Genomic DNA, 230,686 nt, shown 5'->3' with positions numbered 1-230,686 from the left:
CTGCTGCCAAAAGCGGCTGTTGTCGTCAATTTATACGGACAAAGCGCAGACATGGAGCCCATTGTAGAAATAGCTGACCGATATGGAATTACCTTGATTGAAGATGCTGCCGAATCACTAGGTGCTTTCTATCAAGGCAAGGCCAGCGGAACCTGGGGCCGATTCGGAATCTATTCTTTCAACGGAAATAAGATTATTACGACGTCAGGTGGGGGCATGCTCGTATCCGACGATACCGAAGCCTTAGATCAAGCGCGCTTCTGGTCTACGCAAGCCCGAGACACTGCCCCTCATTATCAACATTCCGAAATGGGATACAACTATCGGTTAAGCAACCTGTTGGCAGCCATAGGACGCGGTCAATTAGAACTGCTTGAAGAGCGAGTAGAGCGTCGCAGATCTATTGGCCGGCGATATAGGGAACGGTTAGGTTCCATACCGGGTCTTCATTTTATGCCGGAAGCGCGCAATTGTCGCAGCACGCACTGGTTGAGTGCGCTGACCATCGATGAAGAAGTGGCGGGGTTCTCTTCACAACAACTCCTGTCATGTCTGGAACAGCACAATATCGAAGCTAGACCTGTATGGAAACCGCTGCATTTACAACCCTTGTTCGAGAGCAATTACTACTATCCTTACAGTGAGGAATACAGTGTATCGGATAAATTATTTTCAACAGGTGTCTGCCTGCCTTCTGGAAGCTCTTTATCAGATGAGGATTTGGAACGTGTCGTTTATGCGATAGAGACATGTAACCAATACCGTTGATTCATCTTATTTAGCCTTCCATCCGCTGGCAGCTGATCCGCTTTCCTTCACATACAAAGTGGCTTGTGCGGTGCCATCCGTTCGCATGGCCAGACTGCCAACTGGGGCGGTTACGACTCCCTCGGGCGAACCCTCTACTATGAACACCGCGGGCAACACTGTCCCCCCAGTGAGGCGAATGGCCCGTTTGAAGTTACCGTAGGTCGAGAACCATTCAAGAAGCGAATATGGATTATACAAGGTTCCTAGTGATGTGCCTTGCATGCCGATTAGTGTTTCGAATTCTAGAATTCGCTTTACCTTCACTGCTCGGGTATCGAACACCGCTACATTATTGAGGCGCAGAGACGGTTTAGCTGCACCGTAAGAAGAGACTAGCACTACCTGATTGGTTCCGCTATTGCGGACGATCATATTGTCGACAGTAGCCATCGCGTCAGACTCCGTTGTGAATAAATGCAAGGTATTGCCCGTTAAATCCTGTGCATCTATCGTCCCCACATAAAGATCTCCTCCGTCGATTCGGACACCACTTGCTAAGGTGGAACCCGAGCCGTACATTCCTAACGAACCGATATGCAATCTTGGTTTACCTCCGGCAGCATTAAACGCTGCATAGATCGCAGGGCCCCCGATGCCATCGAACTTGGCGCTAGCGATATCAATAAATTGTGAATAGATCGTCTGTAGACCGAAGCTAGCTTTATGATCGGTGGAGCGGATAGCCAAGTGATTGATTTTCAGCGTCAGTCCATAGGACAGTAAGGCTGGACTTACCGATCCGCTTACACGCATATCTAGTGAACCGATGTCGAGTGTCCAGAGTCTAGCGATAGCATCTGTAAGCCCTGCTGATAGATCGTTACCGAAACCAATGGTAGTCAAGGAGTCGAATCGCTGATAAAAGCTGCGCGTTCCTTTAAAGACGTCGGGTTCAAGATCGAGAGAGTTAGCGCCAGTAAAACCTGGTGCGCCACCGCGGCTATTATTCAGAACCGCTCTGTTGACATGAAGCTGGTCTACAAAATGGACCACAAAGTTCTTTCGTCCAGCAGTCTCACAGCGTGCATATCCGATGTGCACATTAACGGAGGGGATTTCTTCTGTCCCCCCAATGAAGATATTATCCCCATAGCAATCGTGAGAGTACACTGACTCTATCGTTATATTTTGCGAAGAAGAAATGAACAAGCCGTGAAGCTGATCGTTGACGGCTGTTTTAACAGTCGATGCACTTCCATCAATTTCAAGGGTGCCCGCGATTGTGATATTTGAGGCATTTAAGATTACTAGAACCCTAGTGTCTGAAGGTGGGTTCGGGGCAAGCACAAGTTTGGAGCCGGCTTCAAAGCTTAAATTCGTTTTGGCTGGAATTCGAAGACACCACCAGTCGAGGATGGAGGGGTTACGCATGCGTCCCGAAGATACCTTATATACACCTGGAGGAAAGATTACTACTTTGTTTTTGGCGTTTCCCGCATTGATAGCATTTTGAATCGCTACTGTATCGTCCTTGATACCGTTTCCTACAGCGCCGTACGATCGGACGTTCACATAACCGTTAGTCTCAGGGTCTATTTTAATAGATGTGACCGCACCATCAGAAAGGATGGACGTAGTCACCGAGCTGTCTGGAATAGGGGCAGTAGCCATATACTTCACTCCTTTATCCTTTGATTTTGTATTTTATGTGAATTTTTCGGGGAATGCACGGTACAAAGATCACTCTTAGCGGGCGAAAGGAGTTTTTTATTTTGAAGGTATTGGTAACTGGGGGGTTAGGTTTTATTGGATCCCATGTGGTTGATCGTCTAATAAAAAAGGGCATAGAAACTGTGATTGTAGATAATGTATCCGGAGCCTCCGGTCTGACTTATATGAATCCTGCTGCGGTTCTGTATAAGTACGATATTCGGGATGAGACTTTGCATGAGGTGTTTAACCTTGAAAAGCCAAATGCAGTCATTCATCTGGCTGCACAGATCGACGTCAGAGAATCACAGCGGAACCCGTTATTTGATGCGAATGTGAATATTGTTGGCACGCTGAATGTACTGCGCATGTGCGAGATCCATCAGGTTCAAAAGCTAGTCTATGCCTCGTCGGCAGCGGTTTATGGGAACCCGGAATATTTGAGCATTGATGAGCAGCATCCCTTAAATCCCGAGTCCTGCTATGGTGTATCCAAAAGTGTACCAGAGTCATATATTCGGATGTTTTCCAGCTTACATGGGCTAAAATATACGATACTGCGTCTCGCTAATGTATATGGGCCTAGGCAAAGTTCACATGGGGAAGCTGGCGTTGTTTCCGTTTTTCTGGATCGCATAAAGCAAGGGAAGAATCTTGTTATCTATGGGGACGGTGAGCAGACTAGAGATTTCGTCTATGTGGAGGATGTGGCGCAAGCGTTTGTTGACGCGGTTCAGACCGAAGGCAGGGTGAATAATGAGACGATGAATATTAGCTGCGGAATACCAACCTCGATAAATACGATGGTTCGGATGTTAAGCGACATCACGGGTGGTGATTTCCTGACAACCTATGCGGAGCCCCGTCCGGGGGATATTCTCCATAGCTACTTAAACAATCAAAAAGCCCAGGAATTATTATCTTGGTTCCCTAACCATAACTTTCATACCGGGCTGAAAAAAACAATTACTGACCGCTTAAGTGTAGGAAGCGCAGTAGATCATTAAAAGCACACATTGAAAGGGGCACTCCGCATGGAACGCAAAATGAACTCGGAAATGTTCGTTCTTCGTAGTGTAGCCTGCTTAAGTATAGCCCTGCTGCATGCTCTTTATCGGGTTTATGACGATGGAAATACATCTTGGGTAGAGTCGGTGGGTTTACTGCTAACGTTTGGCACACCTGTATTCGTATTTATCTCCCAATTCGTGTTGTCATTTGCCTATCCCAATGAAATTCCAGCGAGATTTTGGGAGAAAAGAATCAAGTATATTTTATTGCCTTACTTTTTTTTCGGGACCTTGTATGCAGGACTAAAAGGATTGGAGCTGTCGAGTAGTGATGGCATTCCTTTGCTGCAGGCTTTTTGGTATTACCTCTGGCGTCATTTGCTGATTGGAGATTTCCATGGTTATTTTATACTGATTATCTTTCAGTTTTATGCTTTATTCCTCTGGTTTCAGACGTATGCGAAGCGGCTTAACCCCCGCAATGTTCTAATCGTATCGTTCCTTATTAACGTTATCTATTTGGGTTTCTTCAACTTTACTACGCCCGCAGATACGGCAGCCGCCCATTATTTCTGGGATAAAATGTACTGGATTTTCGCACCTGGTTGGATTTTTTACTTTACAGTAGCCTATTACTTGGGACGAAATGAGCTGTGGTTCCGGGAAAAATTAAAAAAGTTCCGCATAGCCGTATACACGCTCCCGGTTCTGACAGGTGCGCTAGTGCTGTTCGTGAATAGTCAAGGCTGGATAACGGCGCATAGCTCCAAAAGAATTGATATGCTTCTATTCGCCTTAAGCATGATTTTGCTGCTCTTCTCCGTGGCATCGAAAATGAAGAAAGTGCCACGTGTGCTGGAATGGAGCAGCAGATATTCTTTTGGCATATACTTGCTTCATCCTTTGCTATTGGCTATATTCGTTAAGCTTCCAGCTTCATTTGGGTTGCAAAACCTTGGACTATTTAGTGTTCTGCTGCAATTTGTCGGTTGTGTGGTAGGCTCGGCACTTATAATGAATTTAGCGAATCGAATTCCTGGCGGAGCGTTTGTATTCGGTCGGATCGGCGTTGGGATAAACCCAAGCAAACCACCGAAATCGCTGGATAAGCCGATAACTCCGAATATTGGGAATGCAAACTAGCTTGGATTTGACCGACCGCTAATCGTCTGTGTTTAGGTGATTAGTGGTCTTTTTTGTTTTTGTATTAATTGAGATTCCTTCGCTAATTACATTGCTAATTACATTTGCTATTACATCGCACTAGCAGCATCCTCTCAATTCTCATTAAAAAAGCAAAATAGTTGTAAAAAGTACAATTAAGCTCTTATGCTCGCAGCTTTAGTGCAGTTTAATTGCAAATTTTACAACTATTATTCTAGAATCCCGCCATATTGAGGCAATTGCTCGTATTTAAATGTACAGAGTGCAACTAAATCCACAAAGGCTACCTTCAAAGCGTATATAGTTGCACAAAATGCAATTAAACAAACTTCGTCGTTACCACGCATTAGCTCCACTCTTGCACATTGGCGGAAAAGTCCCAGTATAATTGTTGTATTGTGGTCAGTTCACACGAGGTCTTGTTTGTTCGGACTGTATTGCAGCTATTTTCACTTTTTAGTTCATTTTGCGATAGTTTCGGACTGTATTGCGCTTATTTCCATAAAAACACACATTATGGAAGCTACTTTGCACGAATAGCTGCATCTAAGTCCGATAATTTAGCAAAATGAATGAAATTATTAAATTAACGGCTCCTCAGTCCGATCTATAGTGAGGGGGATCTAATTAGATGAACTTCGATTATAGTCGAAGGGACCTAAATTAGTTAGTCTATAATTAGGTAGTCCCTTTATGGTTTTTTACATCCAGAGAATAATGCATCGTGCAGAATATTAGGAGGAAATGAATAGTGGAACTTGGAGTAAGCACATTTGTCGAGACCACACCTGATGTCCAAACGGGTGAGACAATAAGTCATGCAGAACGACTACGTGAAGTAGTGGAGGAAATTATACTTGCCGAAGAGGTGGGATTAGATGTATACGGAGTAGGTGAGCATCATCGGCATGATTATGCGGCGTCTTCACCTGCGGTTGTACTGGCTGCGGCTGCTTCGTTGACTACTAAGATCCGGTTGAGCAGTGCTGTAATGATTCTGTCTTCAGCCGATCCGGTGCGTGTGTTTCAGGACTTTGCAACGCTGGACGGAATTTCGAACGGACGTGCGGAGATTATGATCGGCCGGGGTTCGTTTACAGAGTCTTTTCCTCTATTCGGATATGATCTGAAGGATTACGAAGAACTGTTTAATGAGAAGCTGGAATTGTTATTAGCCATCCAAAAGTCAGAAAAAGTGACCTGGAAAGGCAAACACCGAGCAGCTATAGAAAATTTGGGGATTTACCCGCGTCCGGTTCAAGATCCTTTACCGATTTGGATCGGGAGTGCAGGAAGTCCAGAGTCTGCGATCCGCACAGGATCACTAGGTTTGCCTTTTGTTTTAGCGATTATAGGGAATGTTCTACCACTGGATTATGCGTCACATGTACAGCTTTACAAAAAAGCAGCAGCTGAAGCCGGGCATGATATTTCAAAATTTCCAATCGCTTCGCATTCACACGGGTTCATAGCGGAGACTAATCAGTTAGCGCTGGAGAAATTTTTTCCTTCAACGCATGCCCGGACCAATGTGCGGGCGAAGGAAAAAGGAACACCTCCGTACCATCGTGCAGATTATGATGCAGCGTGTAGCTTAGATGGCGCCCTTTACGTAGGTGATCCAGAAACTGTCGCTAATAAAATCATTCATCTGCGCAAGCATGTGGGAATTACGCGATTCTTTTTACATGTGCCGCACGGCACGATGCCTCATGAGGATGTTATGCAGGCGATTAGACTGCTGGGCACCGAAGTGGCCCCACGTGTGCGGGAAGAAGTAGCGCGCTGGGAAGCAAGTAACCGGTAATTTAGTAAGCTGCGTCCTTAGGACGTGGCTTTTTTTGTAAGGTATACTGAAGAAATGAATAGCGTTTTATACAGGAGGGGCAATGGAAAAAAATCATTATTTATCTCAATTCAATTTGCTTCAATCGTTAGGACTGGAAGATCTAATTGAAATGGAAGAATTAACGCGAATAACAGTAGTCCCCAAAAATACATATATCCAAACACCGTCAACCTTTTCTGAAGGGCTGTTTTTTGTGAAAAAAGGGAAGGTTCGCTTATACCAATTAAACGCAAACGGTAAGCAATTTACATCGGATATCCTCAGTGAGGGTAATGTTTTTGGTGAAATGGGTATGATTTCTTTTGGAACGAAGGAACATTATATTGAAACGATAGAGGAAAGCCATATCTGTACAATTGATCCTGCAAGGTTTGAAGAATTTATCTCTCACCGGCCTAGGTTTATGATGTCATTATTGCAAGTATTGAGCGACCGCATAAAAAGTATGAGTCAGTTAACTCAGAATCTAGCCATCGGAAATCTGCATGATAAAATATTGTGCGTTCTTTTAAAGCTAGCGGATCAGCATGGGGTTGAGCATAAGGATAATTGTTACAAAATTAATGTTCCTCTATCGCATCAAGAAATCGCTAATTTAATTGGAGCCAGCAGAGAAGCTGTAACAGTGGCATTGCAAGAATTGGTGAAAGCGGAGGTTATTCAGACAGGGTTCAGAACTATCTATATCCAGCGAGACAAGATTTTGGAAAGAAATATAACATAGCTATCGAGTTGTAAACGAGATTACAGCTTCATTTTTAGAAACAACGGTATCCTAGCTATGACATGAAGGTGATTTAAGCTTTCAAATCATAGTGAAGGGACGATTTCCATGGAACACAGGAAGGGCGCTCGAAAGGTTACTGAAATTCCCGTTGAGATTGTAGAACTGCTGAATAAAGGATATTTACAGAGCGTGAATTTAACGGAATGGCTTGCTGTGGATCATCTTGTCTTGTTGGAAAATGTACTGAATGAGCTAGGTTTTGAACTGGAAGCTAAACCAATTTTACAAAGGCTGAATGCGTTATCGGAAAAGAAAATCATGAAGCTCATCCCGGTGATTTCACGTGAGTGGCAGCTTCTATTTGACTGTAAATCAGAGCTGGAACGTTCCCGATTATTTGCTGTGTTAGCTCATCATAAATCCGATAGTATTCGCTGCTGGGCTGCTTATATCGTGGGCCAGAATCATCAATGGAGTCTAGTTCAAAAACTAACAGCAATCCGTCCTTTTGCAGCGGATGGTCATTTTGGGGTGCGTGAGATTTCATGGATGGCTTTAAGGGAATCAGTCATTGCCGAGCTGGATGCTTCCATTGAATTATTAAAGGCTTGGGTTCATGATCAGGACGCAAATATTAGGAGATTTGCGATCGAATTGACGCGCCCACATGGGGTATGGGCAAAGCATATTACAGCGCTCAAAGAAAATCCAGCGATTGGCCTTCAGCTATTAGAACCGCTTAACTCTGATCCGGCAAAATACGTTCAGGATTCTGTAAGCAATTGGTTAAATGATGCTAGCAAAAGCCATCCGGCATGGGTACAGCAAATTTGTGATGAATGGTTGAACCTATCAGGTACCAAGGAAACAAAGCGGATTGTAATCCGGGCTACAAGAAGTATTACTGATCAAAAATAAAATAAGTGCATCACTTAAGACTGGATAATCAAACGTCAAACACTATGGGCTAATAAGTGTTGGCGTTTTTTTGTTGTGGAGTTAACTTGGATAATTCAAGAGAAAGACTCCTTCGTGTTTATTATTTAAACCAAAATTCATGAAAATATTTATATTGTTAATCCTCAGGTCATCTGTTATACTCAGAAACACCAAATGTTATAAAAACTAACACTAATTATAGGGATGGAGGATTTTCGTATGAAAAAACAAATAATTCGTAATGTAGGTGTCACGTTATCCCTGTTTTTAGGGGTGAACTCGTTATCGAGTGTTATGTATGCTAACACATCGAACGATGCGTATAAACCCAAAACCCATGTACTGAAGGCGAATTCGGAAACTGTTCGATGGGGGAATATAGGTAAGGGAGATCCAGCTCTAACTGTGCATTCGGGAGACATCGTAACGGTTGAGGCCATTACACATCACTCAGGGGATGATTACGAGCGGATGATTAAAGGAGATGCGGGAGTAGAGGATATTTTCCACTGGATTGAAGGGGAGAAGAACGAAGCGCTCCGCGGGCCAGGCGTACACATTATGACAGGTCCTATCGCTGTTGAAGGTGCTGAACCAGGAGATGTGCTGGAAGTTAAGATTCTGGACATGAAGCTGAGACCAAATGGGAATGACCAATACGCTGGCAAAACATATGGCGTGAATGCCGCAGCGAACTGGGGCTATCTATACGGAGATATGGTAGAGGAGCCGAAAAAGCGTGAGGTAGTAACTATCTACGAGATGGATACGGAGGGTGGAACAGATTATGCAACAGCTGTATATAACTACAAATGGTCTGTGCAAACCGATCCAGATGGTCAAGTGCACCCGACAATTGACTACCCGGGTGTTATCGTTGACCATAATACGATTGATAAGAACTTCGATGTGCTAAAAGGCGTGAAAATTCCGGTACGTCTCCACTTTGGTACAATGGGTGTGGCGCCGAAAGAAGCGGATGTTGTTGACTCCGTTCCACCTTCTTACAACGGCGGTAACGTAGATGATTGGCGGATTACCGAAGGTGCAACGATGTATTATCCAGTATCCGTAGCTGGTGCACTTCTGTCGATCGGTGACCCGCATGCCGGTCAAGGTGATTCGGAGATTAACGGAACTGCGATCGAGACATCGGTCACTGGGGATATACAAGTCATTCTTCATAAAAAAGCATCGCTTAACAACAAGCTGAAAGGTTTAAACTTCCCATTACTTGAAAATGAGAACGAGTGGGTTGTACATGGATTCAGCTACGCCAATTATTTGGAGGAGCTGGGGGCTAGTGCTCAGACGGATATCTTCAAAAACTCGTCCATCGACAAAGCGATGAAGGATGCCGCTCATAAAACAAAAGATTTTTTAATGGCTGGAATGGAATTGAGCGAAGATGAGGCGTACTCTCTGATGTCTGTGTCAGCTGATTTTGGAATTACACAAGTGGTGGATGGAAACTGGGGCGTACACGCCTTAATTGATAAAGGTCAATTCGGCGATTCCGAGCGCAAGCCCGTGGTTTTACGGAGCAGCTTTGAGAACTTTGGAGCAAAGGTTGGCTGGCAGCCAGCCACTAAGACAGTTACGCTAAGCTACAATGGCAATGTTCTGGAGATGAAGGTTGGAGCGACAACGGGGATTTACAACGGAGAGACAGTGAAGCTTGTAGCCCCAATAAGTGTTGTGAACGGGAAGATCGTGGTCAGCGAATATTTCGTGAACTTTTATAAAGCTAAGCTGGCTAAGACAGAGTAGGACGAAATAGCAATTATTCGATAATCCTAAAAAAATCCAAATGAGAAAAGAACCGTCTTTATAGGCGGTTCTTTTTCTTATATATTCAATCCGTCCTGATTTTTGTGGCGTTTTAATAAGATTTGGTTTTCTACACGTACCAGTCCATCCAGACAGTAGATTGATTCATGCATAAACCGTTCCATCTCTTCAAGATTCTCTACCAAGATGTGAATATGCAGAATACATGGTCCCGTCATTTCGTATAATACAGCTACGCGTTCGTTTTCCTTTAATACATCGACGATATGATTTAAATGAGCAGGTTCTACTTCCAGTTCCAGGTAGGCGGAGATTTTCTTTCCTAGCTTTTCAGCACTGATGACAATCGAGAACTGTTCAATAATCCCTTGATTGACTAGCCGATCAATACGATCTTTCACCGCGACACTTGATAAACTGACTTCTTTAGCTAGATCAGTATAGGAAATTCTGCTGTTTTGGGCCAGCCGCATCAAAATATGGTTATCGATAGGATCTAGCATGCGGATTCGTTCACCTCTTTTTTCGTAATTGTATCAGAAAAAAAGTGGAAATGCCTAGTAGCGCTTTACAGTAGAAGTGTGTGACGGCATTCTCTCCTGAAGATAGTTGACATAAAAGAATTATTTCACTATACTGGCTGTAATCTTATATACGATATACGTTGAAGGAGCCCAGTAGTAACTTAGTCCCTGTTTCAGAAAGCCGGGGGTTGATGAAACCCGGTACACACTAAGCTTGCGAATTACACTTTGGAGTATCTCGGGTAATACCGAGCGGAATGGCGAACGATATCTCGTCAAGAGTGGTATCAATGGTATGCTTGAGCATAAGCGTTTCATGGGTGCAATCTGGGTGGTAACACGGTTATTCAATCGTCCCTATGTCTACAATAGACAAGGGGACGATTTTTTTTGTTTTTGAATATAAGGATTTATAGGGTTCACTTCATCAATACTCCTTATATTTCTCGCTGAAACGTTCCCGTCCTAATCAGGAGGGCGAACCGTTTCCGCTTGGCGGACTGATGTTTCATTTATAGGATAACTACTAATTTTGAGGGGTGTAAGGCAATGAATATTATCGACGAACTAGAATGGCGCGATGCCATCAATCAACAAACAGATGCCGAAGGGCTAAGAGAACTGACCAATCAAAAATCGGTATCCCTGTACTGCGGTGTAGATCCAACAGGTGACAGTATGCATATTGGCCACTTGATTCCATTCATGGTGCTCAAAAGATTTCAACTGGCAGGACATCGTCCAGTGATTCTTATTGGTGGGGCTACGGGAACGATTGGTGATCCAAGTGGACGTCAATCTGAACGCTCTTTGCAAACGCTGGAGCAAATCCAAGCCAACGTTGACGCACTTACAGCACAGATGAAAAAACTGTTCGTGACTGATGGCGACAATCAAATCCGCATGGTGAACAACTACGATTGGACGCATAAAATCAATGTTATCGAATTTTTGCGTGACTATGGTAAAAACTTCAGCATCAATTCGATGCTTGCCAAGGATGTTGTAGCGAGCAGATTGGACAGCGGAATTTCCTTTACGGAATTCTCCTACCAAATCCTGCAATCCCTGGACTACCTGCACCTGTTCCAGCATGAAGATGTGCAGCTGCAAATCGGTGGTTCTGACCAATGGGGGAACATCACAAGTGGCTTAGATCTGATTCGTAAAAAAGAAGGTTCTGAGGCGGTAGCATTCGGACTTACCATCCCGCTTATGCTGAAAGCCGATGGTACAAAATTCGGTAAAACAGCTGGCGGAGCCATTTGGCTGGATCCGAACAAAACGACAGCTTTTGAATTCTACCAGTTCTGGGCGAATACAGATGACCGTGATGTTGTGAAATACCTGAAGTACTTTACATTCCTCTCTAAAGAACAAATTGATGCACTTGCAGAAAAGGTGCAGACCGAACCGCATAAACGTGAAGCGCAAATAACACTGGCTGAAGAAATGACCAGATTCGTGCATGGTGAGGAATTGCTGGAGCAGGCTAAACGTATTACTGCCGCTCTGTTCAGTGGAGATATTAAATCTCTGACCGCTGACGAGATCGAGCAAGGCTTCAAGGAAATGCCGACCTACGAAACGACATTGGAGTCCAAAAATATCGTGGAGTGGCTGGTAGATCTAGGAATTGAGCCATCCAAACGTCAAGCGCGTGAGGACATCACCAAAGGCGCAATTTCCATGAATGGCGAAAAAGTTAGCGATGTAGCATTTGAAGTTACAGCCAGCGAAGCCATCGGCGGACGTTTTATCATTATCCGTAAAGGTAAGAAAAACTACAGCCTGGTGAAATTGTCCTAATAATAAGAAGCCTTCCTTATGAATAAGGAAGGTTTTTTGTTGTATTTTAAGTATAGAGGCCGACTATTTGCATATTAAGTGAAATTTGAAAGGTGAAATCGTCAAAATTATGGTAAGCTTAGGATTCGTGTGATTTATGGATTAACATGATATTCTACAACTATAACAGAAAATTAGGAGTGGTAATTTGAGAAGACAAAAACCAATGACCATGGAAGAATTAATGAATGAGTTACAAGGACAGAAAACGTATCAAGAAGATCCCAATCACATCTCTTTCGAGAAATTGTTTAATGAAGCGTTTATGAGTAAGTATTCCAATTACAAAAGTTTCGATGAGTTTGTAACCAAAGGGAACTTTCAAGTAAAGACAGAAGAAGATGTTGCTGACATACCTGATGAACTGTTTGATCGTCATGTTGTTAGGGAGACGAAGTTTGCGGATTGGAAATCCATGTTGGAAACAGCAAATAGAGAATACGTCCGTAATTAATAAGACTAGTCTCTAACTACCGTTAGACTCATCCACAAAGAAACTGCACACCCTTATTGCTTTGTCCCAACGGACAATGGGGAGTGCAGTTTTTTTGTGCCCAGTTATTTGACCAGCTATGATGTTTTACTCATCGTTGACTCGCAGATCTATGATTTAATTGAACAAATAGGAATTAGGTTTTACAAAGATAGTATTACATAGGAGGGGCAGAATCGTATGACTGCATGTATACAAACCTCTAAGCAGGAGACCCTTCATGTCATGTGGAAAACCGTCTCAGAGGATTGTAATCTAGCCTGTGATTATTGCTATTACAGTACTGCCGGGGGACATCCTCAGCAACCGATCCGAGTGATGGATACGGAGCTTCTGGAGCGGTTTATCGCTCAGTACATGAAAAGATCATCAGGGATAGCGACTTTCTCTTGGCAGGGTGGGGAGCCATTATTGGCCGGACTTCCGTATTTTGAACAAGTGATTTCATTTCAAGCTAAGTACGCTCCGCCTCATACGATGATCAGTAATGCACTGCAGACCAATGGAACGCTTATCCATGAGAAATGGGCGAAATTTTTTAAACGGTATAACTTTTTGGTCGGGATTAGTCTGGATGGCCCAGAGCCTATTCATGATGCTCATCGTGTAACGGGTTCGGGGAAAGGCAGTTATGATCTAGTTATGCGTGGGATTCGTCATTTACAGAATGAGGGTGTGGAGTATAGTATTCTGACGGTGATTCATGAAGATAACGTGACGAAACCAGATGAGTTGATGGCATTATATCTAGAACACGAATTTCCTAATATTCAGTTTATCCCCTGCATGGATTTTGTTTCTCAGAAAAGTGAAGTAGCGGGACGTTTCCGAATTACACCTGAACAATACGGAGTCTTTTTATGCCGTACATTTGACCTTTGGTACAACGGTGGGTACCCAGAGCTTCCTATTCGTATTTTTGAGAATATGCTTCTTGTATTCATGCATCGTGAGGCAGAGTTATGCGTTCACAACTCATGTTGCCCGAAGATGATGGTGCTTGAAACGAACGGGGATGCCTACCCTTGCGATTTCTTTATTGATGAAGAGCATAGGCTAGGAAATATCGGCCAAACTGACTTGGAAGCACTGCTAAACAGCCCAGTATATGATGATTTTTTGTTAATGAAGCCCAATATGAATGAATCATGCTATAAGTGTGAGTACCTTAGCTTTTGCAATGGGGGATGTCCGCGCAACCGGAATTGGCTTGATGTTAATGATCGGACTGAGGTTGATTATTTCTGCCATAGCTATAAAATATTCTACTCATACGCCTATGAACGCATGCTATTACTGGCGAACCGACTTAGATCGGAGCGGATGCTGGAGTACAGGAAAAGTGCAAAACCACTTCCGGGTCGAAATGATCCATGTTTCTGCGGAAGCGGGAAGAAATTCAAAAATTGCTGTCAGGCATTATAGCTTTGACTAGATAAGGTTGTCCCAACAGTCATGCAAAGGATTGGGAACAACCTTTTTGTTATGTTATAGAACCATATGATTTCTCGCCATTATTGCCGCACCCGTCACCACAGCTTCTTCTTTTAATATACCTAGGGAGAAGTGAGGTTGGTATTCAGGATAACGGTAAGTGTTTCTCTGTGCCACCTCCACCGCTGTTTGGAAAAACAACTCGTGAGAGTGAATGAGTGCACCGCCTAGAATGATGGTCTCTGGATGAAACAGGTTGATAACGTTGGCGAGCCCGATCCCGAAGTGGCTGGCAGCTTGGGTAAATAATTCACGCGCGTGTGGATTACCGTCTCTAAAGGCTTGTACCAATACATCATAAGTCAGCTTCTCAGGCGCCACTTTATATCTTTGGAGGATCAGATCGTTGTCCATTTTCGCCTCTGAGCGCGCACTTTGTTCTAGTGCCTGCACAGATACGAATGCTTCCAGAGCCCCGTAGTTCCCGTCATGATTTAATCGGGGTCCATCTGTCTGGATGATCATTTGACCAATGGCATCTTCCATATCCATTGTGCCATGAACAATACTTCCATGCGACATCATCGCATAGCGGAGTCCTGCTCCAGCATGTACATAAAGCATATGCTGAATGTTTGCGTGACGGATAGACCATCGTTCCCCAAGCAGTGCAGAATTGGCACCGTTGTCCAACCATGCCTTGAACCCCGTCCGTTCCTCCACCAGTTTGCAAATCGGCAGATTGTTCCAGCCTGAAGAAGGGAAGTGCAGCGGTTTTAGGATCAAGCCATTTTCCCGATCAAGTGGCCCCACAGCCCCTATTCCTATCCCTATGATTTGACTGTCCACTAACTGATGGTCCCTAAGGAAAGCGCGTATTTGATTACTGATATGATCTATAAATCTTTCAGGTGTGAATGCGTGATCCATTCGCCAGTGAACTATTGATTTTGGGTTCATTTGCATATCAAATAAACCAAGGGAAGAATACACCCTGGAAATCTCTAAACCGATTATATAACCGTAGGAAGGATTGATCTGGTATAAAATGGGTCTTCTTCCTCCGCTAGATTCTCCAAATCCGCTTTCTATCAGCAAGCCTTCTTCCGTCATCTCATCTAATATCCGGGTCATTGTGCTTTTGGTAAGCGAAAATGTCTGTAAAAGATCCAACTTGGAAACAGTGCCTTGTTCGGCGATTCGGTCGTATAGGAGTTTTTTTGGTGACGGAATATGTGTCGAGCGCTTTTCCACGATATACCTCCAAGCTATATATAGGATGAACTTGTAAGATCGTTTTTTATATAGTTTGTATTTATTAACATGAATATAGTATAACTCATAAACCCTTGGTTGTATTTTACCGTTCAAAAAACTTAATTCCATTTTGGGAAAAAGTGATATAATGAAATTACGACAGATTATATAAGGGTGGATTCCATGAGAACAACTATGAAAACAAATATGATACCGAATACAGACCTGAGAAAAAGTCTATTGTTTCAGTTGTTTTGGGTATTTGTTCGAATTGGTCCTGTAACCTTCGGGGGAGGTTATGCGATGATCCCTATGATCGAACGGGAAATTTCCGCTAAACGAAAATGGCTGGGTGAAGAGGAGATGGATGAAATTCTATCTTTAGCTGGTGCTGCACCTGGGGGTGTAGGTGTAAATGCAGCAGCATTCATTGGTTATCGTCTTGCTGGTGTGAAGGGTGCGATTGCTGCAATCGCAGGGATAACGATTCCGACCTTTATCATTGTTTGTTTGCTTAGCGCCGTATACTCCCAACTGGCAGACCAGCCAAAAGTCATTGCCGCTATGAAAGGGATAAATGGTGCTGTTATTGCCTTGATCCTAGTAGCTGCATATCGAATGGCCAAGAACGCTATAATTGACAAGACTACCGCTGTTACGGCGTTAGTTATACCGGTTGTTTTACTGGTTTTCGGAATTAATCCCATTTACGTGATTGCAATTGGTTTATGTATTGGGTTTGTATATCTGCAAATTAAACAGCTCTTAGGGCTCCAAGTTCGAACGGAGAAGGAGTCCTTGAAAGCTTCTGATGAAGAATCGAATTATCCGGAGTATTACATCTAGGGGGAAGCGATGTGATTTGGAGTTTGTTTTTCACTTTTATAAAAATTGGCCTTCTCTCGTTTGGAGGAGGGTACGCCATCATTCCGATGATTCAGCATGAAGCCATGGCTGGGGGTTGGTTATCCGAAGGGGAATTCCAAGAGGTAGTTTCCATCGCAGGGATGTCACCCGGGCCTGTTGCAACGAACAGTGCAACCTTGATCGGATATCGTATAGCCGGAATCGAAGGAGGGATTGTGTCAACATTAGGCATGGTTCTGCCCTCATTTTTAATCATCATCGTTATTTCCGTCTTCTTTTATCGGGTGAGGGACAGTCAATGGATTAAAACGTTATTTTATGGTTTGCGGCCAGTGATTACAGGCTTGATTGCCTATGCTGCGATTCGTTTTGGCTTAAATAGCGTGCAACATGCTTTTATTACTTGGCAGACCCTTGGCATGTTGATCATTGTATTCGCTGCACTTTATGGTTTAATGAAATATAAGCTGCATCCGCTCACCATTATCGTTGCTTCTGGCATTCTTGGGGTAGCTTTTTTTTAGACAGAGCCGGGACGATCCTAGATTGGAGGTAAATCATGTCAGAGAATATACGGGCTTGTTGTTCAGCTAGTCGAAATCAAGTCGCGAAACAAGAATCTATTGATGTTTGTAAGGAGAACACAACGGTTCAAGGAGTAACAGGGGTGAAAGATTTCTCGGACATGATCCTTATCCCTGGAGGCACTTTTCTTATGGGGACGGATGATAAGGAAGGGTTCCCCGCAGATGGAGAAGGTCCGACTAGGAAGGTTACCTTATCTTCCTTTTTGATGGATGCAACGGCGGTTACGAACAAGCAGTTTGCTGCTTTTATCAAGGAAACAAACTATGTTACAGATGCGGAACGATTTGGATGGTCTTACGTGTTTCATTCTTTTGTTTCCATGGAGACTGGGAAAAAGGTGACCCAAGTAGCCACTCAAACCCCCTGGTGGTGGGTGGTGGAGGGAGCGGATTGGTGTCATCCTGAAGGTCCGGATTCCCATGTAGATGAACGACTTGATCATCCGGCTATTCACCTATCATGGCATGATGCGGATGCATATTGTCGTTGGGCTGGTAAACGTCTGCCTACGGAAGCGGAGTGGGAGTATGCCGCACGAGGAGGACTGGTTCAGAAACGGTATCCTTGGGGGGACGAATTAAAACCAGACGGAGAGCATCGCTGTAATATATGGCAGGGAAAGTTTCCCGATAAAAATCATGCCAGCGATGGTTTTGCAGGTACCGCACCTGTAAGGTCCTATCTGCCTAACGGCTATGGTCTTTATAATATGTCAGGAAACGTGTGGGAATGGTGCGCGGATTGGTTTACTAAGGATTATCATTTATTTTCCGAAGCCGTGAATCCGAAAGGTCCAGTAAGTGGTGTCGCAAGATCAATGCGCGGAGGATCGTATTTGTGCCATAAATCTTACTGCAACCGTTATCGGGTGGCGGCTAGAAGCAAAAATACTCCAGACAGCTCTGCAGGGAATATTGGCTTTCGATGTGCGGCTGATTATACAGGTTAGAGCACTTTTACGACTACTACATAAGAAGGAGGAACTTCCTTGTCCTCTATCATCCATAGTCAGTTTGACATCAGCGTGCTGGACGTCCTAAAGATTCAATATCAGAAGCGGATCCTGTTCGATTACGTCCAGTCTTGTTATACCGTCTCTTATATCCAAAAAGGTGAGGTATTGACGACATCCTCCGAAGGAGAATATGTTGCTTCTGCCGGAGACGTGATGATCCACCGTCCTAACGAGCCTTTCAATGTGATCTCCAAAACGGATGGGATACATTATCTGTTTAATATTAACGCTAAAGTTAAAGACGGAGATGACTTTTTTAAGTTATTCCCTTTAGGCAAGGTGATTCGGGTCCGGGATCGAAGCGAATATGAGCGAAGGTTTGACGAGTTGCGAAGCCTGTGGTTGCAGGAGGAAGATGATTTCAGGAATGTTCAGGTCGGTTCATTGGCATTTTTTCTTCTTTATGAAATTATGGAGAGTACCAAGCTTGGCGGGCGCCGCTCTTCACGAGATCCCTTTATCACGGACCGCTTTAACGAAGCGTTGCAATATATGGAGGAGAGGCTTGATCAGGAGATTAGTAGAGAGGAACTTTCCAAGCTCTATCATATGAATCCTGTTTATTTTAGCCGGGCATTTCAGAAAATATATAAACTGACACCCATGCAAATGCTGCGAAAATTGCGGCTGCAGCAAGCTAAACAAATGCTGGAATATACGGATTATACAATCGAGCATATCTCCCAGAGATGTGGTTATTATGATGCTTCACACTTCAGCAAGGTATTTCGTGGTGAATACGGCAAGAGGCCGGCAGAGTACCGGAAAAGTATCGAATTTACAAAAACAAACATCGCTACTCCATAGCGGAGTTTTCCATATTCATTTACTCTTATAAGCATGAGCAGATCATCTAAGCTGCCCGAATCGAGCGTAACCATTTCGATGAAAAGGAAAGGCAGGGAATAACTCATGAGAATCTTGTATTTGGATTTGGATTCGCTTCGCCCGGACCATCTGGGATGTTATGGCTATCATCGGAATACCTCCCCGAATATCGATTCAATCGCTAAAGAAGGTGTCATCTTTACCAACTACTATTGTTCAGATGCTCCTTGCCTGCCGTCTCGTTCCGCTTTAATGTCGGGGCGATTTGGCATTCATAATGGGATTGTAGGGCATGGCGGAACCGCTGCTGATATGCGTAGAGAAGGAGCCAAACGTGAATTCAATGACCGTCTGGGGATGGAGAGCCTTCCGGCTATATTAAGGCAAGCGGCGATGAAAACCGCATCGATCAGCACCTTCTCCGAACGACACTCGGCGTGGACCTTTAACGCCGGGTTCCAAGAAGTGTTTAATGTTGGTGGCAGAGGGCATGAGACGGCAGAGCAAGTGCTTCCAGTGGCACTTAAATGGCTTGAGGATAACGGGGAGTCCGAAAATTGGTTTCTGCACCTGAATTTCTGGGATCCGCATACACCTTATCGTACACCCGAGAGCTACGGTAATCCGTTCGAGAAGGAGCCTTTACCCGATTGGATCACGGAAGAAGTGTTTGAGCTTCACCGAAATAAGAAGGGGCAGCATAGTATTGAAGATATGAATGCGCTCGCGAAATCGCATTATCAGCAGCATTTCAGGCATCAGCAGGAGATAGAGAACCGTGATGACCTGCGTGTTATCTTTGACAACTATGATGCTGGAGTTAAGTATCTGGACGAGCATCTCGGGAAAGTTTTTTCTAAGCTGAGAGAACTTGGCGTGATGGAAGATACGGCTATCTTGATCTCTGCGGATCATGGAGAGAGTCTGGGTGAACTAGGAATTTACTCCGAACATGGCACAGCAGACGAGGCGACTTGCCGTATTCCGATGATTGTTCGCTGGCCAGGGGGCAAGAAGGGAATCGTGGAGGAGGGGCTACATTATCACCTTGATCTAGGACCTACATTAGCGAGCCTTTTGAATTTGAAAGCGGCTGCTTCTTGGGATGGTGAAAGTTATGCAGGTGCTATTCTGAAGGGGAATTTGGGAGGGCGTGAGTATCTCGTAATCTCACAATGCGCGCATGTGTGTCAACGCAGCGTCCGATTTGCGGATTGGTTATATATACGTACCTATCATGACGGACACCATGGATTCCCGCAAGAAATGCTGTTTGATTTGAAGCATGATCCTTATGAACAACATAATCTTGCCGAAGTACGTAAAGACGTTTGTATGGAGGCTGTCTATCTGTTGAATGAATGGCATGATCATATGATGGGCTCCATGGATTGTGATATCGATCCATTATGGACGGTACTTATGGAAGGTGGACCCTACCATGCCAAAGAGTATCTGAGCGCATCCTTATAGGATGCTTAATAATATCCTAATAAATGCGGCGAATGAAAGACATATGAAAGGGAGGTTGCCCTGAATGGGCAACCTCCCTATTTATGTTCTCGCTTTTTGTGGATCTATTAAAGATCCGGGAAGCCTCAAAACGGTCTTCGTCCCGCTACCCTCCTTACTGTACAGCAGAACGCCGCAAGGATCGCCATACTTAAGATTTAGACGATTATTGACATTTAGGAGACCGATATGATCTCCTGATTCTATATTCTTACCAGCCAGCAACTCCGTAAGTTGTTCCAGTCTTGTTGTATCGATACCTACACCATTATCTTCAACCACGATTTCAAGCAGCCCCGCTTCGTTTTTTTCTACGGAGATCAGCAAAATTCCTTGTCCTTGTGCCTCAAGCCCATGACCAAGCGCATTTTCAACAATAGGTTGAAGGATCATTTTAGGCACGGGAATGTGTAACCATTCCTGTGGACACAACAGCTTGTAAGTAAATTTGTCCGGGAAACGGCCTTGGTAAATCCTCACACAAGATTCCGCGATTTTCAGCTCTTCCCCAAGAGTTACCTCCTCTTTGCCTTTGATGCTGTACTTGAGCATTGTGCTTAAGGCGGTAGTCATCTCGAAGATATCCCGATTTCCTTTTACGATCGCAACGCCCTTGATTGTATCTAAAGTATTGCTTAAGAAATGCGGATTAATTTGACTTTGTAAATACGAATATTCCGCCCGCTGCTTTTCCAGATCGGTCAGATAAAGTTGAGTTGAAGCATCTATTAATTGGTCCGTCAAATCGTGGATCCGTGTGGTCATATCGTTGAACTGTCGAGAGATGATTTCAATCTCAGCATAGCCCTTTAAATCGACCTTGTTGTTCAATATCCCCAGACTTCCACCCTTTAATTGATTCATATAGCGCATAAGCCTAGACAACGGTCTTAAGAGATTCATCATAAGTACAGAATAGGGAATAGAGACGACCAGCAAGATTAAGGCTAGAAGAGCATAGCTGACTTTCTTCAATTTCTCCAGTTCTTTCATTAAATTATGGACAGGAACAGCAGTTATGATTTTTCCAGAGATCTCCGGTAAGCTAAAGGACTGAATTGCATATTTCTTTCCATGAACCGTCTCGACGATGGACTCTCCATCCCTTCCAGTTGCCCGAGTTTGAAACTGCTGGAGCATATCCTCCGGCTCATTGCTATTAGAGTAGATCATGCCTTTATCATCCATCATAAAAAAGCTGGTTCCGACCAATCGGGGATACTCAGAAATTTCAGTTTGAATGGCTTTCATATCTACAATAACTGCGAGATAGCCAATTTTTTCACCATATAGGGACGTGTCACCTGAAGCGAAGATGTTCATCCCGAAAAGCAGTTTTCTCTTGTCGATGACTTTGTCTGGAGGACTGTATCCGCGATAATGAACGATTCCATCCTCCTCAGCTGTTTTCATAAGATCGATAGCATATTTTGTTCTTCCTGCTAAGGAAATACGTGTGTTTGAGCTACCGATAACAATAATATCTAAGATATCCGTGTTCATATTTCGGGCGATGCTCAACAATCCTTCAACTTTTTGGGATAGATCGTAGACTCGAAGCTTATCATTCTCGACTAGGAACTTTTGGACGGTCGAATCGTAACCCACATTCATCATCATGGAAGAGACGTTGGCATAGTTGTCAGAAATCCGTTGTTTGAGGAGGGAGACCAGCTCCGTATTGTATTGCGTATTTTGATTAATGATAGTCTCGCTTGATAGTTGGTAGACTCGTGAAACGATGATTGGGATAATGGCAACAATAAATAACCCGAATAGCAAAACCTGAGTACGGATGGATAGTCTCTTAAATGTCTTCATTGTTTTGTTCCCTATATTGTGTAGGTGTCATTTTGAGATGCCGCTTAAAAATTCGTGTGAAATAGAAATAATCCTGAAAACCGCATTTCTCACCGATTTGGTAAATGGAAAGGTTGGTTTCGATCAGCGTTTTACAAGCGTATTCAATTCGTAAACGACTGATATGTTCGATGATGGTCTCGCCGACCTCTTTTTTGAATAATTGGCATAAGTAATTTGGGCTTAAAAAAAACTGATTGGCTAATTGCTGGATCGAAATTTCTTGATTGAAATGGTTGCGGATGTATAACATGATTTCTTTGACTTTGTGGTTTGAGATTCGTGAAATATCAGATTCGTTTCTGTTCATAAAAATATCAAGTGTCATAAGAATCAGATCATCGATCATAGCTTCAGCCGTGCCGTACCGATAATAGAGCTGTTCATATCCTTCAAAAAAACGGCCGCTAACCCGAGTCCCTTCCCGAGGAAATAAGTAGAGGATCGATGTATAGAGCAAATAGGCTTCTTTAATGGTGAACGTTCCCTCTTTGAATAATTTCTTTATCGATTCCATGGCTGCTATGAAACCGAGCCGGTCTTTATTATGAAGAATCCGGGAAATCTCTTTGAGCTTCTCGTCGATCGGTATTTCCTGTTGTGGATTCACCCGGTAACATCCGGGCATCCCCGTTGTGAACATACTGAAAGCAGCATGAGAGGCGGACTCTAAAGACGCATCCAATTGGTGTATATCCGAAATAGGAGGACCGATCCCGACTCCGCACTCTTGTACAACTTCTGTTTGTTTAAGACCCTGGAGGAAGACTTCGTATTGGCACTCTTCCAATAAGTAACCATACCGACGGCGGCTCATTGGGAAGACCAGGGAAGAGAACTGCCTGACATCTACAGGTGAACTTAACCCTTGGATAACAATGGGGATATGAGGGGTATCTTTCGACAAGGGTATTTTCTTCTCATCCAACCATAAGTTAATTCGTTCAAGATCTCCGGAACAAACCGCTTCATAAAGTTCGAAGTCGTGGATAGGTTGTTCTTTAACTGTCTTGGAATCGTGTTGCTGGGATATTCGGTTGAGCATTCCTTCAATTTCTTCGATTTCAAAGGGTTTGAGACAATATCCGAAAGTACCATAATTCATTGCTTTTTGTGCATAAGCGAACTCGGCATGTCCGCTGAGTACGATAAAGATCGTATCCGGCGCGATGGCCTTGCCACGTTGAATGAGCTCTAGTCCATTCATAACAGGCATCTTGATATCTGTTAGAACAAGGGTGGGGCGAAGCGATTGAATTAATTGAAGGGCTTCTTGCCCGTTTTCGGCATCGTCGATCACTTCAAAGCCGTATTTCTTCCAATTCACTCCTGCTTTAATTCCTTCTACAATCCACTTCTCATCATCTGCAATAATTACTGAACGCATAAGTGAATCCCCCTCTCTTTATAGAGCTCTTAGATTTATCCTAGCGATTGTGGACCAAGGGGGGTATGGACGATCTTACGCTCACTATGTCCGATATTACGTGCCACAGGAAGGTCTCCCGCAAAGGTGTGAAAAATCCACATAATCGGAGTTGTATTCTCTATACAAGAGAATTTACACTCCCGATATAATTTACCATATAAATCGCTTACAAGCATAACAAACTCATACAGAAAGGTGGGGAGAAGATTGGCTGATTCTGTAACCGCTCGTACGCCTAAACGAAGCTTAAAAACTCGTGCTCCAAAGCAAAGTTTAGGAAAAACGATTTTACAGTACAAGTATTTTTACCTCATGGTTCTACCGGTGTTAATCTGGTATGCCCTCTTCAGCTATGCTCCCATGTACGGTGTAACGCTAGCGTTCAAAACATTTAATTACAGTGAGGGGATTCTGGGAAGTCCTTGGGTTGGGTTGGAGAATTTTCAAACGCTGCTGACCGACCCCGATTTTCGCAAGGCGTTTTGGAATACGGTCATTATCAGCTTGATGAAGCTGGTCACTCATTTCCCGATGCCCATTATCCTGGCGATAGTTTTATATGAGTTTTCCAGGACAAAAATGAAGCGGTTTTTTCAGACGATCCTGACGTTCCCGCATTTTATATCGTGGGTTGTACTGTCGGGGATTATTATCAATATTTTAAGCAAGGACGGGATTTATAACCAGATCATCATGCTGTTTGGTGGAGATCCGAATTCTCCTCTTGTCGATGAAAGTGCATTCAGACCCGTTCTGTATATCACGCATGTGTGGCGAGAGATCGGTTGGGATTCAATCATTTACCTGGCGGCTCTGGCAGGGATCAATCCTGAGCTGTTTGAAGCGGCTGAAGTGGACGGAGCGAACCGGTTTCGCCGTTTGCTAAACATCGCATGGCCGGGTTTGAAGAGTACAGTCGCAGTTCTGTTAATCCTTCAAGTTGGACAACTACTAACCCAAGGTTCGAGCTTTGAGCAAATTTTCAACCTGTATAGTTCGCCGGTATATTCGGTTGCCGACACGATCGATACTTACATTTATCGGACTTCCTTCACGATTGGAGGAGACTTTGGATATATGACCGCCGTGGGTGTCGTCAAGTCCATTATCAGCCTAATCCTTTTATGGGCGGCCAATACGTTCGCTAAGAAGATGGGCGAGGAAGGGCTGTATTAATCTGCAGGAAAAGGGGAGAAGCAAGTGACCGACACAACGGTTAAAAAGAGAAAAAAGTGGAGTGTCTTCGATATCGTCGCATTCGTGGTTCTGGGGCTCCTAGCAATAGTAACATTTTTTCCTTTCTATAATGTTCTTATTATCTCTGTGGCAAAGTTCGAAGCGATTAGTAAAAGTGACTTTTATATTTTTCCGCTTTCGTTTGACCTGTCCGCTTACAAGCTTTTGCTTCAGGATATGAAGTTTTGGACTTCCATCTTTAATTCTGTCATCGTAACTGTGGTTGGCGTGTTGTTCAGTATGACAATCTCTGTGGCGGGAGCCTACGCATTATCCAAGCGGGGTATGCCCGGCAGAAACATAATGCTCAGCATGATCTTGTTCACTATGTTTTTCAATGGCGGTTTAATTCCTTTTTACTTAGTCGTTAAGGATCTAGGATTCGTAAACAATATACTCGTCATGATCATCCCCGCGGGTCTCAATACGTTTTATCTAATCATTATGAAAAACTATTTCAATACCATTCCAGAAAGCTTGGAAGAATCGGCTAAGCTGGACGGGGCGAATGATCTGTACATTCTTTTCAAAATCATTATTCCGATCTCTGCTCCATTCATGGCGACTTTTGCTTTGTTCTATGCTGTGGAAAGATGGAATGAATGGTGGTATGCGCTGATTTTTATCAGTGACGCTGCTAAAGCACCACTTCAGATTTATCTGCGGGAGACACTCATTACTTCGAATTCCTTGCTAAGCCAAATGGCACAAACGATGGCCGAGCAGGAGCAGACGGGGAAGGTCTACACACCTGCACTTCAAATGGCAGCGATTGTAGTTTCGAGTATTCCGATTATTGTTGTTTATCCGTTCCTGCAGAAGCATTTTAATAAAGGGATTATGGTGGGTTCAATAAAAGGATAAGAAAGATTTTAAATAGATTGATTCTATCCTAAAATAGTATAAAGGGAGGTTTCAAGCATGCATAGAAAGAAAATAATGACATTGGCATTATGTATAACTTTGTTGGCTTCAGTACTCACGGCTTGCGGTGGAGGCAATAACGGCAAAGGGCAGGCTGGTTCAAACGGTGAAACATCTCCGAATTATTCTAACTCCACGGATAATCCTTACAAGGATCCAATGACCATTTCTCTTGGGTTTTGGGATGCGGATGCCGAGATTGCTAACATCGAAAAGGACCCGATCGCTAAACAAGTATTGGAGAAATTCAACATCACACTAAAACCTGTCAATTTGTCTTGGGATGACTATACCCAGAAGATTCAAATGTGGGCCGCTTCCGGCCAATTGCCAGACATTTTCGCGATCGACGCCGTCGGCACGCAATATCAGCGCAAATGGGTGAATCAAGGCGTTGTCAAAGCGCTCCCGGATCTTTCAAAGTATCCAAACCTTGCAAAATACTTTGAATCGCCAGATATTAAAGGATTAGGAGTAGATGGAAAGTATTATACTGTGCCTCGCCGGATGTTCCCGAGTGTTGATTGGAGCGCACTGGATCGTATGGTCTTCTATCGTTGGGATCTTGCTCAAAAGGCTGGGATCACCAAAGAGCCAGAGACATGGGAAGAGTTTGAAGCCATGCTTGATGCAATCGTAAAGTCGGATCCGGAAGGCAAGCATGTTACTGGCCTTACGACGACAACTACCAAGATGCTGGGCGGATTCTTCTGGTTGTATGGCAACCCGGTTGCTACTAGTGATGGAAGCGGCAGTGATTTTAAATGGATCAAAGAGGATGGAAAGTTTATCCCTGCTGTATTCTCTAAAAATGCGCTGCCAGCGCTGCAAAACATGAAGAATATGTACGAAAAAGGATTGATCGATCCAGACATCGCGCTCGTCAAACCAGCAGAGTCCTATGACAATTTCGTAGCAGGCAAAGCAGCTGCTCTTCTAAGCGGTGGAGGTTTCATAAATTTAAATAGCGATATGTATGAAAAACGCTGGAAAACAGCTTATCCGGATAAGGATATGACGGAGAGCGTGAAGGCGCTCAAGCCGCTTATCGGTCCTGATGGTGAACGTTCACATGCCATCTTTAAAACATACTGGTCAGAAAGCTATTTCAGCAATAAGATTGACGATAAAAAGATGGATCGCATCATGGCACTCTATGATTATGTGTTGTCTCCTGAAGGCAAGGATCTGTTGACTTATGGCATCGAAGGTGTAGATTATAAGCTCGAAAATGGGCAGAAGGTTGTCATTGAAAAGGGTTCATTAAATGAGAAGTATCCAGCTAGCAGATTTCTGAAGAATTTGGTGGCTTATGAAACTTCAGATAGCTATAACATGGATAACCCGACGATTGCTAACGAAGGAATCCGCAAAGAAGCTGTCGATTACATCGACTGGATTCAGAACAATACAAAGGTGCCAGAATACGACATTCGGTTAACTTATATGTCCACCCCAACAAAGGATAAATTTACTGTGCTTGACCATGATGATTTGCTTAAGATCATGCTTTCCAAAGAACCCGTTGAGAGTTACTGGAATAGCATTGTGAACGATTATAAGGCTAAAGGTCTTGATAAAATGATAGAGGAAGTAAATGAGAAGGCCAAGGAACAAGGTATTGAATAATGGATGAATAGAGAAGATCCGGGCGCTAGTAGCCCGGATCTTCCGTTTAATTATTTGAAGTATGGCTTAGACTGTGCGGCGCTACAGACCGCATACTTATAAGATTGGGAGGGTAAAGTCTATGAACCTTAGCATTCATTTGACAGGGTTAACCGAGAAACAGTTAGCAGCTGTTTCAGAAGTAGCGGGAATATTGAGTATTCGAATGGAACGCTCAGGGATACCAGTGATTTGTAAGAAGCAAGGGAAGGGCATTCGAATATCTTACGATGAGGCTCAGGTCACCATTGCGTATGAACAGGAACATCAATTGTTCCGGGCACTCAGCCGATTTCTTGAGAACGTACGCCGTGGAGAACGAGTTGAAATTAATGAACGGCCGGTTTATGAACAGTTAGGCTTCATGGTAGACTGTTCGCGAAATGCGGTTCTTAACTATGAAGGATACAAGGAATTGATCCGGCGTTTAGCGCTTATGGGATATTCAACGGTTCAGTTGTATACGGAAGACACCTACGAACTGGAGGGATACCCTTATTTCGGCTATTTGCGAGGCCGATATACAGGAGATCAAATTCGGGAGCTGGATCAGTATGCCGCGTTATTTGGCATAGAACTGGTTCCTTGTATTCAGACCCTGGCCCATCTCGGCCAAGCGTTGAAATGGCAGGCACATGCACCGCTTGTGGATTTCGAGGATATTCTCCTTATTGATGATCCCAGAACTTATGAGTTAATTGATCGAATGTTTGCTTTTATGTCGGCTCATGTAAGCAGTCGCCGCATAAATATCGGGATGGACGAAGCTCATATGATGGGACTTGGTAAATACCTGGATAAGCATGGGTATCAGGATCGCTCCTCGTTAATGTTAAAACACTTTAGCACTGTTATGGAGATCGCCAGAAAATATGGTTTCCAGACGATGATGTGGAGCGACATGTTTTTTCGTCTGGCCAGTTCCGGAGAATATTACGATGCTGAAAGTCCAATTAGCCCTGATATTGTAAAGCTGATTCCTGAAGATGTTACCTTGATCTACTGGGATTATTATTCGGAAACGCAGGAGAAATACGACGGGATGTTAAGCAAACATAAGCAGCTGAATGATCATATTGGATTTGCAGGTGGTGCTTGGAAATGGATGGGCTTCGCTCCAAACAATGAATTCAGTCGCCATGTCAGTCTGCTGGCTCATGATAGCTGTGTTAAGTATGGAATTCAAGAAGTGTTGATTACCGCATGGGGAGATAATGGCGCTGAAGCTTCCGTTTTCTCGGTTCTTCCTACCCTTCAACTTTGGGCGGAGCTCTGCTACACGAGATGTTTCGTGGAGAACCATGTCAAAGAAAGATTCAGTAGCTGCGTGCAAGGCAATTATGATGACTTTATGGCACTCGATGCGGCCAACTTGGTTCCGGGTAATTCGGCACCGGGGGGATGTTCTATCAATCCGGCTAAATACTTGCTTTATCAAGATATTTTATGTGGTTTGTTCGATCGACATGTTATTCCTAGCGCGTATTCGAAGCATTATCAGCAAAGTGCAGAAAAGCTCGAACAGGCGATCACTCGCAATTCGCCTTGGCAATCCTTATTCTCTGTACAAGCCAGCTTGTGTCGCTTGCTCGAAATAAAGAGCGAAATCGGGATTTCTATACGCGAAGCTTATCATCGTGGAGATTTAGAGGAATTGGCTCACTTTGCCAAGGTGACTTTGCCACAATTATCTGATTTGGCCAGACAATTCATGGACGACTATCGAGTGCAATGGGAGCAGGAAAATAAGGTGTTTGGTCTTGATGTCTTTGATCTTCGTATGGGAGGATTGCTTCAGAGAATCAGAACGGCGATTCATCGAATCAATCGTTATGTCGAAGGGAACGTGGAACAGATTGCTGAATTAGAAGAGGAGCTTCTGACGTTCGACGGCCTTGTTGACGAGGGCAACCCCAGGGCGATAAGTGCGAATTTATGGCACACGATTGCAACACCGTCTGTGATCGCTGGGGTTTAAGAAGGGGGTGAGGTTATGATTGATACTAATCTGGACAATCAAAAGGACACAAAGCAGCCTAACCTTCTGCTTATCACCGTAGATCAGATGCGTTTTGATTGCCTGAGCATTATGGGACATCCCGTCGTTGAGACACCCAACCTGGACGCTCTGGCATCAAGGGGGATCTTATTTGAGCACGCGTATTCGGCTACCCCCAGTTGTATTCCCGCCAGGGCTGCTATCATGACAGGAATGGGGCAAAGATCACATGGCCGGGTTGGTTATCAGGATAAGGTTGAATGGAATTACGCCCATACGATTGCCGGAGAGCTTGCTCAAGCTGGTTATCATACGCAGTGTGTTGGCAAGATGCATGTGTATCCTGCACGTAATCTATGTGGATTCCATAATGTGGTGCTTCATGATGGATATCTTCACTACAATCGGGATAAGAACCAAACGTTCCATGATGAACACTATGATCAAGTGGACGATTATTTGCAGTGGCTGCGAAGACAAACTGATACCAATTCGGATATCACTGACTTAGGCCTCGATTGCAACGCCTCAACGGTTGCCCGCCCCTGGCACTTGCCGGAAGCGATGCATCCAACGAATTGGTGCGTAACCGAGTCGCTAGACTTTTTGCGAAGAAGAGACCCTGGGAAACCATTTTTCCTATGGTCTTCCTTCGTTCGCCCGCATTCCCCCTTGGATCCGCCACAATGTTATCTAGATATGTACAAGGACTTGGAATTTCCTGATCCTCCAATCGGAGATTGGGTGGACGAGAGTGCTGCCTTAAACGGAGCTAAGGATCCAACTTCTTCGTTCACTAATTTGCCAAAGCGCAGATTGGATCGTGCCCGTGCCGCGTATTACGCGCTAATTACGCATCTTGACGACCAAATTGGGAGGTTGATCAATGGGCTGCAGGAGTATGGAGTTTTAAATGAAACTTTGATTCTATTTACTTCTGATCATGGTGAAATGATGGGGGATCACCATTACTTCCGGAAATCTCTTCCTTATGAAGGAAGTGCTAAGATTCCTTTCATAGTGTTTGATCCGGGAGAAACGCTTGGACTTCTTGCCGGCTCCCGGCTTGATTCCATTGTAGAGCTTCGCGATATTATGCCCACATTTCTTGAAGCTGCTGGCGTTCAAATACCATTTACAGTAGAAGGGCAAAGTGTGTTGCCGCTGTGCAGGGGAGATCAGACATTGTGGCGATCTTATATTCATGGGGAACAAGCCTATGGAGAAAAGTCCCACCACTTCTTAACGGATGGAAGAGAGAAATTTATTTGGTATTCTCAGACAGGGGAAGAGCAGTATTTTGATTTAGCGGCAGACCCCTCTGAGAAGATTAATGCGATAGGCTGTATTGATAAATTCGAGCGCATAAAAGAATGGAGAGAGCGTCTTATTCACGAGCTGGAGGGACGAGAGGAAGGGTTTGTAAACAACGGCGAATGGATTGCCGGACGCCCAATTTCTCATATTCTAAAGGCATCCCAATTGGGGGAATAATCATAACTTAGGGCAACCTGAACTTTCAGGTTGCCCTAAGTCTGTTAAGGATAGAAAGAAAGGTTAGTGAATTTACCAGCTACTCCGGCGTTCAGGCAAAGGGTCCTGATCTTGAATCATTCGATGGACGAGCAATTCAATCATCGAATGGCGAATATCACTATAATCGGGATCTTCAAAACGATTGGAGTTCTCACGAGGATCCTCTTTCAAATCATACAATTCACCGTAGGTCTCACCTGCGAAGATCACCAGCTTATAGCGTGTTGTACGCAAACACTTAGCGTTAATGCCGCGATCATGAGCAATATAAGCGGTTAGGGCAGAATTGCGCACATGGGACTCTCTTCCAGCCAGCACCTCCATCTGTGACACACCTTGAATTCCGTAGGGAGTTTTGAGACCTGCGGCTGCAAGCAGTGTGGGGACAATATCAACATGTTCCATCAAAGCAGGGACCCGTTGCCCGGAAGCAATCCCAGGACCGCGTACGATCATCGGGATTCGTGTTAACCCTTCATAAAACCACGGCCCTTTGTAAATCAGCCCATGGTCACCGAGCAGTTCTCCGTGGTCGCTGGTGAAGAGGATGACTACATCATCGTACATATCTTTTTGACGCCAAGCTTTTATAATACGTCCGATCTGCTCGTCAATGAAGGTAATCATCGCATAATAATTTCGGGTGAGCCGTTTCATATGCGCTTCATCAAGAGAATGCTCCTCACCGCCACCAGGCCAATATCCTCCCTGACTCTGACGCAGCAGATGTGGAGGACGAAGATGCACGTCGTCTGCTTCGCTGGCTGGAGATGGAATGTCAGTGTCAGCGTACATATCCGCGTAAGCTTTTGGAGGGTCAAAGGGGTGATGTGGATCGACGAAACTGGTCCATAAAAATAGCGGTTGTTCGGTTTTGTGAGAGAGGATCACATCGATGCTCCGTTCAGCAATCCAGTATGACTGGTGTAGCTCTGGAGGGATTTCGCTCTCCCACACATCGTTTTGAGCATTAGAAGCTCTGTAACGGTCCTTGCTGAAACGTTCTGCCGCTTCAGGGTTGCGCACTCTAAGCCACTCCATATATTCCCCGATACAATTATCTTCCGTAATATGATGTTCATCAAATCCGTAGTACGTTCCATCGGAAGCTCTTCCGCGGTCACGATAAGCAGGCTCTTCATATTCTTGTGAAAAGTCCCCCTTCATCTGAGGGCGGAAATGCATCTTTCCTATACCGATGGTTTTATAATCCGCTTTCTTTAAATGATCGCATAAGGTAAGTTCGTCTTCTCTGAGTGTGGTACCGATGTTCCAGGCACCGTGAACATGCGGATACCTGCCTGTAAAAATGGAAGAACGTGAAGGCGTGCAAACAGGACTAGCGCAGTAAGCACCAGTGAAGAGTGTGCCTTCCGAAGCAAGCTTGTCAAGCTCAGGTGTCAGTACGGAAGCGTTTTCGATACCTAGTGCGTCCGCACGCATTTGATCTGTGGTAATTAACCAAATATGAGTTCTTTTTGACATCCGTAACAACCCCCTATGAATATAGTGTATAGCATCACAAAAGCCTCTAGCAACCAATGAATTCTCCATATATTTCATTAGAATCGTCCATATGGGTTGATATTTTTATTACCTATAATTAAATAGTCTATCTCAATGTTGGAGGAGAAATTATATGCGAAAGTTATCCATATCAGGGGATCATTTTACATTAGAGGAACAACCCATCCGGTTGCTTTCTGGTGCGCTTCATTATTTCCGGATCGTTCCGGAATATTGGCAGGATCGTTTGCTGAAGCTGAAGGCTTGTGGATTGAATACTGTTGAAACCTATATTCCTTGGAATTTACACGAACCAGAGGAGGGGAGCTTCAATTTTGCTGGATTTGCTGACATCGAGGCTTTCGTTAGACTTGCTGGAGAGCTTGGTTTGCACGTGATTTTGCGGCCAAGTCCTTATATTTGTGCGGAATGGGAATTCGGTGGATTGCCAGCTTGGTTACTTGCGGACAATAACATACAGCTGCGTTGTAATGATAACGTCTATTTATCTAAGTTGGATGCCTATTTCGATGAGTTGCTTCCACGTCTGCGGCCTTTGTTAAGCACTAACGGTGGGCCTGTGCTTGCACTTCAGGTAGAGAACGAATATGGAAGCTTTGGTAGTGATAAGACTTACCTGAATGATCTAAAAGCAGGAATGATCGCCCGCGGCATGGACGTTCTGCTGTTTACTTCAGATGGAGCTGAAGATCATATGCTCCAAGGGGGCATGATTGACGGAGTGTTCGCCACGGTGAATTTCGGTTCACGGGCAAAGGAAGCCTTTGCTAAACTACGTGAATATCAGCCTACGGGACCGTTGATGTGTATGGAATTCTGGAATGGATGGTTTGACCACTGGATGAAACCGCATAATACACGCCCCGAATCTGAAGTAGCGGAGACTTTGGATGAAATGCTGGCTTTAGGAGCCTCTGTTAACTTCTATATGTTCCATGGGGGGACGAATTTTGGATTTATGAATGGGGCAAATCTTTTTGACAAATATGAGCCCATCGTAACCAGCTACGATTATGATACGCTGCTGGACGAATCCGGTAAGCCAACTGCAAAATTCTATGCAGCTCGAACAATAATTGAGAAATACGTAACGTTGCCGCCCCTGGAATTACCGCCGTTAATAAAGTCACAAGCTTATGGTAAAGTGTTGATGACAGAAGCAGCACCACTGTTCACTCAGTTAGACGTTTTGTCTCACCCAGTACATAGAGCATGTCCCGAGCCAATGGAGAAACTGAATCAGAATTATGGGTTCATTTTGTATTCGACGAAGATCAGTGGACCCCGCAGCAGTACGGAGCTCGTCCTTCAAGAAGTACGTGATCGTGCGCTTGTATTCGCGAATGGGGCCTTTGTCGGTACAGTTGAACGCTGGGATCCGCGAGGAATTCCATTAGAGGTTCCAACGGAGGGACTGCAGATCGACATCCTTGTGGAGAATATGGGGCGTGTAAATTATGGCCCGCTGCTTCGTGATCCAAAAGGCATAACCTGTGGCGTTAGACTCGGCTATCAATTCCTGCATGATTGGACGATTCGTTCTTTGCCTTTAACCCATCTTAAGGGATTATCATTCACACCGATAGATTGCGAGCAATGTCAGCAGCCCACTTTTTACCGGGGGAGCTTTCAAGTCAGTAAGCCTGAGGATACTTTTTTGCAGCTGGATGGATGGAGTAAAGGTCAGGTTTTTATAAACGGCTTTAATTTAGGGCGCTACTGGGAGAAGGGTCCAACTAAAACACTGTACTTACCAGCGCCGCTTCTGCGTCAAGGTGATAACGAGCTAATCTTATTCGAACTACATGGCGTAATGGAGCCAGTGGTTACTTTTGTGGATACACCGGAGCTCACATGATATTTAACGGGTGAGGAAGTATCATGATTCTATAGTATGGGTCTGATGATTTTTAATATATAATCAAAACAGCCCAACAATTTATAGGAACTGAAAATGCACGATTAGGGTGGGTTAGAGGAGGATTTTAAATGAGCTATGATTTGATGGCATTCGAGACGTCTAAAGCACCGCAAGAGAGAGCAGCGTTTATGGAGTGGTATGAACAGCAAGTGCAGTGGTCGGAAGACCATGCCTATAATGATCCATCAGTTTTATCGGAGGCGTTGCAACGCTTTTATAGTGAGTTGTCTGAGCAATTTCCTAATATGAATGTAGAGGACGAGATTTTTGAAGCGATGGAGGAAGCCGGAACGGATAACCGGTTGACTGACTACTCGCTTGGCTCATCCGTCATCTATGCGGCTTTCGCTTATTCTGTAGCTGAGGAAGCTTATACGGCGATGCGGGAGTTGGCTATAAAACACAAAGTAGGATTTTTTGATGTAAGCAGCAACGAAGGCGATATTATTTTTCCTCGAAGCAAAACGATTTAGAGTGTAGACAGCTGGTTGCTCTCCTAGTTGTTAATGAAGTAGTGGCAACCAGCATGTTTTCTATCTTCTTTACTCTACAACAGACGGAATAATACAATCCTTAATCAGAGTCCACCGGTCACGAGGCTGAAGTGTGAATTCTGAGGCGATGGCTACGACAAGTTTTTTTTCTGGAATGCAGCAAATGACATTACCACCATCACCTAACGCTGAGTAGGTGTAAACCCCGTCTTCTTCGCGTAGCCACCACAAGTAACCGTAATGATTAGGGTTCATCGCTGTTGATTCCTCAATCCATGTCTCCGAAATGATCTGATTATTCTCCCATTGTCCACGGTTCAAATATAATAAACCAAAACGCGCCATATCGCGTGGAGACAACGTAAGTCCCCAACCTCCTGTGGTGATACGATTGGGGTCTTCCACCCACCCCTTCACATTAACCCCAAACAAATCATCCAACCCAAATGAGCTCATCTCATAATCCGGGATTTCATTCATTCCGATAGGTTTAAATAAACGTTCGTTGGCGAACTCACGGGCACTTTGTCCAGTGCTGCGCGTGATGATGGCAGAAAGCAGATGTGCTCCAGCGGTAGAATATTTGAAATCCCCAATTGTTCCTTGTTGGCCTAGCATATCCAGCGTATATTTTACCCAGTCAGGCTGCATACACATTTGCTCCAGCGGTTCGTGCCAATCTGCAAAAGCATAAGGTGCGGTCATCGTCAGGAGATGGCGTAAGGTGATTTCTTGTTTTTGCGGATCTTGAGCAGCGTTTGGAACATAGTCCGGGAAAAACTCCAGTACCTTTTGATCTGCATTGTTAATACAGCCAGCATCTATGGCAATGCCTATGAGCGCGGATATGATACTTTTTGTTACAGAGGCCACATGATTTGTGTCATTCAGGCCAGCGCCATTATAATATTTTTCATAAGCAATAGTTCCATTTCTTACCACAACAATCCCATTGATATTGCTATACTCGGATTTGATCCTCGATTCTAGTTCTGAAAGCATATCAGCATCCATTCCTAAGTTTGCGGGGGCTGAGATTTGCCAATCTGAAGTTGGATAATTGTTTTTGAGCATGAAAGGTACTCCTTTATGAATTTTTTTTCTTTACTGGAAAATAGACCTCGGTAACCAGATCCTCAGGCACAGCAACCTGTGTCGGGTCCGTTAAGTAGATTTCATAAGGTGAGTTCACCCATTCATAACCTTCATTTTCTATCCATTCTCTCAGCTGAGCATAGACCGAGGTCAATTCTGAATAGGCGCCTTTAAGAACAGATCTCGCACAAAGGGCATCAGGCAAATCTCTTGTACCTTTTACACCCTCTTTTATGGGGAGAGCAAACTCTGTATCATTTCCGGCTGGATTATATTCATGGCTGTGATATATCGTTATTGGCGTACCGAGCAAAGTGAGTTTTTCCGTGGCGATTTTTTCATATAGCCTGCTAAAATAATGTCCATAACCTAACGCATAGTCATCACTGCTCAACATCTGACGCATAAAAAGAATATTCATAGGCTGAGTTTCAACAAGCTCTACTTTTATCTCATTCAGGTAAGACATCATGGGAATACCTTTCTCCAAATTTAAAACATCACTATTGATTTGTTGTAAGGTGTATTCATAAGCGCTTATTTTCTCCTGTATTTCTTTTTTCTTGAGATTAAGGGCTGAGTAGAGCTTCTCTTCTGAATGATTCTGTTCCCATTGTAAAATGTCTTTGATTTCTTCCAGCGAGAAACAATAACCTTTCAGACGATTGATAAAAAGCATTTTTTTAAGTTGTTTAATGGAGTAATACCTATAACCGTTCTCAGGGTTAATCTCATCGGGATGAATTAATCCGATCTCATCATAATATCGAAGCGTCTTCGTAGAAACTTCGCATATCTTCGAAAATTCTCCAATCGACAGCAAAAAGTCATCTCCTTTTTTCGTTTTAATTAAGCTTCCAAGCCAAAACATCGATGTTTGGTTCTAGCTCTACTTAACACCTTACCCTAAGGTCAAAGTCAACAGCAAAATAGTGAACCGATTCCAAGGTTACGACAATATATAGGTGAATGGCCATTCAGAAAGGAGTAGCCTACTTGGAAATTGAAGAGTTGAGTGACCTAATAAAATTACATGGCAAAGCAATTTACGCATTTTGTTTTACGCTTGCGGGGAATAGGGTGGATACGGACGATCTCTATCAGGAGACTTTTTTAAAAGCTATGGAAATGCGGCATAAAATGGACCTGAACCAAAATCCGAAAGCGTTCCTTATCTCGATTGCTATCTCATTACGCAAAAACAAACGCAGAAAATGGGCATGGCGGCAAAGAATTGCACCTACAGCAGATTATAATGAAGCGGTCGATCTGGCGTGTACTTCCGATGGAGAGGTTATACCAGAGGATGCATTGCTGTCCCAGGAGCTTCGGCACATGATTCATGCTGCCGCAGACCGGCTGAATGAGAAACTGAAAATACCGCTCTATCTGTACTATACCGCAGAAATGACCGTTGATGAGATTGCTTCAGCGCTAAGGATTCCACCGGGCACAGTTAAAAGCAGACTATTCCAAGCCCGCAAGGCGATGAAAAAGATTTTGGAGGTTGAATCCCAATGAATGACTCCGAAAAGTTGGATCAACTGCTAAAGCAAGCGCTAGCTTCTACAGCAGAGCCGACAGAGGAATTAAACGAAAGAATCATCCAACAGTTTAAGGAGACTAAACCAATGAAACCAGCCTATAAAAAAAGAGTTTCGATTGGACTAATGGTTGCTATATTCACGCTTGTAATGTCTTTAACGGCTTATGCAGCTACACAGCTATTTAGCCCCAAGCAGGTTGCTGAGCATCTGGGCCAGCAACTGCTGGCAAAAGCATTCGAAAGCAGGGATGCTGTTGAAATCAACCAATCGGTTATATCTGGTGATTATAACGTGACGTTGAATGGAATAGTCTCGGGGGAAGGTCTTTCAGAACTGAGTAAGTCTGATCAGAATATTAACCCAAACAGATCCTATGCCGTTGTATCCATCGCCAGAATAGACGGTGGCCCCATGCCTGCTACAAGTGAACCGGAGTATGGCCAGGATCCATTCTTTGTGTCACCGCTTATAAAGGGACTAAAACCATGGCAGGTTAATATCACAACAATGAATGGTGGCTATAGCGAGGCTGTTATAGATGGAATTATGTACCGGCTGATTGAATGTGATGGAGTGGAGATGTTCGCTGACCGAGGGGTTTATCTAGCTGTCAGTAATGGTAGTTCTTTTTTCAGCAAAGATGCGTTTGCTTATAATGAAAGTACAGGGGAAATTAGCGCTAATAACGATTACAAGGGGACCGCTATTCTATTTGAACTTCCGCTGGATCCAACCAAAGCTGACCCTGTCAAAGCTGAGAGCTATTTACAGGAGCTGTTGAAAGAACCCTCTGCCGACAGCAAAGTTGATTCAGCGGTTTCAACAGATGCAGCTGCCTCTATTGATGATGATGAGAAGGAACTAATTAAAAAAATAGAGGATATGAAGAAAAAAATCTCCACCGGCACGATTATCCCTGAATCTGTAAAGGAAGTGCGTGTTGATGAACAAGGGGCTTTCAATTATGAATACGATAACTGGAGTGTTAAGCTTTTTGTCCAAAATATGTTTGAGGAAGGGCAAATCGGTTACTCGGATTCCGTAAGTTTCAGTGCGGACGATAAAGAAACTAGGGCACTTCAATTTTCCAGAGATGAAAAGGGTGTAATCACGGGCAGGATTATTATTTTGAATTAGAGTATCATTCAGATAACTTTTCACAAGACTTATCTATATTCGTTTTATTTATCGTCCATGACCTTCAGATCAATTCTTTGAACGGTCAGTAAAGAATTTAACGAAGAATTTAAAGCAGGAGAGATTGTTGAATATCAAATCATAATAGAACAAAACGAAGTATCTATTCAAAAGATTAAGGCCAATAAGTAGCAGACTCAATGATTGCAATGAAAAAAGCAGGTGGACTAGCCACCTGCTTTACCGATCACCACACTTTAATATAATTTTTGCCCTTATTCAAAAGTGTAAGAGGTCCTAAAGTGCTTTTATTCTCTTTCTTGTTATCCAGAAAATCTGTATCCAGGATTATATTGCTGCCATCCGGATTCTCAAACTCGGCATCCACGATGCGCACCCGCGGCAAAGTTTCAGTTGAATGTACTTCACCTAAGAAGTTAACGAAGCTACCAGGCAGATCAATGGAAAGGAATCCCTCATCTCCTTGATCTACAATAAAGAAGTCTGGATCAAAGCTTTCCTCAACCAGCTTTACATTCTCTTTTTCGAAAGGCTCTGCACTGTTTAAGTAAGCGTTGTTATTAATGAACATAGGCTGTTCAACGAGTTCAAACTCCTCAAGATCACCGTGTAACTTATGGACATTCTCGATATACTCCGCCAAAGAGGTGGTGTAGTGATTGAAATGTGATGTTCCCACGCCTGTCCATCCGTCTTTTCCAACAATGATATTGTTATAGAACCGATCGTCCCCACCATAAATAAGTGAGAAACCGGCAATTTTTGTACTATGCGGAAGATGATATTGCGTGGACCGGTTTAGTACCTTTCGATGAACCATCCTGCCGCCGATCAGATTGTTGATATAGGCTCCACCTTGGGCTACATTCTCTAAAGCATGTTTAGCTGTCAAGATATTATGGTCAACAATGTAAGGGCCATGGCTTACTTCTATAAACAAATCCCGATGATTTTGATAGAACAGATTTTTGCTGATTCTTGTCCCTTGGGTCTGCCAATCCAGCCATAAACCTAAAGTACAATCGTGAATCCGGTTATGGTGGATGTGAGTATCGATCGGTGCGTGAAGCTTGATCCCGGCAATTTCGTGGCCCCAGAATTCCCGTTTTGTCGCAATGTTGTAAATATGGTTATGATGAATTTCGCTGAAAATACAACCTAAGTGGCCGACGATGGCATTTTGGCCGCAATCATAAATGGTATTATGGCGGATAAGATGTGAACCGATCGATTCTTTGCTCCAGCCCTGACGCTCAGCAGTAAAGACGGATTCAAGCTGATATTGATATCCGGGTTTGTCTTTTCGAAGGGTACGGTAATTATGGCCTGTGGAAGCTTCTTTGCCGATACTGATAGCGCTGCATTTGGCATCGTGAATGATATTATTTTCAATAATCCAGCCTTTGCTCCAGTTAGTGCCCAGCAGTCCGGGCTGGTCTGCCGTTGGAGGTGCCCAAGGTGTTGCCGCATGCGCCATTTCAAAACCTTTTACAGTAATATAATCAATTCCGGTTTCTTCAGGGTAGAAACAAGATCTGCGTACATTGATTTCTACCAGTTCTTTGTTCGGGTTGGCACCTTGGAAATTAGCGTAAATCGTGGTGTGGTCAGGGCTTACTTCGGCAAACCAAACGTAGGTCGTCTGTTTTGGATTTTGGACCGGAACCATCTCTTGTGTCCAGAGATCCTTGAACTCCAGCTTTTCGACAGGAGCTGCCAGTTGATCATACTGACTGACCTCATAAAAAGACATGCCATTTAGATATACATCCCCTAAGTGTCTTTTCTCCTCTATAGTGACGAGCCAATCGCCAGACACTTCCTCAACATACGGATTAAAGATGCCAAAAAACGTGTTCGGCAAGATCACTTTCCATATTTGGTTCTCAACCTGCTGCCAATCTTGTATATGCTCAGAGCCTTTTATGACAACCTGCTCGTCTTCAGCGGCTTGATAAATAATTCTTCTTTGTTCGCTTAATCCTTTGTATCTCGGTTTTACCCACTCGCGATATATCCCTTCATGAACGATAACCTTATCCCCAGCCACAGCTACTGAAGCCGCTTTATTGATGGTTAAAAAGGGATCCACCTGAGTGCCTTGACCTTGATCTGAACCGGTTTTTGATATGTGATATTCCATTGTCCTATAACCTCCGCTTGGTTGACTTTATCCAATATTATAGGAAATAACGTTGTTAGTTCTATACTTTATATAGTACACTTTAAGACAAAATTAGTGTTTTCGTGAAGGAGAATCTACTTGTGGCCCTTTTTTGAAAAACATGGTGTCAGCGAAAAAGATTACTTTAAACTCATTTCATTGAAAAACTATCATTTTCCACTTCATTTTCATCGGGCATTTGAGATTATTTATGTCAAAGACGGGCAGTTATCTATCACCATTGATGGGAAAAGCTATCAGGTGCAGAAAAATGATCTGGTTTTTATTTTTCCTAATCAGATGCATGAATTTGAGACGATTGATTTTTCGGAGATTATGGTAATCCTTTTCTCCACAGAATTGATAGGTGATTTTCACATGAATTATAAAAGCTTTATACCAAATGATAATGTTCTCCATGCTGTGAATGAACCTGATTGTACAAAGCTGGATTCGATTTATAGCCAGAAAAGTTTCCTGTATGGTGTATGCGCGCAGTTGATCTGTCAGACATCATTTGCTCCGGTCAAACAGACCCCGCAAACAAAGGTGCTCTATAAAATCCTGCTTTTTGTAGAACAAAATTATTCTGCCGATTGCACATTAAAAGCGGTAGCAAAACATCTGCAATATGATTACCCGTATTTATCAAAGCTGTTTGTCCAGCTGATGAAAATGCCCTTCACAGATTACTTGAATCACTATCGGATCTCACAAGCATGTTATATATTAAAAAACTCGAATCTGACTATTGGTGAAGTTGCCAACCTTTGCGGCTATAGTAACTTACGGTCATTTCATCGGAATTTCCAGAAAATCACCCATCAATCGCCGAAAGGGTATCGGGTTTCCAATCCTCCTGATAAGGAAATGAACTAGAAGACTTAAAGGGGGGAGGGAAGAGGATAAAAAGAACTCCAAAACCACGAGTATAGTGGTCTTGGAGTTCTTTTTTTTATTTTTGCATCATAATTCTGTAAATCAGCATGGCGGCTTCGGCACGTGTGGAATGGGCAGTTGGTGTAAGCTGCTGCTGAGAGTCTCCTTTAATGAGACCTGCTGATACCAGCGTTGCAATATCATTTGCCGCATAATTAGAAATTTGATTATGGTCGGTGTAGCTGTCTAATGCAGAGGGGGAGGAAGAGGTCGTATTCGATTCCCATACCTCAGCAGCCTTCAATGCCCTAGCTGCCATAACAAACATTTCTTGTCTGGAGATGGAGTCATGAGGGTGGTAAAGGCCGTCGGTTTGGCCCGTAACGACCCCTAATTTCTGAGCTGTCATAAGTCCCTCATAAAAATAATCGTTAGGTGACACATCAGCAAAGCTATTTCCTTCTGCTGCGGATAGACCTAAAGCTCTAACCAATAAAAGTGCGAAATCTGCACGTGTAACAGTCTGGTCGGGCCTAAACTCTGTTTCTGTTACACCATTAATGACACCTTTTGATGTTAGTACTTCTACAATAAACTTCGCCCAATGAGAATCAGTTATGTCCCTGAACGTTTTGTGATTGTAAACGGCGGCGTATTGTCCAGATGAATTTGTTGTTGAGAAAATAGCTTGCTTCTTATCTGAATCATAATTCCCGCCTACTACCGGTTGGATGACTCCGTGCTCATTGACGTTCCACACTACAATAAAGGCGTTGTTCAATGGAGGTACAGCTGCTGGATAAGGAAGCCCAATTTGTATGGCCGAATTTAAACTCTCTAATTGAACTGTTGTACCATCCAAAAGTAACTCGTAATCAATAAGCAAACTTTCACCCAATTGCTTCTTTAAACTTCCTGTTGTATCGACAGGCTTGAGGAGCAAGGTAACCGTCTTCACATTGTCCAGTGTCTTCGCCGGGAATAGATTATCCGGAAGTACAAAGGTAGCTAGTGATGTATTGATCTCCAGCTGCAGTGTGGATGCTCCAACAAGAAATGCTGCGGCAGGGAGAGTGACTTCAAATGAGCCAACTTTTGGCGATTGTTCCTCTGCGAGCTGAATTCTTAGGATTTTGTGGCCTGCGGAATTAGGTTTGGCTAAAGCCATAATCTTTTGTAAGGAAGATTCAGTCAATATTGCGCTAGCTTTTTCTCCATTCATAGTAGTAGGTATCTCAATCCTTACGCTACCGTCCAAATGGAGTATAGTAGTGGCCGAATCTCCAACCGATGTTCCGGAACTGCCTGCACTCACGGCAGCCGTCGGACTTGGAGAAGCGGTCGGACTCGGAGAAACAGTCGGACTCGGTGAGGCCGTCGGACTTGGAGAAGCCGTTGGGCTCGGAGAAACAGTCGGACTCGGAGAAGCCGTCGGACTTGGAGAAGCCGTCGGACTCGGAGAAGCCGTCGGACTTGGAGAAGCCGTTGGACTCGGAGAAGCCGTCGGACTTGGTTCCGGCCCATCCAAAGGAATGAACTTCAAGAAATCGCCCCAGATTATATTCCCGTCAGTATCCCGAGAGTAATTGACTACAGGATTTAAGCTGACAAAGTTAGAATCACTCAGTTCTAAACCTGATTTATTCGCCGATCGCGTACCGTCAAACATGAAATTATTGTCCGCAGCTAAAGAAGCTGGATATTGGTCTTTTGCAATGTTGGCAGTTCGGTAAGATAAGAAACCGTCAATCGTAAAGTCTGCAGTAATGTGATCATAAGTGGTGAAGCTTATATTACCACGCGTATTGTTAAATCCGATGTTGTTGATGGCGATCACACCTGGATTACTATTGCTTGTAAAACCATAAGCGCCATTACCAAAGGCGATGGAATCGCGGATGGTATGTGTGACATGAATGCCTTCGCCACCAAGCTTGAAGCCATTTTTATCACCGGCACCTACGGTTCCGTCTGTTAAGAACCCATTGTTGAAGGCGGCGCTGTGCTCAATCAGCACTGAACCTATTGCACCTGAGCCTGCTTTCGTATATAAGTCCCAGCCATCGTCGATATTGTTATGCGCCAGACAACCTCTAAAAATATTACCAACACCCGCAGTCAATTTTGCCGCAAAGCCATCGGCATTATTGTCGGATGGATCACGGTTGTCGAAGGAGGTACTGTTGAGAATTAAGTTGTAGGAAGGCCATTCATTGATTTCTATCGCGGTACCATCAGTTCGGCTGATTTGTAGACCAGTGTCACCATTCGCATAGAAACGGCTATTTTCAACGATGTTATAATTGCCTCCCACTGTAAAGCCCTTGGTATTCCCAGCTGAGCGAGTGAAATCAAGTCCCTTCACATGCCAATAGTTTCCGCTCAAGAGAACACCTTCTGTTTTTTTGTCAAAATCAAAGATAGGTCTTGCTCCTGGTGCTGCTTCTATATACTTTTTGGCGGAGGCTTTGCCATCATTGTACTTTTTAATCTCAAGTGGTGATTTCCGCACATAACGACCCTCAAGCACAATAATATGCTGACCTGGTTTAACGAAATCAATCGCAGTATCGATATCAAGTGGGAGATTGATTGTTCCATCTCCGGAGCTTGATCCGGTGGGGGATACGTAGATATCATCATCTTCGTTATAACTTTTTAGGGTGACGGTAAAGTTGCTGATGATCTTCTCATAAGAGGTCAAATACTGAGTATCATCTGGTAAAAAAGTAATGCTGAAGTTCGTATCTCCTTGATCAAGAAGTCTCGTGGGAATAGAAAGACGTTTACCAGCTATTGCCTCGATATCCTGAGCGATGATCGTAGAACCTTGCTTCAACGTCACCGTTCCGTTGACATTAGAGCGCACAATCATTTGGTAAGCTGGATCTGAGGTTTTACTTAGTGAAAGTATATTTAAGCTAGGTGTGACGGGAGTCGCAGGTGGTTCTATTTTAGGAGAATCTGTAGCTGCTGAAGTGACTGTTAATTGAATATTGCTTACATTAATTGTGGCTAAACGAGCAGCATAGAATCCGACATACATTTTTGAATCCTGTACGCTTAGAATGTCTGGTGTGAAATGAATAGCTTGTTGGCCATTATTGAGCTGTCCTGTAAAACCACTATTCGTCTTTGCTAAGGTTAAATGGTAAGGTGCTGCTGGAACAGTATTGGCAGGTGCAGGACGTTCTTTTTGAAGCATGATGGTTTGAATCCCTTTACTGCCAGTCCCATCCGTTTTTTCAACTCCCGTACGGACAAAAAGCTGTGTGCCCAGATCGCTTTTCGTCCCGCCGCTATAACCACCGATGGCAGCTATATTGGATGCAAAGACGCTAGAATTTCCTTGTGTGCCGATGACGTCACGTGCCATAATGCCAAAAGATTCTTGCCCGTCATATGGATTTTTTGCAAAAGCCAACACTTGGATATCCGCAGACAGCACGAAATTATCTTCCGCAGCATCTAGCTCGGTGTAATAGAAGGTAATGCCGTCATGATCTTCGGTGACTTTACCGCCGCCTTCCAAAGCGATCAGTTGGGCGGATCCATCCTCGTTGACAATCGTCTGATTGTTAGCAGCTGAAGTGGACTGACCGAATTGAATGCTTTTCCAAACGGGATCCATCTTTTCTTTTACTGTAACGGAATACGTAATGGGCATAATAGAAGAATCGGTAGGGAGTATGCCAATTTCATACACTCCAGCTGCCTGATTGTTGAACTTGGAAGTGTCGAGCGTATAGCTGTTTAGCTTCTCTCTATCTGAATTATCATACACTTTGGATACGAAGAGATCTTTGCTGTCAAAGTTTTCGTTAATAAAAAAGGTAGTTTTAGGATAGCTGGTGACTTCGATGCCAAGTAGTTTTTTAACGTTGACCTTAACTTGAAAAGAGGTTGTTAAGCCTTTATGCGTAATTGTGATTTTTTTATCCCCAGATGTCGTGGTGTCGAGAAGAGAGACCTTGTATTCATTGTTCAACAGCCGAATCTGTGTACCATCACTGTAATGAGCATAAACCACAAGTCCTTCTAGTTTGAGGGAGTCACCGATATAGTAGAGTGTTTGTTTAGGTTCATTTCGAATTTCTAAAGCGGATAACGTCGCTGCTTTTACTTCCACGTTAAAGGTCGTTGTGATTGCCGGCGCCTCTGTTGAAGTAACGGATACCGCTGTGGAGCCTGATTGCGTAAATAGACACGGTAATAAATCGCTGATCGGTTGTCCGTTAATGGAGAGGGAATAAAGATCACTTGTCAGTTCTTTGGTCAGGAAGCCGTCGTTATAATTGGCAACAAGAACAAGACCTTCTGGATCGAAGGTATCCCCTGGGTAATATACGGTTTTAGCTGGATAATACTTCACTGATAATGAGGTCATAGATAATGGAACGATTTGCAAAGGAATGCTCACGAAAGCACCGTTGTAGTTAATGGTTATGATATTTTCTCCAACCTTGCTGCTATCAAAGCCTGTAACAATATAATCCGTAGAAGATAAAACTGCCTCGCTCTCATCAGAAAAAATAGCCTTAACGACTAATCCAGTCAAATCAAGGGGTTCACCAACCAGATAAGTGGTTTTCGTCATTGCGCTCGTATCAGCGGTTAAGCTGGTTACGATTTTGGATTCAAGCTGGATGTCTATGTCACTGAAAGTAACAGTTGCATCTCTAGCTACATAAATTCCGGCAAAAAGAGTATCTGTGAACGTATCGTCCAGTGTTATGATTTCGGTCTGATCACCCACACTTAATCGATAAGTATCTCCTGATTTTTTAATACTTAGCGAATATACAGCTCCTGCGGACGGAGCCTGGATATCGCTAAAAGGATTTAACTTCACTTGGGTGTCTTTTTTATAAAAACCTTTCATTACCTGATCCAAAGCACCCACCGCCGCATAGTTAGAAGTGGTTGTGCTTGTATCTCCGTTCGTCCCAATACTGTCGCGGAGCATAAGACCGAAGGATTTCTGGTTAGGTGTGCTGACAGTGCTATTGCTATTAAAAGCAATCACTGAAGCGGTCGCTTTCAGTTCAAAGTTCGCTTCCACAGGAATCTCTTTCGAATAAAAAGATAATCCCTCATCGCTGCTGGAGATTTTGCCGCCGTAAGTCGTCATCGTTACAGAGGTTGGACTTTCAATTATAGGTTCGGGGTTCTTTGCTGGACTAGTATTGCCTCCGAAGGCGCTGAAGCCCCAAGGTCCTAGCTCGATTTGGCCTTCTTGACTGAATTGAATGTTTCGGAACGTAACCGTAGTATTTCTAGCAGTATAAAGGCCCGCATATTGAATGGAGCCGTCAAAGCTTTCGATCGTTTTGGTTTCATTGCCGATGCGGATAATATACAGATTTCCGGTCTTTTTGATGCTTAATTCGTAATTCTCTCCTTGGGCAGGGCGATTAGCGTTATCAAACACGTACCCAAGTTTCTGTAGGCTTGTATTTTGCAATTTATGAAACGCTTTCATTTCTTGATCCAAAGCACCCACGGCGACATAATCACCAGAGTAGGCTCCGAATTGGTTATCCCACACATTGCCGCGCAGCATTATTCCGAAGGAAACTTGGTTATTGGCTGTCCAAGCATCCACGTGAGCCGTTGCCTTCAATTCAAAATTAACACTTGGATCAACTTCTTTAAAGTAATAAGCGATACCTTCCGTGCTGCCCGATACTTTACCTCTATCGTTCGAGCTTCGCAGTGTTGCTGATCCATCCGTGTTCTCCGTAATGCCAAAGTTGGCCGCAGTAATCTTGTCTTGCCCCCCAACATCACCAAATACGCTGCCTTGCCATTCACTTTGAATGTTAATCATTCCTTCATAAGGATCAGGTGCTTCCTCTGCAAACATCGATAACGGAAAAGAGGAACACAAAAGCAGGAAGGTTACGAGCATGGCTAACAAACGTTGTTGTTTTCTCAATGATTAAAACCTCTCCTTATATGATCGATTTTGACCAAAGCTAAGCTTGATCATCCGAAATTATACGTTATCACTAAAGCGTACAGCTATAATCAATACGCCATATAACGCTGTTTATGCAGTAGGAGAGGGAGAATCTGAGTTAATGACACCCGGTTTATGCCTTTGCTTCTGCTACTTACGTGGAGTTTTCGGAGTCTGTTGCTGGTGGTTAGTACGCTGGCGTGGTGGTTACGGGGGCCGAAGCTGCCGATAAGTATGCTCGCAGTAGAAGTCCGCGACCGTTTGAGCAAAAATTACGCCCGCGATTGGAGTTACGGACCGTAGTGCAGCTATTTCAGCTAATTCGCTCATTTTCCCTGAGTTTCGGACTGCATAGCTCTTAATGAGCCGAAAAAGTGGATCTGAGGAGTGTTTTTGAGTAAATAACTGCAACTGAGTCCGATAACGTGGCGAAAACGAGGGAATTCATGAAATAAGGGCTATACGGTCCGAACGTAGGGAGTGCATTGGTGATAGTCGTAGGTATTCTATAAGATACGTAGATTCTGGGGAAATCATAGCCAATACGCGGGCTTGTGCTGTTGTTAAGTACTTTCCGCGTGGTGGTTACGGACCGTAACGCAGCTATTTCAGCTAATTCGCTCATTTTCCCTGAGTTTCGGACTGCATAGCTCTTAATGAGCAGAAAAAGTGGATCAGAGCAGTGTTTTTGAGTAAATAGCTACAACTGAGTCCGATAGCGTGGCGAAAACGAAGATAATTGGAAAATAAGAGCTGTACGGTCCGAACATAGGGAGTTCAGCTGGCGAGAGTGCATAATGGATGGCAAACAGATTAAAACTGGCTTACAAAGTGAACCAAATCATCTAAATATGGCTCAACAACAATATGTCGTGGAAAAAAGACAGCGGTCAAATATGTTCTTAATGGTGATGAGGCATTCTTTTTTGAGAGCATAGAGTGATCAGCATCAGGAATATAGAAGACTGAAAGCAGATTTTCAGGAATTTTTTCACGGTAAACACGTTCGGTTTCCTCAACATCTACATTTATATCTTGCCCGCCAAGAACTAAATGGACAGGTGTAGTGAAGTTTTTTAAATCCCCGCTCGCATCTGACTGATAATTTTTAGCGAAAAAACCCCATTTTTCTTTGGAAATTAAATCGTCCGATTGTGCAATTCGCAAGTAACTTTCATACGACGCCTGTTCTTTAAGTAGCAGTAGGATTTGCGCGTTATAATCTTCTCTCCTTTTTATCTCCTGTTCTGAAAAACCTTCTAAAATCATCTCTTGTCTGGTATTGTATTGTCCTTGAGAAATCCATTGAATGGCGGGGGATACAAGAATACTGAAGGCGAGATCAGGCACTTTTTTAACAATCTTAGGAATCACCCAGCCCGCCTGACTTGCTCCCCACAAACCAATAGCTTGAGCATCAATCATAGGTAAGGCTTTAGCCCAGTTAATCGCATAAATAGTTTCTTGCGCCCTATCCTCCATGCTTTGTTCTAGCCAGTTCCCTGAGGAACCCCCAATACCCGGTTTGTTAAGAGATAAGGAAGCATATCCGGCAGAGGCGAGCTTTTCCCACAAAGGTTTATATCCATCATCGTAAGTATCATTAACTGGGCCATCCCCATGAACAAAAACTACCAGTCCGACGGTTCCAGAGTAACTTTCGGGCAGAACTAAGGTTCCTGTTAGTTGACCTTGAGGTGTATCTATTTCAATTTTTTGCTCAGTCATTGAAAAAGAATGTTGCTGTAGTACGAACAGGACCGCTGCAATCAACAACGAAATGGTAATCATCCAGACAGTTAGCTTAATTTTCTTTTTCATTCATTGATCCCCCAGATTGTAGCGATGTTTTTTTTATCATGTAATGCCAAACAGGCTCTTTAAAAAGTAAATGTCTTACCGCGCTATAGTCAGATTTATGGATCTCAAAGTTCAACTGCTGGTACATATTAATGGCACGTTTATTCTTGTTAGCAACATGTAGCGTTAATTTTTCAACCTCAGAATGACTGTTTACAAAATCCGCCGCCCAACCCAGCAACTCTTTGCCAATTCCCTTATTACGGTGACTGGACCGAACAGCCAAATGAGCCACATAACACTCTTTTGCTCTAGGTTGATAATCCAAAAAATATAACCCAAGGATTAACTTACAGACATTTAAGCATCCAAATTTCTTGAATAGCTGCAAAAAGGGAGTCGAATGCAGTGGTTTAATTGATCCTTTTTTAAAGGAGAGCGTATCCTGCCATTTTAAGTAGATAGTGCCAACCACTTCTCCGTTTTCATAAGCGATTATTTGTTTAGATGATAAGGAAGAAGAATCTTGTTCCCAAAGTCTCATAAGTAGATCAGCAATTTCATTGTCCTCGAGAGAGAGGAGAAAGTGAAATTTTCCGTGAAATGCATCTACCAAAAGCCTGCTTACAGCCTCACGATCTTGTTCCTGGTAATGGGCGATGATAACCTCGTTTGTACTCATTTAGTGGTATCATCTAAGGCATGCTCGATTTGAATTTGAAGCTCATAATGAAGCTTGTCGTTGTTAAACATGGATAGGTACGATTTCTCCAAAATGATGATTGGTCCCAATACCATGTAGTGATGCTCATTTAAAAAGTGTTCCAGCTTGGCAATCTCATGATCTACATCCTGATCGTCTGTTACAAAAAATGCTTTATAGAGATAACACCCTTTTTCTAAAACAATGTCAGGGGCGGGAGTGGTTTCAATGGTTTCAAAGCATAAGGTTACTTGTTCAGAATCGTATACATAATGCAAATCTGTTTCAAATAAATGATGGTACTGCGGTTTTTTTTCATATAAACTTCGTGCAGTTATTGTTTCGTTATCCTCTAGCACCAACCACTTTTTCAGATAACGATTGTCCACATGTTTAATTTGATACTCCCCCTCCATGTTGCCATAATCTGCATGCTCTTTTAGTACCTTTTGTATAAATTGTTGCAGCATTATTAATTGGTTTATTTCTGAGTTGATTTTGTTTAACGATTTCTCTAACAGCAGTTGGTAGTCATTCGTTGCGGATTTATTCATACTTTGGTTAATGGTGCTGACAGGGATGTTTAATTTGCGGAGCAACAGGATATGTGCCAATTGATAGATCTCATCGATGCCGTACATCCGGTACTGATTGTTGTCTATATAGGATGGAAACAGGATTTCTTTTTCTTCAAAATATCGAATCTGGTGGATAGATACATTCATAAGTTTTGATAGTTCGCCAATTGTAAGGTACGGATTCAAGGGCGGTGCTCCTAACTGTAAGTTATTTGATAAAATAACTATAAACCTTAGGTCAGACCTAAGGTCAAGCGTTGATTAAAATACGGACTAAACAGAGCACTTTTTTTCTGAATAATGATAGTAATAGTAATAGATGGTAATGAAAAAGACTTAGATTTTGGAAGGACAATGCGGGGGGGCAACGGATTAGATTCATGATCATTTTTTGTATGAGCCTTGCTGGTATGACCCTAGAGTTGCCGTTACGGACCATAATGCAGCTATTTCAGCTAATTCGCTCATTTTCCGTGAGTTTCGGACTGTATAGCTCTTATTGAGCTGAAAAATTAGGTCAGAGCAGTGTTTTTGAGTAAATAGCTGCAACTGAGTCCGTTAGTGTGGCGAAAACGAGGGGAATTGGGAAATAAGAGCTATACGGTCCGAACGTAACTTTGTTAATCAAACCATACTAATCAAACCAAACTAATCAAGTCATCACATTCTAAGCTGATAGGTTCGATTGCGTACTTTTCCACCGACGATCTCTAGTAGCTGCTGTTCAACTAACTCATGTAAAACACGTCGGGCATGGCGATTAGTGACTCTAAGATGGTGGGTAAGCTCTACAGGTGTGAACGGACGCAGAAGACGTCTTGCGAAACGAAGTGTTTCAGCTTCTAACCAAGTTAATGAAGAGGGCGCGTCTGAAGCCATGAATTTGCCGATGAATGCGAGTACTAGTTGTTGACATAGCTGAGGCTCGTCCGTGATTGAGGGATAGGCGATGGATAGGAAGGTCCAACCGTCTAGCGATAATAAGGAATGGCGTCTACATAAATCTTTGGATCGTCGTACATCAAGATCTCTAGCATGCGGACCGTAGCCTTGAATCTCAATTCCACCCTTTGCTCCACCTGGCATATAGGCCAGATCAAGATAACGATAACCATTGTTGAAATCGCGCACTTCCCATTCGTGGAACAAGTAGTTGAAGTTTCCTACAGCAGGAAACCATACCGCACGCAGAAATTCGACTGTTCCATAGCCCAACCCTTTTGCAAGAAGCTCCTGTCTGCGGGGATTGTTCTCCTTATCCAAGTTGATCTGTAACCATTCCTCTAGTTGCTGTTCGAATCTGGACATTTTGTATATCCTCCTTAAGTAATTTTTTGAAAAAAGAAAAAGCCGCTCCCATACAATTCCTCCTGAGCTTAACCCAGGATAGAGATTGTATAAAAGCGGCGTGTTCTTCACGACCTATAGTTGCTATTATAACGAGTGCTGAGGATTTCTTCAATGAGTTACTGTGTATAAAGATGACGAATTCTAATAGGTTTTAAATGAAGGTAGCTAGCAGGGTGAACGAGCTGAATTTGCTGAAGTTAATAGTTACTCTAAAAGCGGATTCTTCCCCCGCGCGGCCGCATGGCTTTTCTAGGACGATCATCATGTGCTTACTGATCCGCAAAAATGGATTACGTGCTCTGCGCAATATCATTATTCATTTTCGAACGTTGCGGACCGTATTGCAGCTATTCGTACATTTTCGCTCGTATTCCAAAAGTTACGGACTGCATAGCTCTTATTAGCTGCAAATCGACTCAAAATTGGGCAGTTATGTGCGAATAGTTGCAACTGAGTCCGATAGCGTGGCAAAACCCTCATTTTTCAGCAAATAAGGTCTCCTGAGTCCGCAAGCGTGCGGCGTAAGCATTCAGAGTTCCCAACGACGTCAGAATTGTCTATCTAGTCCAAGTCGTCAGATTATCCATGTTGTCTATGTCACCAAAGTCATGTAACTCCGGGATGAACGGACCGTATTGCAGCTATTCGTACATTTTCGCTCGTATTCCAAAAGTTACGGACTGCATAGCTCTTATTAGCTGCAAATCGACTCAAAAAAGGGTGGTTATGAGCATATAGTTGCAACTGAGTCCGATAGCGTGTCAAAACCCTCGTTTTTCAGCAAATAAGGTCTCCTGAGTCCGCATGCGTGCGGCGTAAGCATTCAGAGCCGCAAGAATTCTCAGACCCTCTTTTCATACAAGTCCCGCTTTTTCCGAAAAAAATCCTAATAAAGGCCTATTACTTTGTCGAATTGTGAAGGAAATTAGAAAATTTTATAGAATTATCTATGTTCATCTAAACTTTTTACTCTACATCACGTGTTGCAGGATGGCCCTGGTGATTGCTGCAGCTTTACTCTTCCATAAAAGGGGCCGATACGATGCTCAAAAGGACATTACTTATCTATCTGATTGGTTTAATTTTATTATCTGCGATTCCTCTATCCATTCTTATGGGTCACGATAAACAAGGAAGTCACCTGCAAGTGCAGCATGGAGTCATGGATCTCGCGGCTTGGGATTACGAACAGGATAAGATTATCAAGTTAGATGGTGAATGGGAGTTTTATTGGAACCAGCTATTAACTTCTGAGCATTTTAGGGCGGGTAGCGCAGATATACCTGATTCTACAGCTTGGATGGAGGTGCCCTCCCGGTGGAACGGCAACATCGTTAATGGAAGCCCTTTACCCGCCTTCGGTTCCGCCACCTATCGGATGGTTCTAAAAAACCTGCCTGTAAGCGGGGTATTCGCCTTGAAAAAAACAAATATCCGCTTTTCAAGCAGGATTTTTGTTAATGGACAGTCAGTTATTGAGGATGGAAATCCTGCTGCTAATGAAGCTGATTATCGGTCAGGGAATATCCCGCTGATTGGGCTTTTTTCGTCTGATAAGGGAGATGTAGAAATCATAATTCAAGTCTCCAACTTCGATTATGTAAATGGGGGCATTCCGGTTTCTTTATCCTTTGGTGAGGAAGCAGCAATGATGGAGGTTCAGCAGAAGAGTACGGCCCGTGAATTTAGCACCGTTGCTATTTTAGGCACACTTGCCCTTATCTTTTTTATCTGCTTTGGGGCGGCGTCCTTATACCGTAAGCAGGATTACTCTTTACTTGTATTTGCTACTATTTGTTTGCTGTTTGCGATATATCATGGGTTGATCGGCGAGCGTTCACTCTTACTCTTTTTCCCTAAACTTTCGTTCATAGTGCTCTACAAAGTAAAGGATATAAGCTCCATCTCCTGCTTTATTGTGCTCGCAATATTTTTTTACCAAATGCACAAAAGCATAATATCTTTAAAATTTACTCAAGCCATAACGATTGTTTTAGGCAGCTTTATAATTCTGGTCGCCATCCTGCCGATTCGTTCTTACACGGTCATTTATCCGTATGTGATTATTTTATATGAGCTGATGTTAATTTGGATGTTATGTAGAGTGGCCACCCTGTATATCAGAAGCGCAGAAGTAAATAGAATCAAATTGCTGCTGATGTTTATGGCGATTCTAGCTATTAATCTATATTCCATAGACATTATTTTGTTTGCTCTTTCTATAAAAGAGAACCTTTGGCTCGGGCAGTTTTACATTGTGGCTTTTAATATCATCATGATCGTGCTGATTGTTCTACGTTTTTTTGAAGCCTACCATACCATAGACGAGATGAAAAACCAGCTGATCGGGCTGGATAAAATTAAAGATGAATTCCTTTCCAACACCTCACATGAACTAAAAACACCTCTAAATGCCATAGTGAACATTACAGCTACGCTGCTGGATGGGGTTGAGGGTCCAGTTAATGAAAAACAAGCGCAGAATCTAGCGATCGTAATAGGGAGCGGCAGAAGATTAACACATATGGTAAATGAACTACTTGATTATTCCAAAATGAAGTATGGAGACATCACATTATACAAAAGCAACCTGGATTTGAAAGCCGTTGTTGATTCCGTCATGGGTATTCATTCTTTTTTGCTCGGAGAAAAGTCGATCCTGCTCGTTAACAGAGTCGCTTCGAATTTTCCTATGGTGAATGCAGATGGCAATCGTCTGATTCAAATTTTCCACAACTTGGTTGATAATGCGATTAAATTTACGGAACAGGGTGAAATAGAGATTAGTGCCAGAGTTATTCAGGAGTGGGTGGAAGTACGTGTGGCAGACACAGGTTTGGGTATCTCACCGGATATGCAGGAGCGTATTTTCAAAGCTTTTGAGCAGGTGGATGAGGCGGAGATTCATAGTCATGGTGGAACAGGGCTCGGATTAAGTATTACTAAGAAGCTAGTAGAACTGCATGGTGGGAACATAGCTGTGGAATCTACAGTGGAAAAAGGTTCGGTGTTTATTTTTACACTTCCACGGTGGGATAAAGCGGTTAAGCCAATCTCGAGGCCAACCCTTAAGGCGGCACATTCTTATAAAGAATTAAGTTTCTCCCATGGTAGTTATCCCCTTTATATCAAAGGCGAGATCAATGAGCCCATTTTAGTAGTGGACGATGATTTTGCCAATCTGCAATCTATGATCAATCTGTTTAAGCTAGAGAAATATTCTATTGTGGTTGTCAATCGCGGGCAGATGGCACTTGAGGAGCTAGCGAAAAACACAGACTTTTTTTTGGTGGTACTGGATATTACCATGCCGGACATTTCGGGTTACGAGGTTCTGCAAAAGATTAGAGAGAGATTTACTCCTTTTGAGCTACCTGTGTTAATGCTGACGGCCAAGAACAGGGTGAGCGATATGAAGATGTCCATGGATAACGGTGCAAATGACTATGTGGGAAAACCTTTTGAAGCTGAAGAGCTAATGGCACGTGTTAAAAGTCTGACTCGATTGAGAGCTTCCGTGAAGACTGCTAAAGACGCCGAAATTGCTTTTTTACGATCCCAGATCAAACCTCATTTCTTATACAATGCTCTGAATTCAATTGCTGAACTATGTGTGGAAGAACCTGAGAAGGCCGAAGAGTTGACACTGCAGCTGTCCCAGTATTTGCGAAGCAGCTTTGATTTCAAACAACTGGATTCACTAACGAGTCTGGAGAATGAGCTTGAGCTGGTAGAGGCTTATATCAATATTGAAAAAGCACGCTTCGGTGCCAGATTAAATGTGGAATATGATGTGAGAGTGAATAAGGATTACCGGATTCCTCCGCTGATTCTACAGCCTTTGGTCGAAAATGCAATAAGGCATGGCCTAATGTCCAATTTGCGGGGTGGCACGGTAATTATATCTGTAAAAGAATTAGAGAATTCTGTGATTAGCTTTATTGTGGAGGATGATGGATCTGGAATGAGTGAGCATAAATTGAAAGAAGTAATGCAGTCAGATGTAGATAAAAGAGGGGTGGGGCTGTGGAATATCAGTCAGCGCATCAAGCTATTATATGGAAAAAATATTCATATTCAAAGTGCTGAAGGATTAGGCACAACGGTATCTTTTGAAATTCCAATACAGCAGCTTAAGCGGATGGGAGGTTGAGGCATGCTGCGAGCGATTATTGTAGATGATGAGGAGTTATCGGTAAAACGCCTGAAGCGGATCTTATCGCAGAGCGGAGAGATTGATGTCTATGAGACGTTTTTGAATCCTGCGGAAGCTTATGCTTTTGCGAAGGCCAATCCGATAGATGTAGCTTTTTTGGATATTTCTATGCCTGAGACGAATGGGATGAAGCTTTCTAGCCTTTTGCATGAATTGGATGAATCGATAGATGTGGTTTTTGTAACCGGATTTGATGAGTATGCGCTGCAGGCTTTTGACCTAAGTGCAGTGGATTATCTTTTGAAGCCTGTAACTGCGGAGCGGTTGTCTAAGACGTTAGAGAAACTCAAAAAAATAAATCGAAATACAACGGCTGAGCCTACGTTAGAAGTTTTTTTATTTAATGGTTTAAAAGTGTACCGCAGAACGCAGAACAGAGAGCTAATCAAGCTGAGAAGTCCAAAAACAGAAGAATTATTTGCTTTTCTGGTTAGTAAAGGGACGGTTAGCCGGGAGGAAATTATCGACACGTTGTGGAGCGGATTGGAGCCTGAAAAAGCATGGAAGAATCTGAACTCGACGCTGTATTATATTCGAAAAGCAATCGGCGCCAATTATATAAAAGCTAGCAGGAATGAAATTCATGTAGTAGAAAGCAGCATTTATTGTGATCTGTATGAATTTGAGCGATTGTTAAAGCAAATCAGGCAAACCTCTGAAAGACATGTTGAATGGATGATTCAAGCAGAAGGTTTATACACAGGAGCATTACTCAAAGGAAAAGCCTATGAATGGGCCAGTAGCAGGACGCGCAGACTCGAGCATGAATATATAGGATTGGTGGAGCTGGCTGCAAGATTTCATTTGGAGCAGAATCAGCAGCAGCAAGCACTGCATTATTTTGGAGAAATAATAAAATTAGATTCCTTGCGAGAGGACATCTATCATGAAATCATCAACTTATTAATTGAATTAGGGCGAATGAATGAAGCACAGCGGAAATTTGGTCAATTGGAAGAGATGCTGCAGCAAGAGCTCGGAACAACACCCGATCCTAAACTTAAAGCGTTAATGAAACAGAAGTTATTGTAATGGAAGGAACCTTCGAAAGGATGGCTATCGAGGGTTCTTTTTTTGTTTATTTTTTGTTTATCTTAATTTTGTATAATACTCTCGATTATTGTCGAATTAAGGACATGATTTATGCTAGAGGGGGAAATAGAGATTGAAGCCATCATTTATGAAAATAGGCATTAGTATTTCGTTATGTACTGGACTTGTGGTGCAGGGAGTGGGTCCTATGCAAACTCCAATCATAAGTGCAAAAGCTAGTTTCGGTTGGATCGAGAATAGCCCAGCTATAATAACGTCGATCAATGAAGATGACTATTCCAACGCAGGAGTTGAGGTAGCCAGCTTTTTGACAGGAAAAGTATCGGATCCAGCGTCAACAGGGATTGCTGTAGTAGCTTTAGATAATACCAAAGGGGCCTGGCAGTATTACAACACGGTGGGACGAATTTGGTATAATATCGAGCCGGTGTCGAACAGTAATGCTTTTCTGCTGCTGAAATCGGAGAAAATCCGTTTTGTCCCGGCGAAAGACTGGAACGGAACGGCATCCATTAGCTTTAAGCTATGGGATACAACAGCATCCGGTTATCAAAATTATCAAAAAAATGCGAATACCACAGTATCTGCCGCGTTCAGCTCAGATCCGGGTATAGCCGTAATTACTGTAAATCCAGTGAACGATGCACCTTATCTGACAGAACTAAATGGTGGGGACTATCTTAGTTTTGACGGTAACGGGGATTATGTGACCTTCCCGGATCAACGGATTTATGGGAATTCTTTTACAGTTGAAGGATTTTTGAAAGTAGATGCTTTTCAGACATGGATGAGATTTTTTGAATCATCGATCGCAGAGCAGAACCACAATATTTTTGTAGGTTTTAACGGTAAACGGATGAATTTCACTGCCTACACTAATAAGGGAGATATTAATGTCACTGAGGATTTCCCGATTTCTAAATGGGTTCATGTCGCAATTGTTTATGATCACAGTCAGAAAAAGGGACGGATTTATTGGGATGGTGTACTTAAGGCAGAAGGGGCCATGGATTTAAGTACAGTAGGAAACGTTGCACGTCCGAATAACTGGCTTGGAAAAAGCACGTGGAGACAGGACGGAGATTATAACGGCGGAATGAGAGACGTTAGGTTCTGGAGTAAAGCCAAGACCCAAAGTGATATTGTTCGAGAAATGAATGTCGACTTGACAGGCTCGGAGCCTAATCTGGCTTTAAACTATAAATTAGCGAATAGCAATGATGGGAATGTAGCTATTAATACCTCTGGTCTTCCCCTTAAGAACGGTACAATTACTGGGGCAACCTGGAAGCAGGACACAGGTTTTATGGGGAATACTACAACCGATAAAAACAAGTCGGTCTCACGATCCTTTAAGGTCCTCGATGTGGATGGAGATGACCTACAAGTATCAGCTACTTCCTCGAATACGCTCTTAATTCCGAATAATGGACTGAAAATAAGTGGAAGTGGTGAGCAACGAACTTTAGAAATAACACCCGCAGCGAATGCTTTTGGCACCAGTGTGATTTCTGTTAAGGTAAGTGATGGAGCATTAAGCAACACCTACACTTTTAATGTGACCGTGAACAATACGGGGGATGTAATCGTAACCGGAGTGACCCTGGATAAACCAACACTCAGTTTAACGGAAGGAGAAGCAGGAGACACGCTTAGTGCCGTAATAGCACCTATTAATGCCACGAACAAAACAGTAAATTGGAGCTCGAGCGATGAGACAGTTGCGACCGTTGTGAACGGTGTGGTAACTCCGGTTGGTGAGGGGACAGCAGTTATTACGGTAACGACTACTGATGGAAGTTTTACAGCTTCGTCTGTAGTAAATGTGAGTGCTCCAATCCCGCCGGTTGTGGATGTAACTGGAGTGAAGCTAGATCAGGAGACACTGAATTTAACAGCTGGTGAAGCTGATGGACTCCTCAAAGCAACAATAGAGCCTGCCAATGCAACGGATAAAGACGTGATCTGGAGCTCGAGCGATGAAACAGTCGCGACCGTTGTGAACGGAGTAGTAACTCCGGTTGGTGAGGGGACAGCAGTTATTTCGGTAACGACCAAAGATGGAAGTTTTACAGCTACAACCACAGTTAGTGTGAGTGCTCCAATCCCGCCGGTTGTGGATGTAACTGGAGTGAAGCTAGATCAGGAGACACTGAATTTAACAGCTGGTGAAGCTGATGGACTCCTCAAAGCAACAATAGAGCCTGCCAATGCAACGGATAAAGACGTGATCTGGAGCTCGAGCGATGAAACAGTCGCGACCGTTGTGAACGGAGTAGTAACTCCGGTTGGAGAGGGGACAGCAGTTATTACGGTAACGACGAAAGATGGAAGTTTTACAGCTTCGTCTGTAGTAAATGTGAGTGCCCCAATCCCGCCCGTTGTGGACGTAACTGGAGTGAAGCTAGATCAGGAAACACTGAATTTAACAGCTGGTGAAGCTGATGGAATTCTAAAAGCAACAATAGAGCCTGCGAATGCAACAGATAAAGACGTGATCTGGAGCTCGAGCGATGAAACTGTAGCGACCGTAGTGAACGGAGTAGTAACTCCGGTTGGAGAGGGTACAGCGGTTATCAAGGTAACGACCAAAGATGGAAGTTTTACAGCTACAACCACAGTTAATGTAGCCGCTCCTAAGCCACCTGACGTTATCGTAACTGGGGTGACTTTAGACCAGCCAGAACTTAACTTAACGGTGGGTGAAGGCGAGGGAACTCTACAAGCGACAGTAGCTCCTGCTAATGCAACAAATAAAGGTGTGATCTGGAGCTCGAGCGATGAGACAGTAGCTAAGGTTGTTTATGGAGTAGTAACTCCGATTGGTGAAGGAACAGCCATCATAACGGTAACGACGAAAGATGGTAGTTATACGGCTTCTACAACCGTTACTGTGAAGGCACCTGTTAAACCAGTTACAGCACCTGGAATTCCAACATCCGTAACTGCAACTGCAGAGAATGGTCAAGCAATCATCACCTTTATCCCGCCGGTGAACGATGGAGGCAGCGAAATCACAGGATATATTGTAACTGCTAATCCGGGAGGTTTGACGGTTACAGGAACTGGAAGTCCTCTGACAATCAGTGGTTTGACGAATGGAACAAGCTATACCTTCACGGTACAGGCAATCAATAAAGCTGGCATCAGCGAATCCTCTGCTGAGTCCAATGCAGTTGTTCCTAGCACTCCATCTGGTGGTGATGTTGTTGTTCCGTCGCAACCAACCCCATCACCAACTCCGGCACCTGTGGTAAATGCTGCTTCCATTCTAATCAATGGTAAAGCTGAAACAGTGGGAACCGCAACGAATGGTAAACGGAATGAGCAAACGTTAACCACTATTGTGTTAGATCAGAAGAAGCTAGAGGACAAGCTCGCCACTGAAGGTAAAGGTACAGTAGTTTCTATCGGTGCAAATAGTAAATCTGATGTTATAGTTGGCGAATTAAATGGACAAATGGTTAAAAATATGCAGGGTAATCAAGCGATTCTTGAGATTAAAGCGGGAAATGCGACATTTACACTGCCTGCTCAACAAATTAATATTGACGCTTTGAACGAGCAAATCGGTAAGTCGGTAGCTTTGCAAGATATTAAGATACAGATTGAAATTAGTGCTCCTACAGCCGATAAAGTTAAAGCTTTAGAAGCAGCTGCGCAAAAAGGATCCTTCTCATTAGTTTCCGCGCCAGTTAATTTTACGGCTAGAGGTATCTACGGAGATAAGAGTATTGAACTTTCCCAATTCAATACGTATGTTAAACGTACCATAGCCATTCCTGAAGGGATGGACCCGAACAAGATTACAACTGGAGTGTACGTTGATTCCGAAGGTTCGGTACACCATGTTCCTACTAAAGTGGTTGTAATTGATGGCAAATATTTTGCTACTATCAACAGCCTAAGCGGAGGTACTTACTCCGTAATCTGGCATCCGCTTGAATTTAGTGATGTAGCTAATCACTGGGCAAAAGAGGCAGTGAACGATATGGGCTCCCGATTAGTCATTGAGGGAACAGGTAGTGGTCAATTTACTCCGGATCAAGCCATTACCCGTGCAGAGTTTGCGGCGATTGTTGTACGCGGTCTGGGACTTGAGATGGAACAAGCTGCAACACCATTCTCAGATGTAAAGACCACGGATTGGTATAACAGTGCGATCAACACGGCATTTACTTATCAATTAATCAATGGTTTTGAAGATGGCATGTTCCGCCCTGATGAACATATTACCCGTGAACAAGCGATGTTAATTATTGCTAAAGCGATGAAAATTACAGCGCTAAAGACTAAGCTTTCTGTTCAATCGGCTGACGTTTTGTTAGCTCCATTTACAGATAGTAGTAAGGTTTCTAACTGGGCAATCAGTGGAGTTACTGACACTTTGCAGGCAGGCATTATCATGGGAAGAAGCAGTAAAGGGCTTGCTCCGAAAGATGATATGACCAGAGCTGAGGTTGCAGAGATCGTGAAGCGGCTACTTGAAAAGTCGGATTTAATCTAATCTACTGAGCTCCAGAATTGTGATCATTAGAGGATTCGTTCAAAGAACATTGAACGAATCCTCTTTTCTTTTTATGGCTTAGCTCGTTTATACGATAATTAATCATTAATGATGTATTTCAGACAGCACAATCAGGCCAAGCAGAACGGCTGAAAGAAATCCTGAAAGCTCATCCGCACCTTGCGAATATGGAGAATAATATATTCGATAGTGATGGTTATACTTCCTTACATTCTGCTGCTTTTCATACGGATAATGTAGAACTAATAGAGTTGTAAATCGAACATGGCGCCGACATTTCTGCTAAAATAAAAAGTGGTGAATCTGCATGGTCGGTTGCGATTAAGCAGAGTAATCATAATGTTGCAGAAATTCTTCGCGGAAAAGGAGTAGTCTTGAATGAAAATCACAGTGGATGATAAGAATGATTCAACGGTAGCTATAATCTCTGGTGAGGAGATCATAATCAATAATGTAAGGGATGCCTTAGACTTAATGATGAATGTGAAATACCAAGGATGCGATAAAATGCTTCTGAGGAAGGAACAGATTACGGATGATTTTTTCGAGCTAAAGTCTGGAGTTGCTGGTGAGATTGCACAAAAATATACAAACTATCAGATGAGAGTTGCTATCGTAGGAGAATTTACAAGCTATAACAGCAAAAGTCTGAATGATTTTATTTACGAATGCAATCAAGGCGATAAAATGTTGTTCAAAAGTACTGAAGCTGAGGCTTTAGCGGCCCTACATTTATGCAAATCGTGGAGATGATCCAGAGAGGAGTTATATCATGGATGAAAGTAAAATCACATATGAATCGATCGATGCCTATATTTCCGGGTTTTCGCTTGAGGTTCAGGAAATCCTTAATACGTTAAGAAAGGTGATAAAAGAGGCGGCACCGGAAGCAGAGGAAAAAATAAGCTATCAGATGCCTACTTTTGCATTACACGGAAATTTGGTGCATTTCGCTGCTTATCCCAAGCATATTGGATTCTATCCAACTCCAAGTGGAATTAATGCTTTTAAAGATGAATTATCAGGCTATAAAGGTGCTAAAGGTTCCGTTCAATTCCCTATTGATAAGCCTATGCCTTATGAATTAATTAGCAAGATTGTAACCTTCAGAGTCGCTGAGAATCTAAAAAAAGTTGAAGCAAAATAATGTCTCTACTGGTATGAAATAGAGAGGTCCATCTGGTCAGGGCTGGAAGTGTGCATCCATTGTTGATGTTCTTCTTGATGCTGGTGAACATTGGATCCACTTCCGAGGCACTCCTGCCTCTTTTTCCTCATTTCGGACGTCGTACAAACGCCAGTATGATATCCTGGGCATAGTCCCCGAACCCACTTCCGAACAGATTTAGTCCTCGTTTATTGAGTGCATCCTCCCGAATTTCAAAACGTACACGAATAGGTTCATTAAACGCCAGCTTTAAAGAGCTGATTGTAGTGGAAGATGAGAGAGAACCATTACAGCTGCTGCCCGATTCCGAGACACTCCATGTAGTAAGAGCTCCATATTCAGTTCCACTTCTCCAACGTTCAGGGGTCAGTTTCCCTTTGCGGTTCCCGAAATCGGAGGGACAGGTCCAAGTCCCGACTAACTGGTCATTGATGGATAAGCTGATATCACTGGCCCAATCCTCTCGAAATGAAGGGGCTTCTGAGCATACTTCTGCCGAAATGCGGATTTCGTCCAACTCGACGCCTGGAGGCAGGGGGTTGGCAAAATAGTATTCGACATAACCGGCTTCTGCGAACCATAAGAGAGAGGCATCGACTCGTTCAGGCATGTAGAATGCTCTTGGATCATCTTGGGAGCCAATGACACCACCATCTTTTCCGGCCATCCCGCAGGACGGTTGTATGGAGCAGTGGGAGAACATTCCGATGGGCATATGTATTTCCTCAGTTTGATGCAGCCCATCCCCTAGCTTTGAAGGGAGATCGAGTTGAATAGAGCGACAGGTGACCGCACAGATTTTTTCGCGATTTGCTCCTTGTGTAGATGAGATAAGATTAACCTGTTCTAACGTCTGCACATTGATAGATATCGTTGGCTGAGCTACACCTAACGTCTCAGCTAATTGACTGACACTCATAGGCTTCTCTCCAAGGGCTTCAAGAATGCGGACGCGGACGTCACCAGACAGTGCTTTAGCTACATCTAAAATTCGTGACGCGGGATAACGTATCGTTTCTTGTGAAATATCATTCATCATATTTGTTCCTTTTCGTATAGGATGGGTTGAGGTTATTGTACAATGAAGAACGAGTATTGTAAAATCATAATAAACATTGCGAAAAACATATACTGGTGCTAAAATGGGCTCAACTTCTTATTTTGAAAGGCTGTGCTCGCCATATGACAACTTCTATATTAGCTTCTGAGACACTTGCGATTCCTCGTTCTGAACACCCTCATCCAAATTGGCAACGTCATGAATGGATGAATTTGAATGGGCAATGGTCATTTAAGTTTGATCCGAACAATGAAGGTATGAAGGCGTTATGGTACTCCAATCCTGAAATCGCTTACGACTCAATGATCACTGTACCTTTTTCTTGGGTAAGTCCCTTATCCGGAATTGGCTGCGATCAACAAGGAATAGGCTGGTATCGCCGCACCGTGAATGGGCAGGCTGTTGACCAACAAACACGATTGTTTTTACGTTTTGGGGCAGTAGATTATTCATGTGATGTGTGGATAAATGGAGAACATGTAGGTTCACATCAAGGTGGATATGGTTCATTTGAATTTGATATTACACCTTACTGGGCAGCTAATTGTGAGAATAATATTGTCGTAAGAGCTGAGGATTTCGATCATGCTTATCAAGCGCGGGGCAAACAAGGATATGGAGAAATCCGTGGAATTTGGCAGCCTGTATGGCTTGAAGTACGTCCCGAAACTTATATGAAAGATGCAAAGTTTGTGACCCGTATAGATGGACAGGTGAAGGTAACTACAAGAATAATTGCGCATGAAACGGGTTCGGCAGAGTTTACGCTGCAATTCGCTGATCATTCTGTTGTTCATACAGAGAAGCTGCAGCTTATAGCAGGGGTGAACGAATGTAAGCTGTCTATCGATGTTCCCAATCCGCATTTGTGGAGTCCAGAAAATCCTTATTTATATGAAGGTGAATTGCAGCTTAGTGGATCGTTTGGTACAGATACAGTCAGCACTTATTTCGGAATTCGCGAAATTCAGACTGCCCGCTTTGAAGATCGTGATTATCGGTGGATCACCTTAAATGGTAAGCCGATATATTTGAACGGTACTCTTGATCAGTCCTATCACAAGACAGGGTTTTTCACCTATCCAACGGATGAAGACATGCGGGATGAAATTTATCTAATGAAACGTTTAGGGCTAAACATGGTGCGAATTCATATTAAGCCCGAAGAACCCCGTAAGCTGTATTGGGCGGATAAGCTTGGCATTCTTGTTATGGAAGATATGCCTTGTTTCTGGGGTAATCCGGATGACAAGGCCAGAGCCTCCTATGAGAGAGAAGCCCTTGAGGTGATTGAACGAGATTATAATCATCCATCTATTTTTTCGTGGGTTATGTTCAACGAGACCTGGGGTTTGAAGACAGATGCTCAGGAGGCTAGCCTCACAAGTGATATACAGCAGCAGAGTAGTTATCTTAAAGAGACACAGGAATGGGTGCGGGAGAAATATCGCTGGGCGAAGCAGCTTGATCCGACTAGAATTGTTGAGGATAACTCGCCGTGTAATTATGATCATGTGGAATCGGATATTAATACATGGCACTTTTACATTAATGGTTACGAGCAGCTGCAAGCCCACTTAAATGAGGTTATAGATAAAACATTCCCGGGATCGGAGTTTAACTGTATTGGCGGCAACGTACAGTCTGATGCCCCTCTAATGAACAGCGAATGCGGTAACGTGTGGGGGATAGAAGGTGGTGCAGGGGACAGTGATTTGGCATGGCATTACCGCTATATGATGAATGAATTCCGGCGGCATGATAAGCTATGTGGATTCGTATTTACTGAATTCCGTGATGTTACGAATGAGTTCAATGGTTATTACCGGCTAGACGGGAGCGATAAGGATTTTGGATATGGGGATTTTGTTCCCGGGATGACGATTGCGGATCTGCATTCCCCAGATTTTATCGTGATAGATGCTCCTCCATGCCAGACAGTAGAAGCAGGGCAGAGTGTTAAAGTACCTTTGCTAGGTTCGAGCTTCGCGGACAGCTATCACGGTCATAATTTGAAGCTGAAATGGGAACTGTGGTACGACAATTTGGGGACTCGGGTCACTGCGCAAAGTGGACATATGTCTGTGAAATGGGATAACTTTGGAAACACTATACTTCCTTCTTTGAACATTACAATGCCTGGTCAGGAGGCGGCTGCAATACTTGCTGTTTCTCTGATTAATGAGAAGGGTGAAGCGATCACGCGGAATTTCATTACTTTTGATGTAAGAGGCGGTAATAACACTGTATTGTTTAAAGGTGAAGGAGAATTTATTCAAATTCCAGTGGGAGCTTATACCGATCATAACTTTAAGCATCAATGGGATGCTATCCAAGGATCTAAGATCAATGGTGCTGGGCAAGGTCAGTATGTATACGAGGTTACACTGCCAGATGCAGCAGATAAATCAATGATTGGTGAGATCGAAATCATCTTCGAAGCAAGTGCTAAACGATTGCTGGCGCGGCATGTTGAAGGTACGAAGCTTAATGATATGGGCCTTGATCTTATGCATGGGGCAGATGCGAGGGTGGAATATAATCCGAATACGTATTATATGACGGATGAAGAGCGTCATCCTTCCCGAGTGAACGTTCTGGTGGATGGGCAGCGGATTGGTTCTTTCTATTTACCGGATGATCCGGCTGATAGCAGAGGGATTTTGTCTTGGCATTATCAGCCAATAGCGAATAAGCTGGATGAGGCTGGATCTTACGGCTACCTATGCAAGGCAAGTGTACCGGGACAGTTAGCAGCGAAGCTGGATCGCAATCGTGTTTTCCGTTTGGAGCTGCAAGCAGAGGACGGCGGGTTAGCTTTGTATGGCCGTAATGCAGGTCGTTATCCACTGGACTTGTTGATTCGTTATCGCTAAATAACCTCGATGTGCAAAAAAAAGCAATCCCAGCTAAGAAGCAGGGATTGCTTTTTTATCGGTACTGCAAGGTATTATTAAAGTTCTTTATCATTAATGCTGTTTAACCAGCTTTCAATCTCCCCAATGACCGAACTAATGCAGCCATCTTCAAAAGGTGAAGTCAGGCCCGCAAGTTCAACCAGCTTGATAAAGGATTTGCTTCCTCCAGCTTGACATAACTCTAAATAATCACTCCAAGCGGATTTAAAATCTTCATTTGAACGTTTCCAGAACTGGAAGGCACATAGCTGTGCTAGTGTATAGTCAATGTAATAGAACGGGGAGGCGAAGATATGGCCTTGCTTATGCCAAAATCCACCTTGTTCCAGATAAGCATTACCTTCATAATTGCGGTGCGGCAAATATTTTTTCTCGATTTCTCGCCATGCTTGCTTACGTTCAGCAGGGGTTGCTTCAGGATTGCTGTAAACAAAATGCTGGAATTCATCTACAGTAACTCCGTAAGGAATAAACTGAAGGCTATCTGCCAAATGATTGAAACGGTATTTGTCTGCATCCTCTTCAAAGAACAATTCCATCCATGGCCAAGCAAAAAACTCCATGCTCATGGAATGGATCTCACAGGCTTCATAAGTAGGAAAAGCATATTCAGGTACATTAATATTTCGGCTTTCATACACCTGGAAGGCATGCCCCACTTCATGGGTCAAGACATCAATATCCCCTGAGGTTCCATTGAAATTTGAGAAGATAAAAGGTGCTTGGTATTGGCTGAAGTAAGTACAATAGCCACCGCCTTGCTTACCTTTTTTACTTACTAAATCCACTAGATTGTTATCCAACATAAAAGTAAAAAATTCATCAGTTTCCGGAGAGAGCTCTTTGTACATCTTGGATCCGTTAGCTACAATCCAGTCAGGATCTCCTTTAGGAGTGGCATTGCCAGTCTTGAAGCTGAAGTTCTCGTCATAAAACTTCAAGGCATCCAGACCTAGGCGTTCAGTCTGCCGTTTCTTAAGCTGTTGGGAGACGGGTACGATATGCTCCAGAACTTGTTTCCGGAAGTTGGCTACCATGTCGGCGTTATAATCGGTACGCATCATCCGGTCATAACCTAGCTCAACAAAGTTGCTGTAACCAAGCTTTTTAGCAATGCGGTCACGGACTTTAACTAGCTCGTCATAGATTCGATCAAAGTCACTCTCATGTTCAGACATAAAATCATATCTGGCTTGTGAAGCACGTTTGCGCATATCGCGGTCCGTGGACAATTCAAATGGAGTAAGCTGAGTCAGTGTCCGTTCTTCGCCTTCGAATGGAATCTTGGCGGACGCGATAAGCTGAGCGTATTCTGTAGAGAGTTTGTTCTCCAATTGTAAATCTTCGATGATTTCTGGACTAAAAGTACGCAGAGCTACTTCTGCAAGCTGAAGCAGCTGCGTGCCCCATTCTTGTTCGAATTCGGCTCTGTATTTGGAATTGACGAGTGCTTTGTAGTAGTCCGTTATGTATTCCTGAACGATAGGGCCAATCTCGTCCATGAATTCCTGTTCAGCCTTGTAGAATTCATCTGTTGTATTGATCGAATGGCGAACGCTAACCAATGTCTGCAGGGTGTCAAACTCATTGCGAAGCTTGTTAATAGCGGTAACGGAAGCCTTTTGCACTTCTAATGGCTCGGTGTCATTGAGATCTTTAAGCAGGTTGTTAAAATCCTGTTTGAACTTCTCTACATCCGGGCGCTCATAGCGATAATCATTAAATTTCATTAACTATTCAACTTCCTTTCTATACCAGATAGTCTCTATTATATATTCTGAACAGCAATTTACGATAGACCTGTGTTAGCTGTTTTTGAATAAAAAAAGAACAAATGGACAAAAGTGTAAAAACTTGTTAGATGAAATACGGTTTGATATTATCTAAGAATATAGTAGAAATGATATTTATAGCGATTACTTAGCCTTTATTTAACCAGCATTCACTGAATACGGGTTATCTCTGTTTATATACGAAGTTTTGTATTTTTCCACTTTACATCCTTCCTCCCTCTTTTTTTGCTGTAGCCGCACAACTGTCGACAAACTTAATATATCATGATATATTATTATGTATAAGATGAAAAAATTAGAGTCAGGAGATAACGAAAGTCATGAGTGAGACAACATCATCCAAACCGATGTATGAAAAAATATTTGATGAAGTGAAGCAGCTTATCGTTAATAAATCCTACGGACAAGGGGAACGGGTTCCCTCAGAGAAAGAACTGGCTGAAGCCTATAATGTTAGTCGGATTACGAGTAAAAAAGCTCTGGAAATGCTCGCCGCGGAACAATTAATTGTGAGAAAACCGGGGAGAGGTTCATTTGTGGCAGATCCAGCAGTCGATTACATGGAATCAGCGATATCTCCGGGGACGGTCTCCGACGGAACTGTTTTCAATTCCTTTAACCATGAGGAAAAGACGATCGGTCTGGTTATTACCGACTTTGGCAACAGCTATGGCACAGGCTTAATTTATGGCATGGAGCAGGCTTCACGTGACAATGATTGTTTTCTGGTTTTAAGAAGAACGTTTGGGGTGCCGGAGAACGAAGAGAAATCTATTCAGAAGTTGCTCAGCTTAGGTGTAGATGGTCTGATCATTTTTCCGGCTCAAGGCGAATTTTTTAATGCGGAGATTCTAAAATTGGTGATAGGGCGGTTCCCGCTAGTTCTGGTAGATCGCCATTTAAAAGGAGTGGCAGCAGCATCGATCAGTACTGATAATATGCAGGCTGCACTCAAAGGTACGGAGTATTTATTTGATCTCGGGCATACTCATATCTCCTTTCTCTCTCCACCTCCAGCGGATACCACAGCTCTTGAAGAGCGGGTAGAGGGATTTATTCAAGCGCATGCGGAACGGGGAATAGCTGTAGACAAGGGATTGTGGGTCAGCGATTTGACCTCAACACTACCGGATTCCTTCAACGATGAGAATATTGAACATGACATTTCGCGGCTAATTTCTCATTTGCAAAAGAATCCAACAATAACGGCGCTTTTTGCTGTGGAATATAATATTGCGCTGCTGGCTAGAACTGCGGTCCAACGACTTGGGCTACGAATTCCAGAAGATATTTCGATCATTTGCTTTGATAGTCCGCCAACTCCACTTGGTTCGGGTTATGCATTTACCCATTTACGGCAAAATGAAGAAGAGATGGGGCGGCTTGCAGTAGAAAATGTATTGCGAATTATGAACGGGCAGAGTGTGTCCAATAAGATAATGCTGGAAGCTGAGTTAATTTCTGGTGAATCCACAAGCTCCGCTAAACAATCTATCTCTAAATAGAATTTTGGCTTATTCTCCAAATTAAACATATATTAGTTGTTATAAAAACCTATCTTTTTGGATGGGTTTTTTTATTTGTTTTAGATATGTATTTATCATTATAGATGTATTGATATATCATTATAATAAAATAAACATATTGACATACTAATCACATGACAATATACTAATCAATGAAAGCGCTTCAAATTTAAAAAGAAAAAGGGGGTATTATAACTGAAAGCAACTAGAGAAATACCCGAGTCGATGCATAAACTGGCATCTAGCGTAAAAGCACAGCTGAGTGATCGCCCGAAATTAGCCGAAATGTTCGAGAAATGTATGGCCAACACCTGGAACACAACCTTAAAACGAATGCCAAACGGAAGCACTTTTGTTATTACCGGAGATATTCCAGCGATGTGGCTACGGGATTCCGCCGCACAGGTCAGACCTTTCCTAATCCTTGCCTCCGAAGATGAAGAAATTGCAGACATGATTGAGGGACTTGTACGTAGACAATTTACTTACATCCAGCTTGATCCGTATGCTAACGCATTCAATGAAGAAGAAAGTGGGCATGGCCACCAAGAGGATCTGACGGAGATGAGCCCGGGAGTCTGGGAAAGAAAATATGAAATTGATTCGTTATGTTATCCAATACAACTGAGTTATCTGCTCTGGAAGAATTCGGGCCGTACTAGTCAGTTTAATGAGTCGTTTGTAACAGGCGTAGAAAGAATCATAACATTATGGACTACCGAACAGAACCATGAGCGCGATTCAAAATATCTTTTTCAACGGATGAACTGTCCGCCCACGGATACGTTAGCTCGAGAAGGCAAAGGGACGTTGACGGCTTATACCGGAATGACTTGGTCTGGATTTCGTCCTAGTGACGATGCCTGTGAATATGGGTATTTGGTTCCGGCCAATATGTTCGCGGTGGTTGTTTTACGATATGTGTGTGAAATTGCCCGTGAGATTTTAGGTGATCAGGAGCTGGAAAAGAAAGCTAGAAAACTATCTGACCAGCTTAATAAGGGAATAAGTGAGTATGGAATTGTAGAACATCCAGAGTTTGGAGCGGTCTATGCTTATGAAGTAGATGGTCTGGGACAGGTGAATTTTATGGATGATGCAAATGTACCTAGTCTACTCTCTATCCCTTATTTGGGTTATGTGACTGCTGATGATCCTATTTATAAAAATACCCGTGAACTTATTTTAAGTAGCACTAATCCTTATTTTTTCGCAGGAAAAGCGGCTGCTGGCATTGGAAGTCCGCATACGCCAAATCGGTATATCTGGCCCATAGCTTTAGCGATGCAGGGAATGACATCTACCCGCTTTGAGGAACAGGAAGCCTTACTTCATCTGCTGGAGAAGACGGATGCAGGAACTGGATTTATGCATGAAGGGTTTCATGTGGATAATCCTGATGAATTTACACGTCCATGGTTCTCTTGGGCAAACATGATGTTCTGTGAGCTTGTACTCATGCGCTGTGGTAAGCAGATTAAGCGCGGATGAGACCAACAAGGTTTGAATAATCGACTCTAAAGGGGATAGAGAACATGAAAAAATGGCTGGTTACCTCAATTGTTTTGGTAATGACTACTGCACTTGCTGCGGGCTGCGGTGGCAATAACGGATCTGCGGACAAAGAGACCGGAAACACAAGCAAAGCTGGGAGCAGTACCGGGAAAAAGACAGAGCTTACCTTCTGGGGAGATTGGGGCGGTGAGGGGCAGAAGCAATTCGAGACCATGGTGGATGCTTTTAATAAATCGCAGGATAAAATTCACGTAAAATATGTGCTGCAACAGGATATGATCACGAAATTCCTAACTTCTGCGACCAATGGCGGCACTCCTGATGTACTGTTTTGGGACCGTTGGAGAACTTCGCTGTATGCCCCGAAAAATGTACTGCATCCGGTGGATGAATACTTAACGCGTGACGGTATTTCCGAAGATGATTTCTACAGTGAATCCCTACGGGAGCTTTCATACGATGACAAATTATATGGGCTGCCGCTTACAGTAGATGCCCGTGCTCTTTTCTATAATAAGAAGCTGCTCGCAGAGGCAGGACTTCAGCCTCCAACAACTTGGGATGAGTTAGAGGCAGCGGCTACGAAGCTAACGAAATGGAATGGCAATAAATTGGAGACCGCAGGTTTTTCTATGGGAGATTTGGGACTTTTTAATATGTATCTCCAACAGGCTGGCGGCACCATGCTTACGGAGGATGGAAAGACCAATTTTAATAATGAGCAGGGCAAGCAGGTGCTTGAGTTCTGGGATCGCCTAATGAACAAGGACAAAGTGTATAAAGTAGGGTTCGAACTTGGACTTGGTGAAGGGCAAGATGCTTTTGTCACAGGTAAAGTGGCTATGTTGTATTCCGGTCCGTGGATGCTCAGCACCTATAACAAATATGGTAAAGACCTGGATTATGGAATCGTTCCTCCTCCAGCCGGACCAAATGGTGATAAAGGTAGTGTCATGGGTGGATTTGGGCTAGTGATTCCAGAAGGCTCCAAACATAAGGAAGAAGCATGGGAGTTCATCAAATGGTGGACAGCGAACAAAGATAACGCGTTGCTCTGGGCAAAGACGAGTCTAAACCTGCCGGGTTATAAGCCATCGATGGAAGATCCATTTTTCAAGGATGATCCAAAGTGGCAGCCGTTTCTGGAAACGTTGGAGTTCGCCAAGGTTCGTCCGAACCATCCTGGATATTCCGTGATGGAGACTGATGCTTTGGCCCCTAATTTGCAGCTTAACCAGCAAAACAAGATGAGCATTGATGAGACCTTGAGGAAATCGCAAGAAGAGGGCGACAAAATGCTGAAGGATAATGAAGTAGTGAAGTAGTGAAATAATAAGTAAGACATTTGAAGTGAAGGGAGGTTTCGCCTCCCTTTTGCTTAGGAGGGGGTAGCTGAATGGCTTCCATCAGAAAGCTAGAGAAACATCAGGCGCGGACGGCTTATCTGTTTATTACACCCACGGTATTGCTGTTTACAGTATTCACAGTCATCCCTGTGGTAATGGCGCTATATTTAAGCTTTACCAACTACGATGTACTTAGTAGAAACGATTGGATCGGTTTTGATAACTATCGCCGTTTGATAGAGGACAGTTTGTTATGGAAAACATTCCGAAATGTATTTCTGTATTCCATCATTTTCGTTCCATTTAATATTCTGATTTCGCTTCTCCTCGGGATTCTGCTTAGTCGATCCTGGCGTGGGGTAAAGTTGTTCCGCACATTGAATTATCTGCCTACCCTTACATCCGCCGTTGCTGCTGCTACCGTTTGGATCTGGCTTTTGCATCCTGAATTTGGTTTGGTTAACGGATTGTTGTCTTATGTTGGGATTACGGGTCCAGCTTGGTTATCCGAGACCCGAACGGCGATGTTGTCCATTATTATGCTTACCCTCTGGCAATCGGTAGGTTCTAATATGATTATCTACTTGGCAGGTCTGCAAGGCGTGCCTGACTATTTGTATGAATCTGCACGGTTGGACGGTGCTAATAAGCTGGCTTGTTTCCGGTTTATTACTTGGCCGCAGCTGCGACCAACAACCTTTCTTGTCAGTACGATGTCAATCATTGGTGCGTTGCAGTTGTTCGACCAAGCTTTTGTGCTGACGCAGGGTGGTCCGGCGAATATGACAAAGACCCCAGTTTATCTGATCTATCAGCAGGGCTTTAATCAATTGCAAATGGGGTATGCGTCTGCACAAGCATTTGTGCTTGCTGTGGCGATTCTCATTTTCTCACTAATAAACATGCGGATCACAAAGGCGGAGGAGTCCATTGTATAAGCCGGGCTTGCCATGCAGAAGGGGGATAGAGGTATGGATACTAGCGGAAGTTCGTTATTAAAAAGAAGCTTAAGCAAATCTATCTATTATATAGTGTGCATAGTTATTGCTATCGTAATGTTTCTACCTTTTTATTGGAGTGTTCTTACATCCTTGAAGCCTGACGAAGAGATCTTCGCCATACCCATCCGGTGGTTTCCTTCACATTTGACCTTAGAACACTATCGTAAGGCATTTACTACGGTTCCGTTTGCGCTCTATTTCTGGAATTCGCTTGTACTTGCAGTAGCGGGTGTATTGGCGAATCTGTTCTTTGGTTCTATCAGTGGTTATGCGTTCGCAAAATTGAATTTTAAGCTCAATAAGCCGATATTCCGCGTGCTGCTTGCGGCGATGATGATACCAGGCATTGTGACGATGATCCCCACGGTTTATGTCATGCGCCATATTCCTCTTTTTGGAGGAAATGATATTTTTGGTAGCGGGGGTAACGGGCTGATGAACTCATTCTGGGGGATTATTCTTCCAGGCGCTTCTGGAACCTTTGCTGTGTTCTTCATGCGGCAATTCTTTCTCACCTTGCCTAGTGACATGATGGAAATGGCCCGGATCGAAGGCTGTGGAGAGTTTAAAATATTTTGGCGGATATATTTGCCGTTGACTAAACCAGCGCTGGCTACTTTAAGTATCTTTACCTTCCAAGCGGGCTGGAACAGTTTCTTATGGCCAATGATTGTGCTGAATGATCCCGACAAAGCAACGATTCAAATGGGACTTCAAGCTTTTTCCTATAATTTTCAAACAGACTACGGTCCAATGATGGCTGGAGCGCTAGTAGCAATCTTGCCGATATTGGTGTTGTTTTTAGCGCTTCAGCGTTATTTTGTACAAGGGATAGCCTTCAGTGGTATTAAGGGCTAATGCAATAAAAATCGAACCAGGGAGAGAGTCTATATGAACCAATTGGAGATAGGGATTTGGGAGGAACGGGCGAATCAAGCACAAGCTGCATTGGATTCATTCTTCTGGAATGAAGCGATCAAAATGTACAATATAGAAACACCTTGTCCAAATGGAGAATGCAACACGATTTTTCATTATTGGTGGATGGCCCATGCTGTGGATGTATTGGTAGATGGACTACAGCGGACTGGAGAGAACTGGTATGCCAAAAGGCTTTCCGCATTTCATGAAGGTCTGCTACAACGAAATGGTGGTATGTGGCCAAATGAGTTGTATGATGATATGGAATGGATGGCTCTCGCGTGGCTTCGTGCTTATCAAGCAACAGGAGTGGAAGGTTATAAAGATACAGCCCTTCTTTTATGGAACGACATTCAGACAGGTTGGAACGAGCATATGGGCGGTGGGATTGCTTGGCAGAAATCACAGTTGGATTATAAAAATACACCAGCCAACGCACCGGCAGCTATACTTGCGGCACGCTTGTATCAAGCTTTTGGTGAAGCTGGCAATCTTGAATGGGCGTTAAAAATATACAGATGGCAAAAAGAGCATCTAGTAGATCCGGCAACGGGTTTTGTATGGGATGGCATGAATCGCACTGGCGATGGAAAGATCGATAAAGATTGGAAATACTCCTACAACCAAGGTGTTTTCATTGGCGCAGCAGTTGAACTGTACCGTATCACTAAAGAGCAGGAATATTTAGAGGATGCTCGTCTAACCTTTGCTGCCGCAGCCCATGAACTTGCTGACTCTGAGGGAGGTGTGCTGCCAGATGAAGGAAATGGTGATGCGGGACTGTTTAAAGGAATCCTGATTCGCTATACAGCTGAATGGGTCAAAGCTGATTCCGCAGCAGTTAAAGCTGTAGATTTCCTGCGAGCGAATGCAGAATGTCTCTGGGAACAAGGAAAGTCAGAGGATAAAGTGTTGTTTGGCACAGATTGGACTTCGACTTCCGCTGGTGTGATTCAGCTCAGCTCCCAGCTTAGTTCGATCAAGCTGCTTGAGAAGATGGCTGAATTAACTAAAGAACAGGGTTGAGGTGAGTTCTTAATGACACAAGCAAAGGAAGCCATAGAAGCAGTCAGTTGGCAGGAAAAGTCCGAGTGGTTCCAACAATGTCTACTACGTAATTATTATAATGCTGAGACGGGGATCATGAACCAATGGTATCCCAGAGCGTACAACGTTGCGGGGGAAAACTTTTATTATTGGTGGCAGGCTCATGTCATTGATATTTTAGTAGATGGTTATGAGCGTAGTGGAGATCCTGTGTATTCCTTGAAAATTAAGGAGCTAAGTCAGAGTCTGCAAGCTTATAACGGGGGGACTTTCAGGCATAATTACTATGATGATATGGAATGGACAGCATTGGCGTTGCTGCGTGCTTATCGGGTTACAGGACATGAAGCCTATTTAAGTGCTGTGCTTGATCTATGGGAGGATATTAAGACGGCTTGGAATGAACAGTTGGGTGGAGGTATGGCGTGGAAGAAGGATCAGCTAGATTATAAAAACACACCTGCCAATGCACCTGCCGTCATCCTTGCAGCCCGGTTATATGAACTTTTTCATAAGCAAGAGGATCTGGAGTGGGCGCTCCGTATCTATGAATGGAACAAGACATATTTGATGGATTCTACGACTGGTTTTGTGTGGGATGGGATGAATAGACTTGGGGATGGCCAGATCGATTACGACTGGGAGTTTACTTACTGTCAGGGAGTGTTTCTAGGCGCTGGCTTAGAGCTTTACAAGAATACGGGTGATGTTCATTACTTAGAAGATGCGAATCGAACGGCTAATACATGTATTGATCGGTTATGCGATCCAATTAATCTGATGTTGCCTGATGAAGGCGTTGATGATACTGGATTGTTCAAGGGCATTCTGATTCGTTATTTGGTTCAGCTCTGTAAAATATCTCCTGTAAATATCCGTATTCGTGAGGTTATATTGGCCAATGCAATGCACTTGTGGGAAAAAGGTCTGGATAAACAACTGGGTCTATGCAGTTCATCGTGGGAAGTGAAACCGGAGCTTCCGGTTCAGCTGAGTATTCAGCTCAGCGGCTTGATGCTGCTGGAGGGTGCTGCGGCACTGGTGAACGAATAGCCTGAAATATATAAAGACACCTCAAGAGAGGTGTCTTTTTGTTGTTTAAATTAACTATCTGCAATTAGAAAATCCGATGTTTCCAGCCATTTAATTTAGCGATAGCTTCAATATAATAGTAGTCTCCATAGATCAGGGATACATCAATGAAGGAATTGCCACTGCCAGTTCCGTGCAATAAAATCGCTTCATGCTCTGGTTGCTCCCAGGTTGCGTAATTTTCGGTCAGTGAGCGCAGAATTCGTTCCGCTGCATTTGCATATAGACTTTTTTCGCCTAAGGGTACGATATCTGCAAGCTCTAATAATCCTGAAGCGGCTATAGAGGCTGCGGAGCTATCTCGGAACATCCGGGTATCATCCTCTAGGCGGAAATCCCAATAAGGGACTTGATCCTCAGGCAAAGCAGAGATAAAATAATGTGCGATCCGCTTAGCGGTGTTCAGGAAACGTTCATCTCCAGTGTAGCGATAAGTATTGATAAAGCCGTACAATCCCCAAGCTGTTCCTCGGCTCCAAGAGGATTCAGCCGAGTAGCCTTGACCGCCAAAATTCTCAAGATAAGCACCTGTCTCTGCGTCAAAAGAAATAATATGTTTGGTGGATCCATCCTCACGTATGCCATATTGCATTGTCGTTTCGGCGTGGCTAATTGCAATATGCTTATAGCGGGGATCACCTGTCACTTTGCTGGCCCAAAACAGCAGGGAGATATTTAACATACAGTCGATAATTACCCAGCCGTATTTATCTTCATTCCATGCGCGGATGAATTTGCCTACAGGATTATAGCGGGCAGCGAGGAAATTCGCTGCTTCAATCCCTCTGCGCAGGGCATCTTCGTCACCTGTAATTGTATGTTTGATTACAGCTGTCGGAAGGAATTGGAATCCCACATCGTGATGCATCTCAACCGTTGGTTTAACAAACCATTCCTCCAAGGTACCGTCCCAATGCCAAGCAGCCTCCTTGTAAAGATCTTTTCCGGTCATATCATGCATGATCCAGAGGAGTCCAGGCCAGAAACCTGTGGTCCACCAGTCTGAACCGATATCATCAAATTTGCCATCTTTTCCGGCGAAATGCGGGCACTTATCACCGATTTGCTCTATCATACGTTCTACTTTTGTATCGAGTCTCCCCATGATCTCCTGCCAATAAAGGTTTTTCATTATTACTGCCTCCAGTGAAATTAGGATGTTATGAGTATAGCTTTCTAAAGCTCAGGAAAGTTGTGTTTTGATATAAGGAAATGTTTGATTATTGTCATGTTGAAGTTGGCTTATAATCTAAAACTGACAAAATACAAACATTTCTGCATAACACATTAAAACTTTATCGGTGTTGGAAACGATACAATCGAAATGAACAGGAGGATGGTAAAGTGGATGATTTACAAGTATATAAAGCATCTAAAGATATCCCGGGACGTGAGGATTATAAGGTTAGAGTACGGCAGCCTGAAGGAGAATGGCATAGCTTGTTTATTTACGAGGTTAAGGTAGATATGCATGAGGTGCGTCTTGCATCCATGGCTTATTTTGATCTGGAAGGTACAGTAGAAGTTGAAGTCACCTGTCTTTATACGGAGATTGATTGTGTGAACATTGCTCCGGCTTCGCGAGGGATCTCTTACGAATATCATGGAAATACCATTTTGTTTAAGCTAACAGGTCCGCAAAAGTTATCGATTGAGATCAACGGTGATATTTTTCGAAATCTGCATTTATTTGCTAACCCTAAGGAGAAGGATGCCCCTCAACCAGAGGATGCTAATGTTCTAGTAGTCCAACCGGGTATACACCGGAAACCTGATCTTTTACGGCTGCTGGATAATGCCGCTGCTGATCCTCGTGAAAAAAGGAAGGTGCTTTATTTCGCTCCAGGCACACATTATATAGAAGAAACAGTATTGCCGGTCCCTTCGGAAACCACGGTGTATCTTGCCGGAGGTTCAGTGCTTGTAGGTTCCTTGGTATGCGAGGGAGTTCATGATGTATCCATTCGTGGTCGCGGTATAATTTATCTTGCGGATTTTCATCGATTCTCGGCCTTTCGAGGGATACGAATTATTTTTTCGCGATCCATAAATGTGGAAGGTATTACCGTGATTGATCCGCCACATTACAGCATTTTCATCGGGCAGTCTGAGCAGATTGTGATTGATAATTTCAAATCGTTTAGCACTCGGGGGTGGTCTGATGGCATTGATATTATGTCTAGTTCCGAGGTTAGAATCCGGGATGTTTTTATGCGTAATTCGGATGATTGTATTGCTATTTACGGCTCGAGATGGGATTTTTATGGAGATACCCGCAATATTAGCGTTCGTGATTCCATTTTGTGGGCAGATGTCGCTCATCCATTAATGATTGGTACACATGGGGACCATGAACGGAACGGGGACACCATTGAGTCTATTGTTTTTGCAAATATTGATATCTTGAATCATCACGAACCGCAAGAGAACTATTGGGGTGCACTGGCGATTAATGCCGGGGATCGAAATAGGGTATGTAATGTTCTATATGAAAATATACGTGTAGAGCGTATTGAGCGGGGGCAGCTAATTGATGTGCGGGTGGTCTATAACAAGGACTACAATCCAGAGCCGGGGACAAGCATCCGGAACATTACATTTCGCGACATCAGCTATAGCGGGACGGCCAACCCTTCACGAATTTATGGATATGACGAAGAGAGAGCTGTTGAAAATGTGACCTTTGTCAATTTAAGGATCAATGGTGAACTGGTGGACGCCCCCCGCCCAGAGCTGATAGATATTAATCATTTTGCTAAAAATATACTCTTCGTTACTGAAAAAAATACGGTTGTGTAGATTGGATCTAATTACTTTTTCTATATTTTAATGGCGTCGTCCCTAGGACTCTTTTGAACAGTTGATTGAAATATGAGGCATTTGGAAAACCAACAGTGATTCCGATTTGCTCCACAGGCAGGTCTGTCGTTCCTAACAAGCGGCAGGCCTGTTTGATCCGGCGGGCAGTCAGATAATCAACAAGCCTTCCTCCGGTTTCCTGATGAAAGATTCTGGAGATATAGGATTTGGACAAGTGAATCTCCTCAGCTAACTGATCCAGATTAACCTCCTCATGATAATGCTCTTCGATAAAACTCATGATTTTCTCAGAATAGCGCAAGGTTCGCCGTTCTCCTGATTGGAATACATGCTGATCTTCAGTTCCTATATTGCTCAATAATTGAAGAATTAACAGTGAAATGTCTTCGGTATCCTCAGTCAGACTGACTTTTTTATTGTGATTATATTGCTCCAGAATCCACTCCACAGACTCAACGTGAGCCTTAAGATCAAAGGCACAATGTGTATTTTTCCCTTGCCAAAGCGCTGTGAATAAAGCCTTCCTTTTCGTAAAACCCTCCAGCAGGTGTTCAGCAACATGTGGATCAATGTAGAAGATAGTTCGTTCAAAAGGACATTCGGGAGAAACCTCAGAATAGATCCGGTGCAGCTGATAGGGCTGGAAAAAGAATAACATTCCCCTGCGGATATCGTACATCTGCAGATTCACAACAACGTTTCCCTGTCCGCCATACACGAACATGACTTCACAGCATTGATGCCAGTGATAATAACCTTTGTAATAGTCGTCGGTATATATTTTATAATCCCAAATCAAGGTCTTATGTTCTTCAAAAACAACAGGTTCGAACAGCTGCTTCATAGGCCCTCCAAGATGACAAAATACAAACATTTTCTTATATCTCATTATAACTTTAATCGTTATGAAAGCGATACAATAAATACGTTAAACTATGAAAAATCCGGTAGTGGAGGGTAACATTATGACGCAAAAAATTGTTAATCCGGTGTTGGCAGGTTTTCATCCAGATCCGTCTTTTATTAGAGTAGGGGATGATTATTATATCGCAACCTCTACTTTTGAATGGTTTCCAGGTGTAGAAATTCATCATTCCAAGGATCTGGTTCATTGGCATTCCATTTCACGTGTTCTGACAGAAGCCTCACAAGTAGATCTGCGTGGTAACGTAAGCTCTGGTTCCATTTGGGCACCCGCGCTTTCTTATGACCAAGGCGTATTTTATCTGCTATTTACAGATGTGAAATCTCGCAAAAGTGTATATAAAGATCTGCATAATTATTTAATTACAGCGACGGATATCATGGGCCCGTGGAGTGAGCCGGTTAGACTTAATGGCAGCGGATTTGATCCATTTTTATTCCATGATCTGGATGGGACCAAATGGCTGCTTAATATGCGTTGGGATTTCCGTAAAAATCACAATAACTTCTCTGGCATCATTATGCAGCAATATGACCCGGAGACTGGCAAATTAACGGGACCTATCCATGAAATTTATAAAGGGACACCTATCGGAGTGACCGAAGGTCCGCAATTGTACCAGAAGGATGGGTACTATTATTTGCTGACAGCAGAAGGGGGCACCGGCATCAACCATATGGTCACCTTAGCTAGAAGCCGAAGCCTCACAGGTCCTTATGAGACTGATCCGGATTTCCCGATTATGACCACGGCACATGATCTGACCTACCCGTTTCAGCAAGCAGGGCATGGATCGCTCGTAGAGACTCAGAATGGGGACTGGTACATGGCGCATTTATGCACACGCCCGATTCCGGGAACGTCAACGATGAATCCGTTAGGCCGGGAAACTGCGATTCAACGTTGTGAATGGACAGAGGATGGCTGGTTGCGATTGGCCCACGGAGGGAAGCTGCCTGCATTGGAGACCGTGGCTCCTGAACTGCCGATATTCACTTTTGAGGAGCTGCCAAACAGAGATGAATTTGATGGAGAGGTTCTTGGATTTCCATACCAAAGCTTGCGTGTGCCTTTTGATGAATCTTGGGTTAGCTTGAAGGAACGTCCGGGTTTTCTTCGTCTGCGCGGCAGAGAGTCATTAGCTTCACTGCATGATCAGAGTTTAATTGCCCGGCCGATTCAACATTTTGAATGCTCAGCTACAACCTGTCTGGAATTCGAGCCGAATAGCTTCCTGCAAATGGCTGGGTTAGTCCTCTATTATGATGACAGTGATTACTATTATTTGCGTGTTACCGCAGATGAGATTCGTGGAACTAGTTTGGGAGTTGTGCTGTGTAGAGGTGGCAAATACGATGAGATTTCCTCTATGCAGCTATCTGTGAAAGATTGGGATCGTTATTACCTGAAGGCGGATATCCATGGACGTGATCTGTTGTTTTATGCTTCATCAGACGGGGTGAATTGGACAGCTGTCTGTACTCCCTTAGATTTTGGTACGCTTTCGGATGAATATGGCGGCAAGCTTGGCTTTACCGGTTCCTATGTCGGGGTATGTGCTCAGGATTTGGATCAGCAAGCGAAGCCGGCTTATTTTGACTATTTTGAATATAAAGCTTTATAGGTGTTCGGAAAAACCATAACATTCTTCATAGTCTATTTTAGGATAAAATGTTAATTTTTACTTATCTTACATAGAAAGGGATGTTTATGATTTTGAAAAAGACTTATAAAGTCGCAATAACCTGCACGCTCTTACTGAATCTGGCCCTGTCCTCTGCTGCAATGGCCGCACCCATCGACGTCGACGTGAGTAATTTGAAAGAAGTCCAAACTTCTGGACCGGAAAAGGTTTGGGTTGGAGAATGGAAGGGCGACGATACGATTATTGTGGACACACAAGGAAATGTTACTACAGTTGGAGAACTCAAAGAGTCATCAAGCTTTGTACCCCCGGCAGATGACAATCTTATTAATAATGAATTGTTAGCACCGGAGCTAATAACACCTACTTTTGAACCTGATGCTCCGCAAGCAACTCTAGCTTCCGCTTATGGTCATGCGTGGCCGTATACAGCCGAAAATAGTTATGGGATTAACTGTTATGGTTATGCCTTAAGATTTCCAGGGGCAATCAACCCTGGTGATGGAGACGGGGTCTCAAATGTCAGAGATCCTGCCTATTTTACTAACGTGTATTATACTGCTGGTCTTGTGGTTCAAGATGGCAATACGAATCCTTTATACTTTAAACCGGGTTGGCGGATACTTCCGGGCCGAACTGCAGCGATTAATTCCGATGAACATCGAATTGCACTAAGAGTGGGATGGATCGACTCAAATGGTAATGGTAAAGTCGATATTCCTGAGGATAACGTTGATTACCACTTCATGCTTCAAAATAGCTCAGGTCTATGGTCAGAGAAACATGGACATCAAGCGTCTCAAAATACGGGAATTTCAGATCCTAGCAATTTCGTCTGGAGCAATGGCTCTCTTTATGGTTTTTACAATAGCGTAACCGTTTATATTGCTGCAAAAGTATTTTAGAATTTCATAAAACATTACGTATGGAATAGCGGTAGTCTTTTTTTTGAAGATTATGGCTATTCTTTTTTAGCGTCGAATTGTTTATGAGATGTTGTATACACTTTTGAGTTTTAATGTGATACAATTAAATTGTACACAAATTAAAATAAGGTGGTTATTTTGATGGTATGGGTAGCTAATATTATGGTCGGTGTTGTTGCGTTAATACATATCTATATTGTTTATTTAGAAATGTTTGCTTGGTCAAAGCCAAAAGGGCTTCGAGTCTTTGGAATGACACAGGAAGTTGCGGATGCTTCTAAAACACTGGCAGCGAACCAAGGGTTATACAATGGATTCTTGGCGGCAGGTTTAATTTGGGGATTGGTTCATCCGAATGTAAATTTCGGCCATCAAATTGAAATCTTCTTCTTATCAACTGTTATAGTGGCAGCGTTATATGGAGGACTGACGGTGAAAAAGTCTATTTTATTTATGCAAGGACTGCCAGCTTTAATTGCATTAATCCTCGTGGTTTCGATTTAAGATAACATAGAAGTAATCGATTAGGTTTCTATCTCGCGTACTTGCGTGGTGGAAGCCTTTTTTGCGTAAGATCAAGAAATTATTGGGTAATGAAATGCGCTGGATTAAAAACAGGAATTATGGATGGTGTACTAAGAAACAACAGAGAAGTGGTTGATTAATGTGTTTTAGGTACAGGTGTGGTCCTTAGATAAGATGTAAGGGACTTTAACAAACCTATTGCATGCTTGTGTGGGCTGAAAGAGTAGACGAAATGGCGTTTAATCTGAAAGTTCTAGACTTTAAAAGCAAATTCTCATCATAAAAAAAGAGCTGCTACCTAGCAGGGAACACCTGTCAGGGACACAGCTCTTTTTATGTGCTGGTTTAAATGAGGATCTTATTTAATAGAGGCTGCATAAATCGCTTCTACAGATTTGGAGAGGAGCGCGTTAAACTCTTCTTCTGACTGCCCAGCGCTTAGTCCCTGTGATAACGCACGTGAGAAGCTGGCGATCAGTCCTTGATTATGGGCGAGCTTATCGTTGGCCTCCGCTTGTGTGTAACCGCCGGACAAAGCGACAATTCGCAAAACATGAGGATCATCCACTAATTCGCGGTAGAAATTATTCTCCGTTGGGATGGAGAGCTTAAGCATGACCTTCACGTCTTTGCCCAGCGCAGACAATTGGGCCGATAGTTCTTCTTTTAGCAGCTTCTCTGAAGCCGTTTTATCAGCACTGTGGATATCAACTTCCGGTTCGATAATAGGTACGAGTCCCGCTGCTAAAATCTGCTTACCGATTTCAAACTGCTGTTCAACCACCTTTTTGATACCGGAAGGATTAGCCTCTTTAATCACCGAGCGCATTTTTGTACCAAAGATGTTACGTTCGTTGGCCCGCTTCAGAAGATCACTCAAGCCGGGAATAGGCTTCATTAGTTGTACTCCGTCTTCAGGGTCGGCAAGACCTTTATCGATTTTCAGGAAAGGCACAATCCCTTTTTTCTCCCATAGAAAATCGGCAGTATATTGCCCGTCTATGGGACGATCCATTGTGTTCTCAAATAAGATTGCACCCAGTATATGCTTAGAATCAAATGCAGGGCTCTTTATAATGCGCGTTCTCATCTCGTGAACCAACCCATACATTTGATCTTCATTAGAGTAACTGTCCTCTGCAACACCATATTGCAGCAGCGCTTTTGGTGTACTGCCACCACTTTGATCCAAGGCAGCTATAAATCCCTGTCCCGTCCGAATTTGTTCCCATTGCTCCATATTCATGAAAATTCTCCTTCCTTTCGTGAACTGAATGAAAAATCTTATGTTCATTAACTATAACACTTAATGTACCGGCTCTAAACAAATGGCATTGTAACTTGGTAGGTAACTAGTCCAATGTGAGGTGGTTTGAATCTGCGATATAAGGACTTCCGGATCTGATTGATCCATGGGGATGACGAGATATCTACGTGTAGGTCTCCTGAGTCCGATCCCTAGATGGTGAAGACTTGCAATCTTAGCATACGAGAACGAATCGACGTTTGAGGTCACTTTTTGGTCGAGTAGCTGCATCTGAGTCCAATAGCATGGCGAAATGGGCTAAATCTGCGAAATAGCGTCTCCTGAGTCCGGACTATCGATGGCGAGGACTTGCAGCCTCCGTATACGAGAACGAATCGACGTATAATGTCATCTGAGTCCAAACCCATAGTTAGTGAAGACATGCAGCCTCAACTGACGAGTACGAATCGACGTTTGAGGTCACCTGAGTCCGGACTAGCCAAGATTGATGATACTACAGCATCGTTCGGACTGTATTGCAGCTATTTAGATTTTTTGGAGTATTATTCAGAAGTATCGGACTGCATAGCTCTTATTTCCAAGTATTTGCTCCAAAGAGGGGTGGATTTGGTTCAATAGCTGCATCTGGGTCCGATAGCATGGCGAAATGGGCTAAATCTGCGAAATAACGTCTCCTGAGTCCGAACCATCGATGGCAAGAACATGTAGCCTCCGCAGACGAGTAAGTATCGACGTATAATGTCACCTGAGTCCGGACTAGCCAAGATTGACGATACTACATCATCGTTCGGACTGTATTGCAGCTATTTAGAGTTTTTGGAGCATTATTCAGAAGTATCGGACCGCATAGCTCTTATTGCCAAGTTTTTGCTCCAAAGAGGAGTGAATTTGGTTTAATACCTGCATCTGAGTCCGATAGCATGGCGAAATGGGCTAAATCTGCGAAATAACGTCTCCTGAGTCCGAACCCATAGTTAGTGTGGACATCCAATCTCGTCAGACGAGTGTGAAGTTACGTGTAAGGTCTCTTCAGTCCGGACTATCGATGGCGAGGACTTGCAGCCTCCGCAGACGAGTAAGTATCGACGTATAATGTCACCTGAGTCCGGACTAGCCAAGTTTGAAGATACTACATCATCGTTCGGACTGTATTGCAGCTATTTGGTGTTTTTGGAGTATTATTCAGAAGTATCGGACCGCATAGCTCTTATAGCCAAGTTTTTGCTCCAGAAAAGAGCGAATTAGGTTTAATAGCTGCATCTGGGTCCGATAGCATGGCGAAATGGGCTAAATCTGCGAAATAGCATCTCCTGAGTCCGGACCATCGATGGCAAGAACATGTAGCCTCCGCAGACGAGTAATTATCGACGTATAATGTCACCTGAGTCTGGACTAGCCAAGATTGACGATAATACATCATCGTTCGGACTGTATTGCAGCAATTTGGTGTTTTTGGAGCATTATTCAGAAGTATCGGACCGCACAGCTCTTATTGCCAAGTTTTTGCTCCAAAGAGGAGTATATTTGGTCGAATAGTTGCATCTGAGTCCGTTAGCAGGGCGAAATGACCAAAATCTGTGAAATAGCGTCTCCTGAGTCCGGACCATACATGGTGTGGACATAAAGCCTCGGCAGACGAGTAAGTATCGAAGTAGAATGTCACCTGAGTCCGAACCCATAGTTAGTGTGGACATAAGGTCACGGCAGACGAGTACGAATCGACGTTTGAGGGCACCTGAGTCCGTTTCCTCCATGGTGTGGACATAAAACCACCGCAGATGAGTAAGAATCGACGTCTAAGGTCTCCAAGGTCTGATCTCGCCGCAGCCGGAGATGCGGGTAAACATAAATGTTACTCCAATCTGGATCTAAAGACGCTCTATGCGAACTTTTAAGTGATCCCCCAAAGCGCACACTTAGCAAACTACACTCACAGGGTACTCTTAGCAAACTTCAGGACATTCCCAATGGTACACCTAGCAAACTCAAGACATTCACAGGGTACACCTAGCAAACTTCAGGACAATCCCAATGGTTCACCTAGCAAACTCAAGACATTCACAGGGTACTCTTAGCAACCTTCAACCTATCCCCAATGGTACTCTTTGCAAACGTCATCTCATCCCCAATCGTTCTCTTCACAGACTCCAGTCACTCCAATGTGCTTAGCAAAAATTCCTTCGAAGTATTCTCAAGTAATATTCCTCGAAGCAGTCACTTTTTATGCTTAATTCCCAAACTTGGTATCAAAACGCATAGTCTTCTTCGAGGCGCGCGAGACCAAACCACTCTATTACTTAAAGTTAGTTTGAAACACAGGGGAAGGATGAGCTTATTTAAGCGACTGGGAATTTTGTTTATGTTGTAAACAGCTTTGGATCAAGAATTTTAAATCAGAGTGTGTAAATTCAGAACGCCAAAAGCCATGCTGGGAGCGGGTTGTTATCTTATTTTCGGATTATTTCCTAGTAAATTAATACGAATAATCCAATAAGATAATTGGTGTGACATTAATCATAATTACCAATTCGAAGCTTTGTGAAAATAATAACTTTTCGTAAATGTCGAAATGAGGTTGACGAATAAAAATATCAGTCGTATGATTGATTCTACTGAGTATGCTAGTAATTAAAAGTAAGTTAATAAATAATATATAATAGCGGGAGGAATGAAAGTGGAATCATCAACATTTGTGCTTTTTGGCGCTACAGGAGATTTAGCAAAACGTAAAATCTATCCTGCACTATATAACCTCTTTTTAGATGGTCAAATTTCAGGTCCTCTCTCAGTGATTGGATTAGGAAGAAGAGAAGTTTCAACTGAAGCTTTCCGTAAGCAAGTCCTGCAATCTTTGCAGACATTTTCTAGACAGCCGGCAGTTGAATCTCCACAGTTGCAGGTTTTCTTGGAAGCTTTTGAATATAGCGTTCTAGATGTAGGTAACACAGAAGATTATTTGAAGCTACTGGAGCATGTTAAACGTCGTGAGCAATTTTTTAACATTCCGGAGAATCGGATGTTCTATCTATCGGTGGGTCCTGAGTTTTTCAAGGAAATTGCCGCCAATATTCACTCCAGTGGTCTGGGATCTACGAAGGGCTGGAAGCGTCTGATTATTGAGAAGCCTTTTGGTACAGACTTGCAAACAGCAAGAGAGTTAAATGACAGCTTGAATGCCGTATTTACTGAAGAGGAGATTTTCCGAATTGACCACTTCTTGGGTAAACCGATGGTTCAGAATCTGGAAGTTCTAAAATATTCAAATCCTGTGCTTAGAGCACTGTGGAAAAATCGGTATATCGCAAATGTGCAAATTACGGCGAGTGAGATTGTTGGCGTTGAAGAACGGGCAGGCTATTATGATAAAGCTGGAGCACTTCGTGATATGTTCCAGAACCATATGCTTCAATTGCTCATGATGATGGCGATGCAGCTTCCAAAAGGCAGTACACCTGAAGAGATCCGTGGGAAGAAAAGATATGTCATGGAGCGCCTCATTCCGCTAAGTAAAGACGAAGTTAATCAATATGTTGTCCGCGGACAATATGCTGAAGGTGAAATTAAAGGTAAATCTGTTGCAGGCTACTTGGATGAACCCGGAATTAGCCAATCCTCACAAAATGAGACGTTTATTGCAGCGCGTTTGTTTATAGATGATCCATTGTGGAATGAAGTTCCGTTCTATATCCGTACCGGCAAGAGAATGAAAGAGAAATCAACAAGAATCGTTATAGAATTTAAAGAACCGTTTAATGATAACAATAACAAAAATAAAGGGAATGACGTTCCAAATCTGCTCATCATCGAGATCGGTCCAAATGAAGCCATTACGCTTCAGTTGAATACGAAGGATCAGCTGCAAAAAGGGAAACTTGAACCTGTCCTCGCTACTTATGAAGCCGGAACTTCAGACGTACCAGAAGCTTACGAAAATCTGATCTTTGATGCGCTTCGTGGTGACGCCACTTTCTTTGCTCACTGGAAAGAAGTCGAGCTGTCATGGCAATGGGTTACACCAATCCAGGAAGCTATGGAAGAGGGGCTAATGCCACTTCATACCTATGCTTCAGGTTCTTATGGTCCAGATGCGGCTATGGAGCTTTTGGGTGAAGACCGCTGGTGGTTTGATGATACAGATCAGGAGTCAGATCTTCTCGACGCTCAAGCAGAAGTTGCAGCAGCGCAGGAATCTATACGGCCAGGGGCTTAAGCCCCTGCCTGTTTTTTTTGCCAATTTAGCTAAAATACATCACAAGAATCTATAAATCGGAGGGAATTTACATGAAAGTAGGATTAGTTGGGTTAGGAAAAATGGGTTTTAATTTGGGTCAAAATTTGCTGGATCATGGACATGAGGTTGTTGCTTTTGATTTGAATGCACCTGCTGTAGAAGAAATGAAAGCTAAAGGCGCTAGTGGAGCAGTAACGCTTCCAGAATTGGTACAGCAATTGGAAACACCAAGAATCATTTGGATCATGGTTCCGCATCAGGTCGTTGATTCTGTAATCGCTGAACTTACTCCACAGTTGTCTAAAGGTGATATCGTTATTGAAGCAGGAAACTCGCATTATAAGGAATCGATTCGTCGGTATGAGGAATTGAAGGAGCACGGAATTCACTTTATGGATGCAGGTACCTCTGGCGGTATGGAAGGGGCGCGTAATGGCGCTTGTTACATGGTTGGCGGAGATCCCGAAGCTTGGGAAGTTGTGGAGCCTATTTTCCGTGATACAGCTGTAGAAAGCGGCTTTTTATATGCTGGTAAAGCAGGTAGCGGCCATTTTCTAAAAATGGTGCATAACGGTATCGAATACGGCATGATGGCTGCTATCGGTGAAGGTTTTGAGGTTCTGGAAAAGAGTGAATTTGACTACAACTTTGAGGAAGTAGCTCGGGTGTGGAATCACGGCTCTGTAATCCGTTCGTGGCTGATGGAACTTGTGGAACGCGCCTTCTCGAAGGACGCTAAACTAGATGAGATTAAGGGCATTATGCATTCGTCTGGTGAAGGCAGATGGACGCTTGAAACCGCCTTTGATTTACAAGCGGCGACTCCGGTCATCGCAATGGCGTTATTGATGCGTTACCGTTCCCTTGAGACCGACACATTCACTGGAAAAGTAGTTGCTGCACTGCGGAACGAGTTCGGCGGACACGCTGTGGAAACTAAATAAGATTGGCCGACTCTGAATTGAGTGTTTACAAGCTCGAATTTCCCGCAATTTATGTTGCGGAGAAATTTGGGCTTTTTATTTTAAGGGGAATAGATAATGGGAAGTATAGATGGAGTACGAATTTAATGCAGTTTACATATTTTAGGGGTAGAAGGGTAAGTTAGGAAGCAAGGGGGAGATTTCATGCAAAGTGGAATTCGTGAGCGACTTCATTTTCTAAATAAATTTCTGCATGCGCCCCGACAATATGGTAGTGTAACTCCCAGTTCACATTGGCTGGCCCAGACGTTGCTTGATCCAGTGCCTTGGAACCAAGTGCATTCTATGGCTGAGTTGGGTGCGGGGACTGGTGCAATCACAAGGTTTATTCCGCGTGGAGAAAAGACCGGTATGAATGTTCTTCTATTTGAAATAGATCCTGATTTTCGCAGTCAATTAAGAGAGGAATTCCCCGGATGTTTCTGCAACAACGATTGTCTCCGGCTGCGTCTTGCGCTTCATAACAGCAGTCTGGAGAAGCTGGATTGTATCGTGAGTAGTTTGTCTTTGATGAATTTCTCGAAACCAGACCGCACTAAGTTTATGGAACAGATCATTTCTTCTTTAAAAGAAGGAGGGTGGTTTATAACCTATGAATATTTTCCGCGGATGAAAACAGAGTTGAGCCAGCATTTTGAGATCCTACACACGAAGTGGGTGCTGCTGAATTTTCCACCAGCGCATGTATATATTTGCAGGAAAAAAACCACAACGCAAGTGAAACGCGAAAATTCCAAATCAACCGTCGACGTAGTCCCAATCTCTCAGGTTTATACAAAAAGATAATCATCTCCATACAACAAATGCCGTCACCCATTACTCATTGGGGAACGGCATTTTTAATTGGGCACCGAAGGCGTTTGAGTCCGATTAATAGAGAAGCTCAATATTCTCTTTGTTCAGGCGCTTCAACCAAACCTCAGAAGGCTGGCGGTCTGTGATCAAAAAGTCGATTTGGCCAAGCTCGATCAGCTTCGTAAAGGCGGTCTTATCGAATTTGGTGTGATCGGCCAGGAGTATGACCTTGTTAGCTTGACGTAGCATATATTTCTTGAGCTCACACTCCGGTTCATTAGAATCTGTGATGCCTCGCTCCATATCTATTCCTTTACAACTGATAACCGCAGTGTCCACATTGTATCTTTGAATGGTGTCATGTGCTACAGGACCCACGAGTGACATGGATCGGTAACGTAAAGAACCTCCGGTAGAGATGATATCCATCCCAGAATTCGAGAACTCATGCAAAATATTAATCGAGTTCGTGATAATGGTCAGATTGTTTTTATTGCCAAGCAGTTTTAGAAACTCAAAGGCTGTGGAGCTAGGATCCACCATTAACGTATCTCCATCATTGATTAAATCTAGCGCCTTAAGGGCGATTCCCCGTTTGATATCTGTATTCAGCGCATTGCGTGTAACAAAAGGCAAATCCTCGTTCGTGTGACGATTCAGCATGGCCCCGCCATAGGTTCGGCTTAGAATGCCATCCTTCTCCAGCTTCTCCAAGTCTCTGCGTATCGTCTCTTCTGTAACTTCAAACATCCGGCTTAGATCAGAGACTAATACTCGTTTATCCTGATGAACAAGATCTATTATTTTTTTGCGTCTTTCAGCTGCAAGCATAGGGATCACCTTTCCGAAATCTGTATATTCCTTAATCATAGCTCCAAATATCTGTGTTTTGCAATAAAATCAACGTAGAATCATGTTTGTTTTCCAATAAATATTCACAAAACGGATATAAAACAAATAAAAACAACATAAATAATATTTAAAATGTTGACAACAAAGATTTGCGGGCATACGATGAAGGAGAAAAGAAGTCCTGTAGTGGTAATTAGATTTGAAAGATACCAGAGCCGGCCCAGTTGCGATTTAGAGGCCAGCCTGAGGCGCTGCAGCCGGAATACTACGCTCTAGCTTGCAGAGTTGTGTGTAAAACTTTGGTGTTGATAAATTAACTTTAGGAGGCTGGTCAAGCATGAGCACGCATGTGTATTATGTTCCATCGATCAATATTATGGGCAAGGGATGCTTGCAGGAGATTGGTCCATACATCCAAGAGCTTAAATTAAAAAAGGCGCTTGTTGTTACGGACAAATTCCTTATGAAAAGTGGCATTGCTGGTAAATTGCTGACGGTATTGGACGAAGCGGAGATTGAATATGCCATCTATGATGAAGTGAAACCCAATCCGACCTGTAAAAATGTCCACGATGGCGTTGATTATCTCAAAGCGCAGAATTGTGATTATCTGATTTCCATTGGCGGTGGATCACCACAGGATACTGCCAAAGCCATTGGTATCATTGCCACAAATGGCGGTCATATCAAAGAATATGAAGGTGTACACAAGTCTAAGCATAAATCACTGCCGATTGTCGCCGTGAATACCACTGCTGGTACTTCGGCTGAAGTGACCATTAACTATGTAATCACAGACGAAGAACGCAAAGTGAAGATGGTTATGGTAGATAAGAACAGCCTTGCGACGATTTCAGTCAACGATCCTGAGCTTATGGTTGATAAACCCGCTGCACTTACCGCGGCCACGGGTATGGATGCATTGACTCATGCGATTGAAGCGCTGGTGACGCCGGGAGCATATCCGGTAACCGATGCTACGGCACTAGCCGCAGTGGAGCTTATTTTTGCTAATCTGGCTCGTACTGTGAAGAATGGCCATGATATCGAAGCGCGTGAACAGATGGTATACGCGATATTCCTTGGCGGATTGGCTTTCAATAATGCGGGGCTTGGTTATGTGCATGCGATGGCGCATCAGCTGGGCGGCGTATACGATCTGCCGCACGGCGTATGTAACGCGATGCTGCTGCCTTTTGTGGAAGAAGAAAATGCCAAATATGTGCCTGAGAAATTCAGATCCATTGCTAAAGCGATTGGACTTAATGTAGAGAACCAAACGGATAAACAATGCGCAGATTTCGTAATTGAGTCGATCAAGGCGTTGTCTAAAGAAGTAGGGATTCCAGCCAAATTATCCGAGCTTGGTGTAGAAGAAGTAGATCTTGATCTTTTGGCTGAAAATTCGATGAAGGATGCTTGTGCACCAGGGAACCCTTTTATTCCTACTAAAGAAGAAGTTATTACACTGTTCAAAAAAATATTATAAATCACCCCTTATCATAGGAGATTGTTTATGAATAACCACATCGCCGTTGACATCGGCGCCTCAAGTGGGCGGCTGGTGCGCGGAATATTGCAAGAAGGTATTCTTTCCTTAGAAGAGCTTCATCGCTTTAGCAATAGCTTTACGGAACAAGAGGGTTCCTGTTTCTGGGACATTGATTATTTAGTAGAGCAGATTATGATCGGGCTTCGGAAGGCTAAAACCGATGGAATTACTACCTGTACGCTCGGTATTGATACATGGGGTGTAGATTATGTGCTGGTAGATGCGGACGGGAATCGTGTTCAGGAAGTATACGCCTACCGGGACCGCAGAACGGATCTGGCTGTGGATCAGGTGGCACAGCAGCTTTCACCACAAACCGTCTATGAAAAGACAGGAATCCAGCAGTTATCCATCAATACCTTGAATCAGTTATATGTTCATAAAGAAGAAGAGCTAGCGCAAGCGGATCAGATTTTACTTGTACCAGATTATCTATATTACCGACTGACTGGCCGTAAAATCAACGAGGTTACGATTGCATCTACAACACAGCTGTTGAATCTGGAACGCCGGGATTTTGACGATGACCTATTAGAATTTTTGAATATCAGGAAAGATCAATTTGCAAAATTAACTGAGCCTGGTGTAGTGGTTGGTCCTCTTGACGAAGCTTTAATCCAACAATATGACCTGCCTGAATGCCAGCTGATCTGTGTGGCTTCCCATGATACGGCCTCAGCAGTGCTAGGTGCTCCACTTCAAGAAGGCTCAGCTTATATCAGCAGTGGAACTTGGTCTTTACTCGGTGTAGAAAGAACGGAGCCTCTAAATTCTCTAAAAGCCATGCAGGCTAACTACACCAATGAGTGGGGAGCCTACGGAACTTATAGATTCCTCAAAAATGTAATGGGCTTATGGCTTATTCAAGAGGTTCGCAGATTACTGAACAATTGTTATAGTTTTGCGGAGCTTGCAGAGCTTGCACAGGGAGAAGAGGGGTTTCGCAGCCTGATCCCTTGTAATGCACCAAGGTTTCTTAATCCATCGAACATGATAGAAGAAATCCGCAGTGCCTGTATGGAGAGTGAGCAGCCCGTTCCGGAGACACCTGGACAGTTAGCACGTTGTGTTTTTGACAGCTTGGCGTTATCCTATCTAACTTATTTGGAAGAGTTGGAGGAACTGACAGAACGTCGGATCGAGGGATTGCAAATTGTCGGCGGCGGGGCGAACAATCGGCTTTTATGCCAACTAACCGCTGACGTTATCGGCAGGGAAGTAAAGGCTGGACCAACGGAAGCGACTGCTCTAGGAAATATAGTAGTGCAGATGATTAGCACAGATTCCATTGCAGACATAACTGAGGCAAGAGCTATTATCGAACAATCTTTTGAAATAACATCATACATTCCGCAGCCGATCAAGCATTTTAATAACATTCTAAATCGCTGGAGAAGCCTTCATCTGTCCAATGTGAATGAGCTTATCTAAGCGAAACAGACTTGCACTAATTTAGGAGGATAAACAGCATGGATCAGAGCATTATCACTAGTTATAACGAAGCCAAAAAACTATACGCAGCCCACGGTATTGATGTGGATAAAGTGCTGGAGCGACTCGCGCAAATTAAAATTTCCATACATTGCTGGCAGGGTGATGATGTAAAAGGTTTTCTTTTTAAGGAAAAAGAACTAAGCGGGGGCATTGCGGTAACGGGAAGTTATCCGGGCCGGGCGGGTACACCAGATGAACTACGTCAAGATTTAGAAAAGGCGTTGTCTCTTATTCCTGGTAAACATAAGGTTAACCTGCATGCTATTTACGCAGATACAGATGAACCTGTAGATTTGGATGAACTAGAGCCACGACATTTTCAATCCTGGGTGGATTGGGCGAAGGAGCAGGGCTTAGGGCTTGATTTTAACCCTACTTGTTTCTCACATCCGAAAGCAGCCGATGGATTCACTCTCAGTCATTCGGACGCGGAGATTCGGAATTTCTGGATCAGACACTGTAAAGCTTCACGTACGATCGCTGAGCATTTTGGGCGGGAGCTGGGTCAGCCTTGTGTGACGAACTTTTGGATTCCAGACGGATATAAGGATACGCCAGTAGATCGGCTAGCTCCGAGAGTACGTTTAAAAGAGTCGCTGGATGAGATTTTTAGTCAGGAAATAGATCCGCTTTATAATATGGATGCCTTGGAAAGTAAACTGTTTGGAATTGGTTCTGAAAGTTATGTGGTTGGCTCTCATGAATTCTATATGGGTTATGGTTTAACAAATGGAAAAGCGATCTGTTTGGATGCGGGACATTTTCATCCTACAGAAGTGATTTCGAATAAATTATCTTCGATTCTGATGTTCAGTGAGCAGCTGCTGCTGCATGTCAGCAGACCTGTCCGCTGGGACAGTGACCATGTGGTAACAATGGATGATGAGCTGCTGGAAATCGCCCGTGAATTGGTTCGCGGGGATTTACTTCCTCGTACGAATATTGGATTGGATTTCTTTGATGGCAGTATCAATCATCTCGCGGCATGGGTCATTGGCACCCGCAACACTATTAAGGCGTTGCTGCGTGCGATGCTGGAACCGGTGGAAGAACTTAAGCAAATCGAGCGGTCCGGGGATTATACTTCACGTCTTGCTCTGGTAGAAGAGTTCAAATCGTATCCGTTTGGAGCGGTCTGGGATTACTACTGTGCATCACAAGGTACACCGGTGCGTGAGCAATGGCTTACTGAAGTGAAAAATTATGAACAAGACGTTTTGTCTTTAAGATAGAAGTGGATACGGAGAGCAGCAAATACAAAGGAGAGAATAGACTATGAGTACATCCTTGTTAGAATCAAAAGGTTATATTGCCAGCAGTGAAGCTCCATTTATTCAGGAAATGTCAGAGATCACCCGTCATATGTGGGAGCTTGGCTGGGATGAACTGAATGGTGGGAATGTCAGCTATTTACTGGATGAGAATGAGGTGGCTAAGTATATTAATGTACTGGAGCCGTTGCGCACGATCAAACTCACCTTTCCCGTAAAAGAATTAGCAGGCAAGTATTTTATCGTAACAGGTTCGGGCAAATATTTCAGAAATGTGATTAAAGACCCTGAAGCGAATCTGGGTGTGTTAAGGGTTAGCCGCAATGGCGAAAGTGTGGAAGTATTGTGGGGATTGCGGAATGGTGCAGTTCCTACGAGTGAGCTCGCTTCGCATTTTATGAGTCATATTGAACGTCTGAAAGTAGATCCCACACACCGTATCGTGCTGCATACACATGCTACAAATGTTATCGCGATGACCTTCACGCATGATCTGGACGAACTGAAGTTTACCAAAACGTTATGGGAAATGTGCACAGAGTGCCTTGTTGTTTTCCCAGATGGCGTCAGTGTTATTCCGTGGATTGTTCCGGGCAGCAGTGAAATCGGCCGTGAGACTGCCAAAAAAATGAAGGATCACCGTTTAGTCATCTGGCCGCAGCATGGGATTTTTGGCACTGGCTCCACCATGGATGCTACCTTTGGTCTAGTAGAAACGGTTGAAAAGGCTGCGACGATCTACAACCTGATTGGTGGTAGAGAAATCAAACAAAAGATCACAGACCAACAGCTATGGGATTTAGCTAAAGCATTTGGAGTTACACCTAAAGCGGGGATTCTTGAAGTCTAGAGAGTCATTATAATTTGGTGAAACCGGGCAATCGTAGATTCTGCGAGGTCCGGTTTTTGTTGTCTTTTTCTTAAAATTTGCATTTCCCATCTTTTGGGTAGATAATAAGCTTACTTAAAGTAATCAATTAATAAATTGGAGGTAACATATGAATACAGAGCAACTATTTTTACCTTTTCAAGTGGGGAATCTTTCGCTGTCGAACCGATTTGTAATGGCGCCGATGACACGCGCGCAGTCTCCGAAGGGTGTGCCGGGAAGCAATGTTGCCGCTTATTATCGTAGACGTGCAGAGGGTGGAGTGGGATTAATTGTTACTGAGGGTACTGCGATAAATCATCCAGCGGCTGTCAGTCACCAAGATATTCCTAATATACATGAAGATGCATCTTTAGAAGGCTGGAAGAAGGTTGTGGAAGAGGTTCACGCAGCTGGCGGCAAGATCATCCCGCAGCTTTGGCATGTGGGGATGGCGCGTACAATCGGCGAGTATCCTAACGTTGAAGCCCTTCCTGTAGGCCCTTCGGGTCTGAATTTAGCAGGTGAGCCGGTGACAGAGCCGCTGACCACAGAAGAGGTTGAAAGTTTAGTAACAGCCTTCGCTCAAGCGGCGGCAAATGCCAAAAGCGTTGGCTTTGATGGCATTGAGCTGCATGGCGCTCATGGGTATCTGATAGACCAGTTCTTCTGGGATAGAACGAATAAACGTACCGATCGTTACGGTGGTGATTTGGTAGGAAGAACAACATTCGCTGTCGAGATCATTAAAGCATGTCGTCAAGCGGTTGGACCAGACTTCCCAATCGTGCTGCGCTTTTCCCAGTGGAAGTTGGGGGCGTATGATGAGAAGCTGGCGAAGACTCCAGAAGAACTTGCGAGTTTCCTAGCACCGCTTAGCGAAGCGGGTGTAGATATCTTTCATTGCTCGACCCGACGCTTCAGTCAACCTGAATTTGCTGGCTCTGATCTTAATTTAGCTGGGTGGACTAAGAAGCTTACCGGGAAGCCGTGTATTACAGTAGGCTCTATTGGCCTGCAAAGCGATTTCTTCGAGGAAGATAAAGCTCAGAAGCCTGAGGATAATATTGATGAGTTAACTGAAAGGTTCGATCGGGAGGAGTTTGATTTGGTTGCAGTGGGCAGAGCGCTTATTAGCGATCCGGCTTGGCCTGCCAAAGTACAAAGTGGAGCGATAGACGAAATCATCCCATTTACTCCTGAAGCGACGAATACGCTTTACTAAAACTAGCAGAATATACAATGACTATTTTTTTAGGTAAGAGGTTGTGTAACTGTTTCAAGAGTAGTGTATCTGCTTATAATAGTAGCATACCCCCCTTAATATGATAGAACTTGACCCTGCCAAACGTTGGCGGGGTATTTTTTTGTCGATATGCAACGCTTCATTACATCATTAATAGACCGGGCACTTCTATGTTAGGCCAGCATTATGTTATAATTTTAAATTAGCAAAGTATAAAAATAATTGTTGAACAATAGAGGACGTGAAAACAGCATGACAAAGGGGAACCATAACTCACCGGACTTAAAATCCGGCAAGGGTTCTAAGGATTATTCGAAATATTTTGATTTTAGTGATGCAAAGGTAATTAGTGAAGAGGAAGGTAAGGTTACTTACCGGATTAAAGGAAGAAATGTGCAAATTAATAGCCAGCCTGACTATAAAGAAGGAAAACGGCGCGGCAAGGAAGAAATAGAAGTGCATTATGATTTCGAGATTCCTGAAGAGATGCAGAATTTCGGAGTGGGCAAATATTATCATATAACGACTTATGGCTGCCAAATGAATGAGCATGACACGGAAACGATGAAGGGCCTATTGGAACAGATGGGCTACCGCAGTGTCGCTGACCGGAATGACGCGGATCTCATTTTGCTGAATACTTGTGCGATTCGGGAGAACGCCGAGGATAAGGTATTTGGAGAGCTAGGACATCTTAAGAACCTGAAGATCGAGAAGCCGGGTCTGTTGTTAGGGGTATGCGGTTGCATGTCCCAAGAGGAAGGCGTAGTCAACCGGATTATGTCAAAGCATGGCTTCGTGGATATGATTTTCGGTACGCATAATATTCACAGGTTGCCACACCTCATTAAAGAAGCGGTATTTAGTAAGGAGCTTGTGGTTGAGGTATGGTCCAAAGAAGGCGACATTATTGAGAACTTGCCGAAGAAGCGGGAAGGCATGCGCGCTTGGGTGAACATTATGTATGGCTGTGATAAGTTCTGCACGTATTGCATCGTACCGTTTACACGCGGTAAAGAACGCAGTCGTCGTCCAGAGGACGTTATCGCTGAGGTGAGAGAGCTTGCGCGCCAAGGCTTCAAGGAAGTAACGCTATTGGGGCAGAACGTAAATGCTTACGGTAAAGATTTTACGGATATTGATTACACCTTCGGTAACCTGATGGATGATATGCGTCTGATTGATATTCCGCGCATTCGCTTCATGACATCGCATCCACGAGATTTTGACGATAAATTGATTGAGGTTTTAGGCAAAGGCGGCAACTTGGTGGAGCATATCCATCTGCCGGTTCAATCGGGAAGTACTGCCGTTCTTAAGAAAATGAGCCGTAAATATACCCGGGAAGCTTATCTGGAATTAGTACGCAAGATTAAGATAAGTGTGCCGAATGCTGTATTAAGTACCGATATTATCGTTGGTTTCCCTGGGGAGACTGATGAGCAATTTGAAGATACCCTATCGCTTGTGCGTGAGGTTGGGTATGATATGGCATATACGTTCATTTATTCTCCACGTGAGGGCACACCAGCAGCGGCGATGGAAGATAATGTACCGATGTCGGTGAAGAGTGAACGTCTGCAAAGATTAAATGATCTCATCAAAGAGAACAGCCGGATCATTAATGACCGGATGCTGGGTGAAGTTGTAGAGGTGCTGGTTGAAGGGGAGAGTAAGAATAACTCCGAAGTCCTTTCCGGCCGTTCCCGCGCTAACAAGCTGGTCCATTTTGAAGGTCCTAAGGAGCTTATCGGCACATTTGTAAACGTGAGAATTACAGATACCAAAACATGGTACATTAAAGGGGATATTGTGGTCGAGGCCGCAGCTGTTCATTAATCACATACGAATGGGGAGATGACTAATGAGTACAGAAGAACAACAGTTGAATAAATATGGAATGAAAACTTATAATACCCGTGATCTGATCGTTCGCGAGGATATTATGGGCAAAGCTAAAGAACTAGCATCATTAATCTCAACCAGTGAAGAGGTACGCCATTTTCAGCAGGCTGAGCAAAAAATTCTTAATCACGAGCGTGTGCAAGGACTGATTGCAACCATTAAGAAAAAACAAAAAGAAATCGTGGCCTTCGAAAGCTTCAATAATAAAGATATGGTCGCCAAAATTGAACGTGAAATTGAAGTGCTGCAAGATGAGATCGACGGTATTCCAGTCGTGAACGAATTTCAGCAAAGCCAGAGCGACATTAATTATTTGCTCCAGCTGGTAATTTCCGTGATTAGAGATACCGTTTCGGAAAAAATAAATGTGGAAGCCGGCACTGAAGCGCCTCCGACCACATGCGGATAACCCACACTCAGTTCAGGGGGCGGATGCAGATCCGTCCCTTTATTTCAATATAAGAGGTAGAAGTAAAGTACATGAAAATACATAATCCTTATAATTCAACGACAACGTCGTTTCTCATATAGTCTTTTTTGTAGGATAATGTAAAATAATGGAATTCATCTGTTGATTTATGAAGAACATGTTTGGTACATTTAAAGATACGAATAAGTAAAACTACAGCTTCGGAAAAGGATGGGGCAATTATGAGCGACAATGGGGAATTAACCTATAACGCCAAAAAATATCGTACACCGGATGGTGTTCCGGCCGACATTGTAATGTTTACACTTACCAAACGCGAGCGGAAGACGGTCACCAAGACGCTGCCTTTACGTGAGTTGAAGGTAATGTTAATTAGACGGAAAAAATGGCCATGTGCAGGCATGTGGGCTCTACCAGGCGGATTCTGTCAGGAAGATGAGTCTATATATGATGCTGCAACTCGTGAGCTGAAAGAAGAGACCGGTGTCGATGGAGGTCACTTAGAATATCTTGGGGTTTATAGTACACCTGGCCGCGACCCTCGGGGATGGATTATCAGCCATGCCTTTTTCGCTTTAGTAGAAGAGTGGATGCTGGAGCAAAGACAAGCTTCCGACGATGCGGGTGAAGTGGGTTTATTTACGTTACAGGAAGCGTTAGAAGAACTGGAGCTCGCTTTTGACCACCATGAAATCATCAAGGATGCATACGTACGTATCCAACAGCAAATGCTGCAGACAACGATAGCAAGACAGTTTTTGCCTAGACATTTTACGCTAAGTGAGCTTTATCAGGTGATTCAGACAGTAGTGCCGGAATTTAAAGAGCCAAATTTTATTCGTAAAATCACGTCAACACGCAGCCGTCAGGGTATATTAAAAGAAGTGAGAGATGAAGAGGGCAATGCACTCAGCTCCAATCAATACTCACAACGCCCGGCTCAGCTGTATATGTTTACAGATCACGAGCCATTGTTGTCCATTTATACGTAGTGTCTTAAATCAGGGGAGGGACGATTCTCATGAGAGCACTAATAGTAATTGACTTTACCAATGATTTTGTCGATGGGAATTTACCGGTTGGGCAGCCTGCAATCGATATCGAGCCAAGAATCAGCCAATTAACGTCTGAGTTTGTCCAAAATGGCGATTATGTTGTAATGGATGTGGATTTACATGAAGACAATGATCCTTATCATCCCGAGAGTAAACTGTTTCCACCTCACAATGTACGAGGGACTAGAGGGCGGGAGCTTTATGGAAGTTTGAAAACTGTTTATGAAGCTGACCAGGATTCCATCTATTGGATGGACAAAACTCGATATAGCGCTTTTAGTGGAACTGATCTGGAGCTTAAGCTGCGGGAACGTGGCATTACTGACCTTCATTTGATTGGCGTATGTACAGATATATGTGTTTTGCACACTGCGGTGGATGCATATAACAAAGGTTTTACTATTACTGTGCACGAAGATGCGGTCGCCAGCTTCAACGCGGATGGACATAAATGGGCACTAAATCATTTCCGGGGAAGTTTAGGAGCAGACGTTGTTAAGGCATAATACTATAAAAAACATACACATACAGCAACGTGGATATTAGGAGATGAGGACTTGAAGAGAGAACTTGCGCTACATACAGATAAATATCAGATCAATATGATGTATGCTCACTGGGTGAATGGAAGCCATAAGCGAAAAGCTGTATTTGAAGCTTATTTCCGCAAATTGCCTTTCGGAAACGGCTATGCCGTGTTCGCAGGATTAGAGCGTATCGTGGGGTACATCGGCGGCTTGCGTTTCACCGAAGATGATATCCGTTACTTGTCGGAGCAAGAAGAAAATTACGCTCCTGCTTTTTTGGAAGAATTGCTGCAATTTCATTTTCAGGGCAACGTTTATTCGATGAAAGAAGGGGCGTTGATTTTCCCGGATGAACCGCTAATCCGTGTGGAAGGGACGATCATGGAAGCGCAGCTGGTGGAGACCGCTATTCTGAACTTCATGAACTACCAGACGCTGATCGCTACAAAGGCTTCCCGAATCAAGCAGGTAGCTCCGAATGATATTCTGCTGGAGTTTGGTACCCGTCGGGCACAAGAAGCGGATGCGGCGGTCTGGGGCGCTAGAGCGGCCTATATCGGCGGCTTTGATGCAACCTCCAACATGCTGGCAGGTAAAATGTTTGGCATCCCTACCAAAGGTACACATGCTCATTCTTGGGTTCAGAGCTTCAGCAGTGAGCAGGAAGCTTTTGATGCTTATGCCAAGGTGATGCCGGATGAAGTTACACTATTAGTTGATACCTTCGATACGTTGCGCAGTGGTGTGCCGAATGCGATTAGAACCGCTAAAAAGCTTGAAGCTCAAGGTAAAAAGATGATCGGTATCCGCTTAGACAGCGGTGACTTGGCCTATCTATCCCGGCAGGCACGGAATATGCTGGATGAAGCGGGGCTCGATTATGTGAAGATTGTGGCGTCCAACGATCTGGATGAGAATACAATCATGGATCTGAAGCTGCAAGGTGCAGCCATCGACACATGGGGTGTAGGCACACAATTGATTACGGCTTCGGATCAACCCTCTTTGGGTGGAGTTTATAAGCTGGTAGAAATTGAGTCCGCAACTGGAGAAATGGTACCGACAATCAAGATTTCTTCTAACCCTGAAAAAGTATCCACACCAGGCAGCAAGGACGTATTCCGGATTATCGGGAAAAATGGTAAAGCGCTAGCAGATTATATCTGCTTCCCGGAAGAGGAAGCTCCACGAAACGGCGGTCGGGTGAAGCTGTTTAATCCGCTGCATCCATACATGCACAAGTATGTGGAGCGTTATGAAGCGCTGCCTATGCTTGAGCCGATTTACGTGAACGGCTTCCAGGTCTATACTTTGCCGGATCTGAATGAAGTTCGCCGTTACCATCGGGAGCAGAAGGATCTGTTCTGGCCGGAATATCTGCGTAAGCTCAATCCAGAGGTGTACCGGGTGAATCTGAGTGAGAAGGTCTGGACCAGCAAGCAACAATTGATCGCGGAGCATATTCAGCCGGAGATCGAGTAGATTTTGTAGTTTCGATGGAAAGAAGCACGGGAAGATTAGATTCCCGTGCTTTTTTGCGTTTGGGTGAAGCCGACGTTTGGGTGAAGCTGACGTTGGGTGAAGCTTTCGTTTGTTAACTTCGAACGCCGTGAGTTTATTTTCTCAAAGTATATAAGACAGCTTGTCTGCGTATATCTGTTTTGGCTTTTGTTGTATTTTTTGCAACAGAACACTACTTAGAGTACATCGAGAAATTACCATACCCCCAAAAGAATTAGTAAATCCCTTAGAATGAGGCGAATCCGGTGCGAGTGAGCAAATCAACGGTATAAATCCCGTAGAATAGGGCGAATCCGGTGTGAGTGAGCAAATCAACGGTATAAATCCCGCAGAATGAGGCGAATCCGGTGCGAGTGAGCAAATCAACGGTATAAATCCCGCAGAATGAGGCGAATCCAGTACGAGGAGGTAAATCAACGGTATATATACCGCAGAATGAGGCATATCCGGTGCGAGTAGGCAAATCAACGGTATAAATCCCGTAGAATGAGGCGAATCCGGTGTGAGTAGGTAAATCAACGGTATAAATCCCTTAGAATGAGGCGCATCCGGTGCGAGTGAGCAAATCAACGGTATAAATCCCGCAGAATGAGGCGTATCCAGTACGAGGAGGTAAATCAACGGTATAAATCCCTTAGAATGAGGCGAATCCGGTGCGAGTGAGCAAATCAACGGTATAAATCCCGTAGAATGAGGCGCATCCGATGCGAGTAGGTAAATCAACGGTATAAATCCCGCAGAATGAGGCGCATCCGGTGTGAGTGAGCAAATCAACGGTATAAATTCCGTAGAATAGGGCGAATTCGATGCGAGTAGGCAAATCAACGGTCCCATAAGAAAAGGTGTATCCCCGTTCTACGCGATCGCGAAGAATAATGGATACACCTTTTTTCATGTAAGTGCGAGATATATAGTTTAGTTCTTCTTCCGGAATTTCGCGAATGACCAGATGGTAAGCATCAGCAGGAAGCCCAGACATGTGCCTATGCTGATCCGGTTCTGAGTGTCGAAAAGGAAGGAAATCGTGATAACCGACAAACAGATAAGCGTCAAAATCGTAATATAAGGGAACCCCCACACTTTAAAGCTTGGCTCTTTAGGATAGGTTTTCCGCAGCTTCAGCTGTGATAGGCAGATGCTGATCCATACCAAGCTTACTACGAAGCCGGGAACAGCCATCAGCAGCCGGAAAAGTCCATCCTGTGCGAAGTACGCTAACATAGAACCAACAAAAAGAACTATAGCGCAAAGTTTAAGACTGTTGATCGGCACACCTTTTGCTGAGGTCTTTGCTAAGCTACGTGGAGCTTCACCCTGTGAAGCCAAAGAGTGCAACATCCGTGTGGCGCCGTAGATACCAGAGTTAGCAGCAGAGAGCACAGCCGTAATCAGTATGAAGTTCATAACATGGTCAGCACCCTTAAGTCCTGTAGCTGCTAATACCTGCACAAAGGGGCTGGTATGCTCGTTAAGCTGATTCCAAGGAATTAACCCACAGATGATCAGAATTGGAATGGTGTAGAACAAAATAACACGCAAAATGAAGCTTTTGACAACTCTAGGCAACACTTTTTCTGCATCTTGAGTTTCTGTTAAAGTTAGTCCAATCAGCTCAGATCCGCCGTAGGAGAACATGACGACCAGAAGGGCAGAGAAGATAGGTGTCCAGCCTTGTGGGAATAATCCGCCATAATCCGTAAAATTACTTAAATAGGGAGTCCCTTCAGACATAGGCAATAGCCCAAACAATAATGCAGCTCCCAGAATAATAAAGATGATAATCATAGCTATTTTGATTCCTGCTAACCAAAACTCCGTCTCTCCATAACCGCTTACACTCATCATATTGATGCCAATAATTAAAGCACCACTTGCTAGACTCAGTAGCCATAACGGAACATCCGGTAACCAGTATTGCAAGAAGCTTCCTGCCGCCAGCACTTCGATCACGCAGACAGTCAACCACATGAAGCAATATAGCCAACCCACGATAAAGGAGAGCCGTTCTCCAAAAGCCTCGCGGATGAATTCCTTCATATTTTTGTTCGGGTATACCGTGGCCATTTCGGCAATTGCACCCATAACGACTAGTAGCAGCAAGCCTGCCAATACATAGGAGAGAACAACCCCTGGTCCAGCAATGCTTATCGTCTCAGAGCTTCCTTTAAAAATCCCCGTACCGATTACGCCGCCCATCGCCATAAAGCTGATATGCCGTGGAAGCAATTTTTTCTGTAATGATGCTTCGTTTGACTTCACATTTAATGCCTCCTAAGTAGGTTCAAAAAATTACACCAAGAATCAGTTTATCCTGAAATGGACTAGTTGAAAAGTATAAATGATACACATTTGTAGAAATAGAGGTGATTTTTCATCGGTGTGTGATATTTATCATGAAGAATGTGATGAATTTAACATCTTAATTTTTAATTTTATTGCTAAATGAAAGTAGATAAATAAGCTTAGGCAACACTTGGAAAATGCAAGATTTATCACTTCGCGTCTTGCAAAATCAAGTTACAATCGTTGAAAAAGTCAAAAGGATATTATACTAGATGACATTCTGAAAGGGGCTATGTCGGTGGTACAGTTACCAAAAGTGAACGAGCTCGGATTTTTTGAGATTCGTCTGGAGTCAATTGGAGGGTTGGGTGCGAACCTGGCTGGTAAAATGCTTGCAGAAGCAGGTGTTGTCGGTGCTGGAATGAATGGGGTCAGCTTTTCGTCATATGGTTCGGAGAAGAAGGGATCAGCTGTAAAAGCGCATATCCGGTTTTGTGATTTGAATACGCCTATTCGTGACACGTCTCCGGTTGAGCGTCCGCACGTTGTTGGGGTATTTCACGAAGCATTAGCAAAGACAGTTAACGTAATTAGCGGAATTTATGAACATAGCACAGTATTGGTGAACTCAGCAAAATCGCCGGAGGAATTGAAATCCTCCCTGAATATGATGGCAGGAACTATTGCAGTCGTTGATGCTACAACGATCGCCTTAGATGAGAAAAACCGCGTTAATATGGCGATGCTAGGCGCGTTGTTCCGGATGTGTGATTTCTTGGACCCTGAAATTATGAAAGGCGTTATAGAGAAATCACTAGGCAAAAAATATCCACAGGCAGTACAGTCAGCACTGACTACTTTCGACCGTGGATTTAATGAAGTTAAGTTTATGCATTTTCCACTGCCTGCGGGCGTGACAATGCCTGAATTCGTGCGGTCTGATATTTCCGCATTGGGTTATGAAACACAGCCTATCGGCGGTACCATTACGAATCCTGGCAGCAGCTTTTTAAAGAACTTGAGCATTTCTCGCTCCGGTTTGCTGCCTCATTTTAAGCAGGAGGATTGTATTCATTGTGCGCAGTGCGATACGGTGTGTCCTGATCTGTGTTTTGTTTGGGATGAGCAGCCCGATAAGAAGGGGCGTCCACAAATGTTCCTGCAAGGTATTGATTATCAATACTGCAAAGGCTGTTTAAAATGTGTAGAAGCTTGTCCTACAACTGCCTTGTCTGGCGAACGTGAGGAAGAAGGCTACGCAGAGAGTCATACGGTCCGGCATATTTTTGATCTCGTTACTGAGGCCTAATTAACGGAGGAAAGGTGGAATACACGTGGCTATAGATTATGAAAAAGAAGTAGGCTCTGCTAAAGTAGAGCAGAAATTCCTATATGAATCCGGCAATGAAATGGCAGCTTATGCTGCTCATCAGATTAATTATCATGTAATGGGGTATTTTCCGATTTCTCCATCGACAGAAGTAGCACAATTTCTTGATACGATGAAAGCGAATGGCCAGCATGATATTATGCTGATTCCGTCAGATGGCGAGCATAGCTCTGCTGGAATCTGTTATGGCGCTTCAACGGCTGGCGGACGTGTATTTAATGCTACCAGTGCCCAAGGTTATATGTTCATGCTTGAGCAATTGCCTGTACAAGCTGGTACGCGTATGCCTATGGTTATGAATCTAATCTGCCGTTCGATCTCTGGACCGCTGAATATTCACGGGGACCATTCAGATTTGTATTTTGCTTTGAATACAGGTTGGCCTATTTTAATGTGCCGGGATCCACAATCTGTTTATGATATGAACCTAATGGCATTGAAGCTTGCGGAACATGCTAAAGTTCGTCTTCCGGTAATGGTGGCTTCAGATGGATATTTCACCTCCCACCAGAAACGCCGCGTTCAAGCTTTTACTCATCGGGAGGATGTTCATAAATTTGTTGGACCGCAGCCTCCAACAGGCTTTACCGATACTTTAGACCGCAATAATCCGGTAACGGTTGGCCCTTATATGAACGAACCTGACTATATTAACAACCGCTATCAGCAGTCCGTAGCTATGTACAATGCGGGTGAAGTTTTTGAAGAAATTGCGAAGGAATTTGCTGAGTTAACCGGACGTCATTATCCAATGATCGAGGAATATCGGATGGAAGATGCTGAAGTAGCCGTATTCTTGATGAATTCTGCCTCTGAGATTATTAAGGATGTTGTGGATCAGCTTCGTTTGCAAGGGATCAAAGCCGGTGCAATCTCGCCGAATATGATCCGTCCTTTCCCGCAGAAGCAAATTGCTGAAGCGCTGAAAAATGTTAAAGCAATCACCGTTGGTGACCGTGCAGATTCTGTTGGCGGACATGGTGGTAACATGGTCAATGAAATCAAGGCAGCCCTGTTCACATATGGCAACACTACGACTAAAGTAATTAGCCGTATCTACGGTTTGGGTGGTAAGGACTTCTACGCAGAAGACGGTCATGCCTTTTTCCAATTAGCAATAGATGCTGTTGCTGCAGATCGAGTAGACATACCATTTGATTATTATGGCCACAATCCGGGTACACCAGATAAAGCTCCGCAACGTCTTCTGAAGCCAATGGACTTTGACTCACTGAAGACAGGCTTAATCACTGTGAAACAGGATGAAGCAACAGGCAAATTAAGCGTACGGATTCCGCCACTGCGCAGCTTGACGAAGAAACCTAAACGGCTCTCCCCAGGGCATGGTGCGTGTCCAGGTTGTGGGATTTTCTCAGGACTGGAGACTTTCTTCAAAGGAATTGAAGGGGATATCGTCGCACTTTATCATACAGGCTGTGCCATGGTAACGACAACGGGGTATCCGTATTCCTCCCATAAATCAACGTTTATCCATAATCTTTTCCAAAATGGAGCGGCTACCTTGTCCGGTGTCGTAGAGATGTTCTGGGAACGCAAACGTCGCGGTGAGCTGGATGGACTAGGGCTTAAAGAGGACTTTACGTTTGTTATGGTAACCGGAGATGGCGGTATGGACATCGGGATGGGACCGGCAATTGGAGCTGCACTGCGTGGTCACAAAATGATTATTGTAGAGTACGATAACGAGGGTTACATGAATACTGGAGCACAGCAGTCCTATTCGACACCACTGGGTCACCGTACTTCAACCTCCAGTATCGGCAAGCAGCAGCAAGGTAAAGTTACTCAGCATAAAGATACAGCACAAATTATGGCGGCTACTAACATTCCTTATGTCTTCACGGGTTCGGAGGCTTATCCGCAGGATCTGGTGAAAAAAGCGGCAAAAGCACAGTGGTACGCACAAAACGAAGGTTTGGTGTATGGTAAAATCCTGATCGCATGTCCGCTAAACTGGATGTCTGATGATAAGGAAGGCACGAACATCGTATCATTAGCTGTTGAGTCTTGCTTTTTCCCGTTATATGAAGTAGAGCATGGTTCTACGAATATCACATATAATCCTGAAGATAAGGGCAAACGTGTTGAGCTCTCAGCATGGCTGAAGACAATGGGTAAAACTCGTCATTTGTTGAAACCTGAGAATGAGCCAGCTTTACACAGCTTCGAAGAAGAAGTTGAGCGCCGTTGGAATCGTCTCAAGGCAAAACACGAACATCCTGACTTATAAGCTGTGTCTATCTCCAGTATATAAAATATGAAAAAACCCGGCAGATTTGTCTGCCGGGTTTTTTTGTGATTAGGGAGCATTTGCGCGTAAGAAGCAGTTTTCGGACACCACTGACCTTAAACACAGCTTTCTTTCCCATTTGGAATTCTAACGGACTCCATAGCAGTTATCGGCCCTAAAACTCCCAAAATGAACCCTTTTTGAAGGAATAGTGTCACTGGAGTCCGCGAAACTTCTGAAAAAGCTAAAAACCAGCAAATAACGTCTCTTAGGTCCTATGTGTTAAAGACTTGGTCATTTACAGTTAGAATAAAGTCCAGTTTCCTTTTACTCTTGCATGTTGTTCTGCTCTAACCAGAAGATAGCGGGTACAAATGACAAGACAAGCACTACCTACGATTAAAGCGCCGAGAGCCCACCACCAGCTAATACCGATATTATCGTATAACGCCCCGCGCACAAGAACCAGACTATATGTGAGTGGAAACAGAAGGGATAAACCCGTTGCCCATGCTGGGAATACTGCTGGTGGAATACGAACCCCGCCAAACAGCTCCATTGGTGCTTGAAAGATGTAATAAAGTAGCCCTGAATCCCTTGAGAAGAGAGATATCGCACACAGCAAAGCTCCCCATATAACCGCTGATATCATGATAAGTATTAATACAGGTAATAAGGCGCCCCAGTTAACAGTCGTTACATCCGCAAGAAAAATGAAAGTCAGGATGGAGAAGCAAGCGAACATCCATATTCCGTGAAAAAGTGAATATATGGAACGTCCATACAGGAAGGCCATTTTTGACGCTGGTGTTAGGAACACTACCTCAAGTGTGCCCCCTTTGCGTTCTTGTTCGAATAACCATGCGGCTTGCACAACCGTCCAGTATAACTGAAAGACGAGATATCCACTCAGCAAAAATAGGGGAATCCGTCCATCTGGTATTACTTTTGAGAGTGCTGATCCTGCTCCGGTTCTAAAGGGCTGCATGGTAAAGTAGGTGGTTAAAAAGGTGAGCGCCGGCCAGAGTAGAAGTGAAAAAAACACTGCGCGTCCCTTAACTCTATTTCGATGCTGCTTAGTGATCTCCGCGCTAAGGGTAAACCATAAGCTATGTAAGTTCATGATACCCTTCCTTCCGAAAGGAGGATAATCGCATCCTCCAAAGTAGGTTTTTCGGATGCGAAGCTTTTAATGCTAAGCCCCTGCTCCGTAGTCCATGGCAGCAGCTCTGTAATGATTCTATCAGCCGAAGGTGTCTTTACAGAAATGCGCTGCAGTCCATCATTTTGAAGTTCTAGTTTTTCTGTTGCGCAGACACCCATTAATTCCGCAGGCTGAGTAAATGTTCGTAGATGCTCTAGTAGCTTGGGACGAAGTGATTCATGCCAGCCTGTAACCTCTAAATGAGCAGTTTGCGAGCCTGCAACCTGATGGACAATCCGCTCAGGTTTGTCACAGAGCAGAAGCTCGCCTCGATTCAGTACATAAACTCGGTCACAAAGTTCTTCGACCTCCTGTAAATAATGGCTGGTCAGAAGGATACCCTTTCCACTGTCCAGTGCAAGCTTTCTTATCGTACTGCGAAGCTGTCTCGCAATGGGGGCATCTAGGCCAAGTGTGGGCTCATCTAGAAATAAGTATTGTGGATCGTTGATAAGTCCGCGGGCGATTTGCAGCCGTTGCTTCATCCCTTTAGAATATTGCTCAACGGGTTGGTCAGCAGCTTGAGTCAAACCTACTTCTTCCAGAAGACGTCCTGCTTCTCTAGCGATGTGAGGGCTGTTCATTCCATAGAGTTTACCGAAGTATTGAAGATTCTCTCTACCAGTGAGCCGCCAATACAACATTCGTTCTCCTCCGGCGATCATATTTACTTTTTGCTGAATGGCCTGTCGATTTTTGTGTAGTGACATTCCATCGACTTCAATACTGCCGGAGGTTGGCTCTAGGAGAGTAGAAAGCATACGTATTGTAGTGGTTTTTCCAGCGCCATTTAGACCGAGAAGACCTACGATTTCCCCCGCAGCGATATCTAATGATAGTGATTTGACTGCTGTCACTGATTTTTTTTCCGAACGAAACCAGCCCAATTTATGTTTGCTCTCGTAAATTTTAGTAACTTCATGCATGTTAATCAATGGTTTTCACCCCTCCAAGGTTTTAGAATCGTTCGAACAACCCGCGCTCTATGCGCCGGTTTGTCCATTGACCAACCGTTATGTATACAACACTAAGCAGTATGATTGGCCATATATCAGGTAATCGTATTGCTTCTCCAGTTAGCAGCGAGCCTCGAAGGAGTTGTAGCGCATAGGTCAATGGAAAGATCTCACCTATAGCCTGCAAATAGTCAGGCAAGTATTGCCTTGGAAACTGAAATCCACACAGTAGAGCAGTTAGTGTAAATAGAGTATTTTGCACAATGAAGGTGTCCCTTGTATAAAGCATAATGCTTCCTAGCACCAGCGCCATCGCATAACACGATAGTAAAAACAGCAAAATTCCCACGAGGACAGATATGAAGTGAACAGAGGGGAGTCGAAGTCCTGCCAAAAGGCCAAAGAAGAGAACCACCAGCAATTCCGCCCCACTTCGATACAACTGCTGGACTGCGTTACCTAGAAAATAACCGCTCCGGCTTGAAGGGGAGAGCAACAGTGCCTCAAGTGTACCTTCCCTCCATTCGGTAATAAGTGCCCTGGATACATTCATCATCATACTGACGGAAAATATACTGAGCATACCTCCAATAATTACATAGGTCAGATAGTCATCACTGCCACTATAGATAGCAAATTTTGAATCTATATCCCCTTTGATTAGATACACATAAGAAAAATAAGAGATGATGACTAGATAAACTCCATCAATAATGTGCCCGAATGTAAAGGTCCAGGGAAAGGCTCTAAGATTAGATTTTTGGTTTCTTTTTAGGGTTGCGATAGCGATATGCCACATATGTACTCACACCTTTCGTTAACCTCATTGTTCAAGGTACTGCCTTTGCAGGATGAGCAGATTATCAAAGACTTCTTTGTTCACTGAATAAAATAAATAGTTCCCTTTTCGCTGTGATTGGGTAAATCCTGCTTCACTTAGTTGTTTTAGCTGTTTAGAGACCGCAGCTTCAGAAATACCCAATATTGGCGCAAGCTGCTTGGTACAATGCGGCCCTTTCCACAGCAGTTTCAGAATTCGCATCCGCGTATCATCACTTAAAGCTTTGAGTTGGCGCAACAGGTCACTCGGCGGTCCCTCACTAAAGGCAAGACCGGGAACATCCACCGTGAGAGGCAAAAATAAAGTGTCTTCGAACCAGCCAACAAGCAGATGCGGAAATATGAATGTAGAAGGAAAAACGTACACTTGTCCAAGCTGGTCATAAGGAAAGTAATACGTTACAGCCTTTTGTACTGTCAGAGTCCCGTTCTCTGAGAGGAGGCGTGGGTGGAGCGTATTTAATGCCTTTTCCGGGGAACGACTGGCTAAGTCTTGAAACTGAGCGGCTGAGATGTTCATAAATGGTTCGATATAGTCCCATTCCTGCCCGAAATAATCATGTTCGTATGTAATTAATGTTGAGATTAACAGCTTGCGAACACTAGCCAGATTGTTTATCAGGTACTTCACGTTTCCACTCAACTTCATCAGCGAACGTTTGCTTTCAGATTCATTCAGCCATTCGACTATGGTACTTAGTGCAATTTCTTGATTCATAAATAGATACACTAGCTCTGCATCCGGAAGTTTTTTGAGTAGGGTGATTCCTTGATTGCAAGAAATAGGGACACCCATACGGTCCGGTAAATCTAGCAGAGCGATCCAACGTTCTGACAACTGCCCAAGTGTGTGGATGTTCTCCTGTAGAGCAAGAGGCATTCTTTTCTTGAGCTCCAGAGCCCATTGTAATCTTGTTGGATGGTGTTCTGGTTGATGGAAGACATGCAGACTGCATAATAACTCATGAAAAGGACTGACGACCGTTTTGATCTTTCGATTTAAAGTTTGGAGTGAGCTCATCTCTTTCCTTTCCGATTAACTGTTTGGTTAATCAAAAACCACTTTCGCGTAAAGTGTTCAAAATTATAGGGGGAATGATCAGGATTGTCAAATCTTTTATGCAGAAAAAAGCGAGAGCACATCCCCATGCGTTGGACAAGGATGTTTCTCTCACTTATAGGATTCTTTTAATAGAGTTATGAAGTAGAGTTTTATCTTCTGCCTCTAGGCATCATGGAGTTATCGCACATGATATCTTTAACAGAATAGGTGTAGCAATGGCGAGGAACTGGGACACAGTGATGGCGTCTAACGATTTCTACCGGGTGAATAACATTCACAACTTGAGGGTGGTAATAATCTTGATAAACCACCTTAGGTGGGTCAGTGACAGTTTGGGCCGGACATTTTGGACATTCTTCTGACATTTCCTTCAGCTCCTTTGTGTGTGAACTTACCGTATTATACGCACAGAACAAAGGTATGCTTGGTTATTTGTCTAGTTTATAAAAAAATGGGTGGGATTATTGTTTGTATATCTCTCGCATTACATGACGAAGCTCCGGGATAATTAGCCGTTCCATAGCCAATTTAACGGCTCCAGTGGAGCCGGGCATAGAAAAAATAGCTGTGTTGCCAATCGTACCTGCAATTGCTCGACTAAGGATTGCCGCCGAACCTATATCCTCTGTGTAGCTTAACATTCGAAAAATCTCACCGAAGCCCGGCAGCGTTTTATCCAGCAAGGATGAAACAGCTTCGTAGGTGGTATCACGGGGAGAAATTCCTGTTCCACCCGTGAGCAGTACGGCTTCAACTCCAGTGTGATCAGCGTTTTTATAGAGTAGTTCACGAATGTCTTGATAGTTGTCTTTGATAATGGTACGGCCTATAACTTCATATCCGGCAGCCTCAAGCATGGATTGGATTAAAGCTCCACCGGTATCGGTTTCGGTAGTTCTGGTGTCGGAGACGGTAATGATATAGCAGGATACGGATTGTGGTGCTTCCTTCCGATGTTCTTCAACGGATGACAATGAGATCAGCTCCTAAATTAGAGATGTTCTCATGATAGGGTATGGAGGAAGCAAAGACAAGTTTCGTTATCCAGCGCTAATCTTTTGAGGTTATAGGGATGCCGCTTGCGTGCTTTGGCATCATGTAGTAAACTCGCTACCATACCCGTAATTTGCAAGGAGCGATGAATCATGGAACAGGTTGTACCTGTGTATATATTGTCAGGATTTCTGGGAAGCGGCAAAACTACCCTGCTGCAGCGCCTGCTGGAACATTGGAAAGATCAGGGCTTACGCCCGGCAGTAGTGATGAATGAGCTGGGTGAAGTGAATCTGGATGGGCTGCTGGTTGAGCAAACCGTTCCTATGGCAGAGCTGCTCGGCGGCTGTATCTGCTGTTCTATCCGAGGAGATCTCAGTACAGAGCTAACTACTCTTATCAAGAAGGAATCACCGGATGTTGTTGTTATTGAGGCCACAGGTGCGGCGAACCCGCTGGAAATTGTAGATGGCGTAACCGAAACTTCACTGTATCAAAAAGTAGAGCTGAAAAGCTTGATCACTGTCGTTGACGCCGCGCATTTGCTCGAATTGTACCGTGCGCAGCAAGGCGCAACCTATCGACTGATGCAGGAGCAAATTCGCTGCGCCTCTGTTTTGATTCTGAATAAAACTGACCGTGTCTCAGCAGATGAAGCAGAAGAGATCATAACCGTTCTGCGAAAATGGAATTCTTATGCACCGATTATGCCAGCGGAGCGTTGTGAGATCGACACAGAGGAGCTCCTGCGTAGCGCAGGTGGAGTTCTTACGGATTCACAGCTTGAAGAGGGCGACAGTGAAAGCCATGTGCATGAGGAAGCTCTGCAACCTTCAGGAGGCACCCATGCTTCCCACGATCACGTGATGGCATACACACATTACTTCAAACGACCTGTCAACAGCGAGACCTTTGAACAGTTCGTCAAGGAGCTTCCGCGGGATGTTTATAGGGCTAAAGGCATTGTGACCTTTAATGACACCTCCAGTCGTTTTCTTTTTCAATATGCTTACCGTGAAGCTGATTTTATGAAAATCACACCTCAAGGCGAAGTGCCAGACGTAGCTGTATTTATCGGGGAACATTTCTCATCCAGTGAGTTACGCACGAAGCTGCTGGAGATGGAAGGACGTATTTTAGTTCGGCCTGGAACGATCAAAAGAAGCCTGTAATCCGTTCTGCTTCAGAAGAAGCTGTGGTTCATTCCTAATCTTGTAGGTTAATAGTAAGGCATACCATTAAAAATGCAGGAGGTTGAAGGCTATGACCCGAATTCAATATCAGGAGTGCATTGACGCTTGTCTCGAAAGTATGAATGCCTGTAACTACAGCTATGTCTCAAGCCTAAAAGAATATGATCTTGCATCTCTTCGTGAGAGCATGCGACTCGATCGTGAATGTGCGGATATTTGTTCTTATGCCATTCAAGCAATGACCCGTCAAAGTCCGTTTGTATCTGGAATTCTAAAACTATGTGCAGAAATATGTGAAGCATGCGCGGATGAGAGCAGCAAGCATATACATAATCACTGCCAAGAATGTATTAATGCCTGCCGTAAAGCTGCAGAGGCATGCCGTTTGATTAGCGATGCTGTTGAGGTATATGCGTAAATCGTATAACTTAACTCTCATATATGAACTAATAGCCAGACTGTTGCTGTAGAGATATAGCAATAGTCTGGTTTTTTATATCCAGGTCTGTTTGATTCATGCTATTGGTAGAAAAAAAGGAAACAAGCATGTAGAATGCTAAATACATACAGATTTAACCTTTTACATATTATTGATAGCGCTTACAAAAAAGATTGGAGGAGCAGTATCATGCAAAAGGTCCTTTTAGTTGATGATGAATTTATTATCCTGGATGGCATCTCATCGGTAATGAACTGGGAAGCATTGGGCACAGAACTTATTGGAACCGCGCAAAATGGCTTGGAGGCATTAGAATTAATCAAGCAAGCTATACCTGATATTATTATTACCGATATTCGTATGCCGGGAATGGACGGGCTGGAGCTGGTGGCGACGGTTACAGCGCTTCATCCTGAGACCTCTTTTATTATGCTGACAGGCTTCTCAGAATTCGATTATGCTAAGATGGCGATGCAGTATGGGGTTAAACATTATTTACTGAAGCCGTGCAGCGAAGAGAGCCTGAATGAAGCGCTAAGCGAGGTAGTTCAGAAGCGAGAGGAACGGCAGTACGAGGAGAACTTTATCCTATCGATAAAATATGGACTGGAACGTGTACTTCCACATGCCAAAGAACAATTCCTGAAGGAGCTTGTGACGAACAAGACCTATGGTGTGGAGGAATGGAAATATTTTGGTGAGCTGTTTGGACTGAATTTTCAGAGTCAACGTGTTAGGCTACTGCTGGTAGAGATTGAAGGAGAACATGAATATGAGCATTTGTTCGCGGTCAGTAATATTGCGGGAGATATTTTTCAACATCATATTTTAAGCTCCACCGTAGGGCGGCGTGTTCTGTTATTAATGGAAGATGACCTGTCTGAAGCTGCTTTATTTGAGAAAATAGACAGCATCCGCGCTACCTTTATGAAATATTATCATATTGATCTGACGGCCGCATTAAGTGAACCTGGAGAGCTGACGCAAGTAAGGCGTTTATTCACGCAGACGATTGAATGTCTTAGCCATAGATTTTATCTGGGGGAAGGGAGCTTAATTACAGAAAAAGATATCAGCATTCCAGAGGATGAGGAAGGTCTAGAGCTGCAACTGGATCTCGAACACCTCGTTATGCTCATTAAAGCGGGGCACTGGGCAGATGCTGAATGCGAGCTGCTGTCACTTTTGCATCAACTTCTGAATTTTAGATATGACATTGCCAAGACCAAATCCTATCTGATCCAGATCTTCATGGAGATTATACGTTTGAGTGATCAAAACAAGATGCAAACATATATTGATAAGCTGCCTCGAATGATGGAGACTAGCACGCTCCAGTCTTTTCAGCAGTTTGTAATGAGTATTGCAGAAGAGATTACCCTTGATCGTTATAGCCGCAATCGCAGTAAGCAATCGCAAATGGTGGCAGAGGTAAAGCGTATCGTGGATAGGCGTTATTGTGAAGAGACATTAACTTTGCAGACTGTTGCACAGGAGATTTATATGAATCCTGATTATGTTAGTAAGATGTTCAAGAAAGAAACGGGGGAAAAGTTTACGAATTATGTTATGAAATACCGGATGCAAAAAGCGCTCGAAATCATCGAAGGATGTGCACATTTTACGATTGGACCTCTAGCTGAAGAAGTCGGTTTTGGAGATAATGTATCCTACTTTAGCAAAGCCTTCAAGAAATTCACGGGTTTTTCTCCTTCCGAATATAAAAAAACGGCTCCATAATTGTTTCATTTAAAGATAGCCCATATACCCTACGTACTTGATCGATAAGTACTGTGGGGTATTTTTGTGTGCGAGGACAAAGAGGGTTCCACGGTTTTGAACAAATAATTACCGGATATGAACATGGGGAAAGGACAGCTTTACCTGTAAAGTTATGTGCATAAGGAAGCTAGTCATATTAGATACGGGGAGGCCAACCAATGGAGCTTAAGCATCAGCTGCTGATCAAGAAGTCCGGTATGAAACCCGGCAAATGGTCTTATGTGAAAAAAGAACTGCAGCGGAATAAATATGTGTATATCATGTTAATTCCCGTGGTGCTCTTTTATCTGATTTTCAGCTATGGGCCGATGTACGGTCTGCTAATGGCTTTTCAGAAATCCTATAGTCCTATAAAAGGGATTATGGCGGGGCAGTGGATCGGGTTTGATAATTTTAAAATGTTTTTTGAAAGCTACTACTTTTGGCGGATTATTAAGAACACACTGATTCTTAGCTTTTACAGTATTATTTTCGGATTTCCGGCACCCATTATATTGGCTTTACTGTTAAATGAGGTTCGGAATAAGTGGTTCAAAAGCACGATTCAAACCGTTAGCTATATGCCGCATTTCATTTCAGTCGTGGTTGTTGTCGGCATGTTAAAAACATTCTCAGCACTTGATGGCGGGTTGTTTAACGTAGTTCGTAGCTTTTTTGATCTACAGCCTGTGATGTTTCTGGCAGAGAAGGATATGTTCCGGCCACTTTATATTCTCTCCAACATCTGGCAAGGTGCGGGCTGGGCTTCCATCATCTTTTTGGCGGCGCTTAGCGGAATTGATCCCCAATTATATGAGGCTGCCAAAATAGATGGCGCAGGTCGCTGGAAACAGCTTCTGAACATTACCCTGCCGGGAATTATGCCTACTGTCGTCGTTATGCTGATTCTGCGTCTGGGCGCGGTTATGAATTCCGATTTTCAAAAAATATTACTGATGCAGACCGCTCCAACCTATGAAACCTCGGATGTTATCTCAACCTTTGTATACCGTTCTGGGGTGCTGGAAGGCAATTATACGTATTCCACAGCCATTGGATTAATTAACGGGGTTATAAATTTCTCACTGCTTTTGCTTGCCAACTCTATTAGTAAAAAAGTGAACTCCACCAGTCTTTGGTGAGGAACAGGAGGTGAACCTATGCGACGTTCGGCAGGTGAACGTATCTTTGACTGTATTAATGTGTTGCTGTTGTTAGGCATCATGGCTGTATCGATTTATCCGCTCCTGTATGTGCTGAATTCCTCTGTGAGTGATCCGAACGAACTGCTGCGTTCCAGGTCATTAATGCTGCTGCCTGAAGGCTTTCAGCTCGAAGCTTACAAAGCGGTATTTCATAATTCGAAAATCTATAGTGGATATTTAAATACACTTTTTTATGTAACTGTTGGGACAATCGTTAATTTATTGATGACATCAATCGCAGCGTATTCCTTGTCCAGATCAGATCTTTTCGGTAGAAAAACACTGATGAAGTTAATCACCTTCACGATGTTTTTTGGCGGAGGGATGATCCCGACTTTTCTGCTCATTCAGAACCTCGGGATGGTCGATACCCGCTGGGCGATGATTATACCTGGAGCGATTAGTACTTTTTATTTTTTGATAATGAAAACTAGCTTTGAGGGAATACCGATCAGTTTGATCGAGTCGGCGAAGCTTGACGGAGCTAATGATATCTTGATTTTATTCCGAATTGTACTGCCACTGTCCAAATCTATTCTCGCGGTTATGACTCTTTATTATGCGGTTGACCATTGGAATGATTATGTAGCCCCGATGCTGTATTTGCGCAGTCAGGATCTCTATCCGATTCAAATTGTAATGCGGGATATTCTGATTAGCAGCAGTACAGAGTCAATGGGAGCTGGGGTAGATACAGGCTTCGCTATCGGTGAGAACATCAAATACGCCACTATCATAATCTCAACGTTACCAATCATGCTGGTGTATCCGTTTATCCAGAAATATTTTGTTCAAGGCGCTTTAATCGGTGCCGTGAAACAATAAATAACATTTATTTATGGAGGCGATTTTGGGTGAAAAGAAAAATAGGGGCCATGATGTTAAGTTCCGTCCTTCTTTCTACAATGCTGGCTGGCTGTTCAGGCAATAATGATGGAACTAGTGCGGGTAATAAGGCGGGAGATCATAAGGGAAATACTACCGCAACTAATACGCCGGTGGAGAAGCTGACAGAAATTCCACTGCCAATTACAAAAGACGGAATGACGATTAATTACTGGCGTGCCAATGACGGTAAGCTTACCGCTTCTTTGGAGAGTTTTGGTGATATGGCCAGCTATAAAAAGAAAGAAGAGTTGACTGGCATCAAAGTGAAGTTTACGCACCCACCACTTGGACAGCAGAAGGATCAGTTCAACCTGTTGATTTCTACGAAAGAGCTTCCAGATATCATTTATTATAATTGGGCGGATGCGGTTGGTGGGCCGGAGAAATTAATTGAGGATGGCCGAATTATCCGTTTAAATGAGCTGATAGAACAATATGCACCGAATCTTCGCAAAATCATTGAATCCGACCCGGATGTAAAAAAACAAATCACACTGGATGATGGAACGATCTATATGTTCCCTCTTTTGAAGCTGGATGCGCTGAAGCTGAATGCCACTTCAGGGTTGATAATGCGCAAGGATTGGCTCGATAAGCTGGGACTGAAGCCGCCGACGACCATTGAGGAATGGCATACTGTGTTGAAAGCGTTTAAAGAAAAAGATCCTAATGGCAACGGGAAGGCCGATGAGCTGGCGTTCACTGGAAACTGGGGTCCTGGTGACCTGACGAAGCTGCACGATTTCTCACCAGGGTTTGGGGTAATCGGCGGTTTTCAGATGAATGGGGATAAGGTCGAATACGGGCCGATTCAGCCAGGTTATTCAAGCTTCTTGGAAACGATGGCCACATGGTATAAGGAAGGGCTTATTGATCCGGAAATTATGACCAACGATGGCAAAGCCTTTGATTATAAAGTGACGAATAATTTAGCCGGTTCTTATGGCGGTGGTGTCTTTAGCGGTATGGGCAAATTCTTCAACCTGATGCGCGATACCGATCCGAACTTTAATCTTACAGGTGTACCTTGGCCGGTTTCTCCTAACGGAACAGCTTATGCTACTTTTAATATGAACAATAAAGTATTGACGTATGGTGAAGCAATCACTACCGGAGCGGATAAGGATAAACTGAAGGATATTGTCCAATGGATGGATTTCAATTACAGCCCACAAGGACATGAATTGTTCAACTTCGGAATTGAAGGTGAGAGCTATGTGAAGGAAGGAGAAGGAATAAAATTCACAGATGTCATTACCAACAATCCTAAAGGTTTGACTTACGATCAGGCGTTAGCCTCATATGCGCTTTCGATTATGGATGGACCCATCAATCAGGATAGCCGTTATTTGGATGCTTTATTGTTCGATGAGGGGCAACGAGAGGCTAATGCTTCTTGGATGAAGGCTAGCTCTGATTTGACGCTTCCTCCGTTTCGTTTGAGCGTTGACGAAGCCAGCAAAAGCACTTCCATTATGAGTCAGGTCAACACGTATCTGAATGAAACGATGACAGCAATCATTAATGGCCAGAAACCAATCTCAGAATTTGAAAAAATGGTGGATACGATCAAAGGAATGGGCATTGAAGAAGCTATAAAAATCCATCAGGCTGCGTATGACCGTTACATGGCTAAATAAGCGGATTAAGAAGACTATCCGGGTTATCCATAATGTGGTATACAAGTTATATTACAGTGACAAAGGAGAGCCCGGATGAAAGTTTATCGGAATTTGAGTATTAAAATGAAGGTGTTCCTGATGATTGTTCTGATACTGATTCTGATTATATCCATGGCGTTCGGTTCTTTATATTATGCCTACTCTATTTATGACAAGCAGCTTTATGACAAGTCGTATCGGCTGCTTAATTTGTCTTCGACTACGATTGATATGGAGCTTAAAAAGCTGGAATCCATGACTTTGACGATGATTGCTGATCGGCAAATTCAAGAAGGCCTTAAGGAATTGCGCAAAGATGATTCCGATTTTACTGGATATGTTACACGGCAGATGATTGCTGATCGGTTATGGACGCATATCAGTATGGACGAACGTTACATTCAGTCTGTACATTTGATCGATTCCCAAGGGAAGGTCAGCAGATACGGAGAGACGATTCTGTTCACAGAGGAGAAATCGGCACGAATGACCCGAGAGGCAGAAGCGGGGAATGGTGCTGTACGTTGGTTGTATCCTGACGATTCAGATCCGATGCTGGTCATGGTCCGAGAAGTGAGAGCTTATGATCCAATGACGCTAGATAAGCTGGGCACGCTCTATTTACGCATTAATATAGGGAGGTTAGCCCAAGATTACGCTGGTGTGGCCGCAGAAGACAGCGATATTATTTTGAAAGCAGGTCAGGAACTGGTTTATCCTTATCGGAAAGTGGCGGACGGTGTAACAGCGGTTTTACAGCCTTTAAAATCAGGGGCTGGATACGAAATCAAAGAGATGAATGGAGAAGTTGCCTTTGTATCACAGAAGCAATCTTCCTACTCTGGATGGACTTACTACAACTATGTTTCTTATAATGATATTTTTGAAAAAACCATTTGGCTGAAGAATACAATGATCATTGTATTTGGAATTGCGATTGTGATTATAATTGCGCTAGGGATGAGCTTTGCCCGTAATCTGACACAACCGATTCGCTCGCTGATCAGTCAAATGAAAGAGGTTCAATATGGAGATCTGGACAGTATGGATACTAAGCTGATGGCTCCTCCACTTCAGCAAATGGATGAGGTGGGGTTATTACAACGGACATTTCGTCAGATGATAACACAGATTAACACATTGATCAAAGAGAACTATGCCAACCAGCTGATTATAAAAGAGACAGAATTTAAGGCTTTGCAAGCGCAGATTAATCCTCATTTCCTCTATAACTCACTGGATTCGATCCACTGGTTAGCTAAAAAAAGTGAACATGCACAGATTTCGAGCATGGTTGTCTCGCTTGCTTTTCTTCTTCGGTCATCGATCAGCTTGAAACAAAATGTAATCACAGTCGCGCAAGAGCTAGAAATTGTGAAGCATTATATCACTATTCAGAATTATCGGTTTCAGAAACGTTTGGATTTTCATATGGAGATTCCAGAGGTCTTTAATACTGTCTCTATTCCAAAGCTAACCCTGCAACCGCTGTTGGAGAATGCTATTCAATATGGTGTTGAGACGATGATTGAACCTTGTCAAATTCTATTATATGCTGAACCATTTGATGGCAAGCTAGCGATTGTAGTTGAGGATCGTGGCCCCGGAATGGAAGCAGATTTCCTCAAACGATTACTAAATGGGGAAGTAGAGACTAGAGGCACAGGTATTGGCTTGCTTAACATCCGTGACCGGGTCAGACTTGCCTTCGGTGAGGAATATGGCATTTATGTTGAGAGTACGGTTGGGTTTGGAACAAAAGTCAGTGTTCTTTTGCCGTTCCCGCAGGAGGTGTAGGTGATGCGCAGATTCATACTTAGCTTGGCACTGCTATGCATGATTACAACTCTCGGAAGCTGCGGGCAACAAACGGACCTTCCACCAGAGAATGTAGTAGAAAAAATTAACCTCCGGATTGCCTGGTGGGGAAGTGACTTCCGGAATAACGCTACAATTCAGGTTATCCAAATGTATGAACAACAGAATCCTCTGGTGAAAATTGAATATGATTACAGCGCCTTTAATGAGTATTGGAAAAAGCTTGCACCTAGTGCAGCAGGCAATGTTCTTCCAGACATTATCCAAATGGATATCTCTTACCTTTCGCAATATGGAACTTTGAATTTATTGCAAGACTTGTCACCTTATATTAAGAGCGGACTTATAGATACGAGCAGCATCAGCGACAACAATCTTGCCGGAGGTAAACTAGGCGAGCAGCTATATGGTTTTAATCTAGGGATTAATGCTTTGTACAGTGTGTATGATCCAGAAGTTTTTAAGGAGCAGGGAATTGAGCCTCCAGGGACGGATTGGAGCTGGGAGGATTTTGAGCAGATCGGCGTTACTTTAAAGGAACAGGGGAAAGGAATTTATCTGGGAACTTATCTGACGCCAGAACAGTTTTTTGCTTATTATTTACGGCAGAATGGAGCGTCATTGTTCTCGGAAGATGGAATAACCCTTGGCTATAGCGATGATCGCTTGTTTGTAGAGTATTTCGGACGTATGCAGCGTCTGATGCAGGAAAAACTGATTTTCGAACCTGATATCTGGACGTTAGATGTTAACAAACCGGATCAAGACCCTTTTTACAAAGGGGAAGCATTGCTGGGTTGGGGATATTCTAATCAGTTTATTAGCACTGTTCAGCGTTACGGAAAACCGCTGGCTTTAGCCACCATGCCAGGCCCGCACAATGATCGCGGCTTATTCTTGAAACCAGGGATGTTTTTTTCGATTTCAAAAAGCTCTAAGCAAAAGGAGGAAGCAGCAAAATTCATTAATTTCTTTGTCAATAATCTGGAAGCTAATAAAGTGCTTAAGGGAGAACGTGGCGTCCCGGTGTCCTCAGCTATTAAAGAGCAGATGAAGCCATTTCTAGAGCCAGAGCTTGCACAGGTTTTTGAATATATTGACTGGGTGGAGCAGAATAGCAGTCCGATGGATCCACCGGATCCGGTGGGTGCTTCAGAAGTAACTAGCGTATTACGTCAATTATATGATCTGCTTATGTTCAGCAAAATCACTCCTGAAAAAGCTGCCGAACAGTTCCGCCTTCAAGCCGATGAGATTTTATCTCAGAATATAAAATAAACAAAAAAAGGGGAGAAATACTGGATTGAAAGTAAATTTTAGAAAGGGCTGCTATGGCAGTTCTTTCTTTTTTTTGATTCCTAGAAGAGGAAATTCGTAGGGAACCGGAGAATTAACAGTAGATATGAAGGGAGAATGTTAAGTGGCGAACTTAGTAGATCGTAACTTTGCCGGCGGTAGTATAGGTGTTGCTACTTCCCTAATTGAATTAGAGCAGATCAGTAAACAGTATGGACGCCGACCCGTATTGGAGGATGTATCGTTCACTATTGAAAAGGGAACTGTAACTGCTCTGATCGGACGAAACGGATCCGGCAAAAGTACCCTGTTGTCAATCTTAGCTGGACTTGTCCACATTTCCTCAGGAAAGCTGAGTTGTAAGGATCCAAATCTGAGAATTGGTTATGCACCTGAGATGTTTCCAGGGTTGAAGCTGACCCCAGAACAGTACTTACGAAGTATGGGTCAGATTAGCGGCCTTGCGCCAGTCCTGATCGAACAGGAGCTAACAACGTTATTTCAACTTTTTAAACTGGAGCACTTTCGCAAGCAGTCGATGCTAAATTTCTCCAAAGGAATGCTGCAAAAAATTAATTTGATTCAAAGCTTGTTGGGAAGTCCCTCGTTGCTGCTTCTTGATGAACCTATGTCGGGCCTTGATCTCCCCTCAATGAATAAGTTAGCTGATCTTCTCATCGTTTTGAGAAATAAGGGGACTGCTATAGTCTTCTCTGTACATGAACCCCAATGGATTGAATTGCTTGCGGATCAGGTTCATGTGATACATGAAGGGAAAATTGTAAAGTCAATTCAGGGGTCAGAGAAGCTAAACATAAAACCCTCTACATACATACTATTGTCTAATCTGTCGATTCAGAAACTGCAGCAATTGAAGGAAATGGCAGGTTTCATTTCAATAAATACGTTTAAGGATAGTTGTAACATAGAACGTACGGCGTTGACAGTAACAAGTTCAGAATCAGATACTTTTTTGCGGGTTATCTTGGAGTCGGGTGGTTCAATACAATCGGTAGAACCTCGCGGAGGATCGCATGACTTAGAAAAATGGATGAATCCTAGGAGTTGAACAGGGGGTCTTACGTGTATCCGTTTATCGTTTACATGCTGCGAAGTTATACTCGATCTCAGCGTTATTTCGGCCCGTTAGCAGGGATTGTGATTGCAGTCTTGATATTGTATTCTTATAAGCCCAATCCAGTTATGAATAGCTATGCCGCTACAGCAGTAATGCTCTTTATAAGCTGCGCTTGGATGAGTCTTAGTTTTTTGAATCATGAGCACGCTGTTCATCGGCAGATTGCAGTTGTTCACATGCGAAGTGCGGCTAAACATAGTGCAGGTGGTATCTTAACGCTTGCATTTCTAACGCTGCTGCTAGATCTATTGATTGTCCTTTATCCTTGGGTAACGGGTCATTTTGCAGAATCACCCGGGGGATATCGGTTAATTCTCGCGCTCATAGGACATGGATTATTGGGTATGCTTGGTGTGGCTATTGCCCTATTCTTTCAATCTTCTTGGGTTCAAAAAGGCAGTCATGCGACAGGTATGTTGTTAGCTATCGTTATACTATCACTGGGCGGAGCACAAATCAGCGAAAGTTTGCCTGGTATATTTCATTTTTTGATCTGGTTGTTGCCGCCAGTAACTCCTGTAATGGAGGCCATGATGAAAGCTGATACTTTGTCATTAGCGGAGTTGTTAGGTTCCTTTGCACAAGCATTAGTATATATAACACTGCTTATCGGTTTTTATTTGTACAGATCAAGACAGAGGGATTACAACAAAACATAACTTGTATAGATAAAAGGAACAAGGATACAGAAGTGGGGGAAAAGATGAAGGATACATATGTACCTGAGAGTGAACAATCAAAAGAGTTATTCGCCTATTTTGGACTGGCAGTTTATTATGGACAGGCCCTCGAGCAGCAGCTTACCAACTTGCTATTGCTTACTAAGCTATCACAAGGAAAAACGCCAACAGAAGCAGATCTGACAGACCTTTATCAGCGAAAACTCAGCAATTCACTCGGCCAACTCATCAAAGAAATCCAACATCATTTTCCTTTCTCGGAGCAAGAAACCGCTCAGTTGGAGGAAGTATGGAAACAACGTAATTACATCGTTCATGATTACTTTAAAGAGCGTATACAGGAAACCTTTACGCCTGCCGGAAGGGCTAAAATGATTCGGGAGCTGAAACGTTTTAAAAATAAAGCAAGTAGACTTGAAGTTAAACTGCAAGGCTACTGCACAGAAATGTTCACGAAACTTGGATTAGAGGAGGAAAACTTATTGTAATAATCCTTCTAATCCGCAAGCTGTTACAACCTCTGGTCTAAAATGAACCGAAGAAGCTCTAACACAGCGAGAGAGTGCAGTTAAAGCTTCGCCTAATGCCGGAATCATCTCCGGTGTTAGGCTTTCTCCAGGTTCCCACCACCAATTGTTAATATTCAATGTTTGGCTCTTCTTATCCATCACCGGTTCAAATCTGCCAACAAAACGATCATTATATAATATAGGCAGTACATAGTAACCATATTCTCGTTCTATTGCCGGCTTATAGACCTCCCAGCGGTAATGAAATCCGAATAATTGCCGAACCAGCTCACGTTCCCACAACAAATTATCCAGCGGAGCCAAAACGGCCGCAAATGAATCACGTGGTTGAAGCCCAATCTCTTCAGATTCTTGCAGTATCACAGACTCCAAGGTTGGAGCATCTATACTGCGGATATAAAGCGGAACCTTAATCCCCTCGACCCAAACTTTTCTGAGACTATCCTTCTCCAGCAATCTCTGAATCGCCGCCGCACGCTCTTTGCTCTTCAGTCCGGATATGCCCAGCCATCCGTCTCCAGATTTATTCCATAACAAGCCGATACTTCCTATTCTACGTAACACATACCAATCATGAAATTGTTCTTCCGTGACATTTGGATCGGCTGAACTCAGCAGCTCTGAGGGTAACAAACGTTCAGCGAAATCATAATATCGCCGGGTATGTACACGATGGTGGACAACAATCTCTCCCCAAAAGTACATGCTTTCCATTGCAGCTCGTGATAATCTTGTCGGAGCCCAAGCCCAATCTACTTTTTCCTTTCCGTCTAAATCCAGAGAGGAGAGGGGGCCACGCTTCTGAAGCTCTTCACGAACCTGTGCTACAGCGACCATTACAGGCTCATTAGCCTGATGGTGGGAGGCAGCAGCTGTTCTTCTCCGCTTAAAATAAGGCCAATCCTCTGTACAATAAATTGACATGTTCTTGTCCCAGCCATCAACGAGCAGTCTGTCTTCATACAGAAGCTCTTGGACCAGTTCTGGCGTAAATCCCGGAATCCGTGCCTGGAGGACCAGCTCATGATTATGGCCAGCGATATTAAGGGGGTCATATTGGATGCAGCCTACGTGACGAACATAGTCATAAATACTAAGTTTTCCAGAAGGGATAGCTCCAGCAGTTAACTTTTGATGAGATAGCAGAAAAAGCCTGGCTTGTTTCTTAGTCAAATTATAAGTAAGCATCGTTTGCTCCTCCAAGGTTATGTATTAATTTCCATAATACAGAACATCTGTTCTAAGATCAAGCAGGAAAAAACCCTGAATCACAATGAAGTGACTCAGGGTTGTAAATTACATTTTCTCAAGAGAGGGTTGCAAGTTTCCGAGTGCTGGACGGTTGCTTGCGCCAGCGTTATCGTCAGAGCTGTTAGCAGCAGCACCTACTTGCAGCTGGTACATACGGAAGTATCTTCCGCCAAGCGCCATCAGTTCATCATGGCTGCCGCGTTCTACGATCTCTCCGTGATGCAGGACTAGAATCTGATCTGCACTGCGAATCGTGGATAAGCGGTGAGCGATGATGAAAGTGGTGCGTCCTTTTTTGAGAACTTCCAGAGCATCCTGAATGACGCTTTCCGTTTCTGTATCGATGTTGGAGGTAGCTTCATCTAGAATGAGAATAGCTGGGTCAAAGGAGAGAGCTCTCGCAAAAGAAATCAATTGCCGCTGACCCGCAGATAAAGTACTTCCTTTTTCGATGACAGGTTCATCAAATCCTTGTGGAAGATGAGCGAGTAACTTATCCGCACCAACCTCACGCAAAGCACGTTCTACCCGTTCACGGGAAATTCGTTCATCCCCTAGGCTGACGTTCGAAGCAATGGTGCCCGTGAAGAGGTACGGATCCTGCAGCACGATGCCCATGTGATTCCGCAGCCACTGCTTCGGAATATCCGTAACCTTTTGACCGTCAATCGTAATATCGCCTTTTTGTGGATCATAGAACCGGAACAGCAGATTGATGATTGAGCTTTTGCCGGAACCTGTATGACCTACAAGAGCGACAGTTTCACCCGGGCGTGCTTCAAAGGAGATATCGCGCAGGACGTAGTCTTTTTTATAAGCAAAAGATACATTCTTAAATTCCACTTTCCCTTTGTAGCGTGGCATGGAGCCGTCCGTAACATTCTCTCCAGGTTCATCCATAAGCGTAAACACACGTCCCGCAGATACCATAGAAGTATCCAGGTTCGCCAACTGGTTCACCATACCTGTGATAGGCTGGAACAAACGTCCGAGCACATCGACAAAGGCATACAGAACGCCTAAGGATACAAAGGTTGAACCAGTAATACTGCCATGTCCGAAATACCAAAGCACCATCACAAAAGAGAGACTGCGAAGTGAGTTCACCAGATTGTGGGACGTGAAAGCATTCAGATTTAACATTTTATTCTGATATTTCAAGTAATCATCGTTCAGGTTCTCAAATTCTGCACTAAGCTGCTTCTGACGGCGGAATATCCGGACGATTGACATCCCCTGAATCGATTCATTAATAATGGCGTTAATTTCACTTAGACGTGAGCGAATGATCGTATTGTATTTGGTCGCAATTTTGCGATAGAGCACGATCCACAGCACAAGAATAGGTACAATGAACAAGCTGATCAGACCCAGACGGACATCAAGTAAGAACAGAGCGATATACACGCCAGTTATATTGATAATACCGGTGCTGAAATTGGAGAGGACCGCAATGAATAGATCCTTAATCGCCTCGGTATCATTTGTAACCCGCGACACTACCTTACCAGCAGGCAAATTGTCAAAAAAATGAACGGGTAGTCGCTGGATATGCGCGTATACATCTGTCCGCAGCTTCCGGATTACCTGATTCGCCGAAGATTGCAGCCAGTAGGTTTTTCCGAATTCAGCAAAGATGGAGATTACAAGAAAAATAGCATACATTCCGACCAACTGATAGATCCCAGGAAGCTCGGGTTTGTAAAAGCCGAACAGCTCATCGGCCGACAACTTAACCGCCGGATAGATAACTTCGTTATCACCACGGGTGATATGCATCTCTCCATCGATGAACTTTCGTTCACCGTCAGGCTGTGTTACAGCTTCGTTAATAAAATAGAAACTTCTCCCTGCTTGAAGAACACGAATTTCTTGGCCTTTAGTTTCACCGGGCTCAAAGCGATCGCCGCGTTTGTATAAACTATTGTTATATTCAGCCGCCTTATCGGGAGACGTGGTGCTGAAATAGGGCTTCTCGATGGCCAGCATGTGATTGTCGATCATGCTTTTGGCTATAAATGGACCTGCCAGCTCTGCCGCTACCCCGATTGAAAGCAGCAGAAGGGCTGCGATAAAGGTTTTCTTTGCGGTCAATGCATATTCCAGCAGGCGTTTGCCTGTACTTTGTGTCAACCGTGACACCTCCTAAAATGTTTTGCGTAGTCGTAGCTCGTTTATTTATGGTTGTAGTTTAATCATTTGACAAGTTATTTTCGACTTGCTGCCGATCATATTGCTCACGGTACCAGCCATTCAAATCCAATAGTTCCTGATGTGTACCTCGCTCAACAATTTGTCCGTTATCCAGTACAACAATCATGTCGGCATGTTGGACGGCAGAGAGACGGTGAGTAGAGATTAATGTGGTTTTTCCGGCACGTTCATTCCGGATGTTGTCGATAATCTGAGCTTCCGTACGAGCGTCAACGGCTGATAAGGCATCGTCCAGAATAAGAATATCAGGATTAGCGATAAAAGCTCTGGACAGAGAGACACGTTGCTTTTGTCCACCGGAGAGAGATATACCACGTTCACCCACTAGAGTATCCAGACCATCGGACAATGTGCCCAGGTCGTTCTGGAAGGCGGCAGCTGTAATGGCTTGCATAATCTTATCATCATCGGCGTTGTCTAAACCAAACTGAATGTTTTGCCGAACGGATTTGGAGAAAAGGATTTGCTCTTGTGGAACATAACCCATCCAGCTATGCAGCTGATCCAGGGAAATCTGTTGAATAGGCACGCCAGAGATAAGGATTTCTCCATTACCTGTCGGATATTCGCGGAGCAATTGTTTGAGCAGTGTAGATTTCCCGCTTCCTGTACGCCCGACTACACCTAATGTCTGCCCTTGGTTCAGGGTTAGGTTGACATGGGTTAGATTGTCTATCGTCGAAGAAGGATAACGGAAAGTCACATCGTTAAGCTCGATTCGAGTAGGGTGGGGAACTTGTACGGGATGGGCAGCATTTTGAACATCGGGTTTGGAGTTTAACGTCTCGTCGATACGTTCGAGGGAAGCTCCACCACGCTGCATAATGTTGATCAATTCTCCAATAGCGAACATCGGCCATACAATCATACCGAGGTACATATTAAAGGAGACTAGATCACCCAGTGTGATCTGATTGCGGAATACAAGGTAAATCCCATAAGTAAGACCAATAATGTAGCTGAGTCCGACGCAGAAGCGGATGGTTGGTTCGAAGAAAGCATCGACACGAGCTACGGCCATATTTTTGTTGTAAACATCTTCAGTAATATCCGAGAAACGTTTTTCATCAAGACGCTCTTGGACATAAGCACGGATTACGCGCACACCAGAGACAGATTCGAGCACTTGGTCATTCATATCTCCGAACGCATCCTGCGCTAAGCTGTACCGATCATGAATAGCTTTACCATAAAAAATCATAGCTATTGCAATTAGGGGTAATGGTAATACTGCTGCAAGGGTCAATTTCCAACTCACGAGAAAGCCCATCGCAAACAGCACAACCGTGAGGTAGATTGTAGAATCCACCAGTGTAAGCATCCCGAATCCTACGGTAGCTGAGACGGCTCTGATATCATTGGTTGCCCGGGCCATGAGGTCACCAGTTCTATTTTTTTCGAAGAACGAAGGTGTCATAGTCATAAGATGATTCATAAATCGGGAGCGCAGCAGGCGCTCAACAAGGTTGGAACCTCCGAAAAGTTTGTGCATCCATATGTAGGTAATCCAATAAATAACTAGCAGCAAAATGAATATCATGCCGATATATTTGGCAAGCGAAGCTGTAGTAATCGAACCGCGTACTATGTCGTCAATGGCATTGCCTAGCAGACGTGGAGGGAGTAATTCAAGAACGCCCACACCTATGAGTAATATGAGTCCAATCAGGTAACGCCTTTTTTCTCGGCGAAAAAACCAGCCGAGATCGCGAAGAACAGAGAACAAGTAAATCCCTTCCTTTCAGGTTGTAATGATTGCTTGTGATGCTGATAAAAGCGCAAGTGATTATCTCTTCAGCAAACAAAAAAGGCATATCATCCGAAAACGGACGATATGCCTGTAATTTACAGCTATCATGCGCACGGTGCGTTACAGCACCAAGCATGTGAGAGACCTTCAAGAACTAAAGTTATACGGTCCATAAGACTCGCAAAAACTTCAGGATGGCTTAATCACTTGGGCTGCTTCGGTATTCGGTTGAGTAAAAATTCCAACAATAGTAAAATAATATGGCTGTAACTTCGTAAACACCGCGCTCACCCCTTTCATTAATTTGGTAATAACTAGAAGACGTTTAGTTATGTTCAGAGTTTATCATCCGGTTCGCGAATTTGTCAAACTTAATTTTAAATGGAATGGGAAATCATTAATTGCATAAAGTTGTTTGAATATCGACTTATTTTCGTTATGATTAGAATATACAAAGGAGCTGAGAGAAATGAACATGGAAATTAGTCAAGCAGCGGCAGCTTGGTTTAAGAGAGAATTGGACCTTAAGAATGGAGACTATATTCGTTTATTTCCCCGTTATAGCTCGGGAGGTGGACTTCACCCCGGTTTTTCGCTGGGCATTGCTACAGAAGCACCTGGGCGTCCAGCTATTCAGGTCAAACAGGATGATATTGTGTTCTACATGGAGGAGCAGGACTTGTGGTATATGGAAGGTTATGACCTATCTATCGTATACTCTGAGTCAGAGGATGACATTGAATATAAGTACGAACCAAAGCCGGTATCCGGCGAAGTGCAGGTATAGTTGTCTTAATGATTGTTTATTTTAATCAGGAAAAGCCCTTGCCAAAAGGCAGGGGCTTTTCAAATGCTGTCTTTAAAATGAGGGTATTCCAGTTGGAGATACATAGGTGTTATCAGTGCAAATTGCGAGAGGTTTCTTCCTCCAGAGCGAAGTCGAAGTCGTCAATATCGTACACCTGAACTGGAACTCCACCCTCGATGATCCGTTGAATCAATTCAAATTGATCCGTTAGGATAGGTACTTTCTCACGTTGTGAGGACAGCAGAAGCTCTGTTTCGATGGGATCGAAGATCTCACCGTAGGCAGCGGTATCCATACTGTTAATGATGGTGATTTTGGATTGCCCGCCAAGGAGAATACCTGAGCTTTTCGCCCAAGGCACAGCTAAACAGCGGTTGATCTTCTTCGCGTTGAGCGGTTCTTCAAAATAAGCAATGAGCTCACTTATCTTCAACTTAACATGCTTGTCGTCGTCCGGACGGTTCATCAACGGATCATCGCTGTCTCGCAGTTCGTATAGTTCCATCACGGTAGTATAAGGCACTATATATTCTACAGGGCTGCTCGATACGAGAAGCTGGCCGTAAATCGCCATCATGACGGCTTCCGTCACAAATTGTCTAGACATCGTTATCCTCCTGAAGTTCGGTACTGCAATTGTACTTATGATCTAAAATTATAAAAACACTGTAGAGAGCAAAAGTCAACTGTACTTAGCAACTCACTAAAGAGAAGGGACAGAATATTCCTGTGAAGCAATGGAAATCATATTTTACTTTTGTACGACCTTATATGAAATTGATTGTGTTTACGCTGTTTATCGGCATGATCAAATTCAGTATTCCGCTAACACTGCCAATGATTCTGAAATACGTGGTCGATGACCTCCTAATGAACCCGAGCATGGGGATTGAGGAACGGGTATCACATTTGATGCTTATTTTGGGTGGTGCCTTAATTTTATTTGTTATCGTAAGAGGGCCCGTAGAGTATTATCGCCAATACTTTGCTCAGCTTATCACAAGTAAAGTGTTGTTCGATATGCGAAATAAGCTTTACAGTCATTTACAGCGGCTGTCACTGCGGTATTATCAGAATACCAAGGTGGGAGAAGCCATCTCCAGATTTATTAACGATGTTGAGCAGACCAAAAATTTGGTCGAAGTCGGCATGATGAATGTATGGCTCGACACGTTTACACTAGTTTTTGCTTTGGGATTTATGTTTTATTTAAATCCGGTGCTGGCGCTCGTGTCTATCTCGGTATTACCTTTTTACGCAATTGCAGTTAACAAATTGTATAAGCGGCTTAAGCTGTTAACGAAAGATCGTTCCCAAGCTCTGGCTGGCATTCAAGGTTATCTCCATGAACGGATTCAAGGGATATCAATCATCCGCAGCTTTACGATGGAAAAAGTGGATCAGAAGCAGTTTGAGGACATCAACGGTAACTTTCTTAAAAAAGCGATGGCGCAAACCCGCTGGAATGCTATGACCTTCGCAATTATTAATACATTAACGGATATAGCACCTCTTTTGGTCATCGGATATGGTGGTTATCAGGTCATTCATGGCAATTTGACAGTAGGTACCTTTGTAGCTTTCTTTGGCTATCTGGACCGGATGTATTCTCCGCTGCGGAGATTGATTAATTCCTCGACGGTGCTTACGCAAGCCTCTGCTTCTCTTGAACGGGTGCTTGAGCTGCTGAATGAGCCTTATGATATTGTAGACAAGCCGGGAGCAAAAGTGCTAAAGGATTCACGTGGTGAGATTGCTTTTGAGAATGTATGGTTTAAATATAACGAAGAGAATGATTGGGTCTTAAAAGATATTAATCTGAGTATTCAGCCCGGACAGACCATTGCGTTCGTCGGAATGAGCGGTGGAGGAAAGTCCTCCCTTATAAGCTTGATCCCGAGATTCTATGACATCAGTAAAGGCAGCCTCCAAATGGATGGTTATGATATACAGGAATTAACACAGGAAAGCTTGCGTAGGTCTGTCGGCATGGTCCTGCAAGATAATTTCTTATTCAGCGGATCTGTGCGTGAGAATATTTTGTTCGGTAATCCTAATGCCACGGAAGAAGAAGTCATTTCAGCAGCAAAAGCTGCCAATGCGCATGATTTTATTGAGCAGCTGCCACTGGGTTATGAGACAGAAGTGGGAGAACGTGGTGTTAAGCTATCCGGAGGACAGAAGCAGCGGGTTGCTATCGCAAGGGTATTTCTCAAGGATCCGAAGGTTCTTATATTAGACGAAGCTACTTCGGCGCTGGATCTGGAATCGGAGCATTTAATTCAACAAGCGCTGCAGTCTCTTTCTTCGGAACGTACTACACTAATTGTAGCGCATAGACTGTCAACGATTACACATGCGGATCAGATTGTCGTACTTGAGAATGGTGAAATTACTGAACGGGGTACGCATGAACAGCTGATGGCGATAGAGGGTAGTTATGCGCGATTATTTAACGTACAGCATTTAGACGCTTAATATTTTTTTGGAAAAATACTTGAACATCTTAGTGGTCCTCTCGAAAGAGAAGGCCACTTTTTTTGAATTCCAATCAGGGTGGCGGCACACAGTAACTTATACTATGGCAAAAATTCTAAACGGAATCTGAGTCTTTTCGGAGATCATGTGCGTCTAAAGCTTATAAACATCATGAAAGGAAGTGAGGAACGTGAATAAAACCACGCTTGAGGAAAAGGCGATAGCAGGTGATGAAGACAGCTTTACTGCGCTTATTGACGGCATGCAGGAGCGTTTATACCGAATGGCCTACTCCTATGTGCGGAATCAAGAGGATGCACTGGAGATTGTGCAGGAGACCGTCTTCAAAGCCTATATCTCCATTCATAAATTGAAGCAACCGCAATATTTTAAAACTTGGCTCACCAAGATCGCTGTCAACTGTGCGCTGGACTTTATCCGTAAATCTAAAAAAATCGTGTATATAGATCAAGAGCTGGGAGGCAGCTATGCTCCGAAATCTAGGGAAGAAGTTATGGACTTGCATGAAGCGCTCAGCGGCCTTGATGAAAAATCAAGAATGGTGATTGTGATGAGATATTTGGAGGACTTGCCCATAAAGGAAATTGCAGAGGTTCTCGATATGCCCCTGAGCAGTGTCAAAACCGTTATTTATAGAGGTTTGGAAAAATTAAAAATAAGTATGGAGGAGAGTGAGTACTTTGGATAAGCAACTAGAACGTCTACAGCAAGCCTATAATGAGATTGAAATTCCTAAAGAACTATCATTCGCTTCTCGTAAAGGAATTGAAAGAGGGAAAATCTATAAACAAAAAAATAGTTCTTCAAAACGTGCCTTGAAATGGACAGGATCAGTAGCTGCGGCTGTATTGATTTCTTTTACGGTGGGTGTAAATACGGTTCCTGCTTTTGCGAGTAGTATGGATCAAATACCGGTTCTAGGTAAGCTGGTCAGTGTTCTGCAATTTACGGAAGGAAGTGCAGGCGGTGGAACCATTCAGGATGGAGTAGATGTGAACTTTATATCGGTGAAACAATTGAAGAATAGCGATCAATTGATTTTGAATTTTGCAAATCCAGATGAAACACAACAGTTAGCAAGCTCATATAACGTAAAGTTTACGGAAAATCCGGCAACAATGACGATTACAGTAAGTGGGGCCAGAAAATTCTCAGCAGTCAAAGATCTGGAGACATTAAAACAAAGCCGATATGTTCAGGATGCTTATCCACTAATTACGCTAGATGATTCGGCTATTCGGTTCAATGTCACGCTTACGGACTCGGTTGCTTATGAGGTAAAGGAATATAAAGAGCCAGCACAGGTAGTGATTACGTTAAAAGAGAAAGGAGACGAAGTAAAAGGGGGCTCTGTATATTCGTTAAGAACGGTCTCACAGCCTTCTGGTGAGGCGCTGGGTATGGCTGAAGAGATGTTATATGGGTTAGAGGATGTGCGGATGTTAAAGGATGAGAAAGGCTTATATCTCGTGGAAGCAGGATATTTTAATACAGAAGAAGAGGCTTTGAAGCAGTTGCAGAAAATTAAGACAGAGTATGGCGTTGAAGATTTATTAGTCGTTGAAAAAAGAGCGGTGCAGCAAATTCCGCAGTCCATTTCTCAGGTGGAGGAATAGAGAGAAAGATGGTTGTATAAAAGGCACAATAAAAAAGACCGCCAAAAGCGGTCTTTTTTATGTGCTGTTCTATTACATTTTGCCGATCATAAGTGATAAAATGCCGGCTGCGATCAGCGGACCGACCGGAACGCCTTTAAATAACGCAACCCCGATCACCGTGCCAATCAGTAGACCTGCAACAACTGTGGGTTGGTTGGTCATGAGCGTAGCACCGCGGCCTCCAAGAAAAGCGACAAGAATGCCGATAGCGATAGCAAGCAAGGACTTCCAGTGCAAGAAGGATTGACCGACTGTCTGCAGTGATATTTTGCCGCTGGCTAATGGGGTCATGACCCCGATGGTCAGGATGATAATCCCGATGGTTAAGCCGTATTTTTCTAGCCAAGGAAAAGTTTGCTGTAAGCCAAGTACTCTTAGCAGTAATAGGACGACCATTGCTATTGTTACAGGGGAATTGCTGCTGATAATTCCGAGCGCTGCAAGTCCAAGCAAAAGCAAAGAGGTCATGTCCATCTTAATGTTTCAACTCCTTAGGATTAGAACTTTCTTTTGACACAATGTGATCTGCAATAAGCTTACCATGCCCTCTTCCGGTCTCAATAAACACTTCGTTAGCATTGCGGCCGGAGGCGATTACTCCAGCAACATACAACCCTGGAACATTACTTTCCATGGTAGAGGTGTTAAAAGCAGGCTTATCCATGTCGTCATCCATGATCACACCCGCTGAAGTGAGGAGGGTACGGCTCGGACGGAAGCCAGTCAAGGCAAGAACGAAATCATTATCCAATGCTTTCTTGTCCCCCTTATGATCCGTAACAATTACTGAGCTTGCAGTAATTTCAGTGACACGCGAGCCTAAGTGCAGAGTGATTTTCCCTTTTTGCACCATGCCTTCAAAGATTGGCCGAACCCAAGGTTTAATATTCTCTGAGATGCTTTCACCACGATATACCATATCTACCGTAGCTCCTACACGCATAAGCTCCAGTGCTGCATCTACTGCGGAATTACTGCCGCCAATTACAGTTACCTTCATTCCCGTGTAAGGATGGGCTTCACCGAAATAATGAGTAACTTTAGGTAGTTCTTCACCTGGAATGCCAATCATATTCGGCTGATCAAAATAACCTGTTGCTATAACTACATTTGCAGTGATACGTTTCTGATGCTCACCACGCATATTTGACGTATGTACGGCAAAGGTTCCATCTTCAAGCGGTTCAATGGATAATGCTTCTTCATAAGCGGCGATCTCTAGACCATATTGCTCGGCGGCTCGGCGATAATAGACAAGCGCTTCATGACGGTAAGGCTTGTCGTTGGTCGAAGTGAAAGGAACATCCCCGATTTCTAATAACTGAGCCGTACTGAAAAATTGCATATTTGTTGGATACAAATAAATGGAGTGCACAATAAAGCTTTTTTCAATAATAAGGCTGGACAGGCCTTGGCGTTGGCATTCGATAGCTGCCGAGAGGCCGCAAGGACCTGCACCGATAATAATGACATCTTTCATAAAGCGGGTTACCTCCTGATTGTTACTATCTTTTCTTTAAATCCTACCCTAAATTCATGAATTTTTCCATAAGAGCAGATTGAGTATAATAACCATTGCAAGAACAACGTTGATTATTATATAATTAGATATATATCTAATGTATCAATGTATTGTGAAATTCTAGGAGCGTGAACCCAGTGCAGTTGGAGAAAATCGTGAGTTATCATAAAGCTTTAGCTGATCCAACGCGTCTTCGCTTATTGTTGCTTTTGTCCCAAGGAGAAATGCACGGGCAAGCGCTGGCTGAGAAGTTGAATTTATCGCAGCCTACAGTCACTCATCATGCGGCTAAATTACGTGAAGCGGCTCTAATAAAGGAAAGACGCGACAAAAATACAGTTTACTTTAAGTTGAATCCGGAGTTTATCAATAATGGGGCTGAAGCTTCACTGCAATTTATTTTTTCGAAAGGAGCTGAGAATATGGAAGAGCAATTGCCTGAGAATAGTCTCCAGGATACTGTAATTCGTAATTTTTTCTCTAAAGATGGCCGGCTGCGGCTAATTCCCGCACAATACAAGAAGAAATTGATAGCGCTTCAATACATGGTTGAGAAGCTAGAGCCAGGTGTTGTTTATACGGAAAAGGAAATCAATGAGTTTATTAAGCAGTTTCATGAAGATTTTGCCACTATTCGTCGTGAATTCATCATGCATCAGTTTATGTATCGTGAGAAGGACAAGTATGAACTAAATCCTCGAGAAGTATGGACTCGGTGGGAATATGTCAAATAATGATCTTTTAAATATTAACATTCTGTGTCGATTTGAAATGTACTGATTAATTATTCGAATTTCGAATAAAATGGAATTGTAAGCGTTATCTGAGACATATTTAGAAAGGAGACTTTCGTTATGTTATTTAAACGCACAAAAAAGCAACCCAAATCAGATCATGTAACCGTCACATTACCTCAAGTGAAACAGGCGATTCGAAAGTTCGAAGAAGATATGCCTGGACCTATTAATAGAACAGCATTAATCTTAGAGGACAAAAGAATCGATATGAGTCGTCTGAAACGTTATTTAGGTGGAATACCCGAACGGAATTTCTATATGTCTCGAGAGACCTATGAAATTTTCGAGGAAGAAGACAAGTTAGTGCCGTATTATCTGGATTTAGTTCAGGCTGCTGTAGACAGTTATATTAGTGATACAGGCAAGCTACCGCTGCTTGAAGACACCTGGTTGCCAGAGGTTCATTATCGGTTGTTATCTACAGAAAGTTATCTGAAAGAAACACCTCCTTTTCCGCTGTATATTACGGATGAAGAAATGATGCTGACCCATCGGGCAGAGCATTTCGAGTAAAGGAATGACGCAGATATGAATCTTCACAAAGACTGTTCAGTAAAAGGGAAGCCACAAATCCTTTTTGTTGAATAGTCTTTTCTTTGTCTCTAAAGGCATAGTACAATTACATTCTGTAGGTTAGGTTTGAAAATTAACAGCATGTAAGGGGAATTGCTTGATGAAGGAAGTACAGGCTATTTTATTTGATCTGGACAATACTTTAATGGATCGCGACTATACATTTCGCAGCTTTAGCACTCAGTTCGTGCAGGATTTTCTTGGGCATCTTGAACCTGCGGAAGCGCAGGCCGTGATCGAGGATATGATCCACAGAGACGCTGATGGCTACCGTGATAAAGACGGATTTTTTTTAGAACTTAGTGAGATCCTGCCTTGGGAAAAGCCTGTGACGGCTGAACATATCCGAGCGTATTATGATGCGAGCTACATCAATCATGGTGCAGCCATGGAGCATGCTTTGGAGGTTCTGGAGTATTGCGTGGAGCGTGGATATACTTTGGGGCTGGTCACCAACGGTAAAAAAGAAATCCAGAACACCAAAATTGATATTCTCGGCCTGCGAGAGTACTTCAAGGCTATAGTTATATCTGGAGAAGTTGGCATTGCGAAGCCTGATCCTGCGATTTATCAATTAGCTTTAGACAGGCTGGGTGCCTCTGCGGATCAAACCTTGTTTATAGGGGATCATCCGGTAAATGATATCTGGGGGGCAGGTAAGGCTGGCCTTGAAGGGATATGGCTGCAAAGGAAACATCCTTGGGATGATCAGCTGGACATCCAACCTTGGAAAATGATCCGTGAGCTGAAAGAATTAAAGGCTATTTTGTAATCTGGAAAATTTGGGGTTGACATTTTACTGCTGCACCAATTATGATAACAGCATCTTAAATTTCGGAAGGAGACGATGTTTTATGACAGTTTTAAATGTAATGAACTCAACTGTTGTGGATACGTGTCTTCCGGGAACAGCTGCTGCCGAATAATTGATTCGGGCAGTTTAGCAGGTAAGCTCAATTACGCTTATTAGAGCCACCGGGAACCGTATAGGGTCCGGTGGCTTTTTTGCGTGTGTAGAAAGATTGGATTTGGTGTAATAAATCCACATGTCTATATACCGCCGCCGGAGTCTTTATTTCCGGCGGCTTTTTGTGTTCTCGGAAAACGCCAAGGGGCAAGAAAAAACATAAACATATCTTTTAGGAGGAAATGAATGAATAGCATAAAGCAATATGGTTGGAATGAAAACTGGAGTACAAAATGGAATGAAAAGTGGAGTCATGCAGAGGATAAACAATTTATTCCCGGGAGAATCGTTGGTGACTTTGGCAGTAAGTACAAGGTGTTAACTGATGTAGGAGAGACGTGGGGAGAGCTTGCCGGGAAGCTGAGACACACATTTGTAGCCTCGGGTGATTTTCCTGCCATTGGAGACTGGGTAGCATTGGCGATGCAAGATGGCGGCGAGCATGGAATCATACATGGCGTATTGCCTCGGCAGAGTGTGATCTCACGCAAGGTCGCAGGAAATACACAAGATGAGCAAATTGTTGCTTCCAATGTAGACACGTTATTTCTGGTTAGCGCGTTGAATGATGACTTTAATGTTCGCCGGATGGAGAGATATCTGATCATGGCTTGGAATAGTGGGGCAAATCCAGTTATTCTACTCACTAAAGCGGATCTTTGTCCGGATGCAGACAGTAAAATCGCTGAAATGGAGAGCGCGGCTCCCGGAGTATCAGTACATGCTGTTAGTGCAATACAAGATGAAGGACGCGAGAAGCTGCTGCCTTATATTGGTGAGGGTCAAACAGTAGCTCTTACGGGCTCTTCCGGTTGTGGGAAGTCGACAATGGTCAACTGGCTATGCGGGAAGAACCTTCAGATTACGCAGGATGTTAGAGAAGGGGATAGCCGCGGACGTCATACTACTACCCACCGTGAACTGTTTGTTTTGCCGGATGGGGGGATTATCGTAGATACACCGGGGATGCGGGAGCTGCAGCTCTGGGAAGATGAAGGTGGTCTTGATCTAGCGTTTAGTGATATCAGCGGTCTAGCTTCTAAGTGCCGGTTTAGCAACTGTAGACATGAACGCGAAGAGGGCTGTGCTGTACTGGAAGCAGTCCAAACAGGTGAACTGGAAGAGAAGAGACTATTCAACTACCGAAAAACACAACGAGAAGTATTGTACCAAAATAATAAAGAAGCCAAGCTTAAGAGAAAAAGCGCGGCTTCCACTAAAGTGAGTTCATCCAGAACCAGAGGATACGGATGGCGTAAAGAGCTGGATGAATATTAAAAAGAATTGATATAACGGCATAGACATTGAAAAAGGGCGCCCCTTAGCTTTTGACAGCTAAGGGGCGCCCTTCATTATTGAATTGAATCTAAACGGTTATGGTTTAGAAGGATGCAGCAGTTTCCTTAGCCAGTTGCAATCCGTTTTCAATGATTTCAGCGGATTGTGCTGGAAGTTGGTTGTGGCCTTCGATGATTACTTGTGTAATATCTTTAATTCCCCACAGGTTAAGGTTACCAACGATGAAGTTTACTGCCATTTCAGCACTTGCTGCAGGACCTTCAGAGTAGATACCGCCTCTTGCATTCAGAACGATTGCTTTTTTACCTGTCAAAAGACCAACTGGACCTTCAGCAGTGTAAGAGAATGTTTTACCAGCTTGGCAAAGGTAATCTACATAAGTGTGCAATACAGCAGGTACAGTCATGTTCCACAGTGGGAAACCGAATACTACCTTATCTGCAGCGATGAACTGATTAAGATATTTATTAACGATAGCGGCACCAGCTGCTTCCTCAGGTGTTGCTTCGTATCCTTGAGCGGCTTTATACATACCAGTGATCAGGGTATTGTCGTAGTATGGAAGTTGCTCTGCGAACAGATCAAGCTCAGTGATTTCATCTTCTGGGTGGTTGAGTTTGTAGCTCTCCAAGAATTCATTGTACAGCTTAACACTTACGGATTGTTCTGCTGGACGGTTGTTTGCTTTAATAAATAGAACTTTAGACATTATGATTTCTCCCTTGCATGTGTGTATTTAATATTAACTATATTTAATATAGCATGTAATCTTTTGTTTGTAAATTATTTTTTTGTTCTTGAAATTTGTTTGCGCTTAAGGAGTTTGAAAAAATGAAAACAAGGTTAATAGGTGATACAAGAGAACAGGAAATAATTTCCTGTCTCTATAAGTTCCAGAATGATCTAAAAGGAGCGATTGACATGTCCATCGATCGGTTTATCATTAAAAAATTGGACAGCTGTCACGAAGAGCATACGCGTCAGAATTTAGTGAAGCTATTTAGACTTCGAATCCAGAAAGCTGAAAAAGCAGAGCAGAAGAATTACAAGATCAGCTGATAATTGCTGAGCTCTTCTTAATAGTAGATTTTTCGCTGAACGAGACAGAGTCCTTGGGTTAAAAAAGTCCGTAAATATAGCAGAGCAGTGATCCTCCCGTTAAGGGGGGATCACTGCTCTGCGTTTTTTAGTCCTGGCAGATTGCTTCAGCATAAAGGGTCAGCAAATGAAAGCCAACCTACGACAAACGTCACTTTTGGCAGGTGATATAGTAGGGTCAGGCCACCCGCTACATCTAATCTGCTAACCAATGCAAAGTCATTTGTTGAGTAACATACCAAGTCAACTGCTAAGTTACACACTGAGTCAGTTACACGCCAAGTTAACGGCTAAGTTACTAACTGAGTCACATAACTAGTAACGTGTAGGTTACTAACTGAGTCACACATTAAGTCAACCGCTAAACGACTTACTAAGTCACACAACAAATCTCCCGCTGAGTTACCCACTGAGTCACACACCAAGTTAACGGCTAAGTCACCTCACTGACTAACACAACTAATCACCCGCCGAGTAACTCACTGAGCTACACACCAAGTAACACCAAGTCACCCGCCGAGTAACCCACTGAGCTACACACCAAGTTAACGGCTAAGTCAGACAACAAATCACTCGCTAAGTGACCTTCCAAGTATCCTCAGCGGCCAACGGACTCAGATGACGCTATATACGAATTTTTAGTCATTAGAGCAAAGTTTCGGACTCCAGCGCAGCTATTCAGCTTTTTGAGGTCGATAATTAGTGTTTTTCGCGCCAATAGTGACTCTGGGGTCCGATAGGATTCCAAATGAGCCCAAAATTTATGTTTAAGGTCAGCTGAGTCCGATAGAATCGTACTATGAGTTCGAAAGTAGTGGCTATGAGTTCAAAAGCAGCGACTAAAGCTCCGACAGTAGCAACTATGTACACGATAATAGCAACTAAAGCAAACTGAGTTTCGAATTTAGATTACTGCGGACTCAGATGACGCTATATGCGAATTTATGAGCATTAGAGCAGAGTTTCGGACTCCAGTGCAGCTATTTAGCTTTTTGAGGTCGATAATTAGTGCTTTTTCGCGCCAATAGTGACTCTGGGGTCCGATAGGATTCCAAATGAGCCCAAAAGTTACGATTAAGGTCAACTGAGTCCGAAAGCATCCATCTATGAGTGAGAAAGCAGTGGCTATGAGTTCAAAAGCAGCGACTAAAGCTACAACAGTAGCAACTATGTACACGATAATAGCAACTATGTACACGACAATAGCAACTAAAGCAAACTGAGTTTCGAATTTAGATTACCGCGGACTCAGATGACGCTATGTGCGAATTTATGAGCATTAGAGCAGAGTTTCGGACTCCAGCGCAGCTATTCAGCTTTTTGAGGTAGATAATTAGTGTTTTTCGAGCCAATAGTGACCCTGGGGTCCGTTAGAATTCCAAATGAGCCCAAAAGTTACGATTAAGGTCATCTGAGTCCGATAGCAGCCGGCTATGGGGATGGCCGGCAAGCAGAAATCCAAACGTGCCATGAAATAGCACAAATCAGTACAAAGTGGCATCAAGCAGAACCAAGTAGAACCAAGCAGAACCAAGCAGAACCAAGCAGAACCAAGCAGAACCAAGCAGAACCAAGCAGAACCAGCGAACCAAGGTCCCTGACTTTGAGAGTTGAAGCTATGTTTGCGCAAATAGTATCTAAATCAAACGGAGTGTCATTTTGGATCAAGTTTAGCTTCAAAAAGACAACGGGTCCAAGCTGCACCACTTGGATACTTAGGACGTTCCTTATTAGAAAGCTGAGGACAGCAATGTTGTGACAAAAAAACTACCCCTCCATTAATAGAGGGATAGCGCCAATGAATCATTTTCACTGTAACTGTGCAATATAGCTTCAGAGCCTTTAATTTCGATACTAATCAGAGAATTGAGGCATTTCTGGAGGGCACTTTTGCCCTTTTGAATTTTGAGCTCCAGCGTACTGTTAAGTAATCTAAGTACTTTTTGAGTGGGCTGTTTATTTTCTGTTGTGAAATACACAGGTACAAGTTTGTTCTGAAATGTGATGAGCATTCTCATTTTGAAATCACCTCGCTACAAGTATTTCATGTTAATGATCATACCCCTTGTTTCTTAATTTTACCTTAAAATTAGCTTATGATAACATAAAGATTGCTAGTTTAATATACATTTATATGTAATACAGGAAGGATACAATAATGTGAATGAGAAAGAACGAACGGATTTAACGGATTTAACGGAATTTTTATTTCCAGATCGGGTAACCGACCAAGTAGTTTTAAATGAATTGTTACATACTGCGTCTACAGCAGAAAGGATAGGTAGATTCAAATATAGAGAGAAGGAGAAAACTAAAGATCTGTGTTTACAAATACATAAGGATAAAATACTAGCCTACTGCAATAATACACCGGACTCTCCCCCGTGTGTGCTGAAGAACAGAGATGAAACAGAGAGCTTTTGTCTCGAGTTGTTCGAATGTGAGAGAGCGATGGAGCCCTTTGCTCACGGGATTCCGGCGTTACTAATGTCAAAAAAAAGGTTCGAGGAGCTGAAAAAAGGCTCTGATTCCTCTACGGTTCACAGACTCTCAGAGTGTTTAGCTGCAGAGACAGGAGATGATGTCCATTCCAACCATCTTGCACAAGTGATGAAATGCTTCGACGCAGAGGGAGAATTGCGACTCTGTATTTCTAGTGAAAATGGCTGGAAGTTTCAGTATGCTAGCTTCATAAGCGATCATTCAAGTGGCTGGTTGCTGCGAATGAGCAGCGATCCTTCCCAAGACTGGATTGTAGCTCTTCCTATATCGAAAGCACAATTATGTGGTTCTGTTGCAGAGTGGGTGTTTCATTCCTCTTCTTTTCCTAGTCCACAATAACCGTTGAATAGGGAGGAAGAGTAAGCTGATCTGAATTTAAGGTCACTTTGTCAGCAGTTGTCTTTTGGATCTTGGTGTAAGAGATACCCTCGGCATTTGGATGAAGCGTAATGATTTGTTCATCTCCAGTTAGGTTATGAACAACGAGGACTTGATCCTCTGTTGTTATACGTTCGTAGGCCATTACCCCTGCATTGCCAGAAGTGTAGTCTCGAATTCCGCCATCACGGAGCGCAGAGACTTCGTTTCTTAACGCAATGAGTTCGCGGTATCTTTTAAGCAGTGAGCTGCTGTCGTTAGTCTGGCTTTCGACATTAATGCTAACATCATCAGCGTTATTGCTGCCGACCTCCCAAGTAGTCTGCCCCTCACCCTGATCCGCTGTCATCCATCTCATGGGCTCACGAATTCCTTCATCTGGTTTTACACCAAGCATTCCTATTTCTTCACCATAATAAATAAAAGGATTTCCAGGCAAGGTTAACAGCAGGGCTGCTGCCATTTTTGCATGATCCAGATTGCTGTCTAATTGACTCATGACTCTGTTTTGATCATGGTTTGTCAAAAAAATTGCATCGGTAAAATGGCTATCAGATATTTTGGAGTACAAATTATACGTACGTTCCAGCGTAAAGGCAGTCCCGCTGTCTTTTTCAGTTTTCACGGAATTAATAAGGGTCTCAGCTAACCCGAAGTTAAAACTAGAGTCGAAGGCTTGATCCAAATAAGCCCCTACGGTGACTGCAGAATTCTCCCATACTTCGCCGACAATATAAGCTTGAGGATTCACTTCATTCATCGCTTTGCGGAAATCCTGCCACCAAGATACATTTTTATTGGTTGTGGCTTGGCTTTTGTCGCTTAGAAGGTCTTCGTAAATATGTTTAGCAGCGTCTAAACGGAATCCATCAACCCCTTGTTCCAGCCAAAACTTGCCGATATCTTTCATTTCATTACGAACTTCCGTATGATCAAAATTTAGATCAGGCATGCCTTCCCAAAAGCCACCTAGATAATGACTACCCAGTAAAGAGTGCCATGCACTGCCACTACCAGCGGCACTAGCTCCATTGGCAGGGCGTCCTTGATCTTCGGCCCATATGTACCAGTCGCGATATTTGCTGTCTTTATTTTTAGCGGAATCTACGAACCAAGGATGTTCTTTAGAGGTATGATTCACGACCAAATCCATAATTACTTTAATCCCACGTTTATGCGCCTCCGTAACGAGCTCTTGTAAATCCTCAATCGTCCCATAATCTGGATTGATTGCACGATAATCTGTCACATCGTAACCATGATAGCTTGGTGAAGGGTTAATAGGCATAAGCCAAATCCCACCGATCCCCAGATCGTCTGTGGTGTCAGGATTTCCGTCATTTAAGTAATCTAATTTCTTGGTAATCCCTTTGAGGTCACCGATGCCATCCCCGTCAGAGTCATAGAATGAACGAACAAAAATCTCATAATAAACCGTTGAGGGCTGTTCGTCAGTGGTAATGGTTTTTGCAGCGGGAGGTGTTGTAGTATTCTGAGCTGTATTTGCTTTTGGTGATGGAGAAGGGGAGGCAGAGGAAGGAATATTGTTATTATTTCCTGAACAACCGGATAGCAGAACGGCAGTTAAGCTAAGAGTCAAAAGTCCGTTTATTGTGTGTTTTTTGGCGATAGATGTTGCTCGTTTATCCATATAAAATAACCCCTTCTGCTGCAATTTTCCTATAAAGGAAATGGTAAGCGCTTTAATTCTTATAGTACTGTAATCAAATCCTCAGGTAAAACGTTTGCACAGATATAAAAACAGCAAATCCAGTGATATTTATCCATAAAATCAATAAAAACCGCTGATATCATGGATATTCTTTTAATTCCCCACGATATTCGGGATTTTAACCTTTCAGTAGGCATGTGCATATGCTTTAAGCAAGGGCGAAGGACCCGGTAAGAAAGGAGAATGAAGAATGAAGATTCGGAAAAAGCTGTCATTGTCGCTCATGATCATTACTTTATGCTTTTCAGTACTTGCCGGTTGCGGCGGAAAGTCAGAGACGGTAAAGGTGAAGATTGGGGAGGTTACCCGCTCTGTCTTTTATGCACCCGAGTATGTTGCCTTGACTCAAGGTTTCTTCAAAGATGAAGGGCTGGATGTAGAACTGCAGACGATTCCCGGTGGAGATAAAACCATGACTGCATTGCTCTCAGGAGCTATTGATGTGGCGTTGGTTGGTTCAGAAACCTCCATTTACGTGTATCAGCAGGGCTCGGATGATCCGGTCATTAATTTTGCACAGCTGACTCAAAGGGATGGAACATTCCTGTTCGCCCGTAAGGCTGATGGAGATTTTAATTGGGATAAAGTGAAGGGCTCTACCTTCCTTGGTCAAAGAAAAGGCGGAATGCCACAAATGGCAGGCGCGTTTACTTTATCTAAAAAGGGAATTGATCCTGCGAAGGATATTACCTTGATCCAAAATATCGATTTTGCTAATATTGCCGGTGCATTTGCTTCAGGTACTGGGGATTATGTGCAGCTGTTTGAGCCGCAGGCCTCTATCTTCGAACGAGAAGACAGGGGAGCTGTAGTGGCATCGTTTGGGGTGGAGAGCGGTTATTTACCTTATACGGTATTCATGTCAAAAAACAGCTACATTAGCAAAAATGGAGACACCGTGCAAAAGTTCACTAATGCCATCCAGCGTGCTCAGCTTTGGGTGAAGGAACATAGTCCTGAAGAAATTACGGATGCCATAATAACTTATTTTGATAAAACGGATCGTGACATTGTGATTTCTGCTGTAAAACGCTACAAGGAACAGGACACCTACGCCATTAATCCGGTTGTTGATAATGAAGAATGGAATAATCTGCTAGATGTTATGGACAACGCAGGTGAACTTAAAGAACGTGTTCCAGCAGAAAAGATCGTGAATAATACTTTTGCTGAAAAAGCTGAAAAGACCATAAAGAGCAGTAGCTCTAAATAAGAGAGATAAGATCCTAAATGGATTTTGTTAACTATAAGGAGGGGATGACCTTGCTTCCAGTAGTGCAATTAAAGGGAGTAACGCATGCCTATCTCGGCGATCGGGAAGCTTCACTGGCCGTTGAGGATCTAAATCTTAATGTCGAGCAAGGAGAATTCGTCAGCTTAGTAGGCCCAAGTGGCTGTGGTAAGACGACTCTCCTATCGATTATTGCCGGACTGCTGCAGCCCTCTGAGGGAGAAGTATTCGTAAATGGCCAACCCATTCTAGGCCCTTCACCTGAGGTTGGATATATGCTGCAGCAGGATTATCTTTTTCCTTGGCGGAGTATTCTTGACAATGCCGTGCTTGGACTGGAGCTGACCGGAAGCTTAAACGAGGAGAGCCATAACCGGACTTTGGAGCTGCTGCGCGAGATGGGATTAGAAGGGAAAGAACAGGCCTATCCTTCTCAGTTATCCGGAGGGATGCGGCAACGGGTGGCTCTTGTACGAACATTAGCTACCAATCCAGGACTGCTGCTGTTAGACGAGCCGTTCTCGGCACTTGATTATCAGATCAAACTTCAGCTGGAAGATTTAGTCTCAGAGACCTTACGCAGCCGGGGAACCACGGCTATTTTGGTCACGCATGATCTGTCAGAAGCGATTGCGGTCAGCAGTAGGGTTATTTTATTGCAGCGAAATCCAGGGAAGATTCGTAAAGTTTTTCCTGTTCCGGAGCTAATCCGCTCAGCCCCACCGCTGTATGCGCGTGATCAGCCAGGGTTTGCGGAGCTTTTTCATGAAGTATGGACAGAGATGGAGATCGCAGGGAGGGAAAGCTAATGAAACGAACAGAGCAAGCGGGAGTCTTAGCTTCCCGTGAACTGTGGCTGCAGCAAATGCATGTAGATTTCAAAAAAACTAAACAGCGCCGGCGTAATCAGGTTATTGCTGTAAGAAGCAGTCTGTTGCTGCTGTTCTTTGTGTTGTGGGAAGCGGGAGCAAGAATGGGCTGGATTGATGAGTTATTGTTCAGCTACCCGACAAAAATCTTCAAGCAGATTTGGCAGGATATGATCAGTGGAAGCTTGTGGCCTCATTTGGGGATGACGGTAGGAGAGACTGCAGTAGGCTTTGTTCTGGGAACCTTGTTAGGAACGCTGCTGGCAGTGATTATTTGGTGGTCTCCGTTTTTATCAGCGGTGCTTGATCCGTTTATGGTTGTCTTTAACAGTATGCCGAAGGTGGCCTTGGGGCCGATTTTTATCGTAATGTTCGGGGCGGGTTTCACCGCTATCGTTGTGACAACCTTATCGATTACGGTGATTATTACTACACTTGTTGTTTACAATAGCTTTTGCAGTGTGGATCCTAATCTGGTGAAGGTGGTCCGCTCTTTTGGAGCTTCTAAAGTTCAGGTGTTTTTTAAAGTGATTCTTCCGGCATCTTTTCCAACGGTGGTCTCTACCCTAAAGGTGAATGTGGGAATGTCATGGGTCGGGGTTATCGTAGGAGAGTTTCTAGTAGCAAAATCCGGTCTTGGGTACCTGATCATATATGGATTCCAGGTGTTTAATTTCACGCTTGTAATGTCCAGTCTGCTGATTATTGCAGCCGTAGCAACGGCAATGTATCAACTGGTAGTGTATCTGGAGAAGCGCTTGTTATACCGTCGGTAAGTCTAATGTAACGTTGTGTCCATTCACAAAATCTTGTAACATGTCTATATCTTTACCTATTAACGGTTAGTGCTTTTAAGGAGAGATAGGGTTATGGGATTTCGTGTGATTAAAACAGCTGCTGCGACGTTAATGTCCGTTCTTCTCGCGTCTGCAGTAGGCATACCCAATGCACAAAGTGCAGGGCTTTTAGCCATTCTGGGTGTGGAGGTTACCTTGAAAAGGAGTTTCCGGACGATAACGGCGCGTTTTTTGGCCTCGCTCGTGGGACTCTTTTTTGGGTGTATTTTATTTTGGATATTAGGGTTTCATTACTGGGTACTTGGACTGTACGTTCTTGTTGGCTTTCCGATGATTGTGAAGTCTGGCTACAAGGAAGGGATTGTCACTAGCTCTGTTATTGTGTTTCGTGTGTTTGGACAAGCTGAGTTATCGCTACATGTGTTGTTGCAGCAAGTAGAGCTACTGGCCATAGGTCTCGGTTCAGCGGGGGTGGTCAACTTAATTTACATGCCACAGACTGGGGGAGTTATTTATGGAATCCGCAAGGAAGTGGATCGATACTTTTCAGTTATTTTTACTCAAATGGCCCGTACTTTGCGTGAGCCTGCGTATATGTGGGATGGCAAAGAATTAATTGATGCGGATAATGCAGTGCAGCGGGGACTGACAGCAGCTACTCGCGAGATGGAGAATCATGTAATTCATCCTGATGAAGCTTGGAATGTCTATTTCTATATGCGTAAGGAGCAGCTGGAATCGATACAAAGCATGATGCAGCTGATTTCTCAAGTATATCGCCATTTACCGCATGGAGAGATGGTAGCTGAATTGTTCGACCAGCTTAGCGGAGATGTTTTGGCTGAAGAATATACAGGCCGCACGGAACATTTGCTGGAAGAGCTTGAACATGAGTTTGAAAGCATGGATTTGCCAGAGACACGTGAGGAATTTGAAGTGCGATCAGCGATTCTGCAGCTTTGCAGAGAATTGGCACTTTATTTGAAAATTGCGAAACGCCATAAAATACCGGTCAGTTATAAGCCTGAGAAACGTTTACTCACCCGGAAAAAAGCTTAAAATTAGGCTTTAATAAAGTGAAGTATTAACATTCGCCCCTGAAATCACGATAAAATATGTATGAACTAAAAGTTGATCTTCGAAAGAGATTAACAATTATAGGGTGAGTTCAAATTCAAGCAGGGAATTCATATACGAATTTTCCGCATTGGCAGGTGAGGCGTATGGACAAAGATATGGAATCATTTATCGGAAAACAACTTGTAGCTAACCTCTTTAATGACAAAGGAGTATTTGTTTTACCCGCATTGACTTTATTGAGTGCTGAACATATTAGATTAATTCGTCAACATAAGATCACTCTGGAATCTCATGACGTCGTCCAGCTGGATAGCGCGGAATTTTTCCAGCTTGCAATTGATGATTGTACAGCTGCGATTGAGAATATTTTTGAACAGATTCGTCATAACAAAAATAAAAGAATTCCTATGCTGGAAGTTAGAAATGAAGTGATTCCGTTTATCCAGCAGGTAAGCGAAAAGAATGACTTCTACGGAGTATTGGCTGCTTTGCAGACCAAAGATGATTATACATACAGACATAATGTAGCTGTGGGCATAATATCTACCTTGCTAGGCAAATGGCTGAAGCTAAAGTCTGAGGATTTGAGCATGTTGACCATTGCAGCGACTCTTCACGATATCGGCAAAATGAGAATCCCGGATGACATATTAACCAAGCCCGGTCCATTATCCGACGAAGAGTTTCAGCTGATGAAAAAGCATACGACCTTTGGGTATGAGATGATCAGGGATACGGTAGGCACAAACCATACCCAAGCGCTAGTAGCCTTACAGCATCATGAAAGAATGGACGGCAGTGGTTATCCATTTGGTGTGCTTGGGAACCGGATTACTGATTTCAGTAAAATCGTTGCTGTGGCTGATGTGTTTCACGCGATGACCTCCGACCGATTTTATCGTAAAGCGGCTCCTTTATACGAAGTATTACTGCAAATGGAGGAGAGCGTGTTCGGTAAGCTCGACCCTTATATTTGCAGAGTATTTATTAATAAGTTAATGCAGTCAATGCTAGGGAACGAAGTGGAATTGACAGATGGGCGAAAAGGAAAAATTGTTATGATTCTTGCTACAGACCCTTTGCGGCCACTGGTGAATATTGATGAGGATTTTATTGACTTAAGCAAACATAGATCACTTGGAATTGTGCGGGTAATCCCGCAATAGCTGGTGTTTTAAGGTTTTATGAGGGGGTAGGAATGGCTCCGGAACAGGTTGGACCATTTTTGGAATCTACTCATATATGTACAAAATTTGAAATAAAATGAACTATGAGTCTCCTGAAAAAGCCTTCTTGAGGGCTTACTCAAATTTATTTATAGTCTAACAATCAACAAATGCCTAGAACCTGCATACACTTGATAGTGAATGATTGTATGGAGGAGGTTCAAAGATGTCATTAAGCCATAAACGTCAAACAAGGGAGATCATTACGAAGGCAATTTGCGGCAAAGGTCGTAAGTTCTCTACAGCAACCCATACCGTGACTCCGCCACATCATCCGACTAGTATTTTGGGGGCTTGGATTATCAACCACCAATACGAAGCGGTTGCCGCCGGGAACGGAATCGAAGTAATTGGTACTTATGATGTAAACATCTGGTACTCGTACGACAAGAACAAGCAGACCGAGGTAGCAAAGGAAACAGTCTCTTATGTGGAGCTCATTCCGCTTTCCTACCTGGACACGAGACACCGCACTTCAACAGTTGAGGTCTCTGCGGAGGCAACGCAGGAACCCAACTGTGTAGAGGCGGGCGTATCGCCAGGCGGAGGCAGTGTGACACTTCGCGTAGAGCGCGAATTCGAAGTGGAGTTGGTGGCTGAGACCAAAGTCCGTGTGTATGTCACTGAGCAAAGTGATGATCCAGAAGACAAGGATTATGATTTTGAAGGTGATAGCTTCGATTACGATGATCTGGACCCTGACAATCTGGATGATGAGCTGTAAGGAAGGATACGCCGCCGTTAACTGAGTATCAATGGGTTATGGTCCATTATATGTAGGGAGTGCGGCGGCGTAGAGGGCGAATGCCCTCCTTTTTTTTATTTATTTTTAGGATGAAAAAAGGTTCACGCTCGGATGGAGGCGCTAAAGAGTATGAATGAAGGTCTTAAGGTGTATTCAGAATTGTCTGTGGCAGAGAGAGAGTCTAGATTGCTTAGAAGCGGGGTTGAAGCAACGCTGACGCCCTCTGGAAAACGGTTTGTCGATACATATGCTTCACATGCTACTGAGAAGGGCCACAGGCAGTGTTATAAGATATTGGTTTATCATTTGACTGTCCTCCACATCTCTTTGCTTGGAGCAGGTCTTGGAATGCGTGCGGCCGCCGATAATTACAGCGAAGCTGTGAGGATTGCTAATGCCGAGAGCAATACCACGGGAGGCCGAGTGCGGGGAGAGCTTCGCGGGGTGATGAAATTGCTCCAGCGGATTGCTGTCCGCACGCTGTACAGCTTGGGGCTGGATAGCGGTGAGGTCTTGCTGAGGGCAATGGGGAACCGGAGGTATGTGGTGGAGGGAGTCACTCCACTAGTAAAGACCTCCGGGCAACGATTGCCCGAGCCTTATCGTTCCGCAGCGTTAGCGCTGGAACGAAAGCTGGCTCTGGAGCAGCCGGGCCGCAGCGGCCTGCTGATGGGAATGGACCCGGAGTTTATCATCCTCCGGGAATCCACCGGCCGCGTCGTGCCTGCGTCGCGGTACCTGCCCACGGACGGCGTCGCTGGCTGCGACGCCGGACCTCCGGGAACGCGCGGCGCGTTCCCGGTCGCCGAGCTGCGCCCTCAGCCGCGCGGGGAACCGCGCGCACTGCTGGCGCAGCTGATGTCCGCCGCGGCGCTGGCGGACCGGCTCATCCCCGACCGCTCGCTGCGCTGGCGGGCGGGAGGCATGCCGCTGACGGGCTGGGCCCTCGGCGGCCATCTGCACTTCAGCGGCGTGACGCTGACGGCGCCGCTGCTGCGCGCGCTCGATAACTATCTCGCGCTGCCCATGCTTCTGCTCGAAGACGTCCGCGCAGGGGCGCGTCGTCCCCGATACGGCGTGCTCGGCGATTTCCGGACTCAGCCGCATGGCGGCTTCGAGTACCGGACCTTGCCGAGCTTCCTGGTATCCCCGGTCATCGCTAAAGGCGCGGTCTATCTGGCTCACCTAATCGTAAGCCATTATGAGGACCTGACGCAACGCCCGCTCGACCGGGAAGACCTGCATATCGCCTACTACAGCGGCGATAAATCTCCGCTGCGCGCCGCAATCCCCCCATTGCTGGCGCAGCTGCGTTCCCTAGGCGGCTACGAGATTGCCGCCCCCTATATCGAGCCTTTATTCGAATATATTGCCGCTGAACGAACGTGGGATGAATCACGTGATATACGTGAGTTATGGTGCAGCAAAGTAAAAGTGTGATTTTACTATTTGGTCTACATGTTAACAATGGTCCATGAACCGATATCTTGAAAACCAAGTCGTTTATAAATAACTCCGGCATGTGGGTTGTCATAAAAGAGGCACAATGACTTTCCTTCATAGAGCAGGTCTGCACATAGCTGTGCCATTACGCGCGAAGCAAGGCCTTGCTCTCTGAATGCTTGATGTGTGGCAACCCCTACAATCATCGCTGACATGGAATTTTCCGCTGAAGTTGAAGCGGTGACAATGACCTTATCTTCCCGTTCTATATAATAGGTGCGGCCGGTGTTGCTTTCCAGCGTTTTACGCAGGCTGGTTCTAGAACCATTCCGGCTGCTTTCAAATTCTTCAATGGTATCCATGAGTGCGCAAATCGCTTCTACATCCTGAACCGTAGCTTTTTTAATAGGCTCAGCTGAAGAGAAGGACTCACTTATTTTATTGTTCATTTTTTTTAATTCAGCAAAATACAGCTGTTTTACTTGTTTGAAATTAATTTCCCCGTCAAAAGCCTTCACCACCTCTGAGGCTCCGGAGATCATATGTATGTCATTATCCTTTCGGATAATCTCAGCGAACCCCTCGACATCAAAAGGGCCATCTGCATAAGGAAGGTAACTTCTATAGAAGCGCAGTAGAACGGCTTTTATCCGCCCGTCGGCTGGATCAATCTCTCCCCATAAATCCATGAAATCCTGCTCAAACCCAAAATTCTCCACATCGCCAATGATAAATAAATTAAGCGCCGGCTCTTTCCGCAGCAATGCCATCAGTAGCTCTTGATCATCCTTCGTTAGCTTTCGTATCATATTGTATTCTCCTTTGATTTTTATATGGGCTGACGCTCTGTGTTAAGATTTTACAATATTTAAAAGCAGAAGAATATACCTCATGTAAGTGTTTGTCTGATAAGTATTCTAGTCTTTCGTTGTACTAATGTGAGGTTTCAGGGTAACTTTGTCCATCAATTTTCTGTTATAATGGGGGACAGCATTAAATAGGCATGGAGGTTGACCATGGCACAATATACGCCGATGATAGAGCAATATTTAAAGGTAAAGGAAGGGGCTAAGGATGCCTTCCTATTTTTTAGACTGGGCGATTTCTATGAAATGTTCTTTGAAGATGCCATTTTGGCTTCCAAGGAGCTTGAGATTACGTTGACAGGCCGCGAAGGCGGGGGCGAGGAGAAAATCCCTATGTGTGGAGTGCCTTACCACGCCGCCGAGGGATATATTCAACGCCTGATAGAAAAAGGATATAAAGTCGCCATTTGTGAGCAGTTAGAGGATGCTTCAGTCACTAAAGGCATGGTGAAGCGGGATATTGTACGCGTCGTGACACCAGGAACCGTGATGGATGGAAAAATCATTGCTGACAAGAGCAATAACTACCTCGTTTGCGTCACCGAAAGTGACGGAATGATGGCATTAGCTGCCTGCGATTTAACAACTGGTGAGCTGTATGTTACTTCGGTATTATCTGGAGCCGAATGGCTGCGTGATGAGATTGGCATTTATGAACCGGCTGAGATCATCGGAGACGCTGCACTTTTGGAGATCCTGCGAAGCGAAACGCCGCTGTTAGCCAAACCTGTAGTTTACACCCCTTGGGAGAAACGCGAGGAGGAGCTGGCACGTCGTCAGTTCGGTGAAGCGGCATGGGTACGTCTAGAGAAGGAACGTGGACAATGTCTGGCGCTTCTGATCTCTTATCTGAATGAGACCCAGCGGCGTTCGTTAGGGCAGCTTAGTCAGATTTCTCCTTATGAACCAGGCAATTATATGATTCTAGATCCATTTACACGCCGGAATCTTGAACTAACCGAGACGGTTCGCGAACGCTCCAAAAAAGGATCCCTGCTCTGGCTGCTGGATCGAACGGAAACGTCGATGGGCGCCCGTCTGTTGCGCCGCAGAATTGATAAGCCGCTATTGCAGCGAGCTCCGATCGAACGGCGCCTAGAGGCTGTCGATTATTTGTACAATCAGTTTATCGTTCGCGAGGACCTGCGTTTAGCGCTTAAAGAAATTTATGATTTGGAGCGTTTGGTGGGTCGTATTGCTTTTGGCAGCGCCAATGGCCGTGATATGAATGCTCTGAAATTATCGCTGGCACAAATTCCTGCATTGAAGGATTTATGTATGACCTCCGGTTCAGCTACTTTACGAGAGATCGGTGCAAGTATGGATGAATGCGCTGAGCTGCGAGAGGATATTGACCGCGCAATCGTCGAGGATGCCCCGGTGTCTGTGCGCGACGGTGGCATTATCCGTTCCGGTTATCATGAACGTTTGGACGAGCTTAGGGAAGCTAGCAGTAACGGTAAACGTTGGATCGCTGAACTGGAAGCTAAGGAAAGACAGGCCACTGGCATTAAGTCACTGAAGATCGGCTATAACAAAATCTTCGGGTATTTCATAGAGATCACCAAATCCAATCTGGCTGCACTGCCGGAAGGAAGATATGAACGTAAGCAGACGCTTGCCAACGCAGAGCGTTTTGTCACTCCTGAGCTTAAGGAGAAGGAAGCACTCATCCTTGAAGCTCAGGATAAAATGACGGATTTGGAATACAGCCTGTTTACCGAGCTGCGTGATCGCATCAGCGGGCAAATTCCCCGCCTGCAAAATCTTGCGGAAAAGGTTGCCGAAATTGATGTATATCAATGCTTGGCGGCAGTTAGTGCCGAACATCGTTTTGTGAAGCCAGTCCTTTCGGATGGTTATGATCTTCGGCTTGAAGGGGGCCGTCATCCCGTTGTGGAGGCGGTGCTTAAAGATTCTGCTTTTATTGCAAATGGAAGCACGCTGAGTAAGGAAGAAGGTAATATCCTTCTAATTACAGGTCCTAATATGGCGGGAAAAAGTACTTACATGCGTCAGGTGGCGCTGATCTGCATCATGGCTCAGATTGGATGTTTTGTACCAGCAAACAGTGCTGAAGTTCCGCTTATAGACCGGATCTTTACTCGTATTGGAGCAGCTGATGATTTGATCGGTGGACAAAGTACATTTATGGTGGAAATGGCTGATATCCAGGTTATGACAGAGAAAGCAACAGCTCGTAGCTTGATTATTATTGATGAGCTGGGAAGAGGTACCTCGACCAGTGAAGGTATGGCCATCGCTCAGGCGGTTATTGAATATGTACATGATGTTATTTCTTGCAAAGCTCTAGTTTCGACGCATTTTCATGAATTGGCTCATTTGGAAGGAAGTCTTAAAGGACTGCGGAATTACTCTATGGCTGTTCAAGAGAGCGGTGATAAAGTTAACTTCCTGCGCAAGCTAGTTCCTGGAGCGGCTGACAGCAGCTATGGCATCTATTGTGCACGTCTTGCGGGTCTTCCTGAAGGGATTATTGACCGAGCTTATGGTCTCTTGCAGAGCATTGAGCAGGCAGCCCATCCTGGTGGTTCTGAACTTCATTACGGGGGAAGCCTCGAAAGACAGGCGGCTGTAAGAGAAGTTGCTAGCGCATCCTCGATAGCGCAAGCCGTAAGTGTCATCACTGAGGCACCTGTAGAAAATGAGGTTGTTCAGTTGTCTATCTTTGGTGAGGAAGAACCACGCAAGAATCGCAAAGGTAGTGCACATCAAGTTGCGGTAACCGAAATCCAAGAGAATCCTGCGCTAAAAGAGTTCATTTCTTCTGTGCGTGACGCTGATCTTATGAATATGACGCCGCTGCAGGCGATGAGTCTGTTGAACGAGCTGAAGATGAAGGTTAAGGATCTGCAATAAAGATTTTATAATAATTGATTGCCTAAATAAGAGGTGAATGAAATGGCCAAAATTCATATATTGGACGAGCATATTGCCAACCAGATAGCTGCGGGTGAAGTAGTAGAGCGGCCAGCTTCTGTTGTAAAGGAGCTTGTCGAGAATGCAATTGACGCTGGCAGTACAAGAATTGAGGTATCGGTAGAAGAGGGGGGCTTGCAGAGCATCCGCGTTAAAGATAATGGCTCCGGGATTGATCCTGAAGATTGCGAGACCGCCTTTTACCGGCATGCTACAAGTAAAATTCTGAATGGCCGCGATCTATTTCAAATCACAAGCTTAGGCTTCCGCGGAGAGGCACTTCCCAGTATTGCCGCGGTCTCCAAGGTATCGCTTCTAACTGCAACTGCCGATGACGGCAAAGGGCGCCTAGTAGACATTGAGGGTGGCAATCTCATACGAAATGAGGACGCTCCTTCCGGCCGGGGAAGTGATCTTGCCGTTCGTGAATTGTTTTTTAATACGCCGGCAAGGCTGAAATATATGAAGAGTATTCAGACGGAGCTGGGCCATATCTCAGATGCCATGTACCGCATGGCGCTGGCTCATCCGGGGATCTCTTTTACCTTGCATCATAATGGCAATCAGCTGCTGCATACGCTCGGAAATGGTGATCTGCTGCAGGTCATCGCAGCTGTTTACGGAACCAATGCCGCCAAAGCAATGCTGCCGATTACGGCAGAAGACTTGGATTACCGGATTTCCGGATATATTAGTCGTCCAGAATGGACACGTTCCAATCGAAATGCAATCACTACTATTGTCGGTGGACGTTATATTCGCAGTAATGGACTGAACGCAGCAATCATGCGTGCTTATCACACCTTGCTTCCGATTAACCGTTATCCGTTATTAGTTCTTGAACTGGATATGCACCCCTCTTTGGTAGATGTCAATGTACATCCAGCAAAACTCGAGGTTAGATTCAGTAAGGAGAATGAGCTTTACACCTTTGTTGAGCAGGAGATCCGCAAAATACTGCTGGGGCAAAGTCTGATTCCACGTCCAAGCAAGGAAACAATCGGACCCAAGGGCAGCAGCTCCTTTATCCAGGAGCAATTTGCTTTTTCCAAAGGAGCTGTTCCGCCGTCATCTTCGAATGGTGATGAGAAGGATACAGCCCCTACGGGATCTGCCAGCTTCTTAAGTGGACTACAGTCATCGAACCCTGACCGTAATTCCCGTGATTTTAGCAAGGATGGTCAGGCGGATCATCAGGTAGCTCGCGAGGTAGCTCCAGCTTACGGATCAGGCTATCCGTCTTCATCTTCGCAGGGGCGCCAAACTAATGCGAATACTAGTTATTCCAATAGCTATCGCCCGCAAGAAACGTCAATGGCGCAGAAGCAGCTCCCTTCGGTTGAGAAGCTATGGGCTCCACCACAACAAGAAGAGCCTGGACTTCCGGCCTTTCCTGAGCTTAATTATATAGGCCAGCATCATGGGACCTATATTATTGCCCAGAATGATGGAGGACTCTATTTAATCGATCAGCATGCGGCACATGAACGTATTAATTACGAATACTTCTATGAGAAATTTGGTCGGCCGGAGGATGCCTCACAGGAGCTGCTACTGCCGATTACACTGGAGTTCACGCCTTCTGAAAGTCGTCAGCTTAGTGAACGTCTACATTGGTTTCAGCAGGCCGGGGTATACCTTGAGCACTTTGGCGGACAGACCTTTCTTGTTCGTTCTTTGCCCTATTGGTTTCCTGAAGGGGATGAGAAGGCGGTCGTTGAAGAAATGGCGGAGTGGGTCTTAAGCGAGCGTATGATTGATCTTGCGAAGCTACGAGAAAAGTCATCGATTCTGTGTTCATGTAAAGCCTCGATTAAGGCCAACCATAAACTAACAGAACAGGAAGTGGAGGCTCTGTTGTCCCGACTGGCAGAGTGCAAACAACCGTATACTTGCCCACATGGACGGCCGATTGTGATCTCTTTTTCATCCTATGATTTAGAGAAATTGTTCAAGCGGGTTATGTAATTATACATTTTTTGAAATTTGTTAAGAGCAAGACTGGAGGCACCATGATTATAACTACGGGGTATAGCCCGATAATGGAAATAGTAGAACGCGCGCAAAGCCTTGCGGAGAGAACGGGTTGTAGTTATGCTCCACGTGAGAAGCTCTCCATTACAAGGATGGTTGAACATTACGGAGATGAGGATATTCTGATTCTATCTCAGGACGCTGTTCGACTACACCGCTTAGGAATGGAGCCTATGGAGTTTCATCCGAGCATGGGCTTCGTTCGCGCTAAACGAATTCTAAAGGGTGAGATCGAGCCGATGCTTGTTGCGGCTCGAATGCTTCCCGGAGATAGCGTATTGGATTGTACAGCTGGATTAGGAGCTGACTCCTTACTGTTTGCTGTACATGGTGGTGAGTCCTCAGAGGTTACCGCTTTGGAGAGCTCATTACCGCTGTACGCACTGCTCAGTGAAGGGATGTCTCATTACATCTCTGGGCAAGTAAAGGTCAATGAGGCTTTACGCAGAGTTAATGTCGTGCATAGTGAACATTTGGATTATTTACGGTCTCAACCAGATCGAAGTGTGGATATTGTTTACTTTGATCCTATGTTTCGCGTGCCTCTGACGGGTTCTGCCTCGATTTCCCCGCTGCGGCAATTCGCTAACCGTGCAGCCTTATCGACAGAGAGTGTAACCGAAGCGGTTAGGGTCGCCCGTAAGACTGTTCTTTTAAAAGAAAAGGCTTTGAGTGGCGAATTTGAACGCCTAGGGTTTACTGAGCTGCTCCGAAGCAACTCCAAAACATCGTACGGGGTGATACACATTGACAACTAAAGAAAGGCATAAGGTTCTAGTGCTGTTAGGACCAACTGCCGTAGGCAAAACCCGGTTAAGTCTGGAGCTGGCAGCGGCTTATAACGCTGAGATTATTTCCGGCGATTCGATGCAGGTTTATCGTGGTATGGATATTGGTACAGCTAAGATTACACCAGCCGAAATGAACGGCATTCCCCATCACCTGATCGATATTCATGATCCGCAGGATGCGTATTCTGCCGCTGAATTTCAAGAGCAGGGCACTAGACTCATCGAGGAGATAAGCGCTAGAGGGAAGCTTCCCTTTATCGTAGGGGGGACTGGACTGTATATTGAGTCTTTATGTTACGGCTTTCAGTTCTCGGAAGCAGTGGCTGATGAAGCTTTCCGTAAAGAGCAGGATCAATTTGCGGAAGAACATGGAGCGCTTGCACTGCATGCCAGACTCGAGGCGGTTGATCCAGTCAGCGCAGCCAAACTTCATCCTAACGACCGTCGCAGAATTATCCGTGCACTGGAAATTCAACACCAGACAAACACTACACTTTCCGCTTCTCATGCTGCTCAAAAGAAGGAATCTCCCTATGACTTATGTCTCATAGGTTTGACAATGGACCGGAAAATACTATATAAACGTATTGAGGACCGAATTGATAGCATGCTGGCGGATGGTCTCGTTGCTGAGGTGAAGGGACTGCTGGATAACGGTTACAGCAGAAGCCTTGTGTCCATGCAGGGATTGGGTTACAAGGAAATTGCCGCTTACCTGGCGGGAGAGCTGACGCTGGAAGAAGCTGTGATACTGCTTAAACGCGATACTCGCCGATTCGCCAAAAGACAGTTGTCATGGTTTCGCCACATGAAGGAAATCGAGTGGATCGATGTCGAAGGTGAACAAAACTTTTCTGAGAATTTCTCAAAAATACGTGGTATAATAGCAGGAAAGTTTCTCTCAGGTCTTGAATATACTTCTGAACAATCTAATTGAACCATTGGGGGTACGTCATATGAACAAGTCCATTAACATCCAAGATACATTCTTGAACCAACTACGCAAAGAAAATATCCCTGCTACGGTATATCTGACCAACGGTTTTCAAATCCGGGGAATAATTAAAGCATTCGACAATTTTACAATCGTCATTGACAGTGATGGACGCCAGCAAATGGTGTATAAACACGCAATTTCCACGTTCACACCACAACGTAGTGTATCACTGATGCAAGACAGCAGTATTGAAGAATAACATTTATCAAAAATGAATTGAAACCTTTCTTGTTTATAAATCGTTTGAATAGAGTGTGAGAGAGCAACCTGTGAAGGTTGTTCTTTTCATTCATGGCAGACCATTTATGTTTATTTCCGAAAGGGAGTCAGGAGGCATTATGTCTAGAGACGATACATCTAGGACGAATCACAATAGAGATAGAGGATCGTCCAGTTCCAAATCAAAACCAAAATCAAAACCAAAAAAGAAAAAGAAATTTTTGACGAAGAAGCGTGTGCTGTGGAGCTTGTTCTTCGCTACGGCATTGGCCATTTTCTGTGCATTAGGTGGATATCTGTTCATTATGCTAAATGGTCAAAAGCTTCTGCTTGAGAACCAGGATAAGCTAACAGTGAATGAAACGACTAAGGTATATGACCGCAATGCTAATTTAATCGGCGAATTATCACTGGAGAAAAGTGATCCAGTAGAGTATGAAGAAATTCCACCGTTATTGGTTAACGCTTTTGTAGCCACAGAGGATAAACGTTTCTTCGAACATTCTGGTGTGGATTTATGGTCGATTGGCCGGGCAGCAGTAAAGGATATAGCCGCACGAAGTATGGTAGAGGGCGGTAGTACCATTACTCAACAGCTCGCCAAAAACATTTTCCTGACACGGGACAAGACGTTTTTCCGTAAAGCTACTGAGGTGTCGATTGCCGTAGCCCTGGAGAATCAGAAATCTAAAGAAGAGATTATTACCATGTATCTGAACCGGATTAACTTCGGGGGTACAATTTACGGAATTAAAGCAGCATCAGTAAGATATTTTGGTAAAAGTGATTTGAGTCAGCTTAAGGTTTGGGAAATCGCGACATTGGCGGCTATGCCAAAAGGCCCGTCTCGTTACAACCCGCTGCGTAACCCTGATCTTTCGAAGGAACGCCGGGCAGTAGTGCTTCAGCTTATGTATGAGCAAGGGTACATTACGGAGCAGGAAAGAGACGAAGCAAAAGCCGTAGATTATAACTATAAGCCGCCAGAAAAGAAACAGCGTTATCAAGCATTTATTGATTTTGCAGTAGATGAGGCGGAAGAAAAATTTGGATTGTCAGAAGATGATCTGAATATCGGCGGATACAAAATTTACACTACCATGGATAAGCATGCTCAAGAAACGGTTGAAGATGCTTTTGCAGATAGTGATAATTTTGAAAAGAGTGTAGATGAAGAGCTGGTACAAGGCTCAATGACGATTGTGAATCAGGAGAATGGCAGCATTGTTGCACTCCTTGGCGGACGGAATTATGAGAAAAAAGGCTACAGTCGTGTAACTGGCAGCCGTCGTTCTCCAGGTTCTGCTTTCAAACCAATTGTCTCTTATGCTCCAGCGCTGGAAACTGGGAAATTCACCATGAATTCAACGCTAAGCAACGAGAAGCAATGTTTCGCGAACTATTGTCCAACCAACCTGCACGGATATTCTAAGAGCATCAACATGAGTGATGCCATTCAGAAATCAGAGAATATTCCGGCTGTTTGGCTGCTCAATGAAATTGGTGTGAATACCGGATTTAAATTTGCCAAGAAACTAGGCATTGGATTGGAAGATGAGGATAAGAACCTCTCGCTGGCTCTTGGAGGCATGAGCAAAGGGACCAATACGCTGGAAATGGCGCAAGCCTACAGCGCTTTTGCAAATGGCGGCGAACTAAGAGAGGCTTATTCCATTAAATCCATCTCTGACAGCAGTGGTGAGACGGTCTACAAAGCGAATACAACGCCTGAGCGAGTGATGAGTAAGGAAACAGCTTATCAAATGACTGAGATGATGCAGAAGGTCGTGGAGAGCGGTACGGGTAGAAAAGCTAGGATTGACCGTCCTGTTGCCGGTAAGACCGGTACGACGCAAAGTGGATATTCTGGAATCAGCTCGAACCGTGATGTATGGTTTGTAGGCTATACGCCAGAATGGACTGCAGCAGTCTGGATGGGTTACGACAAGCCAAGTAAAAAGCATCTGCTTAAGAACAGCAGTCCGCTTGCCGCTGCTTTCTGGGGTAAGGTCATGGAGGAAGCGCTGAAGGATGTTCCTAAGAAATCCTTCCCGCAGCTCGATAACGAGATTGCTCCTGAGCCTACTGAAACACCAGAAACAGCTCAGACCGTTACTGGACTATCAGCAGCATATGATCCTTCTACGATGACTGTAAATCTCAATTGGGAGGCAGTTCCTGTTGCCGGCGTTGAGTATCGTATTTATCGTAGAGAGACATCGGAAGCTGAATTTGGCTCACTGTTAAATACAGTGACTACCAGCGCAGGCGATTTTAGTGCACTGCCTGGTTTGGTTTACGAGTATTATGTAACTTCTTATGACCCTGCGCTAAAAGTGGAGAGCGAACCATCCAATGTGGTTAGTGTATCCGTGCAGGATGAAATGCCGACCCCTGAACCCACCATAGATCCTAATCTTCCGACCCCGACCCCAGAGGACGGTGGCAACAACGGAGAGAATGGAAATGGTGGCAATAACGGAGGCGGCAATGAGGGAGGCGGCAATGACGGAGGTACAGGGACGATCCCTGAAATCACCCCGCCACCGCCAACACCAATGCCGACCCCAACTCCAGAACCCACTATCGGTGGAGAGGGTTCCGGCGATGAGAGTGGGAATGTATCCACAAACCCTGATCCAGAGACCGGTTTTGTGAACGGGGATTCTTCCACTCAATAAAACGAATTTGAATTTCAAACAATAGCTTTATCCATGGCAGTCCAGCTTTGCTTTATTTATAGAGCGAAGCTGGACTGCCGTTTTTATTAGGTTTAGAAGAAAAATTTCTTGTATTTTGCGGGATATTTTGAGTGTATCCTCTAAATGTGTTAAGCTGAATAGACCATACTGGAGAGGGTAATTTCTATGAAACGTAAATTCGGAGACCGGGCCAACTGGCGCCGGATTACGCGTCGCCATTTTGCCTGCCGCTATGTGGAGAGCCGGGAATTCAGCGGATATATTACGCTTTATACCATCTACGGGCTGAAAGAACCACTGTGGAAGAGCTATGGACGACATACATATCGTATTGCAGATAAAGGTTATTCCTGGCTGCAATATTTTCCGAAAGATAGTCACTATATTGTGACGGCTATGTTCGACGAAAAACAAAATATTGTTCAATGGTACATAGACACCTGTAAAGTGCAAGGCGTTACTGACCAAGGTGTGCCTTGGTTTGACGATTTGTATCTGGACGTGGTAGTACTTTGGAACGGCGAGGTGTTTTTGCTCGATGAGGATGAACTGGAGGAAGCACTGGAGAGGCAAGACATCTCAGAAAGCGATTATAAGCTAGCCTGGGAGACTGCCCATACTATTTTACGTGGCATCGATGCTCATGCTTTCCCTTATTTCTCACTCTCTTTGAAACATCGTGCCGAATTATTTCATCATGGAGAATTCAGGAGGAAATAAAGATGGAATGGTACGTTTATGGAAGAGACTCTTCCCCGATTCGGATTGTTCGCAAAAAACGCCGAATTTGGTCTAAACGAACGTTGCTTATTGCTTTAATGGTTATTGTTGTAGTTGGTTTGTTGTGGTGTGCGTACGCATTGAGGAATATCAATAAAGCTGCAACGACAGATCCTATGCTCAAAGCCGATACAGGGATCATTCTTGGCATGTCGATGTGGGGAGATGAACCTAGCCCGGGATTGAAGGAACGATTGGATTACGGGCTTAAGCTCTACCAAGAGGGGATGTTCCCGCATTTCATAGTTTCTGGAGGTTTGGATAAACCTGATCTTAAATATACCGAAGGTCAAGGCATGCGCAATTATTTAGTAGCTCATGGAGTTCCGGACAGCGCCATTTCTGTTGAAAATAAAGCTACCAGCACTTACGAGAATCTTCTGTATAGCAAAGCCATTATGACAAGTGAGGGATTGTCCTCAGCAATTATTATTACGCATACATATCATGGATGGCGTTCACACGAAATCGCGGACGAGCTCGGTTATGTGAATCCTGAACTGGGGCTTACTGAATCCACTGTTCTGTCGATGACAAGGCATAAGTCGCGTGAAATTCTAGCCTATACGAAATGGAAAATCCAGCAGTTGTTCCTGTAATTGTTCCCAAATATCAGAATCTTCTAATAATGCTTCCTATTCCGGAAGAGACTTGATTAGAAAAGCCAGCCCCCAAATGGACTAAACTCTAAAGGGGGGCTATTTGTTATTTGTATATCAAAAATAATGGGGTTGTGAAATGATAAAAAAATAAATGTCTGCTTATGACTTTTATGCATTTCGGTCATTCTATCCTCGTGTACCATCGTAGAAGATGCGAGAGATAGCAGGGAATCCAATGTCGAAACCCCATTCTTTAAAACAAGTGCATGATGTCATTCAGTTATTGCATATAATGCTCTAACGAGGTGATTACAATGGGTGAAGAAAATTTAAGAAAGATAACCATTAATGATTCCAGAATGAATATAACTTTCAAAAATCAAGACCCAACAAATATTACGAATGAAACATTGGAGAGCGCGCTGGCTCAAAATAATCATTTAGAATCTACAAAAGAAATCCTGCAAGAGCTTCATGAGCTTATCGGTCTTGAAAAGGTGAAGGATCTTATATATGAAATTCATGCGCTTATCCAAGTGGAAAAAATGAGACAAGAACTGGGGTTAAATGTAGTTAATCAGGTTTATCATATGCTGTTTAAAGGCAACCCCGGGACTGGAAAGACAACTGTAGCAAGAATCGTTGCCAAGCTGTTAAAGAATATGGGCATATTAAGTAAAGGTCAATTAATCGAAGTAGAGAGAGCGGATTTAGTGGGGGAATACATAGGGCATACAGCTCAAAAGACCAGAGACCTTGTTAAGAAGGCTATGGGTGGCGTATTATTCATTGACGAGGCTTATAGCTTGGCTAGAGGCGGAGATAAAGATTTTGGAAAAGAGGCAATCGACTGTCTTGTAAAGGTTATGGAGGACAGGAATGATGATCTCATCATTATCTTAGCGGGTTATCCAAATGAAATGGAGATGTTCATGGAGGCTAATACCGGGCTTCCCTCACGATTTCCAATTCAACTCGATTTTCAGGACTACACAACAGATGAACTGATATTGATTGCACATAAAATGGCTGCTGAAAGAGACTATATAATTACTCCAGAAACAAACGGGAAACTAAAAGAGTTAATCCTTAATGAGAAAATTATTGAAGAAAACTTTAGTAATGCCCGTTATGTACGCAATATCCTCGAACAGGCAATCCGCCATCAAGCGGTTAGATTAATAAGCAGGCATGTCAAAATATCTAAACAATCTTTGATGGAGATCTTACCGAGAGACCTTGTTCTTCCGGTCGATGATTATTCAAAAGGGGAGAGTATAATTTCTTAAATAAATTGACACCGGCTAAGTTTATACGTGCTTAGTCGGTTTATCTTTTATAAAAGATTGAAGATTATCATAATGAAAATGCTGACAGAATGGTGAGCCGTTCCATTATCAGCCTATATTACCAATGAAACTTATGATAAAATGTTTTGAAGCGCTGTGAATGAACAGGTTCATCTGTATAACATCAGCAAGAAGTGAAAAACTGATTAAATGGTACACAAAGATTCTATTACCGTCATAAGGAGCATGAATAAATGGCAATAACTACGCATGATACAGAAACGGATATTCAAGATCGGGCGATATTGGTCACTCTCGTCACAGATAAAATTAAACGTACCGGTATTGACCCAGAGCTTTCTCTGCAGGAATTAGTACAATTAGCAGAAACAGCAGGTGTTGAAGTCCTGGATGTGTTGCGTCAGAATAAGGAAACACCGGATTCAAAATGGTTTATCGGGAAAGGTAAGGTAGAAGAGCTCCGCATGGCCGCTGATGGTCTTGGAGCTAATACGGCTATTTTTGATCAGGAATTATCTGGAGCGCAGGTACGGAACCTTGAAGAGTCTCTGGATCTGAAGATTATTGATCGGACGCAGCTCATTTTGGATATTTTTGCTGGGCGGGCCAAAACGCGAGAGGGTATTATTCAAGTAGAGCTGGCACAGCTGTCCTATCTTTTGCCGCGGTTATCCGGTCAAGGCAAAAACTTATCCAGATTAGGCGGGGGGATAGGAACCAGAGGGCCAGGTGAAAGTAAGCTTGAGACCGATCGCCGCCATATTCGCGGTCGGATTACGGAGTTGAAACGCCAGTTGGATGAGGTAGTTAAAACCCGTGAATTGCACCGTGAACGCCGCCGTAAGGCAGGGGCAGTGCAGGTTGCTCTAGTCGGCTACACGAATGCTGGTAAATCGACGCTGCTTAAGCAGCTTACGGATGCGGATGTTTATATTGAGAATCAATTGTTTGCTACGCTTGACCCTACTTCACGCGTGCTTCAACTAACGGGTGGCAAAGAGGTAGTGCTTACGGATACTGTAGGCTTCATTCAGAATCTTCCGCATGATCTTGTAGCATCTTTCCGCGCAACGCTGGAGGAAGTCAATGAGGCCAATCTGGTGTTGCATGTAGTGGATGCCTCATCTCCAATGCGTGAGGAGCAGATGGAGATTGTGCAAACTATTTTGCAGGATTTAGGGGCAGCCAGCAAACCGCAAATAGTGCTTTTTAATAAAATCGATCTATGTGAGCCTGAGCAACTGGAAATGCTGCCAACAGGTACAGGTTTTTTGAAGATCAGTGCGTTTAACCCTGAGGATTTAACCCGGATTATTGAAATTATCTCTGATGAATTGGCTGGAGATACGCTGAATTTTCGCATTCCTGGAGACCGAGGCGATATTTCTTCTCTGCTTTACAGAGTGGGTGAGGTTCTGGAAACTACCTATGACGAGAACGATGTTATCTATAACGTCCGTCTTAATAAAGAGGATTATGATAAATGGGGTTACATGCTTGCTGATTTTGTGGACCAGCCGTAATCTTCTTTGTTCCCCTAAAGTGGAAATGCTTGTTGTATAGGTATAAAATAATAGCTAATGACAAAAAGCGTCAGGCAACTGTCGCTTTCTGTCATTATGATGGCAAGTAAATGTAAGGAGCGAATAAGAACTAATGGCAGTTTTTGCAGAAGATATTTTAGGAGCGGCAGAGTCCGCAGAAGTTGAAATCGAAGGTGCAGTCAAAGCTCTTGATCGAATTGTCGATAAGAATCAATGGAAGGTTATTGAAGCGTTTCAACGTCATCAGGTCAGTGATTATCATTTTGCGGGTTCAACGGGGTATGCTTACAACGACCGTGGACGCGAAGTGCTGGATCTTGTCTATGCTGACGTTTTTGGTGCGGAATCAGCTTTGGTGCGCCCTCATTTTGCTTCAGGAACACATACCATTTCAACAGCCCTCTTTGGTGTGCTGCGACCAGGAGACGAGCTTTTATACATCACAGGTCGTCCGTACGATACCTTACACAAGGTGATTGGCCAAGCAGGAGATGGGACAGGCTCACTCGCAGACTTCGGAATTACATATCGGGAAGTTGCCCTTACATCAGAGGGTAAGATTGATTGGGAAGAGGTAACTCTCTCTATCAATGAGAAAACTAAAGTAATTGGAATCCAAAGATCGCGTGGTTATGATTGGCGTGCTTCCTTCACAGTAGCCGAAATAGGTGACATGACAGCGAGAGTGAAGTCATTGAAACCGGATGTTATTGTGTTCGTTGATAATTGCTATGGTGAGTTTACTGAAGAGCTTGAGCCTCCGCAGGTTGGAGTGGATCTAGTAGCGGGTTCATTAATTAAAAATCCTGGTGGTGGAATTGCTGAGACGGGTGGATACATCTGTGGGCGCAGAGATCTAGTAGAGCTTACAGCGTACCGTCTTACAGCTCCTGGTATCGGTGGCGAGGTAGGCGCAATGTTAGGAACTACCCGCGGGTTATACCAAGGTCTGTTCATGGCTCCGCATACAGTTGGACAAGCCCTTAAAGGAAGTATTTTTGCGGCAGCTGTATTTCAGCGCTGCGGGTTTGAGACGAAACCAGCGTGGAATGAACCTCGTACAGATTTGATTCAGGCGGTTTCCTTTGATGGACCGGATCACTTGATTGCCTTCGTGCAGGGAATTCAACGTGCTGCGGCGGTAGACAGCCATGTAGTTCCAGAACCATGGGATATGCCGGGATATGAACATCCTGTCATCATGGCGGCAGGTACGTTTATACAAGGTGGTAGCTTAGAGTTATCGGCAGATGCGCCTATCCGTGCGCCTTATATTGGCTATATGCAAGGGGGATTAACCTACTCCCATGTCAAATATGGCGTTTTGATGGCACTCCAAAGTATGCGTGATCGAAAATTACTGTCAGAAAATCTTACACACCATTGACACGCTGTATTAGGAAATGTACAATGAGATCAGAAAAAGATCATTGGAAGGTTGGATGAGTCATGGGTGATGAAATCCGCAGAAATATGGCATTATTTCCTATTGGAATTGTAATGAAGTTAACTGATTTATCTGCAAGACAAATTCGTTATTATGAACAGCATAGTCTAATCGTACCTGCACGTACCTCTGGGAATCAACGTTTGTTCTCTTTTAATGATGTTGAGCGCCTATTAGAAATTAAGGCCTTGATTGAAAAGGGTGTTAACATTGCTGGCATCAAGCAAGTAATGAACCCAGTCTCGAAGGAATCCGAAGAAGCTACTGTGATTACCCCTGACACAGAGGTTAGACGTAGAGAGCTATCAGATTCGCAGCTTCACCGTTTGCTGAAGCAAGAACTAGTTTCCGGTAAAAGACCGGGACAGGTATCGCTTATTCAAGGTGAGTTATCCCGGTTTTTTAATAAATAATAATATACAGAGTTTTGAAAGGGAGAGGATCACGTGAGCTTTTCTAAAGAGGATATTTTACGCATTGCCAAGGAAGAGAATGTTCGTTTCATTCGTCTGCAATTTACAGATCTGTTAGGTACTATCAAGAATGTAGAGATTCCGGTTAGCCAATTGGAAAAAGCACTCGACAACAAAATGATGTTTGATGGTTCCTCCATCGAAGGTTATGTACGGATTGAAGAATCCGATATGTATCTCTTCCCAGACCTTGATACTTGGGTAATCTTCCCTTGGGTGACTGATAGCCGTGTTGCACGTCTGATTTGTGACGTGTATATGCCGGATGGTACTCCATTTGCTGGAGACCCACGTGGTATCCTGAAGCGTTGTCTGAAGGAAGCCGAAGAAATGGGCTTTACAGCGATGAATGTTGGACCTGAACCTGAATTCTTCTTGTTCAAAACAGACGAAAGAGGTAACCCAACTACAGAATTGAATGACCAAGGTGGTTATTTCGACTTAGCTCCTACAGACTTAGGGGAAAACTGCCGTCGTGAAATCGTATTGACCCTTGAAGAAATGGGCTTTGAAATCGAAGCTTCCCACCATGAAGTGGCTTCCGGCCAGCATGAAATTGATTTCAAATATGCTGACGCGATCACTTCTGCTGACCAAATTCAAACCTTTAAGCTCGTCGTGAAGACGGTTGCCCGTCAACATGGCTTGCATGCAACTTTTATGCCTAAACCATTGTTTGGTATTAACGGATCTGGTATGCACGCTCACCAATCCTTGTTTAATGGCAAAGAAAACATGTTCTACGATGAAAGTGACAAGCTAGGTCTGAGCAAAACTGCACGTTATTATATGGCTGGTATTTTGAAGCACGCTCGTGCTTTTGCAGCGATTACTAACCCAACAGTGAACTCTTACAAACGCCTTGTTCCTGGTTATGAAGCACCTTGTTACGTAGCTTGGTCTGCAAGTAACCGTAGCCCGATGATTCGTATCCCAGCTTCGAGAGGGCTTAGCACACGTGTTGAAGTTCGTAACCCGGACCCGGCAGCTAACCCATACCTCGCACTTGCTGTTATGTTGAAAGCAGGGCTAGACGGAATTAAGCGTAAGCTTGATCTTCCAGCTCCAATTGACCGTAACATCTATGTGATGTCTGAGGAAGAGCGTATTGAAGAAGGCATCCCAAGCTTGCCATCCGATTTGAAAGAAGCGCTAAGCGAAATGATCCGCAGCCATGTAATTACCGAAGCTCTCGGCGAACATGCGCTGGCTCACTTCTACGAGCTGAAAGAAATCGAATGGGATATCTATCGTACACAAGTTCATGAGTGGGAAAGAAATCAATACATGACGCTTTACTAGAACCTTTAAACCCTTGGCGCTCTAAGCGTTGAGGGTTTTTTTTGTGGGGGTAAGGATGATAGGAGATATTGTAGAGGTTTATGAACACCTCCGTAATGCCCCCAAAAAATGTAGTGATCATTCGAGGATGCTTCTCATATGAGCTTCAAATTTATCCATGCTGCTTTCATTTATTTTCTTTGAAATATGTGTGTATATGTTCGCTGTGATTCTCATACTACCGTGACCTAAACGTTCTAGTACATACTTCATATCGTTACCAGCCTCAAGTATAAGAACAGCATGAGTGTGACGAAAAGAATGAATCGGCATCGCCGGGAGACCAATACGTTTCAAAATTCGCGAAAAAGAATTGAATAAAGAAGATTTCGGCATGAAATTACCATCATCTCTAGAAAGAACTAAGTTTAACTTATGTTTATAGGAACCCTTCTAAGCTAATTTATTTTGGTTCTGATATTTAATGTGTTGCTTTAGATCGCTAATGATAGATTGACTAATTTTTATCGTTCGTTGCGAATTAAACGTTTTTGTATCTCCGAATAGAGTTGCTTCATCCTCAGCTGAAAAATCTAACGTCTTACAAATGTGGCAGCCGGTTTAGAATCTGAACCTCCACCGTTGTGGTAATGGTATTCTCCGTTTTCCAGTCCCCACTTTGCGCAATTTGTGCGGAAATATGACCCCCATTTGCATCTGTGCGTCCTGGATGTGCCTCAGCAAGTACAGGCATCAATAATAAGAAAAGTGACATGAAGATTGGAACAATAATTCTTTTCATAAAAAATAAATACCCCAATGTTTGATTCTTGGAGTAGTCTATCAGAATACATTTTCACTTATCCCTTATTAAGCTAACTGGGCAGGATAGTTGAATGATTTCGCGAATAACTTAAGTCATGACGAATTTACGAAGTTCCCAAAAAGGCGTTAGCCGAAAGAAGTTCTTAGTTTAGGAGGAGTCTATATGATATTAGAAAAAGTTATAAATAGAATTGAAATACAAAGTGAATATAAGGATTTTGTTGATAAGTATATAGATAATATACTTACCGAATTCAAAGGTAAGATTCATAGCATTTATATGTGTGGCTCGATTCCAAAAGGAATTGCTAAACCTTTTAAGTCAGATGCAGACTTTACTATTGTATGTGTAAATCCCAAAGATATTGATTACGAAAGATTGTCAAATATTAAAGACAGGCTTTTGGAAGAATATCCAATAGTAACTAAGATTGATACGATAATTTGCTCGATTGACGATGTATTAAGTAAACCAAATGAGTGGGGTTTTTGGGTAAAGATAATTTGTGTTTGCATATATGGTCATGACGTTGGTGAAAAAGTACCACCGATAATTATTTCTCCAGAGTTCATTTTAGACTTAAATACAGAGACCAAGGAGGAAGTAGATCGTATACATAGTTTACTTTCTAATGCTAGTGATAACACAATGAAAATTAGATATATTAAAGGTTACTCTAAGAGATTAATTCGTGCATTATACTCTTTGGTTTTAGAAGATACAGGTGTATGGCAAGATGACATTATTAAGATGAAGAATGCCATATTAAACTATTGTGAGATTGACTCCGCTTTAGTTGATTATCTGTATGCTTGTTACTTGGATAGTAATGTACTTGTTGAAGAGTTTCTGGGAATTGCAGATGAAGTATATAGCTATTTTGAGAACGCCTTAAATACAATGGCTGCTTCCAGAACTTCCTTCGACTAACACCATATTGACGCTCCGGGTCACTCTGAGAAGCGAGTGACCACATCCAGCCCCCTAAGCCCGTCGGGACGTCACTGCGTTAGGTGTTCGGCAAGCCTCACAACTATAAGCAGCGACTCTAATTAAAACATAAGACTATTGAGCTAACGGGAACTTTAGTTGAATAATACACATTAATGAGCAGGCGCTACGGTAGCCTGCTGTTTTCATTGAAGTAACGGGCAGATTTGCACAATAGTCACCGCAGTTTAATGCGACTTCAAAATAAAAAGGAGAGAAAAGACCCATGAATACTACACTTGGCAGATTAACAGGTCGAATCGCAATAGTAACAGGTGCAAGTCGCAGCACAGGAATCGGTGCTGCAGTGTGCAAAGAGTTGGCCTATCTAGGCGCTGATGTATTTTTTACACACTGGGTTAGTTACGATCAACAGATGCCCTGGGGTAGCAATAACGAGGAGCAAAAGCAACTTTGTGAGGAAATACGTTCCATGGGCGTTCGTTGCGAACACCTAATGATGGATCTTTCTGTACCTGAAAGCTTTATGGATTTATTAAATAACGTTGAGCAGAAGCTAGGAGAACCTTCCATTCTTGTTAACAATGCTTGTTATTCGGTTAACGATGACTTAACCACGATTACCCCAGAGTCTTTGGATGCACACTACGCAATTAATGTTAGGGCGGTAACTATGCTTAGTGTGGAATTCGCTAGACGGTTTACGCAATCGGCAGGTGGTCGAGTTATTAATATGACATCGGGCCAATCACTAGGCCCCATGGCTGGTGAAATCTCTTATGCCACAACGAAAGGGGCAATAGATGCTTTCACACGAACTTTTGCAGCAGAGGTGGGTCCGAAAGGCATCACCGTAAATGCGATAAATCCTGGACCCACAGACACCGGCTGGATGACTCCTGACCTACGACAGCAGTTATCTAAGCAATTTGTAACAGGTAGAGTAGGATTGCCTAAGGATGCAGCTCGTCTGGTTGCATTCTTAGCCACCGATGATGGGGAGTGGATTACTGGCCAAGTTTTACATTCCACGGGTGGATTCAACTAACGGAGAACGATAGCTCAATGAGACACCTAGCTAATACGATGTGAAAATCGCCTCGTCAGTGATAATTCTGACGAGGCATTATAATTTGATGGGTCTTATATCAAATTCAGCCAGTCCTGGTGGCAGTGATTCGAAGTCGACTTCTTCGAGGGCTTCTGGTTAAATAATTATTAGTAACGGTTCATATATGTCAATCAACGCACCTATACGTTCGCTGATACCAATAAAAGTACCAATAGCTACAATACTTCCGCACCTTCCACCAAATCCGCTATCGTGATTGTCACAGATATGCACGGACTGTCCCGGCTTTAAATCTTCCCATCTCATAATTTAGAGGGTGCTCCTTGTTCTTCAAAAGTTCTCTGGGACATTCCAAAGTAAGCAGCCCTGTCATTTGAGTAATGGTTCTGTCGTTGTATCGGTAGCATCAGTGGCGTCTCCGGGAACCTATTTTCGTTTGCCGCGCGGGCGACGTTTTATGGTTCCTTTTTTCTTGTCCTTTAGTAGTAGATAAGCTGTGTAACATTGTATTGCTGCTGTTAGGAGTTGTACCATGTAGAAGAGTCATCACAGGGATAACCTGAACTGCTCTTTTATTGCTCAAAAAATTTTGTTTTATCTGTAATCAACTCTACGAGTAAGCGTCATAATAAAACCTTGCTGACCATGATGGTAGCAGGGTTATTGTTCATACATTAAATTTCTTCCCTCACGGAGGCAATGGATCCTATGATACATCCACCAATGATTCCGGAACGAAGCCAATTAGCGATGGTTATCCGATATCTAAAGTTAATTTTAACGGCGATGATTCTCCCAATACGATTTTCAAGCCACTTTTAAGATAGCGATATTCTGGATTCTATTCCCTAGATTGAAATCTTCAATTGCATTTGTAGTACCTCTTCTGATTGAAAATTGGGCTATATTTCCTGCACACATAAACGCCCACAAAATGCTCACAAATAATAGAAGGAAGACAATGAAATCCGTAATCGTTTTCTCAGAGAACCCTTTATTTTAACGGAATTAGGTACTATTCAGACCATTATAAAAAGGCAAACTGTAAACCGGACTCGGTTCACGAGTGGGAAAGTAACCAATATATGACGCTTTACTAGAACCTTTAAACCCTTAACGCCTTTGGTGTTGAGTTTTTTTTTGTTTGGGCAAAATAGTGGTTTTGTAACCATCGATGATATGTCTACGAAAAATGCCCGCGAAATGCCCACAAATAGCTGAGGTTAAGGTTATTCGAGGATGTTTTACAGGTGAATATCAAAATTGGCATATTGTTGATTAACAATTTTAACGTGTAAGAAGTTGTTCATTTATCATAAATAATGGGATATCATGGGAGATAGATGAATTAAATGCAGAGACGGAGGAGTGAATTTGGATATAGTTTGGTCAAACTTAATATTAACTTTGATAATTTTCGGGATATTAGTGGTTTTGATTTTTAAAGGTATTAGTTTATTAGTAAGAAGTTATAAATCAAAAAAATAACTCTATAGACGATTATACATAGTCATGGTCAGTCATTGGTTATATTCCCGCATCGTGACTATAAAAGAATTTATCAAAGAGTATTGACACAAGACCTGAGTTACAGATCATTAAGAATGGCGATTTACAGACCCCCCCCGCGGTTGGCTGTGAGTCGCTATTTTATTATTTTTGTATATTCTAAAAGTGTTAAAGTAAAAGTGATTGTAAATTTTTTTTCACTTTAATTGTTTTATCGCCTACCTTGCTCTTGCTCAGTCCAATTAACCTTATGAAACCGAGAAGAACTAAGATCTCATGGGTCACTTTATGGAATCTGGTGGCATTAATTAAGATAGTTGGTGCCCGAATCGTCCGGGAACAATTTGAATTTCGAGCACAACTCCATAGCTGTAAATAAGAACGAGTCGATTGTTTGAAATTTTTCAATCCGTAGCAATAAAATTGAGAAAAGGTTTGAAGAATAAGAGGACACGTCACTCATGTGGGTAATAACTAATATAGTAATAAGGAGGTGCGTAATGAAAAAAATATTATTAACTACAGTTACTAGTATTCTTCTGTCTTCCTCAATTCTCGGTGCATGTAGTAACAATAAAACAACAGACGAGGCAAAACCTACAGCTTCGAGTGCAGCGACAATGCCAGTTGTTGAAGCTACAAGCACTCCTGAACCTTCTGCTACTCCTTCTATGGAGGTGCAGGAGTCCGCCAGTCCGGAGGCCACTGATCCTCTAGCATCTGATCGACCAAAGACCAAAGCATTTGGTGAACAGGAGGGAGGGGTCTCAGGGCAAGAAGGTACACTTGAGCAAGGTGATGGATATTCCCTGTATGTTTTTCAGGATTTCACACTAGACTCACAGTCTGGTCGTTTATCATTAACTGAGGATCCAACCTATTATGCCGAAATTGAACACTTGCCTGCCGGTTACGAGCTCACCGCTCTGAAGCAACAGGGACAAACCGAGCTTTCTGCAATTGGCAAAGCCAACGACCATAGCGGGGAACTAATTGAACATCCTCTAGGTTTTGCTGAACTATATCTGCAGGCAACCGGTGATAAAGGGATAGAAGATTATATGGTCTGGAAGAATCAGGCGGGGGAAGCTTTTCTTTTTCGGATACACAATCCTAAGGGGGATTCGTCGAATAAGTTTGCACCTTGGGTGATGGTTTCACTGGCAACACTTGAACTTGAAAGGAATTAAGTGTGATCAGAGCCGTAGGAGTTGTGCGGAGTAGAAGGGGTGTGCCATAACCATAATCAAAAAAATGGTTGTTGGCACACTTCTTCTTCTTTTTGGTACCTTACTTCATTCGAACGCCAATTTTCGTTTGCTGAGGTTGCAAATTTCGCATATGAGCCCGCTATAGGACCCAACAGACCTTATATGGAGCTTTATCTCACATTTGGGATACTAAAGGACTCCATAGTCGCTATTGGCATTAAAAACGCTCAATATGAGCCTCATCCTTAGGAATAACGTCACTGGAGTCCGAAACCATGCTTCAAAGGCTCAAAATTAGCAAATAGCGTCATCTGGGTCCGAAAGTCATGGCACGTAGTAGAGGGATTTAATGTTAAAATATCTTATATATAGATAACTAATTCTTTCCTGGGAAGGAGTAAGTTCATGCAAATTTTTATTTACATAGGATTGGGCTTCTTTATAATTTCAGGTATATGTGTTGGAGCCTTCACGACAGGTACACAACAAAGAGGTAACTTTTATTCGGAATCTAAGCAAGACCGTAAAGCTAAAAACAAAGTAGCGAATTGGTCCGCTTTAGGTGGTCTTATTTCATTAGCTGTAGCTGGGATTCTTTATTTGTTGTAAATGAACGCACAACATAAGGAGGAGTGTTGCAGATGGTGAAGATTTTTAATGAAAATACGGTCTCTTTTACACAAAAACAGTCCCCGATCCCAGAGTTTGCTTGGCATACGAGTGAAAGGTTAGCTGAAATGGTGGGCTCCAAGCATTTAGTTTTTGATATCAGATCTTTAGATCCTGATAAATATTCTTTTCCTTATCATTTTCATAGAAATGCTGAAGAAATATTTGTGATTTTAGCGGGAAAAGCGATGTTAAGAACACCCGAGGGTTTTACGGAGGTTACTGAAGGGGATGTAATATTTTTTGAAATGGGACCGGAAGGGGCGCACCAGCTTTATAATCATTCCGATGCACCATGCAGGTATCTGGATCTCCGAACGAATCAGGGAATAGATATTTGCGAATATCCAGACTCAGGCAAAATCAACATTTTGCCCTATCAAGAAATCTATCAAGCAGATGAACAGGCGGATTATTGTAAGGGAGAAGAGCATGTAAGGGAAAAATGGAATGGGGGAGTGTAATTGATTAAAGATCGTTGGTTTACAGTAACTGAAATTGATCCGACCACCTATGCAATCAGTGAATATGGACATTGGGAAAAGGTGCATTCTTTTTTACTCTTGGGGCAAAAACAAGCCGCGTTAATTGATACGGGATTAGGTATTGATAATATAAAAAGAATAACGGACCAGTTAACGGATTTACCTATCGCTGTCATAACTACGCATGTGCATGCAGATCATATTGGCAGTCATGGGCAATTCGAGACAATCTATGTTCATAAAGCGGATGAGGATTGGCTGATTAACGGAATAAAAGGCTTGTCCCTTGCCCAGATTCGAAAAGATATGAGCCGGGACATCACACTTCCTGTTCCTGAAACCTTTGATCCTAACACCTACATACCTTTTCAAGGGAAACCAACAGCTCTTTTACAAGAAGGGGATGTGCTCGACATAGGCGGGCGTAAAATAGAAATATACCACACACCAGGTCATTCGCCAGGTCATATCAGCCTTTTTGATCATGCCAACGGATATCTGTTTACAGGTGATTTATTGTATGACGTTACGCCAATCTATGCCTTTTACCCTTCGACTAGTCCGGTTGATTTAGTGGCATCCTTAGAAAAGATTACGGAAATTCCAGGAGTTACCCAAGTATTCGGTTCTCATAATACACTGGGTTTAGATCCATCTATTTTACAAGAGGTCAAAAAGGCGGTTCGTGAGTTACGTGAGCAAAAGGTAGTGGCACATGGTACGGGCATTCACCAGTTTGATGGGTTTAGTGTGCAATTTTAGATTTTTTTATGTCGAAAACAAATGGGGGTATGGCGATATGGTGTCTACATCAAAGGTTTTTGCGAAAAATAATTCACACATCTTATTGCGCAAAAAACAACTTAATTATTCAGATACGATTGACCTGAACAGTGCATGCAATTGTTGTACTTGGGAGTAAGCTTCCTTGTACTGGTTGTCGGATTGTCGAATAGGCAATAAACCCGGCAAGAAGGAGATACAATACACAGGCGTTTCTTTGCTGTTCATATATATTTTAAGCGTAAGCTCTTCAATCACATTAGCTTCTTCATCAGCTTCCTTAAGGACGTTAATATCTGCACTTGTTGCAGTAGTTTTGCTGTTTTGATGTCTTTTGGATACTTTTGAAAGGGTAAGTGCGTTAACCACAATCTCGGATCCCATTACATTATCAAAAGAGTATAGCTTTGCTACTGCTTTTTTGTTACTCTTCGGATTTTTGGTACCGATTGCCAATTTTTTATTAGGCTCGTTAAGTGCGATCAAGTGAGATTGATTGGGGGGAATGAATGTTTTGGTGAAGCTGATGTTAAAAGATGAGGTCGCATTAACTAGCTTAGAAATTTCAGATGAAGCAGATAGCGTTTTCAATTTTATAATGGCGGCACTTAGAATTAAAACAACTCCTAAAATAGCAAATAAGTACATCAGGATAATCAGCATATAATCACACCTCCTAGTTATCTCATTAGACTCAAATTGTTGCTTATTGAAAGATATGCCTGAATGATCTCCACTAGTATCTTTTAAAAGGGAAATTCGTGGAATTATAGGATCGGCTTCACGATTAACCCAAAAAAAGCACCCAGAGAAACCTTCCGATTCTGCAAATGATGCAAAATTTGGGGTTGCTGCAAGAGTGCTTTTTAAGGTGATTATGTAAACCTATAGAAAATTGAAGGCAGTGATATGATCGGTATAAACAATCAGCTGTTTGTATTCGATCGGAGTCCCATAACTAGCATAAGGTCTTACAGTAACGTCATTGAGGACAACAAAGTTATAACTGAAATTTTTATCAGGGTGTTCTGCTCCCAAATAAGATATGTATTCGTCTACAATTACATCATCCATCAAAGATTTTAAATCAAATACATCCTCTTTGTTGGAGACGGTTGGAGAGACGATTCCCTGAATGCTGCCAAAAGAGGTGAGCAAATTCACTTTTTTTCCACTAGCTTGTTCATCATTTAAAAGTAAACCGGACAGCTTACCCAGTGCATCGACTTTAAAATCGACGAGGGTTCTAATTTTTGAATTATTCAAACTAAACACATCCTTTTCAATTTGCAATCCTGTTAACAATATTCGACATATAATCACGAAACTCCTAGTATGCTAATGAAAAAATACTTACTTATGTAATGACCCCCATTTTTTAATGTGATTTGGGGGTTGCCGAGCCTCCATTCGAATTTAATTTCTTATCGTTACTCGTGTGCCTATAGGGACAATAGCAGCGAGTGCTAACACATCCTCGTTGTACATCCGGATGCAGCCGTGGGACACCTCTTTCCCAATGGAGGAAGGGTCATTGTTTCCATGAATTCCGTAGTGTGGTTTAGACAGTCCCATCCAAAAAACACCGAAGGGACCCCCTGGGTCGGGTTGTTTGTTAATAATAGTGAATTCACCCACTGGGGATTGGGTTAACATCTTACCGATGCCGACAGGGAAACCTCTAATCACAATATCATTGTCCAGAAGATATAACATTCGTTGGGTCAGATCCACAATAATTCGGTAGTTGGGCATTATACGCAACACTCCTTTCTAATTAGGATATGAGTAGAACGCCTAAAGGGATATTCATAGAAAATGGCCATTTTAGCCATTGGGAACAAATGTTCGTAAGTGGTTGGAAAAGCAAAAAAACGTAGAAAAAAGGCTGTTCCGCATATGCGGAACAGCCTTTTATGTTAGAAGTGCATGCTTAGTGGATATCTCGAAACAATCCGATGACTCTTCCGAGAATAGTTACGCGATTAAGGCGAAGCGGCTCATAAGCTGGATTCTCCGGCTGAAGCCGTATATGATCACGTTCCTTGTAAAAGGTCTTAACGGTTGCTTCATCTTCTTCGGTCATGGCTACAACGATATCTCCGTTGTCCGCTGTTTGTTGTTGGCGAACAATCACATAGTCACCATTCATAATGCCTGCGTCCACCATACTATCACCCATGACAGACAGCATAAATACTTTGTTGTCACCTACATAGTGAGTAGGAAGTGGGAAGTAGTCTTCGATATTCTCTGTAGCAGTGATAGGTACCCCGGCGGTAACTTTACCTACAACAGGAATCCGTGAGATGGTCTGCGCGAATTGGTGAACATTCTCTGAATCCTCTTGGCCTAGTAATTCTATTGCACGTGGCTTCGTTGGATCTCGACGAATAAGTCCCTTCTTCTCAAGCCGGTCCAAATGACCGTGAACTGTGGAGCTGGAAGCAAGGCCAACAGCTTCTCCAATTTCCCGGACGGAAGGTGGATAACCCTTGCTGCGGACTTCGCTTCGTATAAATTCCAGGATCGCCAGCTGGCGACTTGAAATCTTTGACATTGGAATCAACCCCATATAGTAATGTTTGGGAAAATTATAACATAGAACTACCGTTCGCACAAACATAAGTTCTAACTATTATAAATATTAATCTGCTAGAGTTAAAAAATGGTAGACAAATGATAATAAAATGAACCGCTTGAGTCTCTCGAAAAAAAGAGAACAATTGTTCTGAAATAGTATTGAACAAAACACATGTTCGTGTTATTATAAATTCGAAAGTAAGAACAAGTGTTTGGAGGATGATGATTATGCTAAAATACAGTACATACCGCAGCATCTACGACAAGGCCCCTGTGGTTGAATCTATAGGACATAATGACGTTGCCCGTAATTCCGCTAAGGTGAAAGAGATAACGGAACGTTTGCTTGGAGGGATGATTTCGTTGTTCCGTCAAGATTTCTTTATTAAGTTAATATTGATTTTCGTGCTAGTATTATCTGGCCTAACAGTAGTGGGAAATGTGTTTGCAGGATCGACGACTATAATGAAGGAAGAGAAGCGGATTGTGGTTGAACGTGGAGATACACTATGGAGTATTGCTCTTAAGAATAAACCAGCTGATATGAAGACAGTTGTTTATATAGAAGGAATTAAACGTTCAAGTGGGATTAAGAGTAGTCAAATTAACGCTGGAGACATACTTACTTTACCTATTTATTAATTTTCTGAGAACATAATAGAATGACTAGTAGAGCTTGCAGGGAGTAGACCTTGACAAGCTCTTTTTCTCATGGCAGAGTTAGAATTAATTTATAGGGGGAGGGAAAGTATTGAATATTGATGAGTTGGTCGCGCGAATTAACGAATTGGCACGCAAACAGAAGAGCGTAGGCCTTAATCAAGAGGAAGTGGCGGAACGCGCCAAGCTTCGTGAAATTTACCTGGGGAATATCCGCAATAACTTCCGAGCACAATTAAATACTATTGAAGTAGTAGATAACGATGAGCATGAACAAGGTAACAAGGGGCTTAAACATTAGCTCGCTGTTCCTTTTCATAGATATTTCAGGATGACTAGGGGGAACGCACATGGCCCGTTCTTGGGAAAGAATGGTTCAACGCAACACACAGCAAATCAACAAGCAAAGAAAGAAACAAGGCAAGGATACGATTTATGCCTCTAAATCTCCTACCCAGAATGCCGAAGTCTTTAAAGGTCGCAACATTGCATTTCCGGTAGTGTTAGTGATACTTGGCACTATGTTTTGGGTAGTTGGTTCTATTGATCAGGCCAAAGGCAATGGCATGCTGGCTAATTGGCTAGGAGTAGTACTGTACTATTTGCTGGCAGCGCTATTGTTCTTCCGTCGTCCGTACTTGAAGGTGGAAAAAGCAAGACTGTCCACTATTAAATTCAATCGCGAACGCGGGCTTCCAGCTGCAGATATTGAGAAAATCACCCTTTCGCGTGGAGCTGTAGTCATTAAGCACAAAGGGAAACGTACGAAATGGATTTTCACAAAACTTATGAATCGCTATGATACTAATGCGATGAGTACACGATTAGAAGCATTTGCTAAAGCTCACAACATTGAAGTAGTTCACGAATAGAACTAGACCAGTTAAAGGGAGAGGGAGACCTGTAATGCCAATTTCTGCTGTACTATTTGACCTTGATGATACATTGCTGTGGGATGATCGGAGCGTCGAAGAAGCATTTCGTTCTGCTTGTGAAGCCGCCGGGGATACGATTGATCCACAAGAACTAGAAGTTGCAGTTCGTAAGGAAGCAAGTAGCTTGTATGAATCTTATGAGACGTTCCCATTTACAAAGATGATCGGAATTAATCCATATGAAGCACTCTGGGCTAACTTTACGGCAGGTGAACAGCCAGAATTCCGTCAATTGGAGCAGCTTGCACCGGTATATCGTAAAGAGTCTTGGCGTCGCGGACTTGCAGCGTTAGGGGTGGAAGACGAAGCACTAGCTGAGACCTTGGCAACTAAATTCGCAGCAGAGCGCAGAAAACGTCCATACATCTATGAAGAAACAATGCATGTACTGGAGCAGTTACGGGGTCAAGTGAAGCTTTTGCTACTTACGAACGGCTGTCCTGCACTGCAACAAGAGAAACTAGATGGTGTGCCAGAGTTAATTCCTTTCTTTGATCATATTGTGATTTCCGGAAGCTTTGGTAAAGGCAAACCGGATAAGGAAATTTTCCTGCATGCTATAGAGCTTCTTGATGTAACTCCTGAGCAAGCAGTTATGGTCGGCGATAAGCTTACAACGGATATCCGTGGGGGGCTGGCAGCAGGGTTGACCACGGTCTGGATCAATAGAAAAGGTAGAGCACCTAGTCTTGATATTCATCCGGATCATGAAATCAATCACCTTGAGGAACTTCTTCCACTAGTTCAATCTTTGTAAGATATACAGAGCTATTAGCTCCAATATAAAGACTTTATAAAAGCAGCGAGTTTCTGAGATCCTAAGAAACTCGCTGCTTTTCTGTACACACATACTAACATAAGGATTTCATTAGATTTTTAAGTAAATGATTTAAGTCACAAGACTAATGCGGAATTGATGCAAAATACTGAAAAACGAATAATAATGTGTATAATAGATGGAGATGTATAACATGAATTGGTAGATTTTTATTATTCGATAATGATTGGGAGGGCTCCGAATGATGAGATCGAAGAAATTAGTCGCTGTATTATTAGGTGCAACACTTCTAGTACTAGGTGGATGTTCTTCAAATGGAACCAAGCATTCAGAAATACATAACATGAATATGAACATGTCTATGGAACCTATCAAAGTCGAACTACAATGGAGTCCTGAAGAAGTTGTTGTAAATCAAAAGGTAACCTTTGAAGCTGTGGTGACCCAAGATAACGAGGCAGTAGATGATGCAAAAGAGGTTCTGTTCGAAATTGTGAATAAAAATGATGAGGGACAGAAAATAGAGCTTAAGGGAAAGCTAATTGGTAAAGGAGTCTATCAAGCAGAAGGGACCCTTGAAAAGGAAGGACAATATAATGTCACTTCACATGTGACAGCCCGGACACAGCACTCTATGCCTAGCAAAGAGCTGTCTGTGAAACCATGATTCAAAGGTTCGCAACGCTTACTGAGCAATAACAGATAAAGCAGAGTGGAAAGGAAGGCTTTTCGAAATTCCTTTATTCTGCTAAACTTACTCTAATGTTTTACTGGGGGGACTATTAGTTGGCTAAATATACACTTGAGGAAAGCTTACAACAAAGGATTTTGATCCTTGATGGCGCGATGGGCACGATGATCCAACAGGTGCCTCTTACTGGAGAAGATTTTGGAGGCGATGAGCTGGACGGCTGTAATGAAATGCTGGTATTAACACGTCCAGAAGTCATTCAGACGATTCATGAGCAGTACCTCGAAGCAGGGGCTGATCTCATTGAGACTAACACATTTGGTGCAACCTCTGTTGTGCTAGCTGAATATGATATTCCTCAGCGGGCACGTGAGATCAATCTAGCGGCAGCAGAGTTGGCTCGCAGAGCAGTAGACAAATATGACACACCTGACCGTCCGCGATACGTCGTGGGGGCTATGGGTCCAACAACAAAAACGCTCTCAGTAACTGGAGGCGTTACTTTCCAAGAGTTAGTTGATAGCTATGAGGAACAAGCAGTGGCATTGATCGACGGTAAAGTAGATGTTTTGCTGCTGGAGACCTCTCAAGATACACTTAACGTTAAAGCTGGAAGTATTGGTATTCGTAATGCTTTTGAAAAGACTGGCATCACATTGCCGGTTATGATTTCAGGAACAATTGAACCAATGGGTACTACATTGGCGGGTCAGAATATTGAAGCATTTTATATCTCATTAGAACATCTGAAGCCTATCTCTATGGGCCTCAACTGTGCGACTGGTCCTGAGTTTATGCGGGATCACATTCGTTCGCTTTCGGAGATCTCCTCCGCAGCCGTGAGCTGTTATCCAAACGCAGGATTGCCGGATGAGAACGGACATTATCATGAATCTCCAGATTCTTTAGCTCGCAAGATTGCAGCCTTTGCCGAAAAAGGCTGGCTGAACATTGCAGGGGGTTGCTGTGGAACGACACCAGAGCATATCCGTGCGATGAAGGAAGCACTTTCAGAATATCCTCCACGCCCGCTGGCAGGTAATCATCCGCCTGCACTTTCAGGCATTGAGCCTATCTATATTGAGAACGACAACCGCCCATACATGGTTGGTGAACGTACGAATGTACTTGGCTCTCGTAAATTTAAACGTCTTATCGTCGAAGGTAAATATGAAGAAGCCTCAGAAATTGCCCGTGCTCAGGTGAAGAGTGGGGCACAGGTTATTGACGTGTGTGTACAAGACCCTGACCGTGATGAGATTGAAGATATTAAGCTTTTCTTAGAACTGGTTGTGAAAAAGGTTAAAGTACCCCTGATGATCGATACTACCGATCCTAAGGTTATCGATTTAGCTTTACAGTACTGTCAAGGTAAGGCGATAATTAACTCCATTAACCTTGAAGATGGTGAAGAGAAATTCGAGCTGGTGACGCCGATCATTCATAAATATGGTGCAGCTATTGTTGTGGGTACCATCGATGAGACGGGACAAGCCATTAAGGCCACAGATAAACTGGAAGTGGCTAAACGCTCTTATGACTTGCTAGTGAATAAGTACGGTTTAGCAGGAGAAGATCTTATTTTTGACACATTGGTGTTCCCTGTAGGAACCGGAGATGAACAATATATCGGTTCAGCAAAAGAAACGATTGACGGCATTCGTTTGATCAAGGAAGCACTTCCAGGTGTTCATACGATCTTGGGCATCAGCAACGTCTCCTTTGGATTGCCGGAAGCGGGACGTGAAGTGTTGAACTCCGTATTCCTTTATGAATGTACAAAAGCTGGGTTGGATTATGCGATCGTAAATACAGAGAAAGTGGAGCGGTATGCTTCCATTCCTGCCGAAGAACGTCATCTTGCTGAGGAACTGATTTATAATACGAATGATGAGACGCTTTCTGCTTTTGTAGCTGCTTTCCGTGGTAAAAAAGTAGAGAAAAAAGAGAAGATTTCCAACCTGTCACTTGAAGAACGTTTAGCTTCCTATGTGGTTGAAGGTACGAAGGAAGGACTCATTCCTGACCTTAATGAAGCATTGACTAAATCTGGTCCGCTGGAGATCATCAATGGACCGCTGATGGCAGGGATGTCGGAGGTCGGCCGGTTATTTAATAATAATGAATTGATCGTTGCTGAGGTGCTGCAAAGCGCTGAAGTGATGAAGGCTTCTGTCAATCATCTAGAGCAGTTTATGAAGAAGGATGAGACAGCGGTTAAAGGAAAAATTATGCTGGCAACCGTAAAAGGGGACGTACATGATATTGGTAAGAATCTAGTGGAGATCATCCTCTCCAATAATGGTTATCAGATCATTAATTTGGGTATAAAAGTACCACCAGAGACCATTATCGAAGCCTTCCGTCGAGAAAAAGCTGATGCGATAGGATTGTCCGGGTTGCTTGTGAAATCTGCTCAGCAGATGGTCCTCACCGCTCAGGATTTACGTACAGCAGGTATCGATGTTCCGATTATGGTTGGCGGCGCAGCTTTGACCCGTAAATTTACGAAGACCCGTATTCGTCCAGAATATGACGGTCTAGTATTGTATGCTAAGGACGCTATGGACGGGCTGGATATTGCCAATCGGCTTATGAACCCTGAAGAACGGGAGAAGATTGCCGAGGAAATTCGTGTGGAGGCAGAAGCAGCGGTTGCGGTGGCGCCTAAGCAAGAACTGCCGAAACTAACCAGAGCAGTGCGTTCCAAAATATCTCCAGATGCACCTGTATTTGTTCCACCGGATTTAGAACGCCACGTACTGCGTAACTATCCATTGGGGCATATTATCCCCTATGTGAATATGCAAATGCTGCTGGGTCATCATTTGGGGTTACGGGGTTCTGTAGAAGCCCAATTAGCTGCTGGAGATCAGCGGACTGTTGAACTGAAGGGTACCGTAGACGATATTCTCCATCAAGCAATGCTAGAGGGTACCATTACTCCACATGCTATGTATCAATTCTTCCCTGCACAATCGCAAGGGAATGATATTATAGTGTATAATCCACAGAATACGTCCGAGATCCTGCATACCTTTACTTTCCCGAGACAAGGGGTAGAGCCTCATCTGTGCTTGGCGGACTTTTTGAAACCTGTTGACAGTGGTATTATGGACTATGTTGGATTCCTAGTTGTAACAGCAGGTCACGGTGTACGTGAATTGTCTACTCAGCTGAAAGAAAGCGGAGATTATCTGCGTTCACACGCCTTGCAGTCGGTTGCACTTGAAGTGGCAGAAGGACTGGCGGAACGCGTCCATCATATGATGCGCGATACTTGGGGTTTCCCGGATCCGGCGGATATGACGATGAAGCAAAGACATGGGGCAAGATACCAAGGAATCCGTGTTTCATTTGGTTATCCTGCATGCCCGGATTTAGAAGATCAAGGTCCACTGTTTAAGTTGTTATCTCCGGAGGATATCGGTGTTCACCTTACAGAAGGCTTTATGATGGAGCCAGAAGCTTCCGTTTCGGCTATGGTATTTGCCCATCCAGAAGCGCAGTATTTTAATGTAGAGAAGCTGTAATTCTTTCATTTATATACCTGGTCTGTAGGGGATTGTATCCCTTTCAGCGGAACCTCCCGTAACTGGGGGGTTTTTTGCTGGAAGAAGGTCGTTTAGAATTGAAAAGAGATGGTTGAGCCAATAAGCAGAAGGGAGGAAAAAGAATGGATTTATATTTTTTAGGTACTAATGCAGGTGTGCCAACGCTACAACGCAATGTAACGTCCGTTACATTAAGACTGCTGGAAGAACGTCGCAGTATTTGGATGTTCGATTGTGGGGAAGGTACACAACATCAGGTTCTTCGTTCACCGATTCGGCTAGGAAAGCTGGAAAAACTATTCATTACCCACTTGCATGGTGATCACCTATTTGGTCTTCCAGGTCTATTATCAAGTCGTGGTTATCAGGGAGGGACAGCGCCGTTAACGGTGTACGGACCCCCTGGATTAAAAGCATACCTAGAGATCTCCTTAGCTGTGAGCCAATCCCGAATTCCTTATAAGATTGAGATTGTAGAGCATACAGGAGGAATTATATTCGAGGATGATAGCTTTAAAGTTGAGGCTGCATTACTTGAGCACCGGATTGACAGCTATGGCTACCGGGTAACGGAAAAGGATAGTCCCGGAAGCCTCAATACGGAATTGCTTAAGAGTTATGGTTTAAAACCGGGACCGATTTATGGGAAATTAAAAAAAGGTGAAGATGTTGTTACGGATGAAGGTGTGCGAATCTGTGCTGCTGATGTTGTCAGGGAACCCAAACGAGGACGTATTGTTACTATCCTTGGAGATACAAGACCTTGTTCGGGAGCCTTAGAACTCTCTCTTAATGCAGACCTTATCGTTCATGAAGCAACCTTCGCCCATGATCTGGCTGACATGGCGTATCAATATCATCATAGTACAGCCCGTCAGGCTGCAGAGTTAGCAAAAGAAGCCAAAGCAGGACAGCTGTTGCTGACTCATTTCAGTTCTCGTTACAGCTCGCATGAAGAGTTAATTCCTTTGCTTGAGGAAGCTGAACTCCTATTCCCAGAGACATTATTAGCTGAGGAATTTAATGCATATCCGGTACCTCGCAGACTAAATGGGCAATAGGGGGAATGATTATTTTCCGGGAAAGCGCAGGAAATGACAGTGCTATGCTAAAAAATGCTGGATGGGACGGTTGTTCGATTTCATTCGACGAAGTGTGTTAGATTTAAAGTAATCACGGAGTAAAAGACGAACGAATGGCTGGACATATTGCCGAAAATCAGTAGGTGATATCTTCCACCTAAAGGGATTGAGTTTTTCTGTAAATCCAAGCAGGGCAAAGGCTACGAGTTTGATAATACTATTATTTATTTATTATATTAATTAAATTCATTGTGGAAACTGAGGGGTTAGTGATGGAACAAATTGAAGGATTATTGATTGATCTAGATGGTACATTGTACCATGGGCATAAAATGATTCCCGGTGCTGATCTGCTGATAAAAGCTCTTCGTGAAGCGGATATCCCTTTTTTATTTGTTACTAATAACTCATCGCGTACGGCAGCTAACGTTGCTGCCCACTTAAGTGGAATGGGAATTGAGGCGAAAGCTGAGGAGGTATGTACCTCTTCTATGGCAGCCGCACGTTACATAGCTGAGGAATCACCTGGGGCTACAGTGGCGATACTTGGAGAAGAGGGACTGCGTATGGCTTGCATTGAGGCAGGGCTCCAAATCGTCACAGAATCCCCTGATTATGTGGTGCAAGGTATCGATCGTTCTTTTAATTATGCTTCGTTAGCTCAAGCTTCGCGTTGGATTTTGAGCGGGGCAAAGTTTGTGCTCACCAATCCAGATTTAATGTTACCATCAGATGATGGGGTTATGCCGGGTGCGGGTACGATTGGTGCAGCAATTGAGGCTGCAAGTGGAGTGAAGCCAGTAGTGATCGGTAAACCTGAATCCCACCTGATCAAATATGCGACAGATCTTCTGAACATTCAACCTGAACATGCTGCTGTTGTTGGGGATAATATGCGTACGGATATCGCTGCCGGTGTTAATGCGGGCTGTCGTACAATCCTTGTTCTTACCGGTTTAACCACTACAGAGAACCTGGAGCACTATAAAAGCATCACAGGGATCACTCCCGATGAAATATGTGCCGATTTAGCTGAACTTAAAATGTTTCTCGGTGTATAATAGCTAGGGTCTTATTACTTCACCAACTTAGAGGGGACGATGAGTATGCCAGAATTGCCGGAAATGGAGAATTATAGACAGCTGCTTAGCCAGCGTATTATAAATGTTCCGATAACTAATGTAATTGTGAACAGAGAAAAAACAATTAACATGGAAACAGAAGCTTTCATTAATGCCTTGATCGGTGCGCGTGTTGTTTTTGTAGAGCGGCGCGCCAAGTACATTTTGTTTCATCTCCATGATGGACGAAGATTACTATTACATTTAATGCTGGGTGGATTGCTTTTTTATGGTTCAGAAGAAGAGCGGCCGGATCGTAATACGCAAGTAGAAATCGCATTTGGTGATCAGATCCTTTATTTTATGGGCCTGCGGTTAGGGTTCTTACATTTAGTATCCGTGAAGGAAAGCGAAGCAACGATGGGTAAGCTTGGACCTGAGCTGCTGGATCGACGGATGACGCCGGAACGTTTTGCAGGAATATTAAAAGGGCGGCGTGGTGCGTTAAAAAGTCTGTTAGTGAATCAGCATGTAATGGCGGGTATTGGAAATTGTTATGCGGATGAGATTGCTTTTGACGCAGGGCTTCTGCCTTCAGTTTTAGTACAAAATTTATCACCTGAAGCCATTTCCCGCCTGTATCAAAGCATTCAAAAAGTATTAACTGATGCGACAGAGATTGGCGGATACATGGAAATGCCTTTTATGACCGGTGATACGGTTACGGGTTCTTATAATGACCAATGTAAAGTCTATGACCGTGAGGGTGAGCCTTGCCTACGCGATGGGGGAACGATTATCAAAACAGAGCTGTCTGGACGCAAAGTATTTTATTGCCCAGACTGTCAGCATGAAGCCTAAACCCAAAATAGGGGCTCATGTCAGCATTCGTGGTGGATATGGGAGAGCTGCCCGATTTGCTTGGGAGAGCGGTGCAACAAGTTTTCAATATTTTCCGAAAAATCCGCGCAGTCTGAAGTTAAAGACGGTTGATATTCGAGATACAAGGGATTGTGCACTCTTTTGCCAAGAAAAAGGGATCACCTCTATCGCCCACACCCCTTATGCAATCAATATGGCTGCGAATAGGGATGACGCTACCCCGCGAAAGGTGTATGTAGACTCCCTACTTAATGATCTGGAAATTGCTGAAGCCTGCGGTTCCTTAGGCATTGTTGTTCATTTTGGACATTTTGCTGGAATGGAGCCGTTACAAGGCTATCAAAATATTATACAATGTATGAATGAGACGCTGGAGTCATGGGAAGGTAACGCCAAGCTGCTAATCGAGAATCAAGCGGGCAACCATGGTACCGAAGGGATTACACTTGAAGAATTGGTGAAGGTTCGTGAGCTTAGCCAGTTTCCCGAGAAGATTGGATTTTGTCTGGATACCTGTCATGCTTTTGCGGCGGGAATTTGGAATCCTGAGCATACGGAAGACTTGCTTGAACGAGGAAACCAGCTTGGATTTTGGCCGCATCTTGTAGCTGTTCATCTAAATGATTCTAAGTTTCCCTTTGATTCGAGACGGGACCGGCATGCTGGAATAGGAAAAGGTTATATCGGCGAAGAGGGTCTTAAGCGCTTAATAACTTCTGATCCATTACGTAAAAAATCTGTTGTTTTGGAAACTGAAAAGGGTCCAGATGGCAGTCATCGGAATGAAATAGCTACTGTTCGCAGTTGGTTTGAAGCGGGGGCTAGAAAGTGACTCATATCTATATGGACGATCTCCGTAAAGGTCCGCTTGGATTTGCTTTAGCCAGGACAACAGAAGAATGTCTTCTGATGTTGCGTGAGTGTGAGGTTGGTATTTTATCGTTAGATTATGATATGGGACCGGATGATTATTCTGGTGGGGAAGTGGCTAGACGGATTGTTCTGGAAGGACTGTACCCCCGTGAAATCTATCTACACACCTCCAGTGTTTTAGGGAGAAAAGAAATGTATGAAATCTTATACGCGGCTAAACCTGAGGGGATGATCTTGTTTAATGGTCCCCTAAGTTCTGATAAGCTTTATGATATCGCTGGGGAGACGGGTCTGAAATGAAGGAAATGAATGAAGCGGATTTACTGGAGATACTCACGAGACCTGGAGAACCGCTGGTAGTATTTTTGCATACTCCGCTGTGTGGTACCTGTAAGGCTACAGAACGCATGTTGGAAGTAGCGGCACATCTATTGCCTGCTGAACTCCAAATGGTTGCCGGAAATGTGAACATGTTGCCTAATCTGGTCCAACAATACCGTATTACCAGTGTCCCTGCTCTACTTGTGGCTTCTGCTGACCGGATAGAGAATCCGCATATTTATTATTCAATGGTTTCAGTTGAGCGGATTCTGGAATACATAAGGAGTGTTATATCATGATCATTTCATTACAACATTTATCTCTGCGCAGAGAAGAAAGCCTAATCTTGGACGATGTATCGTTAGAAGTGAAGGAAGGCGAAAACTGGGTCATTTTGGGACGAAATGGTTCGGGCAAAACAACAATTTTGGAGATTATGACAGGTTATTTATTCCCTAGCAAAGGAACTGTTGAGGTATTGGGGAATAAATATGGTCAATGTGATTTACGCGAGGTTCGTAAAGAGATTGGTTATATTGGTCCTTCCTTAATGGAGAAAATGTCTTTAAATGATCCGGTGTGGGAGGTTGTAGCTACAGGAGCTTACGCTTATTTGCGTTTCTACGAGAGCATTCCACACGAAGTGAAGGAGAAGGCAATCCGCTTGCTAGAGGATATGAATCTGGGCAATATGGCACTTCATCCTTTTGGAACCTTGTCACAGGGAGAGCGAAAAAAAGCAATGCTGGCAAGATGTCTTATGGCTGACCCCAAACTACTGATTATGGACGAGCCTTGTGCAGGTCTTGATCTGTACGAAAGAGAAAAAATGCTGGCTGAAGTAGACAAGCTGAGACAACGTAATGTCTCCGTTGTATATGTAACTCATCATGTGGAAGAAATTGTCCCGCTTTTTACACATGTTGCTTTAATTCGCGACGGTAAGCTAGCTGGTTCCGGACCGAAAGAAGAAGTATTAACCAAAGAAATGATCTTGGCCACCTATGATATTCCTGTTGATGTAGAATGGGATAGCGGTCGTCCCTGGATTAAAATTAGACCTGGAGGCAAAACGATTTGAACGAATTAAGACATGATAACGAAGAGCAGACCACTGCTCCGGAAGAAATGGTGTACTCCCGATATATTTGTACAGCTAATCACGGCTTTGCGCCATATGCTCAGGAAGAGCTTCGGCGCTTGTTCGGCGCAGTGAAGAGTACGCTGCTGCTGCCGGGAGAAATCATTCTAGCCACCTTGCAGTCTGAACCCGAGGAAGTATCACGATTGCTCACACAGAATCTGCCCATTTTCCTTCGTCATATACAGCCTGTGCAGTTTCAGGATGAAGGAACCATGGATGCGTTACAGCGTTTGGCTGTGTATTTAAGCCGCCGCAGTGAGCTAGAGGGGGAGAAAGTATCCCTAAATGTTCGTAAAGGGGATCCTTCCTTCTGGCAGGAAAGTCCGGGCGAACTTCGGGAATGGCTGCAGGAGCAATTGCAGAGCTTGGGTGCAGAATTTACAGTACAAGATCCGGCATGGGTCATTTCTGTCTACGCAGACGGGAATGCCTTATATGCAGGAGTGTCCAGACCAGAAGAGAATCTGTCCGGCTGGAATGGCGGTGCAATCCGTTTCCGCAAGGAAGACGGACAAATCTCACGTGCTAAGTTCAAGCTGATGGAAGCGGAGAAGGAGTTCGCTATTCCTTTTTACAGCTTCCGTAATGCGCTTGATATCGGTGCCTCTCCAGGGGGCTGGACTTCTTTCTTGCTGGAGCGTGGAATGAAGGTAACAGCGGTTGACCCTGCTTTGATGCATGAATCGCTGCGTAATTACCCGGGTCTGAAGATCCTGCGCAAAAATGCCGGAGAAGTGAAATTCCGCGATAATGAATTTGATCTGCTTGTATGTGATATGAGCTGGAGTCCTAAGCTGATGGCGAAGCTTGTAACCGGGCTGCTGCACAGCCTGTCCCCAGGCGGAACAGCGATTGTGACCGTAAAGCTGATGCATAAGAAACCTCTAGCGATGATCAAAGAGATCATTGCAATGTTTGAGGGCGAACGTATGCAGATTCAACGGGCCAAGCAGCTGTTTCATAATCGTGACGAAATAACACTTTATATGATTAAATACTAAGTTAGATCCTAATTTAAAAATCTTAAGGGAAAGCATCCCGTTATTAACGTTATCGTAATCTGCGGTAACAACGTTAATGGCGGAAGCTTTCTCTTTTTTTATGTGAAAAAGGGGGAAGTTCAGGTGGATTTTGCATCGAAGCTTGGGGTAGGGCAGATAATGGACGCCAGATACAGAATTATTGATCAGATTGGAACAGGTGGAATGAGTATTGTCTATCTTGCGGAGGATCTGCGTTTAAAGGGGAAACGCTGGGCTGTAAAAGAAAGTGTAAGCTCAGAAGAACTACCTTCAGACATTGAGGCGGAAGCGGAGATGCTAATGGGTCTGGATCACCCGCGGCTTCCACGTATTGTTGATTACTATCTTTCGGATAAAGAAGGGTATTCTTATTTAGTTATGGATTATATTGAAGGGATAACTTTAAGTCAGCTGATGAAGGATAATCCCGGACCTTTACCTTGTGAGTTCATCCTACAAATAGCTAAACAGCTTTTAGAAGTCCTGCAATATTTACATGGTCATCATCCGCCCATTGTTTATCGTGATTTAAAGCCCTCTAATCTTATGTTAACTAAGCAAAAAGAATTGATGTTAATCGACTTCGGAATCGCTCGAAATTATAGAAAAGGAATCGTTGAAGATACGGTGAAGCTTGGTACAGTTGGGTTTGCGGCTCCTGAGCAGTATGGGAACGGGCAGAGTCAGCCGGTTTCTGATTTATATGGTCTTGGTGCATTGCTTTTATATATGGCTACCGGAGGCTTATGCAGCCACTGGGAGTCAGGAATGGAAAATAAGTTGCGTGACCATGTTCCCGCAGCTTTTATTCCTATAATTAGACGTTTATTACGGCCACATCCGGAGGAAAGATATCAGGACGCAACAGCTGTTATTCAAGCACTGGTTCATGTGGAGAATGATATGGATGAAGGTAATTCTTTAGCAGTGTCTGTGCCCCTAGTGGTTGATAAACGGAAGGCTAAAGTGATCGCCTTACTTGGAGTAGGGCCGGGACTTGGAACAACACATACTTCATTTGCAATTAGCAGTTATCTGGCACAGATCGGTTCAACAGCTTGGGTTGATCTATCACCGGATTCATCGGTTTATGAGCGCATGCACAATATGGTTGATGTGCAGAGCGCTTCAGTTCCTGATGAGAGCTCTGAGTCTGTATTTTCCTGGAGGAAGGTTCATTACTGGAAGCGACCTCACCATGGGGATGTAGCAGAGCTTATGAGAGGAGCTTATCAATTTGTTGTCTTAGATCTGGGCACGGGTGGATTTGATGGAGCGCTGGAAGAAATCAAGCATAGCGATATTCCCATTCTAATTGCTTCTGGCGCCGATTGGCGATTGGAGGAATCTTTATTATGGATTAGGAGAAGGGGGCTGCAGCCTGAACGGGAATGGAGAGTGGGTTTACCACTTGCTGAACACCAATCTGTTGAACTGTTGCGAAATTCTTTAGGTATAGATAGGGTTTATAATTTACCATGTCAGCAAGATCCATTTTTACAAAAAGGGAAGTTGGCAGATGTAATTGCTGAGCTGTTAGGGGACATTAAGGGCGAGCGAAACGTTGGAAAACGCCGTGGTTTTTTCTTAAGATAGGCTATTGGGACTAACATTTAATTCAGTGTTCCGCTAAAGTATGATAAAATATATATTTATACGTGATTTGATTTACGCATTATTTAAGTATAGACAGGAGCTTGCGGAGAATTTATGAGTTTACTTACTGTAGAAGACGTTTCCCACAATTTTGGGGATCGGACATTGTTCAAGAACGTGTCTTTCCGGTTGTTACCAGGAGAACATGTTGGAATTGTTGGAGCAAATGGCGTTGGTAAATCGACGCTAATGAACATTTTGACAGGAAAGCTTTTGAAGGATAATGGTAAAGTAGAGTGGACCCCTCGGGTGCGTTACGGTTATTTGGACCAACATACGATTCTTACACCGGGTAAAACGATTCGCGATGTTCTAAAGGACGCTTTTTTGCCACTGCTTGAGTTGGAGCAGGAAATGCTGAAGATCACAGAGCAGATGGGTGATGCTTCGCCTGAGGAACTAGAAGTACTACTGGAGCAGATGGGAGACATTCAGGAACAACTGGATATCGGAGATTTCTATCTGATTGATGTAAAAGTAGAGGAAATGGCCAATGGTTTAGGCCTGTCCGTGATTGGGCTAGATCGTGATGTTGCTTCTCTCAGCGGTGGTCAAAGAACCAAAGTGCTGCTGGCGAAGCTGCTACTGGAGAAACCCAATGTACTATTGCTTGATGAGCCTACCAACTATTTGGATGTTGAGCATATCGATTGGCTGACCAACTATTTGAAACAGTACCCATATGCATTTATATTGATTTCCCATGACACTGAGTTTATGAATAAAGTCGTTAATGTCGTTTATCACTTAGAGTTCGGTAAATTGACCCGTTACACGGCGAACTATGAGAAATTCCTCGATATGGCGGAGATGAACAAAAACCAGCATATCGATGCCTATGAGAAGCAACAAGATTTTATCAAAAAACAAGAGGACTTCATCCAGCGGAATAAAGCGCGTGCTTCAACTTCAGGCCGGGCAAAAAGCCGTGAGAAGCAGCTTGATCGTATGGACCGAATTGATCGGCCTGAAGAAGCTGCTAAGCCGACCTTTAAGTTTAAAGAGAGCCGGGCAAGCGGGAAAACCGTCTTCGAGGGAATTGATTTCGAGATCGGTTATGATCGTCCGCTGCTGCCACAGCTAAATATGGTCATTGAACGTGGAGAGAAGATTGCTATTGTTGGCTGCAATGGTGTGGGTAAATCGACACTGCTGAAGACAATTCTGGGAGTGATCCCAACATACAGCGGCAAAACCTATCTTGGGGATTATCTGAACCCTGCATATTTCCAACAAGAAGTGAAAGCAGCTAGTCTTACACCCATTGAGGATGTCTGGAATGAATTCTCCAGTTTAACTCAGAACGAAGTTCGTGGACATCTGGCACGCTGTGGCCTAAAAAATGAACATATTACACGTCCGCTTAGTATGCTGAGTGGTGGGGAGCAAGCGAAAGTGCGACTTTGTAAGCTTTTGATGCGCGAAAGCAACTGGGTACTGTTCGATGAACCTACCAATCACCTTGACGTTATTGCTAAAGCAGAGTTGAAGCGCGCTTTGCAAGAATATAAAGGCACAGTCCTGCTTGTATCTCATGAACCTGATTTTTATGAAGATTGGGTTACGAAAATTTGGGATGTTGAGCAGTGGTCAGCTGTACAGGTATAGAATAATCATAAATCCGGAGAATAGCAGACATCCTGCTGTTCTCCGCTTTTTGGATATGGGGAGGAGATAATGTATGTTTCATAACGCTGGGCGAGAAGATCGATACTCACGACAGATACGTTTCGCGCCGTTTGGAACTGAAGGACAGCAGGGTCTTGCAAAATCAAAAGTGCTTGTAGTTGGTGCGGGTGCGTTAGGTACAGGGATTGCAGAGACATTAGTCCGCTGTGGGGTTGGGCATGTTCTTATCGTTGACCGCGATTATGTAGAGTGGAGTAACCTGCAGCGCCAACAGCTGTATACCGAGATGGATGCGCAGGAGCGAGCTCCAAAAGCCATTGCAGCCCAGAACAGACTGCAGCAGATTAATTCTGAGGTTGTCATAGAAGCGCATGTTATGGATGTGCGGAAGGAAGAGCTGGAAGGACTCATCTCAGGGGTGGACCTGATTATGGATGGGACTGATAATTTCGATACACGTCTCATCATTAATGATATTGCCCAAAAGAATAATATCCCTTGGATTTATGGAGCATGTGTAGGAAGCTATGGAATTACATATACGATTTTGCCTGGAGAAACGCCATGTCTTCATTGTCTTTTAGGTACAGTCCCACTAGGGGGAGATACCTGTGATACAGCGGGTATTCTCCCACAGGCCGTGCAATTGGTTACTGCAAATGCTACAGCTGAGGCGTTAAAGCTTCTCGGTAACCGTAAGGACCAATTAAGGAATAAACTGCTGACTTTCGATGTATGGCGTAATGAACATCAAGAAATTGGCGTGAAAAGTGCTAAAAAGGAGAATTGTCCTTCTTGTGGGACTCATCCGATCTACCCTTATCTAACAGCCTTAAATACGGAACGAAGTGATGTGCTTTGTGGCAGGGATACCGTACAGATCCGCCCTGCCCGGCCGCAGAAACTTAACTTGCAGGAAACAGCCAGTCGTCTGTCTCGTTTAGGAGACGGTGAGGTAGAGAGCAATCCTTATCTGATTTCCTTTAAGGAAGGTCCTTACCGGATGGTGATCTTCGCAGATGGCCGGGCATTGATCCATGGAACGAAGGATATTGCCGCTGCCCGTAGCTTTTATCATCGATATTTTGGATAAAAAGCATAATAAACAAATCCTCAGGCCATTTCATAGGAATGGTCTCTTTGTTTTCCGGGGATTCTATATCTATTAATGGGATGCTGATGCATGTCTGATGGATACGGGGGATCTTCGTGAGTGAGCAAATGATATGGTACATGTCTGCGGGAAACGGAAGAGGAGAGGAAGAACTAGACGCTATTGCGAAAGTGTTTAATGATATCGGTCTGCAAATAACAAAAAGCGAAGATCCCGAAGATCTTCGCTTATCCATTTCTGAAGTAGAACCGGTATTGCTGCTTGCTGATTTAGGCGAGGTGGGAACATGGGAAGGATGGAAAATCATTTCCGAAGTAAGAGATGAGGGAATGATTCTTCCGGTCATGGTGATTTCCGAAGAATTATCTGGTAACGGAGCAGTTGCGGCCTTTTTAGCCGGAGGGAATGATTTCATGACAAAACCACTACATACCGGTGAATTTAAATGTAGAATTCTAAATTTATTAACCCTCACGGGTCGGCGTCGAAATTTAAAACATCTGTTAAAGGTAGATGGTTTAATGCTCGATCCCAGCCGCAGGCTGGTCACCCGTGAAGGGATCGAGCTTAAGATGACGCATAAAGAATTCGATCTTCTATATTATCTCGCTGCGAATCGAGGGATTATATGTTCCCGCGAGGAAATACTCAAACAAGTATGGGGATATCAATTCCATGCAGATACCAATGTTGTAGATGTATACATCAGGCATATCCGCTTAAAAATTGATAAAGGGTACCGGAACAAGTTGATTCATACTGTTCGCGGAACAGGATATGTAATGAGGGTGCCCGAAGGCAGCACCACATCCTGAGACTAATTCTCTTTTATAGAAAAGACTCTACTATAGAGCTGTTGTTTACAGTACGCGGCGAGCCTTTAGATAAGTCTTTTTCCATGTACCAGAATTAAGATCAGAAACCGTAACACCTGGTTTACCGTAAGTGTGCAGAATTTTACCGTTTCCAGCGTAAACAGCTACGTGAGTTACATTTTTACCAGTTGCTCTGCTGCCGCTGGAGAAGAATACAAGATCGCCGACACGAAGGTTAGCTTTGGATACAGCAGTTCCTACTTTTGATTGAGCCGCAGCTGTGCGGGGTAATGATACATTATATTTATTAAAGATATGTTTCATAAAGGAAGAGCAGTCAAAAACCTTAGTAGTAGAAGTAGAGGCTCCGAATTTGTATGGAGTTCCCATAAAGTTTTTTCCGAAATTGACAACGCTTTGTCCTTTGGACACCGTAGCGGCTTCAACTTTAGTTGCACCTACACCAGTTGCCATCATTGTTCCTAAGCCCATTGTAGTAACCATTCCTATAACAATCGCTTTTTTTATCCATTGTTGTTTATTCATGTTGTAAGTACCTCCAAAGTTAGTATATCAATCTGTCTTGCTTGGCTTGTCTTGCTTGCCTGATTCGTAGTATAGCAGGTTATCTATGTCATAAAATTTGGTAGAGCAGCAATAAAGTGAGGCTGGGCCTGGGTTGTAAACGTTTTATTAAAAATTCATTAAAAGTTACAAAAAATTAATAATTTGATATTTTGAGCAATAAAATAAGCCGTAAACCCCATGATATATAAAGGATTTAACGGCTTTTTAATTTTGAAACAAAAGTTACAAGGATGTTTCTATATCACTATGTATTTAGTCTTTGCTCTGAATAATCAGCAATAATCCACTACGTATTCTAACTGTTCCAGTGGAGGAAATCAGTTTGTTGCTTACACCTAGAGATTGCCCTAGCTTTAAAGTAGCATCATTCAAAGGATATTGAAATCCTTCTAATGTAATCCCTGTTACTTCAGGAGTTAATGGAAGCAAAGATACATAGGTGTAGCCCAAATCTTCAATGACTGTTTGGGATCCGGTAAGTGTCACATAGTTATTAGAATCCATCACGTAGCAATTGATTTGCCGTTGTAGAGCCCTTGTCATCATTTGAATGCTGGCTAAGGAGTGATCAATTCGAGTGCCTGTAACTCCTAATAGTAAAATAGAATCAGGTTGTTGATTCATTGCAATATCGAGTGCCATCTCACTGTCGGTTAAATCCTTGTTCACGGCGTCACAAGTGATTGTTTTTTTACTTTTGGATTGAATATCCTGAAAAGCCTCAGGCGATACAGAATCAAAATCACCTACCGCAATATCGGGTATATATCCATGTGAGATGAGGAATAATGCACCCCGGTCCGCACCGATAATAAAATCTTCTTCATCTAATAGAGCGAAATAATCCGGAGATAGTTCTCCACCGGCAAAAATAACAACTCGTTTGGATGGCATAACATCCATTCCTCCTCTAAAACTCTAGTTGGTTATCCTGTCCCAGTATAATGCAGATCGAAAAGTTGCACAATTGACCAAGACAACGCTAAAATGATAGTGTGCGATTTTTTATGTGCATAAATTCATATTTACTAATGTTTTAACAATTGGGAGGTGAATGAAATCGTAAACGTGCTATTTGTCTGTCTGGGTAATATTTGTCGCTCACCAATGGCGGAGGCCGTTCTGCGCCATAAGATTGATGAACGAGAGCTTTCACATAAGATTCTGGTTGACTCTGCAGGAACTGGAGATTGGCATATAGGTAAGGAACCGCATGAAGGGACTAGACGTATACTTGATCAAAACAAGATTAGCTATGCAAATATGGCAGCGCGTTTGGTCAGTAGCGAGGATTTTCAGAAGTTTGATTATATCGTCTGCATGGACAAGTCTAATGGAGAGAATGTTCGAAAGGTTCCTGGTGGAGAAGAGGCTAAGCTTTTGTTCTTCATGGATTTATTGCCTGAGGAAGAATTGAGAGAAGTACCAGACCCTTATTTTACAGGTAATTTTGAACAGGTATATGATTTGATCAATGCAGGCTGTGACGTGTTGCTAGAAATGGTGATAAGAGAAAAGCTGTAACCCGGTTGGGTTCCAGCCTCTCTGATTAGTATTAAAGTAAATTAAGGAAATTTGCTGGATTAAACTGTAAGCGTAAACACGGCTGAAATCTACATACGTTCTTTAGATGTTCATTTTTTGCTTCTATCAATAAGGCATTATGTGTTTAAAAAATAGAGTAGAGATTCAGGGAGTTCCTTTTGCCAAAAGCCCCAGAGATGACGACCGTCTTTCTCCCGGTAGGATACGGTAGCTCCACGTGCTTCAAGCAATGCTTTTGTTTCTCTGTTCATCTGAACAAAATCATAGGTCCCTGTATCAGTCTGGTAATCTGTTTCCTGCAGTCCAACGACCATATTAATGTTGAGCCAGGAGAGATCTTCTTCTTTAGCCAGCATGGCTTGTGATTCGGGATAGAATGCACCGGATAGGCTGATGATACGTGTGAAGATAGCTGGATAAGCAAGAGCGAGATGGAGGGAGACGCTGCCTCCAAGGGAATCACCGGCTAAGATTCGTTCGTCGGGTGTACGGCGTACGGGATAATTTTTTTCAATGAAGGGAATAATCTCTTCGGAAAAGCAAGATAGGTACTCCTTGAATCGGCTGCCGAACGGAGCGTATTCTTGAGTCCGAACAGCGACGTTAACTTCTACACCAACGATAATGAAGGGCTCGACATCTTCTTCTATAATAAGTTGTCCAGCAAGTGTAGCAATGCGTCCAAAGTTGAAAAATTCTTCACCGTCTTGGCAGTACACCACGGGGTAACTCAGAACTTCATTGTAGCCTGGGGGCAGATAGATACGTAATTTACGTTCCTCCTGCAGATGTTCACTCCAAAGCGTTTCTTTTACAATTGTGCGTTTCAGAAAAACAGAATCGCTCATCGTTGTCACGTCACCTTTCTTGTCGAATTTTGCAATACACACAGGGTTACGCTAAAATTATTAAATGTGTAACTGTGTTATTAATCATTTACTTGTTGGAAAAGTGTTAAACTGTTATATAAAATTTCCTCACCTGTTATACATACAAAATTTGAAGGAATATAAATTTTATAAGTATTTCTTTGACGAAAGTAACTAAACAGGTGTATAATAATATTATAACAGAGGCAGCTGATATTCAAATTTTTTTATTGAGGTGAAGATAATGAGTAAAGTTCCTTATGAAGTGTATACAGAGGACGTCGAGGCTCTATCGGTACTTTCCCCGGATGGAGAAATTATCAATAAGGATAAGATGCCCGATTTAACCGACGATCAACTGAAAGAAATTATGTATCGTATGGTATTTACCCGTACTTGGGATGATCGTGCAGTAAACCTTGGCCGTCAAGGTCGCCTTGGTTTCTACGCACCGGTATCCGGTCAAGAAGCTACCATGATTGGTAGTGAGTTCGCTTTGGAGAAAGAAGACTTCTTATGCCCAGGCTACCGTGATATTCCGCAGCTAGTATGGCACGGACTTCCATTGTACCAAGCTTTCTTATATTCCCGCGGTCACCAACATGGTGGAGCTATTCCTGACGGGGTTAATGTATTGATGCCACAAATTATCATCGGTGCGCAAATCCTGCACGCTACTGGTATTGCTATGGGCTTCAAATTGAAAAAACAAAAGAATGTTGCAATTACTTACACTGGTGATGGCGGTTCTTCAGAAGGTGACTTCTACGAAGGCTTGAACTTTGCTGGTCGTTTTAAACTGCCTGTAATCTTCTTTGTTCAAAACAACGGTTATGCGATTACGACTCCGTTCGCTAAACAAACGGCTTCCAAATCGATCGCTCACAAAGCGGTTGCAGCTGGTATTCCAGGGATTAAGGTTGACGGTATGGACATCTTTGCAGTAATCAGTGCTGTACGTGATGCTGCAGAACGTGCACGTAACGGCGAAGGTGCTACATTGATCGAAGCTGTAACTTACCGTTTCCGTCCACACTCCCTTTCTGACGATGCAAGTAAATATCGTTCGAAAGAAGAAGAAGGACAATGGAGTGAAAAGGATCCAATCGCCCGTCTTGCCAAGTATTTGGAGAAGAAAGGTCTTTGGACTGAAGAAGATACACTGCGCGTGAAGGATGAAGCGAAAGCTACTGTTAACGAGCAGATCAAAAAAGCTGAACAAACCGAAAAAATGACAATACCTGGCTTGATCGACAGCATGTTCGAAGTAACACCTAAACATCTGGAAGAGCAAAAAGCCGATTTTGAATAAGGGGGATATCAGGCAATGGCACAAATGAATATGAAAGAAGCGATTCGCGACGCGATGCGCGTTGAACTGAATCGTGACCCTAACGTTCTTATCTTCGGAGAGGATGTTGGTAATGTAGGTGGCGTTTTCCGTGTAACTGAAGGTCTGCAAAAGGAATTTGGCGAAGATCGTATTTTTGATACACCACTAGCTGAGTCTGCTATCGGCGGTCTGGCATTTGGTCTTGGTGTACAAGGCTTCCGTCCGATTGCTGAAATTCAATTCGTAGGTTTTATCTTTGAAGCACTGGATCAAATCGTTGTTCAAGCAGCACGTTTGCGCTGGCGTTCTGGCGGTAAATATAACGCTCCAGTAGTATTCCGTACTCCTTTTGGTGGCGGAGTTAAGGCTGCTGAGCTTCACACTGACTCACTCGAAGGTTTGATCGCACAAAGCCCAGGGATTAAAGTTGTAATTCCTTCAAACCCATATGATGCGAAGGGACTTCTAATCGCGTCTATCCGCGACAATGACCCTGTCTTCTTCATGGAGCACTTGAACCTTTATCATGCATTCCGTGCTGAAGTGCCAGAAGGTGAATATACAGTTGAACTTGGTAAAGCGAACGTAGTACGTGAAGGTTCTGACGTTTCGATCATTACTTACGGGCTGATGGTACATACAGCTACCAAAGCAGCCGAGCAACTCGAAAAAGAAGGCGTTAATGTTGAAATTATCGACCTTCGTACTGTAAGTCCAATCGACATCGATACTATTGTAGCGTCTGTGAAGAAGACTAACCGTGCTATCGTGGTGCAAGAAGCACAAAAGAGTGCGGGTGTAGCTGCTGAAGTTATCGCACAAATCAATGAAAAAGCACTACTGCACTTGGAAGCACCTGTGCTTCGTATCGCAGGTCCTGATACTGTGTATCCATTCGCACAAATAGAAGATACATGGCTTCCAAACCCTGCACGTATTATTGCAGGCGTGAAGAAAGTTTTGGAATTCTAAATATTTTTACGAGAAACAGTTGTCATCCATATGGATGACAACGTTGTTTCATCTTATAAAGTTTAAATCATAAGGTTAGTCCCAATTTCACGAGGAGGTTTTCAAAGTGGCAAAGTTTGAATACCGATTTCCTGAACTAGGTGAAGGTCTGCATGAAGGTGAAATCATCAAAATGCATATCAAAGCCGGTGACAAGGTAACGGATGATGATATCGTAATGGAAGTTCAAAATGACAAGGCGGTAGTTGAGGTGCCTTGCCCAGTAAACGGTACTGTATTGGAAGTTCTGACAAAAGACGGTCAAGTATGCCGTGTCGGTGAAGTAGTGGCTATTATCGAAGCAGAAGGTGACGTGCCTGATCAAGAGGGTGCTGCTACTGAAGCTCCTGCTGCTCAAGCGCCAGCTGCACCAGCTGCTCCAGCATCTAACAAAGCATCGAATTTTGAATATCGCTTCCCTGAGCTGGGTGAAGGTCTGCATGAAGGTGAAATCATCAAAATGCATATCAAAGCCGGTGACAAGGTAACGGATGATGACATCATCATGGAAGTTCAAAATGACAAGGCGGTAGTTGAGGTTCCATGTCCAGTGAATGGTACTGTATTGGAAGTTCTGACTAAAGATGGCCAAGTTTGCCGCGTAGGCGAAGTTGTAGCTATTATCGCTGCTGAAGGCGACGTTCCTGAACAAGAAGGTCATGCATCTGCTGAAGCCGATGCAGCAAAAGGAAGTGCAAACACTACTTCTTCCCCTGCAGCAACAAGCCCTGCTGATGCTAAAGAAGGCGGATCTGCAAGTGTAACACCAGCTCCTGACCGCGATGTTTTGGCTACACCAAGCGTTCGCAAATTTGCTCGTGAGCAAAAAGTGGATATTTCCAAAGTGAACGGAACTGGTAAAGGTGGTAAAATCACTCGTGAAGACGTAGAAGCCTTCTTGAAAGGTGGTTCTACACCAGCAGCTCCTGCAGCAGCAGCGTCGTCTGAAGCTCCTAAGGCTGCTAAAACCGAAGCTAAAGCAGCACCTGCAGCAGCTAGCGGTAACGTTAGTCTTGAAGAAGAACGTGTACCATTCAAGGGTATTCGTAAGGCGATCTCCAACGCAATGGTTAAATCGGCTTACACTGCTCCACACGTAACCATCATGGATGAAGTAGATGTTACTGAACTGGTAGCATTCCGTACACGTATGAAACCTATTGCTGAGAAAAAAGGCGTTAAGGTTACTTACCTTCCATTCATCGTTAAGGCACTTGTTGCAGCTTCCCGTCAATTCCCAGCACTCAATGCTATGATTGATGAAGAAGCAGGCGAAATTGTCTACAAGAAATACTACAATATCGGTATCGCTACTGATACACCAAACGGTTTGATCGTTCCAGTTATCAAAGACGCTGACCGTAAGAGCATTTGGATGATTGCTAGCAGCATCACTGACTTGGCCGTTCGTGGCCGTGACGGTAAATTGTCTGCTAACGAAATGAAGGGCAGCACGATCTCTATCAGTAACATCGGTTCTGCTGGCGGTATGTTCTTTACTCCAATCATCAACTTCCCTGAAGTGGCTATCCTCGGAACTGGCCGTATCAGTGAAAAAGCAGTTGTGAAAAATGGTGAAATCGTAGTTGCTCCAGTAATGGCGTTGTCACTCAGCTTTGACCACCGTATTATCGATGGTGCGACTGCTCAAAACTTTATGAACTACATTAAATCGCTGCTCAATAATCCTGAGCTGCTGGTTATGGAGGTATAATTATGGTAGTAGGAGACGCTTCACTAGATATTGATACATTGGTCATTGGTGCAGGTCCTGGTGGGTATGTGGCGGCAATTCGTGCCGCCCAGCTCGGCCAAAAAGTCCTCATCGTGGATAAATCGGAACTCGGCGGTGTATGTTTGAACCGTGGATGTATTCCTTCTAAAGCCTTGATCGCTGCTGCGCATCAATTTGAATCCGCACAGCATGGTGAAGTTTTCGGCGTTACAGCTGAGAATGTTAAAGTGGATTTTGCCAAAACTCAAGAATTCAAGAACAGCGTAGTTAAAAAAATGACTAGCGGTGTGACTAGCTTGATGAAGGGCAACAAAATTGAAGTATTTAACGGCGAGTGCATGTTTATCAGCGACACAGAAGCACGTGTGTTCAATGATCATGAATCTCCACGTTACCGCTTCAAACACTGCATCATTGCTACAGGTTCCCGTCCAATTGAACTTAAACCTTTCCCATTCGGCGGACGTATTCTGTCTTCGACTGAAGCTCTGGAACTTCCAGAAATTCCGAAGAGCATGATCGTAATCGGTGGTGGATACATCGGTGCCGAGCTTGGTCAAATGTACTCTAAATTTGGCACTAAAGTAACAATCATCGAAGGTTTGGATACTGTACTTCCAGGCTTCGATAAAGATATGACTCGTCTTGTTGCGAAAAACATGGCTAAAACTGGCATCGAAATCGTAACTAACGCTAAAGCTGAAAGTGCTGTTCAGAACGACAAAGAAGTAACCGTGAAATACTCTGTTGGTGGCGAGTCCAAAGAAGTTACAGCAGATTACTTGCTTGTAACTGTAGGTCGTCGTCCTAACACTGACGGTGAACTTGGTCTGGATCTGATCGGTCTTGAGCTCGACGAGCGCGGATTGATCAAAGTTGATCACCAAGGACGCACAAGCATTCCTACCATCTTCGCTATCGGCGACGTTGTTCCAGGTCTTGCTTTGGCTCACAAGGCTTCTTACGAAGGTAAAATCGCTGCTGAAGCAATTGCAGGACTTACATCTGTTGTTGACTACAAAGTCATCCCAGCTGTTGTATTTACAGATCCTGAGTGTTCAAGCGTTGGTTTGACTGAAAAAGAAGCAAAAGACAAAGGCTACAAAGTGAAAAGCGGCAAATTCCCATTCGCAGGAAATGGTCGCGCAGTATCTTTGAACAGCCCAGAAGGCTTCATCAAAATTGTTGCTAACTCCGAGAACAATTTGGTACTGGGAGCTCAAATCGTTGGTATCGAAGCTTCCAACTTGATCGCTGAACTTGGTTTGGCAATCGAAATGGGCGCAACGCTTGAAGATATCGCTTTGACTATTCATGCGCATCCAACCCTTGGCGAAATCGTCATGGAAGCTGCTGAATTGGTTGAAGGTCACCCAATTCATGTAATGAAATAATTTTTCTCCAAAATTGCTCTAGCAGGCAACAGAAAGGCGGACGCAAATGCGTTCCGCCTTTTTTTGTGTTTTCCACTTTTTTGAAAAGAGATATACTGGGAGGAAGAGTAATTACTTAATCTGTATTTTATAAATATAGGGAGGTTCAATGATGAGAGCTGATAAATTAAAGCCTGGAGATGAGCTGCGTATTATCTCTCCTTCCAGAAGTTTGTCATTAATCGATGCTCAGCAAAGAAAAATCGCTAAAGAGCAGCTTGAACGGTTAGGTTTTCGGATATCCATTTCAACAAATTCTTTTGAGGCGGATGATTTTGTTTCCTCTTCTATTGATTCGAGAATTGAGGATTTGCACGAAGCTTTTTTAGACCCCAAAGTGAAAGGAATATTAACGACCATTGGGGGCTTCAATAGTAACCAGCTCCTGCGTTATATAGATTATTCAATCATTGCAGAGAATCCAAAGCGTTTATGTGGTTATTCGGATATTACTGCACTAAGTAATGCGATTTATGCTCAGACAGGATTAGTTACATACTCCGGACCGCATTTTTCCACATTTGCGATGCTCCACGATAATGAATATACCATCGAATATTTCCGCAAGCTGATGATGGACAATAAAGAAATTCTAGTGCAGCCTTCCAGGCATTGGAGTGATGATGAGTGGTATCTGGATCAGGAAAACCGGATATTTATTAAAAATGAAGGTCCGTTCATTATCAATGATGGGGAAGCGAAAGGAACGATTATTGGTGGCAATTTATGCACTTTAAATCTTTTGCAGGGAACAGAGTATATGCCAAGTTTAAAAAATTCTATCTTGTTCATTGAGGATGATTATGAGTCAGCACCTGCAACCTTTGATCGAGATCTGCAATCCCTAATTCATCAGCCTGAGTTTGAAGAGGCCAAAGGGTTGGTGATCGGCAGATTCCAAAAAGAATCACGTATGTCCATGAAGCTGCTGACCACAATTATCCGCTCAAAAGAAGAATTATCCGATATTCCTGTGATTGCAGACGTGGACTTTGGACATACATCGCCGATGATTACCTTTCCTGTGGGTGGACAAGCAAGCCTTCGGGCTTATGGGGCAAGAGTGGAGCTTAGGATAGCGGAGTAGAGATACAATTGCTGAATCAATCCTTTATAATTGAATAGGTAACCCGATTATTAAATATATTTAAAAATTATCTTACCTTCTACAAAAATCGGATTTTTCAGATATAATATATGAGGTGAAATATTACGGAGGTGCAATACTTTGACGAATGAGTTAGAACAAACCTATTTGAATTTTTTACAATATATTTTGGATCATGGTGTGAAAAAAGAAGATCGTACAGGAACTGGTACAATTAGTGTATTTGGTTATCAAATGCGATTTGATTTATCAAAAGGCTTCCCGCTGTTTACAACAAAACGTACACCGTTTCGTTTAATTGCAAGCGAGCTATTGTGGTTTATTAAAGGTGATACCAACATTCGTTATTTATTGAAAAATAATAATCATATTTGGGATGAATGGGCTTTTAAAAGATGGGTTGAATCGGACGAATATGCTGGCCCGGATATGACAGACTTCGGGAATCGTTGTTTAGTTGATGAAGATTTTAATCAATTATATCAAGCAGAGATGAAATCATTCTGTGACCGTGTCTTAGAAGATGATGAGTTTGCTGCGAAATATGGCGAGCTAGGAAATGTCTACGGTAAGCAATGGCGGAATTGGACATCTTCAACTGGCGAATCAATTGACCAATTACAAGACGTTATTCATCAGATCAAAACAAATCCTGATTCTCGGCGTTTAATTGTCAGCGCATGGAACCCGGAAGATGTTATCAATGCTGGGACGAAAGGAAGCAAAGCAGCGTTACCGCCCTGCCACGTTATGTTCCAGTTCTACGTTGCAAATGGTAAACTAAGCTGTCACTTGCTGCAACGAAGTGCGGACTCCTTTCTCGGGGCAAACTTCAATATTCCATCTTACTCCTTACTTACACATTTAATCGCATACGAATGTGGGCTAGAAGTAGGCGAGTTTGTATACAGCATTAGTGATGCGCATATCTATTCAAACCATGTTGAGCAAGTCAAAGAGCAATTATCAAGAGAATTAAGAGCATTGCCTACACTGGTTATTAATTCACAGAAGAAATCAATTTTTGATATTGAACTGGAAGATCTGGTCATTGAAGGGTACAATCCGCATCCTCCGATAAAAGCGCCGATCGCAGTATAACGTAATTGTAAATGAAGATTCGCAAATATAATTTCTGGCAGTATAGTTTTTTACTTTAGTATAGAGGAAGGAGGGAACTTCATGAGTATTAGCTTAATATGGGCAATGGGCGCCAATCATGTCATAGGAAAAGATAACGACATGCCTTGGCATTTGCCCCTGGATTTTGCTTATTTCAAAGCAGAAACATTGGGCAAAAGAATGCTAATGGGCCGCAAAACATGGGATTCGCTCGGAGGCAAGCCCTTGAAGGGCAGAACGAGCCTAATTCTAACTAGGGATACTGATTATTCAGCCGAAGGTGCAGAGGTTCTACACACGCTTGAAGAGGCTCTCAGCGAGGGTAGAAAAGAAGATGAGCTGATGGTAATCGGTGGTGCGGAAATTTATCGGTTGATGCTGCCGTATGCTGACAAGCTGATGTTGACGCAGATCGAACAGGATTTTGAAGGAGATACACAGTTTCCTGAGATTGACTGGAGGATGTGGAAAGAGGTCTCCAATATCAAGGGAATTCGTGATGAGAAGAATCCGTATGATTACCGTTTCCTTGTTTATGAACGTACGGAATAGCAATAAAACGTTTTCTCTGACATAACATGTGAAATAGTACAAATAATCAGTAGATTTATCCATTACTGTGCAAAAGTGATGAATGTTACTATAATTAAAATTAGAAATGATTATGTATAGGTATAGAATAGAATGTGCAGGTACTTCATTGCGTTGCTGACAACCATACGAAGCCGCAATATGCTACAATGTACTATACTTCAACACGAAGAGAACGGATGGGGGAAACGTAAACATGTCTACACCTACAGGTTTTATGGAGTATAAACGGCAGCTCCCAGGTGATCGGGATCCTGAGCAGCGGGTAAAGGACTGGGAAGAATTCCACCATCATTTATCCGAGGACGAGCTTCGGACACAGGGCGCACGTTGTATGGATTGCGGAACCCCCTATTGCCATACAGGTATTGATATGGCTGGCGGGACCTCAGGTTGTCCAGTACACAATTTAATTCCGGAATGGAATAACTTGGTGTATCGTGGACTCTGGAAAGAAGCACTGGAACGTCTGCATAAGACAAACAACTTTCCTGAATTCACAGGCAGTATTTGTCCCGCTCCCTGTGAAGGCTCTTGCACAGTGGGCCTGATCGGACAGCCGGTAACCATCAAAACAATTGAACTTGCGATCGTTGATAAGGGTTTTGAAGAGGGCTGGGTTGTACCTAATCCTCCGGAGAAACGGACTGGCAAAAAAATTGCAATCGTAGGCTCTGGACCTGCTGGACTTGCCGCAGCAGCACAGCTTAACAAGGCTGGACATTCTGTAACTGTATTTGAGCGCAGTGACCGCATTGGCGGACTGCTGACATATGGAATACCTACTATGAAGCTTGATAAAAAAGTTGTACAACGTCGTGTAGATTTGCTGGCTGCTGAAGGGATTAACTTCGTAGTGAACACTGAGATTGGTAAAGACATTCCGGCTCAGCAGCTTGTTGATGAGTATGATGCGGTCGTTCTGTGTGGTGGAGCTACTAAAGCACGCCGTTTCAACATTGAAGGCAGTGAGCTTAAGGGCGTTATGTATGCCATGGATTATTTAAATGGCACGATCAAGAGTTACTTGAATTCCAATCTGGAGGATGGTAACTATGTATCCGCTGAAGGTAAAGATGTAATCGTCTTGGGTGGCGGGGATACAGGATCTGACTGTGTTGCCACAGCGCTTCGTCATGGCTGCGGTAGTATCACTCAATTTGGTACACATGAAAAAGCGCCTCTGCAACGGGATCCGATTGCTAATCCTTGGCCGCAATTTCCGAATGTGTACAGCTTGGATTATGCGCAAGAAGAAGCGAAAGCTATTTTTGGCGATGACCCGCGTGAATTCTCCATCATGACCACTAAATTCGTTGGGGATGAAGAGGGAAACTTAAAGGAGCTTCATACGGTGCAGATCCGCCGGATCGTGGATGAGACAGGTCGTAAAATCTACCAGCCCGTTCCTGGAACAGAAGCTGTATATCCTGCTCAACTCGCTCTAATCGCCATTGGTTTCGATGGACCGGAGCAAGATATTGTTGAGGAGCTTAATCTGGAGACCGATCGTCGTACCAATGTGAAAGCACGTTACGGCAAATTCAATACGAACGTGGATAAAGTGTTTGCTGCTGGCGATATGCGTCGTGGTCAAAGCTTGGTGGTCTGGGCCATCAACGAAGGTCGCGAAGCTGCACGTGAAGTGGATAAATACCTGATGGGCTCAAGCGTTCTTGTCTAGGCATTAATTCAAGAAGCCGTTTCAAAAGCAGTTTACCTGCTGGAGAAGCGGCTTCTTTTTGGAGCCGACGCTTGACGGAAATATTATTTTCATATAGATTTAATACAATATTTAAATGACAAAAGCATTGACCAAGGACTTACGATCCTAGTAGCGTTAGGACAGAGAGGGAACTCACCGGCTGAAAGGTTCCTCAAATACGTGTGGATGGTATCCTGCCTGGGTAGCTGCAGCGTACAACCGCTGCCGGAATCGGCCGTTATTCGATCGAGGATTGCCATGTAGACTTTGTACGGGCTGGCGGTTAAATAAGGGTGGTATCACGACACATTCGTCCCTGACGAATGTGTCTTTTTGCGTTTAGAGCGTTCATTTTTAGGGAGGGTACAAATATGCGTCAAAGTAATCTTTTATTAACAACTCTGCGTGAGGCACCTTCAGAGGCGGAGACAAGCAGTCATCAGCTGCTGCTGCGTGCGGGATATATCCGCCAATTAGCAGCGGGTGTGTACACTTATTTACCGCTTGGCAGACGTGTTTTACGGAAAATAGAAGCGATTGTGCGGAATGAGATGGATGTCTCTGGGGCTCAGGAGGTATTGATGCCATCTATGCAGCCTGCGGAGCTCTGGAAAGAATCAGGCCGGTATGAGGTATACGGTAAGGAGCTGATGACGCTGCGGGATCGTCATGAGCGGGAATTCATTCTAGGTCCTACACATGAGGAAGTAGTAACCACACTCGTCCGGAATGAGATCAGCTCCTATCGAAAGCTTCCTATTACCGTATATCAGATTCAGACCAAGTTCCGAGATGAACGCCGACCACGTTTTGGACTGCTGAGAGGCAGAGAGTTTTTGATGAAGGATGCTTACTCTTTTGACACAAACCTGGAAGGTCTAGATAAATCATATATCCAAATGTTCGAGGCTTATCACCGGATATTTGAGCGATGTGGATTGAAATTCCGTGCTGTCCATGCGGATTCCGGTGCGATTGGAGGCGAGGGCGGCAGTCATGAATTTATGGCGCTGGCTGATATTGGGGAGGATACGATTGCTGCATGCACCGTTTGTGATTATGCGGCCAATCTGGAACAGGCAGAGTCCGTGCGGCCTGTAAAAAATGAAGTTGTCATACAAGTACCGGAGATAGAGAAATTCCTCACTCCTGATTTGCGCACAATTGAGCAACTAGAGCAGGAGCTAGATATCCGGCCAGACCAGATTATCAAAACATTAATCTATGAAGGTGACGGACAGATTTTTGCTGTACTGGTCCGGGGTGATCATGAAGTCAATGAAATAAAGGTAAGTAAATATTTAGGAACGAATGAGATTAAGCTTGCTGACTACGAGTCTGTGAAATCCTTAGCGGGCGTTGAAAGTGGATTTGTAGGACCTGTAGGCTTAACGCTTACTGTCCTAGCAGATGCGGCAGTAGCTGATATGACTCAAGGGATTACAGGGGCGGGAGAAAAAGATTATCACTTCCGTAACGTCGTACCCGGCAGAGATTTTTCGCTTGAGCATGTGGGGGATTTTCGGAATGTAGCAGAAAATGAAGTTTGTCCGCATTGTTTGGAGGGTATTCTGCATTTTCATCAAGGGATTGAAGTGGGTCATGTCTTCAAATTAGGTACTAAATACAGTGAAAAGCTAGGCGCTTCTTACTTAGATTCTTCAGGCAAAAGTCAACCTATGATTATGGGCTGTTACGGAATTGGTATCTCACGGCTTTTATCCGCTATTGCTGAACAGCATCATGATGAGGATGGATTAATGTGGCCAGCAGCATTGGCACCTTATCAGGTTCATATCTTGATAATGTCCGTCAAGGATAGTGAGCAGCAGACGGTTGCAGAAGGTCTCTATGATCAACTAACCAAGCTTGGCATAGAGACGCTGATTGATGATAGGGATGAACGCGCTGGCGTGAAATTTAAAGATTCAAGCTTGATCGGGATACCTCTATCAATAGTTGTGGGCAAGGAAGCATCACAGGGAAGAGTAGAGTATCTGAAACGAAACACAGCGGGGAAAGAAGTCTTAGAAATTATGGAAGCTGTGTCTCGGATCAAACAATTCTATTCACAGCTGATATAAATGATCTTTTTTCATTTAATGGGAATGCCAATGATCAGGGCAGGAGAGTGTTGCTGGTAATTTTGTGAGAGTATTGCCTTTTGCCGCATTGATCTGTGCCTGAGTGAGAAAGAGAGCTTCTGCTAAATTAGCACCTCTGAGGTCAGTATCGCGAAAGTCTGCCCCAATAAGGTCTGCACCTCTGAGATCAGCGTCCCTAAGGTCTGCGGCTATTAAATAGGCTCCTCTCAAATTGGCGCCTCTAAGATCGGCTCCTTTGAGCTTAGCTCCCATAAGGTCGGCACCTCGACTGAAATTCTTCGCTGATTTCTTTAGTTTACGGCGAGCCTCAGTTCGTACAAGCTCACTGACCTGCAACAGTAACATATTGATTTGTGCTCGATGAGCGGCAACATCCACTTTTACAAGAGCTTCAGGATTAAGTAAAGTGAGCTGTTCCGTTTCATCGAGAGCTGTTTGCAGCTCCGTATGGATTGTACGGGTTATTTTTAAGTTCAAAGATTCATGTAAATACCAAAGCAGCTCGTGCAAATGCCACATGATCGGAAATACCTCGAACATCTGCTTCGCAGTTTTCGGCTTTTTCCTCCAGTCTTCTCCAGCATAAGTGACTTGAGAAATCTTTTGCCCAGCTCCAAAACAGTCATAGACCGTACAACCACGGTAGCCTAATTCTCTTAGCTCTGTATGTACACCACAGCGAAAGTCCGACTGTAGATTGTGACAGGGCTGTCCAGCGTCTTTGTCTCTAGCGAAATCTACGGAAGCAGCAAAAGGTAATGCGGCACAACACAAGCCAAAGCACTGCTCACAATCCGCCTTCAGGGCGGCGAGGCTTCGATCTGAAAAAGGTTCTGTAAATCTGTGATTCTCATACAAGGTTTGTTTCCCTCCGATACATGAATACGCTTATACCAACTTATTTTAAATCAAACGAAAGACTATGAAAAGTCCGGTCGATTAAAAAAAACCGAGGTTAATGTTATAATAGAGTACTGGACCTGTTTTGGACTTAAGAACGAGAAGGTAAGGAGCGAATGTTTTTGAAGACACTTATTATTGCGGAGAAACCGGACATGGGGCGGAATATCGCCGCCGCAATAGAACCAAAGGCTAAAAATTACCGTTCCTATCTTGAAGGGGAGCAGTACATTATTACATGGGCAATAGGGCATCTAATCGGATTGGCTGAGCCGGATGCATATGATGTAAAATACAAAAAATGGAATATTAATGATCTTCCCATTATTCCGGACCAATTCAAGCTTGTTCCTAATGCGCGGACCATTGATCAGCTGAAGGTAATCGGAGAGCTGGCTAAACGAAGCGATCTGCTAGTAAATTCTTGTGATGCCGGGCGAGAAGGCCAGCATATATTTTCGCTCATTCAGCGGCATTTGAAGCTTGAACATCCTGTGAAGCGGCTGTGGATTTCCGATTTGACCCCAGAGACTATCCGCAAAGGCTTTCAAGAGCTAAAGGATGGGGCGGAGTACGAGAATCTAACCAAAGCAGCAAAAGCGCGCAGTGAAGCCGATTGGCTAATCGGTATGAACGGATCACGTGCATTTACTACGAAACATAATGTGCTGCTGTCGGTGGGGAGAGTTCAGACCCCAGTACTTGCACTTATTTATGATCGCCAGAAGACGATTGAGGCGTTCTCATCTCTTAAGTTTTTTGAGGTAGAGGGCCATTTTACACAAAATGAAATGACTTATAAAGGTATGTGGCAGGGTGACCGGCTCACTGATGGTGAGAAGGCGGAGGCGCTGGCTGCCAAGGTCAAAGGAAAACCGGGACGTATTGACTCTTATGAGGTTAAGGAAACGAAAGAGTATCCGAATAAACTGTATGATTTAACGCTGCTGCAGCGGGAGGCGAATGGGAAGTACGCTTTTTCCGCTAAAAAAACACTCGATATCGCACAAGCATTATATGAAAAGCATAAGGTGATATCCTATCCGCGGACGAATTCTAACTATGTTACAGAACAAAATATTCCGGAGATGCATAAGACTTTATCTGCGCTCCAAGGGACGGCTTATGATGAATGGGTGAAGGGCGCGAATCGTAATCTCGTTCATAAAGGAAACAAATTTATCTGCAATCCCTCCAAGGTCGAGGATCACCATGCGATTTTGCCTACATATCGGAAAGCAACAGGGCTTAGTGCGGATGAGGGAAAGCTGTATGATTTGATTGTGCGGCGCTTTTTGTCACAGTTCTATCCGGCTGCGGAATATAAAGTGCATACGGTTATGACTGATGTAGAGGACGAAAAGTTCAAAACTACTGTTAAGGAATTATTAAGTCTCGGTTGGAAGGTAATTTACGCGGACCAGAAAAAAGATAAAGCGAAGTCGTCCAAGGGAAAAAACAAGGATGATGAGGAAGACGAAGAGATTGAAGTGAATGAACCGTTCGCAATCGCTCCGGCAGATGAGGTGATCTGTAGTGACGCTATCGTTAAAGAGAAAGATACACAGCCGCCAAAACACTATACGGAAGGCACGCTGCTTAGAGCGATGGAAAGTGCCGGAAAGCAGATTGAGGACGAAGAGCTTCGGGATGCTATGAAGGATTCAGGGCTGGGTACTCCCGCCACCCGTGCTGCAACCATTGAACGGCTTAAGAATGTCGGATACATTGAAATGCAAGGTAAAAAAATCGCCATCACGCAAAAAGGACGAACGGCTATTGAACTGATACGTGGAGCGGGCATCGAGCTGTTGACTTCACCTGAAATGACCGGTCAGTGGGAACGTCGCTTGAACGAGATATCCAGAGGTACGGCGTCGGACGGACAATTTATGGAGAATGTAAAAAGATTTGCCTGCATGATCGTGGACAAGGTTCGTGTGCAGTCTCGGGCGTCCAAAACTTCTTTTGAAGGGGAAACTCCTTCTGTGAATACAGGGGCTAAAGGTCGGAGTGGTGGAGGTACATCTCGTAAAACCAGCGATAAACCTGCCGCGCCAAGAAAACGTAAACCAGCTAACGAAGAAGAATCAGCAAATTCAGGTCCGAAAATTATCGGAAACTGCCCGCGTCCTGGCTGTGGCGGGATGATTTTTATGGGTAAAAAAGGCTACGGCTGCTCTCATTACAAAGAAGGCTGCAAGTTCGTGATCTGGAAAGAGAACCACGGGCGTACCCTTACAGATACACAAGTAAAGGCATTGATTGAAAAGGGCCGTACGGGTAAGCTGAAGCTTGCGAGCGAAGACGGCACCCCGCTGGAAGGCAAACTTGTGCTTAATAATATGGATACGGGTCAATTAACAGTGGAGTCATAGTCTAACTGGAAGTTTATATGGATCACGGGTGATTACATCACATTTGCATGTACGAAGCCGCTAGCGGACACAGATGACCCAAAACACGGGAATACGTCCTTTTTGGACTGCTATCGGACCGCATAGTCGTTATTGGCATGAAAAGGGCTATATATGCACCGCTTGCGGGAGAATAGCAGCACTGGAGTCCGCAAACTTGCTCCAACGGCAATAAATTCGCCAATAGCTTCAGCTGGGTCCGTAGTCAAGACTATTAGTCGGACTCGCCGTATATGGGATATGGTTTCGGTGACAGCTGTGCTTGACCATATCTTTTCCACATAAAATTCATTAGTTAAAGAGTGTAGGACATACCTATCTTAAACGGGATGTAGTAACTTGTGCAGACAAGATATTATGATTACGTAGGGGGCTGATCTTCACTCTTTTTCTATCCTGCGGGATAAATCCAGAGGTTACATTATGATAAGGCAGTATAGTCACTACTAGAATGGAAGGAAGGATGACAACATGGGAATGCGTGGATATTACTTTGCTATGGATGACAACCTAGTGCAGCAAATTGTTACAGGCGACATTGCATTGAATAGCTTGAAAATAGATGATTATCCCGGACTGGACATTGATAGATCCTGGGAGGCGATTCACTACTTGCTTTGTGGAGTTATTTCCGATGGAGATGCCCCTCTTAGTTATGTTGTTCCGCTGACATCAGACAAAGGCATCGATTTTGGCTCATTCGGGGCGTTTTCCTTACGTGCCAAGCAAGTTGCAGAAGCGCATCAGGTTATTTCTGAGCTGGATGAAGCGCAGCTCCGCTTGCGGTATGATTTCCCGGCCATGGTTAAGGAAGAAGTATATCCTCTTGAACCTGATATTGTTTCAGACGAGGATAAGGATGCGTTCTTTGCCTACCTGCTACAGCATTTTAACGAAATCCGGCGCTTCTACAGCCAAACTGTAGCCGAGGGCAAAGGTCTCATCTTTTATATTTTCTGATTCTAACCAAAAGACGACACACGTCTCCTGATTCCATTGAGCGCGATAAAAAATAGAACCTTTGTCAATGAAGATTATGATGATTTGTGAAATAAATGACCAATTACGGGAAACGGTAGGTACAATTAATCCAATGAGACGAAGAGGGGGAAACGAAAATGAAGACGATCAAGTGTATGATGGACCACCTGTACTGGGCGGACGCACAAATCTTAGAAGCGCTCGAGGAGAGTGAGATGAAGAACAAGGACCTTCTGAAGCTGGTTCGGCATGTCGCGGTTGCGGAACGAGTCTGGCTGTCCCGATTGCAGGGCAAGAGTAGTGCGCAATATTCGTTGTGGGAGGAAGCAGAGGACCTGACGGCGATCCGAACGGAGTTCGAAGAAAACGCCGAGCAATATCGTGTGTATATCGAAGGGCTCGAGGAATCTGATTTGGACGTTAGGGTCGATTATGCGAACCAGAACGGAGTCCCGTTTCAAACGTCCGTCCGGGATATCTTGTCGCAGGTCATTTTACATGGGCAATATCACCGGGGACAGATCAACCGGGCACTTCGGACGGAATTGGCAGAACCTGTCCAAGTCGATTACATCACGTTCGCCAGACTCTAACAGGGCCTAATCATCACCATTACCCGGAATGAGATGGGCTTTGAACTCCTCCGAAATGATTTAGTTTACTCATGCAGGCTCATGAATTCGTAGGATTTTACCCTTTAGCTAAATGTGAGATAAGAAGGAAATTGAGGAGGCGGTGGCTTGGAACAACTGTAAGGGCATGTGATTTTCACTCCCATGTCTCAACGGGGCCGAGCCCTTTTGTTTAATGCCTCCCGAACTCCATGCTTCTTGTCCATCCTGCGAATGCATGACACGCTTAAGCTGCTTGCGGAAATAACTTTGACAGAACGATAGGGTTATACAACGACCACTAAATGCAAAGGGGAAATCTGAGATTCAATATGTATTCCTTAACGATACAAACGAAATGGTGGTACCGTTTCATGATGAGATTCCGAAAAGTAGGACCAAAACGTTTGAATTGTCATCTCTTTTCCGCAAGTAGAATCAAGCGATGCAAATTCCATTACTCTACAATGACTATAGAGTGGTTGAAACGAGGTGAACAGACCAATTGTACGAGTGGCACAAGCAAATCCAAATAATCGTTAATGAAATTGACGAGTGTATTAAGAATCGTAACAGTGAAGCAATAACGCTACGATTTCTTTCTCACAAGTTAGGTTATTCCGAATTTCATACTACGAGAAAATTTAAGGAAATATCGGGAATGCAATTTAGGGATTATCTACGGCATAGAAAATTAGCCTTTGCACTAAAAGAGGTTCGGGATAGTGAAAAGAGCATTTTGGATATTGCTTTTGATTATGGTTTTTCATCACATGAAGCTTTTACCAGGGCTTTCAAGGGAACATATGGTGTAACTCCAAGTGAATACCGGAAAAAGCCTATGCCTGTCGCCCTTCGTACAAAAATAAACTCTTTCGACCGCTACTTTTTCGGATTTGGAGAGATTGGTATGATGAAATCTACAGATGATCTTAACATTTATTTTGTAACCATTCCCACTCACAAATTTTTGCATATTAAAAACTATGAGAGTAATGGGTATTGGGATTTTTGGCAAAAGCAAAGTCTTATTACAGGACAGGACTGCGAAACAATTTGCGGATTACTCGATAGTATCAAGGGCAAATTGGATGACGATGGCGGGAGTGAATCTAACGGTGGCAGCGGTCAGATTATGGCTTACATTAATGACCCGGATGGCAGACTCTGCGATTGGGGTATTCCACGTACAGAGTGTTTTGGTGTACGTCTTCCTTTTGATTATAAAGGTGAAGTACCTCCACAAATGCTTATGATTGATGTTCTCGAAGCCGAGTATATTGTTTTTGAACATGGGCCATTCAATTATGAGCAGGAAAATCGTAGTGTAGAGGAAAAGATGGAAAGGGCAATGGCAACTTTTAATTTTGCAGACACTGGTTACTGCTTTGATACTTCCGCTGGGAGAATCATTTACGTTTATCACGATCCGGAGCGGTTTTTGAAGTATATCAGGCCAGTAGTGAAGTTGACCTCTAAGCTAATCGAAACAGATTAAGCAGGTGCTATGTGCTGATGAAGAAAATAAGCAGACTGGAGTGTAGTCTCCGCATTCATATCGTCGTATGATTAGTTAGATTATCTGCTTTAGAAGCAATATAAGTTTAAAGGTCTTTATTGTTGTTTGAATTATTGACAGATAGATCTGGAAACGCCGTTCAGAGAACTGCCGGTTGGTGCGAGGCAGCGGATATCCGAATCCAAAAATCACCTCAGAGCTGTCCCCTGAATTATAGTAGATGGGACCGGGATTCTACCGTTACAAAGAAGCATCGTTGTTGGACGATGGCTAAGAGGGCGTTTATTATAAACGTCAATCAGGGTGGTAACGCGGAGCAACTCCGTCCCTAATGGGATGGGTTTTTTTTGCGTCTTCATTAATTAATTATTAAATTGGCAGGCGAAAAATCAACAAACTGTAAGAAGAACGATTAGTTCGGAAAATCTGGAAAAACGTTGAGCAGATGAAAGGGGGATATTGCAATGCAATTCAAGTTGTATACGGATGTGCATGAGTTTTACAAGGATACCTATGGTGTGCTGATGCGTCATGAAGCACAAAATTTGATTCTTCTTGGCAATATCATAATTGGACATGAAGGAAAAGACAAAACAGACTGGCGTGACCCTGTAAATTGGCTTATGGTAACGATTTCAGATGCTAGGGGCATACAACTTACCGCCATAATGACACCGCCACACAATATTACGCTTTATGCAACAGACAACATAATTAACCCAGAAGCTATAAACTGTCTGGTAGATGGGCTGAAAGACCGTGAAATTCCAGGTGTGATGACCGAAAAAACCTTGGCAGAGTATTTTGCCAAAGAATATACTTTGCGCAAGGGAACAACCTTTAAAACAATCATGACCCAACGTATATATGAACTTACGGCAGTAAACCCAGACATTCAAAAGGTTGGTATCGTTCGATTGCTAGATAAAAAGGATATTCACTTTTTCCCATACTGGGCTGAAGCATTTTATGCAGCGGGGAGTTATGGTAAAACAGAAATGTCCATCCCGCAAGATGCAGACCCTTACCTCTACCGAATAGCATCGAAAAAACTATATATTTTAGAGGACAACGGGATACCCGTTTCTATGGCAGGATATACAAGGGAGATGCAGACGGCTATTGGCGTGGCATTTGTATATACCCCTCCATATGAGCGCGGAAAGGGTTACGCAACTTCAATTGTGGCGCAAATAAGCCAACTTGCATTGGATAAAGGGTTTACTAGATGCGTCTTATATACCGACTTAGCAAATCCCACATCTAATAGCATTTATCAAAAGATAGGCTATATGCCAATCTGTGATTCGCTTCAGTTAAAATTTGAATAGTAGAATGATGCGGACAGAACTTCTACTACTTTAGAAAATAAGAGCAGAATATTCACTACGGATTGAAGATCTTGAAGGTCGATTGATCAAGCTTTGGGAGAAATATAGAGTTACAACCAAATGCAACTGTTTAACTCCAGGGTTGACGAGGTATAAAAAAATGAGTTGACATAAAAGTAGTTAGGGACCATACTACATATATGAACAACAATAATAAAAAAATAAACGACATTGAGGCTATTCCCTCGCTTGTACAATCCAAGCGTCAGATTGATCGCTATAACCTAGACATAGACGCACAGGCTATACTCGTCGCGTCTAGGCTAATGGCAGCGGGAGCCATGCTTGGACACGCCTCGGAGATTCATTTCTCTAGATTCGGTTTATCAACAGGGCGTTATCGTTTATTGGCAGATCTTGAAGATAACGAAGGAGAAGAGTTGCCTTCGCAATTAGCGGAGCATCTAGGAGTTACACGTGCTACAGTGACTGGTCTTATCGACATTCTTGAACGAGATGGGCTAGTATCTCGGCGATTAAGCTCAGACGATGGCCGTCAGAAATCAGTTGTTTTAACGGAAGAAGGAGCGAAGAAGCTCCGTGAAATGGCTCCTGAGCATTTCGCTCGGCTGGAAGCTATGGTGGGGTTGCTCAACATCGAAGAACGCAGCGTATTTCTCGACTTGCTAGGTCGAGTTACACAAGGCATTTCAGCACTTACGGGCGAATTAGGCTCGAAACCAAAGGGGAAACATCAGTAATGAGTAGAATTGGGCTAGTGAAGCTAGCCTATTTTTACTCTTATATAGTTAGGCGCCTAATTATAGTTCGCTGAAATCAATCGTTGAACTATTTCAAAGAAGAAGGGAGCAAGTAAATGAACCAGATGAAAAACCCGAATCAGACAGATGATGTTTACAGCATCAAGGCTGTTGGTTCCAAGAAAAAGACTTTTGTACTATGGCGTGAAGTTGTAATGGCCTATGCTGCTCCTGCCATTATGGCAGGTATCGGGGGATTGGTTACTGCAGATAGGGGGCTTCAAATAGCGGCATTGACCACTATTGGCGGTGCATCCGCCTTGATGGCCTTGATGATTGGACTTTTGTTGCATAGTCGAGTGGGCCATTTGCGATGGGTCATCGGTGCACCTCACTTGGTTGTGGTAGGGGTATTCGCAATGGCCGGGTCCTCATTTGGGCTATACGCTGCATGGGTGACATCTGTTGTAGTAGAAATTATGATTCCGAGTAATCACTTGGTCTGGGTAAATCGTGTCTGGATCGATTTCCCGTTGTCTGGATTCATAGCGAGCACGATAGTGACATGGCGGTGGCGACTTGCCGTCACAACTGATTTTTCATCCAAAAGGAGAAGATAAAAATGATAGTTATTATGGGAGCAACAGGTACGATTGGAAGTGCGCTTTTGGAACGTTTGGTTGATCTTGGTGTACCTGTCAGGGCGCTGAGCAGAGAGCCAGAGAAGTTGCGTGATCAAATCGGAGAAAAAAGCCGATCAATTATCGAGGTCGCTTTTGTGGATGCTTCTGATCCTACATCGGTGCGCCGCGCGTTTACAGGTGCTAGCCAGCTCTTCCTTGCCATGTCCAACAGTCCAAGACAAATCGAATTGGAAACCTCAATCATTCAGATTGCCACCGAATCTGGAATCAAACATATCGTAAAAATATCCAGTCCAGCCTTTGAGCATAGCGCTCCAGTGGCAGTGGCGGGCTGGCATCAAGAAATTGAGAACACGTTGAGGGTATCGGGTATCACCCATACCGTATTGCGCCCTTATGCGTTCATGCAAAATTTAATGCGCTTTGCACCAACGATCACAACCCAAAATGTTTTCTTCGGCTCTATGGGCGTTTCACCGTGTAACTTTATTGACTGTCGCGATATTGCAGACGTTGCCGCAGAAGTTCTGACCAACGACAAGGTATCAGGCCATATATATACGCTTACTGGTTCGGAGATTTTCAGTTATCCCCAGATCGCGAGTCGACTATCTGCCCTGCTTAATCGGCCGATAAGTTACATCAACATGGACCCTCAAGTACTACTCCGTAATCTTATTGAGCATGGGAATCTGCCTCCTTGGCTCGCGAACCACGTTGTGGAAATTCAAACCATGTCTAGGATGGTGCCAGAAAGTCCAAATGACACTGTGAAGCGTTTACTCGGCAGAGATCCACGCACACTAGACGCCTTTCTACATGAGTGTGTAGATAATTTCCGGTAGAGGCGGAGTCCACCTATTCTGATATTTGTATCGATAACAGTATTTTATTCCGATTCCCATATCTAAATGGTTCAGAGTGTATCCCAAAGGTCATAAAATGACTGCCGGGATGCACTCTTTTTATTATGTCCTAAGGAACTCAACTCATAGAACTAGTTCTTCTATAGCATTTATATCAGCATTACAAGAAATAAGCTAAAAATCGTCAATAAGTTAGTGTTATTTACGAAATAACACTAAAAAAGCTAATAAAAAATTAACGAAAAATTCATATTATAAGATTAAGTTATATTAATAATAACTAGTTATGCTAACTAACGTAACATTTTTTCTTGACAATCTTTGTGGAAAATTTTAGAATGTAAGCGATTACTCTTAGTTTCCTGAGTGATATTCAAAAGAAGATATTCGTAAGTTCACCAACAAACATCGGAGTTTAAATTTAGGGGGGCAAAGCATGAAAAGGTGAAGGATAACATCATAGATAACAAGATAATAAAATGTTAGTTTTTTTGTTTCAAGACTATGTATGAGGGGGTTCACTTGAGGATGAAAAAAAAGAAGGCGTTCTTAGCTCTACTTCTGTCATTTTCTTTGTTATCTGTGACTGCTTGCAGTAATTCCTCTAATAGTGCCAATGAGAACGGTAAAAATGCTGCAGGTAATAGCAATACTTCGGTAAAAGCAACCAGTGATGTGGGTCAAACGGCAGTTAAGAATGAGGGCGCTTCTGATCTTGAAATTAAAGCGGGAAGTTCGGTAACCGTTTTCAATCCAAAGATCCCGACGCTCGATCCTACACAATGGCAAGGACAAATTCTGGTAGGGCAAGGAACTTTGCTCGAAGGGCTTTATGGCTACAATCAGGATAATGAAATCGTTCCGAAAATTGCGACAGGTTATACCGTTTCCGATGACAAAAAAACTTGGACATTTACCCTCCGTAAAGATGCCAAATGGTCAAACGGCGATCCAGTAACCGCCCATGATTTTTATTTTTCTTATATGTATCAATTGGATCCAGCTAACACAACCGCACAACTTTGGCTAAGCGTACTTAATTTTGTGAAGAACGGATATGCATACCATGCCGGATCTGTAAGTAAAGAAGAAGTTGGTCTAAAAGTAGTTGATGATTACACGCTGGAAATTACGACCACGCTGCCTCACGCTATTCTGGGGGATATGGTTCTTTCCGGGTCGATGCCTATGAATCCTAAAGCGGTCGAAGCGAACCCTGGTAAGTGGTTTGAACCGGGGAATTTTGTGAGCAACGGCCCTTACATGGTTAAATCTTTTACACCTAACGGTGAACTCGTCATGGTGAGCAATCCGAATTATGTAGGTGCAGCCGGCCAGCTTAATCACGGCAATGTAGAGACCATCCATGTTCTTCCGGCGACAACCGTGCCGGTGGAGGATTATATGTCCGGCCATGCAGATGTCGTTCTAATCCAAAGCGCGTCTGATTTACAATACGTGAAGAAAACGGAGGAGCTAAAGTCCCAGCTGTATACTGCAGCGACTTATGCGATCAAATATTTGCTCTGGAGCAACCCGACAACGGAATCTCCATATGACAAAAAAGAGGTGCGCCAGGCTATCGCCAAAGCGATCCAGCGTAAACCGATCGTAGAATCGGTGCTGAACGGCATGGGCGGGGCGACCAATATCTTTGCTTCACCAGGTTGGCCAACGGAAAAACTGGAGCAAGGACTTCCGGAAGATCTCGAGGCAGCCAAACAATTATTGAAGGATGCTGGTTATGAAGGCGGTAAAGGTCTGCCAACCCTATCGTTGTATGTTGGGGTCAAGCAAGTAGATGCTCAGGGTGAACAAATCGCTTTGGCGTTAGGTCAATTACTGCAACAAAATCTTGGTATCAAAACAGAGCTAGTTCAGCTCAATGAGGCGCAGTTTAACGCTTATCAGTACAGCGGACCTCAGGGCGATGCAAAACCAGGCTTTATTCTGGCGTCGGGCGCAACCAACTGGAGTGAACCAGGAAGTTTGGACATGGGTGCAACGCAGCAACTATATTCCATAGGAACACTGGATGCCCCGCTAGAAGCTACGAAACAATTCGTGGATTGGACCAAGGAAACTTATTATAAACCGGCCATTGAAAAATATGGGGATCCGGATAATAAGAACGCCGGTGTGGAATGGAGCGAATGGGCAGCATTAGAAAAAGCTGCTAATGAGGATATCGCCTTTTTGGATAAATGGACAGCAGAGCAGCCTGCAGATTGGCAGCCTTATTTGAAACAACCGGGGCTTCCAACGGCCGCTGAACAATGGCAACAGATTGTAGACCTTTGGAAAAATGCTAAAAATAACGATGAAAAACATGCCGCCTTTGTAACCGCTTGGACCTTCGTAGCACCAAACGCGCCAGGTGGCAAGTTGAATCAAAATGCACTTGATGTACAGGTATATTACAACAGTTATCAATCTGATACCTTAAGAGATTTGAGAATGTGGCAAGCGCAATTCGTAAATGCGCTGACCGTCGAAGACGCTGCTCCTATCGCGGCTAAGGTAGTTAATAACCTGCTCGAAGAAGCTTATGCTGTTCCGTTGTATTATCAACAGCAATACTTCTTGGTAAAACCCGGCATTACAGGAGTGCAATCAAATCCTTGGGCATGGGGCAACTTCTATGGGCTACATCTTTTATCTGTAGAATAATCCTAAATGGGTTGAATAATTACCAATCACGGGCGCCAATTATGGTGCCCGTGAATCGGTAAAGGAGGGTCGGATTTGACCATATTGAAATTTATTTCAAAGCGCATTTTACAAATTATTATCACTTTAATCTTGGTCATTTCAGTTAGCTATACCATGATGTATTATTCACCTGGCGGTTTCATGAATACGAATACCATGGCTACGGCACTGGCTCCGCTGCAAGGGCAAAACCCTGTTCTCTATCAACAAGTCATGGACCAGTTTCAAAGCCGGTATGGTTTGAATTTACCGCTGTGGCAACAAATCATGAAGTATATTTGGCATCAATTAACCTTCGATTTCGGTAATTCGATGCAGAAT

The 230,686-nt window shown here is 43.6% G+C and carries 191 protein-coding genes and 2 pseudogenes (2 of these 193 cut by a window edge); 145 read left to right on the top strand and 48 right to left on the bottom strand.

The features are described from left to right. On the top strand, window positions 1–768 hold the 3' portion of the coding sequence (locus NST94_RS17340) for a DegT/DnrJ/EryC1/StrS family aminotransferase (protein ID WP_076303326.1). 399 nt of this gene lie to the left of the window's left edge; the window shows 768 of its 1,167 coding nt (coding positions 400–1,167); its start codon lies beyond the left edge, outside the window; its stop codon occupies window positions 766–768. A gap of 6 nt (window positions 769–774) precedes the next feature. On the opposite strand, the gene NST94_RS17335 is transcribed toward NST94_RS17340, so the two are convergent. Further along, window positions 775–2,421: a glycosyl hydrolase family 28-related protein gene (locus NST94_RS17335; protein WP_076303325.1), complete on the bottom strand. Its 1,647-nt coding sequence runs from the start codon at window positions 2,419–2,421 to the stop codon at window positions 775–777. A 101-nt stretch (window positions 2,422–2,522) separates the two neighbouring features. Between NST94_RS17335 and NST94_RS17330 the strand changes: the two genes are divergently transcribed. The 6 genes from NST94_RS17330 (at window position 2,523) to NST94_RS17305 (ending at window position 9,919) form a co-directional block, all read left to right on the top strand. Next, window positions 2,523–3,467, top strand: coding sequence for an NAD-dependent epimerase/dehydratase family protein (locus NST94_RS17330; protein ID WP_076303324.1), 945 nt, complete (start codon window positions 2,523–2,525; stop codon window positions 3,465–3,467). A gap of 27 nt (window positions 3,468–3,494) precedes the next feature. After that, window positions 3,495–4,613 carry an acyltransferase family protein gene (locus NST94_RS17325; RefSeq protein ID WP_076214702.1) on the top strand — a complete coding sequence of 373 codons (1,119 nt, stop codon included), beginning with the start codon at window positions 3,495–3,497 and terminating at the stop codon, window positions 4,611–4,613. Window positions 4,614–5,385: 772 nt separating this feature from the next. Further along, window positions 5,386–6,441: an LLM class flavin-dependent oxidoreductase gene (locus NST94_RS17320; RefSeq protein WP_339281121.1), complete on the top strand. Its 1,056-nt coding sequence runs from the start codon at window positions 5,386–5,388 to the stop codon at window positions 6,439–6,441. 82 nt (window positions 6,442–6,523) lie between these two features. After that, the gene (locus NST94_RS17315; protein ID WP_076129738.1) at window positions 6,524–7,207 is read left to right on the top strand and encodes a Crp/Fnr family transcriptional regulator; all 684 of its coding nucleotides are present in this window, start codon (window positions 6,524–6,526) and stop codon (window positions 7,205–7,207) included. Window positions 7,208–7,315: 108 nt separating this feature from the next. Further along, a complete protein-coding gene (locus NST94_RS17310; RefSeq protein ID WP_076303323.1) occupies window positions 7,316–8,128 on the top strand; it encodes a DNA alkylation repair protein in 813 nt (270 codons plus the stop codon). A 240-nt stretch (window positions 8,129–8,368) separates the two neighbouring features. After that, window positions 8,369–9,919, top strand: a complete 1,551-nt coding sequence (locus NST94_RS17305) for an acetamidase/formamidase family protein (protein WP_076303322.1) — start codon at window positions 8,369–8,371, stop codon at window positions 9,917–9,919. Window positions 9,920–9,996: 77 nt separating this feature from the next. Here NST94_RS17305 and NST94_RS17300 read toward each other — a convergent pair whose 3' ends face one another. After that, window positions 9,997–10,443: an Lrp/AsnC family transcriptional regulator gene (locus NST94_RS17300; RefSeq protein ID WP_038571749.1), complete on the bottom strand. Its 447-nt coding sequence runs from the start codon at window positions 10,441–10,443 to the stop codon at window positions 9,997–9,999. A 570-nt stretch (window positions 10,444–11,013) separates the two neighbouring features. Here NST94_RS17300 and tyrS point away from each other — a divergent pair. The 3 genes from tyrS to NST94_RS17285 all read left to right on the top strand — a co-directional run bounded on the left by tyrS (window position 11,014) and on the right by NST94_RS17285 (window position 14,230). Then, on the top strand, window positions 11,014–12,273 hold the full coding sequence (gene tyrS, locus NST94_RS17295) for a tyrosine--tRNA ligase (protein WP_076129736.1): 1,260 nt from the start codon (window positions 11,014–11,016) through the stop codon (window positions 12,271–12,273). Between the two features lie 205 nt (window positions 12,274–12,478). After that, window positions 12,479–12,766, top strand: a complete 288-nt coding sequence (locus tag NST94_RS17290) for a hypothetical protein (protein ID WP_036688213.1) — start codon at window positions 12,479–12,481, stop codon at window positions 12,764–12,766. A gap of 219 nt (window positions 12,767–12,985) precedes the next feature. Continuing rightward, on the top strand, window positions 12,986–14,230 hold the full coding sequence (locus NST94_RS17285; RefSeq protein WP_076303321.1) for an anaerobic sulfatase maturase: 1,245 nt from the start codon (window positions 12,986–12,988) through the stop codon (window positions 14,228–14,230). A 63-nt stretch (window positions 14,231–14,293) separates the two neighbouring features. Here the strand turns inward: NST94_RS17285 and NST94_RS17280 are convergent, their stop codons facing one another. Continuing rightward, a complete protein-coding gene (locus tag NST94_RS17280; protein ID WP_076303320.1) occupies window positions 14,294–15,493 on the bottom strand; it encodes an ROK family protein in 1,200 nt (399 codons plus the stop codon). 198 nt (window positions 15,494–15,691) lie between these two features. On the opposite strand from NST94_RS17280, the gene NST94_RS17275 reads away from it, so the two are divergent. From NST94_RS17275 to NST94_RS17255, 5 genes are all read left to right on the top strand, one after another. After that, window positions 15,692–16,342: a chromate transporter gene (locus NST94_RS17275; RefSeq protein WP_081383498.1), complete on the top strand. Its 651-nt coding sequence runs from the start codon at window positions 15,692–15,694 to the stop codon at window positions 16,340–16,342. 11 nt (window positions 16,343–16,353) lie between these two features. Beyond that, complete coding sequence (locus NST94_RS17270; protein ID WP_076214731.1) at window positions 16,354–16,887, top strand: chromate transporter; 534 nt, start codon at window positions 16,354–16,356, stop codon at window positions 16,885–16,887. Between the two features lie 35 nt (window positions 16,888–16,922). Beyond that, complete coding sequence (locus NST94_RS17265; protein WP_076303319.1) at window positions 16,923–17,900, top strand: formylglycine-generating enzyme family protein; 978 nt, start codon at window positions 16,923–16,925, stop codon at window positions 17,898–17,900. A gap of 39 nt (window positions 17,901–17,939) precedes the next feature. Then, a complete protein-coding gene (locus tag NST94_RS17260) occupies window positions 17,940–18,773 on the top strand; it encodes an AraC family transcriptional regulator (RefSeq protein ID WP_076303318.1) in 834 nt (277 codons plus the stop codon). Between the two features lie 105 nt (window positions 18,774–18,878). Then, window positions 18,879–20,267: a sulfatase gene (locus tag NST94_RS17255; RefSeq protein ID WP_076303317.1), complete on the top strand. Its 1,389-nt coding sequence runs from the start codon at window positions 18,879–18,881 to the stop codon at window positions 20,265–20,267. An 81-nt stretch (window positions 20,268–20,348) separates the two neighbouring features. Here the strand turns inward: NST94_RS17255 and NST94_RS17250 are convergent, their stop codons facing one another. Beyond that, window positions 20,349–22,127, bottom strand: coding sequence for a histidine kinase (locus tag NST94_RS17250; protein ID WP_036688197.1), 1,779 nt, complete (start codon window positions 22,125–22,127; stop codon window positions 20,349–20,351). Continuing rightward, window positions 22,114–23,553, bottom strand: a complete 1,440-nt coding sequence (locus tag NST94_RS17245; RefSeq protein ID WP_076303316.1) for a response regulator — start codon at window positions 23,551–23,553, stop codon at window positions 22,114–22,116. The genes NST94_RS17250 and NST94_RS17245 overlap by 14 nt, the downstream gene beginning before the upstream one ends. Window positions 23,554–23,802: 249 nt before the next feature. Here NST94_RS17245 and NST94_RS17240 point away from each other — a divergent pair, with 249 nt between their 5' ends. The 5 genes from NST94_RS17240 to NST94_RS17220 all read left to right on the top strand — a co-directional run bounded on the left by NST94_RS17240 (window position 23,803) and on the right by NST94_RS17220 (window position 30,916). Next, complete coding sequence (locus NST94_RS17240) at window positions 23,803–24,771, top strand: ABC transporter permease subunit (protein ID WP_076129727.1); 969 nt, start codon at window positions 23,803–23,805, stop codon at window positions 24,769–24,771. 24 nt (window positions 24,772–24,795) lie between these two features. Beyond that, complete coding sequence (locus NST94_RS17235) at window positions 24,796–25,695, top strand: carbohydrate ABC transporter permease (protein WP_076303315.1); 900 nt, start codon at window positions 24,796–24,798, stop codon at window positions 25,693–25,695. A 57-nt stretch (window positions 25,696–25,752) separates the two neighbouring features. After that, complete coding sequence (locus NST94_RS17230; protein ID WP_076303314.1) at window positions 25,753–27,384, top strand: extracellular solute-binding protein; 1,632 nt, start codon at window positions 25,753–25,755, stop codon at window positions 27,382–27,384. Window positions 27,385–27,505: 121 nt separating this feature from the next. Beyond that, window positions 27,506–29,401 carry a family 20 glycosylhydrolase gene (locus NST94_RS17225; protein ID WP_076303313.1) on the top strand — a complete coding sequence of 632 codons (1,896 nt, stop codon included), beginning with the start codon at window positions 27,506–27,508 and terminating at the stop codon, window positions 29,399–29,401. 15 nt (window positions 29,402–29,416) lie between these two features. Further along, complete coding sequence (locus NST94_RS17220; RefSeq protein ID WP_280753097.1) at window positions 29,417–30,916, top strand: arylsulfatase; 1,500 nt, start codon at window positions 29,417–29,419, stop codon at window positions 30,914–30,916. A gap of 72 nt (window positions 30,917–30,988) precedes the next feature. On the opposite strand, the gene NST94_RS17215 is transcribed toward NST94_RS17220, so the two are convergent. Then, window positions 30,989–32,443 carry a sulfatase-like hydrolase/transferase gene (locus tag NST94_RS17215; protein WP_076303311.1) on the bottom strand — a complete coding sequence of 485 codons (1,455 nt, stop codon included), beginning with the start codon at window positions 32,441–32,443 and terminating at the stop codon, window positions 30,989–30,991. 154 nt (window positions 32,444–32,597) lie between these two features. Here NST94_RS17215 and NST94_RS17210 point away from each other — a divergent pair, with 154 nt between their 5' ends. Beyond that, entirely contained in the window at window positions 32,598–34,343 is a 1,746-nt protein-coding gene (locus tag NST94_RS17210) for a beta-galactosidase family protein (RefSeq protein ID WP_339281120.1), read from the top strand. A 131-nt stretch (window positions 34,344–34,474) separates the two neighbouring features. Beyond that, a complete protein-coding gene (locus NST94_RS17205; protein WP_076303309.1) occupies window positions 34,475–34,879 on the top strand; it encodes a hypothetical protein in 405 nt (134 codons plus the stop codon). A gap of 69 nt (window positions 34,880–34,948) precedes the next feature. On the opposite strand, the gene NST94_RS17200 is transcribed toward NST94_RS17205, so the two are convergent. After that, window positions 34,949–35,974 (bottom strand): serine hydrolase, encoded by a 1,026-nt coding sequence (locus NST94_RS17200; RefSeq protein ID WP_076303308.1) that lies wholly within the window; start codon window positions 35,972–35,974, stop codon window positions 34,949–34,951. Between the two features lie 13 nt (window positions 35,975–35,987). Then, on the bottom strand, window positions 35,988–36,818 hold the full coding sequence (locus NST94_RS17195) for a MerR family transcriptional regulator (protein WP_076303307.1): 831 nt from the start codon (window positions 36,816–36,818) through the stop codon (window positions 35,988–35,990). A 146-nt stretch (window positions 36,819–36,964) separates the two neighbouring features. Between NST94_RS17195 and NST94_RS17190 the strand changes: the two genes are divergently transcribed. Next, complete coding sequence (locus NST94_RS17190; protein ID WP_076303306.1) at window positions 36,965–37,516, top strand: sigma-70 family RNA polymerase sigma factor; 552 nt, start codon at window positions 36,965–36,967, stop codon at window positions 37,514–37,516. Further along, window positions 37,513–38,679: a hypothetical protein gene (locus NST94_RS17185; protein WP_076129716.1), complete on the top strand. Its 1,167-nt coding sequence runs from the start codon at window positions 37,513–37,515 to the stop codon at window positions 38,677–38,679. Before NST94_RS17190 ends, NST94_RS17185 begins: the two co-directional genes overlap by 4 nt. Before the next feature lie 247 nt (window positions 38,680–38,926). Here the strand turns inward: NST94_RS17185 and NST94_RS17180 are convergent, their stop codons facing one another. Continuing rightward, on the bottom strand, window positions 38,927–40,843 hold the full coding sequence (locus tag NST94_RS17180) for a right-handed parallel beta-helix repeat-containing protein (protein WP_076303305.1): 1,917 nt from the start codon (window positions 40,841–40,843) through the stop codon (window positions 38,927–38,929). 120 nt (window positions 40,844–40,963) lie between these two features. Here NST94_RS17180 and NST94_RS17175 point away from each other — a divergent pair, with 120 nt between their 5' ends. Next, the gene (locus NST94_RS17175; RefSeq protein WP_076303304.1) at window positions 40,964–41,743 is read left to right on the top strand and encodes a helix-turn-helix domain-containing protein; all 780 of its coding nucleotides are present in this window, start codon (window positions 40,964–40,966) and stop codon (window positions 41,741–41,743) included. 76 nt (window positions 41,744–41,819) lie between these two features. Here the strand turns inward: NST94_RS17175 and NST94_RS17170 are convergent, their stop codons facing one another. Further along, window positions 41,820–47,681, bottom strand: a complete 5,862-nt coding sequence (locus NST94_RS17170) for a bacterial Ig-like domain-containing protein (protein ID WP_339281119.1) — start codon at window positions 47,679–47,681, stop codon at window positions 41,820–41,822. A gap of 159 nt (window positions 47,682–47,840) precedes the next feature. On the opposite strand from NST94_RS17170, the gene NST94_RS17165 reads away from it, so the two are divergent. Beyond that, the gene (locus NST94_RS17165; RefSeq protein ID WP_339281118.1) at window positions 47,841–48,008 is read left to right on the top strand and encodes a hypothetical protein; all 168 of its coding nucleotides are present in this window, start codon (window positions 47,841–47,843) and stop codon (window positions 48,006–48,008) included. A gap of 510 nt (window positions 48,009–48,518) precedes the next feature. On the opposite strand, the gene NST94_RS17160 is transcribed toward NST94_RS17165, so the two are convergent. The 4 genes from NST94_RS17160 to NST94_RS17145 all read right to left on the bottom strand — a co-directional run bounded on the left by NST94_RS17160 (window position 48,519) and on the right by NST94_RS17145 (window position 52,094). Then, window positions 48,519–49,526 (bottom strand): alpha/beta hydrolase, encoded by a 1,008-nt coding sequence (locus NST94_RS17160; protein WP_339281117.1) that lies wholly within the window; start codon window positions 49,524–49,526, stop codon window positions 48,519–48,521. Further along, window positions 49,510–50,187 (bottom strand): N-acetyltransferase, encoded by a 678-nt coding sequence (locus tag NST94_RS17155; protein ID WP_339281116.1) that lies wholly within the window; start codon window positions 50,185–50,187, stop codon window positions 49,510–49,512. Before NST94_RS17155 ends, NST94_RS17160 begins: the two co-directional genes overlap by 17 nt. Continuing rightward, the gene (locus NST94_RS17150) at window positions 50,184–50,972 is read right to left on the bottom strand and encodes a MerR family transcriptional regulator (protein WP_339281115.1); all 789 of its coding nucleotides are present in this window, start codon (window positions 50,970–50,972) and stop codon (window positions 50,184–50,186) included. Before NST94_RS17150 ends, NST94_RS17155 begins: the two co-directional genes overlap by 4 nt. Window positions 50,973–51,446: 474 nt before the next feature. After that, a complete protein-coding gene (locus NST94_RS17145; protein WP_339281114.1) occupies window positions 51,447–52,094 on the bottom strand; it encodes a transcriptional regulator in 648 nt (215 codons plus the stop codon). Between the two features lie 197 nt (window positions 52,095–52,291). On the opposite strand from NST94_RS17145, the gene NST94_RS17140 reads away from it, so the two are divergent. The 6 genes from NST94_RS17140 (at window position 52,292) to NST94_RS17115 (ending at window position 63,080) form a co-directional block, all read left to right on the top strand. Further along, window positions 52,292–52,540 carry a hypothetical protein gene (locus tag NST94_RS17140; RefSeq protein WP_339281113.1) on the top strand — a complete coding sequence of 83 codons (249 nt, stop codon included), beginning with the start codon at window positions 52,292–52,294 and terminating at the stop codon, window positions 52,538–52,540. A gap of 638 nt (window positions 52,541–53,178) precedes the next feature. After that, complete coding sequence (locus tag NST94_RS17135) at window positions 53,179–56,289, top strand: ATP-binding protein (RefSeq protein ID WP_339281112.1); 3,111 nt, start codon at window positions 53,179–53,181, stop codon at window positions 56,287–56,289. A 3-nt stretch (window positions 56,290–56,292) separates the two neighbouring features. Further along, complete coding sequence (locus NST94_RS17130) at window positions 56,293–57,384, top strand: response regulator (protein ID WP_339281111.1); 1,092 nt, start codon at window positions 56,293–56,295, stop codon at window positions 57,382–57,384. A gap of 133 nt (window positions 57,385–57,517) precedes the next feature. Beyond that, window positions 57,518–61,912: an Ig-like domain-containing protein gene (locus NST94_RS17125; RefSeq protein ID WP_339281110.1), complete on the top strand. Its 4,395-nt coding sequence runs from the start codon at window positions 57,518–57,520 to the stop codon at window positions 61,910–61,912. 399 nt (window positions 61,913–62,311) lie between these two features. Continuing rightward, window positions 62,312–62,686 (top strand): DUF4180 domain-containing protein, encoded by a 375-nt coding sequence (locus tag NST94_RS17120; protein WP_076128242.1) that lies wholly within the window; start codon window positions 62,312–62,314, stop codon window positions 62,684–62,686. 19 nt (window positions 62,687–62,705) lie between these two features. Further along, window positions 62,706–63,080: a DUF1801 domain-containing protein gene (locus tag NST94_RS17115; protein WP_076304056.1), complete on the top strand. Its 375-nt coding sequence runs from the start codon at window positions 62,706–62,708 to the stop codon at window positions 63,078–63,080. 127 nt (window positions 63,081–63,207) lie between these two features. On the opposite strand, the gene NST94_RS17110 is transcribed toward NST94_RS17115, so the two are convergent. Next, a complete protein-coding gene (locus NST94_RS17110) occupies window positions 63,208–64,140 on the bottom strand; it encodes a helix-turn-helix domain-containing protein (RefSeq protein WP_254848923.1) in 933 nt (310 codons plus the stop codon). 143 nt (window positions 64,141–64,283) lie between these two features. On the opposite strand from NST94_RS17110, the gene NST94_RS17105 reads away from it, so the two are divergent. Further along, window positions 64,284–67,037, top strand: a complete 2,754-nt coding sequence (locus NST94_RS17105; protein ID WP_339243792.1) for a sugar-binding domain-containing protein — start codon at window positions 64,284–64,286, stop codon at window positions 67,035–67,037. Window positions 67,038–67,114: 77 nt separating this feature from the next. On the opposite strand, the gene NST94_RS17100 is transcribed toward NST94_RS17105, so the two are convergent. Continuing rightward, entirely contained in the window at window positions 67,115–68,809 is a 1,695-nt protein-coding gene (locus tag NST94_RS17100; protein ID WP_076184489.1) for a M3 family oligoendopeptidase, read from the bottom strand. Between the two features lie 383 nt (window positions 68,810–69,192). On the opposite strand from NST94_RS17100, the gene NST94_RS17095 reads away from it, so the two are divergent. The 7 genes from NST94_RS17095 to NST94_RS17065 all read left to right on the top strand — a co-directional run bounded on the left by NST94_RS17095 (window position 69,193) and on the right by NST94_RS17065 (window position 77,281). Continuing rightward, window positions 69,193–70,377, top strand: coding sequence for a GntR family transcriptional regulator (locus NST94_RS17095; RefSeq protein WP_076194647.1), 1,185 nt, complete (start codon window positions 69,193–69,195; stop codon window positions 70,375–70,377). Window positions 70,378–70,623: 246 nt separating this feature from the next. Then, window positions 70,624–71,889, top strand: coding sequence for a glycoside hydrolase family 125 protein (locus tag NST94_RS17090; protein WP_076128250.1), 1,266 nt, complete (start codon window positions 70,624–70,626; stop codon window positions 71,887–71,889). A gap of 44 nt (window positions 71,890–71,933) precedes the next feature. Continuing rightward, the gene (locus NST94_RS17085) at window positions 71,934–73,238 is read left to right on the top strand and encodes an ABC transporter substrate-binding protein (protein WP_076280054.1); all 1,305 of its coding nucleotides are present in this window, start codon (window positions 71,934–71,936) and stop codon (window positions 73,236–73,238) included. 71 nt (window positions 73,239–73,309) lie between these two features. Beyond that, a complete protein-coding gene (locus NST94_RS17080) occupies window positions 73,310–74,197 on the top strand; it encodes a sugar ABC transporter permease (protein WP_036688088.1) in 888 nt (295 codons plus the stop codon). Window positions 74,198–74,230: 33 nt separating this feature from the next. Then, complete coding sequence (locus NST94_RS17075; protein WP_339281109.1) at window positions 74,231–75,118, top strand: carbohydrate ABC transporter permease; 888 nt, start codon at window positions 74,231–74,233, stop codon at window positions 75,116–75,118. Between the two features lie 33 nt (window positions 75,119–75,151). Further along, window positions 75,152–76,207: a glycoside hydrolase family 76 protein gene (locus NST94_RS17070; RefSeq protein WP_339281108.1), complete on the top strand. Its 1,056-nt coding sequence runs from the start codon at window positions 75,152–75,154 to the stop codon at window positions 76,205–76,207. Between the two features lie 12 nt (window positions 76,208–76,219). Then, entirely contained in the window at window positions 76,220–77,281 is a 1,062-nt protein-coding gene (locus NST94_RS17065; protein ID WP_339281107.1) for a glycoside hydrolase family 76 protein, read from the top strand. 64 nt (window positions 77,282–77,345) lie between these two features. Here the strand turns inward: NST94_RS17065 and NST94_RS17060 are convergent, their stop codons facing one another. Further along, window positions 77,346–78,452 (bottom strand): glycoside hydrolase family 88 protein, encoded by a 1,107-nt coding sequence (locus NST94_RS17060; RefSeq protein WP_339281106.1) that lies wholly within the window; start codon window positions 78,450–78,452, stop codon window positions 77,346–77,348. Between the two features lie 212 nt (window positions 78,453–78,664). Here NST94_RS17060 and NST94_RS17055 point away from each other — a divergent pair, with 212 nt between their 5' ends. Further along, window positions 78,665–80,119 carry a glycosyl hydrolase family 28 protein gene (locus NST94_RS17055; RefSeq protein WP_339281105.1) on the top strand — a complete coding sequence of 485 codons (1,455 nt, stop codon included), beginning with the start codon at window positions 78,665–78,667 and terminating at the stop codon, window positions 80,117–80,119. Between the two features lie 7 nt (window positions 80,120–80,126). Here the strand turns inward: NST94_RS17055 and NST94_RS17050 are convergent, their stop codons facing one another. Beyond that, a complete protein-coding gene (locus tag NST94_RS17050) occupies window positions 80,127–80,984 on the bottom strand; it encodes an AraC family transcriptional regulator (RefSeq protein WP_339281104.1) in 858 nt (285 codons plus the stop codon). A 121-nt stretch (window positions 80,985–81,105) separates the two neighbouring features. Between NST94_RS17050 and NST94_RS17045 the strand changes: the two genes are divergently transcribed. The 3 genes from NST94_RS17045 (at window position 81,106) to NST94_RS17035 (ending at window position 84,140) form a co-directional block, all read left to right on the top strand. Further along, complete coding sequence (locus NST94_RS17045; protein WP_076304062.1) at window positions 81,106–82,689, top strand: glycoside hydrolase family 43 protein; 1,584 nt, start codon at window positions 81,106–81,108, stop codon at window positions 82,687–82,689. A 92-nt stretch (window positions 82,690–82,781) separates the two neighbouring features. Then, entirely contained in the window at window positions 82,782–83,615 is an 834-nt protein-coding gene (locus NST94_RS17040) for a hypothetical protein (protein ID WP_339187354.1), read from the top strand. A gap of 162 nt (window positions 83,616–83,777) precedes the next feature. Then, window positions 83,778–84,140, top strand: coding sequence for a DUF1304 domain-containing protein (locus NST94_RS17035; protein ID WP_076128270.1), 363 nt, complete (start codon window positions 83,778–83,780; stop codon window positions 84,138–84,140). A gap of 379 nt (window positions 84,141–84,519) precedes the next feature. On the opposite strand, the gene NST94_RS17030 is transcribed toward NST94_RS17035, so the two are convergent. Then, a complete protein-coding gene (locus NST94_RS17030) occupies window positions 84,520–85,407 on the bottom strand; it encodes a fructose bisphosphate aldolase (protein ID WP_339281103.1) in 888 nt (295 codons plus the stop codon). A gap of 1,395 nt (window positions 85,408–86,802) precedes the next feature. Between NST94_RS17030 and NST94_RS17025 the strand changes: the two genes are divergently transcribed. The 4 genes from NST94_RS17025 to NST94_RS17010 all read left to right on the top strand — a co-directional run bounded on the left by NST94_RS17025 (window position 86,803) and on the right by NST94_RS17010 (window position 91,428). Continuing rightward, window positions 86,803–86,964, top strand: coding sequence for a hypothetical protein (locus NST94_RS17025; RefSeq protein WP_339281102.1), 162 nt, complete (start codon window positions 86,803–86,805; stop codon window positions 86,962–86,964). A gap of 1,138 nt (window positions 86,965–88,102) precedes the next feature. Continuing rightward, window positions 88,103–89,638 (top strand): glucose-6-phosphate dehydrogenase, encoded by a 1,536-nt coding sequence (gene zwf, locus NST94_RS17020; protein ID WP_076278115.1) that lies wholly within the window; start codon window positions 88,103–88,105, stop codon window positions 89,636–89,638. A gap of 71 nt (window positions 89,639–89,709) precedes the next feature. Further along, entirely contained in the window at window positions 89,710–90,603 is an 894-nt protein-coding gene (gene gnd / locus NST94_RS17015; protein ID WP_036688068.1) for a phosphogluconate dehydrogenase (NAD(+)-dependent, decarboxylating), read from the top strand. Between the two features lie 183 nt (window positions 90,604–90,786). Further along, window positions 90,787–91,428: a methyltransferase gene (locus NST94_RS17010; protein ID WP_339281101.1), complete on the top strand. Its 642-nt coding sequence runs from the start codon at window positions 90,787–90,789 to the stop codon at window positions 91,426–91,428. Between the two features lie 84 nt (window positions 91,429–91,512). On the opposite strand, the gene NST94_RS17005 is transcribed toward NST94_RS17010, so the two are convergent. Then, window positions 91,513–92,268 (bottom strand): DeoR/GlpR family DNA-binding transcription regulator, encoded by a 756-nt coding sequence (locus NST94_RS17005; protein ID WP_076100077.1) that lies wholly within the window; start codon window positions 92,266–92,268, stop codon window positions 91,513–91,515. 358 nt (window positions 92,269–92,626) lie between these two features. Here NST94_RS17005 and NST94_RS17000 point away from each other — a divergent pair, with 358 nt between their 5' ends. From NST94_RS17000 to NST94_RS16955, 10 genes are all read left to right on the top strand, one after another. Beyond that, window positions 92,627–93,778, top strand: coding sequence for an iron-containing alcohol dehydrogenase (locus NST94_RS17000; RefSeq protein ID WP_076194676.1), 1,152 nt, complete (start codon window positions 92,627–92,629; stop codon window positions 93,776–93,778). A gap of 27 nt (window positions 93,779–93,805) precedes the next feature. Then, the gene (gene rhaB, locus NST94_RS16995; RefSeq protein ID WP_339281100.1) at window positions 93,806–95,272 is read left to right on the top strand and encodes a rhamnulokinase; all 1,467 of its coding nucleotides are present in this window, start codon (window positions 93,806–93,808) and stop codon (window positions 95,270–95,272) included. Window positions 95,273–95,310: 38 nt separating this feature from the next. After that, complete coding sequence (gene rhaA, locus NST94_RS16990) at window positions 95,311–96,567, top strand: L-rhamnose isomerase (RefSeq protein ID WP_076128282.1); 1,257 nt, start codon at window positions 95,311–95,313, stop codon at window positions 96,565–96,567. A 43-nt stretch (window positions 96,568–96,610) separates the two neighbouring features. Beyond that, complete coding sequence (gene rhaD / locus NST94_RS16985; RefSeq protein ID WP_076219349.1) at window positions 96,611–97,456, top strand: rhamnulose-1-phosphate aldolase; 846 nt, start codon at window positions 96,611–96,613, stop codon at window positions 97,454–97,456. A 148-nt stretch (window positions 97,457–97,604) separates the two neighbouring features. After that, window positions 97,605–98,699 carry an NADH:flavin oxidoreductase gene (locus NST94_RS16980; protein WP_076280043.1) on the top strand — a complete coding sequence of 365 codons (1,095 nt, stop codon included), beginning with the start codon at window positions 97,605–97,607 and terminating at the stop codon, window positions 98,697–98,699. Between the two features lie 273 nt (window positions 98,700–98,972). After that, complete coding sequence (gene miaB / locus NST94_RS16975) at window positions 98,973–100,559, top strand: tRNA (N6-isopentenyl adenosine(37)-C2)-methylthiotransferase MiaB (RefSeq protein WP_038571650.1); 1,587 nt, start codon at window positions 98,973–98,975, stop codon at window positions 100,557–100,559. 25 nt (window positions 100,560–100,584) lie between these two features. After that, window positions 100,585–101,034 carry a YlbF family regulator gene (locus tag NST94_RS16970; protein ID WP_076128288.1) on the top strand — a complete coding sequence of 150 codons (450 nt, stop codon included), beginning with the start codon at window positions 100,585–100,587 and terminating at the stop codon, window positions 101,032–101,034. 242 nt (window positions 101,035–101,276) lie between these two features. After that, window positions 101,277–102,047: an NUDIX domain-containing protein gene (locus NST94_RS16965; protein WP_036688055.1), complete on the top strand. Its 771-nt coding sequence runs from the start codon at window positions 101,277–101,279 to the stop codon at window positions 102,045–102,047. A gap of 29 nt (window positions 102,048–102,076) precedes the next feature. Next, window positions 102,077–102,616 (top strand): isochorismatase family cysteine hydrolase, encoded by a 540-nt coding sequence (locus NST94_RS16960; protein ID WP_339281099.1) that lies wholly within the window; start codon window positions 102,077–102,079, stop codon window positions 102,614–102,616. Between the two features lie 51 nt (window positions 102,617–102,667). Then, window positions 102,668–104,119 carry a nicotinate phosphoribosyltransferase gene (locus NST94_RS16955; protein WP_076128292.1) on the top strand — a complete coding sequence of 484 codons (1,452 nt, stop codon included), beginning with the start codon at window positions 102,668–102,670 and terminating at the stop codon, window positions 104,117–104,119. A gap of 265 nt (window positions 104,120–104,384) precedes the next feature. Here NST94_RS16955 and NST94_RS16950 read toward each other — a convergent pair whose 3' ends face one another. From NST94_RS16950 to NST94_RS16940, 3 genes are all read right to left on the bottom strand, one after another. Beyond that, complete coding sequence (locus NST94_RS16950) at window positions 104,385–104,621, bottom strand: hypothetical protein (protein WP_339281098.1); 237 nt, start codon at window positions 104,619–104,621, stop codon at window positions 104,385–104,387. 171 nt (window positions 104,622–104,792) lie between these two features. Beyond that, complete coding sequence (locus NST94_RS16945) at window positions 104,793–105,053, bottom strand: hypothetical protein (RefSeq protein ID WP_339281097.1); 261 nt, start codon at window positions 105,051–105,053, stop codon at window positions 104,793–104,795. A 20-nt stretch (window positions 105,054–105,073) separates the two neighbouring features. Further along, window positions 105,074–106,417 carry an amino acid permease gene (locus tag NST94_RS16940; RefSeq protein ID WP_036688050.1) on the bottom strand — a complete coding sequence of 448 codons (1,344 nt, stop codon included), beginning with the start codon at window positions 106,415–106,417 and terminating at the stop codon, window positions 105,074–105,076. Window positions 106,418–106,739: 322 nt separating this feature from the next. On the opposite strand from NST94_RS16940, the gene NST94_RS16935 reads away from it, so the two are divergent. Continuing rightward, the gene (locus NST94_RS16935) at window positions 106,740–107,750 is read left to right on the top strand and encodes a 2-oxoacid:acceptor oxidoreductase family protein (RefSeq protein ID WP_038571642.1); all 1,011 of its coding nucleotides are present in this window, start codon (window positions 106,740–106,742) and stop codon (window positions 107,748–107,750) included. Window positions 107,751–107,775: 25 nt separating this feature from the next. Continuing rightward, window positions 107,776–110,082, top strand: a complete 2,307-nt coding sequence (locus tag NST94_RS16930; protein WP_076128294.1) for a thiamine pyrophosphate-dependent enzyme — start codon at window positions 107,776–107,778, stop codon at window positions 110,080–110,082. A gap of 304 nt (window positions 110,083–110,386) precedes the next feature. Here NST94_RS16930 and NST94_RS16925 read toward each other — a convergent pair whose 3' ends face one another. From NST94_RS16925 to NST94_RS16905, 5 genes are all read right to left on the bottom strand, one after another. Continuing rightward, a complete protein-coding gene (locus tag NST94_RS16925) occupies window positions 110,387–111,205 on the bottom strand; it encodes an ABC transporter permease (RefSeq protein WP_339281096.1) in 819 nt (272 codons plus the stop codon). Continuing rightward, complete coding sequence (locus tag NST94_RS16920; RefSeq protein ID WP_339282154.1) at window positions 111,202–112,212, bottom strand: ABC transporter ATP-binding protein; 1,011 nt, start codon at window positions 112,210–112,212, stop codon at window positions 111,202–111,204. Before NST94_RS16920 ends, NST94_RS16925 begins: the two co-directional genes overlap by 4 nt. Before the next feature lie 31 nt (window positions 112,213–112,243). Beyond that, window positions 112,244–113,041 carry an ABC transporter permease gene (locus NST94_RS16915; RefSeq protein ID WP_076133812.1) on the bottom strand — a complete coding sequence of 266 codons (798 nt, stop codon included), beginning with the start codon at window positions 113,039–113,041 and terminating at the stop codon, window positions 112,244–112,246. A 24-nt stretch (window positions 113,042–113,065) separates the two neighbouring features. Further along, complete coding sequence (locus NST94_RS16910) at window positions 113,066–114,103, bottom strand: metalloregulator ArsR/SmtB family transcription factor (protein ID WP_081390503.1); 1,038 nt, start codon at window positions 114,101–114,103, stop codon at window positions 113,066–113,068. Window positions 114,104–114,606: 503 nt separating this feature from the next. Continuing rightward, entirely contained in the window at window positions 114,607–115,125 is a 519-nt protein-coding gene (locus NST94_RS16905; RefSeq protein WP_076128304.1) for a molybdenum cofactor biosynthesis protein B, read from the bottom strand. 165 nt (window positions 115,126–115,290) lie between these two features. Between NST94_RS16905 and NST94_RS16900 the strand changes: the two genes are divergently transcribed. The 11 genes from NST94_RS16900 to NST94_RS16850 all read left to right on the top strand — a co-directional run bounded on the left by NST94_RS16900 (window position 115,291) and on the right by NST94_RS16850 (window position 127,705). Further along, window positions 115,291–116,310, top strand: a complete 1,020-nt coding sequence (locus tag NST94_RS16900) for a GTP-binding protein (RefSeq protein ID WP_076281690.1) — start codon at window positions 115,291–115,293, stop codon at window positions 116,308–116,310. Window positions 116,311–116,401: 91 nt separating this feature from the next. Then, complete coding sequence (locus NST94_RS16895) at window positions 116,402–116,749, top strand: four-helix bundle copper-binding protein (protein WP_036688030.1); 348 nt, start codon at window positions 116,402–116,404, stop codon at window positions 116,747–116,749. A gap of 210 nt (window positions 116,750–116,959) precedes the next feature. Next, a complete protein-coding gene (locus NST94_RS16890; RefSeq protein ID WP_248548758.1) occupies window positions 116,960–118,510 on the top strand; it encodes a response regulator in 1,551 nt (516 codons plus the stop codon). A gap of 200 nt (window positions 118,511–118,710) precedes the next feature. After that, window positions 118,711–119,673 (top strand): ABC transporter permease subunit, encoded by a 963-nt coding sequence (locus tag NST94_RS16885; protein ID WP_339168206.1) that lies wholly within the window; start codon window positions 118,711–118,713, stop codon window positions 119,671–119,673. An 18-nt stretch (window positions 119,674–119,691) separates the two neighbouring features. Continuing rightward, a complete protein-coding gene (locus tag NST94_RS16880) occupies window positions 119,692–120,561 on the top strand; it encodes a carbohydrate ABC transporter permease (RefSeq protein WP_076184462.1) in 870 nt (289 codons plus the stop codon). A 29-nt stretch (window positions 120,562–120,590) separates the two neighbouring features. Next, window positions 120,591–122,264 carry an extracellular solute-binding protein gene (locus tag NST94_RS16875; RefSeq protein WP_339281095.1) on the top strand — a complete coding sequence of 558 codons (1,674 nt, stop codon included), beginning with the start codon at window positions 120,591–120,593 and terminating at the stop codon, window positions 122,262–122,264. A gap of 75 nt (window positions 122,265–122,339) precedes the next feature. Continuing rightward, entirely contained in the window at window positions 122,340–124,082 is a 1,743-nt protein-coding gene (locus tag NST94_RS16870; RefSeq protein ID WP_076128319.1) for a sensor histidine kinase, read from the top strand. 3 nt (window positions 124,083–124,085) lie between these two features. Then, the gene (locus tag NST94_RS16865; protein WP_339281094.1) at window positions 124,086–125,381 is read left to right on the top strand and encodes an extracellular solute-binding protein; all 1,296 of its coding nucleotides are present in this window, start codon (window positions 124,086–124,088) and stop codon (window positions 125,379–125,381) included. A gap of 142 nt (window positions 125,382–125,523) precedes the next feature. Beyond that, window positions 125,524–126,468: an ABC transporter ATP-binding protein gene (locus NST94_RS16860; RefSeq protein ID WP_076128324.1), complete on the top strand. Its 945-nt coding sequence runs from the start codon at window positions 125,524–125,526 to the stop codon at window positions 126,466–126,468. Between the two features lie 14 nt (window positions 126,469–126,482). After that, window positions 126,483–127,196, top strand: coding sequence for a hypothetical protein (locus NST94_RS16855; RefSeq protein ID WP_076128327.1), 714 nt, complete (start codon window positions 126,483–126,485; stop codon window positions 127,194–127,196). A gap of 44 nt (window positions 127,197–127,240) precedes the next feature. Further along, window positions 127,241–127,705: a hypothetical protein gene (locus tag NST94_RS16850; protein ID WP_038571625.1), complete on the top strand. Its 465-nt coding sequence runs from the start codon at window positions 127,241–127,243 to the stop codon at window positions 127,703–127,705. Here the strand turns inward: NST94_RS16850 and NST94_RS16845 are convergent. The 3 genes from NST94_RS16845 to NST94_RS16835 form a co-directional block, all read right to left on the bottom strand. After that, the gene (locus NST94_RS16845; RefSeq protein WP_076194710.1) at window positions 127,697–128,935 is read right to left on the bottom strand and encodes a winged helix DNA-binding domain-containing protein; all 1,239 of its coding nucleotides are present in this window, start codon (window positions 128,933–128,935) and stop codon (window positions 127,697–127,699) included. The two genes, NST94_RS16850 and NST94_RS16845, sit on opposite strands and share 9 nt — an antisense overlap. A gap of 108 nt (window positions 128,936–129,043) precedes the next feature. Then, window positions 129,044–131,131: an ABC transporter ATP-binding protein gene (locus NST94_RS16840; protein ID WP_339281093.1), complete on the bottom strand. Its 2,088-nt coding sequence runs from the start codon at window positions 131,129–131,131 to the stop codon at window positions 129,044–129,046. A 58-nt stretch (window positions 131,132–131,189) separates the two neighbouring features. Next, the gene (locus NST94_RS16835; protein WP_339281092.1) at window positions 131,190–132,938 is read right to left on the bottom strand and encodes an ABC transporter transmembrane domain-containing protein; all 1,749 of its coding nucleotides are present in this window, start codon (window positions 132,936–132,938) and stop codon (window positions 131,190–131,192) included. A gap of 493 nt (window positions 132,939–133,431) precedes the next feature. Here NST94_RS16835 and NST94_RS16830 point away from each other — a divergent pair, with 493 nt between their 5' ends. Beyond that, entirely contained in the window at window positions 133,432–133,749 is a 318-nt protein-coding gene (locus NST94_RS16830) for a HesB/YadR/YfhF family protein (protein WP_036688019.1), read from the top strand. Window positions 133,750–133,861: 112 nt separating this feature from the next. On the opposite strand, the gene NST94_RS16825 is transcribed toward NST94_RS16830, so the two are convergent. After that, a complete protein-coding gene (locus NST94_RS16825) occupies window positions 133,862–134,377 on the bottom strand; it encodes an ADP-heptose synthase (RefSeq protein WP_076194718.1) in 516 nt (171 codons plus the stop codon). 122 nt (window positions 134,378–134,499) lie between these two features. On the opposite strand from NST94_RS16825, the gene NST94_RS16820 reads away from it, so the two are divergent. From NST94_RS16820 to NST94_RS16810, 3 genes are all read left to right on the top strand, one after another. Beyond that, the gene (locus NST94_RS16820; RefSeq protein ID WP_076128337.1) at window positions 134,500–136,248 is read left to right on the top strand and encodes an ABC transporter ATP-binding protein; all 1,749 of its coding nucleotides are present in this window, start codon (window positions 134,500–134,502) and stop codon (window positions 136,246–136,248) included. 190 nt (window positions 136,249–136,438) lie between these two features. Continuing rightward, window positions 136,439–136,957, top strand: a complete 519-nt coding sequence (locus NST94_RS16815; protein ID WP_076128340.1) for a sigma-70 family RNA polymerase sigma factor — start codon at window positions 136,439–136,441, stop codon at window positions 136,955–136,957. Continuing rightward, window positions 136,950–137,885, top strand: a complete 936-nt coding sequence (locus tag NST94_RS16810; RefSeq protein WP_076128342.1) for a DUF4179 domain-containing protein — start codon at window positions 136,950–136,952, stop codon at window positions 137,883–137,885. The genes NST94_RS16815 and NST94_RS16810 overlap by 8 nt, the downstream gene beginning before the upstream one ends. Window positions 137,886–137,957: 72 nt before the next feature. On the opposite strand, the gene NST94_RS16805 is transcribed toward NST94_RS16810, so the two are convergent. Next, window positions 137,958–138,401: a DUF441 domain-containing protein gene (locus NST94_RS16805; RefSeq protein ID WP_036688009.1), complete on the bottom strand. Its 444-nt coding sequence runs from the start codon at window positions 138,399–138,401 to the stop codon at window positions 137,958–137,960. Between the two features lies 1 nt (window position 138,402). Continuing rightward, window positions 138,403–139,407: a YpdA family putative bacillithiol disulfide reductase gene (locus tag NST94_RS16800; protein WP_036688007.1), complete on the bottom strand. Its 1,005-nt coding sequence runs from the start codon at window positions 139,405–139,407 to the stop codon at window positions 138,403–138,405. Between the two features lie 179 nt (window positions 139,408–139,586). Here NST94_RS16800 and NST94_RS16795 point away from each other — a divergent pair, with 179 nt between their 5' ends. The 4 genes from NST94_RS16795 to rsgA all read left to right on the top strand — a co-directional run bounded on the left by NST94_RS16795 (window position 139,587) and on the right by rsgA (window position 143,064). After that, complete coding sequence (locus tag NST94_RS16795) at window positions 139,587–140,183, top strand: metalloregulator ArsR/SmtB family transcription factor (RefSeq protein WP_339281091.1); 597 nt, start codon at window positions 139,587–139,589, stop codon at window positions 140,181–140,183. 120 nt (window positions 140,184–140,303) lie between these two features. Then, window positions 140,304–140,759 (top strand): DUF3939 domain-containing protein, encoded by a 456-nt coding sequence (locus NST94_RS16790; protein ID WP_036688004.1) that lies wholly within the window; start codon window positions 140,304–140,306, stop codon window positions 140,757–140,759. A gap of 160 nt (window positions 140,760–140,919) precedes the next feature. Beyond that, a complete protein-coding gene (locus NST94_RS16785) occupies window positions 140,920–141,591 on the top strand; it encodes an HAD family hydrolase (protein WP_076128347.1) in 672 nt (223 codons plus the stop codon). 381 nt (window positions 141,592–141,972) lie between these two features. After that, entirely contained in the window at window positions 141,973–143,064 is a 1,092-nt protein-coding gene (rsgA, locus tag NST94_RS16780) for a ribosome small subunit-dependent GTPase A (RefSeq protein WP_076133795.1), read from the top strand. Between the two features lie 103 nt (window positions 143,065–143,167). Here the strand turns inward: rsgA and NST94_RS16775 are convergent, their stop codons facing one another. Beyond that, window positions 143,168–143,794, bottom strand: coding sequence for an FMN-dependent NADH-azoreductase (locus NST94_RS16775; protein ID WP_076128352.1), 627 nt, complete (start codon window positions 143,792–143,794; stop codon window positions 143,168–143,170). A 122-nt stretch (window positions 143,795–143,916) separates the two neighbouring features. On the opposite strand from NST94_RS16775, the gene NST94_RS16770 reads away from it, so the two are divergent. Next, a complete protein-coding gene (locus tag NST94_RS16770) occupies window positions 143,917–144,144 on the top strand; it encodes a hypothetical protein (RefSeq protein WP_038571602.1) in 228 nt (75 codons plus the stop codon). A gap of 1,817 nt (window positions 144,145–145,961) precedes the next feature. On the opposite strand, the gene NST94_RS16765 is transcribed toward NST94_RS16770, so the two are convergent. Then, complete coding sequence (locus NST94_RS16765) at window positions 145,962–146,201, bottom strand: hypothetical protein (protein ID WP_036687997.1); 240 nt, start codon at window positions 146,199–146,201, stop codon at window positions 145,962–145,964. Between the two features lie 142 nt (window positions 146,202–146,343). Here NST94_RS16765 and NST94_RS16760 point away from each other — a divergent pair, with 142 nt between their 5' ends. Beyond that, window positions 146,344–147,024 (top strand): hypothetical protein, encoded by a 681-nt coding sequence (locus tag NST94_RS16760; protein ID WP_076302624.1) that lies wholly within the window; start codon window positions 146,344–146,346, stop codon window positions 147,022–147,024. On the opposite strand, the gene NST94_RS16755 is transcribed toward NST94_RS16760, so the two are convergent. Beyond that, window positions 147,011–148,714 carry an alpha-amylase family glycosyl hydrolase gene (locus NST94_RS16755; RefSeq protein WP_076302623.1) on the bottom strand — a complete coding sequence of 568 codons (1,704 nt, stop codon included), beginning with the start codon at window positions 148,712–148,714 and terminating at the stop codon, window positions 147,011–147,013. The two genes, NST94_RS16760 and NST94_RS16755, sit on opposite strands and share 14 nt — an antisense overlap. A 271-nt stretch (window positions 148,715–148,985) precedes the next feature. Between NST94_RS16755 and NST94_RS16750 the strand changes: the two genes are divergently transcribed. The 7 genes from NST94_RS16750 to NST94_RS16720 all read left to right on the top strand — a co-directional run bounded on the left by NST94_RS16750 (window position 148,986) and on the right by NST94_RS16720 (window position 156,183). Beyond that, window positions 148,986–150,008 (top strand): ABC transporter substrate-binding protein, encoded by a 1,023-nt coding sequence (locus NST94_RS16750; protein ID WP_076128360.1) that lies wholly within the window; start codon window positions 148,986–148,988, stop codon window positions 150,006–150,008. Window positions 150,009–150,058: 50 nt separating this feature from the next. Further along, window positions 150,059–150,835 (top strand): ABC transporter ATP-binding protein, encoded by a 777-nt coding sequence (locus tag NST94_RS16745; RefSeq protein WP_076128362.1) that lies wholly within the window; start codon window positions 150,059–150,061, stop codon window positions 150,833–150,835. Continuing rightward, window positions 150,835–151,671, top strand: a complete 837-nt coding sequence (locus NST94_RS16740; RefSeq protein WP_076128364.1) for an ABC transporter permease — start codon at window positions 150,835–150,837, stop codon at window positions 151,669–151,671. The genes NST94_RS16745 and NST94_RS16740 overlap by 1 nt, the downstream gene beginning before the upstream one ends. Window positions 151,672–151,764: 93 nt before the next feature. Then, the gene (locus NST94_RS16735) at window positions 151,765–152,751 is read left to right on the top strand and encodes an aromatic acid exporter family protein (protein WP_076128366.1); all 987 of its coding nucleotides are present in this window, start codon (window positions 151,765–151,767) and stop codon (window positions 152,749–152,751) included. 164 nt (window positions 152,752–152,915) lie between these two features. Continuing rightward, window positions 152,916–153,938, top strand: a complete 1,023-nt coding sequence (locus NST94_RS16730) for an HD-GYP domain-containing protein (RefSeq protein WP_051491532.1) — start codon at window positions 152,916–152,918, stop codon at window positions 153,936–153,938. A gap of 226 nt (window positions 153,939–154,164) precedes the next feature. Continuing rightward, the gene (locus NST94_RS16725) at window positions 154,165–154,722 is read left to right on the top strand and encodes an outer spore coat protein CotE (RefSeq protein ID WP_036687755.1); all 558 of its coding nucleotides are present in this window, start codon (window positions 154,165–154,167) and stop codon (window positions 154,720–154,722) included. A 369-nt stretch (window positions 154,723–155,091) separates the two neighbouring features. After that, entirely contained in the window at window positions 155,092–156,183 is a 1,092-nt protein-coding gene (locus NST94_RS16720; RefSeq protein WP_280753116.1) for a hypothetical protein, read from the top strand. Window positions 156,184–156,197: 14 nt separating this feature from the next. Here the strand turns inward: NST94_RS16720 and NST94_RS16715 are convergent, their stop codons facing one another. Beyond that, complete coding sequence (locus NST94_RS16715) at window positions 156,198–156,995, bottom strand: GNAT family N-acetyltransferase (protein ID WP_280753117.1); 798 nt, start codon at window positions 156,993–156,995, stop codon at window positions 156,198–156,200. A gap of 207 nt (window positions 156,996–157,202) precedes the next feature. On the opposite strand from NST94_RS16715, the gene mutS reads away from it, so the two are divergent. The 13 genes from mutS to glnA all read left to right on the top strand — a co-directional run bounded on the left by mutS (window position 157,203) and on the right by glnA (window position 174,193). Then, complete coding sequence (gene mutS, locus NST94_RS16710) at window positions 157,203–159,932, top strand: DNA mismatch repair protein MutS (protein WP_076184448.1); 2,730 nt, start codon at window positions 157,203–157,205, stop codon at window positions 159,930–159,932. A gap of 42 nt (window positions 159,933–159,974) precedes the next feature. Further along, window positions 159,975–161,960 (top strand): DNA mismatch repair endonuclease MutL, encoded by a 1,986-nt coding sequence (mutL, locus tag NST94_RS16705; protein ID WP_076184447.1) that lies wholly within the window; start codon window positions 159,975–159,977, stop codon window positions 161,958–161,960. 11 nt (window positions 161,961–161,971) lie between these two features. Next, the gene (locus NST94_RS16700; protein ID WP_339281090.1) at window positions 161,972–162,784 is read left to right on the top strand and encodes a class I SAM-dependent methyltransferase; all 813 of its coding nucleotides are present in this window, start codon (window positions 161,972–161,974) and stop codon (window positions 162,782–162,784) included. Then, a complete protein-coding gene (gene miaA, locus NST94_RS16695) occupies window positions 162,774–163,754 on the top strand; it encodes a tRNA (adenosine(37)-N6)-dimethylallyltransferase MiaA (protein WP_175619957.1) in 981 nt (326 codons plus the stop codon). Before NST94_RS16700 ends, miaA begins: the two co-directional genes overlap by 11 nt. Before the next feature lie 19 nt (window positions 163,755–163,773). Beyond that, on the top strand, window positions 163,774–164,013 hold the full coding sequence (gene hfq / locus NST94_RS16690; protein WP_076128380.1) for an RNA chaperone Hfq: 240 nt from the start codon (window positions 163,774–163,776) through the stop codon (window positions 164,011–164,013). A 139-nt stretch (window positions 164,014–164,152) separates the two neighbouring features. Further along, window positions 164,153–166,714: a PBP1A family penicillin-binding protein gene (locus NST94_RS16685; RefSeq protein WP_280753120.1), complete on the top strand. Its 2,562-nt coding sequence runs from the start codon at window positions 164,153–164,155 to the stop codon at window positions 166,712–166,714. A gap of 186 nt (window positions 166,715–166,900) precedes the next feature. Then, the gene (locus NST94_RS16680; protein WP_036687739.1) at window positions 166,901–167,455 is read left to right on the top strand and encodes a DUF402 domain-containing protein; all 555 of its coding nucleotides are present in this window, start codon (window positions 166,901–166,903) and stop codon (window positions 167,453–167,455) included. A 2-nt stretch (window positions 167,456–167,457) separates the two neighbouring features. Next, a complete protein-coding gene (locus tag NST94_RS16675) occupies window positions 167,458–168,114 on the top strand; it encodes a YdcF family protein (protein WP_076279293.1) in 657 nt (218 codons plus the stop codon). Between the two features lie 317 nt (window positions 168,115–168,431). Continuing rightward, window positions 168,432–169,406, top strand: a complete 975-nt coding sequence (locus NST94_RS16670; RefSeq protein ID WP_076098759.1) for an AAA family ATPase — start codon at window positions 168,432–168,434, stop codon at window positions 169,404–169,406. Between the two features lie 254 nt (window positions 169,407–169,660). Further along, window positions 169,661–170,950 carry a GTPase HflX gene (hflX, locus tag NST94_RS16665; RefSeq protein ID WP_076128387.1) on the top strand — a complete coding sequence of 430 codons (1,290 nt, stop codon included), beginning with the start codon at window positions 169,661–169,663 and terminating at the stop codon, window positions 170,948–170,950. A 133-nt stretch (window positions 170,951–171,083) separates the two neighbouring features. After that, on the top strand, window positions 171,084–172,358 hold the full coding sequence (locus tag NST94_RS16660; RefSeq protein ID WP_076184443.1) for a methionine gamma-lyase family protein: 1,275 nt from the start codon (window positions 171,084–171,086) through the stop codon (window positions 172,356–172,358). A gap of 62 nt (window positions 172,359–172,420) precedes the next feature. Then, window positions 172,421–172,831, top strand: coding sequence for a MerR family transcriptional regulator (locus NST94_RS16655; protein WP_019910684.1), 411 nt, complete (start codon window positions 172,421–172,423; stop codon window positions 172,829–172,831). A 33-nt stretch (window positions 172,832–172,864) separates the two neighbouring features. Continuing rightward, window positions 172,865–174,193, top strand: a complete 1,329-nt coding sequence (gene glnA / locus NST94_RS16650) for a type I glutamate--ammonia ligase (protein WP_036687730.1) — start codon at window positions 172,865–172,867, stop codon at window positions 174,191–174,193. Window positions 174,194–174,310: 117 nt separating this feature from the next. Here the strand turns inward: glnA and NST94_RS16645 are convergent. Beyond that, window positions 174,311–174,586, bottom strand: a pseudogene (locus NST94_RS16645) (tyrosine-type recombinase/integrase); the annotation flags it as partial. Between the two features lie 227 nt (window positions 174,587–174,813). After that, window positions 174,814–174,974: pseudogene (locus NST94_RS16640) on the bottom strand (YHYH domain-containing protein); the annotation flags it as partial. A 186-nt stretch (window positions 174,975–175,160) separates the two neighbouring features. On the opposite strand from NST94_RS16640, the gene NST94_RS16635 reads away from it, so the two are divergent. The 6 genes from NST94_RS16635 to NST94_RS16610 all read left to right on the top strand — a co-directional run bounded on the left by NST94_RS16635 (window position 175,161) and on the right by NST94_RS16610 (window position 181,657). Beyond that, window positions 175,161–175,928 (top strand): nucleotidyltransferase, encoded by a 768-nt coding sequence (locus NST94_RS16635; protein WP_280753121.1) that lies wholly within the window; start codon window positions 175,161–175,163, stop codon window positions 175,926–175,928. 286 nt (window positions 175,929–176,214) lie between these two features. Further along, entirely contained in the window at window positions 176,215–176,997 is a 783-nt protein-coding gene (locus tag NST94_RS16630) for an SDR family oxidoreductase (RefSeq protein WP_076281706.1), read from the top strand. A gap of 2,033 nt (window positions 176,998–179,030) precedes the next feature. After that, window positions 179,031–179,720: a hypothetical protein gene (locus tag NST94_RS16625; protein ID WP_076308342.1), complete on the top strand. Its 690-nt coding sequence runs from the start codon at window positions 179,031–179,033 to the stop codon at window positions 179,718–179,720. Between the two features lie 426 nt (window positions 179,721–180,146). Continuing rightward, entirely contained in the window at window positions 180,147–180,350 is a 204-nt protein-coding gene (locus tag NST94_RS16620; protein ID WP_076184440.1) for a DUF5316 domain-containing protein, read from the top strand. Between the two features lie 32 nt (window positions 180,351–180,382). Beyond that, window positions 180,383–180,874 carry a cupin domain-containing protein gene (locus NST94_RS16615; RefSeq protein WP_076279300.1) on the top strand — a complete coding sequence of 164 codons (492 nt, stop codon included), beginning with the start codon at window positions 180,383–180,385 and terminating at the stop codon, window positions 180,872–180,874. Next, window positions 180,875–181,657: an MBL fold metallo-hydrolase gene (locus NST94_RS16610; protein ID WP_076184438.1), complete on the top strand. Its 783-nt coding sequence runs from the start codon at window positions 180,875–180,877 to the stop codon at window positions 181,655–181,657. A gap of 105 nt (window positions 181,658–181,762) precedes the next feature. Here the strand turns inward: NST94_RS16610 and NST94_RS16605 are convergent, their stop codons facing one another. The 4 genes from NST94_RS16605 to lexA all read right to left on the bottom strand — a co-directional run bounded on the left by NST94_RS16605 (window position 181,763) and on the right by lexA (window position 184,238). Continuing rightward, a complete protein-coding gene (locus tag NST94_RS16605) occupies window positions 181,763–182,341 on the bottom strand; it encodes a hypothetical protein (protein WP_280753122.1) in 579 nt (192 codons plus the stop codon). A 222-nt stretch (window positions 182,342–182,563) separates the two neighbouring features. Next, a complete protein-coding gene (locus NST94_RS16600) occupies window positions 182,564–182,944 on the bottom strand; it encodes a hypothetical protein (RefSeq protein ID WP_139329870.1) in 381 nt (126 codons plus the stop codon). Window positions 182,945–183,094: 150 nt separating this feature from the next. Next, the gene (locus tag NST94_RS16595) at window positions 183,095–183,433 is read right to left on the bottom strand and encodes a L,D-transpeptidase (protein ID WP_076128407.1); all 339 of its coding nucleotides are present in this window, start codon (window positions 183,431–183,433) and stop codon (window positions 183,095–183,097) included. 178 nt (window positions 183,434–183,611) lie between these two features. Further along, complete coding sequence (gene lexA / locus NST94_RS16590; protein WP_036687720.1) at window positions 183,612–184,238, bottom strand: transcriptional repressor LexA; 627 nt, start codon at window positions 184,236–184,238, stop codon at window positions 183,612–183,614. Between the two features lie 251 nt (window positions 184,239–184,489). Between lexA and NST94_RS16585 the strand changes: the two genes are divergently transcribed. The 18 genes from NST94_RS16585 (at window position 184,490) to NST94_RS16500 (ending at window position 202,478) form a co-directional block, all read left to right on the top strand. Beyond that, window positions 184,490–184,903: a LysM peptidoglycan-binding domain-containing protein gene (locus NST94_RS16585; protein ID WP_076128409.1), complete on the top strand. Its 414-nt coding sequence runs from the start codon at window positions 184,490–184,492 to the stop codon at window positions 184,901–184,903. Window positions 184,904–185,012: 109 nt separating this feature from the next. After that, window positions 185,013–185,222, top strand: coding sequence for a DUF896 domain-containing protein (locus tag NST94_RS16580; RefSeq protein WP_036687717.1), 210 nt, complete (start codon window positions 185,013–185,015; stop codon window positions 185,220–185,222). 49 nt (window positions 185,223–185,271) lie between these two features. Continuing rightward, window positions 185,272–185,793: a hypothetical protein gene (locus tag NST94_RS16575; RefSeq protein ID WP_076128411.1), complete on the top strand. Its 522-nt coding sequence runs from the start codon at window positions 185,272–185,274 to the stop codon at window positions 185,791–185,793. A gap of 34 nt (window positions 185,794–185,827) precedes the next feature. Further along, window positions 185,828–186,613: an HAD-IA family hydrolase gene (locus NST94_RS16570; protein WP_280753123.1), complete on the top strand. Its 786-nt coding sequence runs from the start codon at window positions 185,828–185,830 to the stop codon at window positions 186,611–186,613. A gap of 262 nt (window positions 186,614–186,875) precedes the next feature. Next, complete coding sequence (locus NST94_RS16565) at window positions 186,876–187,301, top strand: FixH family protein (RefSeq protein WP_038571571.1); 426 nt, start codon at window positions 186,876–186,878, stop codon at window positions 187,299–187,301. Between the two features lie 119 nt (window positions 187,302–187,420). Beyond that, window positions 187,421–190,858, top strand: a complete 3,438-nt coding sequence (gene metH / locus NST94_RS16560) for a methionine synthase (protein ID WP_076302609.1) — start codon at window positions 187,421–187,423, stop codon at window positions 190,856–190,858. A gap of 143 nt (window positions 190,859–191,001) precedes the next feature. Further along, window positions 191,002–191,940 (top strand): ribonuclease Z, encoded by a 939-nt coding sequence (gene rnz, locus NST94_RS16555; RefSeq protein ID WP_076128415.1) that lies wholly within the window; start codon window positions 191,002–191,004, stop codon window positions 191,938–191,940. Window positions 191,941–192,233: 293 nt separating this feature from the next. After that, window positions 192,234–193,022, top strand: a complete 789-nt coding sequence (locus tag NST94_RS16550) for a TIGR01457 family HAD-type hydrolase (RefSeq protein ID WP_076128417.1) — start codon at window positions 192,234–192,236, stop codon at window positions 193,020–193,022. A 45-nt stretch (window positions 193,023–193,067) separates the two neighbouring features. Further along, window positions 193,068–193,883 carry a DNA-formamidopyrimidine glycosylase family protein gene (locus NST94_RS16545; RefSeq protein ID WP_076133771.1) on the top strand — a complete coding sequence of 272 codons (816 nt, stop codon included), beginning with the start codon at window positions 193,068–193,070 and terminating at the stop codon, window positions 193,881–193,883. Next, window positions 193,873–194,736: a deoxyribonuclease IV gene (locus NST94_RS16540; protein ID WP_076128421.1), complete on the top strand. Its 864-nt coding sequence runs from the start codon at window positions 193,873–193,875 to the stop codon at window positions 194,734–194,736. Before NST94_RS16545 ends, NST94_RS16540 begins: the two co-directional genes overlap by 11 nt. Beyond that, window positions 194,733–195,077, top strand: a complete 345-nt coding sequence (locus NST94_RS16535; RefSeq protein WP_076184432.1) for a cyclic-phosphate processing receiver domain-containing protein — start codon at window positions 194,733–194,735, stop codon at window positions 195,075–195,077. Before NST94_RS16540 ends, NST94_RS16535 begins: the two co-directional genes overlap by 4 nt. Continuing rightward, window positions 195,074–195,397 carry a thioredoxin family protein gene (locus NST94_RS16530; protein WP_076128425.1) on the top strand — a complete coding sequence of 108 codons (324 nt, stop codon included), beginning with the start codon at window positions 195,074–195,076 and terminating at the stop codon, window positions 195,395–195,397. Before NST94_RS16535 ends, NST94_RS16530 begins: the two co-directional genes overlap by 4 nt. Next, window positions 195,397–196,179 (top strand): ATP-binding cassette domain-containing protein, encoded by a 783-nt coding sequence (locus tag NST94_RS16525; RefSeq protein WP_036687827.1) that lies wholly within the window; start codon window positions 195,397–195,399, stop codon window positions 196,177–196,179. Before NST94_RS16530 ends, NST94_RS16525 begins: the two co-directional genes overlap by 1 nt. A 47-nt stretch (window positions 196,180–196,226) precedes the next feature. Further along, on the top strand, window positions 196,227–197,243 hold the full coding sequence (locus NST94_RS16520) for an SAM-dependent methyltransferase (protein ID WP_339282153.1): 1,017 nt from the start codon (window positions 196,227–196,229) through the stop codon (window positions 197,241–197,243). A gap of 123 nt (window positions 197,244–197,366) precedes the next feature. Next, a complete protein-coding gene (locus NST94_RS16515) occupies window positions 197,367–198,860 on the top strand; it encodes a serine/threonine-protein kinase (RefSeq protein WP_081383375.1) in 1,494 nt (497 codons plus the stop codon). A gap of 114 nt (window positions 198,861–198,974) precedes the next feature. Continuing rightward, window positions 198,975–200,528 (top strand): ABC-F family ATP-binding cassette domain-containing protein, encoded by a 1,554-nt coding sequence (locus tag NST94_RS16510; protein WP_036687697.1) that lies wholly within the window; start codon window positions 198,975–198,977, stop codon window positions 200,526–200,528. 73 nt (window positions 200,529–200,601) lie between these two features. Further along, window positions 200,602–201,642 carry a ThiF family adenylyltransferase gene (locus tag NST94_RS16505; protein ID WP_076302608.1) on the top strand — a complete coding sequence of 347 codons (1,041 nt, stop codon included), beginning with the start codon at window positions 200,602–200,604 and terminating at the stop codon, window positions 201,640–201,642. 116 nt (window positions 201,643–201,758) lie between these two features. After that, window positions 201,759–202,478: a response regulator transcription factor gene (locus NST94_RS16500; protein WP_076281720.1), complete on the top strand. Its 720-nt coding sequence runs from the start codon at window positions 201,759–201,761 to the stop codon at window positions 202,476–202,478. 45 nt (window positions 202,479–202,523) lie between these two features. Here the strand turns inward: NST94_RS16500 and NST94_RS16495 are convergent, their stop codons facing one another. Both NST94_RS16495 and NST94_RS16490 read right to left on the bottom strand, forming a co-directional pair. Further along, complete coding sequence (locus NST94_RS16495; RefSeq protein WP_076128433.1) at window positions 202,524–203,024, bottom strand: C40 family peptidase; 501 nt, start codon at window positions 203,022–203,024, stop codon at window positions 202,524–202,526. A gap of 294 nt (window positions 203,025–203,318) precedes the next feature. Next, window positions 203,319–203,960 carry a thiamine diphosphokinase gene (locus NST94_RS16490; protein ID WP_036687693.1) on the bottom strand — a complete coding sequence of 214 codons (642 nt, stop codon included), beginning with the start codon at window positions 203,958–203,960 and terminating at the stop codon, window positions 203,319–203,321. Window positions 203,961–204,125: 165 nt separating this feature from the next. Between NST94_RS16490 and NST94_RS16485 the strand changes: the two genes are divergently transcribed. Continuing rightward, the gene (locus NST94_RS16485) at window positions 204,126–204,590 is read left to right on the top strand and encodes a low molecular weight protein-tyrosine-phosphatase (RefSeq protein ID WP_076184504.1); all 465 of its coding nucleotides are present in this window, start codon (window positions 204,126–204,128) and stop codon (window positions 204,588–204,590) included. Window positions 204,591–204,727: 137 nt separating this feature from the next. Here NST94_RS16485 and NST94_RS16480 read toward each other — a convergent pair whose 3' ends face one another. Next, window positions 204,728–205,459 (bottom strand): alpha/beta hydrolase-fold protein, encoded by a 732-nt coding sequence (locus NST94_RS16480; protein ID WP_076279314.1) that lies wholly within the window; start codon window positions 205,457–205,459, stop codon window positions 204,728–204,730. 265 nt (window positions 205,460–205,724) lie between these two features. On the opposite strand from NST94_RS16480, the gene pdhA reads away from it, so the two are divergent. The 9 genes from pdhA (at window position 205,725) to NST94_RS16435 (ending at window position 217,602) form a co-directional block, all read left to right on the top strand. Further along, the gene (gene pdhA, locus NST94_RS16475; protein WP_038571556.1) at window positions 205,725–206,792 is read left to right on the top strand and encodes a pyruvate dehydrogenase (acetyl-transferring) E1 component subunit alpha; all 1,068 of its coding nucleotides are present in this window, start codon (window positions 205,725–205,727) and stop codon (window positions 206,790–206,792) included. A 15-nt stretch (window positions 206,793–206,807) separates the two neighbouring features. After that, on the top strand, window positions 206,808–207,785 hold the full coding sequence (locus NST94_RS16470; RefSeq protein ID WP_038571553.1) for an alpha-ketoacid dehydrogenase subunit beta: 978 nt from the start codon (window positions 206,808–206,810) through the stop codon (window positions 207,783–207,785). 106 nt (window positions 207,786–207,891) lie between these two features. Further along, entirely contained in the window at window positions 207,892–209,538 is a 1,647-nt protein-coding gene (locus NST94_RS16465; protein ID WP_076184428.1) for a 2-oxo acid dehydrogenase subunit E2, read from the top strand. Between the two features lie 2 nt (window positions 209,539–209,540). Then, window positions 209,541–210,953, top strand: coding sequence for a dihydrolipoyl dehydrogenase (gene lpdA, locus NST94_RS16460; RefSeq protein WP_036687684.1), 1,413 nt, complete (start codon window positions 209,541–209,543; stop codon window positions 210,951–210,953). Between the two features lie 151 nt (window positions 210,954–211,104). Then, the gene (locus tag NST94_RS16455) at window positions 211,105–212,079 is read left to right on the top strand and encodes a S66 peptidase family protein (RefSeq protein ID WP_339282152.1); all 975 of its coding nucleotides are present in this window, start codon (window positions 211,105–211,107) and stop codon (window positions 212,077–212,079) included. A gap of 141 nt (window positions 212,080–212,220) precedes the next feature. Continuing rightward, window positions 212,221–213,201 (top strand): thymidylate synthase, encoded by a 981-nt coding sequence (locus tag NST94_RS16450; protein WP_076302606.1) that lies wholly within the window; start codon window positions 212,221–212,223, stop codon window positions 213,199–213,201. Between the two features lie 81 nt (window positions 213,202–213,282). Then, entirely contained in the window at window positions 213,283–213,774 is a 492-nt protein-coding gene (locus NST94_RS16445) for a dihydrofolate reductase (RefSeq protein WP_076302605.1), read from the top strand. 235 nt (window positions 213,775–214,009) lie between these two features. Next, window positions 214,010–215,497, top strand: coding sequence for a glutamate synthase subunit beta (locus NST94_RS16440; protein WP_076130028.1), 1,488 nt, complete (start codon window positions 214,010–214,012; stop codon window positions 215,495–215,497). A 392-nt stretch (window positions 215,498–215,889) separates the two neighbouring features. After that, on the top strand, window positions 215,890–217,602 hold the full coding sequence (locus tag NST94_RS16435) for a proline--tRNA ligase (RefSeq protein ID WP_076302604.1): 1,713 nt from the start codon (window positions 215,890–215,892) through the stop codon (window positions 217,600–217,602). A gap of 15 nt (window positions 217,603–217,617) precedes the next feature. Here NST94_RS16435 and NST94_RS16430 read toward each other — a convergent pair whose 3' ends face one another. Then, on the bottom strand, window positions 217,618–218,481 hold the full coding sequence (locus tag NST94_RS16430; protein ID WP_076302603.1) for a pentapeptide repeat-containing protein: 864 nt from the start codon (window positions 218,479–218,481) through the stop codon (window positions 217,618–217,620). 164 nt (window positions 218,482–218,645) lie between these two features. On the opposite strand from NST94_RS16430, the gene NST94_RS16425 reads away from it, so the two are divergent. The 10 genes from NST94_RS16425 to NST94_RS16380 form a co-directional block, all read left to right on the top strand. After that, entirely contained in the window at window positions 218,646–220,901 is a 2,256-nt protein-coding gene (locus NST94_RS16425; RefSeq protein ID WP_076098791.1) for a type IA DNA topoisomerase, read from the top strand. A gap of 510 nt (window positions 220,902–221,411) precedes the next feature. Continuing rightward, window positions 221,412–221,900 (top strand): YfbM family protein, encoded by a 489-nt coding sequence (locus NST94_RS16420; protein ID WP_076130031.1) that lies wholly within the window; start codon window positions 221,412–221,414, stop codon window positions 221,898–221,900. A 158-nt stretch (window positions 221,901–222,058) separates the two neighbouring features. Then, on the top strand, window positions 222,059–222,514 hold the full coding sequence (locus tag NST94_RS16415; RefSeq protein ID WP_076302602.1) for a DinB family protein: 456 nt from the start codon (window positions 222,059–222,061) through the stop codon (window positions 222,512–222,514). A gap of 523 nt (window positions 222,515–223,037) precedes the next feature. Continuing rightward, the gene (locus NST94_RS16410; RefSeq protein WP_076302601.1) at window positions 223,038–224,030 is read left to right on the top strand and encodes a helix-turn-helix transcriptional regulator; all 993 of its coding nucleotides are present in this window, start codon (window positions 223,038–223,040) and stop codon (window positions 224,028–224,030) included. Between the two features lie 485 nt (window positions 224,031–224,515). After that, the gene (locus NST94_RS16405) at window positions 224,516–225,382 is read left to right on the top strand and encodes a GNAT family N-acetyltransferase (protein WP_076302600.1); all 867 of its coding nucleotides are present in this window, start codon (window positions 224,516–224,518) and stop codon (window positions 225,380–225,382) included. Window positions 225,383–225,582: 200 nt separating this feature from the next. Further along, entirely contained in the window at window positions 225,583–226,143 is a 561-nt protein-coding gene (locus NST94_RS16400; protein WP_076279322.1) for a MarR family transcriptional regulator, read from the top strand. 116 nt (window positions 226,144–226,259) lie between these two features. Then, window positions 226,260–226,763: a hypothetical protein gene (locus NST94_RS16395; protein WP_179089435.1), complete on the top strand. Its 504-nt coding sequence runs from the start codon at window positions 226,260–226,262 to the stop codon at window positions 226,761–226,763. A gap of 2 nt (window positions 226,764–226,765) precedes the next feature. After that, on the top strand, window positions 226,766–227,632 hold the full coding sequence (locus NST94_RS16390) for an SDR family oxidoreductase (RefSeq protein WP_339281089.1): 867 nt from the start codon (window positions 226,766–226,768) through the stop codon (window positions 227,630–227,632). Between the two features lie 549 nt (window positions 227,633–228,181). Then, a complete protein-coding gene (locus NST94_RS16385; protein WP_339281088.1) occupies window positions 228,182–230,323 on the top strand; it encodes a peptide ABC transporter substrate-binding protein in 2,142 nt (713 codons plus the stop codon). A 75-nt stretch (window positions 230,324–230,398) separates the two neighbouring features. Next, window positions 230,399–230,686, top strand: partial view of an ABC transporter permease gene (locus NST94_RS16380; RefSeq protein ID WP_036687660.1) — the beginning only. It continues 675 nt past the right edge of the window; the window shows 288 of its 963 coding nt (coding positions 1–288); the start codon lies at window positions 230,399–230,401; the stop codon falls past the right edge of the window.

The organism is Paenibacillus sp. FSL H8-0282 (assembly GCF_037963825.1).
Lineage (GTDB): Bacteria > Bacillota > Bacilli > Paenibacillales > Paenibacillaceae > Paenibacillus_AQ > Paenibacillus_AQ odorifer.
The sequence above is the reverse complement of the archived record's forward strand: the minus strand, read 5'-3'. Positions and strand labels throughout refer to the sequence as shown.

What these genes read in the sequence shown, in the direction of transcription:
- NST94_RS16830 (WP_036688019.1), top strand. Translation starts at nt 133,432, where the DNA reads ATGAACATGGAAATTAGTCAAGCAGCGGCAGCTTGGTTTAAGAGAGAA.
- NST94_RS17275 (WP_081383498.1), top strand. Translation starts at nt 15,692, where the DNA reads ATGAAAACAAATATGATACCGAATACAGACCTGAGAAAAAGTCTATTG.
- NST94_RS16455 (WP_339282152.1), top strand. Translation starts at nt 211,105, where the DNA reads ATGAGAGCTGATAAATTAAAGCCTGGAGATGAGCTGCGTATTATCTCT.
- NST94_RS16530 (WP_076128425.1), top strand. Translation starts at nt 195,074, where the DNA reads ATGAAGGAAATGAATGAAGCGGATTTACTGGAGATACTCACGAGACCT.
- NST94_RS16680 (WP_036687739.1), top strand. Translation starts at nt 166,901, where the DNA reads ATGAAACGTAAATTCGGAGACCGGGCCAACTGGCGCCGGATTACGCGT.
- NST94_RS16625 (WP_076308342.1), top strand. Translation starts at nt 179,031, where the DNA reads ATGAAAAAAATATTATTAACTACAGTTACTAGTATTCTTCTGTCTTCC.
- NST94_RS17025 (WP_339281102.1), top strand. Translation starts at nt 86,803, where the DNA reads ATGTCACCTGAGTCTGGACTAGCCAAGATTGACGATAATACATCATCG.
- mutS (WP_076184448.1), top strand. Translation starts at nt 157,203, where the DNA reads ATGGCACAATATACGCCGATGATAGAGCAATATTTAAAGGTAAAGGAA.
- NST94_RS17080 (WP_036688088.1), top strand. Translation starts at nt 73,310, where the DNA reads ATGGCTTCCATCAGAAAGCTAGAGAAACATCAGGCGCGGACGGCTTAT.
- NST94_RS17305 (WP_076303322.1), top strand. Translation starts at nt 8,369, where the DNA reads ATGAAAAAACAAATAATTCGTAATGTAGGTGTCACGTTATCCCTGTTT.
- NST94_RS17250 (WP_036688197.1), bottom strand. Translation starts at nt 22,127, where the DNA reads ATGAAGACATTTAAGAGACTATCCATCCGTACTCAGGTTTTGCTATTC.
- tyrS (WP_076129736.1), top strand. Translation starts at nt 11,014, where the DNA reads ATGAATATTATCGACGAACTAGAATGGCGCGATGCCATCAATCAACAA.
- NST94_RS17225 (WP_076303313.1), top strand. Translation starts at nt 27,506, where the DNA reads ATGAACCTTAGCATTCATTTGACAGGGTTAACCGAGAAACAGTTAGCA.
- NST94_RS16480 (WP_076279314.1), bottom strand. Translation starts at nt 205,459, where the DNA reads ATGAGCGATTCTGTTTTTCTGAAACGCACAATTGTAAAAGAAACGCTT.
- lexA (WP_036687720.1), bottom strand. Translation starts at nt 184,238, where the DNA reads ATGTCAAAGATTTCAAGTCGCCAGCTGGCGATCCTGGAATTTATACGA.
- NST94_RS17285 (WP_076303321.1), top strand. Translation starts at nt 12,986, where the DNA reads ATGACTGCATGTATACAAACCTCTAAGCAGGAGACCCTTCATGTCATG.
- NST94_RS16575 (WP_076128411.1), top strand. Translation starts at nt 185,272, where the DNA reads ATGGCCCGTTCTTGGGAAAGAATGGTTCAACGCAACACACAGCAAATC.
- NST94_RS17190 (WP_076303306.1), top strand. Translation starts at nt 36,965, where the DNA reads ATGGCCATTCAGAAAGGAGTAGCCTACTTGGAAATTGAAGAGTTGAGT.
- NST94_RS16920 (WP_339282154.1), bottom strand. Translation starts at nt 112,212, where the DNA reads ATGCATGAAGTTACTAAAATTTACGAGAGCAAACATAAATTGGGCTGG.
- NST94_RS17095 (WP_076194647.1), top strand. Translation starts at nt 69,193, where the DNA reads ATGAGTGAGACAACATCATCCAAACCGATGTATGAAAAAATATTTGAT.
- NST94_RS16660 (WP_076184443.1), top strand. Translation starts at nt 171,084, where the DNA reads ATGGCAGTTTTTGCAGAAGATATTTTAGGAGCGGCAGAGTCCGCAGAA.
- rhaB (WP_339281100.1), top strand. Translation starts at nt 93,806, where the DNA reads ATGAATAACCACATCGCCGTTGACATCGGCGCCTCAAGTGGGCGGCTG.
- NST94_RS16635 (WP_280753121.1), top strand. Translation starts at nt 175,161, where the DNA reads ATGATATTAGAAAAAGTTATAAATAGAATTGAAATACAAAGTGAATAT.
- NST94_RS16630 (WP_076281706.1), top strand. Translation starts at nt 176,215, where the DNA reads ATGAATACTACACTTGGCAGATTAACAGGTCGAATCGCAATAGTAACA.
- NST94_RS16495 (WP_076128433.1), bottom strand. Translation starts at nt 203,024, where the DNA reads ATGAATAAACAACAATGGATAAAAAAAGCGATTGTTATAGGAATGGTT.
- NST94_RS17070 (WP_339281108.1), top strand. Translation starts at nt 75,152, where the DNA reads ATGAACCAATTGGAGATAGGGATTTGGGAGGAACGGGCGAATCAAGCA.
- NST94_RS17155 (WP_339281116.1), bottom strand. Translation starts at nt 50,187, where the DNA reads ATGAGTACAAACGAGGTTATCATCGCCCATTACCAGGAACAAGATCGT.
- NST94_RS17010 (WP_339281101.1), top strand. Translation starts at nt 90,787, where the DNA reads ATGCAAAGTGGAATTCGTGAGCGACTTCATTTTCTAAATAAATTTCTG.
- NST94_RS17315 (WP_076129738.1), top strand. Translation starts at nt 6,524, where the DNA reads ATGGAAAAAAATCATTATTTATCTCAATTCAATTTGCTTCAATCGTTA.
- NST94_RS16715 (WP_280753117.1), bottom strand. Translation starts at nt 156,995, where the DNA reads ATGATACGAAAGCTAACGAAGGATGATCAAGAGCTACTGATGGCATTG.
- NST94_RS16755 (WP_076302623.1), bottom strand. Translation starts at nt 148,714, where the DNA reads ATGGATAAACGAGCAACATCTATCGCCAAAAAACACACAATAAACGGA.
- NST94_RS17300 (WP_038571749.1), bottom strand. Translation starts at nt 10,443, where the DNA reads ATGCTAGATCCTATCGATAACCATATTTTGATGCGGCTGGCCCAAAAC.
- NST94_RS16775 (WP_076128352.1), bottom strand. Translation starts at nt 143,794, where the DNA reads ATGTCTAAAGTTCTATTTATTAAAGCAAACAACCGTCCAGCAGAACAA.
- NST94_RS16750 (WP_076128360.1), top strand. Translation starts at nt 148,986, where the DNA reads ATGAAGATTCGGAAAAAGCTGTCATTGTCGCTCATGATCATTACTTTA.
- NST94_RS16685 (WP_280753120.1), top strand. Translation starts at nt 164,153, where the DNA reads ATGTCTAGAGACGATACATCTAGGACGAATCACAATAGAGATAGAGGA.
- NST94_RS16470 (WP_038571553.1), top strand. Translation starts at nt 206,808, where the DNA reads ATGGCACAAATGAATATGAAAGAAGCGATTCGCGACGCGATGCGCGTT.
- NST94_RS16800 (WP_036688007.1), bottom strand. Translation starts at nt 139,407, where the DNA reads ATGAAAGATGTCATTATTATCGGTGCAGGTCCTTGCGGCCTCTCGGCA.
- NST94_RS17220 (WP_280753097.1), top strand. Translation starts at nt 29,417, where the DNA reads ATGATTGATACTAATCTGGACAATCAAAAGGACACAAAGCAGCCTAAC.
- NST94_RS17185 (WP_076129716.1), top strand. Translation starts at nt 37,513, where the DNA reads ATGAATGACTCCGAAAAGTTGGATCAACTGCTAAAGCAAGCGCTAGCT.
- NST94_RS17205 (WP_076303309.1), top strand. Translation starts at nt 34,475, where the DNA reads ATGAGCTATGATTTGATGGCATTCGAGACGTCTAAAGCACCGCAAGAG.
- NST94_RS16395 (WP_179089435.1), top strand. Translation starts at nt 226,260, where the DNA reads ATGAACCAGATGAAAAACCCGAATCAGACAGATGATGTTTACAGCATC.
- hfq (WP_076128380.1), top strand. Translation starts at nt 163,774, where the DNA reads ATGAACAAGTCCATTAACATCCAAGATACATTCTTGAACCAACTACGC.
- NST94_RS17215 (WP_076303311.1), bottom strand. Translation starts at nt 32,443, where the DNA reads ATGTCAAAAAGAACTCATATTTGGTTAATTACCACAGATCAAATGCGT.
- NST94_RS16970 (WP_076128288.1), top strand. Translation starts at nt 100,585, where the DNA reads ATGAGTACAGAAGAACAACAGTTGAATAAATATGGAATGAAAACTTAT.
- NST94_RS17085 (WP_076280054.1), top strand. Translation starts at nt 71,934, where the DNA reads ATGAAAAAATGGCTGGTTACCTCAATTGTTTTGGTAATGACTACTGCA.
- NST94_RS16675 (WP_076279293.1), top strand. Translation starts at nt 167,458, where the DNA reads ATGGAATGGTACGTTTATGGAAGAGACTCTTCCCCGATTCGGATTGTT.
- NST94_RS17180 (WP_076303305.1), bottom strand. Translation starts at nt 40,843, where the DNA reads ATGGAATATCACATATCAAAAACCGGTTCAGATCAAGGTCAAGGCACT.
- NST94_RS16965 (WP_036688055.1), top strand. Translation starts at nt 101,277, where the DNA reads ATGAGCGACAATGGGGAATTAACCTATAACGCCAAAAAATATCGTACA.
- NST94_RS16440 (WP_076130028.1), top strand. Translation starts at nt 214,010, where the DNA reads ATGTCTACACCTACAGGTTTTATGGAGTATAAACGGCAGCTCCCAGGT.
- NST94_RS16850 (WP_038571625.1), top strand. Translation starts at nt 127,241, where the DNA reads ATGAAGGATACATATGTACCTGAGAGTGAACAATCAAAAGAGTTATTC.
- NST94_RS17160 (WP_339281117.1), bottom strand. Translation starts at nt 49,526, where the DNA reads ATGAAAAAGAAAATTAAGCTAACTGTCTGGATGATTACCATTTCGTTG.
- NST94_RS17075 (WP_339281109.1), top strand. Translation starts at nt 74,231, where the DNA reads ATGGATACTAGCGGAAGTTCGTTATTAAAAAGAAGCTTAAGCAAATCT.
- NST94_RS16785 (WP_076128347.1), top strand. Translation starts at nt 140,920, where the DNA reads ATGAAGGAAGTACAGGCTATTTTATTTGATCTGGACAATACTTTAATG.
- lpdA (WP_036687684.1), top strand. Translation starts at nt 209,541, where the DNA reads ATGGTAGTAGGAGACGCTTCACTAGATATTGATACATTGGTCATTGGT.
- NST94_RS17035 (WP_076128270.1), top strand. Translation starts at nt 83,778, where the DNA reads ATGGTATGGGTAGCTAATATTATGGTCGGTGTTGTTGCGTTAATACAT.
- NST94_RS16550 (WP_076128417.1), top strand. Translation starts at nt 192,234, where the DNA reads ATGGAACAAATTGAAGGATTATTGATTGATCTAGATGGTACATTGTAC.
- NST94_RS16510 (WP_036687697.1), top strand. Translation starts at nt 198,975, where the DNA reads ATGAGTTTACTTACTGTAGAAGACGTTTCCCACAATTTTGGGGATCGG.
- pdhA (WP_038571556.1), top strand. Translation starts at nt 205,725, where the DNA reads ATGAGTAAAGTTCCTTATGAAGTGTATACAGAGGACGTCGAGGCTCTA.
- gnd (WP_036688068.1), top strand. Translation starts at nt 89,710, where the DNA reads ATGAAAGTAGGATTAGTTGGGTTAGGAAAAATGGGTTTTAATTTGGGT.
- NST94_RS16730 (WP_051491532.1), top strand. Translation starts at nt 152,916, where the DNA reads ATGGACAAAGATATGGAATCATTTATCGGAAAACAACTTGTAGCTAAC.
- rhaD (WP_076219349.1), top strand. Translation starts at nt 96,611, where the DNA reads ATGAGTACATCCTTGTTAGAATCAAAAGGTTATATTGCCAGCAGTGAA.
- NST94_RS17290 (WP_036688213.1), top strand. Translation starts at nt 12,479, where the DNA reads ATGACCATGGAAGAATTAATGAATGAGTTACAAGGACAGAAAACGTAT.
- NST94_RS17105 (WP_339243792.1), top strand. Translation starts at nt 64,284, where the DNA reads ATGACAACTTCTATATTAGCTTCTGAGACACTTGCGATTCCTCGTTCT.
- NST94_RS17210 (WP_339281120.1), top strand. Translation starts at nt 32,598, where the DNA reads ATGCGAAAGTTATCCATATCAGGGGATCATTTTACATTAGAGGAACAA.
- NST94_RS16720 (WP_280753116.1), top strand. Translation starts at nt 155,092, where the DNA reads ATGCGTGCGGCCGCCGATAATTACAGCGAAGCTGTGAGGATTGCTAAT.
- NST94_RS16765 (WP_036687997.1), bottom strand. Translation starts at nt 146,201, where the DNA reads ATGAGAATGCTCATCACATTTCAGAACAAACTTGTACCTGTGTATTTC.
- NST94_RS16605 (WP_280753122.1), bottom strand. Translation starts at nt 182,341, where the DNA reads ATGCTGATTATCCTGATGTACTTATTTGCTATTTTAGGAGTTGTTTTA.
- NST94_RS16670 (WP_076098759.1), top strand. Translation starts at nt 168,432, where the DNA reads ATGGGTGAAGAAAATTTAAGAAAGATAACCATTAATGATTCCAGAATG.
- NST94_RS16615 (WP_076279300.1), top strand. Translation starts at nt 180,383, where the DNA reads ATGGTGAAGATTTTTAATGAAAATACGGTCTCTTTTACACAAAAACAG.
- NST94_RS17110 (WP_254848923.1), bottom strand. Translation starts at nt 64,140, where the DNA reads ATGATGAATGATATTTCACAAGAAACGATACGTTATCCCGCGTCACGA.
- NST94_RS16900 (WP_076281690.1), top strand. Translation starts at nt 115,291, where the DNA reads ATGGAACAGGTTGTACCTGTGTATATATTGTCAGGATTTCTGGGAAGC.
- NST94_RS16925 (WP_339281096.1), bottom strand. Translation starts at nt 111,205, where the DNA reads ATGAACTTACATAGCTTATGGTTTACCCTTAGCGCGGAGATCACTAAG.
- NST94_RS17325 (WP_076214702.1), top strand. Translation starts at nt 3,495, where the DNA reads ATGGAACGCAAAATGAACTCGGAAATGTTCGTTCTTCGTAGTGTAGCC.
- NST94_RS16910 (WP_081390503.1), bottom strand. Translation starts at nt 114,103, where the DNA reads ATGAGCTCACTCCAAACTTTAAATCGAAAGATCAAAACGGTCGTCAGT.
- NST94_RS17060 (WP_339281106.1), bottom strand. Translation starts at nt 78,452, where the DNA reads ATGAAAAACCTTTATTGGCAGGAGATCATGGGGAGACTCGATACAAAA.
- NST94_RS16595 (WP_076128407.1), bottom strand. Translation starts at nt 183,433, where the DNA reads ATGCCCAACTACCGAATTATTGTGGATCTGACCCAACGAATGTTATAT.
- NST94_RS16585 (WP_076128409.1), top strand. Translation starts at nt 184,490, where the DNA reads ATGCTAAAATACAGTACATACCGCAGCATCTACGACAAGGCCCCTGTG.
- NST94_RS16790 (WP_036688004.1), top strand. Translation starts at nt 140,304, where the DNA reads ATGTTATTTAAACGCACAAAAAAGCAACCCAAATCAGATCATGTAACC.
- NST94_RS17245 (WP_076303316.1), bottom strand. Translation starts at nt 23,553, where the DNA reads ATGCGTTCAGTAATTATTGCAGATGATGAGAAGTGGATTGTAGAAGGA.
- miaB (WP_038571650.1), top strand. Translation starts at nt 98,973, where the DNA reads ATGACAAAGGGGAACCATAACTCACCGGACTTAAAATCCGGCAAGGGT.
- NST94_RS17030 (WP_339281103.1), bottom strand. Translation starts at nt 85,407, where the DNA reads ATGAATATGGAGCAATGGGAACAAATTCGGACGGGACAGGGATTTATA.
- NST94_RS16825 (WP_076194718.1), bottom strand. Translation starts at nt 134,377, where the DNA reads ATGTCTAGACAATTTGTGACGGAAGCCGTCATGATGGCGATTTACGGC.
- NST94_RS16945 (WP_339281097.1), bottom strand. Translation starts at nt 105,053, where the DNA reads ATGAAAAAAGGTGTATCCATTATTCTTCGCGATCGCGTAGAACGGGGA.
- NST94_RS16890 (WP_248548758.1), top strand. Translation starts at nt 116,960, where the DNA reads ATGCAAAAGGTCCTTTTAGTTGATGATGAATTTATTATCCTGGATGGC.
- NST94_RS16385 (WP_339281088.1), top strand. Translation starts at nt 228,182, where the DNA reads ATGAAAAAAAAGAAGGCGTTCTTAGCTCTACTTCTGTCATTTTCTTTG.
- NST94_RS17065 (WP_339281107.1), top strand. Translation starts at nt 76,220, where the DNA reads ATGACACAAGCAAAGGAAGCCATAGAAGCAGTCAGTTGGCAGGAAAAG.
- NST94_RS16505 (WP_076302608.1), top strand. Translation starts at nt 200,602, where the DNA reads ATGTTTCATAACGCTGGGCGAGAAGATCGATACTCACGACAGATACGT.
- NST94_RS17145 (WP_339281114.1), bottom strand. Translation starts at nt 52,094, where the DNA reads ATGTCCAGATTCGAACAGCAACTAGAGGAATGGTTACAGATCAACTTG.
- NST94_RS16895 (WP_036688030.1), top strand. Translation starts at nt 116,402, where the DNA reads ATGACCCGAATTCAATATCAGGAGTGCATTGACGCTTGTCTCGAAAGT.
- NST94_RS16400 (WP_076279322.1), top strand. Translation starts at nt 225,583, where the DNA reads ATGAACAACAATAATAAAAAAATAAACGACATTGAGGCTATTCCCTCG.
- NST94_RS16865 (WP_339281094.1), top strand. Translation starts at nt 124,086, where the DNA reads ATGCGCAGATTCATACTTAGCTTGGCACTGCTATGCATGATTACAACT.
- NST94_RS17005 (WP_076100077.1), bottom strand. Translation starts at nt 92,268, where the DNA reads ATGCTTGCAGCTGAAAGACGCAAAAAAATAATAGATCTTGTTCATCAG.
- rhaA (WP_076128282.1), top strand. Translation starts at nt 95,311, where the DNA reads ATGGATCAGAGCATTATCACTAGTTATAACGAAGCCAAAAAACTATAC.
- NST94_RS17255 (WP_076303317.1), top strand. Translation starts at nt 18,879, where the DNA reads ATGAGAATCTTGTATTTGGATTTGGATTCGCTTCGCCCGGACCATCTG.
- NST94_RS17165 (WP_339281118.1), top strand. Translation starts at nt 47,841, where the DNA reads ATGCCTTTGCTTCTGCTACTTACGTGGAGTTTTCGGAGTCTGTTGCTG.
- NST94_RS16805 (WP_036688009.1), bottom strand. Translation starts at nt 138,401, where the DNA reads ATGGACATGACCTCTTTGCTTTTGCTTGGACTTGCAGCGCTCGGAATT.
- NST94_RS16490 (WP_036687693.1), bottom strand. Translation starts at nt 203,960, where the DNA reads ATGCCATCCAAACGAGTTGTTATTTTTGCCGGTGGAGAACTATCTCCG.
- NST94_RS17130 (WP_339281111.1), top strand. Translation starts at nt 56,293, where the DNA reads ATGCTGCGAGCGATTATTGTAGATGATGAGGAGTTATCGGTAAAACGC.
- NST94_RS16880 (WP_076184462.1), top strand. Translation starts at nt 119,692, where the DNA reads ATGCGACGTTCGGCAGGTGAACGTATCTTTGACTGTATTAATGTGTTG.
- NST94_RS17120 (WP_076128242.1), top strand. Translation starts at nt 62,312, where the DNA reads ATGAAAATCACAGTGGATGATAAGAATGATTCAACGGTAGCTATAATC.
- mutL (WP_076184447.1), top strand. Translation starts at nt 159,975, where the DNA reads ATGGCCAAAATTCATATATTGGACGAGCATATTGCCAACCAGATAGCT.
- NST94_RS16435 (WP_076302604.1), top strand. Translation starts at nt 215,890, where the DNA reads ATGCGTCAAAGTAATCTTTTATTAACAACTCTGCGTGAGGCACCTTCA.
- NST94_RS16735 (WP_076128366.1), top strand. Translation starts at nt 151,765, where the DNA reads ATGGGATTTCGTGTGATTAAAACAGCTGCTGCGACGTTAATGTCCGTT.
- NST94_RS17310 (WP_076303323.1), top strand. Translation starts at nt 7,316, where the DNA reads ATGGAACACAGGAAGGGCGCTCGAAAGGTTACTGAAATTCCCGTTGAG.
- NST94_RS17135 (WP_339281112.1), top strand. Translation starts at nt 53,179, where the DNA reads ATGCTCAAAAGGACATTACTTATCTATCTGATTGGTTTAATTTTATTA.
- NST94_RS16620 (WP_076184440.1), top strand. Translation starts at nt 180,147, where the DNA reads ATGCAAATTTTTATTTACATAGGATTGGGCTTCTTTATAATTTCAGGT.
- NST94_RS16420 (WP_076130031.1), top strand. Translation starts at nt 221,412, where the DNA reads ATGGGAATGCGTGGATATTACTTTGCTATGGATGACAACCTAGTGCAG.
- NST94_RS16445 (WP_076302605.1), top strand. Translation starts at nt 213,283, where the DNA reads ATGAGTATTAGCTTAATATGGGCAATGGGCGCCAATCATGTCATAGGA.
- NST94_RS16885 (WP_339168206.1), top strand. Translation starts at nt 118,711, where the DNA reads ATGGAGCTTAAGCATCAGCTGCTGATCAAGAAGTCCGGTATGAAACCC.
- NST94_RS16870 (WP_076128319.1), top strand. Translation starts at nt 122,340, where the DNA reads ATGAAAGTTTATCGGAATTTGAGTATTAAAATGAAGGTGTTCCTGATG.
- NST94_RS16520 (WP_339282153.1), top strand. Translation starts at nt 196,227, where the DNA reads ATGGTGTACTCCCGATATATTTGTACAGCTAATCACGGCTTTGCGCCA.
- NST94_RS17090 (WP_076128250.1), top strand. Translation starts at nt 70,624, where the DNA reads ATGCATAAACTGGCATCTAGCGTAAAAGCACAGCTGAGTGATCGCCCG.
- NST94_RS17045 (WP_076304062.1), top strand. Translation starts at nt 81,106, where the DNA reads ATGACGCAAAAAATTGTTAATCCGGTGTTGGCAGGTTTTCATCCAGAT.
- NST94_RS16740 (WP_076128364.1), top strand. Translation starts at nt 150,835, where the DNA reads ATGAAACGAACAGAGCAAGCGGGAGTCTTAGCTTCCCGTGAACTGTGG.
- NST94_RS16390 (WP_339281089.1), top strand. Translation starts at nt 226,766, where the DNA reads ATGATAGTTATTATGGGAGCAACAGGTACGATTGGAAGTGCGCTTTTG.
- rsgA (WP_076133795.1), top strand. Translation starts at nt 141,973, where the DNA reads ATGAATAGCATAAAGCAATATGGTTGGAATGAAAACTGGAGTACAAAA.
- NST94_RS16845 (WP_076194710.1), bottom strand. Translation starts at nt 128,935, where the DNA reads ATGCTTACTTATAATTTGACTAAGAAACAAGCCAGGCTTTTTCTGCTA.
- NST94_RS17050 (WP_339281104.1), bottom strand. Translation starts at nt 80,984, where the DNA reads ATGAAGCAGCTGTTCGAACCTGTTGTTTTTGAAGAACATAAGACCTTG.
- NST94_RS16980 (WP_076280043.1), top strand. Translation starts at nt 97,605, where the DNA reads ATGAATACAGAGCAACTATTTTTACCTTTTCAAGTGGGGAATCTTTCG.
- NST94_RS17335 (WP_076303325.1), bottom strand. Translation starts at nt 2,421, where the DNA reads ATGGCTACTGCCCCTATTCCAGACAGCTCGGTGACTACGTCCATCCTT.
- NST94_RS16565 (WP_038571571.1), top strand. Translation starts at nt 186,876, where the DNA reads ATGATGAGATCGAAGAAATTAGTCGCTGTATTATTAGGTGCAACACTT.
- NST94_RS16915 (WP_076133812.1), bottom strand. Translation starts at nt 113,041, where the DNA reads ATGTGGCATATCGCTATCGCAACCCTAAAAAGAAACCAAAAATCTAAT.
- NST94_RS16655 (WP_019910684.1), top strand. Translation starts at nt 172,421, where the DNA reads ATGGGTGATGAAATCCGCAGAAATATGGCATTATTTCCTATTGGAATT.
- NST94_RS17000 (WP_076194676.1), top strand. Translation starts at nt 92,627, where the DNA reads ATGAGCACGCATGTGTATTATGTTCCATCGATCAATATTATGGGCAAG.
- NST94_RS16770 (WP_038571602.1), top strand. Translation starts at nt 143,917, where the DNA reads ATGAAAACAAGGTTAATAGGTGATACAAGAGAACAGGAAATAATTTCC.
- hflX (WP_076128387.1), top strand. Translation starts at nt 169,661, where the DNA reads ATGGCAATAACTACGCATGATACAGAAACGGATATTCAAGATCGGGCG.
- NST94_RS17140 (WP_339281113.1), top strand. Translation starts at nt 52,292, where the DNA reads ATGAAGGTAGCTAGCAGGGTGAACGAGCTGAATTTGCTGAAGTTAATA.
- NST94_RS17230 (WP_076303314.1), top strand. Translation starts at nt 25,753, where the DNA reads ATGCATAGAAAGAAAATAATGACATTGGCATTATGTATAACTTTGTTG.
- NST94_RS16405 (WP_076302600.1), top strand. Translation starts at nt 224,516, where the DNA reads ATGCAATTCAAGTTGTATACGGATGTGCATGAGTTTTACAAGGATACC.
- NST94_RS16960 (WP_339281099.1), top strand. Translation starts at nt 102,077, where the DNA reads ATGAGAGCACTAATAGTAATTGACTTTACCAATGATTTTGTCGATGGG.
- NST94_RS17100 (WP_076184489.1), bottom strand. Translation starts at nt 68,809, where the DNA reads ATGAAATTTAATGATTATCGCTATGAGCGCCCGGATGTAGAGAAGTTC.
- NST94_RS17265 (WP_076303319.1), top strand. Translation starts at nt 16,923, where the DNA reads ATGTCAGAGAATATACGGGCTTGTTGTTCAGCTAGTCGAAATCAAGTC.
- rnz (WP_076128415.1), top strand. Translation starts at nt 191,002, where the DNA reads ATGGATTTATATTTTTTAGGTACTAATGCAGGTGTGCCAACGCTACAA.
- NST94_RS16545 (WP_076133771.1), top strand. Translation starts at nt 193,068, where the DNA reads ATGCCAGAATTGCCGGAAATGGAGAATTATAGACAGCTGCTTAGCCAG.
- NST94_RS16570 (WP_280753123.1), top strand. Translation starts at nt 185,828, where the DNA reads ATGCCAATTTCTGCTGTACTATTTGACCTTGATGATACATTGCTGTGG.
- NST94_RS16725 (WP_036687755.1), top strand. Translation starts at nt 154,165, where the DNA reads ATGTCATTAAGCCATAAACGTCAAACAAGGGAGATCATTACGAAGGCA.
- NST94_RS16415 (WP_076302602.1), top strand. Translation starts at nt 222,059, where the DNA reads ATGAAGACGATCAAGTGTATGATGGACCACCTGTACTGGGCGGACGCA.
- NST94_RS17200 (WP_076303308.1), bottom strand. Translation starts at nt 35,974, where the DNA reads ATGCTCAAAAACAATTATCCAACTTCAGATTGGCAAATCTCAGCCCCC.
- NST94_RS16540 (WP_076128421.1), top strand. Translation starts at nt 193,873, where the DNA reads ATGAAGCCTAAACCCAAAATAGGGGCTCATGTCAGCATTCGTGGTGGA.
- NST94_RS17115 (WP_076304056.1), top strand. Translation starts at nt 62,706, where the DNA reads ATGGATGAAAGTAAAATCACATATGAATCGATCGATGCCTATATTTCC.